Annotated in this window: 201 protein-coding genes, 5 tRNA genes, 3 rRNA genes and 5 pseudogenes (1 of these 214 running past the window's edge); 119 read left to right on the top strand and 95 right to left on the bottom strand. The window is 52.0% G+C overall.

Annotated features, from left to right (window positions below):
- Window positions 1-2,021: the 5' portion of an excinuclease ABC subunit UvrA gene (gene uvrA / locus IB196_RS20660; RefSeq protein WP_005132620.1), read on the bottom strand. Its footprint begins 802 nt before the window's first position; only the first 2,021 of its 2,823 coding nucleotides appear in the window; it begins with the start codon at window positions 2,019-2,021; its stop codon lies beyond the left edge, outside the window.
- A 251-nt stretch (window positions 2,022-2,272) separates the two neighbouring features.
- On the opposite strand from uvrA, the gene ssb1 reads away from it, so the two are divergent.
- A complete protein-coding gene (gene ssb1 / locus IB196_RS20655; protein WP_188232242.1) occupies window positions 2,273-2,797 on the top strand; it encodes a single-stranded DNA-binding protein SSB1 in 525 nt (174 codons plus the stop codon).
- A gap of 482 nt (window positions 2,798-3,279) precedes the next feature.
- On the top strand, window positions 3,280-5,589 hold the full coding sequence (locus tag IB196_RS20650) for an autotransporter outer membrane beta-barrel domain-containing protein (protein ID WP_149691939.1): 2,310 nt from the start codon (window positions 3,280-3,282) through the stop codon (window positions 5,587-5,589).
- Between the two features lie 83 nt (window positions 5,590-5,672).
- Here IB196_RS20650 and IB196_RS20645 read toward each other — a convergent pair whose 3' ends face one another.
- Window positions 5,673-5,954, bottom strand: coding sequence for a YjcB family protein (locus IB196_RS20645; protein WP_005132615.1), 282 nt, complete (start codon window positions 5,952-5,954; stop codon window positions 5,673-5,675).
- Between the two features lie 551 nt (window positions 5,955-6,505).
- On the opposite strand from IB196_RS20645, the gene IB196_RS20640 reads away from it, so the two are divergent.
- Window positions 6,506-8,092, top strand: coding sequence for an EAL domain-containing protein (locus IB196_RS20640; RefSeq protein WP_040229803.1), 1,587 nt, complete (start codon window positions 6,506-6,508; stop codon window positions 8,090-8,092).
- Between the two features lie 2 nt (window positions 8,093-8,094).
- On the opposite strand, the gene soxS is transcribed toward IB196_RS20640, so the two are convergent.
- A complete protein-coding gene (gene soxS, locus IB196_RS20635; RefSeq protein WP_005132611.1) occupies window positions 8,095-8,418 on the bottom strand; it encodes a superoxide response transcriptional regulator SoxS in 324 nt (107 codons plus the stop codon).
- Between the two features lie 86 nt (window positions 8,419-8,504).
- Here soxS and soxR point away from each other — a divergent pair, with 86 nt between their 5' ends.
- The 3 genes from soxR (at window position 8,505) to IB196_RS20620 (ending at window position 12,709) form a co-directional block, all read left to right on the top strand.
- Window positions 8,505-8,963 carry a redox-sensitive transcriptional activator SoxR gene (soxR, locus tag IB196_RS20630; protein ID WP_003826630.1) on the top strand — a complete coding sequence of 153 codons (459 nt, stop codon included), beginning with the start codon at window positions 8,505-8,507 and terminating at the stop codon, window positions 8,961-8,963.
- A gap of 592 nt (window positions 8,964-9,555) precedes the next feature.
- Complete coding sequence (ghxP, locus tag IB196_RS20625) at window positions 9,556-10,905, top strand: guanine/hypoxanthine transporter GhxP (protein ID WP_005132609.1); 1,350 nt, start codon at window positions 9,556-9,558, stop codon at window positions 10,903-10,905.
- 157 nt (window positions 10,906-11,062) lie between these two features.
- Window positions 11,063-12,709, top strand: a complete 1,647-nt coding sequence (locus IB196_RS20620) for a Na+/H+ antiporter (protein WP_040229801.1) — start codon at window positions 11,063-11,065, stop codon at window positions 12,707-12,709.
- Between the two features lie 13 nt (window positions 12,710-12,722).
- Here the strand turns inward: IB196_RS20620 and IB196_RS20615 are convergent.
- Window positions 12,723-12,791, bottom strand: a pseudogene (locus IB196_RS20615) (hypothetical protein); the annotation flags it as partial.
- Between the two features lie 2 nt (window positions 12,792-12,793).
- On the bottom strand, window positions 12,794-13,684 hold the full coding sequence (locus IB196_RS20610) for a LysR family transcriptional regulator (protein ID WP_040229800.1): 891 nt from the start codon (window positions 13,682-13,684) through the stop codon (window positions 12,794-12,796).
- 101 nt (window positions 13,685-13,785) lie between these two features.
- On the opposite strand from IB196_RS20610, the gene IB196_RS20605 reads away from it, so the two are divergent.
- Both IB196_RS20605 and IB196_RS20600 read left to right on the top strand, forming a co-directional pair.
- On the top strand, window positions 13,786-14,196 hold the full coding sequence (locus IB196_RS20605) for a CidA/LrgA family protein (protein WP_016155367.1): 411 nt from the start codon (window positions 13,786-13,788) through the stop codon (window positions 14,194-14,196).
- Window positions 14,189-14,878, top strand: coding sequence for an LrgB family protein (locus IB196_RS20600; protein ID WP_005132595.1), 690 nt, complete (start codon window positions 14,189-14,191; stop codon window positions 14,876-14,878). The genes IB196_RS20605 and IB196_RS20600 overlap by 8 nt, the downstream gene beginning before the upstream one ends.
- Window positions 14,879-14,923: 45 nt before the next feature.
- Here IB196_RS20600 and actP read toward each other — a convergent pair whose 3' ends face one another.
- The 3 genes from actP to acs all read right to left on the bottom strand — a co-directional run bounded on the left by actP (window position 14,924) and on the right by acs (window position 19,028).
- A complete protein-coding gene (gene actP / locus IB196_RS20595; RefSeq protein WP_188232243.1) occupies window positions 14,924-16,573 on the bottom strand; it encodes a cation/acetate symporter ActP in 1,650 nt (549 codons plus the stop codon).
- Window positions 16,570-16,884 carry a DUF485 domain-containing protein gene (locus tag IB196_RS20590; protein ID WP_003031750.1) on the bottom strand — a complete coding sequence of 105 codons (315 nt, stop codon included), beginning with the start codon at window positions 16,882-16,884 and terminating at the stop codon, window positions 16,570-16,572. Before IB196_RS20590 ends, actP begins: the two co-directional genes overlap by 4 nt.
- Before the next feature lie 185 nt (window positions 16,885-17,069).
- Window positions 17,070-19,028: an acetate--CoA ligase gene (gene acs / locus IB196_RS20585; protein WP_188232244.1), complete on the bottom strand. Its 1,959-nt coding sequence runs from the start codon at window positions 19,026-19,028 to the stop codon at window positions 17,070-17,072.
- A gap of 432 nt (window positions 19,029-19,460) precedes the next feature.
- Between acs and nrfA the strand changes: the two genes are divergently transcribed.
- From nrfA to gltP, 8 genes are all read left to right on the top strand, one after another.
- Entirely contained in the window at window positions 19,461-20,897 is a 1,437-nt protein-coding gene (gene nrfA, locus IB196_RS20580; RefSeq protein WP_005132589.1) for an ammonia-forming nitrite reductase cytochrome c552 subunit, read from the top strand.
- Window positions 20,898-20,941: 44 nt separating this feature from the next.
- On the top strand, window positions 20,942-21,508 hold the full coding sequence (gene nrfB / locus IB196_RS20575; protein WP_003031758.1) for a cytochrome c nitrite reductase pentaheme subunit: 567 nt from the start codon (window positions 20,942-20,944) through the stop codon (window positions 21,506-21,508).
- Window positions 21,505-22,176, top strand: coding sequence for a cytochrome c nitrite reductase Fe-S protein (nrfC, locus tag IB196_RS20570; protein ID WP_005132585.1), 672 nt, complete (start codon window positions 21,505-21,507; stop codon window positions 22,174-22,176). Before nrfB ends, nrfC begins: the two co-directional genes overlap by 4 nt.
- Window positions 22,173-23,129 (top strand): cytochrome c nitrite reductase subunit NrfD, encoded by a 957-nt coding sequence (nrfD, locus tag IB196_RS20565; RefSeq protein ID WP_040229791.1) that lies wholly within the window; start codon window positions 22,173-22,175, stop codon window positions 23,127-23,129. Before nrfC ends, nrfD begins: the two co-directional genes overlap by 4 nt.
- Window positions 23,130-23,137: 8 nt before the next feature.
- The gene (locus IB196_RS20560) at window positions 23,138-24,865 is read left to right on the top strand and encodes a heme lyase CcmF/NrfE family subunit (protein WP_188232246.1); all 1,728 of its coding nucleotides are present in this window, start codon (window positions 23,138-23,140) and stop codon (window positions 24,863-24,865) included.
- Window positions 24,866-24,938: 73 nt separating this feature from the next.
- Entirely contained in the window at window positions 24,939-25,367 is a 429-nt protein-coding gene (gene nrfF, locus IB196_RS20555) for a heme lyase NrfEFG subunit NrfF (RefSeq protein ID WP_348936033.1), read from the top strand.
- Window positions 25,364-25,984 carry a heme lyase NrfEFG subunit NrfG gene (gene nrfG, locus IB196_RS20550; protein WP_040229787.1) on the top strand — a complete coding sequence of 207 codons (621 nt, stop codon included), beginning with the start codon at window positions 25,364-25,366 and terminating at the stop codon, window positions 25,982-25,984. Before nrfF ends, nrfG begins: the two co-directional genes overlap by 4 nt.
- Window positions 25,985-26,329: 345 nt before the next feature.
- Window positions 26,330-27,643, top strand: coding sequence for a glutamate/aspartate:proton symporter GltP (gene gltP, locus IB196_RS20545; protein WP_005132574.1), 1,314 nt, complete (start codon window positions 26,330-26,332; stop codon window positions 27,641-27,643).
- A 104-nt stretch (window positions 27,644-27,747) separates the two neighbouring features.
- Here the strand turns inward: gltP and yjcO are convergent, their stop codons facing one another.
- The 3 genes from yjcO to IB196_RS20530 all read right to left on the bottom strand — a co-directional run bounded on the left by yjcO (window position 27,748) and on the right by IB196_RS20530 (window position 30,947).
- Window positions 27,748-28,437, bottom strand: a complete 690-nt coding sequence (gene yjcO / locus IB196_RS20540; protein WP_005132572.1) for a Sel1 family TPR-like repeat protein YjcO — start codon at window positions 28,435-28,437, stop codon at window positions 27,748-27,750.
- A gap of 103 nt (window positions 28,438-28,540) precedes the next feature.
- On the bottom strand, window positions 28,541-30,688 hold the full coding sequence (fdhF, locus tag IB196_RS20535) for a formate dehydrogenase subunit alpha (RefSeq protein ID WP_082031702.1): 2,148 nt from the start codon (window positions 30,686-30,688) through the stop codon (window positions 28,541-28,543).
- Between the two features lie 49 nt (window positions 30,689-30,737).
- On the bottom strand, window positions 30,738-30,947 hold the full coding sequence (locus IB196_RS20530) for a hypothetical protein (protein ID WP_149691943.1): 210 nt from the start codon (window positions 30,945-30,947) through the stop codon (window positions 30,738-30,740).
- Between the two features lie 28 nt (window positions 30,948-30,975).
- Between IB196_RS20530 and IB196_RS20525 the strand changes: the two genes are divergently transcribed.
- Window positions 30,976-31,707: a response regulator transcription factor gene (locus IB196_RS20525; protein ID WP_005132562.1), complete on the top strand. Its 732-nt coding sequence runs from the start codon at window positions 30,976-30,978 to the stop codon at window positions 31,705-31,707.
- An 87-nt stretch (window positions 31,708-31,794) separates the two neighbouring features.
- Here the strand turns inward: IB196_RS20525 and IB196_RS20520 are convergent, their stop codons facing one another.
- The 3 genes from IB196_RS20520 to IB196_RS20510 are packed head-to-tail and all read right to left on the bottom strand — an operon-like array spanning window position 31,795 to window position 34,354.
- A complete protein-coding gene (locus IB196_RS20520; RefSeq protein WP_149691944.1) occupies window positions 31,795-32,799 on the bottom strand; it encodes a carbohydrate kinase family protein in 1,005 nt (334 codons plus the stop codon).
- Window positions 32,796-33,656, bottom strand: coding sequence for a ketose 1,6-bisphosphate aldolase (locus tag IB196_RS20515; protein WP_005132559.1), 861 nt, complete (start codon window positions 33,654-33,656; stop codon window positions 32,796-32,798). The genes IB196_RS20520 and IB196_RS20515 overlap by 4 nt, the downstream gene beginning before the upstream one ends.
- 14 nt (window positions 33,657-33,670) lie before the next feature.
- Complete coding sequence (locus IB196_RS20510; RefSeq protein WP_005132558.1) at window positions 33,671-34,354, bottom strand: D-lyxose/D-mannose family sugar isomerase; 684 nt, start codon at window positions 34,352-34,354, stop codon at window positions 33,671-33,673.
- Window positions 34,355-34,906: 552 nt separating this feature from the next.
- Here IB196_RS20510 and vgrG point away from each other — a divergent pair.
- The 9 genes from vgrG to IB196_RS20465 all read left to right on the top strand — a co-directional run bounded on the left by vgrG (window position 34,907) and on the right by IB196_RS20465 (window position 46,588).
- Window positions 34,907-37,447: a type VI secretion system Vgr family protein gene (vgrG, locus tag IB196_RS20505; protein WP_149691945.1), complete on the top strand. Its 2,541-nt coding sequence runs from the start codon at window positions 34,907-34,909 to the stop codon at window positions 37,445-37,447.
- Window positions 37,440-39,536: an alpha/beta hydrolase gene (locus tag IB196_RS20500; protein WP_348936028.1), complete on the top strand. Its 2,097-nt coding sequence runs from the start codon at window positions 37,440-37,442 to the stop codon at window positions 39,534-39,536. The genes vgrG and IB196_RS20500 overlap by 8 nt, the downstream gene beginning before the upstream one ends.
- A gap of 9 nt (window positions 39,537-39,545) precedes the next feature.
- A complete protein-coding gene (locus IB196_RS20495) occupies window positions 39,546-40,331 on the top strand; it encodes a hypothetical protein (RefSeq protein ID WP_188232197.1) in 786 nt (261 codons plus the stop codon).
- A gap of 46 nt (window positions 40,332-40,377) precedes the next feature.
- Window positions 40,378-41,151: a hypothetical protein gene (locus tag IB196_RS20490; protein WP_040233277.1), complete on the top strand. Its 774-nt coding sequence runs from the start codon at window positions 40,378-40,380 to the stop codon at window positions 41,149-41,151.
- 46 nt (window positions 41,152-41,197) lie between these two features.
- Window positions 41,198-41,977 (top strand): hypothetical protein, encoded by a 780-nt coding sequence (locus IB196_RS20485; RefSeq protein WP_155021940.1) that lies wholly within the window; start codon window positions 41,198-41,200, stop codon window positions 41,975-41,977.
- 66 nt (window positions 41,978-42,043) lie between these two features.
- On the top strand, window positions 42,044-44,140 hold the full coding sequence (locus IB196_RS20480) for an alpha/beta hydrolase (protein ID WP_155021941.1): 2,097 nt from the start codon (window positions 42,044-42,046) through the stop codon (window positions 44,138-44,140).
- 9 nt (window positions 44,141-44,149) lie between these two features.
- The gene (locus IB196_RS20475) at window positions 44,150-44,923 is read left to right on the top strand and encodes a hypothetical protein (RefSeq protein WP_040234040.1); all 774 of its coding nucleotides are present in this window, start codon (window positions 44,150-44,152) and stop codon (window positions 44,921-44,923) included.
- Between the two features lies 1 nt (window position 44,924).
- On the top strand, window positions 44,925-45,185 hold the full coding sequence (locus IB196_RS20470; protein ID WP_040234038.1) for a PAAR domain-containing protein: 261 nt from the start codon (window positions 44,925-44,927) through the stop codon (window positions 45,183-45,185).
- The gene (locus IB196_RS20465) at window positions 45,182-46,588 is read left to right on the top strand and encodes a hypothetical protein (RefSeq protein ID WP_188232261.1); all 1,407 of its coding nucleotides are present in this window, start codon (window positions 45,182-45,184) and stop codon (window positions 46,586-46,588) included. Before IB196_RS20470 ends, IB196_RS20465 begins: the two co-directional genes overlap by 4 nt.
- A gap of 81 nt (window positions 46,589-46,669) precedes the next feature.
- Here the strand turns inward: IB196_RS20465 and IB196_RS20460 are convergent, their stop codons facing one another.
- The 3 genes from IB196_RS20460 to IB196_RS20450 form a co-directional block, all read right to left on the bottom strand.
- On the bottom strand, window positions 46,670-47,611 hold the full coding sequence (locus IB196_RS20460; protein ID WP_005132549.1) for an ABC transporter substrate-binding protein: 942 nt from the start codon (window positions 47,609-47,611) through the stop codon (window positions 46,670-46,672).
- A 115-nt stretch (window positions 47,612-47,726) separates the two neighbouring features.
- On the bottom strand, window positions 47,727-48,722 hold the full coding sequence (locus tag IB196_RS20455) for a ribose ABC transporter permease (RefSeq protein WP_005132548.1): 996 nt from the start codon (window positions 48,720-48,722) through the stop codon (window positions 47,727-47,729).
- Window positions 48,715-50,238, bottom strand: a complete 1,524-nt coding sequence (locus IB196_RS20450; RefSeq protein WP_005132547.1) for a sugar ABC transporter ATP-binding protein — start codon at window positions 50,236-50,238, stop codon at window positions 48,715-48,717. Before IB196_RS20450 ends, IB196_RS20455 begins: the two co-directional genes overlap by 8 nt.
- Before the next feature lie 114 nt (window positions 50,239-50,352).
- Between IB196_RS20450 and IB196_RS20445 the strand changes: the two genes are divergently transcribed.
- The gene (locus IB196_RS20445; protein WP_188232260.1) at window positions 50,353-52,617 is read left to right on the top strand and encodes a hybrid sensor histidine kinase/response regulator; all 2,265 of its coding nucleotides are present in this window, start codon (window positions 50,353-50,355) and stop codon (window positions 52,615-52,617) included.
- Between the two features lie 69 nt (window positions 52,618-52,686).
- Window positions 52,687-53,016 (top strand): DDRRRQL repeat protein YjdP, encoded by a 330-nt coding sequence (yjdP, locus tag IB196_RS20440; RefSeq protein ID WP_182289477.1) that lies wholly within the window; start codon window positions 52,687-52,689, stop codon window positions 53,014-53,016.
- Here the strand turns inward: yjdP and IB196_RS20435 are convergent.
- The 18 genes from IB196_RS20435 to IB196_RS20350 form a co-directional block, all read right to left on the bottom strand.
- Entirely contained in the window at window positions 53,013-53,300 is a 288-nt protein-coding gene (locus IB196_RS20435; protein WP_005132544.1) for a type II toxin-antitoxin system RelE/ParE family toxin, read from the bottom strand. The two genes, yjdP and IB196_RS20435, sit on opposite strands and share 4 nt — an antisense overlap.
- Window positions 53,297-53,548, bottom strand: a complete 252-nt coding sequence (locus tag IB196_RS20430) for an antitoxin (protein ID WP_087879465.1) — start codon at window positions 53,546-53,548, stop codon at window positions 53,297-53,299. Before IB196_RS20430 ends, IB196_RS20435 begins: the two co-directional genes overlap by 4 nt.
- A gap of 78 nt (window positions 53,549-53,626) precedes the next feature.
- Window positions 53,627-54,385 carry a phosphonate metabolism protein PhnP gene (gene phnP, locus IB196_RS20425; RefSeq protein ID WP_182289475.1) on the bottom strand — a complete coding sequence of 253 codons (759 nt, stop codon included), beginning with the start codon at window positions 54,383-54,385 and terminating at the stop codon, window positions 53,627-53,629.
- Window positions 54,386-54,394: 9 nt separating this feature from the next.
- Window positions 54,395-54,829: an aminoalkylphosphonate N-acetyltransferase gene (phnO, locus tag IB196_RS20420; protein WP_149692410.1), complete on the bottom strand. Its 435-nt coding sequence runs from the start codon at window positions 54,827-54,829 to the stop codon at window positions 54,395-54,397.
- Window positions 54,816-55,370 (bottom strand): ribose 1,5-bisphosphokinase, encoded by a 555-nt coding sequence (gene phnN / locus IB196_RS20415; RefSeq protein WP_005132540.1) that lies wholly within the window; start codon window positions 55,368-55,370, stop codon window positions 54,816-54,818. Before phnN ends, phnO begins: the two co-directional genes overlap by 14 nt.
- 2 nt (window positions 55,371-55,372) lie before the next feature.
- Window positions 55,373-56,509: an alpha-D-ribose 1-methylphosphonate 5-triphosphate diphosphatase gene (gene phnM, locus IB196_RS20410; RefSeq protein ID WP_188232259.1), complete on the bottom strand. Its 1,137-nt coding sequence runs from the start codon at window positions 56,507-56,509 to the stop codon at window positions 55,373-55,375.
- Window positions 56,506-57,186: a phosphonate C-P lyase system protein PhnL gene (gene phnL, locus IB196_RS20405; protein ID WP_149692409.1), complete on the bottom strand. Its 681-nt coding sequence runs from the start codon at window positions 57,184-57,186 to the stop codon at window positions 56,506-56,508. Before phnL ends, phnM begins: the two co-directional genes overlap by 4 nt.
- A 108-nt stretch (window positions 57,187-57,294) precedes the next feature.
- A complete protein-coding gene (gene phnK / locus IB196_RS20400; RefSeq protein WP_188232258.1) occupies window positions 57,295-58,053 on the bottom strand; it encodes a phosphonate C-P lyase system protein PhnK in 759 nt (252 codons plus the stop codon).
- Window positions 58,050-58,841 (bottom strand): alpha-D-ribose 1-methylphosphonate 5-phosphate C-P-lyase PhnJ, encoded by a 792-nt coding sequence (gene phnJ / locus IB196_RS20395; protein ID WP_230586357.1) that lies wholly within the window; start codon window positions 58,839-58,841, stop codon window positions 58,050-58,052. Before phnJ ends, phnK begins: the two co-directional genes overlap by 4 nt.
- A gap of 46 nt (window positions 58,842-58,887) precedes the next feature.
- Window positions 58,888-59,955, bottom strand: coding sequence for a carbon-phosphorus lyase complex subunit PhnI (locus IB196_RS20390; protein ID WP_188232257.1), 1,068 nt, complete (start codon window positions 59,953-59,955; stop codon window positions 58,888-58,890).
- A complete protein-coding gene (gene phnH, locus IB196_RS20385) occupies window positions 59,955-60,551 on the bottom strand; it encodes a phosphonate C-P lyase system protein PhnH (protein ID WP_188232256.1) in 597 nt (198 codons plus the stop codon). Before phnH ends, IB196_RS20390 begins: the two co-directional genes overlap by 1 nt.
- Entirely contained in the window at window positions 60,548-61,000 is a 453-nt protein-coding gene (gene phnG, locus IB196_RS20380; RefSeq protein ID WP_182289470.1) for a phosphonate C-P lyase system protein PhnG, read from the bottom strand. Before phnG ends, phnH begins: the two co-directional genes overlap by 4 nt.
- The gene (phnF, locus tag IB196_RS20375) at window positions 61,001-61,726 is read right to left on the bottom strand and encodes a phosphonate metabolism transcriptional regulator PhnF (protein ID WP_005132524.1); all 726 of its coding nucleotides are present in this window, start codon (window positions 61,724-61,726) and stop codon (window positions 61,001-61,003) included.
- A 20-nt stretch (window positions 61,727-61,746) separates the two neighbouring features.
- Window positions 61,747-62,526, bottom strand: a complete 780-nt coding sequence (gene phnE, locus IB196_RS20370) for a phosphonate ABC transporter, permease protein PhnE (RefSeq protein WP_003841119.1) — start codon at window positions 62,524-62,526, stop codon at window positions 61,747-61,749.
- A 104-nt stretch (window positions 62,527-62,630) separates the two neighbouring features.
- Window positions 62,631-63,647 carry a phosphonate ABC transporter substrate-binding protein gene (gene phnD, locus IB196_RS20365; protein ID WP_005132518.1) on the bottom strand — a complete coding sequence of 339 codons (1,017 nt, stop codon included), beginning with the start codon at window positions 63,645-63,647 and terminating at the stop codon, window positions 62,631-62,633.
- Window positions 63,648-63,801: 154 nt separating this feature from the next.
- The gene (gene phnC, locus IB196_RS20360; RefSeq protein ID WP_005132516.1) at window positions 63,802-64,590 is read right to left on the bottom strand and encodes a phosphonate ABC transporter ATP-binding protein; all 789 of its coding nucleotides are present in this window, start codon (window positions 64,588-64,590) and stop codon (window positions 63,802-63,804) included.
- A gap of 132 nt (window positions 64,591-64,722) precedes the next feature.
- Entirely contained in the window at window positions 64,723-65,172 is a 450-nt protein-coding gene (gene yjdN / locus IB196_RS20355; RefSeq protein WP_005132515.1) for a VOC family metalloprotein YjdN, read from the bottom strand.
- Between the two features lie 139 nt (window positions 65,173-65,311).
- Entirely contained in the window at window positions 65,312-65,647 is a 336-nt protein-coding gene (locus IB196_RS20350; protein WP_003031835.1) for a zinc ribbon domain-containing protein YjdM, read from the bottom strand.
- Between the two features lie 542 nt (window positions 65,648-66,189).
- Here IB196_RS20350 and crfC point away from each other — a divergent pair.
- Together crfC and IB196_RS20340 are read left to right on the top strand one after the other, a co-directional pair.
- Entirely contained in the window at window positions 66,190-68,547 is a 2,358-nt protein-coding gene (gene crfC / locus IB196_RS20345) for a clamp-binding protein CrfC (protein WP_005132503.1), read from the top strand.
- Window positions 68,544-69,437 carry a diguanylate cyclase regulator RdcB family protein gene (locus tag IB196_RS20340; protein WP_040234025.1) on the top strand — a complete coding sequence of 298 codons (894 nt, stop codon included), beginning with the start codon at window positions 68,544-68,546 and terminating at the stop codon, window positions 69,435-69,437. Before crfC ends, IB196_RS20340 begins: the two co-directional genes overlap by 4 nt.
- A gap of 30 nt (window positions 69,438-69,467) precedes the next feature.
- Here IB196_RS20340 and kdgT read toward each other — a convergent pair whose 3' ends face one another.
- The gene (kdgT, locus tag IB196_RS20335) at window positions 69,468-70,466 is read right to left on the bottom strand and encodes a 2-keto-3-deoxygluconate transporter (protein ID WP_005132500.1); all 999 of its coding nucleotides are present in this window, start codon (window positions 70,464-70,466) and stop codon (window positions 69,468-69,470) included.
- Between the two features lie 701 nt (window positions 70,467-71,167).
- Here kdgT and proP point away from each other — a divergent pair.
- Complete coding sequence (gene proP, locus IB196_RS20330) at window positions 71,168-72,670, top strand: glycine betaine/L-proline transporter ProP (RefSeq protein WP_040234023.1); 1,503 nt, start codon at window positions 71,168-71,170, stop codon at window positions 72,668-72,670.
- 156 nt (window positions 72,671-72,826) lie between these two features.
- Window positions 72,827-72,916, top strand: coding sequence for an LpxT activity modulator PmrR (gene pmrR / locus IB196_RS20325; protein ID WP_003826741.1), 90 nt, complete (start codon window positions 72,827-72,829; stop codon window positions 72,914-72,916).
- Here the strand turns inward: pmrR and pmrB are convergent.
- The 6 genes from pmrB to adiA form a co-directional block, all read right to left on the bottom strand.
- Window positions 72,910-73,992: a two-component system sensor histidine kinase PmrB gene (gene pmrB, locus IB196_RS20320; protein WP_040234021.1), complete on the bottom strand. Its 1,083-nt coding sequence runs from the start codon at window positions 73,990-73,992 to the stop codon at window positions 72,910-72,912. The two genes, pmrR and pmrB, sit on opposite strands and share 7 nt — an antisense overlap.
- Window positions 73,993-74,661 carry a two-component system response regulator PmrA gene (gene pmrA, locus IB196_RS20315; protein WP_005132497.1) on the bottom strand — a complete coding sequence of 223 codons (669 nt, stop codon included), beginning with the start codon at window positions 74,659-74,661 and terminating at the stop codon, window positions 73,993-73,995.
- A 4-nt stretch (window positions 74,662-74,665) separates the two neighbouring features.
- The gene (gene eptA / locus IB196_RS20310) at window positions 74,666-76,303 is read right to left on the bottom strand and encodes a phosphoethanolamine transferase EptA (protein WP_005132496.1); all 1,638 of its coding nucleotides are present in this window, start codon (window positions 76,301-76,303) and stop codon (window positions 74,666-74,668) included.
- 143 nt (window positions 76,304-76,446) lie between these two features.
- A complete protein-coding gene (gene adiC / locus IB196_RS20305; protein ID WP_005132495.1) occupies window positions 76,447-77,784 on the bottom strand; it encodes an arginine/agmatine antiporter in 1,338 nt (445 codons plus the stop codon).
- Between the two features lie 127 nt (window positions 77,785-77,911).
- A complete protein-coding gene (locus tag IB196_RS20300; RefSeq protein ID WP_005132494.1) occupies window positions 77,912-78,673 on the bottom strand; it encodes an AraC family transcriptional regulator in 762 nt (253 codons plus the stop codon).
- Between the two features lie 313 nt (window positions 78,674-78,986).
- Window positions 78,987-81,254 carry an arginine decarboxylase gene (adiA, locus tag IB196_RS20295; protein WP_149692417.1) on the bottom strand — a complete coding sequence of 756 codons (2,268 nt, stop codon included), beginning with the start codon at window positions 81,252-81,254 and terminating at the stop codon, window positions 78,987-78,989.
- A gap of 458 nt (window positions 81,255-81,712) precedes the next feature.
- Here adiA and IB196_RS20290 point away from each other — a divergent pair.
- A pseudogene (locus IB196_RS20290) lies at window positions 81,713-82,020 on the top strand (alpha-glucosidase/alpha-galactosidase); the annotation flags it as partial.
- Between the two features lie 93 nt (window positions 82,021-82,113).
- Here IB196_RS20290 and IB196_RS20285 read toward each other — a convergent pair.
- From IB196_RS20285 to IB196_RS20265, 5 genes are all read right to left on the bottom strand, one after another.
- Window positions 82,114-82,746: a DUF2238 domain-containing protein gene (locus IB196_RS20285; RefSeq protein WP_149692402.1), complete on the bottom strand. Its 633-nt coding sequence runs from the start codon at window positions 82,744-82,746 to the stop codon at window positions 82,114-82,116.
- Between the two features lie 146 nt (window positions 82,747-82,892).
- Window positions 82,893-84,539 carry a class I fumarate hydratase FumA gene (gene fumA / locus IB196_RS20280; RefSeq protein WP_005132487.1) on the bottom strand — a complete coding sequence of 549 codons (1,647 nt, stop codon included), beginning with the start codon at window positions 84,537-84,539 and terminating at the stop codon, window positions 82,893-82,895.
- Window positions 84,540-84,635: 96 nt separating this feature from the next.
- A complete protein-coding gene (gene dcuB, locus IB196_RS20275; protein ID WP_040234012.1) occupies window positions 84,636-85,976 on the bottom strand; it encodes an anaerobic C4-dicarboxylate transporter DcuB in 1,341 nt (446 codons plus the stop codon).
- Window positions 85,977-86,728: 752 nt separating this feature from the next.
- Window positions 86,729-87,448 carry a two-component system response regulator DcuR gene (gene dcuR / locus IB196_RS20270; protein ID WP_005132485.1) on the bottom strand — a complete coding sequence of 240 codons (720 nt, stop codon included), beginning with the start codon at window positions 87,446-87,448 and terminating at the stop codon, window positions 86,729-86,731.
- Window positions 87,445-89,076 carry a sensor histidine kinase gene (locus IB196_RS20265; RefSeq protein ID WP_040234011.1) on the bottom strand — a complete coding sequence of 544 codons (1,632 nt, stop codon included), beginning with the start codon at window positions 89,074-89,076 and terminating at the stop codon, window positions 87,445-87,447. Before IB196_RS20265 ends, dcuR begins: the two co-directional genes overlap by 4 nt.
- A 596-nt stretch (window positions 89,077-89,672) precedes the next feature.
- Between IB196_RS20265 and IB196_RS20260 the strand changes: the two genes are divergently transcribed.
- From IB196_RS20260 to rrf, 4 genes are all read left to right on the top strand, one after another.
- Window positions 89,673-91,214 (top strand): 16S ribosomal RNA (locus IB196_RS20260).
- Window positions 91,215-91,299: 85 nt separating this feature from the next.
- Window positions 91,300-91,375, top strand: a tRNA-Glu gene (locus tag IB196_RS20255).
- 211 nt (window positions 91,376-91,586) lie between these two features.
- A 23S ribosomal RNA gene (locus IB196_RS20250) occupies window positions 91,587-94,493 on the top strand.
- Between the two features lie 94 nt (window positions 94,494-94,587).
- Window positions 94,588-94,703, top strand: a 5S ribosomal RNA gene (gene rrf / locus IB196_RS20245).
- The 16S, 23S and 5S rRNA genes sit together here with 1 tRNA gene alongside, the layout of an rRNA operon.
- A 164-nt stretch (window positions 94,704-94,867) precedes the next feature.
- Here rrf and IB196_RS20240 read toward each other — a convergent pair.
- A pseudogene (locus tag IB196_RS20240) lies at window positions 94,868-94,993 on the bottom strand (molybdopterin-guanine dinucleotide biosynthesis protein B); the annotation flags it as partial.
- A gap of 521 nt (window positions 94,994-95,514) precedes the next feature.
- Here IB196_RS20240 and IB196_RS20235 point away from each other — a divergent pair.
- The 10 genes and pseudogenes from IB196_RS20235 to IB196_RS20190 all read left to right on the top strand — a co-directional run bounded on the left by IB196_RS20235 (window position 95,515) and on the right by IB196_RS20190 (window position 108,973).
- Window positions 95,515-96,060, top strand: a complete 546-nt coding sequence (locus tag IB196_RS20235) for a fimbrial protein (RefSeq protein WP_188232308.1) — start codon at window positions 95,515-95,517, stop codon at window positions 96,058-96,060.
- 57 nt (window positions 96,061-96,117) lie between these two features.
- Entirely contained in the window at window positions 96,118-96,828 is a 711-nt protein-coding gene (locus tag IB196_RS20230; RefSeq protein ID WP_005123835.1) for a molecular chaperone, read from the top strand.
- 94 nt (window positions 96,829-96,922) lie between these two features.
- Window positions 96,923-99,376, top strand: coding sequence for a fimbria/pilus outer membrane usher protein (locus tag IB196_RS20225; RefSeq protein WP_223236998.1), 2,454 nt, complete (start codon window positions 96,923-96,925; stop codon window positions 99,374-99,376).
- Window positions 99,377-99,387: 11 nt separating this feature from the next.
- Window positions 99,388-100,560 carry a hypothetical protein gene (locus tag IB196_RS20220; RefSeq protein WP_188232309.1) on the top strand — a complete coding sequence of 391 codons (1,173 nt, stop codon included), beginning with the start codon at window positions 99,388-99,390 and terminating at the stop codon, window positions 100,558-100,560.
- 93 nt (window positions 100,561-100,653) lie between these two features.
- Entirely contained in the window at window positions 100,654-101,283 is a 630-nt protein-coding gene (locus IB196_RS20215; RefSeq protein ID WP_188232310.1) for a type 1 fimbrial protein, read from the top strand.
- Window positions 101,284-101,459: 176 nt separating this feature from the next.
- A pseudogene (locus tag IB196_RS20210) lies at window positions 101,460-101,867 on the top strand (IS1 family transposase); the annotation flags it as partial.
- 704 nt (window positions 101,868-102,571) lie between these two features.
- On the top strand, window positions 102,572-106,237 hold the full coding sequence (locus tag IB196_RS20205; RefSeq protein ID WP_188232311.1) for an ATP-binding protein: 3,666 nt from the start codon (window positions 102,572-102,574) through the stop codon (window positions 106,235-106,237).
- Window positions 106,237-106,860, top strand: coding sequence for a hypothetical protein (locus tag IB196_RS20200; protein ID WP_005123849.1), 624 nt, complete (start codon window positions 106,237-106,239; stop codon window positions 106,858-106,860). The genes IB196_RS20205 and IB196_RS20200 overlap by 1 nt, the downstream gene beginning before the upstream one ends.
- Entirely contained in the window at window positions 106,860-108,098 is a 1,239-nt protein-coding gene (locus IB196_RS20195; protein WP_188232312.1) for a hypothetical protein, read from the top strand. Before IB196_RS20200 ends, IB196_RS20195 begins: the two co-directional genes overlap by 1 nt.
- A complete protein-coding gene (locus IB196_RS20190; RefSeq protein ID WP_188232313.1) occupies window positions 108,095-108,973 on the top strand; it encodes a Wadjet anti-phage system protein JetD domain-containing protein in 879 nt (292 codons plus the stop codon). The genes IB196_RS20195 and IB196_RS20190 overlap by 4 nt, the downstream gene beginning before the upstream one ends.
- Window positions 108,974-109,023: 50 nt before the next feature.
- Here the strand turns inward: IB196_RS20190 and IB196_RS20185 are convergent, their stop codons facing one another.
- Genes IB196_RS20185 through IB196_RS20175 form a run of 3 tightly spaced genes read right to left on the bottom strand, consistent with a single transcriptional unit; the run spans window position 109,024 to window position 114,836 of the window.
- Entirely contained in the window at window positions 109,024-111,219 is a 2,196-nt protein-coding gene (locus IB196_RS20185) for a DEAD/DEAH box helicase (RefSeq protein ID WP_188232314.1), read from the bottom strand.
- Window positions 111,216-112,532, bottom strand: a complete 1,317-nt coding sequence (locus IB196_RS20180) for an ATP-binding protein (protein WP_005123856.1) — start codon at window positions 112,530-112,532, stop codon at window positions 111,216-111,218. The genes IB196_RS20185 and IB196_RS20180 overlap by 4 nt, the downstream gene beginning before the upstream one ends.
- A gap of 3 nt (window positions 112,533-112,535) precedes the next feature.
- Entirely contained in the window at window positions 112,536-114,836 is a 2,301-nt protein-coding gene (locus IB196_RS20175) for a TerB N-terminal domain-containing protein (RefSeq protein ID WP_223236999.1), read from the bottom strand.
- On the opposite strand from IB196_RS20175, the gene IB196_RS20170 reads away from it, so the two are divergent.
- The gene (locus IB196_RS20170; protein WP_223237005.1) at window positions 114,747-114,953 is read left to right on the top strand and encodes a hypothetical protein; all 207 of its coding nucleotides are present in this window, start codon (window positions 114,747-114,749) and stop codon (window positions 114,951-114,953) included. The two genes, IB196_RS20175 and IB196_RS20170, sit on opposite strands and share 90 nt — an antisense overlap.
- 94 nt (window positions 114,954-115,047) lie before the next feature.
- Here IB196_RS20170 and IB196_RS20165 read toward each other — a convergent pair whose 3' ends face one another.
- Both IB196_RS20165 and IB196_RS20160 read right to left on the bottom strand, forming a co-directional pair.
- Window positions 115,048-116,109, bottom strand: coding sequence for a nucleotidyl transferase AbiEii/AbiGii toxin family protein (locus IB196_RS20165; protein WP_188232316.1), 1,062 nt, complete (start codon window positions 116,107-116,109; stop codon window positions 115,048-115,050).
- A complete protein-coding gene (locus IB196_RS20160) occupies window positions 116,109-116,726 on the bottom strand; it encodes a DUF6088 family protein (RefSeq protein ID WP_137376186.1) in 618 nt (205 codons plus the stop codon). The genes IB196_RS20165 and IB196_RS20160 overlap by 1 nt, the downstream gene beginning before the upstream one ends.
- 398 nt (window positions 116,727-117,124) lie before the next feature.
- On the opposite strand from IB196_RS20160, the gene IB196_RS20155 reads away from it, so the two are divergent.
- Window positions 117,125-118,006, top strand: a complete 882-nt coding sequence (locus IB196_RS20155) for an integrase domain-containing protein (RefSeq protein ID WP_188232317.1) — start codon at window positions 117,125-117,127, stop codon at window positions 118,004-118,006.
- A 194-nt stretch (window positions 118,007-118,200) separates the two neighbouring features.
- Here the strand turns inward: IB196_RS20155 and IB196_RS20150 are convergent, their stop codons facing one another.
- The 7 genes from IB196_RS20150 to aspA form a co-directional block, all read right to left on the bottom strand.
- Window positions 118,201-119,460, bottom strand: coding sequence for an integrase arm-type DNA-binding domain-containing protein (locus IB196_RS20150; RefSeq protein WP_188232318.1), 1,260 nt, complete (start codon window positions 119,458-119,460; stop codon window positions 118,201-118,203).
- A 163-nt stretch (window positions 119,461-119,623) separates the two neighbouring features.
- Window positions 119,624-119,699 (bottom strand) — tRNA-Phe (locus IB196_RS20145).
- Between the two features lie 229 nt (window positions 119,700-119,928).
- Entirely contained in the window at window positions 119,929-120,504 is a 576-nt protein-coding gene (locus IB196_RS20140) for a transcriptional regulator (protein WP_040232932.1), read from the bottom strand.
- Window positions 120,505-120,540: 36 nt separating this feature from the next.
- A complete protein-coding gene (locus IB196_RS20135) occupies window positions 120,541-122,250 on the bottom strand; it encodes a protein-disulfide reductase DsbD (RefSeq protein WP_040232934.1) in 1,710 nt (569 codons plus the stop codon).
- Window positions 122,226-122,573, bottom strand: coding sequence for a divalent cation tolerance protein CutA (gene cutA / locus IB196_RS20130; protein WP_003025447.1), 348 nt, complete (start codon window positions 122,571-122,573; stop codon window positions 122,226-122,228). Before cutA ends, IB196_RS20135 begins: the two co-directional genes overlap by 25 nt.
- Before the next feature lie 131 nt (window positions 122,574-122,704).
- Window positions 122,705-124,006 (bottom strand): anaerobic C4-dicarboxylate transporter DcuA, encoded by a 1,302-nt coding sequence (gene dcuA / locus IB196_RS20125; RefSeq protein WP_003025449.1) that lies wholly within the window; start codon window positions 124,004-124,006, stop codon window positions 122,705-122,707.
- Between the two features lie 115 nt (window positions 124,007-124,121).
- A complete protein-coding gene (aspA, locus tag IB196_RS20120; RefSeq protein ID WP_040232935.1) occupies window positions 124,122-125,558 on the bottom strand; it encodes an aspartate ammonia-lyase in 1,437 nt (478 codons plus the stop codon).
- A 337-nt stretch (window positions 125,559-125,895) separates the two neighbouring features.
- On the opposite strand from aspA, the gene IB196_RS20115 reads away from it, so the two are divergent.
- Entirely contained in the window at window positions 125,896-126,372 is a 477-nt protein-coding gene (locus IB196_RS20115) for an FxsA family protein (protein WP_188232319.1), read from the top strand.
- Between the two features lie 49 nt (window positions 126,373-126,421).
- On the opposite strand, the gene yjeH is transcribed toward IB196_RS20115, so the two are convergent.
- Window positions 126,422-127,687 (bottom strand): L-methionine/branched-chain amino acid transporter, encoded by a 1,266-nt coding sequence (yjeH, locus tag IB196_RS20110; protein ID WP_188232320.1) that lies wholly within the window; start codon window positions 127,685-127,687, stop codon window positions 126,422-126,424.
- A 275-nt stretch (window positions 127,688-127,962) separates the two neighbouring features.
- Here yjeH and IB196_RS20105 point away from each other — a divergent pair, with 275 nt between their 5' ends.
- The 3 genes from IB196_RS20105 to IB196_RS20095 all read left to right on the top strand — a co-directional run bounded on the left by IB196_RS20105 (window position 127,963) and on the right by IB196_RS20095 (window position 130,434).
- The gene (locus IB196_RS20105; RefSeq protein WP_005120976.1) at window positions 127,963-128,256 is read left to right on the top strand and encodes a co-chaperone GroES; all 294 of its coding nucleotides are present in this window, start codon (window positions 127,963-127,965) and stop codon (window positions 128,254-128,256) included.
- A 43-nt stretch (window positions 128,257-128,299) separates the two neighbouring features.
- Window positions 128,300-129,946, top strand: coding sequence for a chaperonin GroEL (gene groL, locus IB196_RS20100; protein WP_149692429.1), 1,647 nt, complete (start codon window positions 128,300-128,302; stop codon window positions 129,944-129,946).
- A gap of 134 nt (window positions 129,947-130,080) precedes the next feature.
- Window positions 130,081-130,434: a DUF4156 domain-containing protein gene (locus IB196_RS20095; protein ID WP_005120974.1), complete on the top strand. Its 354-nt coding sequence runs from the start codon at window positions 130,081-130,083 to the stop codon at window positions 130,432-130,434.
- A gap of 179 nt (window positions 130,435-130,613) precedes the next feature.
- Here IB196_RS20095 and yjeJ read toward each other — a convergent pair whose 3' ends face one another.
- Complete coding sequence (gene yjeJ / locus IB196_RS20090; RefSeq protein ID WP_188232321.1) at window positions 130,614-131,477, bottom strand: YjeJ family protein; 864 nt, start codon at window positions 131,475-131,477, stop codon at window positions 130,614-130,616.
- Window positions 131,478-131,660: 183 nt separating this feature from the next.
- The gene (gene epmB / locus IB196_RS20085; protein ID WP_040232942.1) at window positions 131,661-132,689 is read right to left on the bottom strand and encodes an EF-P beta-lysylation protein EpmB; all 1,029 of its coding nucleotides are present in this window, start codon (window positions 132,687-132,689) and stop codon (window positions 131,661-131,663) included.
- A gap of 40 nt (window positions 132,690-132,729) precedes the next feature.
- On the opposite strand from epmB, the gene efp reads away from it, so the two are divergent.
- The 3 genes from efp to ecnB all read left to right on the top strand — a co-directional run bounded on the left by efp (window position 132,730) and on the right by ecnB (window position 133,784).
- On the top strand, window positions 132,730-133,296 hold the full coding sequence (gene efp / locus IB196_RS20080; RefSeq protein WP_005120972.1) for an elongation factor P: 567 nt from the start codon (window positions 132,730-132,732) through the stop codon (window positions 133,294-133,296).
- Window positions 133,297-133,395: 99 nt separating this feature from the next.
- Window positions 133,396-133,530, top strand: coding sequence for a lipoprotein antitoxin entericidin A (ecnA, locus tag IB196_RS20075; RefSeq protein WP_040232999.1), 135 nt, complete (start codon window positions 133,396-133,398; stop codon window positions 133,528-133,530).
- A gap of 107 nt (window positions 133,531-133,637) precedes the next feature.
- Entirely contained in the window at window positions 133,638-133,784 is a 147-nt protein-coding gene (ecnB, locus tag IB196_RS20070) for a lipoprotein toxin entericidin B (protein ID WP_003025482.1), read from the top strand.
- 30 nt (window positions 133,785-133,814) lie between these two features.
- Here the strand turns inward: ecnB and IB196_RS20065 are convergent, their stop codons facing one another.
- Complete coding sequence (locus IB196_RS20065) at window positions 133,815-134,414, bottom strand: LuxR C-terminal-related transcriptional regulator (RefSeq protein WP_155021454.1); 600 nt, start codon at window positions 134,412-134,414, stop codon at window positions 133,815-133,817.
- A gap of 259 nt (window positions 134,415-134,673) precedes the next feature.
- Here IB196_RS20065 and sugE point away from each other — a divergent pair, with 259 nt between their 5' ends.
- Window positions 134,674-134,991, top strand: a complete 318-nt coding sequence (sugE, locus tag IB196_RS20060) for a quaternary ammonium compound efflux SMR transporter SugE (protein ID WP_155021455.1) — start codon at window positions 134,674-134,676, stop codon at window positions 134,989-134,991.
- Here sugE and IB196_RS20055 read toward each other — a convergent pair.
- Both IB196_RS20055 and blaCMY read right to left on the bottom strand, forming a co-directional pair.
- Window positions 134,988-135,521 carry a lipocalin family protein gene (locus IB196_RS20055; RefSeq protein WP_005122149.1) on the bottom strand — a complete coding sequence of 178 codons (534 nt, stop codon included), beginning with the start codon at window positions 135,519-135,521 and terminating at the stop codon, window positions 134,988-134,990. The genes sugE and IB196_RS20055 overlap by 4 nt on opposite strands.
- A 92-nt stretch (window positions 135,522-135,613) precedes the next feature.
- Window positions 135,614-136,759, bottom strand: a complete 1,146-nt coding sequence (blaCMY, locus tag IB196_RS20050) for a CMY-2 family class C beta-lactamase (RefSeq protein ID WP_188232322.1) — start codon at window positions 136,757-136,759, stop codon at window positions 135,614-135,616.
- 131 nt (window positions 136,760-136,890) lie between these two features.
- Between blaCMY and ampR the strand changes: the two genes are divergently transcribed.
- Window positions 136,891-137,766, top strand: coding sequence for a LysR family transcriptional regulator AmpR (ampR, locus tag IB196_RS20045; protein ID WP_188232336.1), 876 nt, complete (start codon window positions 136,891-136,893; stop codon window positions 137,764-137,766).
- Window positions 137,767-137,807: 41 nt separating this feature from the next.
- Here ampR and frdD read toward each other — a convergent pair whose 3' ends face one another.
- The 4 genes from frdD to frdA are packed head-to-tail and all read right to left on the bottom strand — an operon-like array spanning window position 137,808 to window position 141,098.
- Window positions 137,808-138,164 (bottom strand): fumarate reductase subunit FrdD, encoded by a 357-nt coding sequence (frdD, locus tag IB196_RS20040; RefSeq protein WP_003025535.1) that lies wholly within the window; start codon window positions 138,162-138,164, stop codon window positions 137,808-137,810.
- 10 nt (window positions 138,165-138,174) lie between these two features.
- Window positions 138,175-138,570, bottom strand: a complete 396-nt coding sequence (gene frdC, locus IB196_RS20035) for a fumarate reductase subunit FrdC (protein ID WP_003025537.1) — start codon at window positions 138,568-138,570, stop codon at window positions 138,175-138,177.
- Window positions 138,571-138,580: 10 nt separating this feature from the next.
- Window positions 138,581-139,315 carry a fumarate reductase iron-sulfur protein gene (frdB, locus tag IB196_RS20030; RefSeq protein WP_003025540.1) on the bottom strand — a complete coding sequence of 245 codons (735 nt, stop codon included), beginning with the start codon at window positions 139,313-139,315 and terminating at the stop codon, window positions 138,581-138,583.
- Window positions 139,308-141,098 carry a fumarate reductase (quinol) flavoprotein subunit gene (frdA, locus tag IB196_RS20025; protein ID WP_188232323.1) on the bottom strand — a complete coding sequence of 597 codons (1,791 nt, stop codon included), beginning with the start codon at window positions 141,096-141,098 and terminating at the stop codon, window positions 139,308-139,310. The genes frdB and frdA overlap by 8 nt, the downstream gene beginning before the upstream one ends.
- 324 nt (window positions 141,099-141,422) lie before the next feature.
- Here frdA and epmA point away from each other — a divergent pair, with 324 nt between their 5' ends.
- Window positions 141,423-142,400, top strand: coding sequence for an elongation factor P--(R)-beta-lysine ligase (gene epmA, locus IB196_RS20020; RefSeq protein WP_003830517.1), 978 nt, complete (start codon window positions 141,423-141,425; stop codon window positions 142,398-142,400).
- 214 nt (window positions 142,401-142,614) lie between these two features.
- A complete protein-coding gene (gene yjeM / locus IB196_RS20015) occupies window positions 142,615-144,117 on the top strand; it encodes a glutamate/gamma-aminobutyrate family transporter YjeM (RefSeq protein WP_188232324.1) in 1,503 nt (500 codons plus the stop codon).
- 136 nt (window positions 144,118-144,253) lie between these two features.
- On the opposite strand, the gene mscM is transcribed toward yjeM, so the two are convergent.
- The 3 genes from mscM to rsgA form a co-directional block, all read right to left on the bottom strand.
- On the bottom strand, window positions 144,254-147,568 hold the full coding sequence (gene mscM, locus IB196_RS20010; protein ID WP_188232325.1) for a miniconductance mechanosensitive channel MscM: 3,315 nt from the start codon (window positions 147,566-147,568) through the stop codon (window positions 144,254-144,256).
- 17 nt (window positions 147,569-147,585) lie between these two features.
- Window positions 147,586-148,554: an archaetidylserine decarboxylase gene (gene asd / locus IB196_RS20005; protein ID WP_188232326.1), complete on the bottom strand. Its 969-nt coding sequence runs from the start codon at window positions 148,552-148,554 to the stop codon at window positions 147,586-147,588.
- Between the two features lie 93 nt (window positions 148,555-148,647).
- Window positions 148,648-149,700 carry a small ribosomal subunit biogenesis GTPase RsgA gene (gene rsgA / locus IB196_RS20000; RefSeq protein WP_005122157.1) on the bottom strand — a complete coding sequence of 351 codons (1,053 nt, stop codon included), beginning with the start codon at window positions 149,698-149,700 and terminating at the stop codon, window positions 148,648-148,650.
- Window positions 149,701-149,805: 105 nt separating this feature from the next.
- Here rsgA and orn point away from each other — a divergent pair, with 105 nt between their 5' ends.
- The 4 genes from orn to IB196_RS19980 all read left to right on the top strand — a co-directional run bounded on the left by orn (window position 149,806) and on the right by IB196_RS19980 (window position 151,131).
- On the top strand, window positions 149,806-150,351 hold the full coding sequence (gene orn, locus IB196_RS19995; protein WP_040232952.1) for an oligoribonuclease: 546 nt from the start codon (window positions 149,806-149,808) through the stop codon (window positions 150,349-150,351).
- A 241-nt stretch (window positions 150,352-150,592) separates the two neighbouring features.
- A tRNA-Gly gene (locus IB196_RS19990) sits at window positions 150,593-150,668 on the top strand.
- A gap of 156 nt (window positions 150,669-150,824) precedes the next feature.
- Window positions 150,825-150,900 (top strand) — tRNA-Gly (locus tag IB196_RS19985).
- Window positions 150,901-151,055: 155 nt separating this feature from the next.
- Window positions 151,056-151,131: transfer RNA gene (locus tag IB196_RS19980), tRNA-Gly, on the top strand.
- A gap of 269 nt (window positions 151,132-151,400) precedes the next feature.
- On the opposite strand, the gene queG is transcribed toward IB196_RS19980, so the two are convergent.
- Window positions 151,401-152,540, bottom strand: coding sequence for a tRNA epoxyqueuosine(34) reductase QueG (queG, locus tag IB196_RS19975; protein WP_005122159.1), 1,140 nt, complete (start codon window positions 152,538-152,540; stop codon window positions 151,401-151,403).
- On the opposite strand from queG, the gene nnr reads away from it, so the two are divergent.
- The 15 genes from nnr to IB196_RS19900 all read left to right on the top strand — a co-directional run bounded on the left by nnr (window position 152,539) and on the right by IB196_RS19900 (window position 170,492).
- The gene (nnr, locus tag IB196_RS19970; protein ID WP_188232327.1) at window positions 152,539-154,086 is read left to right on the top strand and encodes a bifunctional ADP-dependent NAD(P)H-hydrate dehydratase/NAD(P)H-hydrate epimerase; all 1,548 of its coding nucleotides are present in this window, start codon (window positions 152,539-152,541) and stop codon (window positions 154,084-154,086) included. The two genes, queG and nnr, sit on opposite strands and share 2 nt — an antisense overlap.
- On the top strand, window positions 154,058-154,519 hold the full coding sequence (gene tsaE, locus IB196_RS19965; RefSeq protein ID WP_003025570.1) for a tRNA (adenosine(37)-N6)-threonylcarbamoyltransferase complex ATPase subunit type 1 TsaE: 462 nt from the start codon (window positions 154,058-154,060) through the stop codon (window positions 154,517-154,519). Before nnr ends, tsaE begins: the two co-directional genes overlap by 29 nt.
- Window positions 154,520-154,535: 16 nt before the next feature.
- The gene (gene amiB, locus IB196_RS19960) at window positions 154,536-155,867 is read left to right on the top strand and encodes an N-acetylmuramoyl-L-alanine amidase AmiB (RefSeq protein WP_005122164.1); all 1,332 of its coding nucleotides are present in this window, start codon (window positions 154,536-154,538) and stop codon (window positions 155,865-155,867) included.
- 9 nt (window positions 155,868-155,876) lie between these two features.
- Complete coding sequence (mutL, locus tag IB196_RS19955; protein ID WP_188232328.1) at window positions 155,877-157,739, top strand: DNA mismatch repair endonuclease MutL; 1,863 nt, start codon at window positions 155,877-155,879, stop codon at window positions 157,737-157,739.
- Window positions 157,732-158,682, top strand: a complete 951-nt coding sequence (gene miaA, locus IB196_RS19950) for a tRNA (adenosine(37)-N6)-dimethylallyltransferase MiaA (RefSeq protein ID WP_005122167.1) — start codon at window positions 157,732-157,734, stop codon at window positions 158,680-158,682. The genes mutL and miaA overlap by 8 nt, the downstream gene beginning before the upstream one ends.
- Window positions 158,683-158,892: 210 nt before the next feature.
- Window positions 158,893-159,201: an RNA chaperone Hfq gene (gene hfq, locus IB196_RS19945; RefSeq protein ID WP_003025584.1), complete on the top strand. Its 309-nt coding sequence runs from the start codon at window positions 158,893-158,895 to the stop codon at window positions 159,199-159,201.
- A 74-nt stretch (window positions 159,202-159,275) separates the two neighbouring features.
- Window positions 159,276-160,556, top strand: coding sequence for a ribosome rescue GTPase HflX (hflX, locus tag IB196_RS19940; protein ID WP_003830495.1), 1,281 nt, complete (start codon window positions 159,276-159,278; stop codon window positions 160,554-160,556).
- Window positions 160,557-160,745: 189 nt separating this feature from the next.
- Window positions 160,746-161,999: an FtsH protease activity modulator HflK gene (hflK, locus tag IB196_RS19935; RefSeq protein WP_005122168.1), complete on the top strand. Its 1,254-nt coding sequence runs from the start codon at window positions 160,746-160,748 to the stop codon at window positions 161,997-161,999.
- Window positions 162,000-162,001: 2 nt separating this feature from the next.
- Window positions 162,002-163,006 (top strand): protease modulator HflC, encoded by a 1,005-nt coding sequence (gene hflC, locus IB196_RS19930; RefSeq protein WP_005122169.1) that lies wholly within the window; start codon window positions 162,002-162,004, stop codon window positions 163,004-163,006.
- Window positions 163,007-163,088: 82 nt separating this feature from the next.
- Complete coding sequence (locus IB196_RS19925) at window positions 163,089-163,286, top strand: DUF2065 family protein (RefSeq protein ID WP_005122170.1); 198 nt, start codon at window positions 163,089-163,091, stop codon at window positions 163,284-163,286.
- Between the two features lie 102 nt (window positions 163,287-163,388).
- Window positions 163,389-164,687 carry an adenylosuccinate synthase gene (purA, locus tag IB196_RS19920; protein WP_005134423.1) on the top strand — a complete coding sequence of 433 codons (1,299 nt, stop codon included), beginning with the start codon at window positions 163,389-163,391 and terminating at the stop codon, window positions 164,685-164,687.
- A 216-nt stretch (window positions 164,688-164,903) separates the two neighbouring features.
- A complete protein-coding gene (nsrR, locus tag IB196_RS19915) occupies window positions 164,904-165,329 on the top strand; it encodes a nitric oxide-sensing transcriptional repressor NsrR (RefSeq protein ID WP_005134424.1) in 426 nt (141 codons plus the stop codon).
- 156 nt (window positions 165,330-165,485) lie between these two features.
- Window positions 165,486-167,948, top strand: a complete 2,463-nt coding sequence (rnr, locus tag IB196_RS19910) for a ribonuclease R (protein WP_040232960.1) — start codon at window positions 165,486-165,488, stop codon at window positions 167,946-167,948.
- A gap of 70 nt (window positions 167,949-168,018) precedes the next feature.
- Window positions 168,019-168,750, top strand: a complete 732-nt coding sequence (rlmB, locus tag IB196_RS19905) for a 23S rRNA (guanosine(2251)-2'-O)-methyltransferase RlmB (protein WP_003830482.1) — start codon at window positions 168,019-168,021, stop codon at window positions 168,748-168,750.
- 119 nt (window positions 168,751-168,869) lie between these two features.
- Window positions 168,870-170,492: an isovaleryl-CoA dehydrogenase gene (locus IB196_RS19900; protein WP_149691082.1), complete on the top strand. Its 1,623-nt coding sequence runs from the start codon at window positions 168,870-168,872 to the stop codon at window positions 170,490-170,492.
- An 85-nt stretch (window positions 170,493-170,577) separates the two neighbouring features.
- Here IB196_RS19900 and yjfN read toward each other — a convergent pair whose 3' ends face one another.
- The gene (gene yjfN / locus IB196_RS19895) at window positions 170,578-170,853 is read right to left on the bottom strand and encodes a DUF1471 family protease activator YjfN (protein ID WP_182291323.1); all 276 of its coding nucleotides are present in this window, start codon (window positions 170,851-170,853) and stop codon (window positions 170,578-170,580) included.
- Window positions 170,854-171,000: 147 nt separating this feature from the next.
- A complete protein-coding gene (bsmA, locus tag IB196_RS19890) occupies window positions 171,001-171,330 on the bottom strand; it encodes a biofilm peroxide resistance protein BsmA (RefSeq protein WP_040232967.1) in 330 nt (109 codons plus the stop codon).
- 181 nt (window positions 171,331-171,511) lie between these two features.
- Here bsmA and yjfP point away from each other — a divergent pair, with 181 nt between their 5' ends.
- On the top strand, window positions 171,512-172,261 hold the full coding sequence (yjfP, locus tag IB196_RS19885; protein ID WP_005134430.1) for an esterase: 750 nt from the start codon (window positions 171,512-171,514) through the stop codon (window positions 172,259-172,261).
- On the opposite strand, the gene ulaR is transcribed toward yjfP, so the two are convergent.
- Window positions 172,258-173,013, bottom strand: coding sequence for an HTH-type transcriptional regulator UlaR (ulaR, locus tag IB196_RS19880; protein WP_005134431.1), 756 nt, complete (start codon window positions 173,011-173,013; stop codon window positions 172,258-172,260). The genes yjfP and ulaR overlap by 4 nt on opposite strands.
- 106 nt (window positions 173,014-173,119) lie before the next feature.
- Window positions 173,120-174,184, bottom strand: a complete 1,065-nt coding sequence (gene ulaG, locus IB196_RS19875) for an L-ascorbate 6-phosphate lactonase (RefSeq protein ID WP_149691083.1) — start codon at window positions 174,182-174,184, stop codon at window positions 173,120-173,122.
- 363 nt (window positions 174,185-174,547) lie between these two features.
- Here ulaG and ulaA point away from each other — a divergent pair, with 363 nt between their 5' ends.
- From ulaA to IB196_RS19845, 6 genes are read left to right on the top strand one after another with little or no spacing between them, the layout of a single operon-like run.
- Window positions 174,548-175,945 carry a PTS ascorbate transporter subunit IIC gene (ulaA, locus tag IB196_RS19870; RefSeq protein WP_040232971.1) on the top strand — a complete coding sequence of 466 codons (1,398 nt, stop codon included), beginning with the start codon at window positions 174,548-174,550 and terminating at the stop codon, window positions 175,943-175,945.
- Between the two features lie 15 nt (window positions 175,946-175,960).
- Entirely contained in the window at window positions 175,961-176,266 is a 306-nt protein-coding gene (gene ulaB / locus IB196_RS19865; protein WP_003025655.1) for a PTS ascorbate transporter subunit IIB, read from the top strand.
- A gap of 9 nt (window positions 176,267-176,275) precedes the next feature.
- Complete coding sequence (gene ulaC / locus IB196_RS19860) at window positions 176,276-176,743, top strand: PTS ascorbate transporter subunit IIA (protein ID WP_005134435.1); 468 nt, start codon at window positions 176,276-176,278, stop codon at window positions 176,741-176,743.
- 12 nt (window positions 176,744-176,755) lie between these two features.
- Window positions 176,756-177,406 (top strand): 3-keto-L-gulonate-6-phosphate decarboxylase UlaD, encoded by a 651-nt coding sequence (gene ulaD, locus IB196_RS19855; RefSeq protein ID WP_005134436.1) that lies wholly within the window; start codon window positions 176,756-176,758, stop codon window positions 177,404-177,406.
- Between the two features lie 9 nt (window positions 177,407-177,415).
- Window positions 177,416-178,270 (top strand): L-ribulose-5-phosphate 3-epimerase, encoded by an 855-nt coding sequence (locus tag IB196_RS19850; RefSeq protein WP_005134437.1) that lies wholly within the window; start codon window positions 177,416-177,418, stop codon window positions 178,268-178,270.
- Window positions 178,270-178,956 carry an L-ribulose-5-phosphate 4-epimerase gene (locus IB196_RS19845; RefSeq protein ID WP_005134438.1) on the top strand — a complete coding sequence of 229 codons (687 nt, stop codon included), beginning with the start codon at window positions 178,270-178,272 and terminating at the stop codon, window positions 178,954-178,956. Before IB196_RS19850 ends, IB196_RS19845 begins: the two co-directional genes overlap by 1 nt.
- A gap of 129 nt (window positions 178,957-179,085) precedes the next feature.
- Here the strand turns inward: IB196_RS19845 and yjfY are convergent, their stop codons facing one another.
- Window positions 179,086-179,361, bottom strand: a complete 276-nt coding sequence (gene yjfY, locus IB196_RS19840) for a DUF1471 family protein YjfY (RefSeq protein ID WP_003025668.1) — start codon at window positions 179,359-179,361, stop codon at window positions 179,086-179,088.
- A gap of 298 nt (window positions 179,362-179,659) precedes the next feature.
- Here yjfY and IB196_RS19835 point away from each other — a divergent pair, with 298 nt between their 5' ends.
- From IB196_RS19835 to IB196_RS19810, 6 genes are all read left to right on the top strand, one after another.
- The gene (locus tag IB196_RS19835; protein WP_005134439.1) at window positions 179,660-180,424 is read left to right on the top strand and encodes a TSUP family transporter; all 765 of its coding nucleotides are present in this window, start codon (window positions 179,660-179,662) and stop codon (window positions 180,422-180,424) included.
- A 158-nt stretch (window positions 180,425-180,582) separates the two neighbouring features.
- Window positions 180,583-180,978: a 30S ribosomal protein S6 gene (gene rpsF / locus IB196_RS19830; RefSeq protein WP_003025672.1), complete on the top strand. Its 396-nt coding sequence runs from the start codon at window positions 180,583-180,585 to the stop codon at window positions 180,976-180,978.
- Between the two features lie 6 nt (window positions 180,979-180,984).
- Window positions 180,985-181,299 (top strand): primosomal replication protein N, encoded by a 315-nt coding sequence (priB, locus tag IB196_RS19825; protein ID WP_003025674.1) that lies wholly within the window; start codon window positions 180,985-180,987, stop codon window positions 181,297-181,299.
- 4 nt (window positions 181,300-181,303) lie between these two features.
- Window positions 181,304-181,531, top strand: coding sequence for a 30S ribosomal protein S18 (rpsR, locus tag IB196_RS19820; protein WP_000135199.1), 228 nt, complete (start codon window positions 181,304-181,306; stop codon window positions 181,529-181,531).
- 41 nt (window positions 181,532-181,572) lie between these two features.
- Entirely contained in the window at window positions 181,573-182,022 is a 450-nt protein-coding gene (rplI, locus tag IB196_RS19815; protein ID WP_005134442.1) for a 50S ribosomal protein L9, read from the top strand.
- A gap of 142 nt (window positions 182,023-182,164) precedes the next feature.
- Window positions 182,165-183,088: a DMT family transporter gene (locus tag IB196_RS19810; protein ID WP_005134443.1), complete on the top strand. Its 924-nt coding sequence runs from the start codon at window positions 182,165-182,167 to the stop codon at window positions 183,086-183,088.
- 29 nt (window positions 183,089-183,117) lie between these two features.
- Here the strand turns inward: IB196_RS19810 and IB196_RS19805 are convergent, their stop codons facing one another.
- A complete protein-coding gene (locus tag IB196_RS19805; RefSeq protein WP_040232975.1) occupies window positions 183,118-183,768 on the bottom strand; it encodes an OapA family protein in 651 nt (216 codons plus the stop codon).
- A gap of 218 nt (window positions 183,769-183,986) precedes the next feature.
- Here IB196_RS19805 and fklB point away from each other — a divergent pair, with 218 nt between their 5' ends.
- Window positions 183,987-184,607 (top strand): FKBP-type peptidyl-prolyl cis-trans isomerase, encoded by a 621-nt coding sequence (gene fklB / locus IB196_RS19800; RefSeq protein ID WP_040233001.1) that lies wholly within the window; start codon window positions 183,987-183,989, stop codon window positions 184,605-184,607.
- 308 nt (window positions 184,608-184,915) lie between these two features.
- The gene (cycA, locus tag IB196_RS19795; RefSeq protein ID WP_005134446.1) at window positions 184,916-186,325 is read left to right on the top strand and encodes a D-serine/D-alanine/glycine transporter; all 1,410 of its coding nucleotides are present in this window, start codon (window positions 184,916-184,918) and stop codon (window positions 186,323-186,325) included.
- An 86-nt stretch (window positions 186,326-186,411) separates the two neighbouring features.
- On the opposite strand, the gene ytfE is transcribed toward cycA, so the two are convergent.
- Window positions 186,412-187,074: an iron-sulfur cluster repair protein YtfE gene (ytfE, locus tag IB196_RS19790; protein ID WP_188232329.1), complete on the bottom strand. Its 663-nt coding sequence runs from the start codon at window positions 187,072-187,074 to the stop codon at window positions 186,412-186,414.
- Window positions 187,075-187,320: 246 nt separating this feature from the next.
- Between ytfE and IB196_RS19785 the strand changes: the two genes are divergently transcribed.
- Window positions 187,321-188,892 (top strand): methyl-accepting chemotaxis protein, encoded by a 1,572-nt coding sequence (locus IB196_RS19785; RefSeq protein ID WP_040232976.1) that lies wholly within the window; start codon window positions 187,321-187,323, stop codon window positions 188,890-188,892.
- A 61-nt stretch (window positions 188,893-188,953) separates the two neighbouring features.
- Here IB196_RS19785 and IB196_RS19780 read toward each other — a convergent pair whose 3' ends face one another.
- From IB196_RS19780 to IB196_RS19770, 3 genes are all read right to left on the bottom strand, one after another.
- Entirely contained in the window at window positions 188,954-189,922 is a 969-nt protein-coding gene (locus IB196_RS19780; RefSeq protein ID WP_182291339.1) for a DMT family transporter, read from the bottom strand.
- Between the two features lie 76 nt (window positions 189,923-189,998).
- A complete protein-coding gene (locus IB196_RS19775; RefSeq protein WP_005134458.1) occupies window positions 189,999-190,823 on the bottom strand; it encodes an AraC family transcriptional regulator in 825 nt (274 codons plus the stop codon).
- 81 nt (window positions 190,824-190,904) lie between these two features.
- Window positions 190,905-191,753, bottom strand: coding sequence for an SDR family oxidoreductase (locus IB196_RS19770; RefSeq protein WP_188232330.1), 849 nt, complete (start codon window positions 191,751-191,753; stop codon window positions 190,905-190,907).
- Between the two features lie 90 nt (window positions 191,754-191,843).
- Between IB196_RS19770 and IB196_RS19765 the strand changes: the two genes are divergently transcribed.
- Window positions 191,844-192,224, top strand: a complete 381-nt coding sequence (locus IB196_RS19765; RefSeq protein WP_188232337.1) for a helix-turn-helix domain-containing protein — start codon at window positions 191,844-191,846, stop codon at window positions 192,222-192,224.
- 97 nt (window positions 192,225-192,321) lie between these two features.
- Here IB196_RS19765 and cpdB read toward each other — a convergent pair whose 3' ends face one another.
- Entirely contained in the window at window positions 192,322-194,265 is a 1,944-nt protein-coding gene (cpdB, locus tag IB196_RS19760) for a 2',3'-cyclic-nucleotide 2'-phosphodiesterase (RefSeq protein WP_188232331.1), read from the bottom strand.
- A 187-nt stretch (window positions 194,266-194,452) separates the two neighbouring features.
- Here cpdB and cysQ point away from each other — a divergent pair, with 187 nt between their 5' ends.
- Complete coding sequence (gene cysQ, locus IB196_RS19755; RefSeq protein ID WP_040232979.1) at window positions 194,453-195,193, top strand: 3'(2'),5'-bisphosphate nucleotidase CysQ; 741 nt, start codon at window positions 194,453-194,455, stop codon at window positions 195,191-195,193.
- Here cysQ and IB196_RS19750 read toward each other — a convergent pair.
- Window positions 195,183-195,740 carry a YtfJ family protein gene (locus IB196_RS19750; protein ID WP_155021465.1) on the bottom strand — a complete coding sequence of 186 codons (558 nt, stop codon included), beginning with the start codon at window positions 195,738-195,740 and terminating at the stop codon, window positions 195,183-195,185. The genes cysQ and IB196_RS19750 overlap by 11 nt on opposite strands.
- Window positions 195,741-196,066: 326 nt before the next feature.
- Here IB196_RS19750 and IB196_RS19745 point away from each other — a divergent pair, with 326 nt between their 5' ends.
- The gene (locus tag IB196_RS19745; RefSeq protein WP_003025710.1) at window positions 196,067-196,273 is read left to right on the top strand and encodes a DUF1107 domain-containing protein; all 207 of its coding nucleotides are present in this window, start codon (window positions 196,067-196,069) and stop codon (window positions 196,271-196,273) included.
- Between the two features lie 65 nt (window positions 196,274-196,338).
- Here the strand turns inward: IB196_RS19745 and IB196_RS19740 are convergent, their stop codons facing one another.
- Entirely contained in the window at window positions 196,339-197,679 is a 1,341-nt protein-coding gene (locus tag IB196_RS19740) for a hemolysin family protein (protein ID WP_005134468.1), read from the bottom strand.
- Window positions 197,680-197,831: 152 nt separating this feature from the next.
- Window positions 197,832-198,470, bottom strand: coding sequence for a peptide-methionine (S)-S-oxide reductase MsrA (gene msrA / locus IB196_RS19735; protein ID WP_149691085.1), 639 nt, complete (start codon window positions 198,468-198,470; stop codon window positions 197,832-197,834).
- 212 nt (window positions 198,471-198,682) lie between these two features.
- Here msrA and tamA point away from each other — a divergent pair, with 212 nt between their 5' ends.
- Genes tamA through IB196_RS19720 form a run of 3 tightly spaced genes read left to right on the top strand, consistent with a single transcriptional unit; the run spans window position 198,683 to window position 204,536 of the window.
- Window positions 198,683-200,416, top strand: coding sequence for an autotransporter assembly complex protein TamA (tamA, locus tag IB196_RS19730; RefSeq protein WP_005134471.1), 1,734 nt, complete (start codon window positions 198,683-198,685; stop codon window positions 200,414-200,416).
- Window positions 200,413-204,189 (top strand): autotransporter assembly complex protein TamB, encoded by a 3,777-nt coding sequence (gene tamB, locus IB196_RS19725; protein ID WP_188232332.1) that lies wholly within the window; start codon window positions 200,413-200,415, stop codon window positions 204,187-204,189. Before tamA ends, tamB begins: the two co-directional genes overlap by 4 nt.
- A 2-nt stretch (window positions 204,190-204,191) precedes the next feature.
- Window positions 204,192-204,536, top strand: coding sequence for a gamma-glutamylcyclotransferase (locus IB196_RS19720; protein WP_003025723.1), 345 nt, complete (start codon window positions 204,192-204,194; stop codon window positions 204,534-204,536).
- 59 nt (window positions 204,537-204,595) lie between these two features.
- Here IB196_RS19720 and IB196_RS19715 read toward each other — a convergent pair whose 3' ends face one another.
- The 3 genes from IB196_RS19715 to ppa all read right to left on the bottom strand — a co-directional run bounded on the left by IB196_RS19715 (window position 204,596) and on the right by ppa (window position 208,498).
- The gene (locus IB196_RS19715) at window positions 204,596-206,605 is read right to left on the bottom strand and encodes a TonB-dependent receptor (protein WP_040232987.1); all 2,010 of its coding nucleotides are present in this window, start codon (window positions 206,603-206,605) and stop codon (window positions 204,596-204,598) included.
- Window positions 206,606-206,690: 85 nt separating this feature from the next.
- The gene (locus IB196_RS19710) at window positions 206,691-207,761 is read right to left on the bottom strand and encodes a YncE family protein (protein ID WP_188232333.1); all 1,071 of its coding nucleotides are present in this window, start codon (window positions 207,759-207,761) and stop codon (window positions 206,691-206,693) included.
- A gap of 209 nt (window positions 207,762-207,970) precedes the next feature.
- A complete protein-coding gene (gene ppa / locus IB196_RS19705) occupies window positions 207,971-208,498 on the bottom strand; it encodes an inorganic diphosphatase (RefSeq protein ID WP_005134479.1) in 528 nt (175 codons plus the stop codon).
- A 309-nt stretch (window positions 208,499-208,807) separates the two neighbouring features.
- On the opposite strand from ppa, the gene ytfQ reads away from it, so the two are divergent.
- The 5 genes from ytfQ (at window position 208,808) to IB196_RS19680 (ending at window position 214,628) form a co-directional block, all read left to right on the top strand.
- Window positions 208,808-209,764, top strand: coding sequence for a galactofuranose ABC transporter substrate-binding protein YtfQ (gene ytfQ, locus IB196_RS19700; protein WP_005134480.1), 957 nt, complete (start codon window positions 208,808-208,810; stop codon window positions 209,762-209,764).
- Between the two features lie 121 nt (window positions 209,765-209,885).
- A complete protein-coding gene (ytfR, locus tag IB196_RS19695) occupies window positions 209,886-211,388 on the top strand; it encodes a galactofuranose ABC transporter, ATP-binding protein YtfR (protein ID WP_005134481.1) in 1,503 nt (500 codons plus the stop codon).
- Window positions 211,389-211,401: 13 nt separating this feature from the next.
- Window positions 211,402-212,424: a galactofuranose ABC transporter, ATP-binding protein YtfT gene (gene ytfT / locus IB196_RS19690; RefSeq protein ID WP_005134482.1), complete on the top strand. Its 1,023-nt coding sequence runs from the start codon at window positions 211,402-211,404 to the stop codon at window positions 212,422-212,424.
- The gene (gene yjfF, locus IB196_RS19685) at window positions 212,411-213,412 is read left to right on the top strand and encodes a galactofuranose ABC transporter, permease protein YjfF (RefSeq protein WP_005134488.1); all 1,002 of its coding nucleotides are present in this window, start codon (window positions 212,411-212,413) and stop codon (window positions 213,410-213,412) included. Before ytfT ends, yjfF begins: the two co-directional genes overlap by 14 nt.
- A gap of 103 nt (window positions 213,413-213,515) precedes the next feature.
- Window positions 213,516-214,628 carry a methyl-accepting chemotaxis protein gene (locus IB196_RS19680; RefSeq protein ID WP_082031753.1) on the top strand — a complete coding sequence of 371 codons (1,113 nt, stop codon included), beginning with the start codon at window positions 213,516-213,518 and terminating at the stop codon, window positions 214,626-214,628.
- 115 nt (window positions 214,629-214,743) lie between these two features.
- Here IB196_RS19680 and fbp read toward each other — a convergent pair whose 3' ends face one another.
- Window positions 214,744-215,742, bottom strand: coding sequence for a class 1 fructose-bisphosphatase (fbp, locus tag IB196_RS19675; protein ID WP_003025742.1), 999 nt, complete (start codon window positions 215,740-215,742; stop codon window positions 214,744-214,746).
- A gap of 175 nt (window positions 215,743-215,917) precedes the next feature.
- Here fbp and mpl point away from each other — a divergent pair, with 175 nt between their 5' ends.
- The gene (mpl, locus tag IB196_RS19670) at window positions 215,918-217,288 is read left to right on the top strand and encodes a UDP-N-acetylmuramate:L-alanyl-gamma-D-glutamyl-meso-diaminopimelate ligase (RefSeq protein WP_149691087.1); all 1,371 of its coding nucleotides are present in this window, start codon (window positions 215,918-215,920) and stop codon (window positions 217,286-217,288) included.
- Window positions 217,289-217,691: 403 nt separating this feature from the next.
- Here the strand turns inward: mpl and IB196_RS19665 are convergent, their stop codons facing one another.
- The gene (locus IB196_RS19665) at window positions 217,692-218,888 is read right to left on the bottom strand and encodes a YadA-like family protein (protein ID WP_348936027.1); all 1,197 of its coding nucleotides are present in this window, start codon (window positions 218,886-218,888) and stop codon (window positions 217,692-217,694) included.
- Between the two features lie 900 nt (window positions 218,889-219,788).
- Here IB196_RS19665 and IB196_RS19660 point away from each other — a divergent pair.
- Window positions 219,789-219,902 (top strand): annotated as a pseudogene (locus IB196_RS19660) (IS3 family transposase); the annotation flags it as partial.
- A 14-nt stretch (window positions 219,903-219,916) separates the two neighbouring features.
- On the opposite strand, the gene yjgA reads toward IB196_RS19660, so the two are convergent.
- Window positions 219,917-220,468 (bottom strand): ribosome biogenesis factor YjgA, encoded by a 552-nt coding sequence (gene yjgA / locus IB196_RS19655; RefSeq protein WP_137378430.1) that lies wholly within the window; start codon window positions 220,466-220,468, stop codon window positions 219,917-219,919.
- A 95-nt stretch (window positions 220,469-220,563) separates the two neighbouring features.
- Here yjgA and pmbA point away from each other — a divergent pair, with 95 nt between their 5' ends.
- The 11 genes from pmbA (at window position 220,564) to IB196_RS19600 (ending at window position 230,101) form a co-directional block, all read left to right on the top strand.
- Entirely contained in the window at window positions 220,564-221,916 is a 1,353-nt protein-coding gene (gene pmbA, locus IB196_RS19650) for a metalloprotease PmbA (protein ID WP_040230369.1), read from the top strand.
- Window positions 221,917-221,962: 46 nt separating this feature from the next.
- Window positions 221,963-222,349 carry a cytochrome b562 gene (gene cybC / locus IB196_RS19645; RefSeq protein WP_005134218.1) on the top strand — a complete coding sequence of 129 codons (387 nt, stop codon included), beginning with the start codon at window positions 221,963-221,965 and terminating at the stop codon, window positions 222,347-222,349.
- A gap of 347 nt (window positions 222,350-222,696) precedes the next feature.
- Window positions 222,697-223,005 (top strand): PRD domain-containing protein, encoded by a 309-nt coding sequence (locus IB196_RS19640; RefSeq protein WP_016151467.1) that lies wholly within the window; start codon window positions 222,697-222,699, stop codon window positions 223,003-223,005.
- A gap of 10 nt (window positions 223,006-223,015) precedes the next feature.
- Complete coding sequence (locus tag IB196_RS19635; protein WP_003830384.1) at window positions 223,016-223,378, top strand: SFCGS family glycine-rich protein; 363 nt, start codon at window positions 223,016-223,018, stop codon at window positions 223,376-223,378.
- Window positions 223,379-223,380: 2 nt separating this feature from the next.
- Window positions 223,381-223,680 (top strand): DUF4312 family protein, encoded by a 300-nt coding sequence (locus IB196_RS19630; RefSeq protein ID WP_005134212.1) that lies wholly within the window; start codon window positions 223,381-223,383, stop codon window positions 223,678-223,680.
- A gap of 22 nt (window positions 223,681-223,702) precedes the next feature.
- Entirely contained in the window at window positions 223,703-224,479 is a 777-nt protein-coding gene (locus tag IB196_RS19625; protein ID WP_005134210.1) for a DUF4311 domain-containing protein, read from the top strand.
- A gap of 11 nt (window positions 224,480-224,490) precedes the next feature.
- Window positions 224,491-225,135: a DUF4310 family protein gene (locus IB196_RS19620; RefSeq protein WP_003830379.1), complete on the top strand. Its 645-nt coding sequence runs from the start codon at window positions 224,491-224,493 to the stop codon at window positions 225,133-225,135.
- 58 nt (window positions 225,136-225,193) lie between these two features.
- A complete protein-coding gene (locus tag IB196_RS19615; RefSeq protein WP_040230362.1) occupies window positions 225,194-226,327 on the top strand; it encodes an amidohydrolase/deacetylase family metallohydrolase in 1,134 nt (377 codons plus the stop codon).
- On the top strand, window positions 226,311-227,429 hold the full coding sequence (locus tag IB196_RS19610; RefSeq protein WP_005134202.1) for a DgaE family pyridoxal phosphate-dependent ammonia lyase: 1,119 nt from the start codon (window positions 226,311-226,313) through the stop codon (window positions 227,427-227,429). The genes IB196_RS19615 and IB196_RS19610 overlap by 17 nt, the downstream gene beginning before the upstream one ends.
- Window positions 227,426-228,166 carry a KDGP aldolase family protein gene (locus IB196_RS19605; protein ID WP_005134201.1) on the top strand — a complete coding sequence of 247 codons (741 nt, stop codon included), beginning with the start codon at window positions 227,426-227,428 and terminating at the stop codon, window positions 228,164-228,166. The genes IB196_RS19610 and IB196_RS19605 overlap by 4 nt, the downstream gene beginning before the upstream one ends.
- Before the next feature lie 21 nt (window positions 228,167-228,187).
- Window positions 228,188-230,101, top strand: coding sequence for a BglG family transcription antiterminator (locus tag IB196_RS19600; protein WP_005134200.1), 1,914 nt, complete (start codon window positions 228,188-228,190; stop codon window positions 230,099-230,101).
- Between the two features lie 33 nt (window positions 230,102-230,134).
- Here the strand turns inward: IB196_RS19600 and nrdG are convergent, their stop codons facing one another.
- Window positions 230,135-230,599 (bottom strand): anaerobic ribonucleoside-triphosphate reductase-activating protein, encoded by a 465-nt coding sequence (nrdG, locus tag IB196_RS19595; RefSeq protein WP_188232403.1) that lies wholly within the window; start codon window positions 230,597-230,599, stop codon window positions 230,135-230,137.
- Between the last annotated feature and the right edge of the window lie 87 nt (window positions 230,600-230,686).

Genomic DNA, 230,686 nt, shown 5'->3' with positions numbered 1-230,686 from the left:
CGGTATGGCGCGGGCTCTGCCAGCGTGGCGCCGTTAAGCTGGGTTTGGGCAATCGGGAACAAGGTGTCGTTAATCAGCGTCGACTTCCCGGAACCGGACACGCCGGTAATACAGGTAAACAGACCCACCGGCAGCGTCAGGGTAACATCTTTCAGGTTGTTGCCGCGTGCGCCAGTCAGCTTCAGCACTTTTTCCGGGTCAGCCGCTACGCGCTGTTTCGGTACTTCAATCTTGCGCTTACCGCTCATGTACTGGCCGGTTAACGATTCCGGTACGGCCATGATGTCTTCCAGCGTTCCTTCAGCAACCACCTGGCCGCCGTGAACGCCTGCACCTGGGCCAATGTCGATAACGTGGTCGGCGGCGCGAATGGCATCCTCATCGTGCTCAACCACAATCACGGTGTTACCCAGATTGCGCAGATGGATAAGCGTACCCAGCAGACGTTCGTTATCGCGCTGATGCAGACCGATAGACGGTTCATCCAGCACGTACATCACACCGACCAGACCGGCGCCAATCTGGCTTGCCAGACGAATACGTTGTGCTTCGCCACCGGAGAGCGTTTCCGCTGAACGGGACAGCGTCAGATAGTTGAGGCCTACGTTGACCAGGAACTTCAGACGATCGCCGATCTCTTTGAGGATTTTCTCAGCAATCTTCGCCCGTTGACCGGCAAGTTTCAGGTTGTTGAAGAAATCCATTGCATGACCGATGCTCATGTCGGAAATCGCTGGCAGTGGCGTATTCTCGACAAACACGTGACGAGCTTCCCGGCGTAGACGGGTTCCGTCACAGCTGGCGCAAGGTCGGTTGCTGATAAACTTGGCTAATTCTTCGCGTACCGCACTGGATTCCGTCTCTTTATAACGGCGCTCCATATTGTGCAGCACACCTTCAAACGGGTGACGACGCACGGACGTATCGCCGCGATCGTTCATGTATTTGAATTCGATATTCTCTTTGCCGGAACCGTATAGCACCACTTTGTGAACCGCAGGATTCAGGCTGGCCCACGGGGCTTCGACGTCGAACTTATAGTGTTCTGCCAGCGACTTAAGCATCTGGAAGTAATAAAAGTTACGGCGATCCCAGCCGCGGATGGCGCCACCGGCCAGCGACAGTTCCGGGTTTTGAATCACCCGGTCAGGATCGAAATACTGTTGTACGCCAAGACCATCGCAGGTTGGACACGCGCCGGCGGGGTTGTTGAACGAGAACAGTCGGGGTTCCAGCTCGCGCATGCTATAGCCACAAATCGGGCAGGCGAAGTTGGCGGAGAACAGCAGCTCTTCTGCTTTCGGGTCATCCATATCAGCGACCACTGCCGTACCACCGGAAAGCTCCAGTGCGGTTTCAAACGATTCGGCCAGTCGCTGGGTGAGATCGTCACGTACCTTGAAGCGGTCAATCACCACTTCGATAGTGTGTTTCTTTTGCAGCTCAAGTTTAGGCGGGTCGGAAAGGTCGCACACTTCGCCATCAATACGCGCGCGGATATAGCCCTGGCCTGCCAGGTTTTCCAGCGTTTTGGTGTGCTCACCTTTACGTTCTTTAATTACCGGTGCCAGCAGCATCAGGCGCTTGCCTTCCGGCTGGGACAGCACGTTATCTACCATCTGGCTGACAGTTTGCGCCGCCAGTGGCACGTCGTGATCCGGGCAGCGTGGCTCGCCAACGCGGGCATACAGCAGGCGCAGATAATCGTGAATTTCGGTAATTGTCCCAACCGTGGATCGCGGGTTATGCGACGTCGATTTCTGCTCGATTGAGATGGCAGGAGAGAGCCCCTCAATGTGGTCGACGTCCGGTTTTTCCATCAGCGACAGAAACTGACGTGCGTACGCGGAAAGGGATTCAACGTAACGACGCTGCCCTTCGGCATACAAGGTGTCGAAAGCGAGCGAAGATTTGCCTGAGCCCGAAAGCCCGGTGACGACAATCAGCTTGTCGCGCGGGATGACGAGGTTGATGTTTTTGAGATTATGGGTGCGGGCGCCCCGAACTTCGATCTTATCCATTCATCTTTCCCGGATTAAACGCTTTTTTGCCTGGCTGCATGGTGCTACCGGCGATCACAAACGGTTAATTATGACACAACCTAACCTGAATGGATATACAGTATTGGAATGCAAAACACAGGTGTCTGTGCAACAATGTCTGGCTGAGGTTGTTTACTGGAATCAACTTCGCAACGTAGTAAAAGCGCTATTGGAAATGCTACAATCCCGCGCTTACACTTATTCAGTAACGTTTTTCAGGAGACACGATCATGGCCAGCAGAGGCGTAAACAAGGTGATTCTCGTCGGTAATCTGGGCCAGGACCCGGAAGTACGCTATATGCCGAATGGTGGCGCAGTTGCCAACATTACGCTGGCTACTTCCGAATCCTGGCGTGATAAAGCGACCGGCGAAATGAAAGAGCAGACTGAGTGGCACCGTGTTGTGCTGTTCGGCAAATTGGCGGAAGTTGCCAGCGAATATCTGCGTAAAGGTTCTCAGGTCTATATTGAAGGCCAACTGCGTACCCGCAAATGGACCGATCAATCCGGCGTAGAAAAATACACCACTGAAGTCGTTGTTAACGTTGGCGGCACCATGCAAATGCTGGGGGGTCGTCAGGGCGGCGGCGCGCCAGCAAGTGGTGGTCAGCAGCAGGGTGGTTGGGGTCAGCCTCAGCAGCCGCAGGGCGGCAACCAGTTCAGCGGTGGCGCACAGTCTCGTCCGCAGCAGTCCGCTCCGGCAGCGCCGTCTAACGAACCGCCGATGGACTTCGACGACGATATTCCGTTCTAAGATAGCTGAACGCATTAACGTTCGTACTGATGAAAACCTCGTTGCGACGGGGTTTTTTTACATCTCTTATTCAGAATTAATTATTCGGTATTTTCTGGTTTATCATCGCAGCTTTATCATTCATTTTATACGAACTGATTCACGTTAATATTCGGTAATATTTATTGGTGGTTACGGGGAATAAAAATTAATGTAGGTATTACCGAACAATAACAGTAAATGTTACGATAATAACTAATGAATATATGTCGCATGTTTAATTTTTTCTGCTTGAGATAGTTCTCCTGAGAGTAATATTCAATTAATTTAATGGAAAAATTGTATTTTACTGCATGGTAAATATTGACAAATTAATACATGGCTTTAAATAATGCTTTTAGCTTATCGATTCTTCATTGATGAAAATTCATTTATTATTTGCTGCTTTTTATTGGTGGGGTATTAATAAGTGATTTGATAAACTATTTGTTATGGAGCTTACTATGTATCAAAGGAAGATAAACCCTAAAACAATAATACCCTTTGCACTATCATTTACCGCAGCACAGTTGGTTTGCGCTGGATTTGCGAGTGCAAAAAACTATGAACTGAATTATATAGATGTTAATGGTGGTCAGGAAGGGATCATCATTCGGGATACGATTGCTGATGATAAAAACTATGACATCACGGTAAATATTGATAACCCTGTGCGAGGTGAAGGTAATGGCCTTGAGGTGAAGATTGGCAGTATCACCAAAGACCAGGCGGGAGAGTATCAAATTGGTAATTACAACGTTAATATTAGCGGAACTACGCAACAGGAACACCGCGCCGGGCTGGCCTTTTTTGGCTTATCCGCCGAAGGTCAGGACACCAACGTCAAAGTTGATAACTTTAGTCTGAAAAATACTTTCTTAATTGGCTCTAAATATACCCATAACAATACTGCGTTGTATGCGGGAAGCGGTGCGGATATCACTGTAAACGGCAATGTGTATGTTCGTTCAGAGGTTGAACACACCAACGATGGGGAAGATGCCACGCTGGCAAATAATGGAATCTATGCACGTGGAGTAGGTTCAACTATTACGGCAAACGGTGGTAATATTTACATTAATACTTACGCCAGTAATTTCAGAGAACTGCTGGAAAACAACAGCGGTTATCCTGATGGTTCATCAAAAAGTGATGCGGTTAGTGCTAAAGATGGTGGTGTCGTTAATATTAATCAGTCAGGTGAGTACAAGGTCAATTTGTTGGGAAATATCGACTTTGGCGATAAAATATATGCTCATGCCAGCCAGATGAATATTACGCTCAATGGTGCAGAATCATTTTGGCATGGGCATGAAGCGAATGTTCTGGACATCGACAGTAATACATGGGCGGGAGATTTGAATCTGACGCTGATGAATAATGCCCACTGGATCCCGGATGGTAAAGACGCTCAGATCAGTGCTATCACCTTGCAAGATGGCGGGACGATAAACCTGCATGGTTTTAACCTGCATACCAATCAGAGCATCAACGAAACTGTGAAGATTCACGATCTGAAAGGCAACAACGGTATTTTCCTGATTGATGTAAATACAAATAAAACAGATGAGCAGCGGCGTAATGGTAGCGACTTTATCGAAGTCGTTAAGAGTAGCACGGGGGGAACTCATGCCATTGAGGCGTTAAATATTAATAAGCTCAGCAATCTGCAAGAAGATATCTGGGTTGCTGATGCCGCCAGCAATGTGACGTTCGAAGCGTACGATAAAATCGATATCACTAACGAGTATGTATATGACTATAAACCGCTACTGCGCTCTGATATTCGGGAAGGCGATCCGGCAAGCCAGTATGGCACAAACTGGTATATCACGGGGATTTCAACGAAAGCCAGTGCGGGTAGCAACACCGCGATTGCCAATGCCGGGTTAAACTACGCGGCGGCCACCGCCCGTCTCGAAATCGACAGCCTGAATAAGCGTTTAGGGGAATTACGCCAGAACCAACAGCAAAATGGTCTGTGGATACGCTATAAAGGCGGCGAAATGGAAAGCGATAATGGCAGCTACTTCAAAAACCTGTATAGCTTCTGGCAACTTGGTTATGACAATAAAGTAGAGGGTGAACAATCAGTCTGGACGCGAGGCATTGCGGCGCATTACATGAGAGGTAACGCTGACTTTGCTTATGGCACGGGCGATAACAAGAGCTACGGTGGTTCACTTTATGCTGCATGGAACCGTCCGGAGAAACAGGACTACCTGGATCTGGTGCTGAAATATAGCCGCCATGAGAGTGATTTTAACTACCGAAATGTGTATGGCAATATGGGGGGGGCGGATAGCAGCACGTGGTCAATTAGCGCCAGCGCAGAATACGGTCGTGAGTTTAGTCTGGGAGAATCCTCTTTCATCGAACCGCAAGCGCAGCTCGTGTATACCCGATTGGATGAAGCTCGTTATACCACCAGCAGCGGGTTACGGGTTCGTCAGAATGATATCGACAGCGTGATTGGTCGTGTCGGATTGCGGGGGGGTTATCGATTTGAAGAACGCCCGGACAGCGATATTTATGTGAAGCTGGATCTGCTGCATGAGTTTGCCGGCGATCGTGATGTCACTGTGTGGGGTAAAGACGCGTCCATGACGGTCCGCGAGGGAGGAAGTGACTCGTGGATAAACTACGGTATTGGAACCAATATCCATCTTACTCAGAACAATAATTCCCGACTGTACGTTGACCTGGAAAGATCGGCTGGAGGCGACATTGATATGAACTGGCAGGTGAACGCAGGGTTCCGGATGGAGTGGTAAGCGGTTACCGGAACGTCAGTAAAATCGTTATCGCTTAAAACCGTGTCCGACCGGGTATACTCTGGTCGGACACACTGTTGTGATCAGTTCAACACCATCGGCCAGTCTGGCGGAGTATGGCTCATCACGTCGAGCATCACAGATTCGATGTTATTCCAGATAGTGGATACATCTACCAGGGTGATACCGAGTAATCCGGTTGCAAACCAGCAGGCAAAAACAAGCCCTAAACCGCTGCTGATAACGGCCAGCCCAATATAGTCTGATTTACGAAAACGAATATTGAGCGTACTGGCTAAAAACATCAGTACTGCGCTGAGCAGTTGCCACCGCAGAAGAACCACGCCAGTTGTTATTGTTGCCATGAAAAGCGTCCTCAGAAAGTCTTGATGCCCAGGACAGCGCGGGGTTGTTCACAGAGGGTGTGCTACTCTGGCTATCGACGGGCAATAACATGAATGAAACAATGTTTCTGTTACATTATTTCTGTGAACTATATCACAACTGCTCGTTTGTTCACCAGTATCTGACGTTATTTTTGCCGGTCTTAATCCATGGCAAGTGTGTGGTTATTTTGATTCATAAACGAATAATAAATTATGCGTTATGTAAGATGCATTCATGTTACTTGTTTTCTTTATCCGAAATTAATCGTTAAAAAAGTTAATGTGTTTTATACGTGCAGCCAGTATAACGCGTGTAAAACATTACTCTTTCTTGATAATGATGTTGCAAAATAAGCGTAACTTTAAGTTTGCCTTACGGGAAAATAATATCATCATCCACTATTATCAGACTTTTACATAGAGACGTCTGTTGATAATGTTGATAGATTCATGCAACTTAACCAACTGGTGTTTATAGCATCCTGCCTTGATGGGTACTGGCATATACGAAACAGGGAAATAGGGCTGACATGAATCTCAGTGCGCAAAGCAAGATGCTGAAGCTCCTCGGCACGCTCACGGTGGTATTGCTCCCCGTGGTGCTGGCGCTATGGTTTGCTCATATCCGGGCGATGTCTGAAACCCGCACTCAACTCCACTCATTTGCTCAACTGGTGTTAAATAAAACGGAACTGGTGATCCAGCAAGCTGATTTAGCGCGTGATATGGCTCAGCTGTATCAGGGCAAGATGTGTACCCCTGCCCATCAGAAAAGCATGCTGAATATTATTCGTGGGCGTTTATATATCAGCGAGCTAATTTATGCGCAAGCTGATCATTTTTTGTGCTCTACGTCGATGACGCCGTCAGTTCCCTATATTATGCCAACCGCTGACTATAAACGTACGCCGGATGTTTCGATCTATTACTATCGCGATACGCCTTTTTTCTCTGGCTACAACATGACGTATATGCAAAGAGGAAACTACGTCGTTGTCATTAACCCATTATCTTACAGCGAAGTCATGTCAGATGACCCTGGCCTATTGTGGGGCGTCTATGACACGATAACGGATACTTTCTTCTCCGCCAGCAATCAGGCGCATGTTAAGCAATTTCTGCCGCTGGTGCGCGGTAAAGCCTCTACCTTCCAACTGGACGATCGGTTCTATACCATCGTTCGTTCTGAGAAGCGCCCGATCGCGATTATTGTTTCGACGACCCGCGATCGCGTCCATCAAAATTTCTATCACGAAGCCGCACTCACGATCCCCTTTGGGGTGATCTGCAGCATTCTGATGCTGTTGATGTGGTGGCGTACGCGCCAGCAGTACCATTCCCCTCGTCGTTTGTTAAGGCGTGCACTGGAAAAACGCCAGCTACGTCTGCATTACCAGCCGATCATCGATATCAAGAATGGTAAATGTGTGGGAGCCGAGGCGCTGATGCGTTGGCCTGGTTGCAAAGGTGAGGTCATGAGCCCGACGGAATTTATTCCGCTGGCTGAAAAAGAAGGCATGATTGAAAGGATCACGGATTACGTGGTCGAAGAAGTGTTCAATGATTTAGGGTATTTTCTTTCTGCGCATCCCCAGATTTATATCTCAATTAACCTCTCTGCTTCTGATTTCCATTCATCCCGACTGATTGCTTTGATCGCTGAGAAAACGCGTGATTACTCAGTCGCTGCCCAGCAAATTAAAGTCGAAGTGACGGAGCGTGGATTTATTGATGTGCATAAAATGACCCCGGTAATCCAGGCATTCCGTCAGGCCGGTTATGAAGTGGCATTTGATGATTTTGGGACGGGATATTCCAATCTGCACAATCTGGCGGCACTGAACGTGGATATCCTGAAGATTGATAAATCTTTTATTAGTACGCTGGCGACCAACAGTACCAGCCACCTGATTGCCGAACATATCATCGAGATGGCGCAAAGCTTACATCTGAAGACAATTGCTGAAGGGGTGGAAACGGCAGATCAAATGGAATGGCTGCTTGAACGTGGCGTTCAGTATTGTCAGGGGTGGTATTTTGCGAAAGCGTTACCGCCGCAGGAGTTTATGCACTGGCTACAGAGCCCGCCCGCCATACTGACGCAGAGCGGGCAATAATCCTACAGGCGATGACGGTAGTCGCTGGGAGTACGATCAAACTCGCGGCGGAACACGCGTGAGAATGTTTGTTGCGACACATAGCCGAGATCCATCGCAATATCGAAAATAGGTCGTTCGGTCGTCCGTAGTTCCACGGCGGCTAACAAAAGTCGGCGCTGACGGATATAGTCACCCAACGTCTGACGCATCACCGTGCGGAACATCCTCTGTAAATACCACTTCGAGTAACCTGATTTTTTCGCCACCGCCTCAATGTTCAGCGGTTGATCGATATGTTCATCAATCCATTCAATAAGGGTCTGAATTATCTGCTGATGGGACATAGGGCTGCCTCTTTCTCAGTATTCGATTCGTCGTTTTGTCTGTGGGCGAGTATAATTCCTCAAGTTAACTTGAGGTAAAGCGATTTATGGAAAAGAAATTACCCCGGATAAAAGCGCTACTCACGCCAGGTGAAGTCGCAAAACGTAGCGGTGTCGCGGTATCAACTCTGCACTTCTATGAAAGCAAAGGGTTAATCAGCAGCATGCGCAACAGCGGCAATCAGCGGCGATACAAACGTGATGTGTTGCGTTATGTTGCGATTATCAAGATTGCCCAGCGTATCGGTATACCATTGGCGACGATTGGCGACGCGCTAGGGGTATTACCCGAAGGACATTCGCTCAGCGCCAAAGAGTGGAAACAGCTCTCGTCGCAATGGCGTGAAGAACTGGACCGGCGTATTCATACCCTGGTGGCGTTGCGTGATGAACTGGATGGATGCATTGGTTGCGGTTGTTTGTCGCGTAGTGATTGCCCGTTGCGTAACCCAGGCGACCAGCTTGGCGAGCAGGGGACCGGGGCGCGCCTGCTGGAAGATGATTGATGGGTTTAAATACGGATATAAAACTAAAGCGCCACAGAGGGCGCTTTAGTTTGGTTCCGGTCTTTGTCTTTCACTCTATCCCGCTGGTTCACGGGAGGGTTTCCCCCGACATCAACACCCCTCAGTCGAGCACATTAGGGGAGGTTCCGGCTTGTGTTGATAAGGTAAGTGTATGCCACCCCCGTCTATTTGCCAGTCGATTGATGGTTTTTTAGCCGAAAAATTTTCCGCATCTTCATCCATTTTTTTGCGCGAGTTAACGTGAAAGATTACCGTCGGGGTTGTAATAACTGCGCGAAATTTGTTGCCAGATTGCGCATTGACGATAACGTTTGCGCATCGACTGGCTATTTATTGTGCGTTATAAGAAGAAATGAGTAAAAAGCGGCAAAGTTCAGTTGAAAACCAGTACATGATCGCTAGATAATCGTTTGCTTTTTTTTACCACCCGTTTTTATGCGCAGAGCTAAACGTTTGCTTTTTTGCGACACCCCTACTGACGCAAACCTGGCACAGGGAGAAAACGTTAAGCAGGCAGTGGATTGTCCAGCACGCATAATGACGAAAAATAAACTCTCAGGGGATGTTTTCTATGTCTACGCCTTCAGCGCGTACCGGCGGTTCACTCGACGCCTGGTTTAAAATTTCGCACCGTGGCAGTACCGTTCGACAGGAAGTCGTTGCCGGATTAACGACGTTTCTGGCGATGGTCTACTCTGTTATCGTGGTTCCAGGTATGCTGGGTAAAGCCGGTTTCCCGCCAGCCGCTGTATTTGTGGCAACCTGCCTGGTAGCCGGTGTCGGCTCTATTGTGATGGGGCTGTGGGCAAACCTGCCGCTGGCGATTGGTTGCGCCATTTCGTTGACGGCGTTTACCGCATTCAGCCTGGTGCTGGGGCAGCATATTAGCGTGCCTGTTGCGTTGGGCGCGGTGTTCCTGATGGGGGTTCTGTTTACCATCATTTCCGCGACAGGTATTCGTAGCTGGATCCTGCGCAATCTGCCACAGGGCGTTGCGCATGGTACAGGTATTGGTATCGGCCTGTTCCTGCTGCTGATTGCGGCAAACGGTGTTGGTCTGGTGATTAAGAACCCGCTGGATGGCCTGCCGGTTGCGCTGGGTGACTTCGACACCTTCCCGGTCATTATGTCGCTGATTGGTCTGGCGGTGATTATCGGCCTCGAAAAACTGAAAGTACCGGGTGGCATCCTGCTGACCATTATTGGTATTTCTGTCGTTGGTCTGATTTTCGATCCTGCCGTGCATTTCTCCGGTATTTTTGCCATGCCGTCTCTGAGCGACGAAAACGGCAACTCGCTGATCGGCAGCCTGGATATTATGGGCGCACTGAATCCTGTCGTTCTGCCGAGCGTGCTGGCGCTGGTCATGACCGCCGTCTTCGATGCGACCGGAACCATCCGTGCCGTAGCCGGACAGGCGAATCTGCTGGATAAAGACGGTCAGATTATCGATGGCGGCAAAGCGCTGACCACCGACTCCCTGAGCAGCGTGTTCTCTGGTCTGGTAGGGGCAGCTCCGGCGGCGGTTTACATTGAATCTGCAGCGGGTACCGCGGCAGGGGGGAAAACCGGTCTGACGGCGATCACCGTTGGTGTTCTGTTCCTGCTGATCCTGTTCCTTTCTCCGCTCTCTTACCTTGTTCCTGCTTACGCAACGGCACCGGCGCTGATGTATGTTGGTTTGCTGATGCTGAGCAACGTGGCGAAAATCGACTTTACCGACTTCGTCGACGCGATGGCAGGACTGATTACCGCCGTCTTTATCGTGCTGACCTGTAATATCGTGACCGGTATTATGATCGGTTTTGCCACTCTGGTTATTGGCCGTATTGTTTCCGGCGAATGGCGAAAGCTGAATATCGGCACGGTGGTGATTGCCGTGGCGCTGGTTGCCTTCTACGCGGGCGGCTGGGCTATCTGATTCTTATTCGATAAAGATCCTCAAAACGGGTGGCTTTTGCCGCCCGTTTTTATTTTCAGAACACACTCGTTGTCTTTTGCGTTACTCTCGAGTAGATAGAATTGAGGCACGACGCCTCTCACCACTAATCATAAGAAACATCGCAAACAGGGAACGCATGGAAATCTTTTTTACCATACTCATCATGACCCTTGTGGTCTCGCTATCGGGGGTATTTACTCGCGTATTGCCCTTCCAACTCCCTTTACCCCTTATGCAGATCGCCATCGGCGCGTTGCTGGCGTGGCCGACGTTTGGTTTGCATGTGGAATTTGACCCTGAACTGTTTTTGGTTCTGTTCATCCCGCCGTTGCTGTTTGCCGATGGCTGGAAGACGCCAACGCGGGAGTTTCTGGAGCACGGACGAGAGATCTTCGGTCTGGCTCTGGCGCTCGTACTGGTTACGGTGGTCGGCATTGGTTTTATGATTTATTGGCTGGTCCCGGGGATTCCGCTGATCCCCGCTTTTGCGCTGGCCGCCGTGTTATCGCCAACCGATGCCGTTGCCCTTTCTGGCATTGTAGGTGAGGGGCGCATACCGAAGAAAATCATGGGCATCCTGCAGGGCGAAGCGTTGATGAACGATGCGTCTGGCCTGGTATCGCTGAAATTTGCCGTGGCCGTGGCAATGGGAACGATGGTGTTTACCGTTGGTGGTGCGACGGTTGAGTTCTTTAAGGTAGCGATTGGCGGCATCCTGGCGGGTTTTGTCGTCAGCTGGTTGTATGGCCGCTCTCTGCGCTTTCTTAGCCGCTGGGGCGGCGATGAGCCGGCAACGCAAATTGTTCTGCTGTTCCTGCTGCCGTTTGCTTCTTACCTGATTGCCGAACACATTGGTGTTTCCGGGATCCTCGCGGCGGTCGCAGCCGGGATGACGATAACCCGTTCAGGCGTAATGCGTCGTGCGCCATTGGCGATGCGCTTACGTGCTAACAGCACCTGGGCGATGCTGGAGTTCGTCTTTAACGGCATGGTCTTCCTGCTGTTAGGGCTGCAATTACCGGGGATTCTGGAGTCTTCTCTGGTGGCGGCAGAAGCCGATCCGAACGTTGAAACCTGGATGCTGTTTACCGATATCGTGCTGATTTATGTGGCGCTGATGCTGGTGCGTTTTGGCTGGTTGTGGACGATGAAAAAATTCAGTCTGCGCTTCCTGAAGAAAAAGCCGATGGAGTTTGGCTCCTGGACAACGCGTGAAATCCTGATCGCCTCCTTTGCGGGGGTTCGCGGGGCGATTACGCTTGCCGGTGTGCTCTCCATCCCGCTGCTGTTGCCGGATGGTAGCGGTTTCCCGGCGCGCTACGAGTTAGTATTCCTTGCCGCGGGCGTGATCCTGTTCTCGCTGTTTGTCGGTGTAGTGATGCTACCGATTCTGCTGCAACACCTGGAAGTGGCAGATCACTCGCAGCAACTGAAAGAAGAGCGGATAGCCCGCGCTGCGACGGCAGAAGTCGCGATTGTTGCTATCCAGAAAATGGAAGAGCGCCTGGCGGCGGACAGCGAAGAGAATATTGATAATCAACTGTTGACCGAGGTGAGCTCTCGTGTAATCGGTAACCTGCGCCGTCGCGTCGATGGACGTAACGATGTGGAAAGCTCATTACAGGAAGAGAACCTCGAGCGACGTTTCCGCCTGGCGGCACTGCGTTCAGAACGTGCAGAGCTTTATCACCTGCGCGCCACGCGCGAAATCAGCAATGAAACGCTGCAAAAACTGTTACACGATCTGGACTTGCTGGAAGCGTTGCTGATCGAGAACCAATAAACGGTTGTGCCGGATGCGCTACGCTTATCAGGCCTACGGAATCGAATTGTAGGCCGGATAAGGCGTTTACGCCGCATCCGGCACTTACGATTCTTGCGTTAACCAAAACCCTTCGCAGCATGTCAGCCACGCCTGGGCGCTGTGCGACAGATACACGCCTTCGCGCCAAATCATACCCAGTTGCCAGCGTAAATCACTCTCCAGCGGGATCCAGCGCAGGGTTTGCTTATCCAGGCGCTGGCAAATCGGCTCCGGTAAAATGGCGATACCGACGCCGGCTTGCACCATGGCCGCCAGAAAATCCCACTGCCCGCTGCGTACCGCGATGCGCGGCTTGACGTTGTGTTGGCTAAACAGCTCAAGCAATTGGCGGCTCAACGCGAAATCTTCGTTGTAGATCAGTAGCGGATGTTCCGCCAGCGCCTCGGGGGAAATGGATTCGCAGGTTGTCCACTGGCCCGAGCGGGGGACCAGCACGCAGAGCGGATGGCTGAAAAGCGGCAAGGTTGCCAGTCCACTCTCTTCTTCGACCGGAAGGGCCGTCATTGCGACATCTAAATCACCGCTCATGACTGCCTGTTGGACGGTTAAGCCACCAAACTCCGATATTTTAAGCTCAACGCCGGGATAACGCTGGCGAAACAGGCTGATGGGACCTGCCATCAACATACCGACCATTGGCGGGATACCGAGGCGCAATAGCCCTTTGTTCAGATGATTAATGTCGCTAAGTTCGGCTTCAAGCTGGCGAAACTCGGCCAAAATCGCCAGACCGCGCTCAAAAACAACCTGTCCGGTATCGGTCAGCAACAGCCGCCGTCCGTCGCGGATTAACAGCGTGCAGTTCAGCTCGTCTTCAAGGTTCTTCAACATTTTGCTGATGGTGGGTTGGGTGACAAAAAGCTTCTCCGCTGCGCGGGTAAAGCTCTGCTGACGCACCACTTCAACAAAATATCGCAGCGTTCTGATATCCATGATTATTCCTTAAGACTATGCCTGCAATGAGTTTAATTCATTTCAGTCCTGGACGGGGGCTCTCTATACTGGCGCTCTCTATTTTTTAAGGACATACCCTCATGGCTGTGGCGATAAGCCGCGTGACGCCTGCTGTTATTCATCGACTCCAGATCCCCGTTCAGGTTCTGTTGTACGCAGGTCTCTTTGTATTTGCTCAATATCTTGTCTCCTGGCTGCATCTGCCGCTTCCTGCCAACCTGGTCGGGATGGTGCTGATGCTGGCGTTGATTGTTTGCCGGGTTATCCCGCTGAACTGGATTCGCGCAGGTGCCCGCTGGTTACTGGCTGAAATGCTGCTGTTTTTTGTTCCGGCGGTGGTGGCCGTCGTCAACTATACGCAGCTGTTGTTGGTCGATGGCTGGCGCATATTCGCGGTAATTGCGCTAAGTACGCTGATGGTGCTCGGCGCCACGGCGTGGGTGGTCGATAAAGTGTATCGCTATGAAATGAGCAGGTTAAACCGTGAGTAATTTCCAGCTAAGCGTGCTGTGTCTGGTGATTACGCTGGGCATCTACTTTGCCAACAAGCGTCTGTATCGCCGTTTTCGCAAATTGCCGCTGATGCCGCTGGTTCTCACGCCAGCGTTACTGGTGCTGATGCTGGTGTTCGGGCATATCTCCTGGCAAAACTATATTGGTGAATCGCACTGGCTGTTGTGGCTGCTAGGCCCGGCAACCATTGCGTTTGCCGTTCCGGTCTATGACAACCTTGCGGTGATTAAGCGTCACTGGATGTCGCTGACGGCGGGCGTGGTGACGGCAACGCTGGTAGCCGTCACCAGTTCCGTGTGGCTGGCGCGTCTGTTTATGTTACCTGATGAGATCCAACGCAGTCTGGCGGTACGCTCCGTCACCACGCCGTTTGCGCTGGCGGCGGCAGAGCCGTTGGGCGGGCAGCCGGATCTGGTGGCGTTGTTCGTGGTGGTGACCGGCGTATTCGGCATGGCGGTCGGCGATGTTCTGTTTTTGCGCCTTTCCATTCGTGAAGGGATGGCGAAAGGTGCAGGGTTTGGCGCTGCATCGCACGGGGCAGGCACGGCGCGTTCTTATGAGCTCGGTCAGCAGGAGGGTGTGGTTGCCAGTCTGGTGATGATGCTTTCTGGCGTGGTGATGGTATTGGTTGCGCCGCTGGTCGCGAGAGTGATGTTTTGAGAAAGGATGCAATCCTCCGGCCCGAAGGCCGGAGGAGCAGGACGATTAGTGCGCGCGACCTTGTTCTACGCCGTACCCGGTCTGGGAACGGATGAACTGAGCACGGAACTGCTCGCGTTCGCGGTTACCTTCTTCTGAGTTATCGGTAGCAGAGAAGAACCAGATCCCGAGGAACGCAACGCTTATCGAGAACAGCGCCGGATATTCATACGGGAAAATGGCTTTTTCGTTACCGAGGATCTGGACCCAAATGGTTGGACCAAGAACCATCAGCACCACCGCCGTCAGCAGACCTAACCAGCCGCCCAACATCGCGCCACGGGTGGTCAGTTTTGACCAGTACATAGAGAGCAGGATGATCGGGAAGTTGCAGCTGGCCGCGATGGCGAACGCCAGACCCACCATGAAGGCGATGTTCTGATTTTCGAACAGCACGCCGAGCACGATGGCAATCACACCCAATATCAGTACGGTAATTTTCGAGACGCGCAGTTCTTCACGTTCGGTTGCGCCTTTACGGAACACGTTAGCGTACAGATCGTGCGACACTGCCGATGCGCCCGCCAGCGTCAGACCGGCAACCACCGCCAGAATGGTGGCAAAGGCTACTGCTGAGATGAAGCCGAGGAACAGGTTACCGCCCACCGCGTTAGCCAGATGCACTGCCGCCATGTTGTTACCGCCGATCAGCGCGCCCGCGGCGTCTTTGTACACCGGATTAGCCCCTACCAGCATGATCGCGCCAAAGCCGATAATAAAGGTCAGGATGTAGAAATAACCCATAAAACCGGTGGCATAGAACACGCTCTTACGCGCTTCGCGAGCATCGCTGACCGTGAAGAAGCGCATCAGAATATGCGGCAAACCTGCCGTACCGAACATCAATCCAAGACCTAACGATAGAGCTGAGATCGGATCTTTTACCAGACCGCCCGGGCTCATAATCGCGGAGCCTTTCGGGTGTACCGCCATTGCTTCAGTGAACAGATTGTTGAAGCTGAAGCCGACGTGCTTCATGACCATGAAAGCCATAAAGCTGGCGCCGAACAGCAGCAGTACCGCTTTGATGATTTGCACCCAGGTGGTTGCCAGCATGCCGCCGAACAGCACGTACATCATCATCAGTACGCCAACCAGCACCACGGCGATGTGATAGTTCAGACCAAACAGCAGTTCAATCAGCTTACCTGCACCGACCATCTGGGCGATCAGATACAGCGCGACCACCACCAGCGATCCGCAGGCCGACAGAATACGGATGGGACCCTGCTTCAGGCGATAAGAGGCCACGTCGGCAAAGGTGTAGCGACCGAGATTACGCAGACGTTCAGCAATCAGGAACAGAATGATCGGCCAGCCGACGAGGAAGCCGAGCGAGTAAATCAGCCCGTCATACCCGGAAGTAAATACCAGCGCGGAAATCCCGAGGAACGATGCCGCCGACATATAGTCGCCCGCAATCGCCAGCCCGTTCTGGAAACCGGTGATGTTACCGCCGGCGGTGTAGTAGTCATTACGCGAACGTACGCGCTTAGACGCCCAGTAGGTAATACCGAGCGTAAAGATGACGAAAATCAGGAACATAACAATCGCCTGCCAGTTGGTTGGCTGGCGTTGAACTGCACCACTAATAGCATCCGCCGCGTTTGCGGCGAAGGGCAGCGTGGCGGCAAGCGCCGTCAGGACTCTCTTCATGATGCTTTAACCTCGTGCAGAACCGCATTGTTCAGGCGATCGAATTCGCCGTTGGCCCGCCAGATATAGATCCCGGTCAGGATGAAGGAAATGAGGATCACACCGACCCCAATCGGAATACCCCGGGTGACGCTGGTTCCCGCGTGTAGCGGTGTACCCAGCCAGCCAGGCGCAAAGGCAATCAGTAAAATAAAGCTGATATAAACTGCCAGCATGATGATGGACAGAATGGTGGCAAACCGTTGCCGTTTTTCAACTAATTCCCTGAAACGCGCACTGTCTTCTATCCGCTGATAAATTTGGTCATTCATCACAGAGTTCTCCAGAGGTCCCCCTTCGTCTTTCGCGCAGCAGGCACGACCTGTCTGCTGTCGCAGTCCGGCAACACGAAATCCTTTGGGGAGGTTTTTATATTTCCTTCCCGGTCAGGGGAGGGGTAGGGATAGGATTTGTAAGCCCGATAAGCAGCGCGCCATCGGGCATTTCACGGTTATGATTATGATGGCATCGCGATGGCCTGCTTTTCTTCGAGCAGTTTCTCTACCACGCCAGGATCGGCGAGGGTTGAGGTATCGCCCAGATTGCTGGTATCGCCGGCCGCGATTTTACGCAGAATGCGGCGCATAATTTTGCCGGAGCGGGTTTTCGGCAGTGAGTCGGTCCAGTGCAGCACGTCCGGGGTTGCCAGCGGGCCAATTTCTTTACGTACCCAGTTGCGAACTTCGGCGTACAGCTCAGGTGACGGCTCTTCGCCGTGATTCAGCGTAACGTAGGCGTAAATGGCCTGGCCTTTAATACTATGTGGAATGCCGACCACGGCGGCTTCGGCAATCTTCGGATGTGACACCAGCGCCGATTCGATTTCAGCCGTTCCCAGACGGTGGCCGGAGACGTTCAGCACATCGTCCACACGACCGGTTATCCAGTAATAACCATCTTCATCACGGCGTGCGCCGTCGCCGCTGAAGTACATGTTCTTGAAGGTAGAGAAGTAGGTTTGCTCAAAGCGTTCGTGATCGCCAAACAGCGTTCTCGCCTGACCCGGCCAGGAGTCGGTGATCACCAGGTTGCCTTCGGTCGCGCCTTCCAGCGGATTGCCTTCGTTATCGACAATCGCAGGCTGTACGCCAAAGAATGGACGGGTGGCGGAACCGGCTTTCAGCTCGGTAGCGCCCGGCAGTGGGGTGATCATAAATCCCCCGGTTTCGGTCTGCCACCAGGTATCAACGACCGGACATTTTTCGTTGCCAATCTTCTTCCAGTACCACTCCCATGCTTCCGGGTTAATCGGCTCGCCAACGGAACCGAGGATACGCAGCGAGGAGCGGTCAGTCCCTTCAATAGCCTTATCGCCTTCGGCCATCAGGGCGCGGATGGCAGTCGGCGCGGTATACAGAATATTGACCTGGTGCTTGTCCACAACCTGCGACATACGCGCCGGGGTTGGCCAGTTTGGCACGCCTTCGAACATCAGCGTGGTGGCGCCGCAGGCCAGCGGACCGTACAGCAGGTAGCTGTGCCCGGTTACCCAACCCACGTCAGCGGTACACCAATAAATATCGCCCTGATGGTAGTCAAACACGTACTTAAAGGTCGTTGCCGCGTAAACCAGATATCCACCCGTGGTGTGCAGCACGCCTTTTGGCTTACCGGTTGAACCAGAGGTATACAGGATAAACAGCGGATCTTCCGCGTTCATTTCTGCTGGTTGATGTTCCGGGCTGGCTTTCTCGATAAGATCGGACCACCACAGGTCACGACCTTCCTGCCATTCCGTTTTTCCACCGGTACGTTTGAGGACGACCACATGTTCCACGGTCTTCACGTTCGGGTTTTTCAGCGCATCATCAACGTTCTTTTTCAGCGGGATACTGCGTCCGGCACGTACGCCTTCATCGGCGGTGATCACCAGACGTGAATTGGAATCGATAATACGTCCGGCAACGGCTTCCGGTGAGAAACCACCGAAGATGACCGAATGCACCGCGCCAATACGGGCGCAAGCCAGCATGGCGACCGCAGCTTCCGGGACCATTGGCATATAAATAGCTACGACATCGCCTTTTTTAATCCCCAAATCAAGCAGGGTATTAGCAAAACGGCAGACATCGCGATGCAGTTCGCGATAGGTAATGTTTTTACTCTGGGTTGCATCATCGCCTTCCCAGATAATGGCGGTGCGATCGCCATTTTCCCGTAGGTGGCGATCAAGGCAGTTTGCGGCCAGATTCAGCGTGCCGTCTTCGTACCATTTAATAGATACGTTGCCAGGGGCAAAAGAGGTGTTCTTTACCTGGCTGTACGGCGTGATCCAATCAAGAATTTTTCCCTGCTCGCCCCAAAATGTGTCGGGATCGGTAATGGACTGTTGGTATTTCGCTTCGTACTGCTCCGGGTTTATCAGGCAACGGTCCGCAATATTTGCGGGAATAGCGTGTTTGTGTATTTGGCTCATGGCTTTTGTTCTCCTTGTAGGATGTTAATAATATGTCGCACAAACGTTAAATGTAGGGGCTTTGAGAGTTTTGTTTAGTATTTGGGCGACAGATCACGCAATAACCGAATTGTGCAAATTAGCGACAAACTGAATTTTGAAGAAAACTAGCAAAAATTGATTAAACCTCGCGATAACATGCGGTTATATAGAGAGTTTTGAAAAGGTGATCTGTGTCGGGTATAGACAAAAGAGTGAGGGGTTCGAGGGGGTGAATAACTCTAAAGTGGTATTTTACATACACTTACAATTGATTAAAAACAACATTTCTTGTGGGGTTTCTTGTTACAAATAGGGTGGAGCAATGTCATGACAGTATTGTGTGGTTGCTGTTATGGAAAACAATAAAAGAACCGCCATTGCAGATAATGGCGACATCTGGATGAGACCCCTATGGCAAGGACAAAATCACGCGTACGCCGTTTCTTCAGCCTGATATTACCGTTTTTATTTATTACTGCCGTTCATGCTGAGCAAACCTCTGTACCCGCAAAGACCGTCACCGTTGAAGCGAAGAATGAAATCTTCGCCCCTCAGCATCCCGATCAATATCTCTCCTGGAAAGCCACGTCTGAGCAATCAGCCCGTGAAGATGCACTGGCAGAAGATCCGCGTCTGGTGATCCTGTGGGCGGGATATCCCTTCTCGCGCGATTACAACAAACCGCGCGGGCACGCGTATGCAGTGACCGATGTTCGTGAAACCTTACGTACCGGCGCACCCAAAACGGCAGAAGATGGTCCGTTGCCGATGGCCTGCTGGAGCTGTAAAAGCCCGGATGTGGCGCGTCTGATCCAGAAAGACGGTGAAGATGGCTACTTCCACGGTAAATGGGCGCGTGGCGGCCCTGAAATTGTTAACAACCTTGGCTGCGGCGATTGCCATAACACCGCGTCACCAGACTTTGCCAAAGGCAAGCCAGAACTGACGCTGTCGCGCCCTTATGCAGAACGCGCGATGGAAACTATCGGCAAACCGTTTGAGAAAGCCGGTCGCTTTGATCAGCAATCCATGGTCTGCGGCCAGTGCCACGTGGAGTACTACTTCGACGGTAAAAACAAAGCCGTTAAGTTCCCGTGGGACGACGGTATGAAAGTCGAGAATATGGAGAAATATTACGATGCTATCGCGTTCTCCGACTGGACCAACTCTCTGTCTAAAACCCCAATGCTGAAAGCGCAGCACCCGGAGTATGAAACCTGGAGCGCAGGCATTCACGGTAAGAACAACGTGACCTGTATCGATTGTCACATGCCGAAAGTGCAGAACGCAGAAGGCAAAATCTACACTGACCATAAGATTGGTAACCCGTTCGACAACTTCCCACAGACTTGCGCCAACTGCCACACCCAGGACAAAGCGTCTCTGCAAAAAGTGGTCGCCGAGCGTAAACAAGCGATTCATGACCTGAAAATCAAGGTTGAAGATCAGCTGGTACATGCCCACTTCGAAGCGAAAGCCGCATGGGATGCGGGCGCAACGGAAGCCGAAATGAAGCCGATTCTGGAAGACATTCGCCACGCGCAATGGCGCTGGGATCTGTCGATTGCTTCTCACGGTATCCATATGCACGCCCCGGAAGAAGGTCTGCGGATGCTGGGTAGTGCGATGGATAAAGCCGCTGATGCGCGTACCAAACTGGTCCGTCTGCTGGCGACCAAAGGCATCACGCATGAAATCCCGTTACCGGATATTTCTACCAAAGAGAAAGCCCAGGCGGCGATTGGTCTGAACATGCAGCAAATCAACGCTGAGAAGCAGGACTTCATCAAAACGGTGGTTCCGCAGTGGGAAGATCAGGCGCGTAAAAACGGTCTGTTAAGCCAATAACCCCATTTCGCCCCGCAAGGGGCGGATAACTCAACGGAGTGAATATGAGCGTATTACGTTCGTTATTAACTGCTGGGGTGCTGGCGTCAGGCTTGTTATGGAGCCTGAGCGGAATTACTGCCACGCCAACGCCGCAGGAGTCGGATCAACGCTGGACGGTTACCCAACAGCGTAATCCGGATGCCGCCTGTCTGGACTGTCACAAGCCGGATACCGAAGGCATGCATGGTAAGCATGCGGAAGCCATCAACCCGAATAACAAACTGCCTGTCACCTGCACCAATTGTCACGGCCAGCCGTCACCGAACCACCGCGAAGGGGTGAAAGATGTGATGCGCTTTAATGAGCCGATGTACAACGTGGAGCAGCAGAACAGTGTCTGTATGTCCTGTCACCTGCCTGAGCAGTTGCAAAAAGCGTTCTGGCCGCACGATGTCCACGTAACCAAAGTGGCGTGCGCCAGCTGTCACTCACTGCATCCGAAGCAAGACACGATGCAGACGCTAAGCGATAAAGGACGGATCAAGATTTGCGTCGATTGCCACAGCGATCAACGTAACAATCCGAACTTTAACCCAGCGTCGGTTCCGTTGCTTAAGGAGCATCCATGAGTTGCTCTCGTCGCCAGTTTATCACCGGCGTCGGCGCGCTGGTGGCAGTGAGCGGGACGGCGGGGCGCGTTGTGGCGAAGACGCTGAACATCAACGGTGTGCGTTACGGTATGGTTCATGATGAGTCTTTATGCATTGGCTGTACGGCCTGTATGGATGCTTGTCGGGAAGTTAACAACGTGCCGGAAGGCGTATCGCGTCTGACGATTATTCGCAGCGAGCCGCAAGGGACATTTCCTGATGTGAAGTATCGCTTCTTCCGTCACTCGTGCCAGCATTGTGACCATGCTCCCTGCGTTGACGTCTGCCCGACGGGGGCATCGTATCGCGATGCCGCCAACGGCATTGTGGATGTAAACCCGGATCTGTGCGTTGGCTGCCAGTATTGCATCGCCGCGTGTCCTTATCGTGTACGCTTTATCCATCCGGTGAGCAAAACGGCGGATAAATGCGATTTCTGCCGGAAAACCAACCTGAAAGCGGGCAAACAGCCTGCCTGCGTTGAGTCATGTCCGACGAAGGCGCTGACGTTTGGTAATCTGGATGATCCCAACAGCGATATCTCCCGCTTGTTGCAGCAGAAAACCACCTACCGTTACAAGCTGGCGTTGGGCACAAAACCGAAGGTCTACCGCGTTCCCTTTAAATTTGGGGAGGTGAGCCAATGACATCCGCTTCTGCATTTCATTTCGAATCACTGGTATGGGACTGGCCCATTGCCATCTATCTGTTCCTGATTGGTATTTCTGCCGGACTGGTCACGCTGGCAATTCTGCTACGTCGTTTCCATCCGGAGGCGGGCGGTTCAGACAGCACGCTGCTGCGCACCACGCTGGTGTTAGGGCCGGGGGCGATTATCTTCGGTTTGCTGATTCTGGTGTTCCACCTGACGCGTCCATGGACCTTCTGGAAACTGATGTTCCACTACAGCTTCACGTCGGTGATGTCGATGGGGGTCATGCTGTTCCAGTTGTACATGGTAGTGTTGGTGCTGTGGCTGGCAAAAATCTTTGAAAAAGAGGTGATTGCCCTGCAACAGCGCTTCGTGCCGCGACTGACGATAGTGTCAAAACTCCTGACGCTAATCACGCCGTTCCATCGCGCATTGGAGACGCTGATGCTGGTGCTGGCAGTCCTGCTCGGGGCGTATACCGGGTTCCTGCTGTCGGCGCTGAAATCCTACCCGTTCCTGAATAACCCGATCCTGCCGGTGCTGTTCCTGTTCTCCGGGATCTCTTCCGGTGCGGCGGTGGCGCTGATCACCATGGCGTTACGTCATCGTAGCAATCCGCACAGTACGGAAGCGCACTTTGTGCATCGCATGGAAGTCCCGGTGGTATGGCTGGAGATCTTCCTGCTGGCGGCGTTTTTCGTCGGTCTGGCGCTGGGCGATGACGGCAAAATGCGCGCGCTGGCGGCGGCACTGGGCGGCGGATTCTGGACCTGGTGGTTCTGGCTGGGCGTTGCCGGGCTTGGGCTGATACTGCCGATGCTGCTAAAACCCTGGGCCAACCGCAGTTCGACGTTTCATGGCGTGCTGGCAGTGTGCGGCGCCAGCCTGACCGGCGTACTGCTGCTGCGCTTTTTTATTCTCTATGCGGGTCAGCTAACCGTTGCGTAAGGTGATATCTGGACGTTCTCCTTCCTGAAGCCGGTTTTCTGGCACTGTTATTAAGCCTCGGGGTCAACGTGTTGACCCCGCTTGCCGTGTTGGTGGGTGTCCGCCAGCGCTGGCAGGGCGTGATGCGCCTGGCAAGCGTGGGCGTGTGGATGCAATTTGCCCTGCTGCTGCTGGCCTTTGCCATTCTGGTATTCTGCTTTCTGACCAGCGACTTTTCGGTGGTCTACGTTGCTCAGCACAGCTACAGTCTGCTGCCGTGGGGATTAAAACTGGCGGCAGTATGGGGCGGTCATGAAGGATCGCTGCTGCTGTGGGTGCTGTTTCTTTCCGGCTGGAGCGCGCTGTTCGCTTTTCGCTATCGGCGTGATTCCGACGCGCTGTTTCCGCTGACGCTCAGCGTCCTTTCAATGATAACGGCCCTGCTGCTGCTGTTTGTGGTGGTATGGTCCGATCCGTTTGTGCGCATCTTCCCGCCAGCCATTGAAGGGCGTGACCTTAATCCGATGCTGCAACATCTCGGGTTAATCCTCCATCCGCCGCTGTTGTACCTGGGTTACGGGGGGTTAATGGTGGCGGCAGGCGTGGCGCTGGCCTCGCTGCTGCGCGGTGACTTTAACGCACAAAGCGCCTGGGTGTGCTGGCGCTGGGCTTTACCCGGCTGGTGTGCGTTGACGCTGGGCATTATCCTTGGTTCCTGGTGGGCGTACTGCGAGCTGGGTTGGGGCGGCTGGTGGTTCTGGGATCCGGTAGAAAACGCTTCCTTATTACCCTGGCTTTCCGCCAGCGCGCTGCTGCATAGCTTGTACATCACGCGCCAGCGCGGGATCTTCCGTCACTGGTCGCTGCTGCTGGCGATCGTCACGCTGATTTTATCGCTGCTGGGGACGTTGATTGTGCGTTCCGGCATTCTCGTTTCGGTACATGCCTTCGCGCTGGATAACGTCCGCGCCGCGCCGCTGTTTGCGCTGTTTACCGTGTTGAGCCTGGCGTCGCTCGGGCTGTATGCCTGGCGCGGGCAGAATATCCGTCAACGTGCGCGTTTTGGCGGCTGGTCGCGCGAGATGCTGATTCTGGTTGCGCTACTGCTTTTTTGCGCGGTGCTGCTGATTGTGCTGATTGGCACGCTCTACCCGATGATTTACGGGCTGTTCGGCTGGGGGCGGCTTTCCGTGGGCGCACCGTACTTTAACCGCGCTACGCTGCCCTTTGGCCTACTGATGCTGCTGGTTATTGTGCTGGCAATGGTCAGAAGCCGCAAAGTGTCTTTCCGCATCCAACTTCCGGCACTGCTGGCGCATGCCGGAGTGCTGGTGTTTGCGGCGGGGATCGTCTTTTCCAGCGGTAGCCGTCAGGAGATAAGCCTGAACCTGAGCCCTGGGCAGCAGGTGGAACTGGCAGGCTACGTTTTCCGTTTTGAGCGTCTGGACCTGGAAGCAAAAGGTAACTACACCAGTGAAAAAGCGCAGATCACACTGTGGCAGGATGAGAAACGCATTGGCAGCCTGCAGCCAGAAAGGCGCTTCTATGCCGCGCGCCGTCAACAGATGATGGAGCCGGGGATCCGCTGGAATCTGTTACATGACTGGTACGCGGTGATGGGCGAAAAAACCGGAGCGGACCGTTATGCCATGCGCTTGTACGTGCAGACCGGCGTGCGCTGGATTTGGGGGGGAGGACTGCTGATGGTATTTGGCGCGCTGCTCAGCGGCTGGCGGGGAAGGAAGCGTGATGCGTAAATCAATCACAGCGTTGCCGGATGGCGGTGTAAATGCCTTATCCGGCCTACAAGGTGCGCAAACCGTAGGCCGGATAAGCGCAGCGCCATCCGGCAGAAAGTTTTTACTCTTAACGATCGTCTTGTTTTTCATCACGTTCTCTACGCATGCCCAGGTTGTGGATACATGGACGTTTGCCAACCCGCAACAGCAGGAGAAAGCGCTGTCTATTGCCAGCCAGCTGCGGTGTCCACAGTGCCAAAACCAAAACTTACTGGAATCCAATGCGCCAGTGGCGGTCAGTATGCGTCATCAGGTTTACAGCATGGTTGAAGAGGGGAAAAACGAAGCAGAGATCACCGCCTGGATGACCGCGCGTTACGGTGATTTTGTGCGTTATAACCCCCCACTGAATGAGCAAACACTGCTGCTATGGGCGCTACCGTGCGTGTTATTGCTACTGGTGGGCGTGGCGATTTGGCGAGTGAGAGCGCGCCAGCGTACCGAGGAGGATGAGCGATGAGTCAGTCTGAACGCGGCGTGGTACCGTTTCGTCCGATGCCGGTGAAACGGCTGGTTGCCGCGGTTGCGATGATGGTGATTGCCTGCATCGGCGGTTATCTGTTAACACCAAAATGGCAGGCTGTCCGTCAGGAGCAAGCACGACTGGCCGACCCATTACACGCGTTCTCTGATGAAAATATTCAGGAAAAACAGCTGCTGTCTTTGCAGTCGCAGATTCGTACCACTCCACAGGACGGTGTGTTATGGGCGCAACTAGGGGAATATTATCTTTGGCAAAACGCGTATCACAATGCACTGCTGGCCTATGAGCAGGCGTTGCGTTTTCGGGGGGAAAACGCCGAAATCTATTCGGCGTTGGCGACGGTATTGTATTACCAGGCCGGGCAGCATATGACACCGCAAACGCGCGAAATGATCGATAAATCCCTGGCGCTGGACGGTAACGAAGTCACCGCGCTGATGCTGTTGGCTTCCGATGCGTTTATGCAGGCTGATTACGTACAGGCGATTTCAGTGTGGCAAAAAGTAATGGATTTAAACTCGCCGAGGGTGAATCGTGCGCAGTTGATCGACTCCATTAATATGGCGAAATTGTTGCAGAATCGGCAAAAATAAATTTGTTTTTTTTGTGATTTGCATCATTTTGCCTGTTTAAAAAACAGGCAGTTGAACAAGTGGGCAAAAAAAACTCATGGAAGAACTTCTTCATTTTTTATCAAATAAAAATTCTTTTATAACAAAAAGTTATTCATGATTACCGATATAAACTCGTGTTTTTATGCATAATTTCAGCTAAACCCCCTGTTCTGAAAGGCTTGCGCGAGATAGCGTGCAAATGATAATGATAATAAGCGTTAAAAAACTCTATAAACGAACGCAACACAAATCATACCCTTTCAGTATGTACTGTTCTCGCATTTTTATATGCGGAATAGCGCTCCATCGAGGAAGTCCGTTGTTATGAAAAATTTGAAAGTCAGCCTGGCATGGCAGATCCTCATCGCCATGGTGCTGGGCATTTTGCTGGGGAGTTACCTGCATTACCATAGTGACAGCCGCGAATGGCTGGTGTTAAACCTGTTACAACCGGCGGGTGATATCTTTATCCACCTGATTAAAATGATCGTCGTGCCCATTGTGATTTCCACGCTGGTTGTCGGTATCGCCGGGGTGGGGGATGCAAAACAGCTGGGCCGTATTGGCGCCAAAACCATTATCTATTTCGAAGTGATCACCACCGTGGCGATTATCCTCGGTATTACGCTGGCGAACGTATTCCAGCCAGGTACCGGCGTTGATATGTCGCAACTGGCAACCGTGGATATTTCGAAATATCAAAGCACAACGGCAGAGGTGCAGAGTCATGCACATGGCCTGATGGGCACAATTTTGTCACTGGTGCCGACCAACATCGTTGCGTCGATGGCGAAAGGTGACATGCTGCCGATTATCTTCTTCTCGGTGTTGTTCGGTTTAGGTCTGTCGTCCCTGCCTGCCACGCACCGTGAACCGCTGGTTACCGTGTTCCGCTCTATTTCAGAAACCATGTTTAAAGTGACCCACATGGTTATGCGCTACGCGCCGGTCGGTGTCTTTGCGCTGATCGCCGTCACGGTCGCGAACTTTGGTTTCGCCTCCTTGTGGCCGCTGGCGAAGCTGGTGCTGTTGGTGCATTTTGCCATCCTGTTCTTTGCACTGGTGGTGCTGGGTATCGTGGCGCGTGTCTGTGGTCTGAGTATCTGGATCTTAATCCGTATCCTGAAAGATGAGCTGATTCTGGCGTATTCAACCGCCAGTTCTGAGAGCGTACTGCCGCGTATTATTGAGAAAATGGAAGCCTACGGCGCACCGGCATCAATCACCAGCTTTGTGGTACCGACCGGTTACTCATTCAACCTGGATGGTTCAACGCTGTACCAGAGTATTGCGGCTATCTTTATTGCCCAGTTGTACGGTATTGACCTGTCATTGTGGCAGGAAATCGTGCTGGTACTGACGCTGATGGTAACCTCGAAAGGGATTGCGGGCGTGCCAGGCGTCTCCTTCGTCGTACTGCTGGCTACGCTTGGCAGCGTCGGGATCCCGCTGGAAGGTCTGGCGTTTATCGCCGGTGTTGACCGTATCCTCGACATGGCGCGTACTGCGCTGAACGTGGTGGGTAACGCGCTGGCGGTACTGGTAATCGCCAAGTGGGAACACAAGTTTGACCGCAAGAAAGCGCTGGCTTATGAGCGCGACGTGCTGGGCAAATTTGATAAGACCGCCAATCAGTAATTAATGAAAGATTGCCGGATGGCGCTACGCTTATCCGGCCTACGGGAAGCTGTGATCTGTAGGCCGGATAAGGCGCTAGCGCCGCCATCCGGCACTACAAACCATTACCCGTTTGTTAACTTATCAAACTCTTCACAGCCGGTATCGAACCCTTCTGTACAGCTCAGATTCAGCCAGTGCAGCGCCTTCTGTTTATTCTTTTCAATAAAACCCTGCTCACCGTTTAAGAACATCATCCCAGCCCAGTATTCGGAATACCCGGTGCGAGAAATGGCCGAGCTGCGCTTGAAATACCATGTGGCCTTTTCATCGTCGGCAGGAATACCCACGCCATTGGCGTAGATCAGTCCGAGCAGCATTTGCGCATCGACAGTGGAGTCGTTTTCCAGATTTTCCGAGGCGTTTTGCAGCAATCTAATCGCTTTGGGGTAATCTGTGCGTCCAGCCTGCGTGTTCACCAGAATTCTCGCCAGCGTAATTTCCCCCGCCTTACTGCCTGCCTCGGTCGCTTTTTCGGCCAGCGTTTTGGCTTGTGGATAATCCAGACTGACCGGGTTGGTTATCTTAATTTGCGCCAGTAAGGCCCAGGCATCCGCATCACCGTTGTCGGCTGCTTTTTGCGCCCAGTACTCGGCTTTGCTCAAATCGCCTGAACTAAACCAGGTATCGGCGAGAAAGTATTGTGCGCGTCGGTCTCCTGCCTCAGCGGCCTGTAAGTACTGGCTTCCTGGCTCAGTATCACTGGCATGGGCAAAGAATGTCATCAAGAACATCAATGCAATGAGTTGTTTCATTTTGAGTTTTATTTAGGGTACGGAATGAACAGTATAAAGAGATCGTATGGATAAAAAAACAGCCTCCGGGCGGAGGCTGTTGCAGAACAGGTACGAAAATGGACTAACCCATCGCGCTTTCGCGCAGGCTGGCTTTCAGCTTGGTGTACTCATCAATCACATACTGTTCGGCGGCGCGCTGATCGGCAATGCGTTCAACGTTAACGGCACAGTACTTGTACTCCGGCGTTTTGGTAATCGGGCTTAAGTTCTCGGTTACCAGTTCATTACATGCGCCAATCCACCACTGGTAGGTCATGTAAATTGCGCCTTTGTTTGGACGATCGCTGACTGCCGCACGGGTAATGACCCGACCTTTACGCGAGTTCACCCACACCAGCTCTTCATCCTGGATACCCAGGCGTTCTGCGTCGGCGGTGTTGATCTGGGCATAGCCCGGTTCATCCGCCAGCGCGGCCAACGCCGCACAGTTACCGGTCATCGAACGGCAAGAGTAGTGGCCGACTTCACGCACCGTAGACAGTACCATTGGGTACTCTGGGGTGAGTTTGTCGATTGGCGCTACCCAGTCGCAGGTGAAGAACTGCGCCAGGCCGTTCGGGGTGTCGAACTTCTCTTTGAAAAGGTAAGACGTACCCTGGTCGGCTTCTGAGGTGTCGCGGCAAGGCCATTGGATATAACCCAGTTCACCCATCTTCTCGTAAGTGGCACCGTAGAAATCCGGGCACAGATGACGCAACTCGTCCCAGATTTCCTGGGTGTTGTTGTAGTGCATCGGATAGCCCATACGGGTGGCGATTTCACTGATAATCTGCCAGTCCGTTTTCAGATCCCACTTCGGCTCAACGGCTTTAAAGAAGCGCTGGAAGCCACGGTCAGCCGCGGAGAAGACGCCTTCATGCTCGCCCCATGACGTAGACGGTAAAATAACGTCTGCGGCAGCGGCGGTTTTGGTCATGAAGATATCCTGCACGATGACCAGTTCCAGATCCTCAAAGCCTTTGCGCACTGCGGAGAGTTCAGCGTCGGTCTGTAATGGATCTTCACCCATAATGTAGGCCGCACGAACTTCGCCATGGGCCGCACGGTGCGGCAGCTCGCTGATGCGATAGCCGGTATGTGCAGGCAGGCTTTCCACGCCCCAGGCTTTGGCGAATTTCTCGCGGTTAGCCGGATCTTTCACGTACTGATAGCCCGGATAGGTATCCGGCAGCGCGCCCATATCACATGCGCCCTGAACGTTGTTCTGGCCACGAACCGGGTTAACACCGACGCTTGGCTTACCGAGGTTACCGGTCAGCATTGCGAGGCTGGTCAGTGAACGCACGGTTTCCACGCCCTGATAAAACTGGGTAACACCCATGCCCCACAGGATGGCCGCGCTTTTCGCCGAAGCATACATACGTGCAGCCTGACGGATATCCTGCGCGCTAACGCCAGTAATATCTTCGACGGACTCCGGCGTGTAGCCTTCGACAATTTTGCTGTACTCTTCGAAGCCTTCCGTACGCGAGGCGACGAACGCCTGGTCGTACAGTTTTTCTTCGATGATGACGTGACCCATAGCGTTAAGCAGCGCGATATTCGAGCCGTTTTTCAACGCGATGTGCATGTCGGCAATACGCGCGGTTTCAATTTTGCGCGGATCGCAGACGATGATTTTCGCCCCGTTACGTTTAGCGTTAATCACGTGATTCGCCACGATAGGGTGGGAATCCGCCGGGTTATACCCGAAGATGAACACTAAATCTGTGTTATCAATTTCATTGATAGCATTACTCATTGCGCCGTTACCGACCGATTGGTGCAGACCTGCAACCGATGGGCCGTGTCAGACGCGAGCGCAGCAGTCGACGTTATTGGTACCAATAACGGCGCGCGCGAATTTTTGCATTACATAGTTGGTTTCGTTACCCGTACCGCGAGATGAACCGGTCGTCTGAATGGCGTCCGGGCCATACTTCGCTTTGATGGCGCTCAGACGAGTGGCGACGTAATCAAGCGCTTCATCCCAGGAAACGGATTCCAGTTTGCCGCCACGCTGGCGACGGATCATGGGGGTTTTCAGGCGAGGGGTCAGGATCTGGGTATCATTGATAAAATCCCAGCCATAGTAGCCCTTCAGACACAGGGTACCCTGGTTGGTTTTCCCCTGCGCCGCTTCAGCCCGGACGATTTTGCCGTTATCGACCACCAGGTTGATTTTGCAACCTGATGCGCAATATGGGCAAACCGTGACGACTTTTTTCATCGGTCTCGCTCCAGTTAATCAAATCGCGCATACGCGCTTGTCGTTTTCGTTATGCATCTTTTATGCCATGTTTTATCAGGGGCATCAGCCGATAATACGGGTGAAATTTGCGCAAAACCCTGACGAAAAACAGGCTGTCGTCATATTTGACGTGACGAATCTCCAGTACGTGACGCCCCGGCAGTGTGACCGAGGTTATGTTTCCCACACGTGCTTGTGCCTTATCGCTGTCACTCTGTGCAGAATCAATCACACTCATTTAAGTTGGCCAGAAATGGGGAGGAACGATGAAGCCAGCCATACTGGTTGTGGATGATGACGAGGCAATCTGCACACTGCTCCAGGATGTGCTGAGTGAACACGTCTTTGCGGTGACCGCCTGTCACACCGGGCAGGATGCGCTGCGCTGCATTGATGCTCAGCCGGATATCGCGCTGGTATTGCTGGACATGATGTTGCCCGATATTAATGGCCTGATGGTGCTGCAGCAGGTGCAAAAAATAAGGCCGGGATTGCCAGTGGTGATGCTGACAGGGTTAGGTAGTGAATCGGATGTGGTTGTGGGGCTGGAAATGGGCGCTGACGATTACATCGGTAAACCGTTCAATGCCCGGGTGCTGGTGGCGCGGGTAAAAGCCGTGCTCAGACGTGTCGGTGTGTTAACACCCGAAAGCAGCGGCCCACAAACTACGGGGTTATCCTTTAATGGCTGGCATCTGGACACCGCAGGTTGTCAGTTACGTAATCCTCAGCAATTGAAGGTGGATCTGACGCAGGGTGAATACAGTCTCCTGTTGGCGCTGGCGCAAAATGCCCGTCGGGTACTCAGCCGTGAGCAATTGCTGGAGTTGACGCGCAGCGACAGCGTTGAGGTGTTTGACCGCACCATTGATGTGTTAATCATGCGCTTGCGGCGAAAAATAGAGATTAACCCGCACCAACCGATGTTGATCAAAACCCTGCGCGGGCTGGGCTATGTATTCGCCGCCGACGTGCAGCATCACGATAAGGCGGCGTGATCGTGTGCAGTTGCCGGATGCGGCGTAAACGCCTTATCCGGCCTACAAAAGCGATAACGACCTCGTAGGCCTGATAAGCGCAGCGCATCAGGCGTCAGCCATTGCGGCCTTTAACTCTGCCAGCGTTTTCGCGCCGTCTATCGCATTGGCGCACAACAAACTGGCTCGCGCACAGGCGTGTGCCAGCCTGATACTGTCCGCCAGCGACCAGCACTCGTGGCAGCCATACAAAAATCCGGCGCAAAACGCATCTCCTGCCCCGACGCTGCCGACGATCTCCTCCTGCGCCAGATATTGTGACGGGACCCAGGCGCCAGCCTGATCCGGACTTTCCCCCCATGCGCCTTCCGGACAGTGGATCACCACCCGCTGGCGCACACCCGCATCCAGCAGTTCACGGGCGGCGGTAGCGATGTGCGGGATATGCAACTCGCCGTTGGGCTGGCGGATCTCCAGCCCGCTGAATTCCCCGGCTTCCAGTTCATTGATCACCAGATAGTCGAGATGGCGCAGCGCGGGCATCACCAGCGGCTGGTAGCGTGGATCGCCTTTACGTGAAACCAGATCCAGCGACGTTTCAAAGCCATTTTCACGCATTTGTGCCAGTAGTCGTGCGCTTCGCGTGCCGTACTCTTCATCTGGCATGTCCAGGCTGTCGAGCAGCAGCAGATAGCCCAGATGGAAGATTTTCATCGAAGTATCCAGTTGCTCAAAAGCGGGCAGATCCAGCAGCCGATTAGCGCCGGGCGAATGAAAAAATGTGCGCTGACCGCTCGGGTCGGTCATCACCTGCGACATTGATGTAGGGGCTGATGTTGTGCGCTGAACATGCTGGCGATTAACGTGATACTGTTCCAGCATCGCCATGATGTAATCGCCATCGCTGTCCTTGCCAATTAAGCCCACCGCCTGCAGCGGCAGTCCGGTGTGCATTTTCGCCAGCGTTAGCAGCACGTTCAGCGGCGCACCGCCGGTGGCGCGTTCGCTACGGGTGATCTCCGCCAGCCAGCCACGCTCCGGCCACTGCACAATCTGATGTACATGATCGACCAGCATGTTGCCTGCGGCGATAATGCCTTTACGTTCCATCAGATTTGCCCCGCGCTGCCAAAAATACGCATCTGTTCTGAAACGGTATCGGTAATGGCCTCTTCAATGCCGAGCAGCAGTTCGGCGAATTCGTCGTACAGCGGCTGACGATTCGCCATCCGCGCCTCCACTGCCGACAGCGCCGCCTGCGACATGCCGGTATAGAAGTTGATTTTGTGAATGCCAAGCTCGATTGCCCGACGGAAATCGTCGTCGCTGATCCCGGAACCGCCGTGAAGTACCAGCGGGATCGCCGCCTGCTGGCGAATGGCGTCCAGACGCGGGAAGTCAAGTTTGGGTTCGCCTTTATATTTGCCGTGCGCATTGCCAATGGCGACAGCCAGCGCGTCAATCCCGGTTCTGTCGACGAAATCACGCGCCATCATCGGGTCGGTAAATAGCGACTCGTCGGCATGACCGTACAGCGCGCCGCCTTCATCGCCACCGACTGCGCCCAACTCAGCTTCCACCGACACGCCGACGGCGTGGCACATCTTCACCACTTCGCGGGTTTGACGGATATTTTCTTCATACTCCAGCGTGGATCCATCGAACATCACTGAACTGAAACCTAAGCGTAGCGCCCGCACCACCGACTCAAAGTGCAGGCCGTGATCAAGGTTCAGCACCACTGGAATGTCATGCCGCGCAGCTTCGAACTTGACTGCTTCGACCAGAGAATCCAGCGAGATATATTTAAAATGCACTTCGGCGATATTGATGATAAACGGCGAACGTTCCTGCTTTGCCGCGGCAAATAGCGCACGCAGAAAGTGTGAGTCCAGAACGTTAAATGCCCCTAAGGCATAGCGGTGCTCGCGGGCATGGGCAAGCCCATCGGCGAGAGAGATCAACGGCATAATGCGCTCCTTGGTTAGCGGAACAGGCGATATTCGTTGCACAGCACTAGCAGCGCCGGTTCGTCTTCTTCAATGTCGTTGTAGCGGGAAATCGGTTGCAGAAAATGGTTGTCGTGGTCGTCGTCATTAACAGAAGAGACCTCGCCAACCAGTACGTCGCCAAAACCTTTTTCCGCCCAGAAGCTGTGATACAGGCCCGGCGGCAGGCAGATGCTCTCACCCGGTGTCAGGCGTAGTTGGCTGCCCGCGGCATGGGTTTGTCGGCAGCCATCAATGACCACATTAACGTCGCTGTCCTCCGTTTGTTCCCTGATACCGGCGTTCCACAGTTCGACAATCAGATTGCCGCCACCGCGATTGATGATGTCTTCACGCTTGCGCCAGTGAAAATGCATCGGCGTAACCTGGGCATCGCGAACATGCATGATTTTCTCGGCGTAGCATTTCTCGTATGGCATACCTTTTGGCGAGCCGTTGCGCAGGGTGAATAGCGTTAAGCCCTGAGCGGCGAAATTGTTGCCGCCAAATGCGGTGACATCCCAACCCAATTTGAGGTCAAAGACTTCGCTCCAGGCGGAAGCATCAAGTTTTCGCCATTGTGTAGGTGGGAAACTGGCGAAAGGGGGAAGGTGCACGTCGTGCAGGGAAAAAAACTGGCGTGTGTGGCCAAGGATTTCGTTTATTGCGGAGCGTTTCATTGATTCTCCTGTGGCTGATAAGATGACCTTTATGCGGCCCTCTCTCAAAGGGAGAGGGAGAAAATCAAAAGCTTTCCCATGGATCAAATGGGATACCATCCGGTTACCTCTCCCTCACAGCAGAACAGGGAATAGTTATATTTTATTGTGTTTTTTTAAGAGAGGATGTGATTCATTCAATAAAATAATAAATAAACAGGATTTTTCTATAAATGTTATTGTAAATCATTGAGTTAATGTGTTCGCTTTTTTAGTCGCATCTCAGTTTTCTGGAACTATTTGGATATGAATGCTGGATTGTTGCCTCGCGGTGAAAAAACGAATGCGGCGTTTTATAAATCTTTTTGTTAAAAAATCAATTTCATTGAATCTAAAATCGCACCAGTTAACCGTTTATTTATATGTCAGGGTTATATTACATGTTTAATTAATGATAATTAACTCACTTTCCAGATTTGTTTTTAGTAAAAAATATCCCTTTTTTATTATTATTGATATGCTGACTGGACTTTATTTCTTATGTGTTACTTTCTTTTGGTAAGGGATGCGATAATGAAAAAAGGTTCAGGATTCTATAATCTGGAAGGTATAATTTCAGAGGGGAGTATAAATAAGTATTTATTCTCCGTAAGGGGCGAGGGTAAGTTAGGGTTGCTTGATGTTGAAACAATTGAAGGTCATGAAAATTTAAGTAAACCATACAGTTATAAAATTACATTCACATCAAAAATAAGAAGTATCCCTCCTGATTCACTTCTAAGTATTGAAGGCTCGCTGAAAATCAGAGCACCTAATCATAACTGGAATAAATATATTCAGGGTTCTGAAATGTGGCTATATGAACGACAAATTGAAGGCGTCATTACGTCATTTTCGCTTATTAGCACATCAGCGGATGAATCACTGTACGAAATCAGGCTGGAGCATAAGCTTGCATTACTCTCTCGATGCAAGCGATCGGCTATTTACCTGAACATAAATGTGCCGAATTTGGTCACGCAGCTCCTCAAAGAACATGCTTTTGCCGATTATGAAATCGACTTTGATAATCTTGTTTGTATGTATCCCAACCGGGAAATGATCGTCCAGTGGGAGGAATCAGATTTAGCGTTTATCAGCCGCATCCTGTCAGAAGTTGGGATCTGGTTCAGAATTGAAAATCATCATGCCGTTCCGCACATTATGGTGCTTATCTTCAGTGATTCACAAAGCCGGTATATCTTCGATCAAAAGATTATGCATGCATCTCATGCGGGTCTGACAGCAAATGATTATTCGATCGATAAGCTGGTATCCAAGCACAACGTTGTTTCCGCAGCCGTTAAAGTAAAGAACTTTGACTACCGGCTTGCCAATTCGCTAATACTCAATGCTGATGCCGAGGAAGCTGAACAGACGTCGACGACGTATGGAATGGATTATCGTTATGCGGATATTCATCACCAGCCGGGATCGAAATTTGCGGAGGAACAACCGGGCGAATCGAGCTGGTTCTACGCCAAACTGCATCACGAAATTATTCTTAATAATCAGTCCGTTTTAAGCGGCGTGACCACCAGTCCGTCGATCGTGCCTGGTATGGTGCTTAACATCGACGGTACCATTCCGCAGGCGTTCACTTCGGGCTTTGTGGTAACGGCAATGCGAGTGACGGGCAGGCGTGATGCAGCCCTGCAATCCCAACTGTTCGGTATTCCTTACAATGAGCGCGTTTGCTTTCGACCGCAGCCATTACCCCGGCCACGTATCGCGGGTACGGTTCCGGCTACTGTTTCATCCCGAATAGACAATGACCAATATGCCCACATCGATCTGCAGGGTCGCTATTGGGTGAAGTTTGATTTTGACCTCGACCAGCACAGGCAAGGCTATGAAAGTATGCCCGTCCGTCTGGCGCGAGTTTATGCCGGCGATACTTACGGTCATCACTTCCCGCTCATTCAGGGAGCGGAAGTCGCCATTGCGTTTGAAGGTGGCGATCCGGAAAGACCTTTCATTGCCCATGCCCTGCATCATGCGCCAAAGCCGGACCCCGTCACCAGCCGCAACAATACCCGCAACGTCATCCGCACTGCGGGTCTTAATAAGCTGCGGATGGAAGACCGGCGCGGACAGGAACACGTCAAGTTAAGTACCGAGTACGCTAAAACCCAGCTGAACATGGGCCATCTTGTTGATGCGGGTGGTAAGCCGCGCGGTGAAGGCGCAGAACTGCGCACCGATGACCGGGCTGTTTTGAGAGCCGCAAAGGGAATATTGCTGACGACAGAGGCGCAGCCAAAAGCCCAGGGCCAGCAGCTCGACATGAACGCAGTCGTTCAACAGCTACAGGCAGCCCTTGTGCTGGCAACTTCTCTTCAGCAAAGCGCCCTGACGGCGCAAGCGTTAAACGTTGAAATGGAGCAACAGCAGCAGCTTAACGCCGCGCTTGAACAGCTCACTCGCTCGGGGCTGGTGGCCTATGCCGATCACGGTATGGCTCTGCTCACACCGGAAACCATGGCGCTGTCGGCAAACAAAGATCTGTCGCTGAACGCGGCCAACAACGGCAGTTTTAACGTTTTTAAGAAACTCTCCATGGCAGTCGGGCAGGGGTTATCGCTTTTCAGCAGAGCGATCGGGATCAAAATTATCGCCGCAAAAGATGATATTTCCGTCCAGGCACAGCGCGGGGAAATGGGCCTGCTTTCCGATCAGCATTTTCATATTCAGAGTATGAACGGCAACGTAACCATCAGCGCCAAAAAGAATATTCAGTTGCTGTGTGGAGGCGGCGGTATTCGAATAAATGAAGATGGCTCAGTAAAAATATTCTCTCCCACGAAAGTGCAGCTCAAAGGCACCACGCTTGACTGGAGCGGGCCGGAATCCGTTAAAGATAAATCCCCTGTTTTTCAGGAAGACCAGTTTCACCGCCGTATTAAATTACATGGTTATGGAAATACGGACGATGTTCTGAAAAAGACAAAATTCAGACTGACTAAGGCCTCTGGTGAAATCATTGAAGGTGTTACCGACGATGAAGGCATGACGCCGTTACTGGATATGACGGAAATGGATGAAATGAAAATGGAGATTTTGCCAAATGAGTAACAGTCCCTTTAATCCGCGAGTCGTGGCGACAGGTGTACAAGGCGTGCCTAAATCCACCGGCGGAAAAATGGCCGTCTGCGAAGTGGCGGTTAAAAACCCTATGCCCTGTATTGTGATCCTTGTTCATGGCGTCAACGATGTGGGCGAGGCGTATCAAAATCAGGAGCAGGGGATTATTGCCGGCCTGAATGAACGTATGGGCCGCACGGATATGTATCCGCATGAATGGCATCAGTACAAAATGGATATGGGGGATGGCGAGCAGCAGCAGGTGAAAATGCCCGGGCGCAGTCCGGTGATCCCATTTTACTGGGGATATAAACCTGTTGACCATGCAACGTATATTGACGATCAGCGGCGTTACCGCGATGAGCGGGCTAAATCAGGAGACGCCGCAAAACTGCCTTATAACGCCTACCAGGAAGATGACAACGCAACGCTGGCAAAGTTAGGACACATTCCTCAAACCACGTTGAAATTTCAGAATGATAATTTCGGCAACGTGCTGGACGATGTGTACGCCAAAGGCGGGGGGACCTTTGCCAATGCGACAACCACTATTCCGGATATGCTAGGCCCTGGCTCCGGCGGCCCTGCGAACGCTGCGGCAGGATTTGCTTCATTTCATCTGAATGCCGGGGATTTTACGCATCCTATTTATGATAACCCGCACCGAATTTATCAGTTTTTTGCCGCGCAGCGGCTGGCCGATTTAATTCTGATGATTCGAAATAATAAACCTACTGAAAACGATCCCATTAATATTATTGCGCACTCCCAGGGAACGATTATTACCATGCTCGCCAATATGCTGGTCAAAGCAGCAGGTGCCGATCCTGCCGATTGTGTGATCCTCAACCATTCTCCCTACGCCCTGGAAAAAACGGCTGCTGAAGGTATGACGCCCGGACATCACCAGACGGATCGCGCCCGCCAGCAGACGTTTAAAAATTTCTGTCATTTGATGGCGACAAACGCCAGATATGGCAAGGGGGAATATCACACGCAGGCCGAGATTGATGAATTAGAAGGCGCAATTTGTCTGAGTAAAACCAATTCACAGTGGCGCAAGAATAAACTTTATACGCGTAATAACTTTGGCAAGGTATATAACTATTTTTGCCCTAATGACAGTGTGGTTTCATTGCTTAACGTGCAGGGTTTGGGCTGGCGGGGAGTTCCCCACGACATTGCCAGCGGCATAGACAATCTTCGCCAGCGGGTTTTCTGCGAAAATGGTCCGGAAATAGGCGGCAGCCCACTGAGCGTGCCTTTTGAAATGCCGGCGTTAGAAAAGGATTGTTTTGAACAGGATACGCTGGCGACCAGACAATATACGTTTTCGGATGTTGTTGTGAATGGTGAGCAGCTCCCCGTCACCTTCAGACATCAGTTACAGGGCGCAGGAAGTCAGTATAAATATTCGATAGTACCGGGTTCACCCGATCAGGACATCTCATTTTCGGCAAAAGCCACGGTTATTGCGCGCACTGAGACAGATTTCAAAAATCTCAGCGGCGCAGGTTTCGATTATTTACAGCCGGGGCAGGAATTAACGCCCGCAGAACTCGCGATGTTCGCCAAAAAATATGCTAAGCCTTATACCAAAGGCGTTGTCCTGGGCGGGGGATACAATAAGACCGTGCAGCTTATTTATGAAAAAACGCCGGATGAGCTGCAAAAAGAATGGCTGCAATCAGAGAAGGTTGGCTACAGCCAGCATTCCTCTATTGTTATGTCGAAAGATGCCCCCGCGAAAGCGATGGCCTTCGATCTGGCGGTGGGGATATGCGGGGCATTTGATCACGAAAATGGTGAGTTCTGGGTAAAACTGCTGCGCCGTGGGGACTGGCGTATGAAGCTTAATGGTCTGCCAAGGACTGTTGATTATTATAATACTGGAAAGTTAAGCAAAGACCGTACGAAAGATTTCATGAACAGGCCGGATGATATTTTACCAAAGGGTCAATTTGGTGTGGTTAACGAATATTGTCATTCAACAACGGTTCAACCTGCCAGACATAATGAAATATACAATACCGAGACTCCCAATCTGCAATGGGATATGCCCAAACCGCTTAACGTTTAAGGATGAATTATGAATAAGGGATGTGCGTTAAAAATAATAATCGGAGCAGTCTTGCTATGCGCTATGGCTGCCTGTACAAAAAAAATACCCACACAGGTCATTTATCGCTATGATGATAACCGATATCTGGAACTAAAGGGCTTCGATTGCGAGGGGGCACTTTGGTATCATGATACCAGGAGGAATATACATAAAGAATTAGTAAATGGCGTTTATTCAACGTATCAGATCTTTTCCGGTGTATATATTCACCCATCAGATGAGTATATTCTGATACCACGATGGGAGCCAGATGCTTACAAGATATCTAAAGATTACGGACAAACGTGGCAGGTAGCAGACTATATGGCCTCTTCCCGGGCGCTGGAAAGAAACTCCGATGGGGTTATGCGTGACTATCCGGAAGGAAAAGAAATAAAAAGAGTGGTGGTGGTCAATAACCAGGCGTTTATTACCACCTCGAAAAATCATTTGTATATGAGTTCATACCCTTTTGACGACCCGCGTTTAAAGCCGGGTGGTCCGGGTATCGATTATCAATACTTCGATGATACCGACTATCTCTCTATATATACAGACGGAAAGAAGAAATCTAAAGGAAAATATTATTATGGTCATACCCGTCCTGAATCTCCAGGTGCTGCCTGGGGAACAGTGGTGTTTATGAAAGCATCCCTGGCCCATTTAACGGAGGGATATAAGGCCAACTATCAAAACCTGCCGGACAAAGAACCAGAAGTGGTGGGCTATAAGGGCTGGACCCGGATGTACTGCGATATGGATGCAGGGAAATAATCTGCAATGGGATATGCCCAAACCGCTTAACGTTTAAGGATAAATCATGAAACAAGGAAATACGGTAAGAATAATTGTTGGAGTGATTTCACTATGTATTATCTCTGCCTGTATAAAAAAAATACCCTCGCAGGTAATTTATCGGTTTGATGATAATCGCTACCTGGAGTTGATCGGTTATGATTGTGAAGGATATGTTGTTTACCATGACATAAAAAGAAAGGTCCACAAATCAATTTATGGCAATCCAATCTATAGAGTGTTCTCGGGTGAGTTTATCCATCCCTCAGAACAGTACGTTCTTGTGCCTGAATGGGAACCTGGGGCATATAAAATATCTAAAGACTACGGACAAACATGGCAGGTAGCAAACTATATGGCTTCTTCCCGGTCGCAGGAGAGAAACTCCGATGGGGTTATGCGTGACTATCCTGAAGGAAAAGAAATAAAAAGAGTGGTGGTGGTCAATAACCAGGCGTTTATTACCACGGCGCAGAATCATTTGTATATGAGTTCATACCCATTTGACGACCCGCGTTTAAAGCCGGGTGGTCCGGGTATAGATTATAAATACTTTGATGATACGTATTATCTCTACAGGCCAGGCAAGCATAAATCCAGTGGCGAGTATGTGGACGGTCATACCAGTCCTGAGTTTCCAGGTGCTGCCTGGGGAACGGTGGTATTTATGAAAGCATCCTTAGCCCATTTAACGGAAGGCTATAAGGCCAACTATCAAAATCTGCCGGACAAAGAACCGGAGGTGGTGGGCTATAAGGGCTGGACCCGGATGTACTGCGATATGGATGTAGGGAAATAATCTGCAATGGGATATGCCTAAACCACTTAACGTTTAAGGATGAATTATGAAAAAGGGAAGTGCGTTAAAAATAATAATCGGAGCCATTTCGCTATGCGCTATCGCTGCCTGTACAAAAAAAACACCCTCACAGGTCATTTATCGCTATGATGATAACCGATATCTGGAACTAAAGGGCTTCGATTGCGAAGGGGCACTCTGGTATCATGATACCAGGAGGAATATACATAAAGAATTAGTAAATGGCGTTTATTCAACGTATCAGATCTTTTCCGGTGTATATATTCACCCATCAGATAAGTATATTCTGATACCGCGATGGGAACCTGGGGCATATAAAATATCTAAAGACTACGGGCAAACATGGCAGGTAGCATCTTATTTGTCTCCCTTCCAGGGGCAGGAGATAAATTCAGATGGGAATATGGTCGACAGACCGGAAGGAAAAGAAATAAAAAGAGTGGTGGTGGTCAATAACCAGGCGTTTATTACCACCTCGAAAAATCATTTGTATATGAGTTCATACCCTTTTGACGACCCGCGTTTAAAGCCGGGTGGTCCGGGTATAGATTATAAATACTTTGATGATACGTATTATCTCTACAGGCCAGGCAAGCATAAATCCAGTGGTGAGTATGTGAATGCCCACATCAGACCTGAATCTCCAGGATATGCGTGGGGTATGGTTATTTTTATGAAAAAAGGACTGGACAATCTTGTTGAGTCAGAAAAAGCAAATTACCAAAACCTGCCGGACAAAGAACCGGAGGTGGTGGGCTATAAGGGCTGGACCCGAATGCACTGTGACCTGAATGCGGGAAAATAATCTGCAATGGGATATGCCAGTGCCGCTTAACGTTTAAGGATGAAATGAAAATGGAGATTTTGCCAAATGAGTAACAGTCCCTTTAATCCGCGAGTGGTGGTGACGGGAGTGCAAGGCGTACCTAAATCCACCGGTGGAAAAATGGCCGTCTGCGAAGTGGCGGTTAAAAACCCCATGCCCTGTATTGTGATCCTTGTTCATGGCGTCAACGATGTTGGCGAGGCGTATCAAAATCAGGAGCAGGGGATCATTGCCGGCCTGAATGAACGTATGGGCCGCACGGATATGTATCCGCATGAATGGCATCAGTACAAAATGGATATGGGGGATGGCGAGCAGCAGCAGGTGAAAATGCCCGGGCGCAGCCCGGTGATCCCATTTTACTGGGGATATAAACCTGTTGACCATGCAACGTATATTGACGATCAGCGGCGTTACCGCGATGAGCGGGCTAAATCAGGAGACGCCGCAAAACTGCCTTATAACGCCTACCAGGAAGATGACAACGCAACGCTGGCAAAGTTAGGACACATTCCTCAAACCACGTTGAAATTTCAGAATGATAATTTCGGCAACGTGCTGGACGATGTGTACGCCAAAGGCGGGGGGACCTTTGCCAATGCGACAACCACTATTCCGGATATGCTAGGCCCTGGCTCCGGCGGCCCTGCGAACGCTGCGGCAGGATTTGCTTCATTTCATCTGAATGCCGGGGATTTTACGCATCCTATTTATGATAACCCGCACCGAATTTATCAGTTTTTTGCCGCGCAGCGGCTGGCCGATTTAATTCTGATGATTCGAAATAATAAACCTACTGAAAACGATCCCATTAATATCATTGCGCACTCCCAGGGAACGATTATTACCATGCTCGCCAATATGCTGGTCAAAGCAGCAGGTGCCGATCCCGCCGATTGTGTGATCCTCAACCATTCTCCCTACGCCCTGGAAAAAACGGCTGCTGAAGGGATGACGCCCGGACATCACCAGACGGATCGCGCCCGCCAGCAGACGTTTAAAAATTTCTGTCATTTGATGGCGACAAACGCCAGATATGGCAAGGGGGAATATCACACGCAAGCCGAGATTGATGAATTAGAAGGCGCAATTTGTCTGAGTAAAACCAATTCACAGTGGCGCAAGAATAAACTTTATACCCGTAATAACTTTGGCAAGGTATATAACTATTTTTGCCCTAATGACAGCGTGGTTTCATTACTTAACGTGCAGGGTTTGGGCTGGCGGGGAGTCCCTCATGACATTGCCAGCGGCATAGACAATCTGCGCCAGCGGGTTTTCTGCGAAAATGGTCCGGAAATAGGCGGCAGCCCACTGAGCGTGCCTTTTGAAATGCCGGCGTTAGAAAAGGATTGTTTTGATCAGGATACGCTGGCGACCAGACAATATACGTTTGCGGATGTGGTTGTGAATGGTGAGCAGCTCCCCGTCACCTTCAGACACCAGTTACAGGGCGCGGGAAGTCAGTATAAATATTCGATAGCGCCGGGTTCACCCGATCAGGACATCTCATTTTCGGCAAAAGCCACGGTTATTGCGCGCACTGAGACAGATTTCAAAAATCTCAGCGGCGCAGGTTTCGATTATTTACAGCCGGGCCAGGAATTAACGCCCGCAGAACTCACGATGTTCGCCAAAAAATATGCTAAGCCTTACACCAAAGGCGTTGTCCTGGGCGGGGGATACAATAAGAGCGTGAAGCTAATCTATGAAAAAACGCCGGATGAGCTGGAAAAAGAATGGATGAAATCAGAGCAGGTTGGTTACAGCCAGCATTCCTCTATTGTTATGTCGAAAGATGCCCCCGCGAAAGCGATGGCCTTCGATCTGGCGGTGGGGATATGCGGGGCATTTGATTACCGCTGCGGAGAATTCTGGACCGAGCTACTCCTGCGCGGAGACTGGCGTATGAAGCGTAATGGTTTCAAGGATACAGTTAATTATTATAACTCGGGGGTATTGAATAAAGCAGATACAAAAGAACATATGAATAGACCGGATGATATTTTACCGACAGGAGAGTTTGGCGTGGTTAACGAATATTGTCATTCAACAACGGTTCAACCTGCCAGACACAATGAAATATACAATACCGAGACTCCAAATCTGCAATGGGATATGCCTAAGCCGCTTAACGTTTAAGGATAAATTATGAAACTGGGAAATACGGTAGGAATAATAATCGGCGCAGTTTTACTATGCGCTATCACTGCCTGTACAAAAAAAACACCATCACAGGTAATTTACCGGTTTGATGATAATCGCTACCTGGAGTTGATCGGTTATGATTGTGAAGGATATGTTGTTTACCATGACATAAAAAGAAAGGTCCACAAATCAATTTATGGCAATCCAATCTATAGGGTTTTCTCGGGTGAGTTTATCCATCCCTCAGAACAGTACATACTTGTGCCTGAGTGGGAGCCAGGGGCATATAAAATATCTAAAGATTACGGACAAACGTGGCAGGTCGCAAAATATATGGCTCCTTTCCCGGCGCTGGAGAGAAACTCAGACGGTGTTATGCGTGACAGACCTGAAGGAAGGGAAATAAAAAGGGTGGTGGTAGTCAATAACCAGGCGTTTATTACCACGGCGCAGAATCATTTGTATATGAGTTCATACCCATTTGACGACCCGCGTTTAAAGCCGGGGGGTCCGGGTATAGATTATCAATACTTTGATGATACGTATTATCTCTACAGACCAGGCAAGCATAAGTCCAGTGGCGAGTATGTGAATGCCCACATCAGACCTGAATCTCCAGGATATGCGTGGGGTATGGTTATTTTTATGAAAAAAGGACTGGACAATCTTGTTGAGTCAGAAAAAGCAAATTACCAAAACCTGCCGGACAAAGAACCGGAGGTGGTGGGCTATAAGGGCTGGACCCGGATGCGCTGTGACATGGATGCAGGGAAATAATATGAAAGGTGTAATCAGACTAAATGACCCGCTGGAAAACGGTGGGTATGTGAACAAAGCTTCTGGTAGCAAGTTTATGGGAATTCCTGTCGCTTTAATGGGGGATACTGTTTTTTGTATTGCGCATAAAGGGACCTTTCCCATACTTGATTTTGAACCAACCTGGACAATGGACGGTAGAGGCGTTGTTGTGGATGGGTGTAGGGCTGCATGCGGTTGTGCAATAAAAACCACACTGCCAACGGCGGGGACAAGCAAATGAATAAATGGAAGAGACCAAACAAGAATCCGTATCCAGAACCAGAAAAATTCCCGCTTAATATTGTGCTGATCATTAGCTGTGCTATATTTCTGTTTTTTATAACGTACAATATATTCAGCTGGTTGCAGGTCAAGAAGGTCCCTGATGATCTGATATGGAATGCAATAGGTATCCCGTCGCTAATAGTGTTAGCAATCTGGTGTGTGGTGGTAATCACTTACGGTGTTATATCTTTTCCATGTTACTATGCGAGTTATCTTGAGCAGTATGGTATGAATAGGTGGAAAAACTGGGCAATACGGGCATTGCCTCTTTTAGACTATTCATCCATTCTCCCGGTGCCTGAACTGGCATTAAAAATTCAGAAACTAGAGGGTGAAGCGCCAGCAGGTTCTGCAACGCCGTTACGAATTGATATTGAAGTTGACTCAATGGATGACACCAGAATTGATAAAGTGCTAAGGCAGTTGATAGCGCCCCTCAAAGATTCTCTTGTCAGGGATTATCGGCCTTTTAATACCTGGATGTATGTTAAGGGAGCGGATGACACTATCGGCAATAGTTTCAAGGCGGTACTGGCAAGTCTGGGCATCCCCAACGATAAGGTCGGAAAAATTAATATTCTTTACGAATGTCCTGATTATTTTTTAATAAATGATTGGGTTGATTTAAATATGTCTGAGAATAGCCTTGTTATTGCAGTTGAATTGCATGGTGAAAATAATTATGATTTTTTTGAAAGTGCTAATGCTTTTATTTTTACCAATGAGAAATTGCTTGAAGATAAAGACACACCTTTATATTTATTACGCATGATGGACAGTACCCCTTACTATCTTGATGAAATCGTAAGTACATATCTTTCTGCACAGCAAGTGGATGTGAGTAAGATTAAAAAACTATGGTTCAACTCACTGGATAAGCAGTCAAAATTCGTATTGTTTAGTGGAATAGAAAACGCAAAAACGAGTATTCTGGCCGATAGTCGATATGAACTGGAGGCCGTCACCGGGCAAAGCACAAAGGTTCAGCGCTGGGTTGTATTAGCGTTGGCTGCGGATGCTGCAAAATATGGTCAAGGCCATCAGTTATTCGCCAGTACATCTGCAGATACTATTCAATCCGGCATAATAGCTGCTAAATATCCAGGATCTTGTCCGGCACTTGATAAGCTGGATTTCGATGATTATTGGAGAATAATAAAATTGTGCGCAATTATTTTATGGTGTATGGGATTTGTAAGTCTCGTACCACTGGAACTGTTCCAAAGTCACCCCTGGTATACGTTTACACCTTTAGTTATTGGTATTCCGGTTATTTACACGACGGTTATGATTTTTTCTTTTATACTGAGTCATAATATCGAGGAAGAAATGGATATTTATTACTCTCAGTATTTATGAGATAAGCGCCCTGACGGGCGCTCTTGGTTCTTTGACTCTCTGACTCTCTTTGTGGCAGGAGAGCATCAGTCAGTTCAGGATTTATTTAACCGTCCAACCCTTATAGCTGCCGACGTTGTTTTTATCGATCATCGTCACTGGGATCAGCACGGGCTCTTTCGGGGCGGGTTTCCCCTGCAATATGTCATAACCGATTTCGACCGCTTTGGCAGCCATCACCTGCGGATCTTGTGCTGGCGTCGCCACAAATAGTGAGTTTTCGCGCTTCAGGGCCTCTTCACCGTCCGGGCTGCCGTCTACGCCAACAATAAAGAATTCGCTACGCTGCGCCTGTTTTGCCGCCAGATCGGCACCGATCGCAGTCGGATCGTTAATCGCAAATACGCCGTCGATCTTCGGATTCGCCGCCAGTAGTGCGGTCATGATCTCCAGCCCGCCTTCGCGGCTGCCTTTGGCGTTTTGGTTATGCGACAGTACCTTGATGTCCGGGTGGCGTTTGAACTCGGTCTGACAGCCTTCCACGCGGTTCTGGACGGCGGAAACCGGCGGCCCGTTGATGATGACGACGTTGCCTTTGCCTTTCAGGCGGTCGGTGATGTATTTACAGGCCATTTCACCCGCCTGGGTGTTATCGGAGGTAATGGTCGCGTCAGCGCCTTCCGCCGCCACGTCAACAGCAACCACCACAATCCCTGCGTCTTTCGCGCGTTTTACCGCCGGACCGATGCCTTTGGAATCCGCTGCGTTAAGGATAATCATGTCGACTTTGGCGGCAATAAAGTTGTCGATTTGCGATACCTGCTGGCCCAGGTCGTAGCCGCTGGACACCAGCGTCACTTTAACACCATCGCCCGCCAGTTTGCGCGCTTCCAGCTCCGCACCTTTGGTTATTTGTACGAAGAACGGGTTGGCCAGATCGCCCACCGTGACGCCGATCGATTTCAGTTCTTTTGCCTGCACAAACGGAGCGCTAGCAAGCAGTGCGCCAGCACAGAGCGCGGTCACTAATGGCTTCAATCTCATGCTGTATTCCTCACTCGTAGGGTATTGTTGTTATAAGCCTGATGGCGCTACGCTTATCAGGCCTACGGATGGGTAGGCCGGATAAGGCGATTGCGCCGCCATCCGGCAATCCTGTCTATGCACTTTGATGGTGTCGGGTACGGTATTTGTCGATCAGCACCGCTATGATGATCACCGCCCCTTTGATCACCAGTTGCCAGAAATAGGAGACGCCCATTAGCGTCATGCCGTTATTCAGCGTGGCGATAATCAGCGCCCCCACCAGCGTGCCGGTGATGGTGCCTATCCCGCCGACAAAGCTGGTGCCGCCGAGGATCACCGCCGCGATGGCGTCCAGCTCATAACCCATGCCTAAGTTGCCGTTGGCGCTGTACAGCCGCGAGGCGCTCATCACTCCACCAAGACCCGAGAGCAAACCGCTCATGCCATAGACGAACAGCAGCACCAGCCATACTTTGATACCGGTTAAACGTGCTGCCTGCATATTGCCGCCAACCGCGTAGATATGGACGCCCAGCGTGGTGCGCCTAAGAATGAACCAGCACACCACCACCACCGCCAGTGCAATCACTACCAGCCACGGTACCGGGCCGAGATAGTTGTTGCCGATCCACTCAAAGCTGATGTTGGAGTTGATAACCGTAGTGCCATCCGCCAGTAGATAAGCCGCGCCACGTAACGCGGTATAAGTCCCAAGCGTGACGATAAACGGCGGTAGTCCGGCAAAAGCGACCAGCGCCCCGTTAAACAACCCCAGTACCATGCCGAGCATCAGCGCCGCCGGAATCGACAGCATGGCAAACTCAGGAATAAGAGAAACGACCATGGCCGCAACGGCAGTGGTGCCGAGAATGGAGCCAACCGAAAGGTCGATGCCGCCGGTTAAAATAATGAAAGTCATGCCAGCCGCCAGCACGATATTGATCGACGCCTGGCGGGTAATATTCAGCAGGTTGCTCTCAGTAAAAAAGTTTGGCGCGATAAAGCCAAACACCGCCACAATCAGGATCAGAATGGGTAAGATGCCGACCGTTTGCATCAGATCGCTCATCAGCATTTTTTTCGCGGAGGCGGATTTCGCCACCTGCTGGGGAGTGGTTGGATTATTCATGGGGCACCGCCTGATGGTGGGAGTCGTTCACGCCGGTTGCCAGCGTCATAATGTTTTCCTGGGTAATACTTTTCCCGTCCAGCTCGCCGGCAATACTGCCTTCGCGCATGACATACACGCGATCGCTCATCCCGACCACTTCCGGCAGTTCGCTGGAGATCATCAGGATCGCCACGCCTTTGCGCGCCATATCGTTCATGATCCGGTAGATCTCGCTTTTGGCGCCGACGTCCACGCCGCGCGTGGGTTCATCGAGGATCAAAATGCGGGGGCCGATCGCCACCCAACGCGAGATCAGCAATTTCTGTTGATTACCGCCGGACAGCCCACCCGCCCGTACCTGAGCATGCGGCACGCGGATGTTGAGTAATTGAATCGCATCATCGGAAATCGCCTGCGCCTTTTTGCGATCGAGCATGCCCCAGGTGGCGTCGCGCTCCAGCGTCGCCATGGTGATGTTCTCCGCTGCCGCCAGTTCTAAAAATAACCCCTGTTCTTTGCGGTTCTCGGTCAGAAAACCAATGCCGTGGTCAATCGCCTCGCGTGGGGAGTGGATCACCACCGGTTCACCGTCGATTTCAATCATGCCGCCGATGGCTTTACGTACGCCAAAAATCAGCTGCGCCAGTTCAGAACGTCCGGCGCCCACCAGACCCGCAAGGCCGACAATCTCCCCGGAGCGCACCAGCAAGCTGCACGGTTGCACTTTGTTGCCATCAGTCAGGTGATGAACATTGAGGCGCGCTTTACCCAAAGGAATATCGCGCTCTTTGTTGAACAGATCGCTCAACGGACGGCCCACCATCATGCGCACCAGTTCCGAAGCATTAAGCTTGTCGCGGGTCAGGCTACCGACATACTGCCCATCGCGCAGGACGCTGACGCGATCCGAGAGTTCATACACTTCCGCCATGCGGTGGCTGATGTAGATAATCGCCATCCCCTCATCGCGCAGGCGCATGATCAGTTCAAACAGGCGGTGGGTTTCACGTGAGGAGAGGGCGGCGGTGGGTTCATCCATAACCAGAATGCGGCTGTTACGGTGCAAGGCGCGGGCGATTTCCACCTGCTGCTGCTCGGCGATGGTCAACGTCATTACCCGGTCGCTGGCCTTAAACTGGGCGCCGAGTCGGTCGATAACCTTCTGCGACTGCATCACCATCTCTTTGCGCTGAACCAGACCACCACGCGACAGTTCGCTGCCAAGAAAGATATTTTCCGCCACCGTCAGGTTTGGCGCGAGCTGCATCTCCTGATAAATCAGCGTGATGCCCGCGCTGAGCGCATCTTTTGGCCCACGAATGTGGAACGGCTGACCGTCAATCAGGATCTCGCCGCTGGTGGCGGTATAGGCACCGGCGAGGATCTTCATCAGGGTGCTTTTTCCTGCGCCATTTTCGCCCATCAGGGCATGGATCTCACCCGGCCAGACCGTTAAATCGACCCCTTTCAGCGCGTAAAATTTGCCAAACGCTTTGGCAATGTTGCGCATCTCCAGAACCGGTGTCCTGCTCATGGCGGATCTCCTGTGGGGTGGCCGATATCAGCAGTCCATCACAGGAATGTAAATGCAAAATGTCAGAAGCCGTTCATATTTGTCATATTGCGATTTTTCTTCACGGAGCGTGATATGCCGCAACCGGGACGTCACTTTTTCGCCAGTGCGCGTGGACGATTACTGTTCTTTAATCTGCTGGTGGTGGCGGTCACGCTGATGGTGAGTGGTGTGGCGGTGCTGGGGTTTAAGCATGCCAGCCAGATCCAGGAGCAGGTGCAGCAGCAAACCGTTGACGACATGACCGGCAGCATGAACCTGGCGCGCGATACGGCAAACGTCGCGACGGCGGCGGTGCGGCTGTCGCAGGTGGTGGGGGCGCTGGAATACAAAGGTGAAGCGGAGCGGCTGCAGGAGACGCAGCGGTCGCTGAAGCAGTCGCTGGAACAACTGGCCGCTGCGCCGCTGGCGCAGCAGGAGCCGGTGCTGGTTGAGCGTATTATTCAACGCAGCAATGAGCTGCAAAGCAGTGTGGAAGGTATGTTGCAGCGCGGACAGCGGCGGCATCTGGAGCGCAACGCGCTACTCAGTTCGCTGTACCAGAATCAAAGCTACTTACGCCATCTGCAAAAGTTGACTGACGCACAGGATGACGCGCAGCTGGATCAGATGGATCGTTTAATTATCGCCGCTATTGAAACACCTACACCGCGATCGGTGGTCAAACAACTGGACGAGGTGATGCTCGCGCTGCCTCTGCAAGCCAGTAACCTGCTGATTAGCCGTATTCTCAATGATTTCAATCAGGAACTGCATAAGCTGGAGCCGCTTTCTGCCGCACTGGAACAAAGCGATCTGGCGATCAACTGGTATATGTTCCACATCAAAGCGTTGGTGGCGATCCTCAACAGCGATATCAACCAGTATGTCTCGCAGGTGGCGATAATCTCCGAACAGCGGGTGGCGCAAAGTCATCGGGAACTGCAATCCGGCGCGTTGTTTATTTTGGCGTTTGCGCTACTGGCGGTGGTGATCACCGGTTTTGCCGGGTGGTATATCTACCGCAATCTCGGTTCTAACCTGACGGCCATTTCGCGGGCGATGAGCCGGCTGGCGCACGGTGAATCAGACGTCAGCGTCCCGGCTCTGCAACGGCGCGATGAGCTGGGCGAGCTGGCGCGTGCTTTTAGCGTCTTTGCCCGTAATACGGCGTCGTTGGAGCACACCACCCGGCTGCTGAAAGAAAAAACCACGCAGATGGAAATCGACCGCACCGAGCGTCAGGGGCTGGAGGAAGCGCTGTTGCACAGCCAAAAGCTGAAGGCGGTAGGACAGCTGACGGGCGGATTAGCGCATGATTTCAATAACCTGCTGGCGGTGATTATCGGCAGCCTGGATTTGGTGGATCCTAATTCTCCCGACGCGCCACGGATCAATCGGGCGCTGAAAGCCGCCGAGCGCGGGGCGCTGCTGACCCAGCGGCTGCTGGCTTTCTCGCGCAAACAGTCTTTGCATCCACATGCCGTGGAGCTGAAAACATTGCTGGAAAACCTGGGCGAACTGATGCGCCATTCGCTCCCGTCCACGCTGACGCTGGAAATTGAAGCCCAGTCTCCGGCCTGGCCGGCGTGGATTGACGTCAGCCAACTGGAAAACGCCATTATCAATCTGGTGATGAATGCCCGTGATGCCATGGACGGGCAGGCGGGTACGATAAAAATCCGTACATGGAATCAACGGGTTACGCGCAGCGATGGGCGCAAGCAGGATATGGTGATGCTGGAGGTAGCCGACCAGGGAAGTGGGATGTCGCAGGAAGTGAAAGCTCAGGTCTTCGAACCGTTCTTCACCACCAAACAGACCGGCAGCGGCAGCGGTCTGGGATTGTCGATGGTGTACGGTTTTGTGCGCCAGTCCGGTGGTCGAGTGGAAATTGAGAGCGCGCCGGGGCAGGGAACCACGGTCCGGTTACAGCTTCCCCGTGCCGTTGTGTCGGTTCAGATTCAGGCACAACCGATAGCGGAACATGCGGCGAACAGCAGTGAAAAGCTGGTACTGGTGCTCGAAGATGAGGCCGACGTGCGCCAGACGCTGTGTGAGCAGTTGCATCTGCTGGGTTATCTGACGCTGGAGGCCGCCAACGGCGAGCAGGCGCTGCATATGCTGGCGGCTTCAGCAGAGATTGATATTCTTGTCAGTGACTTAATGTTGCCAGACGGATTGAGTGGCGCGGATGTGGTCAATCATGCCCTGAAGCATTATCCCCAGCTGAATATTCTGCTGATTAGCGGCCAGGATTTACGTCCGGCGCATAATCCGGCGCTGCCGGATGTGGCGCTGCTGCGTAAACCTTTTACCCGAGGAGAGCTGGCGCAGGCGCTGCGGCATTCGTGTAATTGAGATTCCTCCGCTACCCGCGCGAATACGCTTTGATTACCGTGGGGTGAGTTTCTTGATGAGGCGGGTTTGATGCAACGCTCCCTGACATTCTTTCTTTTCAGTCTGCTAATGGTGACCACTGTTTCGGCGCAGGCCGATATTATCGATGACGCCATCGGCAATATTCAGCAGGCGATTAACGACGCATACAAACCCGATAACGGGCGGGATTACGACAACGCCCGCGACAGTGGCTGGCAGCGCCAGATGAGTGACGATCGGCGCAGGCAGTATGATGACCGGCGACGTCAGTTTGAAGACCGGCGTCGACAACTGGATGAGCGTCAGCGCCAGCTCGATCGGGAACGGCGTCAGTTAGAAGATGAAGAGCGCAGAATGGAAGAAGATTACGACCGTTAGCGCAATCTTTCGCTGGCAAGGTTATAGACTTCACTGCGCTCGCGTTTACCGACGGCAACGACAGCGATGACCAGAGTGTCGTCAATAACTTGATAAACAAGACGAAACCCTGATGTTCGTAGTTTGATTTTGTAGCAATCCTTTATTCCCCTGAGCTTTGCTGAGGGGACATGCGGGTTTTCACAGCATTTCTTTAGTTTTTTGGCAAACTGCTGCTGAATGGCTGTATCAAGTTTTTGCCATTCTTTCAGCGCATCTTCCCTGAACTTTACCGTATAACTCATAAAAAGCTGTCCAGATCCACATCCACCAGGGGTTGTTGGCTACGTTCATGGACTAATTTAACCAGTTGCTGATCGTCCAGTGCATCAAGCATTTTTTCGTAAAGCTCCGCTGGCACGCAATAAAAGGCGGGCTGGTTACGGTTCAGGATTGCGACCGGAAACCCATCTCCTGCGCTCACAGTCGCCATCGGGTTCTTTTTCAGCTCACTCACGCTCGCGGTGGTATCGCTTAAAATAATATGCGGCATAATCGCTCCTGAAGACCATTTAACTGGTCTTAATATAGGATTTAAGAGACCTGTTAACAAGTCTTATTGTCCGGGAAATTACTCCAGCATAATCTCCATTCCGTCATATCCTGCCTCAAACCCTGCGGGTAGCGGGTTATCCATCATCCACAGGTCGAACTGGTGGCTGATATGGGTCAGGATCACCCGTGGGCAACGGATAACCTCGTTCAAGGCGATAACGGTATGCAGATCGCAGTGATTGCGCGGTGGCTCGCTGCGCGGGGCATGGCTGCAGTCGATGATAATCACTTGAGGTTGGTTATTGTGGAGAAACTTCAGCGTTTTGTCGGGCAGTCCGGCAGTATCAGAGAGCCATGCCACGCGGCTGTGCGCGGTCTCCAGTAGATAGCCGAACGTCAGCTTAGAATGGTTGAGTGGTAAAGGAGTCACCTGCAACCCCTGCAAATCGAACACCTCAAACGGCGCGACGGTCTGGCTAAAATCGAGAATACCGGGGTGCTTAAACAGATCGTCGCAGCCCAGTTCATCCGGTGGGCCGTACACCGGGATCGTTTTTCCCACCCCCCAGCGCAGCGGAAACAGTCCCTGTACATGATCCATATGATAGTGAGTGAGCAGGAACTGCTGGAAACTGCCTACCGGCCAGTCGTCCATCAGATGGGGGATCCCTGCGTCCAGCAGCGTCACCGCATTATTGAATTTGACCACGCCACTGCAGGGGCGTCGGCGGTATTGCGCCTGTAAACGTGCTCGTTGGCAGGCGGCACAGTTGCAGCCAAAAGCCGGTACCAACTGTGCGCCGCCGGTTCCTGTAAGCGTAATGGTCAGACTCATCGCATCCCCCTACAACGGCTTGGTAAAGCGAAAATGGCTCTGCGTATAACCTTCGCGGCGGTAAAAACGATGCGCATCAAGGCGCTGCGTGCTGGTGGAAAGTTCGGTCATTTCCGCGCCCGCTTCGCGCGCGGTGGCTTCGGCCCAGGCCAGCAACTGGTGGCCTACCTTTAACCCCCGCGCCTGTGGCATCACTACCAGTTCCTGAATCTCACCAATCCAGTTAGCGTGGTGCAGATGAAACTGCAAATGCAGACCGATCAATCCGATGACCTGTCCGTCGAGCAGCGCCAGCTGGTAGTGCATATTGGCATCTTGCAGATTAGCGGCGTAACCAGCGCTAAAAGCCTGCAGGTCAAATTGACCCTGCTTCAACTCGCAGATGAGCGCATAAACCGCATCGGTATCGTACAGCGTGGCGCGGCGTAATTCACAGACAGACATGTTTCTTCTCCTTGCGTCCCATCAGTGCGAGCAGTGTATCGACAGACTGTAGCAAACTACCATCGTTATTCAGGACGTGGCAGTCATACGGCGCATAGCGCGCTGCGCGTTCAAGGCGGGCGGCGATTTCCGTTTCGCTCTCCCGTCCGCGTGACTGCAGGCGTTGGCGTAAAATTGCCGGAGAAACCTGTAAGCAGATAGGCATTAAAGCCGTGCCATAGCGTGATTGCGCCTGCGGCAGATGGGCGCGTGAACCGTTGACCACCACATCAAAACCAGCATGCAGCCAGAGGTCAATCTCCACGCCGACGCCGTAGTACAGACCGTTGGCATGCCAGCTCAGCGCCAGCAGGTTCTGCCCGGCGCGGGTAAAAAACTCTGGTTCACTTAGCGCAATATGATTTTCATTCCCGGCATTGGCCGCCCGGGTGATGTAGCGATGCGCCACCAGCAGTTGCGCCGGTTCCTGCTGGCGCAATTCTGCCAGCAGACTGTCCTTACCGGAGCCGGACGGCCCCATCAGCCAGATCAGTTTACCCATAGTCAGAATACCCTTTTGCCCTGACGCCAGACGTGGTCGATATGGATGTTTCCGCCTTTGCGGTGTGCCAGCACCAGATCCGCGCGTTTTCCTTCGGCAACCACGCCACGGTCGTCAAGATTCAACGCCCGCGCCGGATTGCGGGTCACCAGACGAATGGCCTGTGGCAGCGTAAAGTGGTTGGCGTCGTCATCTGCCACACGAAATGCTGCATCGAGCAGGCTGGCGGGGTAGTAATCAGAAGAGAGGATATCCAGCAGCCCCAGTTCGGCCAGCTTATGGGCTGCTACGTTGCCGGAGTGCGAACCGCCTCGCACGATATTTGGCGCGCCCATTAGCACGTTCATGCCATGCCGGCGTGAGGCTTCGGCGGCTTCGAAAGTCGTGGGAAATTCGGCGATCACGCTGCCAAGTTGATGCGATTCAAGGACATGATCGTGGGTGGCGTCATCGTGGCTCGCCAGTGCAATCTGCCGTTCGCGACACATCTGGGCAATGGCCGTGCGGTTAGGCTGCGACCAACGCGCAGCCAGCGCTAACTGTTCTTCTTCGTAGCGGGACATTTGTTCGTCGGTGAGTGAATACTTGCCCTGATAATACTCGCGGTACTTCTCACGATTGGCGAACTGACGCTGACCCGGCGAGTGATCCATCAATGACACCAGCGTCACCGGTTCACGACCAACCAGCTTTTCAAACAGCGGCAGGGTGGTGTGATGCGGTAGCTCACAGCGCAAGTGCAGGCGGTGTTCGGCACGGTTGACCCCGCGCTTTTGCGTCTCTTCCACCGCATTGATCATTTTTTCCAGGTTTTCCAGACGGTCGCCACCGTCGCGCACATCGCCAATCGCCACTGCGTCCAGCACGGTGGTAATACCGCTGGCAACCATTAACGCATCGTGGCTGCTCATCGCCGAGTGGGCGGGCCAGTCTACTTTTGGGCGTGGGGTAAAGAACTTGTCGAGGTTATCGGTGTGCAGTTCAATAAGCCCAGGCAGCAGCCAGCCACCTTCACCGTCCAGCGCTTCAGGCAAGCTGCTCTGGCTTTCGGCAAAAGTGCGGATCGTTCCGCCTTCAATTTCCAGCGATCCTTGCACCACGTCATCTTCCAGCACCAGCTTTACATTGTTGATAATCATGCTGTTGTTCCCATCAGGTGCAGGCGATCCGCTACGCGGTCGCGCACGGTTTGATCGTGAAAAATGCCGACAATTGCCGCGCCGCGGGCTTTCGCTTCTTCAATCAATGCGACGACGGCGGCGCTGTTTTTGGCGTCCAGCGAGGCAGTGGGCTCATCGAGCAGCAGAATGGGGTAATCGACGATGAATCCGCGGGCGATGTTGACGCGTTGCTGTTCGCCGCCGGAAAAGGTTGATGGCGCGAGATGCCATAAGCGCTCAGGAACATTCAGGCGGGTGAGCAGGCTCGCGGCTTTGGCTGCACATTCCTCACGAGATACGCCCAGATCCAGCAGCGGTTGCATCACCACATCCAGCGCGGAAATCCGTGGGATCACGCGCAGAAACTGGCTTACCCAGCCGATGGTTGAACGGCGAACTTCCAGCACTTTGCGCGCCGGGGCCTGCACCAGATCCACCCATTCATCGCTGTGGCGAATGTGGATATGTCCTTCATCCGGCAGGTAGTTGGCGTACAGCGAGCGTAGCAGCGTCGATTTACCGCTGCCGGAATGACCGTGCAGCACCACGCATTCGCCATTTTTCACTTCCAGCGTGGCGTTTTGCAGCACCGGCAGACGCACGCCGTTTTGCTGATGCAGGACAAAAGTTTTACTGACGTTTTCAACGCGAATCATTTTTGCCTCGAGATTTTTTGCCGGATGGCTGCTGCGCCTTATCCGGCCTACAAAAGTGCGATCCAGGTAGGCCCGATAAGCGCAGAGCCATCGGGCACAACAAAAAAATCAGTTCTGCAGTACGGACGACACCAGCAACTGGGTGTACGGATGGTGCGGGTCGTCGAGCACGCGGTCGGTTAACCCACTTTCCACCACCTGACCCTGTTTCATCACCAGCAAACGGTCTGCCAGCAGACGCGCCACGCCCAGATCGTGGGTGACAATCACCACCGCCAGATCCAGTTCCACCACCAGGCCGCGCAGCAGGTCCAGCAGCTTGGCTTGTACGGAAACGTCCAGCCCACCGGTGGGTTCGTCCATAAATACCAGTTTGGGATGGGTAACGAGGTTGCGGGCAATCTGTAAACGTTGCTGCATACCGCCGGAAAAGGTGGTCGGCAGGTCATCGATACGCGAGGCGGTGATCTCCACCGCCTCCAGCCAGCGCTGTGCGGTGGCGCGGATATCGCCGTAATGACGCGCGCCGGTGGCCATCAGGCGTTCGCCGATGTTGCCGCCGGCGGAGACCTGACGGCGCAGACCGTCCATCGGGTGTTGATGCACCACGCCCCATTCGGTGCGCAGCAGGCGACGACGGTCGGCTTCGCTCATGCCGTACAGCGAACGGTTCTGATACAAAATGTCGCCAGACTGCGGCGTCAGCCGTGATGAGATCGATTTCAACAGCGTGGTTTTACCGGAGCCGGACTCGCCGACGATACCCAGCACTTCGCCTGGCCACAGGCCAAAAGAGACATCGCTGAAGCCTTTGCCCGGCGCGTAGAGATGGGTCAGGTTGTTGACTGAAAGCAGCGGTTGCGTCATTGGCTGAGGGCCTCGCTCTGTTGGCGGCAGTAGTCGGTGTCGGAGCAGACAAACATGCGTTTGCCGGTGTCATCGAGCACCACTTCATCGAGATAGCTGTGGGTTGAGCCACAAATGGCACAGGGCTCATCCCAGCTCTGCACAGTAAACGGGTGATCGTCGAAATCGAGGCTTTCCACGCGGGTGTAAGGTGGCACGGCATAGATGCGCTTTTCGCGGCCTGCGCCAAACAGTTGCAGGGCCGGCATCATGTCCATCTTCGGGTTGTCGAATTTCGGGATGGGCGACGGATCCATGACGTAGCGGTCATTGACCTTCACCGGATAGGCATAAGTGGTGGCGATATGGCCGAAGCGGGCGATATCTTCATACAGTTTCACCTGCATGATGCCGTACTCTTCCAGCGCGTGCATGGTGCGGGTTTCCGTTTCACGCGGTTCGATAAAGCGCAGCGGCTCGGGGATCGGTACCTGGAAGATAATGATTTGATCTTCCACCAGCGGCGTCTCCGGGATGCGATGGCGGGTCTGGATCAGCGTGGCGTCTTCCGTACGCTCGGTGGTATTGACCCCGGTTACGCGTTTGAAGAAGTTGCGAATCGACACGGCGTTAGTGGTGTCATCCGCGCCCTGGTCAATCACCTTCAGTACGTCCGGCTCGCCAATCACGCTGGCAGTGAGCTGAATGCCGCCCGTCCCCCAACCGTAGGGCATCGGCATTTCTCGTCCGCCAAATGGTACCTGGTAACCGGGGATCGCCACCGCTTTCAGAATTGCGCGGCGGATCATGCGTTTGGTCTGCTCATCAAGATAGGCAAAGTTGTAGCCGGAGAGGTTAGTGGTCACGGGTGGCCTCCTGTTGCAGGCGTTTGAGCAGTTCCAGTTCGGCCTGGAAATCGACGTAATGGGGAAGTTTGAGGTGCGAAACAAAACCCGCCGCCTCGACGTTATCCGCATGCGCCAGCACGAACTCTTCGTCCTGCGCCGGTCCGGTGACCGTTTCATCGTATTCGGCTGCCTGTAGGGCGCGGTCCACCAGCGCCATCGCCATTGCTTTGCGCTCGCTCATGCCAAACACCAGCCCGTAGCCGCGGGTAAAATGGGGGGATTCATTTTCTGGCGCGACAAAACCGTTGACCATTTCGCATTCAGTCATCAACAGTTCGCCGATGTTCACCGCAAATCCCAGCTCTTCCGGGACGGTTTCCAGTGCCGCATAGCCGCTGCGGATTTCGGCGGCAAACGGATGATTGCGCCCGTAGCCGCGCTGGGTGGAGTAGGCCAGCGCCAGCAGATATCCCTCGTCGCCGCGCATCAACTGCTGCAGGCGCGAAGCGCGTGAACAGGGGTAAACCGGCGGCGTGCGGGTGATGTCATCGGGTTGAGCGCCGTCGTCCTCTTCGTGCTTTGCCAGTCCCTGATTCGTCAGCAGGGAAAAGACGTGCGGGGAGGCATCTTGTTCGCTCTCAGCGCTGCGCAGCGGCGGCGTTTCACCGTTCGCCAGCAGGGTAAAATCCAGCAGACGATGGGTGTAGTCGTAGGTTGGACCCAACAACTGCCCACCGGGAATATCCTTATAGACAGCGGAAATACGCCGTTCGAGGCGCATTTCTGCGCTGTTAACCGGTTCGCTGACAGCGACCTTTGCCAGCGTAGTGCGGTAAGCGCGGAGCAAAAAGATGGCCTCGACGTTATCGCCGCTGGCCTGTTTGAGCGCCAGTGCCGCCAGTTCGCGATCGGCGATGCCGCCTTCGGTCATCACCCGGTCGACGGCCAGGTTCATCTGCTGTTCGATTTGTGCCACGCTCAGTTCAGCAATGGTCTCATCGCCCCGGCGTCGGTTTTCCTGCAGTGCATGGGCGTTGGCTATCGCCTTTTCGCCCCCTTTGACGGCGACGTACATCAGCACACCTCCACATGAGTGGTTCGCGGGATGGCCAGCAGGCGTTCGCCACAGGTAAGGATCAGATCGACTCCCAGCGGGAACGGGTGCGGACGTTCGGTGATCTCGTGGATCAGGCATTCCGGCAGCTGTGGCGCGATCATGCGTTCTTCGGCGATACCCGCCCCGGTCAGACGCAGCATGCGTCCACCGCTTAAGCCTGCAACCTGCACAATCAGCGTGGCGCTGGTTTCTGGTGCGACGGCGGAACCGGCAGAGAGGGCGTTTAGCTGTTCGCTGCTGATACGTTCGTCGGCGACGGCAAAGGCAGCCAACTGGGGCTGATCCACCAGCGGCGCGCTGGTGTGAAAACGCAGGTTCTGCCGGGAGATATCGTTATCCATCGACGGCGCCAGCCAGACCGGCGTGTCGCCGTCGGCCAGGGTCAGCAGCACGCTGGTGGTTGCCAGACCCAGTGGCTGCCAGCCGTGTTTCAGCTGATGCAGGGCGACGATGACGCCCGGTTCACTCATGGCCTTCAGCAGACGACGAAAGCTCTGCTGAGCATCCTGAACGGGTAAATTAAAAGCGGCTAGAAGTGCCGTAGATCGTGTCATGCGTTATCTCCGCGTACCAGCGTGAAGAAGTCGACCCGGCTGGCGTTGACTTCGGCACGGCGGGCGCTAATCAGCGCCTCGCGTTCCGCTTCCAGCGGGGCAATTAAGGTTTCCATTAGGTTCTGGAAATGCGTTTGTTCCTGCAGCAATGCGTCAATGACCGCACACTGCTCGGCGTGTTGTTTATTGCGACCCAGCAGGTAGCTGTAGCCCAGCGTCCCGCTTTTCAGGCGAATAACCGCGCGGGTAAGCGTGGTGTCGCCAGCAAAGAAGCGATTACCGGTGCCGCCCATACGGGCCTGGATCTGCATCAGTCCGCTTTCCGGCGCGCGGATGAGTTCATAGTCCGGCGTCAGTTTGAGCGCGTTGATGCGGGCGTTCAGATCTTCGGCATGGCTGTAAGCCAGCGCGCGCATCCAACGCTGGCGAGTGGCGGTATCGAAATGCATTCAGTGCTCCATGGTGAATTCGATCATGTCGGCGCGGGTCAGGCTGACGGAATATTCCGCCGCCTGTTCTTCGCCTTCACGGTGGTTCAGAGTGCGCACGCACAGCAACGGCGCCATGTTGGGGATTTCCAGCACCTTGCTCTCTTTGGCCTGAGCGCGGCGGGCGCTGATGCGCGTCTGCGTACGCAGGAGCGTCAGACCGGATTGTTCGCGCAGGTAGTCGTGCAGTGAGCCGCTGTTAAAGCCCTGCAGCAGCGGCCACAGCGTGAGGTCGGAAAAATAGTGGTCGATCTGACACAGTGCGATGCCGTTTACCCGGCGCAGGGTGCGCAGGTGAATCACGTTATCGCCCTCGTTAATGCTGAGCGCATCGGCAATGTGGCTGGAGGCCGGACGCAGCACCGCCAGCAGTTTTTCACTGGTGGGGTGGCTGCCCTGGTCCAGCAGGTTCTGACTAAAGCGTGCCTGGGCATTAAGCGGGTAATCGAACGGGCGCATCAGCACCAGCACGCCGACTCCCTGGCGACGCTGAACCCAGCCGCGCTCAACCAGTTGGTCAATGGCGCGGCGCAGGGTGTGGCGGTTAACATCAAAACGCGCGGCCAGTTGATGCTCGGCGGGCAGATAGTCACCGCAGCGATAATGTTGACGAAGCTCCTGCTCAAGTCTCGCGGCAATTTCCTGATAACGCGTTGGATAACTGGTCGGATGTGTAGACAAGTGCATAGCAATCAATGCCTCGCTAATCAGATAAAGTGCTTACGCAAACGCTGGGAAAGGAAATCCAGCAGGCTGACGGTGACGATGATTAACACCATCAGGGCGCAGGTTTGCTGGAACTGAAAGCCGCGAATCGCCTCCCATAAGGTCACGCCAATGCCGCCTGCGCCGACCATACCGACTACCGTGGCGGAACGAACGTTGGATTCAAAGCGATACAGCGAGTAGGAGATAAGCAGCGGCATGACCTGTGGCAGAACGCCGTACAGAATCTCTTCAATTTTGTTGGCTCCGGTGGCGCGAATACCTTCTACCGGACCGGGTTCAATGGCTTCTACCGCTTCGGAAAGCAGCTTGGAGAGCACCCCGGTGGTATGGATAAACAGCGCCATGACCCCGGCGAACGGACCCAAACCAACGGCGACCACGAACAGCATGGCGAAGACCATTTCGTTGATGGCGCGACAGGCATCCATCAGGCGACGCATCGGCTGGTAAATCCACCACGGCACGAGGTTGTCGGCGCACATCAGGCCGAAGGGAATCGACAGCACCACGGCGAGGGCAGTGCCCCAGACGGCGATTTGCAGGGTGACGGCCATTTCACCGAGATAGTCCTGCCACTGGCTGAAATCCGGCGGGAAGAAGTCGGCAGCGAAGGTTGCCATATTGCCGGAATCCTCGATCAGCGTGAGCGGGGCCATTTCGGCACCTTTCCACGAGACCACCAGCACGGCGAGAAGAATGGCCCAGCTCAGTAGTGAGAACCAGCTACGCTTGGGCGGGGCAACGGTGATGGTTTGCATATTTGGCTCCGTGCATCGGTTATTGCCGGATGGCGGCGCAGGTGCCTTATCCGGCCTACAAAACATCGTAGGCCCGGTAAGCGAAGCGCCACCGGGCATCAGGGTTATTGCACCGCTTTGCTGACGCTGGTCATGGCGCCCAGGGCGGCGGTCAGACGGTCCAGGTCGTCGAGCTGTGCTTTCAGCGCCGAGGTTTTGCTGGTTTTCTCTTCCTCGTTCAGCCCTTTGTTGTCCTTCACGCCCTGCATCTCTTTAAACAGCGCCAGTTGGCGAATCGGCACCAGTTGTAAGTCGCTGGAGGCACGGAACGGCGCCCATCCCAGGCGTTCCAGTACGGTTTTCTGTTCCGGCGTTTTGCCGTAATTCATGAAGAAGTCGTACACCTTGTCCTTGGTGGCTTCAGAGAGGTTCTTACGCCAGACGATCGGATCGCCCGGGATCAGCGGTGACTTCCAGATAACCTTCAACTCTTTCAGCTTGTCCGGTGCGGAGGTTTTCAGCTTGTCGAGGTTTTCGGTGTTGTTGGTAGCCACATCCACCTGTTTGTTGGCGACGGCCAGGGCGTTAGTTTCGTGCCCGGCGTTAACGGTGCGTTTGAAGTCGCTGGCGGAGATGTTGTTTTTGGCGAAGACGTAGTAACCGGGGACGAGGTAGCCAGAGGTGGAGTTGGGATCGCCGTTGCCGAAGGTCAGATCCTTACGTTTGGCGATCAGATCGTTCAGGTTGTTGATCGGACTGTCTTTGTTAACGATCAACACGCTCCAGTAACCCGGGGATCCGTCGGCGGCCACGGTCTGGGCAAACACTTGTCCGTTGGCGCGATCCACCGCTTCCATTGCTGAGAGGTTGCCGTACCAAGCGATATCGACTTTGTTAAAGCGCATGCCCTGGATGATCCCGGCGTAGTCCGGGGCGAAGAAGGCGTTTACTTTCACGCCCAGCGATTTTTCCATGTCCTTCAGGAACGGTTCCCACTGCGGCTTCAGGTTTTGCTGTGATTCGGTCGAAATAATGCCAAAGTTCAGCGCTTTTTCTTGCTCTTCGGCATGGGCCGGGGTGAGCAGTGTGCTGAGACTAAACATGCTGGTGAAAGCCAGCGCGGCAACTGTCTTATAGCTCATGTCGTTTCCTTAATTAGTCATTGTTCCAGGCTATTTCACTTGCCAGCCTGAATCCGGGCAGTGCTCAAAATCCTCACGTACTGCGTGTACGCTCCGGTTTTTCCGCGCTGTCCGTCTCCAGCCTGGCTGCGCCAATAACGCCTGGTTTTTAGAACTATGCAGCCTGCGCGTTCTGTTCGACGCGGTTCATGCTGCGGTAGAGATGGTCAAAACGGTCGTTGTCAAAATGCTGGCTGCTGCCATCAAAGAAGACGTTGCCCTGGCGCAGCGCGACAATGCGTTCGCAGTAGCGCAGGGCGTAATCCACCTGATGCAGCGTGACGACCACGGTGATGCCGTCGGTCTGGTTGATGTCGCGCAGGGTGTCCATCACGATGCGCGCGGATTCGGGATCCAGTGAGGCAATCGGCTCATCGGCAAGGATCACTTTGGCCTGCTGCATCAGCGCGCGGGCAATCGCGACGCGCTGCTGTTGTCCGCCCGAAAGCGTGGAAACGCGTTGGTATGCAAAGTGCGCCATGCCGACGCGGGTTAACGCCTGCAATGCACGCTGTTTCTGCTCAGCGGTAAACCAGCTAAAACAGGTACGCCAGAACGGCGTACTGCCGAGTGCGCCAATCAGGACGTTCTCCAGCACCGTCAGGCGGTTCACCAAATTGAACTGTTGGAAGATGTAGCCGGTGTGGGCGCGGCTTTTGCGGATATCGCGCGCCAGGCGGCCTTCATGTTGAACGGTGCGACCCAGCAGTTCGACATGGCTACCAGGTGATTTATCACCGACGATCAAACCGCTTAAATGACGTAAAAGGGTGGATTTGCCGGAGCCGGACGGCCCAAGCAGAGCCACCATCTCACCGGCACAGATATTCAGATCAACCGCATTAAGCGCCTGATGTTGATTGAAGGATTTGGAGAGTTTCTCGACGCGAATAACCGTTTGCATGCTGCGGCCTCCCTAAAAAAGTGGCCCCATCGTGGCGGATTAATGTGACGTTTTCGTTAAAGGAAGGTTACTTAGTGATGAAGAGTTGAGCGATATTTGATGACAGTACGGGAGGGCTTGCCTCCCGTTGGATTACTCGGATAGCGGCTGCTGCTGTTTGACGACGTTGATCATCCACGGCACGCCATACTGGTCGCTTACTTTACCGAAACCGTGGGCCCAGAAGGTTTCCTGCCAGTCCATTTCGATTTTTCCGTTTGCTGCCAGGTTATCAAACCAGCGTTTACCTTCGTCGACGTTTTGCGTGTCGAGCACCAGCGTAAAGCCAGAGTAGTGGGCATTTCCATCGGGGGCGCTATCACTCATCATGATGTCGCTGCCTGCAACGCGCAGGTTGGCGTGGGCGATGGCGGTATCGGGGAATTTCATTCCGGAAGGGCAACCTTCTTCGCTGTCCTGCGCCGATTTGGGCATTTCACCGAAGTTGATTTTGTAGAGCAGTTCGGCACCTAACGCCTGTTGATAATAGGCGATGGCGTCAGCGCAGTTGCCTGCAAAGGAGATGTAGGGACTTAACGGCATGATCTTTACCTCAGGTAAAAGAAACCAGTTAAGTGTAGATGCCGTGTGCAAAAATAAACCAGGCGGGAAGTATGGGCTTCCCGCCTGACAAATGAACTGGTGTAGGCCTGATAAGCGCAGCGCCATCAGGCAGGTTAAATCAGTTCTTTTTCACAAACTCAGATTTCAGCTTCATTGGGCCAAAGCCATCAATTTTGCAATCGATGTTGTGGTCGCCTTCAACCAGACGAATGTTTTTTACTTTGGTTCCGATCTTCAGCATGGAAGAGCTACCTTTTACCTTCAGATCTTTTACTACGGTAACGCTGTCGCCATCGGCGAGCAGGTTGCCGTTAGCATCTTTAACGATCAGTTCGTCGCTGTCCTGAGCGGGTTCAGCGTCGTTCCATTCGTGAGCGCATTCCGGGCAGATGAACATGCCGTTATCTTCGTAAGTGTATTCGGAGTTGCATTGTGGGCAGTGTGGTAATGACATGTGGATTTCCTCAAAAGTCAGCAGGGGCAAAAGCGCCCAAAATTGGCAGATTGCCGAAAAAGGCCGCAATTATACATAAAATCCCTGCTTTTGTCGGGGCTACAGGCCAATTATGCCCAACTATCTGTTGTAGCGTCAGGTTGCTTTCACGTCTATGAAAACCAGAAGGAATATTTTTTAAGGGAAATTGCTACGTTTAGTTATTTAAGATAAGGTGAGGCGAAACACCCGATATTCATAGGTAGCATGGCTTACAGACTAGCTAAGTCATTGTGAGTGAATACTTTGCGATCCCCTTAAATTTGGTAGGGGAATTAAGCTGGCATTTTTTAAAACTGAACTACTCTGTTTATCTTTCTTACTTAACATAGTAAGTGAGAGGCATCAGGCCAGCAGTCATACGATAAATTTTATTTTAATAATATCAGCTGGTTGTTTTAATTTTAATTATTTCCACACGTAATTATAAAAGCCGAAGATCTATAAATAAAACGATTTGGCTAAATAAAAGTAATGCTATTTGCGTTAAGGAAAGATTTTCCATGTACACACAGACAATTTATGAATTAAGTCAGGAAGCTGAACGCTTACTGATGCTCTCTCTTGAACATCTCAGGCAATTGCAGAAATTGCCAATGACCTCGGCGAATGATGTCATGCTGAAAAAAGGAGAGCATAGCGGACAGGTTGTTCAGCCCCTGCATTTCAGCGCGCGTGGCATGGATGTCCAGCAGGCAACGCTTAACAATGAACTGCGAAAGATTACCCGTCTGGAAATGGTTCTGGCGATCGTCGGTACGATGAAGGCGGGAAAGTCGACAACGATTAACGCGATTGTCGGAACTGAGGTTTTACCTAATCGTAATCGACCGATGACGGCGTTACCAACCCTTATCCGCCATACACCGGGACAGAAAGAGCCGGTGCTGCATTTTTTGCATGTCGCGCCAATTGACGCCTTAATGAAAATATTACAGCAGCGCGTGCGGGGATGCGATCGTCAGCGTCTGGCTCAGACGCTGGAAATAGATAAGGATATGAATGCCCTGCTCCAACATATTGAAAACGGCGTGGCATTTGAACGGTATTACCTTGGCGCACAGCCTATTTTCTATTTTCTCAAGAGCCTGAACGATCTGGTGCGTTTATCTAAAGCGCTGGAGGTGGAGTTTCCGTTTGCCGCCTATGCTGCCATTGAGCATATTCCGGTTATTGAGGTTGAGTTCGTGCATCTGGCCGGGCTGGCAAGTTATCCGGGACAATTGACGCTGCTGGATACTCCCGGGCCGAATGAGGCCGGGCAGCCACACTTACAGCAAATGCTCAATGAACAGCTGGCGCGGGCTTCCGCGGTACTGGCGGTGATGGATTATACCCAACTGAAGTCGATTTCGGATGAGGAAGTCCGTCAGGCCATTATGGCGGTTGGCAAGTCAGTACCGCTGTATGCACTGGTTAACAAATTCGATCAGAAAGACCGCAACAGCGATGATGAAGAGCAGGTGCGGGCGTTAATTTCCGGCACGTTGATGAAAGGCGGTATTACGCCTGAACGTATTTATCCGGTCTCCTCAATGTGGGGATATCTGGCCAACAGGGCACGTCATGAACTCGTGAATAATGGGCGCTTGCCGGATCATCAGGAGCAGCGCTGGGTCCAGGACTTTGCCGAAGCGGCACTCGGCAGGCGCTGGCGTACCACCGATCTTGATGATAAAGAACATATTCGTCATGCCGCCGATCTGCTTTGGGAAGACTCACTGTTTGAACAACCGATTCAGAAAGTGATCCATGCAGCCTACGCCAATGCCTCACTGTATGCGCTCCGCTCGGCATCGCACAAGCTATTGAACTATTCGCAAAGCGCACACGAGTATCTGGAGTTTCGCGCCCACGGCTTAACCGTAGCCTATGAGCAGTTACAGATGAACATCGCGCATATTGAAGATGACATGCAACAGTTGCAGAGAAGCCAGGCGCGGGTGGGCGACGAGGTCAGTCACGAAGTTGAGCTGGCGCTGGAGGCTGCTGCCGGCTATCTCAATCAGCAGCAGACCGAGATTCTGTACAGTATCAACTCGTTCTTTGTGAAAGAAAACGTGCTGATGATGTCACAACATGGCATGGGCGCTGCCATTACGACGGCGGAAATGGCCGGTGATATGCTGGTGTTGCATGACGAGGGGCAAGCGAAAATTGTGTTAGATAAAATTCGCTCCTCCTGTGAGGTTGTCCTGCTGGCGGCGCAGGAGAGTATCAGCCGGGACCTGGCGCTGCGTTTTGAGGCGCTTGAATCGACGTTATCCCGGGCGCTGAATGACGCTATGCGGCCTATTGAGCAGCGGGTGAAAGACGATCTGAACCATGCCGGATTTCGGGCGCGGATCCGTTTTCCAGCCTTTCATGCGGCGATGTTTAATTTCAATACCCGTCAGTTGTTTAACGAGGCTATTGAACAGGATATCCCTGCTGATAATGCCCCGTCCACCGGCGGTGTTGTGCGTGATACGTTCTCACGTTGGCTGAATCAACCCAACTGGGGATGGAATGATTACGTCGAAACAAAAACGCGTTACCTCATTGATATGGGCGCGTTGCACAAGAATCTTGTCCATTACGTCACTCAGTTTTGCCAACAAATTCGTAAAGCTTTAGTTGCTCAGGTCGATATTTCCGTTACGGCAGGCATGGCCACGTTTTTTGCTGATTTTTCACTGTGTCTGACGCAATTGCAGGCGAGCCTGCGCGAGAGTCTGACCCTGCGCCAGCAAAATGAATCGGCGGTGAATGCAATGAATGAACAATTGCAGCATCGTATTACGACGGCGGCATGGATTTATGAAGATTCCCGCTTGCTGCGTGACGATATCCACACCCTTTTTGCAACCGAGCATACATGACTAACGTGTTACTGGAAGGCCCAGGGCGGACGCTGGAGTGCGTCTACCCGAAGTTTATGGTCGATCTGGTTCAGGGAGATGAAACCAAACGTTCCGGCGGTTTTCTGCAGCAGCAGCAGCGGTTGCGTGCGCGCCTGACGCAGGAAGTGTTATCCCAGACGCAGCTGCGGGCGTGGGTGATGGCGGGGGTATCCAGCGAACACCTGGTGATGCGGCTTAAGCTGGTGGAAAAGCTGGCGGGCACTATCGATCCTGGCCATCTGGCGTTGGTACGTATTGCCGAGCGACTGGTGCTCTTACAACAAACTGAGCAGCCACGCGGACAATCAACTCCCGGCGTGATGCAGCAATTAATTTCACTGGCTGACGTGTTTGCCCAACGTAGCGCATATAAAGAGAAAGCGCTGACGCAACGTGGGCTGACCGTGCAGGCAGGCGAACACAGTGAACAGATTTTTACTCGCTGGCGGGCTGGCGCGTATGACGGCTGGTCATTACCCGGACGCTGCTTTGTGGCGCTGGAGGAACTGCGCTGGGGCGCCTTTGGTGATGCCTGTCGGCTGGCGAATGCCGATGTTGTGTCGATGCTAAAAGACAATTTACGCACGATGGCTGCCCAGACACTGGCACATAGCGTGAATGCGGCACCTACTACGCGCCATTATTATCATCAATGGCTGAGTTCACCTGCAGTTGGGGGGGCGAGCGAACATAACGATCTGCTGAGTTGGCTGGGTGACTGGTGCGATGCACAGCGCCATCCGGTGAGCTGGTCGGTGACGCAGCGTTGGCAGAATGTGGCGTTGGGGATGCCGAGACTGTGTTCGGCGAAGCGGCTGGTTGATGCGATGGTTGAGGAGATTTTCGCACCGCCCCAGCTCATCAGTTGAGCAGAGGCGGTGAGTGAGGCAAAGGCAGGCTTAGTGGTGCAGTGAGTCTGCCTGGGTCGCCGTCGTCTCGTTGGCGACCTGATTTTTATTAAAACGTTTGGCATACAACGCGGTGATAATCGGCACCAGAATGGCGGTGACAATCACGCTGGCAGCGACCAGAGCAGTTGCCGAAGCAGCAACCGGTTCAAATGCCGGGTTAATCTGGGCGATAATCACCGGGTTTGCCACCGCAGCGCCTGCGGCAGAAGAGGCGGCTACGCCCGCCGTACCGTTTCCGCCACCAATGACGCGGTCAGCAATAATCAGCGGGATACCGGTGATGATGATAACCGCGACACCCAGCAGAATGCCCAGCAGACCGGTATCAACGATAACACTCAGGTTAATCGTGTTGCCCAGCGCGAAACCGAAGAACGGAATCAGCACCGGTGTCGCTTTGCTAAAGAAGGCACGCAGGTCGTGATCCAGGTTACCCAACGCAAAACCAATCAGGAACGGTAATACCGCACCGACAAAATGGTGTGGCTCGAAAGAGGCCAGACCGGCAGAGCCCAGAATGACCATGGTCATTAACGGACCGGATTCCAGAGACATCAACACAAATGCGCCAGACTCTTCTTTCGTACCGTACTGGTTCATCAGGCTGGCATACAAACCCCCGTTGGTCATGTCCATTGCTGAGACAATTGCCAGTACGGAAAGACCGGCAAAGAACCCGGTTTGAATGCCTGTATCAGGAATAAATGAAGCGGCAATCATTGCCACTACCCATGCCACGGCTATTTTGGTTAATACCAGCGTGCCGGATTTGCGTAATACCGTACCGGTTGCTCGCAAATCAATTGATGCACCGATACAAAAAAACCATACCGCCAGAATCGGAACTGTTCCGCTGATCATACCTTTGGTAAATGAACCGAAATACGCGCCCGTATCGGGAGCTAACGTATTTAACACTGCGCCTAATAACAGAGGAATCAACATCATTCCGCCGGGGATGCGTTCAATCGTGGCTTTAATTTTCATAAACGTCCTCATGTCTTGTCGCAGGTTATAAACGCGCAAGAAAGTAAAAATTATTTAAATTCAAAAGGTTACTTTTGAGTTTTAACAGAGAAAACGGCTATCTCTTTGTTTTATAAAATCTAACGCGGCATACGTTGAGCGTGTTGCTGCTCCCAGGGATATTGCGTCTGGAATTAGTTTGCATTCACAGGAACGTTGATTCAATCAAAATAAAACGATGTTTTAGTTATCTTCATCACATATTCTGAGCAAAGATCATTACAGGTTCCGATTATTAAAAGACCTGTGATCTTTTTGTGAAAGGATTAGGTGATTTTTTTGCTAGCAGAATAATAGTGACTGCTGTGATTGTTGATGGTGCCAGGCGATTTATTCTTGTATTTAATTGTCAGTAAATCGCAAGCATTACATGTAAAAAAGCTGACTAAAAGCGACCTGATTTACGCAGGTTGACGAAATGAAAAACTATGTGTGAAGTTGATCACACATTTAAACACTGTTAGGGTAAAGAGGTCATTAACCGCCCAATCAGGCGTCAACAGGTTCGGTTGTACTGCTCATTTTCAGTCAGTGTAAGTAAACCTGCTACGCTTGTTACAGGGATTGCGTCTGTGCAATCCCCGCTCGGCGATAACCTTAGCGCATATGGCGTTGGGAGACTCGATCTGTAGCGCGACAGGGCTAAGTCTATGAGGACTGGTATGCTAAAAAGGAAAAAAATAAAGCCAATTACGCTTCGCGACGTCACCATTATTGATGACGGAAAACTGCGAAAAGCCATTACCGCCGCGTCACTTGGTAATGCAATGGAGTGGTTTGATTTTGGTGTTTATGGGTTTGTTGCTTACGCATTAGGTAAAGTGTTCTTCCCGGGGGCTGACCCCAGCGTGCAGATGGTTGCTGCGCTCGCTACCTTCTCCGTTCCCTTTCTGATTCGACCGCTTGGCGGGTTGTTCTTCGGTATGCTCGGCGATAAATACGGTCGCCAAAAGATCCTGGCTATCACGATTGTGATTATGTCGATCAGTACCTTCTGTATTGGGTTGATCCCTTCGTATGCGTCTATTGGTATCTGGGCACCGATCCTGCTGTTGCTGTGTAAGATGGCACAGGGCTTTTCGGTCGGCGGGGAGTATACCGGCGCGTCGATTTTTGTCGCAGAGTATTCCCCGGACCGTAAGCGCGGATTTATGGGCAGTTGGCTGGACTTCGGTTCGATTGCCGGGTTTGTGCTGGGTGCGGGCGTGGTGGTTCTGATCTCAACTGTCGTCGGCGAAGATAACTTCCTTGAGTGGGGCTGGCGTATTCCGTTCTTCCTGGCGCTACCGTTAGGGCTGATTGGCCTGTACCTGCGTCATGCGCTGGAAGAGACGCCGGCGTTCCAGCAGCACGTAGATAAACTGGAGCAGGGCGATCGTCAGGGGCTGCAGGAAGGACCGAAGATTTCGTTTAAAGAAATTGCGACTAAACACTGGCGTAGCCTGCTGGCGTGCATCGGTCTGGTGATTGCGACCAACGTCACCTACTACATGCTGCTCACCTATATGCCGAGCTACCTGTCGCATAACCTGCACTACTCTGAAGATCACGGTGTGCTGATTATTATCGCCATTATGATTGGTATGCTGTTTGTGCAGCCGATTATGGGGCTGCTGAGTGACCGCTTCGGACGCCGTCCGTTTGTGATTATGGGCAGCATTGCGCTGTTTGTGCTGGCCATTCCGGCATTTATCCTGATTAACAGTAACGTCATCGGCCTGATTTTCGCCGGGTTGCTGATGCTGGCGGTGATCCTTAACTGCTTCACCGGGGTGATGGCGTCAACGTTACCCGCGATGTTCCCGACACATATTCGCTACAGTGCGCTGGCCGCCGCGTTTAATATCTCGGTACTGGTTGCAGGCCTGACGCCGACGCTGGCCGCATGGCTGGTGGAAAGCTCGCAGAACCTGATGATGCCTGCTTACTATCTGATGGTGATTGCGGTAGTGGGTTTAATTACCGGCGTGACCATGAAAGAAACCGCCAATCAGCCGCTGAAAGGGGCGACACCTGCGGCTTCGGATATTCAGGAAGCGAAAGAGATCCTTGGTGAGCACTACGACAATATTGAGCAGAAAATCGAAGACATCGATCAGGAAATTGCCGAGCTACAGGTTAAGCGTACGCGCCTGGTGCAGCAGCATCCGCGTATTGATGAGTAATCGTGTCATTGCCTGATGGCGCGAGCTTTTAGGCCTACGGGTAGCATTGTGCTTTGTAGGCCGGATAAGGCGTCAGCAGCCATCCGGCGCGTGGCCTTAAGGTTGGCTTAATATCCTTCAGGCAAACTCTCCTCCATAGTATCGGAGGAGAGTGTCATGAAAACCCGTATTTATGAAAGTTTGACCACCGTTTGCAGCGTACTGATTGTGAGCAGCTTTTTGTATGTGTGGGTGAGCTCTTACTGATCTTTCTCCAGCACCACCCAGGCGCGAGTGCCACTGGCTCCTGGGCGGTTTTGCAAAAAGAACTGCCCGTGATGTAACTGGGTAATTCGACTGACAATGCTCAGCCCCAGCCCAATCCCGCCAAAACGGCTATCCATACGCACAAATGCTTTGCTCAGTTCCCCACATTTACTTTCATCAATGCCTGGCCCTTCATCCTCAACTGCCAGAATTGCATTTTGTTCCACGTTAAGGTTAATCGTAATGTTGGTACCTTCCGGGCTGTAACGGTGGGCGTTTTCTACCAGATTTCGCAACAGCATCCGCAATAGAGTGGCGTCGCCGCGTACGATGACATCCTCTGTGCTTGCCGGCAGGAGCAACGTTTGTTGCCGCTGATCCAGCATGGCGCTGAGCTCATCGTATGAGGGCAGTATGACGTCCTCCAGCAGTTTGACATGCTGGTAATTTCCGGCCGAAAACGACTGACCCACACGGGCGAGTTGCAACAGCTGCGACACGCTGTCCATCATTTGGTCGAGACGGGTGATGAGCGGCGTAACGTCAACATTGTGGGTTTTTGACAGCAATTCCAGATGCAGACGAACGCCGGATAGTGGCGTTCGTAGCTCATGGGCAACGTCGGCAGTAAACAGCCGCTCGTTGTCGATAGTGGTTGTTAGCCGCGTAACCAACTGATTGAGCGCCGTCACTACCGCCTGTATCTCAATGGTGGAGCTACGGATATTAATGGGAGCCAGATTATCCGCTGTGCGAGTTTCTAACTCCTGTTGGAGATCGGCAAGAGGACGGGTAATTCGTCGCACTGCCTGGTAGCAAATCAGCAGCGCCAGGCTGACCATAAAAATGCCGGGGACGATCAGGCTGGCGATAGCCTCACGGATCTCGTGCATGATATGGCGATCGTTGTTACGGTTTTCGCGTAACGCCTGTTCGAACAGCTGTATTTGCTCGGTGCTTTCATGCCACAACCAGAAGGTGCTAATCAGCTGGAAGACCAGCAGAATCAGGCCGATCGTCAGCATTAAACGCTGGCGAAGCGGGAGCGGTTGCTTTAGAAAACGCATCAAATTCACTTAGCTTTCCTCAGTAGCGGTCAGCATGTAGCCAAAACCTCGAACCGTGCGAATGCGTGATTTTCCCACTTTATCGCGCAGGTTATGGATGTGGACTTCCAGCGTATTGGTCGACGGCTCGTTATCCCAGCTGTAGATGTCGTTATACAGAATCTCCCGGTGTACCGGGCTCCCCGCTTTGAGCATCAGCCGCGACAATAGCGCGTACTCTTTTGGCGTTAAGACAATTTCTTGTCCATCCATCCACACCTGGCGGCGGCCGATATTCAATGTCAGGTTGCCAATGATAATCTCACTTTCACCCTGATTGTTATGCCGACGTAACAGCGCCCGAATGCGAGCATGCAGTTCTTCCAGCGCGAACGGTTTGACCAGATAGTCATCAGCGCCGACATCCAGCCCGGTGATGCGGTCTTTCACGGTGTCGCGGGCGGTCAGGATGAGTACCGGTACGGTGTATTTTTTCTGCCTGATGCGGGTCAGAAAATGCAGGCCATCCTCATCCGGTAAACCTAAATCCAGAACGACAAGACTGTAATGCCCCGTTTCCAGGCAATGCTCGGCGGCACGGGCCGTTGACACGCCATCGCAGGCGTAGCCCTCCGTTTGTGCGGCAAGTATCAGCCCCTGTAGTAACAGTGTATCGTCTTCAACAATCAGAATTTTCATTCGGTTAGCCTCCCTTGCATGGGTGCAGAATATCATCTGCTGACTGGTAATACTTGGTTTGTACGCCCGTTAATCCCAGCAGGGTTGAGAACAGATTATCCTGTGAGAAATCTTCTGAGCTGGCCCGTTTCTGCAAACATGTTTGAGAAATCTGGTAGCGTTGCTGATAATCTTCGGAGAGCCACAACAGCATCGGTACATGTTTTTGTGTGTCTGGCGCAATCGAATACGGTAGACCGTGCAAGTAGACGCCGTTTTCTCCTAAGGATTCACCGTGATCGGAAAGATAAACCAGGCTGGTGGTGAAATTGTCCTGATGCTCTTTCAGTATATTGATCGCTTTATCAACAATATAGTCAATGTACAGGATGGTATTGTCGTAGGTATTCACCAGTTGCTGCTGCGAACAGGTTTGAATTTCGTTGGTATCGCAGGTTGGGGTAAATTTCTTAAACTGTGGCGGATAACGGTTGTAATAGGTTGGGCCATGGCTGCCGATGGTGTGCAGCACGATCACGCCGTCGCCCTTCAGGTTATTAATGTACTCTTCCAGCCCGTGGAACAGGACTTCATCGTAGCATTCACCGTTAATACACTGTCCTGGTAAGTTCAGCGCAGTCATATCCTGATGCGGTACGCGGTCACAGGCACCTTTACAGCCGCCGTCGTTATCATTCCACAGAACGTTAATTCCCGCCCGCTGGATGATATCGAGTACGCCTTCCTGGTGGTGAGCCAGCTCTTCGTCGTAGTGCGCTCGTGGCATGTCGGAGAACATGCAGGGAACGGAAACGGCTGTCGCCGTACCGCAGGACGTTGTACGCGGGAAATAAACGACATCATCTTTTTCCAGCAACGGATTGGTCTGACGTGAATAACCTGACAGAGAGAAGTTGTCGCCGCGTGACGTTTCACCGAGCACCACAATAGTGAGGTTCTTACGTTTTCCTTTCACCATTTCTGGATTACGGTGCGCATCTTCGCCAATACACACCAGCGGCAGGTTGGCCAGCCTCTGGTGTGAATACCAGGATGACGTTGCCACGATGCTGTTGGACGGGCTGAGGGACTTAACCAGCTCTTTGTTATTACGAAACAGCGATGCGTAATCTTTATAGAAGAAGGCGGCGACCAGCACGATAAGCAGTGCCGATATCAGGATATTCGCAGCGCGGTACAACACGCTGCGCAGCGCAGGCGTAATAGGTTTGATTCTTACCCAGCAGGCAACGATGGCGGCCAGAATGCCGCTCAGTCCCAGCGTCAGGAGCATTTGCGGCGTCATGAGGGCGAAGGTTTCAGCCGGTGTGGTATCCATCATGTTGGCGATCATCGAGCGGTCAATGATGATGCCGTAGGTCATAATGAAATACTGGGCGGACGCCCCGACCAAAATGAAAATGCACGCGACCAGGCGGTTAAGCCACAGGAAAGAGGCCAGCGTGAGCACGATATTCATGACGCTGAATGCGACAACCGGCATCGATAAGAACACCAGGATGTTGCGCAGGGAATCCAGCGGAAGGTCTTGCAGTACCTGTTTGTAGAACGCGATGTTCAGGAAGGTCGCAAGATAAAATGAGATCAGCAATAGCCAGCTGATTTGCCCGAGAGTCGGTCTTTTAAACAGGAGCTTTAACATTAAGGGGGTTCCATCGACTAAGTGGAGCGGATCCTCTCAAAGTAAAATTAAGCCAACATTAAGTTCTTAATGTTAGCAGGTACTGGTGGGGGGATGCGTAGGCCCGATGCGCTTATGTCATCGGGCAACGACGCTTACAGGCATTAATTATTGTTGGTCGGGGCATCCAGAGGATACGGGTTTTTATGGATCCGGTTGTAGTTGAGCGCATATAGTGCGGTGATTACCATCAACATCACGAACGACCACATCACTTCTTTGGCGCCAGAACCCACCACTGCCCAGATGCAGTAGACAAATGCCACGAAGGTCACCAGTAAGTACATCGGACGCGCTTTACCAAAGTGACCGTGACCCAGCAGCAGCAATGCCGCGCAGGTGTACAGATATGGCACCAGGGTGAAGATAACGGAGACCGAAGAGACCAGACCAAATTCTTTTGCGGCGTTTGGCGACATACTGCTGAACTGGAAGAGGGTCATCAGGATCCCGACGATGATTAGCCCGGCAACCGGTGTTCCCGCTTTGTTGACGCGGGCGAAAATCGGTGGGAACAGGCCGTCATCGGCTGCCGCTTTGGCAGTTTGTCCGGCAAGTAGCGTCCAACCGCCCAGAGAACCGAGGCACCCGGCAGCGGCACAGAAGGAGACAATTGCCCCGGCGGTGTCGCCCAGTGCCATTCGTGCAGCATCACCAAACGGTGAGGCTGACACCCGCAGTGCAGCGTTAGGGATCATACCCATAATCGCCGTGGTAGAGAGAACGTAGCAGACGGCGGCAATCAATACCCCGCCAATGGTGGCGATAGGGACGTTACGTTTCGGATTTTTAACCACACCGGCGGCGACGGAGGCGCTTTCAACCCCAATGAACGACCATAAGGTTACGTTTAAGGTGCTTTGGATGGCGCCGAAGGTATTCATGCCGCTGACGTTCCAGGCCGCCATATAGGTTTCACCGCGGAACCAGAACCAGCCGAAGACGGCAATACCAACAATGGGCACCAGCGCCAGTACTGTCGCAATGGCCTGCACGCGAGTGATCATTTTTGGACCGACAATATTCAGCAAGACGAAGACCCACAGTACCACGACACAGGTGAGCGTCAGAACCAACGGATCTTTTAAGATAGGGAAGAAGTAGCTCAGGTAACCCACGCCAATAACGACCATGGCGATGTTACCAATCCAGCAGGCCAACCAGTACAGCACGTTGGTCTGGTAGCCTAAAAAGGGACCGAAGCAGCGGCGCGCATAAGCGTAAGAACCACCGGGACTGGAGTCTAAGGACGACATTTTGGCGTACACCATCGACAGTGCCAGAGCACCGATAATAGTGACCAACCATCCGTAGATTGCAATCCCGCCAGTTGACGCCAGGTTTGTGGGTAGCAGGAATACACCGGAACCCATAATATTCCCCGACACCATAAGGGTGACGGGGATTAAGCCCACTTTGTGAGCATCAGCATCCGTCGACATATTTTTTAACTCCTGATAAGGATAAATGACGTCACATCATACCTCTTCAGAAGACTATTTTATGATGGTGGAACCGGGGTATCGCCAATGCTGATATTATTATGGCTCATCGCTAAATGATCAAAAATCAGGCAGCGGAGAGTTCCCGATGTTGACTGATATAATGCAGCGGCGTCATTCCATAGAACTCTTTGAATACGGAGATAAAGTATGAAGTACTGTTATATCCGCACAGCTGAGATACCTGTGAAATGTTTTTCCCGTCCATCATTAATTGATTAACGGCATAACGCATACGACACGTGGTTATTATTTGACTGTAACTTGTATTTTCATTTTTGAGCTTTTTCTTTAACAAACTGGGACTCAGACATAAGCAACTGGCGACCATGCTTAAATTCCAGTCTTTATGGATATCGCTCTCAATGATGTGGTAAACGCTGTCGCTGATGCGATTGCGTAACATATGCATAAGTAGGGAGATAAACTTTTTGCTGTCGAGAAAACGCGATAATACGGTGAACAGTAGCGAACGGGTACGCTCATTTTCGCCTTCGTTTTGCGTTTCCATCACGCTGTGTTGAGCGGCAACCCGAAAGACATCCGGCGTCAGGCAGACGGCGGTCATCACCGGATTGGCGCTACGTTGCCAGAGAGGGAACTGTGAAAGATCTTTATTTAAAAATCGTAGATAGTCTTTAATGACATCGCGACTGATATGTACGACCAGTGCGTTATTAAGTGAAGAGAAGTCGATAATATTATTATCACACGCCACCAGAGCCATGTGGTTAGCTTTTAAACTGATGGCTTCTTTACCGTTAATCCTTAACCAAACATCTTTCTCCGTTAATACAACAACACAAGCTTCTTTGCTGCAAAGCCTCATACCCAAACTCCCGGAATATGAACATCAAATACCGTAACTCAGCACCTGCTGAGTAATCGCGGTTAAAAAATTGTATGATGAATCAAAACAAGCGATAAAATAGCGTGATTTTTAGTAATTACAATATCTGTAGGGATTCTTGGCATGTACATAATTTTTTACGCAAGTGGCAACGTACTATTTGCGTATAAAAAAAGCGCGGGGTGGTCCCGCGCAAAAGGTATGACAATGTTATTGTTTTGCAGCAATACTCAGGAATTACTCAACCATCACACGTCAACCTTATAAAAAATAGACTATCTAAAAAGCGACATTAGGCTTTCACGCACATGACGTGATACACACCGTCAATAATTTCCGTTCCTTCGGTTTCATGTTCAAAGCCAGGGAAATGATGATCCCAGGATTGCAACGAACGTAGATAACTAATCTGCGGGCTGTTGGCATCGCCAAAGTTTTCCCCGGACAGCAGCATTGGAATTCCCGGTGGGTAAGGAATGACGGAGTTGGCTGCGATACGGCCCGGCAGATTTTCAATAGCCACCATCTCAACGTTATCGCTGACTATTGCGTTATAAGCTTCACGCGGGGTCATTTCAGCAACAGGCAGGCCGGAGTAGGCTGCATTGAGTCGGCTACCTGGGTTATTTTCTTTCAGCCAGGCGAACATGGTGTCGCCCAGATCGTGAATACCCATGTTTGCGTAAGAGTCAGGATATTCCTCTACCAGTTCAGGCATCACCTGTGAGAGCGGGGTATTGGCATCGTAGTGGTGTTTGAAAGAGCACAGTGTGTTTATCAGCGTGCCCCATTTACCACGGGTGATCCCCATTGAGAACAAGAACATAATCTGGAAATCGGTGGTACGGGTCGGTACGATGCCGTGGCGGCCAAGCCAGGCGGTAACCAGCGCAGCCGGAACACCGGTCTGTTCCAGTTCACCATCATCACCCATACCAGGCGCCAGAATACTGACTTTAATAGGGTCCAGCATGCTCCAGTTATCTGGCAGGTCTTTAAAGCCATGCCAGGATTCACCGGGACGCATTACCCAGCAGTTCTGGTCGGTCGTCAGGAGTTGGGTTGGCGCATCGGCAAAGTCATAGGTTTTTCCGGTCTGCGGATCGGTAACCACCTCTTTGTTCCACGGTTTGAAGAACCAGTCGCCCTCAGCCGTGAATTCTTTGTACAGCCGTGCCATCGCCTGACGGAAATCGACGGCTTCATCGATCACCTCCTGGGTGAGCGACAGGCCACTGTTACCGTCCATCATGGAAACTGCCACGTCGTTTGATGCACAGATGGCATACAGCGGAGACGTGGTGGCGTGCATCATGTACGCCTGGTTAAAGCGGGAGAAATTCACCGCGCCACGGCCTTCTCGGACGTGAATGTAAGATGCCTGAGAGAGCGCATTCAGCAACTTATGGGTCGAGTGGGTGGCAAAAACGGTTGGGCCGCTATGGTCGCCAGGTGCACCACGCATAGCGTAGTGATCGGCATAAATCGGGTTGAAACGCGCATAGCCGTACCAGGCTTCATCGAAATGAATGCGATCGCTGGTCTGGGCTAGCAGGTCTTGCGCCTCTTTTGCGTTGTAGCAGACGCCGTCATAGGTACAGTTGGTTACAACGCTATATGACGGTTTCTGTCCGGTTTTGTCTTTTGTCAGCGGGCTTTCGCTGATTTTTCTCTGCAATGTTTCGGGCTGCATTTCCTGCGGGTAGATAGGCCCGATAATACCGTAGCGGTTGCGGCTTGGTACCATGTACACCGGTTTTGCCCCGGTAAGAATGAGCCCTTGTTCAATGGATTTATGGCAGTTACGATCCAGCACCACCACATCGTTGTCAGTCATGCATGCCTGCATGATGGTGCGGTTAGAGCCAGAAGTACCGACCACCACGGACCATGAACGGTCAGCGCCGAAGACACGTGCGGCATATTTTTCGCTTTCACCAAACGCGCCAGTATGGTCAAGCAGTGAACCCAGTGACGCGCGTTCAATACCCATGTCGCTACGGAATAGGTTTTCACCGTAGTAGTCATGGTAGAAACGACCGGCCGGTGTTTTAGTAAATCCCACGCCGCCCTGGTGACCAGGGGCGGCCCAGGAATATTCGTGAATGTCACTGTATTTCATCAGCGCGCTGAACAGCGGTGGTAACAGCTGTTGGCGGTAACGGGTCATCGCAGCAACGGCGCGCCCGGCGATAAAGTCAGCGGTATCTTCAAGAATCCAGGCGAATTCATCGACAAGCTCCAGCAGATCGCGATCCAGCGATGCGGTGGCTTTTTCCCGATCGCCCAGCAGGAAAACGGGGACGTTTTGCTGGCGTTCGTGGAGCTTGCCGATCAATTGCCTGACATTCAGGTGTTCATCTTGTTGTTCCATTTGATAGCTGAACATCAGGCAATCAATGGCTTCATTTGCCGCGAGGATGGCATAACCATCGTCGAATGAAGTGGACTTAATGACGGTAACATTTTGGCGACTTAAGGCATCAGCCAGACGCTCGACAGCGCTACCAACCCAGGTGTCCTGATGCAGAAACTCACTTTCAACAATTAATACTTTCATCATCTTTTACCCGGTAGTGGAGAGGTTGCAATTTATGGATTGCAGACACACCGTATGAATGTGACGCAGGCAAGTATTATCCTGACGAATTGGGCTGTAAAGTGGCTGAGAAATGAGCGTGTTTTGTTTTTATTCCTTTATAAACAAATAATTAATATTCATCGACGGCAGTTTTTCAGCACTGTTTATCGACAGGGGAATTATTTTTTTGGCTGATACTGATATTGCCGAATGGGAAGTGCTGTCAGTGGGCATATGTTTGCGCCATCCGGCGCTTATCCGGTCATCGATTGTCGATGTTGCTGGCTCAGTTTTCGCCCGAACGAAAAGGCGAACTGAGTTTTTGGGAGTGCTCGGTGCAGAAGCCGGACGTTTTTCTTGCGTCCTCATGACACCATTGCGTCATCACCCCACGTTCTGGAGAGTCATGATGTCTGCACCCAAAATTACTTTTATCGGCGCGGGATCTGGATATTGATCCTGCTTCGTTGCGTTATTGTTGCGCCGGGATCAACCATATGGCGTTTTATCTGCAACTGGAGCGTAAAACGGCTGATGGGATCTATGTCGATCTCTATCCGGAACTGCTGGCAGCTTATGCAACGGGCCAGGTCCCGAAACCGAATATCCACGGCAATACTCGCTGCCAGAACATTGTGCGTTATGAAATGTTCAAAAAATTGGGTATTTCGTCACCGAGTCGTCGGAACACTTTGCTGAATACACGCCGTGGTTTATCAAACCGGGTCGTGAAGATCTCATTGACGCGCACGGTGAGTGGCTGCCGGCCTGGTTGCATCAGTAAGGTTCCTCTTGCGTCTGCCGGATGAACGTTATCGACATCCGGCAGTATGTATATTTAGTTGGCGCTTACCATCCCGTAGCGACGCAGCTGTGCACAGTGAACTCGCGCCAGTACAAGCACTGTCGTTAGCGCGCCGAGCAGGGCGCAGAACATATCCGATTGAGTATCCCATGGATCGCCCTGCGTACCCAGGAAGTCATCCGCGCCTTGCCCCATCGCCAGTGCCGCCCACCATTCAATGAGCTCATAGGTGGCGCTGATTGCCAGTGCTACGCAGCAGACTAAAAACGCTAACATCTTGCGGCCGCGGACAATATTGCCGCGGACTAAAATCTCTCTTGCCGTCAGCGCTGGCACCAGTCCCTGGAAAAAATGACCCAGTTTGTCATAGGGGTTGCGACTGAGATCCAACCACGTCTGCACTTCAAAACCAATGGGGACTTTGGCATAGGTATACATGCCGCCAACCATCAAAATGATGGCATGAAAGAAGATAAGCGTGTAGAGCATGGGTGTCAGCGGGTAACGCTTCATGGTGGCGAGCAGCAATGGCACAACAATAATGACCGGCGTCACTTCCATCAGCCAGGTCAATTTCTCGGTGGCACAAAAGCCGGTGTAGATAAGGATCAGCGCCAGCACTATAGCGCCAGTGTTCAGGATTACAGGATTCAGTGTGCGGAGCATGGCGAATTCACAAGTAATGGAAAATATTACTATTCACTGTGAACGGCAAAAATTCAACGCCAGTTAATGGGGGGATAAAGTTGGCCCGGGGGGATCACCGGGCTGGCCCCAAAATTTGGTGTCAGTCCAGTGCCGGGCCGAATAGGTTACTTCGCGCAGTTAGCGCATTGTTTACTGACGATTTGCTGGAAGAAATCGTTGCCTTTGTCATCGACCAGGATGAAAGCTGGGAAATCTTCTACTTCGATTTTCCAGATAGCTTCCATTCCCAGCTCCGGGTATTCCACGCATTCCAGATGCTTAATGCTCTGCTGCGCCAGTACCGCTGCCGGACCACCGATGCTACCTAAGTAGAAGCCGCCGTGTTTATGGCAGGCGTCGGTCACTTGCTGGCTGCGGTTACCTTTCGCCAACATGATCATGCTGCCGCCATGGGACTGCAGCAGGTCAACATAGGAGTCCATACGACCCGCAGTGGTTGGACCCAAAGAACCGGACGGGTAACCTGCCGGCGTTTTCGCCGGGCCTGCGTAGTAGATCGGATGATCTTTCACGTACTGCGGCAGACCTTCGCCGGACTCGATACGTTCTTTCAGCTTCGCGTGGGCGATGTCGCGACCCACAATGATTGTACCGCTCAGCGACAGACGGGTGGATACCGGGTACTGAGAAAGCTGGGCAAGGATCTCTTTCATCGGACGGTTAAGGTCGACTTTAACCACTTCGCCTTCGCCGGCCTGGCGCAGAGATTCCGGGATGTACTGGCCTGGGTTATGTTCCAGTTTTTCAATCCAGATACCTTCGCGGTTAATCTTGGCCTTAATATTACGGTCTGCGGAGCAGGAAACGCCCATGCCTACCGGGCAGGATGCGCCGTGGCGAGGCAGTCGAATCACGCGGATGTCGTGAGCGAAATATTTCCCGCCAAACTGGGCGCCAAGGCCGAGTTTCTGGGCTTCTTCCAACAGTTCCTGTTCCAGTTGCAGATCGCGGAATGCCTGACCGTGAGCGTTACCTTCAGTCGGCAGCGCATCATAGTAGTGTGTGCTGGCCAGTTTCACCGTTTTGAGGGTGCTTTCTGCTGACGTACCACCAATCACAAATGCGATATGGTACGGCGGGCAAGCTGCAGTCCCCAGCGTACGCATTTTCTCAACCAGGAAGTTTTTCAGTTTGCCGGGAGTCAGTAGTGCTTTGGTTTCCTGATACAGGTAGGTTTTGTTGGCAGAACCGCCGCCTTTTGCCACGCACAGGAATTTATATTCGTCGCCGTCCACGCTGTACAGGTCGATTTGCGCAGGCAGGTTAGTGCCGGTATTCACTTCTTTGTACATATCCAGCGCCGCGTTTTGCGAGTAGCGCAGGTTATCTTCAATATAGGTATTAAATACGCCTCTGGAGAGCGCCGCTTCGTCACCGCCGCCGGTCCAGACACGTTGACCTTTTTTACCCATGATAATGGCCGTGCCGGTATCCTGACAGGTTGGCAATACGCCTTTGGCGGCAATCTCGGAGTTTCTCAGGAATTGCAGCGCAACGTACTTATCGTTTTCGCTGGCTTCAGGATCATGGAGTATGGAGGCGACTTGCTGTTGGTGTTCAGGGCGGAGCATGAAGGAGGCATCGTGGAAGGCTTGCTGGGCCAGTAGCGTAAGTGCTTCAGGCGCTACTTTCAGGATTGACTCGCCTTCAAACTCGCCGACGCTGACGTGATCGGATGTCAGCAGGTAGTACTCAGTTTTGTCTTCCCCCAGTGGGAAAGCCGCCTGGTAAGTGAATTCAACATTTGACATTTGCTTCCAGCCTTTTCATTTTTCTCAGGAATTTTAAAATTCTCTGTGTCTTAACGGTGGCGTGCCGCACCATAGCGGACGGCACGCGAAGTGTGCTTACAGGAAACCGTACATTGCGGCGAAGACCCAACCAAAGACACAGGATACGCTTACGCCGATCAAACCAGGCAGAATGAAGCTGTGGTTGATAACGAAACGGCCAATGTGGGTGGTACCTGAACGGTCAAACTGAATAGCAGCCAGATCGCTCGGGTAGGTCGGCAGAATGTAGTAACCGTAACATGCCGGAGCAGAAGCAACGATGTACGCTGGATCAACCCCGATAGCCAGTGCGACCGGGACGATAGCGGCCAGCGCTGCAGCCTGAGAGTTTACAAACTTGGAGACCAACAGCAGGATAACCGCATAGGCCCACGGATATTCTTTCACCATCTCGCCCAGTACGCCCTGAATTTCAGACATATGCGCACCGAACATGGTTTCCGCCATCCAGGCAATACCGTACACCGCAACAATCGCGATCATACCTGAACGGAAGACTTCATTTTTTGAGATAGATGCGGGATTCGTTTTGGTTAAGATGATAATCAATGCGCCAGTCAGCAGCATGAACATCTGGATAACCAGTACCATTGACAGCGGTTTGCCGCCAAAAGAAGGGCGCAGTTCAGATACCGCACCGAGCACGGCAACAACGGCGATGGCAGCGAGGAAGATCCACATTGCCAGCCAGTTACTTTTCGGCAGTTTTTTGTCTAACAGTGTTGCCGTGTCGCCATACACATAGTGATGGTTTTCAGGTACGGAAATAAACTTCTGAAACTCTTCGTCTTTATCCAGATCTTTACCACGGAACCAGCTGAAAATACCGATAGCCAGGATACCCAGCAGGGTAGATGGAATGGTGATGCCGAGCAGGTCGAGGAATTCGAGGTGCTTGCCTTCAAATGTCACGTTACCCAGCATCGCAACCAGAGAGACAACGGCGACGGAAACCGGACTGGCGATAATCCCCATCTGTGCACCGATAGAACTCGCCGCCATTGGGCGTTCCGGGCGAATATTGTTCTTAATGGCGACGTCATAAATGATCGGCAGAATGGTGTACACCACGTGGCCGGTACCGCACAGGATAGTCAGGGTACAGGTAACAAATGGTGCTACGATAGAAACGTATTTTGGGTTACGACGCAGCAGCTTTTCAGCAATTTGCAGCATAACGTCAAGACCGCCGGAGGCTTGCAAGGTTGCAGAAGCGGCCACCACGGCAATAATAACCAGCATTACATCAACAGGGGGTTTACCCGGCTGGAGATGGAACACGAAAACCAGAATAACCAGGCCGATACCGCCTAACAAACCCAGCGCGATACCGCCCTTTCTGGCACCATAAAACAAACATATTAATATTATGAGAAGTTGTATACTAAATAACATTTTATTTACCCTCGCGAAAAACCCAGTCAATTTTTGAAAAATGGATCTGTAGCACATTCTTTTTTGCCGGAATAAGCATCAAAAAATGGTCAGTATTCGATATGTCCGTATTTGCGATTAATGTTTAAATATCTGGCTAGAATGTATTTATAACTTTTTGGAAATATTTAACTTTTTTCTATGGCATTGATCAGAGGAGAGAATCCTCAGGCGATGGGAGGTTGGGCTGGTTATGAAGCGCTGCGGCTGACGCTGTAGTTTGGCTGGCTTACACCGGTTTTCCGGAGGCTGACCGTCGGTTCTACATTGTCCGCTATTACGTGAAACACCGATATACCAGGTGAGTGTGTTCTTTATGTGATCGCGGTCACGCCATGTCATGTGGTAATGAATCTGGCGTACGGATACGTTTATTTGCTCACAAAAATGTACGGTGTCCATAGTACGTAGCATGGTCTCCATTGCTACCAGTCTAGATTTTTATGTCTGATGAAATTCAGACTAATCCTTTAGGAGTAAAAATACACACTCTGTGGGTTAGTTAATACTTAATTAACTTTTGTTAGCGATTTTGAAATTAAAAACAGTGTGATGTTTATCAATAACAAAATAATAAATTTAACATGTTTGATACAAATATATTTGATCTAACGCAAATTCACTATTTATCTGTTTTAGTGGGATAAAAAGGGATTTTTCATTATTTTAATAATTGTTACTTTTATATAACGAATAATCCCCGGGGGAGCGTTTTATTGGCAGTATTGTTTAAGTAATGAGTAATGCTCAGCCTGAACGCGGTAGCGGTAAACCGGCCGGCCAGTAACACCATAATGGATACTGGTAAATAAGATATGACAATTGACGAGCCAGATAAGGTATTTACGGCATGAGACCCGGGAGATATTGACCTCGTTCGCCAGTTCATCCGTGGAGAACTCCTGGTCCTGGTGCTCATCAATCCACTGGCACAGCGTACGTAACGTTTGTGGTGTCAGCCCCTTGGGTAAGCGCCGCGTTTCCTGCTCGCTGGAAGAGCTACCATGAATCAGTTGGTCAAGCTCTGACTGTTCATAGTACTGGTGCTTCTCCATATCCGTTTTCTTCTGCAGCCAGTTGGTTAAGGCCTCTTCGAAGCGTGAGGCCTGAAACGGTTTGATCAGATAATCAACGACACCGTAGTGGAGTGAGTCTTTAATTGTTGTCGCATCGGCGGCGGAGGAGATGACGATGACATCACATTTACAGCCTTCGCTGTGCAGAATGGGTAACAGGTCCAGACCGTTTTCTTTCTGCATATAAATATCCAGTAGAATCAGGTCAATATGATGTTCGCCATGAAAGATGATCTCTTTGGCTTTTTCGAGAGTAGAGGCCGTTCCGCAGCAATGAAAACCAGACAGCTGCGCGACATAACGGCGGTTTAACTCCGCAACCATTGCATCGTCATCGACAATTAAGACATTGATCATCTGCTGGCCCTCTCACCATTCCACGGTAACTGTACAAAAAATTGGGTGAAGACCCCAGGTTCGGATTCGACGGAAATATTGCCGCCAACGTTTTCAACCTGCTGTTTCACAAGTGCTAAACCGACGCCTCGTTCGGTTCCTTTTGACGAGACGCCCTTCTCAAAGATGTGGTCAATGCGTTCGGGGGCGATCCCCGGACCATCGTCATTCACTTCGCAATGCAACCAGCCGTGTCGATAATGCAAGGATACGCTGATCTCGCCCCCAGATTCTTGACCTAGCGCCTCCAGGGCGTTTTCAATTAAATTGCCCAGCACGGTGATCAACACCGCCACCTGATCTTCATTACTGTTTTCCGGCAACTGGCTTTCATTACTAATGATCAGACTATGACCTAAATCAGATGTGCGATTAATCTTACTGAGTAAAAAGCCCGCGATCACCGGTGATTTTATTTTGCCTAACAGTGAGCCAATCTCTTCCTGATAATTGTTGGCCGTCTTAATGATATAATTTTCCAACTGCTTATAACTTTTCAGGTGCAATAATCCCAGAATCACGTGTAACTTGTTCATGAATTCGTGGGATCGTTCACGAAGTGCATCGGCATAGTTGACCATACCGTCCAGACGCTGCATCAGTTTTCGGACTTCAGTCTTGTCTCTGAAGGTTGAAATAGCCCCGATGATTTTGCCATTGCTGAGTACTGGAACGGTGTTGATTAAAAGCAGCCGGTCCTTCACCATGATCTCCTCATCACGGCGTGGCGTTCCATCACGTAGCACCTGCGAAAGATCAACTACCTGAGACCATGCATGGCTGAGTGTGGATAGCTGGGCATCATCCTGTGACTTACGGTAATCCAATAGCTCCTGGGCGGCCTGGTTTATTAGCGTGACCTCACCACTATCATCAACGGCAATGACCCCCTCCTTTATAGAGTGCAGCATTGCCTGGCGCTGTTCGAACAGATTGGAAATTTCATAAGGCTCCAGACCAAACAGAATGCGTTTGAGAACCTTCACCAATACCCAGGTACCTAATAACCCAACCAGAACGCCAAATAAGATGGACCAAAAGATACTGCCGCGGCTGTTATTGATCTGCTCGGTGACCCTGCTTAACTCGAGACCAATCGACACAACCCCAATCTGCTGGTGATGTTCGTTATAAATGGGGGTGAAAACGCGTAGCGCTTTAGCCAGAAAGCCGCGATTAATGGCAACGTTCTCTTTGCCCTGTAACGCCAACAGGATGTCGTCGCCTTTAAACGGTTGGCCGATACGTTGTGCTTCAGGGTGCGAATAACGAATGCTTTTCATATCCGTGACAACGATGAATAAAAAATCGTTGCGCTTATTTACCGCTTGAGCAATTGCCTGGATACCACTGTCCTCAGGCTTTTTTTTGAGCCCCTCGCGGATTTCAGGAGAGTTTGCCAACGTTCGCGCGACCGCAAGCGCTTTGTCTGCTAATGCATCACGTGTCGTGTTGCTGATTTGCGAGAAGTAAATCAAATGAACGACGAGCAGCACAGAGAAGAGAACCGCGCTGACCATGAGGATCACGGTTGTGCCGAGTTTCATCGGGCGTTTGCGTATCGTAGTTCGTTGCAGAGGGTGTCTCATCGCAGTCCTGGAATCACTGTTTGTGCGGGTATTATTGCCCGATGAGGTACGTAATTCAAAGGTAGTAGGGATTATGGAGCTTAAGTTGTCAGCCCTTCTTCTTTATATAGCGTAGAGTGAATTTCTTTCTATATAGAGGTTTTCATACCGGTTCTCTCCTTTTTCAGGGACGCTGACAGATAATTTGCTTACGATTGTGGATAACTCTGTGCGTAAATGGGTATAAGGCGGTGTTTTGCTGTGGAATGCAGCAGTCAGTCATTTTTCTGTCATTTAAGGGTTGCGGGCTGAGGGAAACTCCCTATAATGCGCCTCCATCGACACGGCGGATGTGAATCACTTCACACAAACAGCCGGTCCGGTTGAAGAGAAAAATCCTGAAATTCAGGGTTGACTCTGAAAGAGGAAAGCGTAATATACGCCACCTCGCGACAGAGCGCTAAAGCGCGTCGCAACTGCTCTTTAACAATTTATCAGACAATCTGTGTGGGCACTCGAAGATACGGATTCTTAACGTCGCAAGACGAAAAATGAATACCAAGTCTCTGAGTGAACACGTAATTCATTACGAAGTTTAATTCACGAGCATCAAACTTAAATTGAAGAGTTTGATCATGGCTCAGATTGAACGCTGGCGGCAGGCCTAACACATGCAAGTCGAACGGTAGCACAGAGGAGCTTGCTCCTTGGGTGACGAGTGGCGGACGGGTGAGTAATGTCTGGGAAACTGCCCGATGGAGGGGGATAACTACTGGAAACGGTAGCTAATACCGCATAACGTCGCAAGACCAAAGAGGGGGACCTTCGGGCCTCTTGCCATCGGATGTGCCCAGATGGGATTAGCTAGTAGGTGGGGTAACGGCTCACCTAGGCGACGATCCCTAGCTGGTCTGAGAGGATGACCAGCCACACTGGAACTGAGACACGGTCCAGACTCCTACGGGAGGCAGCAGTGGGGAATATTGCACAATGGGCGCAAGCCTGATGCAGCCATGCCGCGTGTATGAAGAAGGCCTTCGGGTTGTAAAGTACTTTCAGCGAGGAGGAAGGCGTTGTGGTTAATAACCGCAACGATTGACGTTACTCGCAGAAGAAGCACCGGCTAACTCCGTGCCAGCAGCCGCGGTAATACGGAGGGTGCAAGCGTTAATCGGAATTACTGGGCGTAAAGCGCACGCAGGCGGTCTGTCAAGTCGGATGTGAAATCCCCGGGCTCAACCTGGGAACTGCATCCGAAACTGGCAGGCTAGAGTCTTGTAGAGGGGGGTAGAATTCCAGGTGTAGCGGTGAAATGCGTAGAGATCTGGAGGAATACCGGTGGCGAAGGCGGCCCCCTGGACAAAGACTGACGCTCAGGTGCGAAAGCGTGGGGAGCAAACAGGATTAGATACCCTGGTAGTCCACGCCGTAAACGATGTCGACTTGGAGGTTGTGCCCTTGAGGCGTGGCTTCCGGAGCTAACGCGTTAAGTCGACCGCCTGGGGAGTACGGCCGCAAGGTTAAAACTCAAATGAATTGACGGGGGCCCGCACAAGCGGTGGAGCATGTGGTTTAATTCGATGCAACGCGAAGAACCTTACCTACTCTTGACATCCACGGAATTTAGCAGAGATGCTTTAGTGCCTTCGGGAACCGTGAGACAGGTGCTGCATGGCTGTCGTCAGCTCGTGTTGTGAAATGTTGGGTTAAGTCCCGCAACGAGCGCAACCCTTATCCTTTGTTGCCAGCGGTTCGGCCGGGAACTCAAAGGAGACTGCCAGTGATAAACTGGAGGAAGGTGGGGATGACGTCAAGTCATCATGGCCCTTACGAGTAGGGCTACACACGTGCTACAATGGCATATACAAAGAGAAGCGACCTCGCGAGAGCAAGCGGACCTCATAAAGTATGTCGTAGTCCGGATTGGAGTCTGCAACTCGACTCCATGAAGTCGGAATCGCTAGTAATCGTGGATCAGAATGCCACGGTGAATACGTTCCCGGGCCTTGTACACACCGCCCGTCACACCATGGGAGTGGGTTGCAAAAGAAGTAGGTAGCTTAACCTTCGGGAGGGCGCTTACCACTTTGTGATTCATGACTGGGGTGAAGTCGTAACAAGGTAACCGTAGGGGAACCTGCGGTTGGATCACCTCCTTACCTTAAAGAAACGTTCTTTGTAGTGCTCACACAGATTGTCTGATGAAAAGTAAATAGCAAGGCGTCTTGCGATTGAGACTGACACGTCCCCTTCGTCTAGAGGCCCAGGACACCGCCCTTTCACGGCGGTAACAGGGGTTCGAATCCCCTAGGGGACGCCACTTGCTGGTATGTGTGAGTGAAAGTCGCCGACCCCAATATCTCAAAACTTACCTTCGGGTGACGTTTGAGATATTTGCTCTTTAAAAATCTGGATCAAGCTGAAAATTGAAACGACACACTGTTTCATTTCTCCGTAATAAGAAATGAAAAGCGGTGTGTTCGAGTCTCTCAAATTTTCGCAATCAGAAGTGAAACATCTTCGGGTTGTGAGGTTAAGCGACTAAGCGTACACGGTGGATGCCCTGGCAGTCAGAGGCGATGAAGGACGTGCTAATCTGCGATAAGCGTCGGTAAGGTGATATGAACCGTTATAACCGGCGATTTCCGAATGGGGAAACCCAGTGTGATTCGTCACACTATCATTACGTGAATACATAGCGTAATGAAGCGAACCGGGGGAACTGAAACATCTAAGTACCCCGAGGAAAAGAAATCAACCGAGATTCCCCCAGTAGCGGCGAGCGAACGGGGAGCAGCCCAGAGTCTGAATCAGCTTGTGTGTTAGTGGAACGGTCTGGAAAGTCCGACGGTACAGGGTGATAGTCCCGTACACCAAAATGCACAGGTTGTGAACTCGAAGAGTAGGGCGGGACACGTGGTATCCTGTCTGAATATGGGGGGACCATCCTCCAAGGCTAAATACTCCTGACTGACCGATAGTGAACCAGTACCGTGAGGGAAAGGCGAAAAGAACCCCGGCGAGGGGAGTGAAAAAGAACCTGAAACCGTGTACGTACAAGCAGTGGGAGCCTCTTAATGGGGTGACTGCGTACCTTTTGTATAATGGGTCAGCGACTTATATTCTGTAGCAAGGTTAACCGCATAGGGGAGCCGAAGGGAAACCGAGTCTTAACTGGGCGTTAAGTTGCAGGGTATAGACCCGAAACCCGGTGATCTAGCCATGGGCAGGTTGAAGGTTGGGTAACACTAACTGGAGGACCGAACCGACTAATGTTGAAAAATTAGCGGATGACTTGTGGCTGGGGGTGAAAGGCCAATCAAACCGGGAGATAGCTGGTTCTCCCCGAAAGCTATTTAGGTAGCGCCTCGTGAATTCATCTTCGGGGGTAGAGCACTGTTTCGGCTAGGGGGTCATCCCGACTTACCAACCCGATGCAAACTGCGAATACCGAAGAATGTTATCACGGGAGACACACGGCGGGTGCTAACGTCCGTCGTGAAGAGGGAAACAACCCAGACCGCCAGCTAAGGTCCCAAAGTCACAGTTAAGTGGGAAACGATGTGGGAAGGCACAGACAGCCAGGATGTTGGCTTAGAAGCAGCCATCATTTAAAGAAAGCGTAATAGCTCACTGGTCGAGTCGGCCTGCGCGGAAGATGTAACGGGGCTAAACTGTGCACCGAAGCTGCGGCAGCGACACTATGTGTTGTTGGGTAGGGGAGCGTTCTGTAAGCCGTTGAAGGTGTGTCGTGAGGCATGCTGGAGGTATCAGAAGTGCGAATGCTGACATAAGTAACGATAATGCGGGTGAAAAACCCGCACGCCGGAAGACCAAGGGTTCCTGTCCAACGTTAATCGGGGCAGGGTGAGTCGACCCCTAAGGCGAGGCCGAAAGGCGTAGTCGATGGGAAACAGGTTAATATTCCTGTACTTGGTGTTACTGCGAAGGGGGGACGGAGAAGGCTATGTTAGCCGGGCGACGGTTGTCCCGGTTTAAGCATGTAGGCGGAGGTTCCAGGTAAATCCGGTACCTTTTTAACGCTGAGGTGTGATGACGAGGCACTACGGTGCTGAAGTAACAAATGCCCTGCTTCCAGGAAAAGCCTCTAAGCATCAGGTAACACGAAATCGTACCCCAAACCGACACAGGTGGTCAGGTAGAGAATACCAAGGCGCTTGAGAGAACTCGGGTGAAGGAACTAGGCAAAATGGTGCCGTAACTTCGGGAGAAGGCACGCTGATATGTAGGTGAAGTGATTTACTCATGGAGCTGAAATCAGTCGAAGATACCAGCTGGCTGCAACTGTTTATTAAAAACACAGCACTGTGCAAACACGAAAGTGGACGTATACGGTGTGACGCCTGCCCGGTGCCGGAAGGTTAATTGATGGGGTTATCCGTAAGGAGAAGCTCTTGATCGAAGCCCCGGTAAACGGCGGCCGTAACTATAACGGTCCTAAGGTAGCGAAATTCCTTGTCGGGTAAGTTCCGACCTGCACGAATGGCGTAATGATGGCCAGGCTGTCTCCACCCGAGACTCAGTGAAATTGAACTCGCTGTGAAGATGCAGTGTACCCGCGGCAAGACGGAAAGACCCCGTGAACCTTTACTATAGCTTGACACTGAACACTGGTCCTTGATGTGTAGGATAGGTGGGAGGCTTTGAAGTGTGGACGCCAGTCTGCATGGAGCCAACCTTGAAATACCACCCTTTAATGGCTGGTGTTCTAACGTGGGCCCGTAATCCGGGTTGCGGACAGTGTCTGGTGGGTAGTTTGACTGGGGCGGTCTCCTCCTAAAGAGTAACGGAGGAGCACGAAGGTTAGCTAATCCTGGTCGGACATCAGGAGGTTAGTGCAAAGGCATAAGCTAGCTTGACTGCGAGAGTGACGGCTCGAGCAGGTGCGAAAGCAGGTCTTAGTGATCCGGTGGTTCTGAATGGAAGGGCCATCGCTCAACGGATAAAAGGTACTCCGGGGATAACAGGCTGATACCGCCCAAGAGTTCATATCGACGGCGGTGTTTGGCACCTCGATGTCGGCTCATCACATCCTGGGGCTGAAGTAGGTCCCAAGGGTATGGCTGTTCGCCATTTAAAGTGGTACGCGAGCTGGGTTTAGAACGTCGTGAGACAGTTCGGTCCCTATCTGCCGTGGGCGCTGGAGAATTGAGGGGGGCTGCTCCTAGTACGAGAGGACCGGAGTGGACGCATCACTGGTGTTCGGGTTGTCATGCCAATGGCATTGCCCGGTAGCTAAATGCGGAAGAGATAAGTGCTGAAAGCATCTAAGCACGAAACTTGCCCCGAGATGAGTTCTCCCTGAGACTGTAAGTCTCCTGAAGGAACGTTGAAGACGACGACGTTGATAGGTCGGGTGTGTAAGTGTAGCGATACATTGAGCTAACCGATACTAATGAACCGTGAGGCTTAACCTTACAACGCCGAAGATGTTTTGGCGGAATTGAGACGATTTTCAGCCTGATTACAGATGACATCGACATGCCAGGGCGTGTTGATAAACAGAATTTGCCTGGCGGCTGTAGCGCGGTGGTCCCACCTGACCCCATGCCGAACTCAGAAGTGAAACGCCGTAGCGCCGATGGTAGTGTGGGGTCTCCCCATGCGAGAGTAGGGAACTGCCAGGCATTAATTAAAGTGAAGAAGCCCATCCTGCCGGATGGGCTTTTTTGCGTCTGTGCGGGGTAAAAACCGCCGGATGCAGCGTCCCGCCTTATCCGGCCTGCGCCGGGCTGAACGTATTTTGTAGGCCTGATAAGCGCAGCGCATCAGGCTCATCACAACACCACAGTTACCATCTTATCCATTGCGTAACAAAATCAGCAAGTTGCTGTATATCGTTGATATCTAACAATGGCACATCCACCGCCAGCGGAACATCACTGGCAACTGCGATAACATATTCGTCTATCAGAAGCTATAAAAGCAAAAAACCAGCTATAGGCTGGGTTCTGTAAATTTTTGTGCCGGACTCGGAATCATATCCACAATTAACACGCTGTTTGTTATTAGTTTTGTCGGTATTTCTCGTAAACAGCGCCCCCACGAAGGGGAAAGTGACTCAGGTAACACGAGAGTAGTTGTGATTTTCAATAATCATCAGCCACATCAATCAGAGCTGGGAACGCTCTCACCAACAGCCGTCAAAAAAACAATGAAAAATACCAATAAGAAATATATATGCAAATAAATAATTCAAAATGCACATGCAATAAATATTGTTTATATTAATTTAGTTTTAAAATATATAATTTGTTGATTTTTTATAATTAAAATATATTTATATTTTCTTAAAAATTACCATCGCACTTTTTATTGATAGCAAACAAAACCAACTTGATGCAAAGTCTTATGGATTAATATTATCGTATTAATCAATATATTAATATCAAATAGGGATTGTTTATGTTATCCAAAAAACGAGTATTAGCTATATGTATGGCTACGAGCCTTACCGCGCTGATCTGCAGTAATGCACAGGCTGTCGATAGTGGCACCATCACCTTTAATGGACTTATCCTTGCTGACAGTTGTGCCATTGATGTCAACGATTCAGGTAGCAGTACCGCAACCGTTAAAATGCCAGGAACTTACATCACAGATTATACCGGGCCGGACACCGTCGGTGCGGAACAGTCTTTTACGATCAAAGTGTCTGGTTGCGATATTCTGGCAAACCAGATTGCGTTGAATTTCGCTGGCACCACTGATGTCCGAGGCGCGGCAAACGAAGTACTGCAAACAACCGGTACCGCAGCCAACGTTGGTATCCGTCTTGCTGACACTACCGGTGGTCGTTCTACTGCCGATGGTAAAATTGTGTTCAATACTGCCAACGCTTTCTGGCAGGACAACAACAATAAGCTGGCAACACCAACCGAAAACGTATTTAACTACACCGCACAAACGGTACAGGTCGGGGACGATGCACCAACAACCGGGACCTACGCCGCAACCGCAACATTTAAAGTCGCTTATCAGTAACCCGTAAATAAATGGCGGTGCTATACCGCCATTTATTTTGCTTAAGAGAAAAATAATATGAAATATCTTTCTGCTGCTGTCTGCGCCATGGCATTTTTTTCTGTTGCTTCTTTCTGCCACGCAGGTGTTATTTTCGGCGGAACAAGGATTATATACCCGGCAGATAAAAATGAAGTTCAGTTGCCTATCAAGAATAAGGATGATGATACCCGCCATCTGGTTCAGTCCTGGGTATCGCAACCGGACGGTACGAAAGCGCCTTTTATCGTTACGCCGCCGCTTTTAAAGCTCAACGAAAAACAAGAAACGATTCTTCATATTGTTTATACCGGCCCTAAAGAGTTGACTAACGATCGGGAAAAGCTGTTTACGCTGAATATCAAAACCGTCGCTAACGTACCGGAACAATTGCAAGATAAAAGCCGTCTGCAAATTGCCATTCATTCACAGGTCAAATTATTTTTCCGTCCACAAACCTTTACCCAGCGCGACGCGGATACGGCATGGGAGAAAGTCACCTTTAGCCGTGAGGGCAATATGCTCCGGGTCAAAAATCCGACACCGTTTTTTATCTCGTTTACTTCGCTAACCGTCGGCGGCAAAAAGACGATGCCGATTGATAAAACACTGACTCCGGCACAGGCGTTGATGGTTTCCCCGCTTTCGAACATGACGATGGTCATCCCGACGGGAGCCACTGGTTCCGTGAAATGGAGCGCTATCAACGATTATGGCGGCACTACAACAGAAAAAATGCAGCCGCTTTAAATGAATGGAACGTCAGGAGGTGTATATGTGCGTAACCAGAGATAGCAATTCATGTTATTTATCATTGATGCTGTCTACGCTAACGTTATCATTGATGGCTGTCATACCCGCCGCAGATGCCCGTGATGAATTCGATATCAACGCATTAGGATTTGGTACGCCGCTGGAAAACAGCGCCACATTGCAAAACTTTATCGATAATAACGCCTTGCTGCCCGGCAGTTGGCTAACGTCCGTTTACTTCGGTGAAGATCTTATCGATAAACGCGTCATTACCTATACCATTAGCGCCGACAAGAAACGTCTTGAACCACAGTTGAGCGTGGCGGATTTGCGTCGCTATGGCGTCAGAACCGATGCGGTCACTGGATTAAAATCGCTCCCGGATGATGCGATAGTCGGCAATATTGCCGACTATATTGATAAAGCCAGTTATTTTATTGACACCGGTTATCAAACGCTGAGCCTGCGCGTTCCCCAACTTTACCTCGACCAATCTGTCCGAAATGGCATCTCCCCGGAACTGTGGGATGATGGCGTTCCGGCAACCTGGCTGAGCTACGATTACCATGGCGGCACGCAGCACACCAGCTATTACGGCGATGATACCTCACACTTTATGAATCTGACCTCCGGGGCCAATTTCGGTCCCTGGCGGCTGTACAATAACAGCACCTGGAGCAATAGCAGCGGTTGGGACTCTATTAACACCTGGCTGCAGCGTGCGATCAAATCATGGCAAAGCCAGCTTTACATGGGACAGACCTGGAGCGACGGCGAACTGTTCGATAGCGTCTCTTTTACCGGCGTGAAGCTGGAGACCGATACCGATATGCTGCCCTACAACCTGCAGGGTTTCGCCCCAACGATCTCTGGTATCGCCAACAGCGACGCCCGCGTCACAGTCAAGCAAAACGGCTATGTCATTTATCAAACCTGGGTTTCCGCCGGGCCTTTTGAATTAAAAGATATCAGCCAGGTAACGTCCGGTGGCGATCTGGAGATCACGGTCCGCGAAGCAGACGGCAGCGAGCGCAGCTGGATACAGTCCAGCAGTTCGGTACCGATGATGCTGCGTCAGGGGGCATACAGGTTCAGTTTTTCCGGCGGTCAATATCGCGATAATAATGGCGGCGATGCCGAAGAACCCGGTTTTGTGCAGGGTACCGTTATCTACGGCTTACCCTATGGTTTTACAATTTACGGTGGACAGCTAGCCTCAAATATCTATCTCGCCAGCTTGCTGGGGATGGGTATCGATCTGCATCAGTTCGGCTCCGTCTCCTTTGACGTAACTGGCGCACGTTCCGAAACTCACAAAAACGACAACAGTACGGAACAGGGATTGTCATGGCGCGCACAGTACGCCAAAAGCTTTGAACCCACCAATACCACCGTCTCGTTGGCCAGCTACCGTTACTCGACTTCCAGCTTCTATACCTTCCAGGAAACGCTGGATCAGCGAGCAAACTACACCGAGGATGAGGATGATATATACAGCTACCGGCGGATGTATAACCGCCGCAGCCGTTGGCAGATTAATATCAACCAGTCATTAGTGCAGTGGGGGTCTCTCTATATCAACGCCTCACAGCAGGATTACTGGGATCTCGATGGTCATGAGCGCACCTTTTCGCTGGGCTACAGCAATTCGCTGGGGCAAGCCACCTATTCGCTCAACTACAGCCAGACATCAACACCCGGTAGCGAGACCGACAAGCAGGTGGCATTTACGCTATCCGTACCGCTGGATGCCTGGATGCCAAACGCTTACGCCAGCTATAGCATCAATCAGAGCCGACACGGGCCAACTAACCACCAGGCGGGGATTAACGGCACGCTGCTGGAAGGCAATAACTTAAGCTATTCCGTGACGCAGAGCTACCAGGATGAGCCGTCTCTGTACAGCGGCAGCAGCTCGCTTAGCTATCGCGGAGCCTGGGGAGAACTCGGTGGCGGTTACAACTACAGCGACAACAACAGTCGCCAGTATAACTGGAGCGCCCGCGGCAGCGTCGTGGCGCACCCTCACGGAGTCACCCTCGGGCAACCGCTGTACGGGGCGTTGGCCATTGTGCATACCGAGGGTGCCAGCGGCATCCAGGTACTGAATGGGAGCGGCATCACTACCGACATGTTCGGCAACGCTATCGTACCGTCGCTGCGAAACTACCGCAATAATCGTATTTCACTAAACAGCGGAACGGCGGAAAACGTCGATATTACCCGCGCGGTGGTACAGGTCGTTCCCACCGATGGCGCCGTCCTCATGGCGACATTTGATACTAAAGTTGGTACACGCGTGCTGGCGACGCTACGGCATCGTGGCAAGCCAGTGCCGTTTGGTGCCATCGTGACCCAGACGAACGATACCGCATCGGAAGGCAGTATCGTCGGCGATGCGGGTGAGGTGTATCTCTCAGGCATTAACGACAAGGCAACGCTGAAAGCACAGTGGGGAGCCGGGGACGATGCGTCCTGCATCGCACAGCTTTCCATACCCGAAGAGAGCAACACCATCGTGCAAACCGCCCTGGCCTGTGAATAAGCAAGGAGAAAATGATGATACGTAACACTCTACACCGTGCAGCGTCCCCTCTCGCTCTGCTTACGCTGCTGCTGCCCCTGAGCATGGTCCAACAAGCCTGGGCTGCGCCCTGTACAGTCAAGACCCATTCGCCAGATCAGACCTTAAACGTTAGCAAAACGAGCCTCATTGGTGAAGATTCCACGGGTTCCGACCGGGCGCCTTTTACTGCCGATAACTTTTACGCGAGCGGCAGCTACGAGTGTCCCGAGGCTCAGAATTCCTATCGGACAACAATGGCCAGCACAACCGCACGGGAACGCACTGAGGAGCCAGGGACGTACTGGTTAGACGACCAGAATACGTTCTATATTAGAGTGCTATGGGTTCTGCCTAACGGTGAGAGGTATCCTGCCGACAAGGGTGACAGCGACAGCGGTATAAAGCATTTCCGTGAGTACCCTGCAGGCAGCAGCGCCGGCCCTAACCTTGAAACGCAAATATACACTGCCAAACCCGTCGTCCCTGGTAGCACATATAGTATTAATAAGATGATTAAGGTGGTTTACCAGATCATGGACCCTCAAGGTGATGGAAAAACCTGGATAAACATGGGCTACAACACCATTAATATTGGTGAGATCAAAGTTCAGGGATGGTCATGTGATCCGGATTTGGATCAGCCGACGCAAGATCTCGGTTCAGCCATCATTGATTTTAGTATGGAGACCATGAATCAGGGCGGGGAGGAGTACTACAATTATACAGATCAAAGTGCGACGTCTGGTAATGTGGGAAATTTGCCGCTGTTGCTCGTAGGCGTAAAGAATTGCAGCTTCGGCTCCCCCGACACAAGCCGCGGCCCGAGTGGTCAAAACTATGAGCCCATAGCCTACTGGGATATATATGCGGATGCAGCTCATGTTTCGCCAGCAGATCCCTCTCTGCTCCTTCCTAACAGCAACAGCACCACCAAAGGATTAGGATTCCGGTTTAGTAAGGGGGGTTATTCCACGATGATCAATTTATTGCAACAGGAACCTACTGACCGTGTTTCTGATTATGTGCTCAGATTTAGAGGGGCACAGAGTGGCTCTGGGGTATATTTCGGTTTACAGCCCTACATCGCCCCCCTCGGCAACGGCGAGACGCCACAGCCAGGAATACTGAACGGAACGCTCTTTTTCAAGGTTGTATATTACTGATTTTCATGACCCAGGATGACGTGCCCGCGCCAGGCGATTTACCGGTATTTTTATCACTGTGGTGTCAATATCGCCGATTAATGTCAAGGAGCTATGATGTTAAAAAATAAAACCTTATTTAGGCTAATAGCCGGTGTGCTGATCACCCTTTTTAGCCTGGCGGCGCAAGCCTCCGATACCTTCAAGCAAGATTTTACAGTCCGCATCTACGAGGAGAGTTGCAGTCTTAACGTCAATGGCAGCGGCAGTAACCAGGGTACCGTCGCAATGGCACTCTCCTCCACCTCAGATTACACCGGCCTGTGGTCAGGGGGCGCAGATACAGACTTTTATATCCAGATTAAGGGCTGTGACCCAAGCTTAAACGCATACAAACTTAACTTCTTCAATGGCTGGTACCATGGCAGTGCGTACCCAGACCCAGGTTTAAGTATGCCCGTATGCAGGACCGCACTACCACAATGTTATTTAGTGTTGCAATCCACCAATCCAGGTATCGGAATTGCGTTCTTTTACGTCTCGTCTGATAGCGAGGTGGCGAAGTGCAACGATGCTCAGAAAGTAGGATGGATGGAGGCCGATAACGAGGGCACAAGTTGCCCGCAGACGATTGACGACGCAGCCATGCTCCACTACCGTGTTAAAGCCGTTCAGGTTACCGATGACAAGCCGCAGCCCGGCCCGTACCAGGCTACGGTTATGTTTACTGTACATTACATGTAAGCATTACTGGCAACCATACTGCGATCGCAAAGGCCGGTATTGCTGATTGGAATACTATGGCCCGGTCAGGGCACCAAATTTAGAGAAACCTGCTTTCGGGCAGGTTTTTGCTTTTCCCGGTAAGGCTTCCAATGGGTTGAATAGTCATGAATAATCTGGGGTTTTAGGGTGCTTCTGTGGCCACTATCACCGTTCATTGTCCTCGCTGTCAGTCAGCTCTGGATTATCGTCATGGTCAGAACCCTAAAGGTATTGACCGCTTTCGATGTCGCGAATGCCATCGGGGATTTCTGCTCACTTATTCTTCTGAGGCAAGAAAAGAAAGCCCGGCGTTAAAGAGCACATTACCGATGGCTTTCAACGGTATAGGCGTTCGGGATACCGCAGGAGTGCTGCAAATCGGCATCAATACCGTTATCCACACTTTAAAAAACTCTCGCCGAAACGAATAACGTCTTCGCCCGTCACATCATGCTGATGTGGCTCTCATCTGCGAACCTGATGAGCAATAGGGTTTTGTGGGCAGCAAAGCCCGACAACACTGGCTCTGGTACGCATATAACACCAAAACAGAACGCGTGTTAACTATACGCCAGAACAGAAAGCGATTACCCAGGACAGATATAAGCAAGGTGGTTCCCCGCATGATATCGCCCGAAGTGTCTGAGTCTATACAAATAAAATCAGGTAAATGCAGAAGGGGACCTGACCAGATTCACCTGCTTCGTATATATGAAAGGAGGTGATGGAGTGTGTTTCTTAAGACCGGATGCAAACTGTCATGATGAATTTACCAAAATGTATACATGACGGGGTTAATGCTCATTGTTACTTTGTAGGTCACTGTGTAAAGCCACAGTGACCGGAGGCGACTGAAGAGAAATACTCATGCTGGATGGCAGAAGCACGGTAATGACATCAACTGTCAAAGCGACCAGAAATCTACCGGAACCCCAGAAAGCAAAAAACCAGCCGTTAAGCTGGTTTCTTTAAATAGTGGTGCCCGGACTCGGGAACATTCAGTAACTTACCAATTTGATTTTAATGATAAATTCTTCTGCTACTTATTGTCAAGACCCTGCGTGTGACCCGTATTTTTGCTTTTAAATCATAATAATGGATTAGTAATCAAGAAAGGCGTTCAGTTTGAACCTTTGGTACGATTCCCTTTTTAAGATCGTAAAGGCTTTTACATTCCTGTCTCCTGACCTAATTGTGAAATAACCCAATGTTTAAAAAGGATTTTGGGTGTACTATTCAAAGGTTATTTTATGTTCAGGGAGGTATCATGCCACAACTGCTTCGTATCATTCTTATACACACTCACCTGCCTGGCATTGTTGAAATTCAACTGGATCAACATACCAATATTTGTGGAACAAATGCTTCCGGAAAAACGACGCTTCAGCGCCTTGTTCCTGTTTTCTACGGCGAACAGCCCAATAAAGTCGTACCAAGAACGCGGAAGAAGTTCGACGAGTTTTATCTCCCCTGTAGCAATAGCTATATCATTTATGAATACCAGCGAGAAACGGGTGACAATTGCCTGGTTGTTTTGACGGGTAAAGGTGAGGGAGGTGTTGAATATCGTTTTGTTAGCGCGTCTTATCATCCAGACTTTTTCCTTCGCTATACGGAAGATGGCGCGAAAGGGCTGAGTTATAACGAATGGTCTGCCCAGATGCGCAGCCGGGAAGACGTCTCAGTTTCAGCCAAAATAGGTTCAACGACGGAGTACCGCAGCATCATTCAGAATGATGTCGCGTCGTTACGTGGTAATTCGACGGAGACGATGAGGCTTCGCCGTTTGGCGGCATCGTTTAGTCTGGTGAGTGGTAACTATAGGCTCAGACATATTGAGAAATTAGTGAGCGCTGTTCATGCCGGTGAAGGCAAAATGGAAACACTCAAAACCATGCTGGCGGCGATTTTTGCCGATGATGGCGTTACTCTCCCTCAAACCAAAGTAAAAAGCGGCTTTGCGCGGGAATGGATCCAAAAAATGCGCCAGTCGCTGCGTTACGATAAATTGCAGCAGGAGTTTGAACTCTTACAGCGCCTGGGGCTGAAACTGGATGATACGGAGGCGCAGTTAGCTGCGCTCCACCCTCTGTTAAGAAATGATGAACAAATCCAGAAGCAGAAACGCGCGGATGCAGAGCAGTTGCTTCACCAGCGTCGAGGGGAGCTCGTTCAATTAGAGGATAGCTTTAATCAACAGAGTCGCGAACTGAACGATCAATTAAGTAAAACGCAAAGTGAATTAAAAACGGTTCAGGCATGGCTGGATCATGTTCAGGAAGAGAACGATCGTTATGAACGTAAAGATATCCGCCTTTTGCAGACGCACGTGGATGAATTGCCCCAGTGGCGAGAGGCGCTTTTAGCGCAAAGTGAGCAATACCGGCTTATGCAGGATAAAATTGGTGAACTTTCCCAAGAATTTGAACAGCACAAAACAAAACTAAAAGACAGTTTTTACCGTCAGGACCGGCTGACTCAGCAAAAAATTCAGGATTGCCAGCGGGAAAAAGAGGCGGTCAGGGATAAATTTGACAGCCAGAAAGAGATACTTCGGCAGCGCTTCGAAGAGCGAAAACAACAGCAGGAAAACCACTACGGTGAACAACTGGAGAAGATTTCATGCGATCGAACGGCTGTTAGCACTGAGCTTAAACATTCCCAGTTAACCGCTGAAGAGCAAGAAGAGCGCCAGATTGCAGAGTTGCGTATTGAGCAGGCCCAGGAGTGTTTGTTGCAACTGGGCGATCAACGACAAAATGCGCAGACAAAGCTATCCGAGGCCCGTAAACAGCAGGATAGCGCAGAAAATCAATTGCACGACGCCCGTGCTGGCCTGCATCAGGCTGAGGAACAATTGCTGCAACTGCATCGCCAGTTGGATCCTGAACAGGGGACATTACGCCACTTCTTGCGTTCATGTTACGAGGGCTGGGAGCAGAATTTGGGCAAGGTTCTGAATGAAAACCTGCTGGAACGTAAAGACTTGCAGCCTGAACTAAGGGAGCTGTCGGAATCACTGTACGGCCTGCAACTGGAATTAAGCGTGCTGGATATGCCCGATTTTGCGCAGGATGAAGCTTCAATTCGATACAGTCTTGATAAGGCAGAGCAAATCAGGACACATGCTGAAGAAGCCAAGAAAACGGCAGAAGCCAGCTTTCAGGAGCACCACCAGAACGTCAGGCAACTGCAATCGCAAGCGGACGTGTGTGAAAGACAATATCAACGTCAAAATCAGGAGGTCGGCTATGCCAGGGATGCCCGTACTCGTTTAATCGCAGAGCATGGGGCGCTGGAGCAAGAACGTCGGCAGGAAAAACGCGCCCGCTTAAGCGCATTAGAAAAAGCGCATATCGAATTAACGCAGCAGAAAGAACAAGATCTCCGTGCGTTAACGGACGAGCACAATGCGCAAACGTTGCAATGGAGTGTCGATCTTCAAAGTGAACAGCAGCAAATTGATGAGAAGGTGGAAGAACTGTCCCGGCAGATAAACAAAAAATATGCCGATATGGAAGAACAGATAAGAATATTCCAGCAGGCTCTGGACGATGATTTAGCGAAGAAGGGAATTGATCCCCACAAAGTTAAAATATTGCGGGAGCGCATTGAAACGCTAAAAAAAGATATTCAGGCTGTTGAAGAACGTCGGGATGAGCTGGCCGAATGGCAGCGTTTTATCAAACTTGACTGGGAACAGTTGCGCCCTGAGAAACAGACGCAGGAAGGTGAACTCTCTCAGCAGAAGCGTGAGCTGTTGCAGTCAGAACTTCAGTTAAAAGCAGAGTATCATAATAAAAAAGGCAGGCTTAATGATGAGAGAAAACACTATGATACGCTGATGCGTCAGGCCGGTGAGCTTGTTGGCCAGTTAAAGGTATTACTGGACCGATTATTGCCTCTGCCGCTGTCCGAAATTGTACCGTCTTATATTGATTCCGCCGCTGATATTAATGAACGGATGTCGCGTACCGGCGATATGCTGGAGCAACACGCCAGTGTGACTCGTATGCTGGAGAGCAAACTGAATGAGTTTAAGTCACGCTTTAATCAGGATGCAGACCCTACTTTCCTTGAATTATTGGACTCTGAGATTGGTAAATTACCCGATCCTTCAAGGTCCCGGCAGCAATTGCCAATACTTGAGAAACTACTCCAGCTTCTTAAAGATAAACAGCAGCAATTGCTGGAGATGGGGGAAAATATCGGTGGCGATCTGAAAAAATTCTTTGATGTTTTCAGTGATATCAATCGCCGGATTTCGCAACAAAGTCGACGCTTAAGCGATGCGGTTACCGACGATTTGCAACTGGAAGGCATCAATAAATCAGAGGTTCGCATTTTATCAACTATCGACCAATTACGATTCTGGAAACCATTAAAGCGCTTTGCTCAAAGCTATAATGACTGGCGCTCGTCTGGTCAGCAACTCCCTTCCGAAAGCTATTTGAATGCCCTTATGGATGTGGTTGAACTGCTTCATGCCGATGAGCGTTTCACTATGGAATCGTTATTAAATCTCGAACTTCACCTTAATGAAGGTGGGGAAGATATTGTTATCAAAAACGATCGCCAACTGCTGGAAGCGTCAAGCCACGGTATGGCCTATCTGATCTTGTGCAAATATCTTTTGGCGTTCACTCGTTTGTTAAGAGGCAAATCAGACGCCGTTATTCACTGGCCGATTGATGAAATCGGCACGCTGGCCTACCACAATGTTGAGAAATTATTTATTGCCTGTAGCCATAATAATATTGTGATTGTAGGCGCTTTTCCGAATGCGGAATCGGATGTGTTAATGCTGTTTAAACACCGTTATTTGCTTGATGCCGATCAGCTTGAGCCGACTCAGCGCAGGTTGAAAAGGATCCAGCCGAAAGTGAGCCGCTTGGCAGCCCGACTGGCGCAGATGGAACAGGGGGCAGTGTAATGCTGGAACACGGACCTTTAATCAAAAGGCTGCTGACAGGGGAATTTATTTGCCGTATCAACGACCCGGATGCTTATCGTCATTTACAGGATGAGATTACCCGGCAAGCGATGGACAACTATTTACGCCCTCTTAACTACAGAATAGTCAGTAATGAAACGCAAACCGTCTATTATGCGGGCTTTTGTGAGATGAATCGCGATACCCGCAGCCAGCTTATGAATCAGTTTAAGGACATCATCTCTTCTCTGTTGCCTCTGCTTGAGTGGTTACAACTCATACAGGAGACGCAAGGGCGGGAGAGTACGCTGACAGCAGGCGACTATATCAGGTTGTCGGAAATCATGACGCGTGTAGAGGATAATCAGAGCCTGCAACAGCGTCTGAATCAGCTTTCCAGCGATCGTTTTTTCAATTGTCGAAGTGATTCCATTGATCTTCAGCTCAAACAAATTTTCCGGCGTTTGAAAGAGCACGGCTATGTCAGACAACCCAACGCCGAGCAGCAGATATTTATTGCCACGGGGAAAGTTGATTATTTGATTGACGTGATCCGCTTTATCCGTGATGAAGAGCATTTACCGGTTGAAGACACGCCGCCTGTTCAGCAGGAGCTTCTGTAATGGCGCAGGAGATTTCTCCGATATCCAGTGTGTTTAAAAACGGCGCTGACCGGTTGGCATTGTTGGGAAAACACCATCATGCCTTAATGAAGGGCTATGTCGATGGGTTTATTGATGAAACGGCTTTTAGCGACCAGACATTAAAAAAGCTGATTGCAGCGCGTATTGTATGGCGTCCTGATGAGCAACAGCCACTGATGCTACGCCCGCTGGTGAGCGAACTCATCGCCAGTATGGTTGCTGATGAGAGCCGACGGCAGATTAATGCGGATGTGGCAGAAAAACTGGAACAAATTCGCAATAAAGTGCAGGCCTGGCGCGATGCTTATTATAAAGGTGATTACAGTATTGCTGAACGGCAAATGCAGAGGTTGACTGAACTCGTTCACGATCTCAGCGGGCAGTTTGAAGAGGCCATCGACAGCCTCTGGCACCGTCTGAATAATGATTTCGGTTTCGTCAGCAGTCTGAATGAAAAAATTAATGAGAATGCGCGGGCGCAGAACCAGGTTCGTCGGTTGCTTGATGGACTGGCCCTGATCGTTTTCCATGAATTGATAGAGTTTGCTGAAAATAATAGCTCACTACGTAAATTATTAGTGAGCCAGTTACAGTTGCGTGTCAGCCTTCACCATAGTTCATTACTGGCTGTTCAGCAGCGTCTGGTGGATCTGATGGCTAAATTTCGCCAACAGCAGTCGCGCACATTATTAGTGGCGAATATGGCTGCTTTTTTGCGTCAGCATCCACAGTATCAACCCGCCAGCTACCCGGAACGCCGGGAAGTGCCGGATATATTCAATATTGCGACGTCACTTTCACTGCAAGCCTCCATTTCGCTCGACAGACCCGTGGATAGACAGATGATGGCGGAGATGTTGCTCGCTTTGCCTCGGGCATCGGGTATGCCTCCGCCTGCACCAAAAAGAGCGGGCTCAGTAATACCTCCCATTGATGAGGAGGTCGCTGCTCGTCAGGTTGCGCTTAAAATGGACGTTGAGGATTTCTATGTTTTCGCTGCCGGGCAATCCGGGCCGGTGAGCGCGCTGCATTATCTGACGGAAAATCATCTGAACTGGGACAGTGAGATATGGCTTTACCAAGTTATTACGGAATATCAATCATTGCCGTTAGCGGATAAGCCGCGTTTCTGGCGGCGTTGTGATGAGCGTCAGGCCAGCCCGGTAAACGATCTACGTATTATATCGGATGTGAGTATTGGCGTGAGGGTAAAATGACTGAATCAGAATCGTTATCGTATAATGCGCTCGTCTGGCTGAAAAAACTTGATCATCGCCTGAAAGCGAAAAATTGCGAGAAGAAAAATACCGACGGTAAAATCGTGATTCAGATTTTGCGTTGGTGTACTGCGCTGGATTTGATCCCGGCTAACAGTTTGTTGCTGCCTGAGTTCCTTTTTACCGCGGCGTTATTGAATAAGATTTCAGATACCCAGCAACGTCTTAAACAAGCAAACTTTCGTGACGATCTGAGTACTAAAAGTCGTATTGAGAGTGCGCAGTTAAGCGATCAGGAGATTAAAACGGCGGGAATTCGACCACAGCAGCATCGGGTACTGCTCCGTCTTAATAAGCCTTTAGTCAATGCGTTAGGGATGACTGTTGAGGTTGTTGATACGGATTGGCGTAATATTACGCTGACGCAGTTTGATGTCCTTATCGTGGTGGAGAATCAGGATTGTTTCTACCATTTGGCGATTTTTGATTATTCACAATGTGATTTCCACTCTCCCCTGATTATTTACCGTGGCGATCGGACATATAGCAAGGGGACTGTTGCATTGAAGCGTTGCTGGTTGGAAACCGGGAAAACAGCGATCTATTTTGGCGATTTTGACCCGAAGGGGGTCAGTATTGCGATGAATGAAGGTTATCATTCTATGTTATTACCTTCGCCAGCCGTAGTGATAAAAAAATCCTCTTCAGCGATGTTTCCTGATGCGCAGTTAAAGTTCTTACCTGGGTTATTGAGAGATGAGGTTCATTGCTATTTTCGTGACTATCTGTTGGTTTTGGAAAAACACCAGGCGCTGAGGCAGCAAAAAATGCAGGGGGAAATTTTGAAAATGGTTATGTTGAAAGCATCAGATTAAAATATTTTGTTGCTGGTCGTGTATTTTTATCTGATGAGCCGGTCATTATCCTACAAATGCTCCCGCAACCACTCCGCCACGCGCTCAACATCAAAAGCGCGTAACCCATACTCCTGCGTCAGTAACGCCTCCGGTAAATATTCATCATATTTTTCGAGGCACTTTTCAGCGATGCTTTCGGCAAGACGGGATTCGGAAGGTAGCCCTTCCTGAAGTGCGCTGGATAACGCCTGTTTAACTTCCGAGATCGTAGTTTTTTCCACTTCAACCACACCGGCAAATGAGCCCGCCTTGAAACCGCGCTGGATAAGTAATGCCGACAGCGTATTTACGGTTTGATCGCCAAGCCAGGGAAGAATGTAGACATGCTGCCCCTGCTGAATAAAACATTCCGAAGCCAGATTATTGTTGCGAAAACAGTGCAGCCCTTCATCAAACAGGTTTCTTGCCGTGGTATCGGCAAAATCGGCCTTGCGATCGCCAACGGTGATACGGTAGTCGCCTTCCCGATAAATGGTGAGCATTTCCTGGCGGACGACATCATGAATGGACATCCCTTGTCCGCCAAATAACGGCGGCTGCCCCCCCTTTGTCGCCTCGACATAGATGACTTTTTTATCACTATCGATATCGGTTACCTTCCAGCGTCGACCGCCGAAAATAATGTGTTGGTCAGGCATTAGTGGGGAATTGACGGGGATAGAGCCCAATGTTTTGCTCCCCGCCACAATACGAAACTCTTCCGGCGTGCTGAATACGGCGTAGAAGGTGTATTGATTCACCTGACGTTCGCCCTCGACGCCCAGAACCAGTTCACCGCTTGATAGCTGGGTCAGAAACTGGTGCTCCCCCATATGCTTCAACAACGTTTTGAAGTCATCAATGCTGACTTTCTGGAACGGTCCTTGTTGACATAGCTGTGACCAGACTTGATCGGCACGTACGCCTCCCCACTGCGCCACGATCGCCAGGATCTGATGGAACAGGGTGGAATAGTGCATCTGTCGGGTATCGGCGGGCTCAAACCATTTGCTGCCGATAAGTAAGCGGATCATGGCCAGCGACTGAACGAGCTGGAGCCTGAGTTGGTCAACAATGCCTGATGTTGGGGTCAGTTCATGTTCGGCAATCAGCATTCTCAATACGGCAGGCGAGTCGCGTCGGCCAGAACGACCCATACGCTGACGCAGGCTGGCTACGGAATGAGGCGCAGTAACCTGCACCACGGAGCTGACTTTGCCGATGTCGATGCCAAGTTCCAGCGTCATCGTACAGATGGCGGTGGTAGGTAAGTTGCCTTGCTGAAGGCGTTTTTCCAGCGTTTCACGCAGATCTCTGGACAGCGATCCGTGATGTGGGAAGAATTCGTTGGGAACGATGCTCGCTTCACTCAGATCGCCTAGCGTAGCAGCAATGCTTTCGGTCCGTTTGCGGCTGTTCGCGAAAACCAGATGGGAATCACCGCGACAGAGGCGAAAGATATCATGGCAGATTTGCGTCTCTGCCGATGGAGGCGGTTGCTGGCCCGAGGTGGTCAGAGGTTCCAGATAGCCTTTCACCTGCACTTTTAGCGTGGCGTGAGTCTGACTGTCAGTAATAATGTCGCAGGGCAGACGTTGATTGGGCCGCAGAGATAACGGTACTCGCTCCAGTTCCCCCAGCGTTGCGCTGAGTGCGACTCGGGGGACGGGATTGTCGATTCTTCCCAGCAGGTGATCGACTCGATTTAACAGCGAAAGAAGCTGCATACCCCGCTCAGACCCGATGAAGGCATGGAATTCATCAATGGCGATATATGCCAGCGGCGCGAAAGCCTGCTTTAACCATCCCGCATTGCGGATCAGCATCGCTTCCAGTGATTCCGGGGTGATAAGCAAAATACCGGCAGGGTTTTTCTTCGCCTTTAGCTTTTTGCTCTGCGCAACATCGCCATGCCAGGGCGTGACCGGCATTTCCAGCGCATCGCCGAGGCTTTCCAGCCGTCGATACTGATCGTTAATCAGGGCCTTAAGTGGGCTAATGTATAAAATGCCAAAACCGCCCTGAATATCCGCAATGGCAGAACAGGCGGGCAGGAAAAATGCTTCCGTTTTACCCGCGGCAGTCGCGGCGCTGATCAGGACATCCCGATCGCCCGCTAATATCGGTGGAACGGCTTTTTTTTGCAGTTCCCGAAGGTCGGACCATCCCTGCCGGTATATCCACTTCTGTATGCGTGGATCCAGCCGCTGGTATTCGTTCGTCATAATCTGAAATCAGCCAGACCGTCCTCATCGGCGTCTTCTGCCGACGTGATTTCATCCATATCACTGGGTTTTTCTTCCGCGATCGCGACACCGGCGATCAACTGTGACCACTGAATGGACGGGTTTTGTTCCAGCACGGCCAGCATATCCAGAAAGGCTTTAATGGTGTTTCGCGGCGTACGGAAATAGGCATCGCCAATAGTATTGCTACAGTGGCGTAAAAATGCCGTCAGCGCATCATCAGGAACCAGATAGTTATCCGCATCGCCGCCGGAATAAACGTGACGCAGGTTTTTTAACAGAATATAGAGCTCTTCCGGCGTCAGGCTGGCTAAATGCAGGGAAGGGGACGAGTAATCAATTACCCCGGCCCGCTGAGCGAAGCTGTTTTCCGCCAGTCGGGACTGGAGCGCTTCGTAGCTGTATAACCCTTTGCGCGGATCGAACAGGAACTCTGGCGTACCGCCGAGTAAAAAACCAATATATTCGGCTGTCCCTTGTAGGCAGTCATTCAGAATACGCAGTATTTGTTCATAGTTAGCCACCCGCGCCTGCGTATTGCTCAGTTTGTACAAGTTGACCATTTCATCCAGATTGACCAGCAGCCCGGCGTATCCGGCCTGACGAACAAACAGGCTCATCAGCTTTAACGAGTCGTAGAAAGAGGCATCAGAAATAATGGTGCGTACACCCAGATCGATACGCGCGTCGGTTTTCGTGGTGTATTCACCTCTCAACCAGCGGATTGCATTTGATTTCAATGTCTCATTATCCTGCTCGTGGCCCTGCCAGTAACATTCAATGACTTTGGCAAAATCGTAGCCGCCGACCATATCGGATAAGGCGGTGAGCTTCTGGTGAATAATTGCCGGAACAGACACATTTGTACTTTCCGCTTCTTTTCTGGCTTCCGTAATAAAGCGCTCAACCACGCTTAATAACGCGTTTCCATCCGGTTTATTGCGGGTGGACAGATTTTTCATTAACTCGGAATAGAGGTTACGCGCTTGTCCACCCGTCGCGTGGATGCGCCTGTCCGGGGATAGATCGGCACTGATGGTCACCAGTTTTTTCTCTAACGCAATTGAGCGCACAACGCTTAAAAAGAATGTCTTACCGGAACCGTATTCCCCGATAATCAGCCGGAATCCTGCGCCGCCATCAGCGATACGCTCAATATCCTGATACAGCGCTTTTATTTCGTTGACCCGGCCAACCTGAATATGCTGAATGCCAATTTTAGGCGTAACGCCTGACTTCAGTGACTGAATGATGGCGTCTCTTTCTCTGAGACGAATACGAATGACAGACATAAATTATCCTTTGAGTTCTTGTGCAATTTCCAGGTCAACGTAAATATCATCGTCATCATCAAGCACCGGGGCGTCAACCTGTTCGAAAGACCAGTCATTAATTGCTTCAATCGCGCCGCTTAGCATCAAATTAAATTGCTGGCATAGCTCAGCGACGTCGTTTCGCGCCCAGCGCTCTTTTTCCAGCAAACGTTGGTAAAGTTGATGATGTGCTTCATCAAGACCTGCGCCAGCGTGTGGCGGGATCTCCGCTGGGGATTCGTCTGCGGGTTCATCTTCGGTGAAGATGGTGTTCAGTAACTGGCGTACGTCCGTGGTATCAGACTCATGACGTGCAAGGATCCGTTCATCAAGAGAAAACGCACCGCTCGTCGCTGATGGGGGTTGTAACGTAGCTGTCGGCGTTGTTTCTGTGGTTGACAGACGGTGGATATCGCTGGTGACGGTACTGCTGTCCAGGCCGAGGCTGGTGTAGATTTTTTCCAGTTGCTTAATTTCAGCCGGATCGATTTTTCCATCTGCGCAGGCGACGCTGATAATCACGTTGCCAATAGTGGATTTATCTTTACCGCTGAGTTGCTCTATTTTACCCTTCAGACCGGCCTGATTGGCAGGCGTATTGAGCCGCCAGATGAGGTAAGCGTGCAGCGAGCGTTTTTCGGTTGGCGACAAGGCATCGTTATGATTAATTATTCTCTCCAGTGCGGCCTGTTCCGCAACATCCACGCGCTTGTCCATTTGTGCAATCATGGCGCCCAGTCGAAGCGCCACGGAGACTGACGTAAATTCTGCTGACGGTACGTAGAATTCCGCATGCCTTTCAGAGAATAAAACAACGTGTCCTTCTGGTTCTGGTCGAACAAGGTGATAGCGCATATCCGGCGCAATGCCATAGCCTGCTCGCCGGGCAAAATTTTGCATCAGCTCGGCTTCTTTCTTATTTATCTTATCTGGAACAGGCATACCCAGTCTGGTCCAGAAATCAGCCACTGTCGCCAGCCCTGAATGTTCGCGGATTTTCTCATCGGCCCAGCACTTAAATTCAGCAAACAGACGTTCTGCATCTTCAGTCAGAATTTCATCGGGAAGAAGCATAATGGCGGCGACATCGCTTTTTGACGCCTCTTTTTTACCGAGATAGCGACTGTAGGCATCGAGCGCGTTGGTACAGGATTCCGCAATCTGTATCAGTTTTTGTACAGGTGCTCTTAATATGCTGGGATCGGGGAGCTCAGGATGCTTGATGTTAATCCCCCTGAGCGAGCTACTTGCCGGGGAATAACTCAGTTTCAGCATGGTCTTGTTAGGTTTGACTACCATGCCTTCACCAAACTTATTGACGTAGCGTCGTTTAAACAGGGTGGAAAACTCTTCTGCACAACGTCTCGCCGGAGTTCGTAGCGTATATTCGGTATAATATTTTATCCATGCCAGTGCCAGATCGGCGGAAACGGGCTCTCCCTGCGCAACCGTCGTGGCCAGGCGAAACTGAAATAGCAATGAACTGCCTGATGCAAAGCATTCGCTTTCATCCTCTATTTGGATGGCATCAGGCCGGAGAAGCGACATAGTTTCTATTAACTGCGTCGAATAGCGACAGAAGGATCTGTTCGCCTGAAATACTGTTCTCAGGCGTGATACCTCTTCAAATAATGATTTGAACTCATCGTCAGAAATTGATTCCCGTGTACCATCGACTAATATGCGGCGCTCAAGACCGTAAAAATAGATAAAAACATAACCGATGGGGCAGGTTGCATCGCTGCGATCGCTTGCCAGCCAGTCAATATAAGCGCCACGGCAACGAGGAGAGAGAGTGGCAAAGGTGGGCCAATATCCCAGAGACTCATCATAATAATGGCGTGAAATGGGCTCGATGGGGAAAGCGTCGTTAACCAGAGAAGCATCGGAACCATCGTTATAAAGATGGCCATATTCTCCGGATGAATGGGTTTTCAACCGCCCGCCGAAATAAAAATGACCGTGATTAATGACGACGTTTTGAATGGCGATGCTTTCTCCCGGTTTGACCCATCGCGCTGGCGTGGTGTTGCGCCGGGTGGCGCTCTCTTGTGACGGCTGGCGGCTGGTGCTGTATTCAACCGCCAGTCCATTAACAAAGCTAAAAGTTGCCAGTTCGTCATCTTCGGAAGCCTGAGAATGCATATTTGTCACGCTGCTGTCTGACTTATTAAGAGATGCCTGTCGGGATGAATGATTTATTTTGGTGATGATTTTGTTATTTATATTGGGGGGCAGCGACTTTTTCTTTTTGGAAAACAGAAGCCAGATAACCGCCAACATAATAACAAATATCCAGAAGCTCATTCTGTGCCCTTAATCGCTGATAACGCTTCCCGGCATTGTTCTACGATCGGCAAAGGCGGTAAGCATAAAACTGGAAGAGAGATCGCAAAATAATACCGCGACTGGGCTGAAGTACAAGCATAAATCCCTGGTATTTAAAAGGCTTATGCCATATGGCGGAGGGGTAATTAAACGAAATAGTTTATATCTATGAGATGCACATAAAACGATTGATTTCATCTTGCGCATGACGAAGGCGCTCAGCAATGTCAGCAAATCCGTCAGGTTCACGGAAGAACATTCCCCCTTCCACCGCCGTTTTATGATCCCCTGCGATCGCGGCGAACCGTTCAGCGTCATCAGGCAACAGTTGCAAGTTTCCGACAATCACCTGAGTAAAATCCACACCCGGCACAGACCAGCGACGTTGCTTCATCTCGACCACATTACGCATGGCTTCCAGCGTTTCATAGGGGTTGGCGAAATGATGACGCAGCAGACAATCCACATCATACCAGTGGCGTGCCAGTCGGGCCGGATTTGGCGCTTTGGTTTGCGTACAAAACTGGTGTAGCGCCGTCAGCTTTTCCCAAAGAATATAACCGGTGTTATAAGCATTTACGATCGCAACAGGTAGCTGAAGTGCATCTAATCCAGCAATCCCGGACAGATAGCTCACAACAGGTATTTGATCGGTTGGCTTACCACGATTTCGTCCACCAAATTCCAGCAGAATATGATCGCGCTGATAGGCCATACTGTCTTCTTTCACCCGAGGGAAATAAATATCGATTTTTTCGCCACCGCTGTCAGGTTCCATTTTTGCTTCAAGGCCCGGAATTTTATAAGCCTGAAAGCGTTGGTTTAACCGTTCTGCCAGCGTACTTGTCCATGCGATTAAACGCTCTTGTTGCTGTTCTCTGAACCGGCGATTCTGGCTATTATTCTGCGTGCTTTGCTCCCACGCCTGCTGTTCTTCCTCTTCTGAATGGCCTGCCAGATCGGCCCAGTGAACAGAAAGATCGATATCTTCAGAAAAACGTTCAATCACGTTCCAGCATTTGCTTAACGCCGTTCCACCTTTAAACGCGACAGAGAGGTCGCCCAGCAGATCCTCATTAAAAAGCAGCCGAAGGATCTCCGTTACCCAGAGATCCTTTTCCAGAAAGCTGGCTCCCAGCCCGGAGGGATGCTGTTGTGCTGCATAAGAAAGGATTTCCTGAAGCTCGCTGCGGTACGGTGCGCTCCGGTAATAATCGAAAATGTTCATCAGAGCGCCTTTTGCAACGTCATCAGATGCGAGCGCCACGCATGAAGCGCAGGTTCATTCATTAACTTTCCGGCAATTTGCCGCGCTTTGGCGGACGGGACGCTCAGCCGGTGAAAGGCATTCTTCAGGATTTCCGGCGGGGTATGCTCCTGATCCAGACTCAGTAAACCACGCATCAGTTCCCCTTCAGGTCGGTTCAGCCAACGCAACCGGCTTGCTGATTTATGCTGGATCCGTACCTGCTCATTACCGACGCGGAACTCTCGCGTCGGGCCATTTGACCAGTAGATGCGTTTAACCGGTGCCTGCGTTTGCAGCCCCAGCCGGTAAGCGGCTTCCAGCCCCTGAAGGGTGATTTTGTAACCGCGCTCCTTTGCCCATGCTGCGGCAACATCATTGGCGCTGGCAACCACGTTAACAGAGGGAAGATTCTTCAACGGTTTTGGCCGGGAGTAGAAACCGCGTTCAACCCGAACCAGCAGACCTTCTTTGACCAGACGACTCATTGCCTGTTGTACAGACGCGCGGCTTCCCAGCGAATAAAATCCGCTGATGGAAAAGGGGACGCCACGCTTCATGCGGTGAACCCGCTGACGGGCCAGAGCGGCAACAGACATTGATTCTCCTGTACTGACATTCTGTTTTAGTGTGAATTTATTTTAGACCATATTTATAAGGGTATACAAACATATTAATGTCAGTAGAAATATATATACATTGATAGAATTAATAACAGGGTCTCTATGAAAAGTGACCCTGTTAATTTCTGTATCAGACTTCAGCGCTTAGTGGTTCTGCATTGCGTCTGAATCTGGGATCGTCTTGTTTTCGATACCGAGGGGGGCATGATGCCCCGGAGAATCCCCTGCTCACGCAGGCAGCCTGTACCGCGTACAGTCTGAAACTCCCTACACCTCAACAACCTGCCACCCCGGCGTGAAGGTATCGTTCTGGCGCAGCCACAAAGCATACGCTGGGGCCAGATTGTGTTTTTTAACAGCGGCAAGGGGTAGCTATGGGTAAATTAGGCGGTGAAATGAAGGCGCTGGCGAAAAAGGTCGGTGGCAGTTTTAAAACGGTGGATGACCGCATTCATATTGTGCAGCGGTTCAGCCGCCATTTACGCTCGCTGAATATCCAGATCCAGCGGGTGGAGCAGATCAAGGTTCGCCATATTGAATGCTACATTCAGGCGCGGCTGGCGCAGAAGATCGGTAAACGAACGCTGCAAAATGAAATGGCCGCGCTGCGTGGCGTGCTGCAACAGGCGGGACGTAAGCAGGTGGCAGAACATGAGCGGCTGACCAATAAAGCATTAGGGCTGGCTGGTGCATCCCGCAACGGCACCAACCGGGCTATCACGCCGGAACATTACCAGCAGGTGCTGGCTTCCGCTCGCGACAAAGACGCAGGGCTGGCGGCAACGCTGGAGCTGGCAAGGCTGATGGGGCTGCGTTCGCAGGAGGCGGTACAGTGCTGCCAGTCACTAAAAGCGTGGAAACAGGCACTGGAGCGCGGCGAAACCCGACTAACGGTGGTGTTTGGCACCAAGGGCCATCGTCCGCGTGGAACCGTTATTCAGGATGCTGGCGCAATGAAAAAAGTGCTGGATAGCGCCCTGGCTGTTGCAGAAGAACGTAACGGCAGACTGATCGACAGGCCCAACCTCCAGAAAGCCATGAGTTACTGGCGAGGGGAGCTTGCCGAAGCCGGATTGACGGGAACGTATACCCCGCACTCATTGCGCTATGCCTGGACGCAGGATGCGATTAGTCACTATCTGGCGCAGGGATTCAGCGATAAGGAAGCACTGGCGCTGACGGCGATGGATTTGGGCCACGGCGATGGGCGCGGACGGTATGTGGCGCAGGTCTACGGGCGGCGGGAAGAGGAATAACTTCCTGTTCTGGTGCAATCATGAAAAGCAAAAGGCCGAAGGGTAAAGGAACTTTAAGGGTAACAGCGCCAGATCGGAAAAGGCCAAAGGGCTTAAAGGGTTTGAACTGGCGCAGCTAACCGGGTTTCAGCACTGGTGCAAATAAAAAAGCAGATCCGCGAAGATCTGCTTTCCGGCGTGGTTCATTAACGGGGTCAGGCTACCTGAACCTGCCTGTCATAGCGATACGGCGCAACAAACTTCTGCCGACAGGCGTCGAGCCAGTCCGACCACCACTGCATCATCTGCGTGCGCTCGTCGAGGTGCTCCGCTTTGTGAATATACGCGGCGCGAACGTTGTTGCGCTCCTGATGGCTCATTTGCCGCTCCACGGCGTCTTTCGACCAGCGACCGGACTCGATCAGCGCGCTACAGGCCATGGTGCGGAAACCGTGGCCGCAGACGTCCACTTTCGTGTCATAGCCCATCACCCGCAGCGCCTTGTTGATGGTGTTTTCACTCATTGGCTTACGCGGATCGTGATCGCCGGGAAACAGCAGTTCACTGCTGCCGGACAGCAATTTTAGCTGTTTTAGCACCGCAACCGCCTGTTTTGACAGCGGCACCAGATGCTGCATTTTCATCTTTGCGCCACGCTCTGAATAACGCACATCCGGGATAGGCTCACGCTCGGCGGGAATGATCCACATTGCGCCATCCAGATCGATCTCCGCCCAGCGGGCAAAACGTAACTCACTGGAGCGGATAAAGATCAGCAGGTTAAGCTGTACCGCCAGCCGGGTTAACAGTCTGCCGGAATAGCTTTCCAGCTTCTCCAGTAACTCCGGGATCTTCTCCAGCGGCAGGGCGGGGTAGTGGTTTTTCGGCGGCGGCGCGATGGCACCCGTCAGATCATTGGCCGGGTTGCTGGCGATCAGGCTCTCCTGAACCGCGTAGCGCATGATCGCCGTGGTACGTTGTTGAATGCGTGCGGCGGTTTCAAGATTACCCTTTCTCTCAGCCACCCGCAGCGGGATCAGCAGATCGGCAGTTTTCAAATCGGCGACAGGGAATTTGCCAATGAGCGGGAAAACATGCAACTCCAGCGAGCGCAGGACTTTGGCCGCGTGGGCTTCATTCCAGCGGATATTTCCCGTTAACCATTTGCGGGCAACATCTTCAAAGGTATTGCCGCTTTTCTTCGCCTGCTTCTCCTGCTGCTTCTTCACTCCCGGATCGTCGCCTGCGCTGAGTAAAGCGCGTGCTTCTTCACGCAGCTTACGCGCATTCGCCAGCGTCACGGTCGGGTAAGCGCCAAACGCCAGCTTCTTCTCCTTGCCGCCGAAGCGGTACTTGAGTTGCCAGAGCTTAGAGCCGTTAGGTTTAATCAGCAGGTACAGGCCCTGCGCGTCGCTGAGTTTGTAAGGTTTGTCGATGGGCTTGGCGTTACGGATGGCGGTATCGGTGAGTGGCATTGCGGGGGCTCCAGAGTTTATCGAACCAACAGGCCCCCAATTAAGCCCCCAAAAACTCTGGATGTCAAAAAATCTGGCAGTATCTATTGATACTCCAGACTCTTTGTAACTTACTGATTTTTTAACGTTTCAGGACGTATAGAGACGCCATGAAACTAAATAGTGGTGCCCGGACTCGGAATCGAACCAAGGACACGGGGATTTTCAATCCCCTGCTCTACCGACTGAGCTATCCGGGCAACGGGGCGCATTAAACCGTATTCACGCATGCCAGTCAATCAAATTTCTGGAAAAGCTGCTCAACCGCTTAATATTACGGCAATCTGTGTGTTTTTGCCTGACGTTTGCACAAACTTTCCTGATAATCCAGGTGGAAGGGGGGATGGTAAGACAAGGTGAATAACAGGGTATTTCGCACCACCGTGAAGATGGTGCGGTTTTAGCCGTGCGCAGGAAAGGAATGCTCGTTTAGGTCAGCGCCCCGCCCATACGACACTGAGCAAAACGCAGGATATCCTCGGCCAGACGATGTGCTGTTTCTACATCAGCATGGCTGCGATTAACCAGCATACGACTCAGGCAGCCCTCCAGCACCAGTTCCATCTGTTTGGCGACCATTGCCGGGTCATCAACTTCCAGCGTCGTCAGCAACTCATGGGTGAAGTCATGCGCCGCCTTTTTTTGCTGATCGGCCAACTGATGGACAGGATGGCCTGGATCGGGGTAAAACGTGCAGGCAGCGATAAACAGGCAACCGGGATAGCGATTATTGCTCACGCATTCGGACAGCGCGTTGTAGCGCGCCAGTAATTTCTGTTCAGCACTCAGGGTATCATCCAGCAAAAGCTGACGCCGCCAGATATCTACCCGCTGGCTGAGGTAACGTAACGCATCGTACAGAATGGCCTCTTTATCGGGCCAAAAGCGTTGTAGTTCATCAAGAGGATAATTGATACGTTCGGCCACCATTTCCAGCGTGGTATTGGCTATCCCTTGAACCTCAAGTAATTTCAGGGCTTCTCCCAGGACATCTTCACGTTGCACGGTATTCTCCTCCGTATTTCCTGTTGCAAGTGTCGCTCACGGTTGGCGATCGCGCAAATGTGCGCTGAAGGCTGCGGCATCCATAAAGCCCGTTACCCGAGCCTCCGGGTGCTCTTTCCCCTCAGCGTCAAAGAACAAAATAGTCGGCAAACCTAAAACCTGTAAATGCTTCAGCAGAGCAACATCCTGGGCATTGTTTGCCGTCACATCCGCCTGCAAAAGCACTGTGTCGCCGAGCACTTGCTGAACCTGCGGGTTGCTGAACGTATACTTCTCAAACTCTTTGCAGGCCACGCACCAGTCGGCATACAGATCCAACATAACGGGCTTGCCTTTAGCTTGTGCCAGCGCCTGATTTAGCGCATCTACCGATGCTACCGGCGTAAAGTTAAGATGCGTCTGGTTTTGAGCATGCGGCGCACCGAACGCCCAGTCCTGCAATGGTCGTACGCTGACCAGCGCGGCGGCTAACAGAATGATCTGCACGATACGCATCCAGCCTTGTTTTGCCTGCAGACTGGTGATGAACGCCCAGGCAAAGAATGCTACGCCAAGCAGTGACCACAGGCGAATGCCCCACTCATCACCGATAATCCGCTCGAGTAAAAAGACGGGAAGCGCAAGGATGACGAAACCAAAAGCGGTCTTGACGTGTTCCATCCATGGGCCACTTTTCGGCAGCAGACGGTTACCAAATACGGTAATCAGCATCAGGGGTAATCCCATCCCCAATGCGTACAGATACAGCGTACCGCCTCCCAGCCACATATTCCCGCTCTGAGCGATATACAGCAAAATCGCGCTCAGTGGTGCCGTGGTGCAAGGGGAACAGATCAGTCCAGCAATCGCCCCCATTGTAAATACGCTGCCCGGAGAACCGCCCTGCTGGCGGTTACTCATCAATGTCAGACGCGTTTGCAGTGAGGAAGGGAGTTGTAATGTGAACAAGCCGAACATCGACAGAGCCAGCAGCGTAAAGACAATGGCAAGCCCAATCAATACATAGGGATGCTGTAGCGCGGCCTGAAACTGTAGCCCGGCAGCCGCAACGACCAGGCCCAGAGCAGTGTAGGTGAGCGCCATTCCCTGGACGTAGATAAAGGTCAGCAGCAGAGCCCGCCCGGTTGATAAGCGCTGCTTGCCGCCGAGTACGATGCCGGAAATCAGTGGATACATCGGCAGTACACAGGGGGTAAAGGCAATGCCAATCCCGATCAGCAATGCCCACAGTGCGGAAAAGGGGAGTTGGGCGGCTGGCTGTGATTGTTCTTCCGGGGCGACTGTATCAGGTGTTGGTGTAGGCATCGCATCTGTATGAGCCATGACTTCACTGAGTGGAACGGTTTTGGTTTCCGGCGGATAGCAAAATCCGGCGTTGGCACAGCCCTGGTACGTGACCGTTAATGTGGCGCCAGATTTTGCCTGATTGACCGTGACCGGGATGGTCAACTGTTTACGGTAAATCTCACTTTTGCCGTAAAACTCATCTTCATGCCAGACACCCGGCGGAAGTTTTACCTCAGCGATATCGGCCTGAGATGGCGTAATGCTTATCTGTTTGCGATACAGATAGTAGCCGTCTTTTACCTGCCATGAGAGGTTCAGGTCATGTTGGTTTTGCTGAAAATCAAAAATAAATGCCCGGTCGGCAGGGACAAACTGCGAGCGGCCAGGCGAATCAAATAATCCGGCAAAAGTGGATGTGCTGCATAGCAGCAGGATCAGCGTAAGGATGCGTTGAGCCATGAGCGGTAATCAAAGTCTCCGTGAGTGACGGGTAAAACCAGAAGTTCAGGGGTTTGATACGGATGATGAGACTTCAGGCAATCGAGAAGCGCTTGCTGGTGTGTGACGGTAGTTTTTAAAATCATCTGGACTTCATATTCCTGCTCCAGCTTACCCTCCCAATAATAGAGAGATGTTGCACCGGGCAGCAGCGTCACGCAGGCGGCCAGTTTTTCTGCCAGTACTTTTGCAGCCAGATCCTGGGCTGTTGCTTCATCCGGGGCGGTACAGAGCACCACAACGGTATCGGGGATGGAGATATCCTGACTCTTAACATCAAGCATAAACACCTCGAAAGAACAGAGTAACCAGCTAAAGAGTGGTCACTATACAACGGACGAGGGAAGGATGTTAGCTAAAGCAGGGTGATGAAGAGGAGGAACTGCAGGGCGCGAAGGCACCCTGCAGTAAAGTCTTACAGCATGAAGCTACCCAGCAAGAAGCCGAAGCAGACAGCCAGAACCACACCCAGAGTACCCGGGATGAAGAACGGATGGTTAAAGACGAATTTACCGATACGGGTAGTACCGGTGTCATCCATCTGAACCGCAGCAACCAGAGTTGGGTAGGTAGGCAGAATGAACAGACCAGAAACCGCAGCGAAAGACGCTACAGCGGTCAGTGGAGAAACGTTCAGTGCCAGAGCCATCGGCATCAGTGCTTTAGCCGTTGCAGCCTGAGAATACAGCAGAGCAGAAGCAAAGAAGAAGATGACGGCCAGCAGCCACGGATGACCCTGAATTACGCTACCTGCAGTATCTTTGATCCAGTCAATGTTGTGAGATACGAAGGTATCACCCAGCCATGCAACACCCAGGATACAAATACAGGCGCTCATACCGGCTTTGAAGGTGCTGGAGTTCAGGATGGAGTCAGTTTCAACGCGGCAGACGATCGTTGTCAGCGTCGCGACGCTTAGCATGATGATCAGGATTGCGTTGGTGGTGTTCATCAGCGGTTTAGCGACCAGGCCAAGGCTTGGGCTGTTGATGATGGCGTATACAACTACGCAAACCACGCCCAGCAGGAACAGCCAAACGGAGGTTTTCGCACCGGCTTTGATTTCAACTTGTCTTTCACCGCGCAGTTCAACCAGGCCTTCTTCCAGACGCTTACGATAAATCGGGTCGTCAGACAGTTTGGAGTTGAACAGTGCAGTGATCAGGAAAGACATCACCAGAACGGCCAGCAGGGTGGACGGAATGACCACGGACAGCAGGTGAATGTAGCTGATGCCATGACCTTCCATGACGGAAGACATGTAAACTACGGCCGCAGAGATAGGTGATGCGGTAATCGCAATCTGTGCAGAAACCACGGCAGTAGAGAGCGGACGGCAAGGTTTGATCCCTTGCTCCTTCGCGACTTCAGCGATAACTGGCAGCGTTGCCAGAGAGATGTTGCCGGTACCCGCGAAGATAGTCAGGAAATAGGTCACGATCGGTGCAAGGATCGTGATGTATTTCGGGTTCTTACGCAGCAGTTTTTCAGTTTGATGGACCAGATAGTCCAGACCACCTGCAATCTGCATGGCAGAGATAGCAGCGATAACCGCCATGATAATGGAAATAACATCGAACGGAATATTACCCGGTTTTACGCCAATAGCGGCGAGAACCAGAACACCCAGCCCACCTGCAAATCCAATACCGATACCCCCAAGTCTGGCACCTAAAAAGATTGCCAGCAAAACGATGATAAGTTCTAAAACTATCATATTAGCCTTCCTTGTTGTTTAACAAGTTGATATTAAATTGTTGTTTTTAAGTAACTTGGTGCAAGAAAAAAGGCACGTCATCATGACGTGCCCTCTCTGGTACTACCCTACACGATTACTGTTCGCTTTCATCAGTATAACGTTTTGCTTTATAAGCCGGGTGCATCAGGTTCTGTGCAGAGAAGATATCGTCCAGTTCTGCCTCGGTCAACAGACCGCGCTCCAGGACAACTTCACGCACGCTCTTACCGGTTTCGGCACAAATTTTACCGACGATATCGCCGTTGTGGTGACCGATGAACGGGTTGAGGTAGGTGACGATACCGATGGAGTTATAAACGAATGCTTCACACACTTCTTTGTTAGCAGTGATACCGCTAACGCATTTTTCCAGCAGGTTGTAGCAAGCGTTGCTCAGGATGTGGATAGATTCGAACATTGCCTGGCCGATAACAGGTTCCATTACGTTCAGCTGCAGCTGACCTGCTTCAGATGCCATGGTAACAGTGACGTCGTTACCGATGACTTTAAAGCACACCTGGTTTACAACTTCTGGAACAACCGGGTTCACTTTTGCTGGCATGATGGAAGAGCCCGCCTGCAGTTCCGGCAGGTTGATCTCATTCAGGCCGGCACGTGGGCCAGAGGAGAGCAAACGCAGGTCGTTACAGATTTTGGACATTTTCACAGCCAGACGTTTCAGTGCACTGTGCACCATAACGTATGCGCCGCAGTCGGAGGTGGCTTCAATCAGGTCTTCTGCCGGAACGCAGGCGAAACCGGTCACTTCAGCCAGTTTTTGCACTGCCAGCGGAGAGTACTCTTTCGGTGTGTTCAGACCCGTACCGATTGCAGTTGCGCCGAGGTTAACTTCCAGCAGCAGCTCAGCGGTACGACCAATGTTTTTCACTTCTTCTTTCAACAGTACGCTGAAAGCACGGAATTCCTGGCCGAGGGTCATCGGTACAGCATCCTGCAGCTGGGTACGACCCATTTTCAGGATGTCCTGGAATTCAACTGCTTTTTGCTCGAAGCCTTCACGCAGCTGGTTCAGAGCATCAATCAGTTTGATGATGGATGCGTAAACAGCGATACGGAAACCGGTCGGGTAAGCGTCGTTGGTAGACTGACATTTGTTGACGTGGTCGTTCGGGTTCAGGTACTGATATTCACCTTTCTGGTGACCCATCAGTTCCAGACCGATATTGGCCAGCACTTCGTTGGTGTTCATGTTGACGGAGGTACCCGCACCACCCTGGTAAACATCTACCGGGAATTGATCCATGCATTTTCCGTTATTCAGGACTTCATCACACGCCGCGATGATGGCATTTGCCACACTCTTAGGAATAGTTTGCAGCTCTTTGTTGGCCAGTGCCGCTGCCTTTTTAACCATTACCATGCCGCGAACAAATTCAGGAATGTCACTGATTTTGTTGTTGCTAATGTAGAAGTTTTCAATCGCTCTCAGAGTGTGAACACCATAGTAAGCGTCCGCTGGAACTTCCCTGGTACCCAACAAGTCTTCTTCGATACGAATGTTGTTTAACATGTGAACCTTCTTTTTCAAGCTGCCAATGATTTGACTAAACACACAGGATATATGTGATTTCGATTGTTTCTCGACCGACGATTATCCCCTGCATCGGTCTGATACCCGAGATCATATGCTGGTTCAGGATTTCTACCGTAATCTGGATCACTTAAAGCGTGGAATTTACCCCTTATTTATTATTCTGTGAAATAGATCACCCCTTTAGGATTAACACCAAATATTAGTGTACAAGTAGCTTGAAATTTTGCTAATCACCACAATATTAGAGTGATGCAAGTCACACAATTTTCGAACAGTTGTTGGTGAAAACGACTGTTTTCAACAGGAGAGCCCTTTGCGCTGGATACCATTACTTGCCATTTTTCTCTATGTTTACATAGAGATATCTATTTTTATCCAGGTCGCCCATGTGCTGGGTGTCCTGATGACCCTGATTTTGGTTATTTTTACCTCGGTTATCGGTATGTCTCTGGTTCGTAACCAAGGGTTTAAGAACTTTTTACTGATGCAACAGAAAATGGTAGCAGGTGAAAGTCCGGCTGCAGAAATGATCAAGAGCGTGTCGCTGATTATCGCCGGCTTGCTGTTGGTGTTACCTGGTTTCTTCACCGATTTCCTCGGTCTTCTTCTTTTATTACCCCCGGTGCAGAAACATTTGACCATGAAGTTACTGCCGCATTTGCGTTTTTCTCGTATGCCAGGTGGTGGATTTAGTGCCGGAACCGGTGGCGGTGAGACTTTTGATGGTGAATTTCAGCGCAAGGATGACAAGCGCGACAGCATCGAACATAAAGACGATCGTCGGGATTAAGCCTCAGTATGTAGGCCGGATAAGCGTTAGCGCCATCCGGCAAAAGTGTTTATAGGCCGGATGATGGCGTCAACGTTGCCTTATCCGGCCTGCGGGGTAAAAACAGCCACAGCCCCATCAGCATAATCAACGCATACAGACTCTTCCAGCCGACCATCGCCAGCAGCAGTAGGCACAGCAGCCCCCCCACTGTAGCCAGTACGCGATAGTGCCCTTTTAGCAATCGACACCCTGCCAGCATGCATAGCAGATAAATCATAATAAAGATGCCGTTAGCGTAGACAATTAACGCATCGAGATTGATTTGTAGCATATAGATGCACAAGGTACTGACGACGCAGCAACCCAATACCGCGTTTAGCGCATTGGCCGGAAGATGGCGAGGGGACAGGCGAGCCAGATAGCTCTCAGGTTTATATTGTGCTTGCGACCACACCAGACGGGCGAAACTTTGGATATAAATGTTCAGGCTGGCAAAGCAGGCCAGATAACCAATGATGCAGGCAACCCACAGGGCGTGAACGCCAAACAGTTGGACGACGATTTCAGGCAGCGATGCCGCCGCTGCCATCTGTTCACCATAGGCATCAAAATGTAGCACAACGACGGTACATGCCCAGTACACGGAACCGGCCAGTAGCAGGCCAATCATCAGGGCGCGCGGGAAATCCCGTTCTGGATTTTTGAATTCAGAGGCCAGGTGTGCGAATGCTTCAAGGCCAACAAAGCACCAGAACATCACCGACAGCGCGGCAAAAAGCCCGGGAAACTCAATCTTGTCGATGGCAGGAAAGGGGATCTCACTCGGTTTCAACTCGCCAGCCCACCAGATGGCGACAATCAGCGCGACGATCAGTCCGGCAATTACCGTTTGCAGGTTTGCGCTGGAGCTGGCACCCCGCGAACCGATGTACCAGACCAATACCAGCGTGCCGAGCTCTGCCAACAGAAGCTGCCAACCATGCCAGCCAAACATCGCCTGGCCAAATCCGGCGGCAATATGTAATGCCGCTGGTAACCCCACTGGGATCACCGACAAAAATAACCATCCGGTGACGCGCTCAAGCCGTGATCCAAAGGCCATGCCGACAAAATGCGCCACGCCGCCTGCGCTGGGAAAATGGCGACCGAGTACGGCAAAGACAATCGCCACCGGAAAGACTAAAACGATCAGCACTGGCCATGCCCACAGGCTGTTGTTGCCAGCAACCAGCGCGGCCAGTGCAGGGACGGCAAAAACGCCTGTACCTAACAATGATGTCGACAACAGGCCAACGCCTTGAGCCAGTCCCAGCTCTTGTTTTAGTCCGCTCATAAGTTGTTATCCGGTTATGCCCATGTACCGGGCTACAGCGCAGATTTTCGATGGTATCACAATCGGATTTGCTTATGACGACGTGGCTGAAATCGTTATGAAATGTGAGGCGTGTCGGTGTTTTGACGGGATTTTCTGCTGATAAAAATTTTTTTTCGCTTGCCCCCTTGAAGGCACAAAAGCCCATCCCCATCTCTCTGGTCACTAGCCGGGATACCGTTTACGGGCCGGCGTCACCCATAACTGATAAAGACTTTCTCAAAGGAGAGCTATCAATGAGTATTCGTCCGTTACATGATCGTGTGATCGTCAAACGTAAAGAAGTTGAATCCAAATCTGCTGGTGGCATCGTACTGACCGGTTCCGCTGCAGGTAAATCAACTCGTGGCGAAATCATCGCTGTCGGTAAGGGTCGCATCCTGGACAACGGTTCTGTACAGCCGCTGGACGTGAAAGTCGGCGATATTGTCATTTTCAACGATGGCTACGGTGTTAAATCTGAGAAGATCGACAATGAAGAAGTGTTGATCATGTCCGAAAGCGACATCCTGGCAATCGTTGAAGCCTAATCCGCGAACGACACTGAACATACGAATTTAAGGGAAAGAGAAAATGGCAGCTAAAGACGTAAAATTCGGTAACGACGCTCGTGTGAAAATGCTGCGCGGCGTGAATGTACTGGCAGATGCAGTGAAAGTTACCCTCGGTCCAAAAGGCCGTAACGTAGTTCTGGATAAATCTTTCGGTGCACCGACCATCACTAAAGATGGTGTTTCCGTCGCACGTGAAATCGAACTGGAAGACAAGTTCGAAAACATGGGTGCGCAGATGGTGAAAGAAGTTGCCTCTAAAGCGAACGACGCTGCAGGCGACGGTACCACCACCGCAACCGTACTGGCCCAGTCCATCATCACTGAAGGCCTGAAAGCTGTTGCTGCGGGCATGAACCCGATGGATCTGAAACGTGGTATCGACAAAGCTGTCGCTGCTGCAGTTGAAGAACTGAAAGCACTGTCCGTACCGTGCTCCGACTCTAAAGCTATTGCTCAGGTTGGTACCATCTCCGCTAACTCCGACGAAACTGTAGGTAAACTGATCGCTGAAGCGATGGACAAAGTCGGTAAAGAAGGCGTGATCACCGTTGAAGACGGTACAGGTCTGCAGGACGAACTGGACGTGGTTGAAGGTATGCAGTTTGACCGCGGTTACCTGTCTCCTTACTTCATCAACAAGCCGGAAACTGGCGCAGTAGAACTGGAAACGCCGTTCATCCTGCTGGCTGATAAGAAAATCTCCAACATCCGCGAAATGCTGCCGGTTCTGGAAGCCGTTGCTAAAGCAGGCAAACCGCTGCTGATCATCGCTGAAGATGTTGAAGGCGAAGCGCTGGCTACTCTGGTTGTTAACACCATGCGTGGCATCGTTAAAGTGGCTGCAGTTAAAGCACCTGGCTTCGGCGACCGTCGCAAAGCAATGCTGCAGGATATCGCAACCCTGACTGGCGGTACCGTCATCTCTGAAGAGATCGGTATGGAGCTGGAAAAAGCAACTCTGGAAGATCTGGGCCAGGCGAAACGCGTTGTTATCAACAAAGACACCACCACCATCATCGATGGCGTGGGTGAAGAAGCGGCAATCCAGGGTCGTGTGACTCAGATTCGTCAGCAGATCGAAGAAGCAACTTCTGATTACGACCGTGAAAAACTGCAGGAGCGCGTAGCGAAACTGGCTGGCGGTGTTGCGGTGATCAAAGTCGGTGCTGCAACCGAAGTTGAAATGAAAGAGAAGAAAGCCCGCGTTGAAGATGCCCTGCACGCGACCCGTGCTGCGGTAGAAGAAGGCGTGGTTGCTGGTGGTGGTGTTGCGCTGATTCGCGTAGCGTCTAAAATTGCCGGCCTGAAAGGTCAGAACGAAGACCAGAACGTAGGTATCAAAGTTGCGCTGCGCGCAATGGAATCCCCACTGCGTCAAATCGTACTGAACTGCGGCGAAGAGCCGTCTGTTGTTGCTAACACCGTGAAAGCCGGTGACGGTAACTACGGTTACAACGCTGCAACTGAAGAATACGGCAACATGATCGACATGGGTATCCTGGATCCGACCAAAGTAACCCGCTCTGCTCTGCAGTACGCGGCTTCTGTTGCGGGCCTGATGATCACCACCGAGTGCATGGTTACCGACCTGCCGAAAGGCGATGCACCTGACTTAGGTGCTGCTGGTGGTATGGGCGGCATGGGCGGTATGGGCGGCATGATGTAATCATGTTGTTCTGAACCTCTCAGAATTGAGAAACCCTCGGGCAGAAATGTCCGGGGGTTTTTCTTTTGGTCATCTTTTTAGTATATGATTCAGCTATGGACATAAGGTCCAGCTCATTGATTATGGGGAATAACATGCACGTGAAATATTTAGCAGGGATCGTTGGTGCCGCGCTACTGATGGCGGGTTGTAGCTCCAGCAACGAACTGAGTTCAGCCGGACAAAGCGTTCGCTTTGTTGAAGATAAGCCAGGTGCTGAGTGTCAGTTGATCGGCACTGCGACCGGTAAACAGAGCAACTGGCTTTCTGGCCAGCATGGCGAAGAGGGCGGCTCTATGCGTGGCGCGGCGAATGATCTGCGTAACCAGGCCGCTGCAATGGGCGGTAACGTGATTTATGGCGTCAGCAGCCCATCCCAGGGAATGCTGTCCAGCTTTGTACCGACTGCCAGCGAGATGAATGGCCAGGTTTATAAGTGCCCTAACTGATTACACTTCATCCTTCAACCAGCCCCTTTGTTGGCTGCGCTGTGAAACCCCAGTCACATAGTTATCTATGCTCCTGGGGATTTTCTTCGCTTGCCGCCGCGATGCAGATTGAATGATTTTGTGTAATAAAGTGGCCTGGACAGGCTCATGCAATCGTAGGCCTGATAAGCGCAGCGCCATCAGGCATTCTGAGTCTTATGCGCAGACTGAACGCGTAAATGATGCAGCGCGCGCAGGCACTGATCCTGATTGAGCTTTTGCGTCTTATCACCCGTCAACGTTCTGACAAACACCTGGCACGGTACACCGGCAAGTTTTTTCAGCCGTGGGCTGAAATCGAGCAGACGGCGAGTAATGGCTTCGGCCTCTTTGCTGCCGGAAAGAGCGCGAGTTTTTACTACCGAACCACAGTACTGGGCTTTTCCTTTATCATCCGTATAGCGGTAAATAATCGCCAGATAATGATTAAACAGGTTATGTTTCCATTCGGGTTGTGTATAAGAATCGTATTCCAGATTGTCGTTTTGCTGGCAATCCACATCGTACAGCGGCAGAAAATCCAGCAGCGATGTAATTCGTAGCGCTAAATCCCGCATGCCAGCATTATTTATTGTATGAATAATTGCATGCGCCAACACCTGAATCTGTAATTCATTAATCAGTAATTCATCTGTTTTCCCGTCATGCAGCGTCAGAGAAAATGCTAAGTTCTCCCCTTTATCATCCACTAACGTCAGTGAATTTATGCGACGGTTAATATCCGCATTCTTTAACTCATCTTCCTGAATTAAGGGAATATTTTCGTGCATCTTTTTGCTGGCTTTCTCGCATTCTTTCTCATATTGCACACGCTCGTCTTCGCTTAGTTGATGTTTGGCGTATAGCTTGCTTTCCAGAGCAATAAACAAGTCTCTTAGCCCAAGCGGAGAAAGAAAAAACAGCGACTCTTTATTTCTTGGTTCTTTTATCTTTAATGCCAAAGCAACAAATTCATTCTTCTGACGAATAACGCCGGTATTAATACCTTTAATACTGATAGCCATCAAAGGTTCTCCCTAACCATATATTTATTGATGTTCTGCATTTGAAACTTTTGATAAAATTTACGAATGAATGATTTTACAGCGCTAATTAAAATAGCACAGATTAAAAGTGTGGCTCCACTTGTTGGAATTTAAATGATAAGTAATCGTGTCGAGTGTCCGAAATCGGACACTCAATAATGACTATTGTTGGCGTAACTGCAAATCCAACGGCGTTTTACTGGGCTCACCGCCAATTTCGCGCGCCAGTTTTGGGACCATATAGCCTGAAATCAGCGTCAGCAGCTCTCGCATGATTTTCCGCGCCTCATCGTCACTCACCATAAAGTGAGCGGCTCCTTGCACTTTATCCAAAACATGCAGGTAATAGGGCATTACGCCCGCATCAAACAGTGCATTGCTCAGGTTTGCCAGCGTTTGTGCGTTGTCGTTCACGCCACGCAGCAGGACGCTTTGATTAAGCAATGTGACACCCACTTTACGCAAGCTGGCCATTGCCTGACGAAATGTCTCATCAATTTCGTTCGCGTGGTTAATGTGATTCACCAACAGAATTTGCAGGGAAGATCGCGCAAAACGATCGACTAACCCTTCGGTAATACGAGCTGGGATCACAATTGGCAAGCGGCTGTGAATTCGCAGACGCTTAATATGTGAAATGGCCTCCAGTTGCGTGAGTAACCAGTCAAGCTCGTGGTCCTTAGCCATGAGGGGATCGCCACCGGAGAAAATAATCTCATCCAGCTCAGGGTGCGCGGCGATGTAATCTAACGCCACCTGCCAGTTACGTTTATTCCCCTGGTTCTCGGCATACGGGAAGTGGCGACGGAAGCAATAGCGGCAGTTTACCGCACATCCGCCTTTTACCAGCAGCAACGCCCGGTTGCGATATTTGTGCAGCAATCCAGGAACGACGCTGTGCTGCTCTTCCAGTGGATCGGTAGAGAATCCGGGGGCGGCAACGAATTCATCCTGCGAGGTAAGCACCTGACGCAGTAGCGGATCGTTGGGGTTGCCTTTCTCCATGCGTGCGATAAACGATCGTGGCACGCGAAGGGCAAAAAGACGTTTTGCCTCACGACCAGCGAGCAAATTTTCATCAGCGTCTATATTCAAAAGACGTAATAGTTCATCCGGATCGGTGAGAACATCGGCAAGTTGTACTAACCAATCTTCTCTGGATGGGGTGTTTAGGGTTACAATATGCGCCATTTTGTGGCTTAGCTACCAGTTAACAATTTCAGAGGGCCTTATGGCGACTTACTATAGCAACGATTTTCGTGCCGGTCTTAAAATCATGATGGATGGCGAACCTTATGCGGTTGAAGCCAGTGAATTCGTTAAACCGGGTAAAGGCCAGGCATTTGCACGCGTTAAGCTGCGCCGCCTGCTGACCGGTACTCGTGTAGAGAAAACCTTCAAATCCACCGACTCCGCAGAAGGCGCAGACGTTGTCGATATGAACCTGACTTACCTGTACAACGACGGTGAGTTCTACCATTTCATGAACAACTCCACTTTCGAACAGCTGGCTGCTGACGCGAAAGCGGTAGGTGATAGCGCTAAATGGCTGCTGGATCAGGCTGAGTGCATCGTGACCCTGTGGAACGGTCAGCCAATCTCCGTGACCCCGCCTAACTTCGTTGAGCTGGAAATCATTGAAACTGACCCAGGTCTGAAAGGTGACACTGCAGGTACTGGTGGTAAACCAGCGACGCTGTCCACCGGTGCAGTGGTTAAAGTTCCGCTGTTCGTACAGATCGGCGAAGTCATCAAAGTGGATACCCGCTCTGGCGAATACGTATCCCGCGTGAAGTAATATTCTTCATCTTTCAGGCTGCATCAGGCGGCCTGAAAGATTTTGCGTATTTCTAAGATGTTGGTGCAGATTGCTGCGCCATACTTTTCCAGGGCAGGAATGATGAAACGTCTTCTCGGTCTTGTAATGCTTATCCTTTTCACCAGCACCCTCCTGGCGGGCTGTAATACGGCGCGCGGCTTCGGTGAAGATATCAAACATCTCGGTAATTCAATTTCTCACGCTGCCAGCTAGTCCCCTCATATTGTCTTAAAAATGGTCGTTTATCCGTCACCCCCCCGGATCTTGTCTATTATTAAGTAGCTATACACAAACAATATTGGCTAGAAAAGGAAGGCGTTATGGTTAAGAAGACAATTGCTGCGATCTTTTCTGTGTTGGTACTTTCTTCCGTATTAACGGCGTGTAATACGACGCGAGGCGTAGGTCAGGATATTTCTGAGGGCGGTAGTGCCATTTCTGGTGCAGCGACAAAGGCTCAGCAATAACTATGAACGGTACGACGCACCGTCGTACCGTTAATTCATCTTCTCAGGTAGAGAGAGAAACGGTGAAAAGCGATTCCCCAGGTGCAGCTTCATACGGATATTTCGCTTATAGGTGTATACCGTCTTACCATGAATGCAGAGCGCGGCGGCTATTGCATTGTTATCAACGCCATCCATCCACAACGACAGTACCTTCTCTTCCTGTGGTGTAAGCAGCGGTGTGGCATTTTTAGGTGTATCCAATACGGGGCGGATCTGTAGTGCATTCTGGATCGTGCGCGAAAGATCATGCAACGCGATGTGTTTGGACAATGTCGAGTGAACGGCAGAGTGAAGGGGATCGATGGGGTTATGCGATCGGTCGCCTGATTGTAGTAAAATCAGCGGGATGGCGCCGCAGCTCATAAAAAATGGTGCGATGGGGGGGCTGGAGTGAATATCGCTGAGAAAACTACATAAATCTGCGATTACCAGATGAGGCTTCCACTGCAAAATATGCTCTTTAGCCAACATCAGATTATTAATCCCTGACACCAGAAATGAAGAGTTGAACATACCAGAATGATTAAGCAAGGCCTCTATCCCTGTGCGGGTAAAGTGGCACCGGTCAATCACTAAAATTTTAAGCATAAACCTTTCGCATTCAGAAGAGGATCAAATGGCTTTCTGAGTTCAGAAAGCTCTTCATCATAGAGAAGTCCAATGTGAGCCAAATGCGGGAACTACGCCTCTAATTGGGCTTAATTCTTGCTTTAAGTAAGCAATGAATAAAAAGGTTGAAATTCATTTTCTCCCGGGCAAAAATGCCATTTCATACATCCGCTTTGCAGGACGACCTGCAAACGCATCTTTCACCCGGGGACGGCCCCATCGTGTACTGGAGCCTGTTATGTCCTGGATCGTTTTACTTATCGCGGGCCTGCTTGAAGTTGTCTGGGCGATTGGTCTGAAATATACCCACGGTTTTACCCGTTTAACGCCAAGTATTATCACCATTGCGGCGATGATCGTCAGTATCGCTATGCTTTCCTGGGCGATGAGAACGCTACCGGTTGGTACGGCTTATGCCGTCTGGACCGGGATTGGCGCGGTAGGGGCAGCCATTACCGGCATTCTGCTATTGGGCGAATCAGCCAGTCCGGCGCGTCTGCTCAGCCTGGGGTTGATTGTTGCCGGCATTATTGGCCTGAAGCTCAGCAGCCACTAAGCGCCGGGTTGTTTTACCCAAATCAACTTGTTCACTTCAAACCCCTCCCGGGTCGCGACTGCCAGCATCTGCTGTTTCATCTCATCTGAAATCGTTGGGGTACGAGAGAGGATCCACAGATAGTCGCGATCCGGGCCGCAGACCAGCGCGTGACGATATTCCCTATCGAGCGCAATCACGTTATACCCGCCATAGAAAGGGCCGAAGAACGAGACCTTGAGCGCAGCGCGGTTTGGATCGCCGGTGAAATAGGCTTTACCCTCGGTTTTCTGCCACATTTCCCTGTCTGGGTTATAGCCCTTGTTGATCACATTGATGCCGCCGTCGTCGCGCAAGCTGTAGGTTGCGGTCACTTTTTCCAGTCCACGCTCGAATCGATGGTCGAAACGTGCAATTTCATACCAGGTGCCCAGATAGCGTTTGGCATCAAAGTTATTCACCACGGTAACGCCTTTCGGCGGTGTAGGGGAACTGCAAGCAACAACCAGAAATGCAGCCGTAACTGCAGCAACGACGGGCAGAATGCGCATAGTGTTTTCCTTGCTGTTTTTTGTTAAGTGTAGATGACAGCAGGAAAAAAAGATCAAGAATGGAGGCCCGATTTACCGGACCTCTTTGTCAGTTATTGCAACTTTTCCAGGATGCGCCAGGCGGCCTCTACGCGAGCCGGGTTAGGGTAGCTTTTGTTTGCCAGCATCACGATGCCAAGATTTTTTTCTGGCACGAAGGCAACGTAACTGCCAAATCCGCCAGTAGACCCTGTTTTATGCACCCATGAGGCTTTCACGACTGGGGCTGGCGGATTTACCTCAACGGCGGGCAGCGCTGCCAGCGCCACTTTGCTGTCGCTACCGCTGATTATCGAGTCGGCTTTCACTGGCCAGTTCAGCATCTCCCAGCCCAGTCCCTGATACATATCGCCAATACGCCAGTAACGTGACTGCGCAAGCTCAATGCCCTGCTGGAGTGTTTTCTCCTTAACCTGGTTGGCGTCCATGTTGGCCTGAACCCAACGGGTCATATCGATGATGCTGGATTTCACGCCATAGGCTTCGGCATCAAGTTGGCCGGGGAAAACATGCACTGGCTTTCCTTCATGATAGCCCCAGGCATAATCTTTTTGTTCTCTCTGTGGAACCGTAATCCAGGTGTGTGTGAGTTTTAATGGTTGCAGGACGCGTCTGGTCAGTGCCTCTTCATAGCTCATCCCTGAAGGTTTCGCCGCCAGTGCGCCAAACAGACCAATGCTGGAGTTAGCATAGAGACGTTTAGCGCCCGGAGCCCACTGAGGTTGCCAGTTTTGATAAAAGTGCAGCAATGCGGTTTTATCCGTCACCTCGTCGGGGATCTGAAGCGGCAGGCCACCTGCCGTGTATGTGGCTAAGTGCAGCAGACTAATGTTCTGCCACTGTTTGCCTGTGAGTTCCGGCCAGTACAGAGTGACCGGATCGCTGAGTTTGATTTCGCCGCGGGCGATCGCATCGCCGCCCAGCACGCCATTGAAGGTCTTACTGACTGAACCGAGTTCGAACAGTGTGTTCTGTGTGATCGGACGATTATTGGTGATATCAGCTTTACCCCAGGTAAAGTAATACGGTTTTCCCTGGTAGATAACGGCCACGGCCATACCCGGAATAGCCTGTTCCTTCATCAGCGGTGTGATGGTGCGGTTAACGATATCGGCAATGTGTTGTTCTGTCTTAGGGGCGGCAAACGTGGAGAAAGGGGCGGCCAGCAGTAGCGCGCAGCATAACGATTTTTTCATCATGAAATCATTTCCGTAATAAAAAGCGAAAGGGTGTCCGGGCCCATCAGACGCGACCAGTTTGTTTGATTTGTACCGTGTTGACAAACGGTTAAATTTAGCAGCAGATATAAGTTTTTCTAACGGGTTAGATGATGACGCGTAGCTATATCCCACTTAATTCTCTACGGGCTTTTGAAGCGGCCGCCAGGCATCTCAGCTTTACCCGCGCAGCAATTGAGCTGAATGTAACGCATTCTGCCATCAGCCAGCATGTGAAAGCGTTGGAGCAGCAGTTGAATTGTCAGCTCTTTATTCGCGTTTCACGAGGCCTGATGCTCACGACAGAAGGTGAGAGTCTGTTACCTGTACTTAATGATTCTTTCGATCGTATGGCGGCGATGTTAGACCGCTTTGCCGGTAACCAGGCTCAGGAAAAACTGAAAATTGGTGTGGTGGGCACTTTTGCGGTGGGGTGCCTTTTCCCACTTCTGCACGATTTTAAACGGAGTTATCCGCATATCGATTTACAGCTTTCCACGCATAATAACCGTGTTGATCCTGCTGCAGAGGGGCTGGATTATACCATTCGCTATGGTGGTGGAGCCTGGCACGATACCGATGCGCAATATTTATGTAGCGCGCTGATGTCTCCACTGTGTTCGCCAATATTGGCTTCGCAGATTCAAACGCCTGCGGACATCCTGAAATTTCCATTATTGCGATCGTATCGGCGGGATGAATGGGCGCTTTGGATGCAGGCGGCCGGAGAGGCGCCTCCGTCACCGACGCACAACGTGATGGTGTTTGATTCGTCCGTCACCATGCTGGAAGCCGCTCAGGCGGGGATCGGTGTGGCAATTGCGCCAGTCAGAATGTTCACGCATTTACTCAGTAGTGAACGTATCGTACAACCGTTTTTAACGCAGATTGATTTGGGAAGTTACTGGATTACGCGATTGCAATCCCGTCCGGAGACGCCTGCGATGCGTGAGTTTTCCCGCTGGTTGATCGGCGTTGTGCACAAATAAAAAGGCCCGCCAGTGGCGGGCCCAATAGGTAACAGCTGCGATTAGATAGTCAGAATGCCAATCGCTGTTACAACGGTCAGGATAGCAGCCAGGCCGTAGAATACCCATTTGCCAGCAGGCACGTGGATTTTCAGGTCATGCATCGCGTGGTGCATACGGTGTAAACCACACCACAGCGGCAGAACGATCATCAGGAACAGAAACGCACGTCCGATGAAGCTCTGAGCGAATGCCAGTACGCGTTCATAGCTGAAAGCATCAGGAACAAAGCCCAGCGGCAGCATAATGCCTACCAGCAGGATCATTACCGGCGCAATGATTGCGCTCCACATACCGCCTGCACCAAACAGGCCCCAGAATACGGGTTCGTCAGAGCGTTTTGGATTTGGATTAATCATTCCGGACTCCTTACCAGAACAGGGCAACAAACAGTATGACTACTGTAGCAACCACAGTGACTGCCCAGAGACCTTTGATGATCGGCTCTGGCCCCATTTTTTCGTCTTTTACGATGATGTTGGCGGCTTTCGGCGCCAGCTCAAACCAGGTTTTGGTATGCAGCAGCGCTGCTGCCAGGGCGATAATGTTAAGGATTACCACCACCGGGTTTTGCAAAAAGGCGACAAAGCCCATCCAGGACTCTGCACCATGCTTGAGTGCAAACAGGCCGATAATCAGTTCAATGCTGAACCAGACTGCCGGGACTGCCGTGCCTTCACGCAGCATGTAAAAACGATAAAATGGCAGCTTTTTCCACCAGGTGGACGTCATTGGCCGCACATAGGCTTTACGTTTAGTCGTCATCGTGCACTCCTTAGCGTGGTTTCAGGGTAGCGATAAGAAAGTCTTTTGAACTTTCAACTTTACCCTGCTGAATGGCCGCAGCCGGATCGACGTGTTTCGGGCAGACTTCGGAGCAGTAGCCCACGAAAGTACAGGTCCAGACGCCGTTCGGGCTGTTCAACTGAGCCATACGCTCCTTCTTACCGTGGTCGCGGCTATCTTCGTTGTAACGATGCGCCAGCGTAATCGCAGCCGGTCCAATGAACTCAGGGTTCAGGCCGAACTGTGGGCACGCGGCGTAGCACAGACCACAGTTGATGCAACCGGAGAACTGATGATACTTCGCCATTTGCGCCGGAGTCTGGGTGTTTGGACCCTGATCCGGTGTACGCGGGTTACCGATGATGTACGGTTTGATCGCTTCCAGGCTTTCGATAAAGTGCGTCATGTCGACGACCAGATCGCGCTCAATCGGGAAGTTGCCCAGCGCTTCAACTTTCATACCGTTGGTGTAATCACGCAGGAAGGTTTTGCACGCCAGTTTTGGCACGTTGTTGACCATCATGCCGCAGGAGCCGCAGATCGCCATACGGCAGGACCAGCGGTAGCTCAGATCCGGTGCCAGGTTATCCTTGATGTAGCCCAGCGCATCCAGCAGTGACGTGGTTTCATCATAAGGAACTTCGTAGAAAGCACTGTGCGGCGCGGTATCGGTTTCCGGGTTATAGCGCACCACCTCAACTTTCAGGTTTTTCATCTCAGCCATTCGCCTTCTCCTTCTTATCGGCTGCTTCCGCTTCGCCACCGTAAACACGTTTAGCCGGTGGCAGAGTGGTGATTTTCACGTCGCTGTATTCCAGGCGAGTCGTGCCGTCAGCATCGCGGAAGGCGAGGGTGTGTTTGAGGAAGTTCACGTCGTCACGCTCGGTGCAGCCTTCATCCAGACGCTGGTGCGCGCCGCGGGATTCTTTACGTGCCAGAGCGGAGTGCGCCATACATTCAGCAACGTTCAGACCGTGACCCAGTTCGATGGTGTACAGCAGGTCGGTGTTGAAGACGCTGGAAGTATCAGTGATACGTACGCGCTTGAAGCGCTCCTGCAGTTCCGCCAGCTTATCAACGGTTTTCTGCATCAGTTCCGGCGTACGGTAGATACCGCAACCTTCTTCCATGGAAATGCCCATTTCGTCACGGATCTTAGACCAGTTTTCGTTACCTTGCTGGTTAACCAGGTCTTTCAGACGTTTTTCAACGCCAGCAACCTGTGCATCCAGAGCGGCACTGTTTGCAGCGCCAGCCGTTGCAGCGCGTTCCGCAGCTTGTTCACCGGCCATACGACCGAAGACCACCAGTTCCGCCAGGGAGTTAGAACCCAGACGGTTAGCGCCATGCAGACCAACAGAGGAACATTCGCCGACAGCGAAAAGACCTTTAATGCGGGTTTCACAGTGCTGATCGGTTTCGATACCGCCCATGGTGTAGTGCGCGGTCGGACGTACCGGGATCGGTTCTTTAACCGGATCGACACCCACGTAGGCTTTCGCCAGTTCGCAGATGAACGGTAAACGTTCGAGCAGTTTTTTCTCGCCGAGGTGACGCAGGTCGAGGTGAACCACATCGCCACGCGGAGTGGAAATGGTGTTGCCTTTGCGCCATTCGTGCCAGAAAGCCTGAGAAACTTTGTCGCGCGGACCGAGTTCCATATATTTGTTTTTCGGCTCGCCCAGCGGAGTTTCTGGGCCCATGCCGTAGTCTTGCAGATAACGATAGCCGTTTTTGTTGACCAGAATACCGCCTTCACCGCGGCAGCCTTCAGTCATCAGGATACCGGAACCAGGCAGACCAGTTGGGTGATACTGAACGAATTCCATATCACGCAGCGGAACGCCGTGGCTCAGCGCCATGCCCATACCGTCGCCGGTTACGATGCCGCCGTTGGTGTTGTAACGGTAAACACGACCCGCGCCGCCCGTTGCCATCACGACTGCGTTTGCACGGATTTGGACCAGGGTGCCTTCCATCATGTTCATGGCGACCAGGCCGCGAGCATGACCGTCGTCCACCAGGATATCCAGAACGAAGTGTTCATCAAAGCGCTGAATTTGCGAGAACTGCAATGAAGTTTGGAACAGCGTATGCAGCATGTGGAAGCCGGTTTTATCCGCGGCAAACCAGGTACGCTCGATTTTCATGCCGCCGAAGCGACGTACGTTGACGCTACCGTCTTCACGGCGGCTCCATGGGCAGCCCCATTGTTCCAGTTGCGTCATTTCAGTTGGGCAGTGGTGGACAAAGTAATCCACGACATCCTGCTCACACAGCCAGTCTCCGCCTGCTACCGTATCGTGAAAATGGTAGTCAAAGCTGTCATGATCCTGCGCGACAGCAGCAGAGCCGCCTTCGGCAGCAACGGTATGGCTGCGCATTGGGTACACTTTTGAGATCAGTGCGATTTTAGCGTTGGGATTTGCTTGTGCGGCAGCAATTGCAGCACGTAATCCCGCGCCACCGGCGCCTATAATGGCAAGATCGGCTTGAAAGGTTTGCACGACATTCCTCCAGATTGTTGTTATTTCATCCCCGTCCGAATTCAGATGCTTAATCGGCTTCAAACAGGTTATGAACGCGTTTCCACTGCTCCTTTATAGGTACAATAGTATAGTCTTAGGGATGTGAGGGAAATTTGACGTGTTCGATTTTTTTAGCGTATCAGAGGGCTGAATTATCATTGAATTTGATTAATTTAATTACTAAACCACCCATTGTTACTTTTTTTACCCGCCAGCCAGTGTTTATTATTCCCGCGTGAAATTTGTCTCGCTAGCGCGATACGAGTAGACTTCGTGCCCTTGTCTGAAATCGGAGAAACAACCATGAGCGAAACGGCAACCTGGCAGCCGAGCGCGTCCATCCCCAATCTGTTAAAACGTGCAGCAATTATAGCGGAGATTCGTCGCTTTTTTGCCGATCGTGGAGTGCTTGAGGTTGAGACACCTTGCATGAGTCAGGCGACGGTAACGGACATCCACCTGTTCCCGTTCGAAACGCGTTTCGTTGGCCCTGGTCATTCCCAGGGGATGAACCTCTATTTAATGACCAGCCCGGAATACCATATGAAGCGCCTGCTGGTCGCAGGATGTGGCCCGGTGTATCAGCTATGTCGCAGCTTCCGTAATGAAGAGATGGGGCGTCATCATAATCCTGAGTTCACCATGCTTGAGTGGTATCGCCCACACTACGACATGTATCGCCTGATGAATGAAGTGGATGATTTGCTGCAGCAAGTGCTGGACTGTTCACCTGCCGAAAGCCTTTCTTACCAGCAAGCTTTCCAGCGTCATCTGGAGATTGACCCGCTGTCTGCGGATAAAACCCAACTGCGGGAAGTGGCGGCGAAGCTGGATCTCAGCAATATCGCCGATACCGAAGAAGACCGGGATACCTTGCTGCAACTGCTGTTTACAATGGGCGTTGAGCCGCATATTGGCAAAGACAAACCAACGTTTGTGTACCATTTCCCGGCCAGTCAGGCGTCACTGGCACAAATCAGTACCGAAGATCATCGGGTCGCTGAGCGATTTGAGGTTTATTACAAAGGTATTGAGCTGGCGAATGGTTTCCATGAGTTGACCGACGCGCGCGAGCAGCAGCAACGGTTCGAGCAGGATAACCGCAAACGTGCTGCACGTGGTTTGCCGCAGCAGCCTATCGACACCAACCTGCTTGAAGCGTTAAAGGTAGGGATGCCGGATTGTTCTGGCGTGGCGCTGGGCGTTGACCGTCTGGTGATGCTGGCGCTGGGCGCAGAGAGCCTGGCTGAGGTTATCGCATTTACTGTCGATCGCGCGTAACCCACTCTTCTTCAATGCAAAGTGGCGGTAAAATCGCCACTTTGTAGCATATTTTTTCATTTTCCCTCTAATGGCCACAATTTAATCCTGGATATTTGATATCGTTCAGGTATCAATTCTGTGTTGATTTTTCTATCGCTGAACTCTGTAAAGAGAGCAGTGCCAATCGGTGAGCGGCGTTGGTTAAACGCTTGCCAGAGTAAGGGATGGTTTAATGACCCAAACAATAAAAAAGATGAGCCTGATTGGTCTCATCCTCATGATATTTACGTCAGTTTTTGGATTTGCCAATAGTCCTTCGGCTTTCTATTTAATGGGATACAGTGCTATTCCATGGTATGTATTTTCTGCATTGTTATTCTTTATTCCATTCGCGTTAATGATGGCAGAAATGGGGTCCGCCTATCGGAAAGAAGAGGGCGGAATCTATTCGTGGATGAATAATAGCGTTGAACCTCGCTATGCCTTTATCGGCACCTTTATGTGGTTCTCTTCCTATGTTATCTGGATGGTCAGTACTGCCGCGAAAGTCTGGGTACCTTTTTCAACCTTCCTGTTTGGCGCTGACATGACGCAGCACTGGCGTATCGTGGGGCTTGAGCCTACGCAGGTCGTCGGACTGCTCGCCGTTGGCTGGATGATTCTGGTGACCTGCGTGGCCTCCCGAGGTATTAATAAGATTGCCCGTATTACGGCAGTAGGCGGAATTGCCGTAATGTGTCTTAATTTAGTTCTGTTGTTAGTGAGTGTCGCTATTTTGTTATTAACTGGTGGCCACTTTGCTCAGGATATTAATTTTATCTCCTCGCCTAATCCGGGGTATCAGTCTGGTCTGGCCATGCTGTCATTTGTGGTATTTGCCATTTTTGCTTATGGTGGAATTGAAGCCGTTGGTGGACTGGTCGATAAAACGGAAAAACCCGAAAAGAACTTTGCAAAAGGCATTGTCTTTGCCGCTATCGTCATTTCAGTTGGTTATTCGCTGGCTATATTTTTGTGGGGTGTTAGCACCAACTGGCAGCAGGTATTAAGTAATGGCTCGGTTAACCTTGGTAATATTACTTATATCCTGATGAAAAGCCTTGGGATGACATTGGGTAATGCGCTGCACCTTTCCCCTGAAACGGCGATGACAATTGGGGTATGGTTCGCGCGAATTACCGGACTTTCTATGTTCCTCGCCTATACCGGCGCTTTCTTCACGCTCAGCTACTCGCCGTTGAAAGCGATTATTCAGGGTACGCCGAAGGCATTGTGGCCCGCGCCGATGACCAAACTGAATGCGGTGGGGATGCCGACGACCGCAATGTGGTTGCAGTGTCTGCTGGTAAGCCTGTTTATCCTGCTGGTTTCGTTTGGCGGCGATACGGCGTCAGCGTTCTATAACAAACTGACCCTGATGGCGAACGTTTCGATGACGCTGCCGTATCTGTTCCTTGCGTTGGCGTTTCCGTTCTTTAAAGCCCGCACGGGTCTGGAAAGATCATTTGTGGTCTTTAAAACCCGAGCGGCGACGCTACTGGCAACAGGTGTGGTGGTGCTGGTGGTGACGTTTGCCAACGTATTCACCATCATCCAGCCGGTGATTGAAGCCGGGGACTGGAACAGCGCATTGTGGATGACCGGTGGCCCGATCTTCTTCTCGCTGCTGGCGATGACGATTTATCAGAACTACAGCCGCCGCGTTAACCGTCAGCCGGTTCTGGTGACAGAGTAAATTGGGCCGTTGTAGGCCGGATAAGGCAATGCCGCCATCCGGCAATCAGCATCGAATTGCCTGATGGCGTTACGCTTATCAGGCCTACAAGACCCACACCGTAGCTTGGCGTCACTGCGTTCGAGCTACTCAGGTATTACAAACTTCCCGCCGGGCGACGGCCTTTTCCTGCAGAACTTAATGTTCTCCCTGTTTGCTTACCGCCGAGGCTCTCCAGACGCATCTGGAACGGTGGGAATGGCATATCAATACCATGCTCGCGGAAGCCTGCCAGAATCAGCTGGTGGATTTCATGGCGCAGCGGCATACGGTGCCCCATCTCCGCAGCATAGATACGCAGTTCGAAGATTTGAATCCCCTGCTGCAGGTCAACCAGGAAGACTTCCGGGGCAGGTGTGTCGATCACCAGTGAACAGCGGTGTGCGGCAGTAAGCAGGATCTGCGTCACCTCCTCGCTGTTCGCCTCCGACGGCGCCGGGATGGTTAACACCACGCGGGTGACCGAATCGGACAACGACCAGTTGATAAACTGCTCGGTGATAAAGGCTTTGTTGGGCACAATGATCTCTTTGCGGTCCCAGTCGCTGATGGTCGTGGCGCGGGTATTAATTTTCGTCACGCTACCGGTGAGATCGCGAATGGTCACCGTGTCGCCAATACGGATTGGTTTTTCAAACAGGATGATCAGACCGGAAATAAAGTTGGCGAAGATCTCCTGCAAGCCAAAACCCAGCCCCACACCGAGAGCGGCTACCAGCCACTGCAATTTCGACCATTCGATACCGATCATCGAGAAGCCAACCAGACCGCCAATCAGCATTAGCAGGTACTTGGTGATGGTGGTGATGGCGTAACCGGTGCCGGGGGTTAAATCCAGGTGCTGCAGCAACGCCAGTTCCAGCAATGCGGGCAGGTTTCGCACCAACTGCGTGGTGATGATAAACACCAGAATCGCAATTAACACTGCACCCAGTGTAATGGGCTCTAAACTTTCCACGCCCTGCACCGTGGAGGTGACATCCCACAGTGAGATATTTTCCAGAAAGCCGAAAGCGGAATGAATTTCTGACCACAGCACGATAACCGAAAGCAGGGCGATGAGCATCAGGATAGAACGCACCAGGCGCAGCGATTGTGCGCTGATCGCATCCAAATCTACTTCGCTTTCATCAACATCAATTGTGCCTTCAAGGCTGGTGGAATGCGGAGGTTCTTCTTCACCTCGCGCGCGTTGCGCCAGCATTTCGGCGCGTCGATGCTTGGCACGATCGAAGGCCAGACGGCGCCGTTGGATTAGCATCCAACGGCGGATGACGTGATAGACCACCAGTAACAAGAACCAAATTGCTACCGACGTCTCCAGGCGCGCCAACAGGGCTTGCGATGTTGCCAGGTAGCCCACAGCTGCCGCGAGAATAGCAATCAGCGGTGCACCCATCAGCATATTCCACAGCATGCTGTTGACCATGTTGTCGCCATTGCCTTCTTTGTCGAGATACAGCGGTATGCCGGCGCGTTTCAGGCTCAGGGTCACGATCGCCAGCGCTCCGCAAATCAGGATAAAGCACAGGCGCCCCAATGAGGCGGAGAATTCCCGGTCATTGAGGTTATCAAACATAATCACCGCCATGATCAGCGGGACAATCAGCCCGATACTCATCAGGTAATAGTGCATGGCCTTCGCGACACGGTTACGCGGCCAGCCAAAGTGGGCAATGAACAGACCGTTGGGACGCGCAAAGGTGGCGCAAATCATTACCGCCCATAGCATAGGCACCGTGGCGGTAACGCCATCGCCGATAGCAACAGCCAGCGGGTAAGGCCAGGCTTCCTGCAACCCGTAACCGAGCGTTGCCCACAGCACCGGCAGCGGTGAGGCGACGAGTATCGACCAGAATACCGTGCGTATCGTCAGCCAGAAGTGGTCCTGGGTTACTTTACCAACACGCGCTGACGAGCGTTCCAGAAAGCGGGTAAAGTGTTTACGTGAAGAAAGGCTAAACCCAACCAGCACCAGTGCACCGAACAGTGGTAGCAGCGTTTCCTTGCTGGTCAGCATCATGATAGTGGCTTTGCCAAGCTGATTAAATGTATCGAGTGAGATCAGACGGCGCAGGTCCTGAACAATGTCGACGGGCCAGGAGAGCGAGATGGGGCTGACGTCTGATGTCCAGAACAGATAACGGTGCGTCGCCTCGTTGACCTCCTTCAGGGCGTCTTCCAGTTGGCTATTGGAGACTTTTAGCTTAGTGAGCTCGAGGATCAGCGTATCGCCACCCTGTAGCAGAGAGTTCAGTAGTTCACGCTGAGTGCGTAACTGGGCGTTGAGAATGCTGCTCTGCTCAGCGGTTAGCGGTTGTCCGTCGGCCTGGTGAATTTGACGTAATTGCGGCTGCTTGTTGAGGAGGTCTTCATAGCGCATACGGTGTACGCGCAGCTGCGCCATTTCGGTATCTAACTGCTGGGGTTTGGGCATTTCTGGCAGGCGAGAAACTTGTGCACGCAGTGCTTCCCCCAGCATATTCGAGACGCCAAGCCATTGTGACTGTTCCCGCAGCGTATTCAGCGCCTGACGTACCTGCAACGTTTGGCTGGTGGCCTGACGCTGCTGGGAGGCGACCAGATCCATACGTTGCGCCTGCTGATTGAGCGCCTGAGACAGCTCACGGTTAACTTTAAACTGGTCAATGATGCCTTCCGGCAATCCTGCGCTGTTTTCTGCCAACAGTTCCGTGCTCTCCAGCGCACGTTCGGCTTCACGCTGGCGCTGGCTGTTGAGTTGGTTGCGTAATGCTTGCAGATAAGCGTCGAGTTGTTGGCTCTGCTTTTCTGCCAGTTCGGAGCGCATTCGCGCCAGTTCCTGGCGGTTATTGGCGGAAAGCTGCGCCAGTTCCAGTTCATCGACCTGGGCTTTAAGCCTGGCGGATTCCGCCTGCATCGCCTGATTGAGCGCTGAGTTACTGTTAGCTGTACCCAGGCGTCGCTCAATATCATTTAACTGGCGGCGGGCATCGGTTTGTTGCTGAGGAAGCTGGCTTAACGAGTCGGCGATTTCCCGGGCGCGATCCTGCTCCTGTTGAGCCTGGCGGCTTTTATCCAGTAACTGACTGCTGACCTGAAGGATCTCCTGGTTTAATGCATCCGTCGTGAGACCTGTTGGTACGCTACGCGGTTCGTCGCGCAGGTTGTTTAGCTGTGCGCGTAACGTGGCGGACAGCTTGGGGAAGTTATCGATAACCTGCTGATATTGTTCAGCACGCTCAAGGGAGCCTTTCCGCTCCTCAAGGGCATTCAGCGCGGACTGGAGCGCCTCAACGGTTTCTGGCTGAGCGGGTTTCGCCGCTTTTGCCTGCTCCAGTTCCTGGGTGAGTTGTTTGGCATCGGGGGCCGTCGCAGCGTACGCCCCCAGGCTGAGGCACCAGGCCATCAGAAAAGTGATAATCAGGCGCACTGCAGCGATCCCTATGGTTAACTTTCGTCTTTTTTGTCGTCAACCAGCGGGCTGACGTCGTGTTCTGCTTCGATTTCTTCTTTCGGCAATGGCGCGGGTTCTGCCTCTGGCGTCACAAAGGTCTCGGTAGAGATGGCCATTGGCTGGCCAATTTTGGTTACCGACAGATCCTGCAACTGTGCAACCAGGTTAACTTTGCCTGGCGCGAACAGGTTGATGACGGTGGAACCGAGTTTAAAGCGGCCCATTTCCTGACCTTTCAGCAGCGCCACAGAGTCTTCGCTTTCGCCTTCCGGCCATGTCCAGCGTTTGATCACGCCTTCACGCGGTGGGGTAATGGTGCCAGCCCATACGGTTTCAATGCTGCCGACGATGGTCGCGCCGACCAGAATCTGCACCATCGGGCCAAATTCGGTATCAAACAGGCAAATAACACGTTCGTTGCGGGCAAACAGGTTCGGCACATTCTGCGCGGTCAGGATGTTCACAGAGAAGAGATCGCCTGGCACGTACATCATTTCACGCAGGATACCGTTACACGGCATATGTACACGGTGGTAATCGCGTGGAGACAAGTAAGTGGTTACAAACGTCCCGTTACGGAATTTATCCGCCATCTGGTAGTTGCCTGCCAGCAGCGCTTCAAGGGTGTAGCTATGCCCTTTAGCCTGCAGCAGTTTGTCTTCTTCGATACTGCCTAACTGGTTAATTACGCCGTCAGCGGGCATGACCAGTATGTTTGGATCGGTATTGATCGGGCGTGCATCTTCGCGCAGTGGGCGAACAAAGAAGTCGTTAAAGGTACGATAGCTGGCGGTGTCCGGCTTTTGCGCCTCTTTCATATCGACCTTGTAATATTTCACGAACAGATCGATAACCAGTTTAGTCAGCCATCCTGCTCGTTTGCTTGCACCCCAACCCGCCAGGCGAGTGAGCCATAGTTTCGGCAGAATGTATTGTAGCGAAAGCTTAAATGAGTTTAACAAGGTAGCCTCCAGGCCATAATTTGTTCCCGATCCGACATATGAGCCGGATCCTGAAAAAAAGGGGGACGATTCTAGCGATGCTTAGCTTAGTTGTCAGTTGTCTGTATCAGAAAAGTTTTTACGCGTTTTTACCTGCGCCATGCTTTCCAGGATGCGGTGATAATTTTCAAACCGAATCTCAGCAATTTTCCCTTCCTCGACAGCTTCACGAATTGCACAGCCCGGATCTGCATCATGTTTACAGTCGCGGTACTTGCAATGACCTAAATAGTCATGAAATTCGACAAAGCCATCAGTGATTTGTTCCGGCTCCAGATGCCACAGCCCAAACTCACGTACACCAGGGGAGTCGATGACATCGCCGCCGTGAGGGAAGTGGTACAGGCGAGACGCTGTGGTGGTGTGCTGCCCAAGACCAGAGTTGTCGGAGACATCATTGGTCAGGATCTCTTCCTGCAGGCCGAGAAGGTTATTGAGCAGGCTGGATTTTCCTACGCCTGACTGACCGGCAAAAATGCTGATGCGATCGGTCAACGCTGCTTCAAGCGGTTTCAGACCGTCTTTGGTGCGGCTGGAGACCATCAACACGCGATAACCAATGTTGCGATAGATGTCCATCTGTTCGTTAACAAAGGCCATACCTTCGTCATCCAGCAGATCGATCTTATTCAGTACGATAATCGGTTCAACGTGCAAGGTTTCGCAAGCTACCAGATAGCGGTCGATAATATTCAGTGACAGCTCAGGTAAGATGGCTGAGACAATTACGATTTGATCAATGTTGGCCGCAATGGGTTTCACCCCGTCGTAAAAGTCCGGGCGAGTGAGTACTGAGGTACGCTCATGTACCGCCTCAACGATCCCTTTGACATTCACGCCTTCAGCCGCCGCTTTACCCGGACGCCAGACTACACGATCGCCGGTAACCAGCGAACGAATGGTACGGCGGATGTTGCAACGGTGAATTTCCCCGTCAGCAGATTCTACGTCGGCATGCATGCCAAAACGGCTGATAACGATGCCTTCAGCAGTCTCGCCGAACAGGTTGTCGTCGTAGTCGGGCTTCTCCGCGGACGTTTTAAGACGACGCTGGTGATTGGCGTTCACGCGGCGCTGTTGGCCTTTGGAGAGTTTATTCTTACTCAATCGGACTGGCTCCTGGTCGCCCATAATGGGCAAAACATTTATGATACACGCAATTTTAGATGAATATAGTCACACTGAATGTGACGCTGAAGGGTGGAAAATAGCATGAGTGCCAATGAAAACAACCTGATTTGGATCGATCTGGAGATGACAGGTCTGGATCCCGAGCGCGATCGCATTATTGAGATCGCTACGCTAGTGACTGATGCCAACCTGAATATCCTGGCTGAAGGACCGACAATTGCGGTGCATCAGTCTGATGAGCAACTGGCGTTAATGGATGACTGGAACGTACGTACGCATACCGGAAGTGGGCTGGTGGAACGCGTAAAAGCGAGCACCATGGGCGATCGTGAAGCCGAACTGGCGACGCTGGCCTTTTTAAAAGAGTGGGTTCCGGAAGGAAAATCACCTATCTGCGGCAACAGCATCGGTCAGGATCGTCGTTTCCTGTTTAAATATATGCCGGAGCTGGAGGCGTATTTCCATTATCGCTATCTGGACGTCAGCACGCTTAAAGAGTTGGCCCGTCGCTGGAAACCAGAGATCCTTGATGGCTTCAAGAAACAAGGAACGCACCAGGCGATGGACGATATTCGTGAATCGGTTGCCGAGCTTGCTTACTATCGCGAACATTTCATTAAGCTTTGATTTTGTGGATTGCCGGGTGGCGGCTACGCCTTACCCGGCCTACGAATATCGCTCCTGTGAGCTTGCACTGAGGCAGAATTGTCGCTAAATTAGACGACTTGCCGATAAATTCAGCACTTAAACAGAAAAATGAGAAAATCGCTTTTCGGGGGGTTGCAGCTAAACGGATTTCTCGTATAATGCGCCTCCCGTAACGACAGAGAATTACGCGTTACGGCAGCAACAAAAGCAGTACAGATTTGCGGGAATAGCTCAGTTGGTAGAGCACGACCTTGCCAAGGTCGGGGTCGCGAGTTCGAGTCTCGTTTCCCGCTCCAAAATTTGAAAATGCTTGTAAAGCACAGACCACCAATCGCAGGATTTCGAATTGCGACAAGGCGGCAACTGAATGAGTCCTTAGGAGCTTACTGAAGTAAGTGACTCAGGCGAATGAAGGCGGCCAACGCAGTAGCGGTTCGAAAGACGAAGATTATGCGGGAATAGCTCAGTTGGTAGAGCACGACCTTGCCAAGGTCGGGGTCGCGAGTTCGAGTCTCGTTTCCCGCTCCAAAATTTGAAAGTGCTTATAAGCACAGACCACCAATCGCAGGATTTCGAATTGCGACAAGGCGGCAACTGAATGATTCCTTAGGAGCTTACTGAAGTAAGTGACTCAGGCGAATGAAGGCGGCCAAAGCAGTAGCGGTTCGAAAGACGAAGATTATGCGGGAATAGCTCAGTTGGTAGAGCACGACCTTGCCAAGGTCGGGGTCGCGAGTTCGAGTCTCGTTTCCCGCTCCAAATTCTTACCTCAATAAAAATATCCACAACGAATAATCGCGTTGGGGACGTTTTTTTTCGTCATTGACATACTCTTGTAAACAGACTTATCCACAGGTTCGGGTATTATCCCTGGAATACAAAAAACTTCGCTGGGTGAATAGTATCATTTTAACTATTTGAAATTATTGAATTAATTATCATTTCAAATTGTTAATGCGATCACTTGACGATCTTTTCCCTCTTGAATATCAATGTGTTTTTATTTTTATACACAAGCTGTGGATGACTTACGCGTCGCGCGGCAGCCCCTTTTCAATGACCCTGACCAAACGTTGTTTCTTCGGTAACTGCACCTCAACTACGCAGGCATTTCGCTTCTCAATTTGCTGAGCAACCGCCCAGTCTATGTGTTCGTCGAGAAGTGGGTGCTCACCTCTGCGACTTTCCAGCGCGTGAATAACCGCTTCATCCCATGGGGCATTACCCAACGCAACGGCGATATTTCGCAGCCAGCGCAGGTGGCCAATACGGCGAATGGCAGAACCTTCCGTGACTTTTAAAAACCACGCCTCGCTCCAGCTAAACAGTGCTATTAACTCTGGAGCATGAAGCTGCTTACGGGGGGAGAAGTCATCCTCTGTCGTCAACTGCGAATAGCGGTTCCACGGACAAATGAGCTGACAATCATCGCAGCCGTAAATTCGATTCCCCAGCAGAGGACGAAATTCTTCTGGGATCGCGCCTTCCAGTTCGATAGTGAGATACGAAATACAGCGGCGTGCATCTACCGTGTAGGGTTCCACGATGGCTCCGGTGGGGCAGATGGTCATACAGGCAACACACTTCCCGCAGCCTTCTTCGACTGGCTTATCGACCGGCAGGGGCAAGTCGATCAGTAATTCCCCGAGGAAGAAAAATGATCCCGCTTCGCGATTGAGGATAAGTGAGTGCTTACCTGTCCAGCCAAGCCCGGCTTTTTCCGCCAAAGGACGCTCAAGAATGGGCGCGGAATCGACAAAAGGTCTAAAATTCAGCGAAACGCAGTGCTGTTGAATCCTCTCTCCCAGCTTTTTTAAGCGGTTACGCAGCAGCTTATGGTAGTCGCGCCCAAGCGCGTAACGGCTGACGTAACCGAGTGAGGGGTTTTTCAACGTACTGGCAAAGGCTGCATTAGCAGGAAGATAGTTCATACGTACGCTGATGACGCGTAGCGTACCGGGTAATAATTCGTGAGGTCGGGCGCGCATCATGCCGTGACGGGCCATCCAGTCCATCTCGCCGTGGTATTGTTTATCCAGCCAGGCCTGCAGTTTGGGCTCCGCTTCGCTGAGGTCAGTATCGGCAATACCGACCTGCTGAAAGCCAAGCTCCAGCCCCCACTGCTTAATATTTTGCGCTAACTGATTGAGATCGAGGGGCTCTGACATGACGGACCATACAATGAAGAAAAACCTCGCAAGTATACCACACTCCATCTGGCACGCCGATGACATCAGGCGGATGGAGCAAGAGGCGGCAGACAGTTTAGGGCTGACGTTGTACGAGCTGATGCAACGGGCGGGAGAGGCGGTGTTTCAGGTCACCCGCGAACGCTATCCGAATGCCCAACACTGGCTGGTGCTATGCGGTCATGGCAACAACGGCGGTGATGGTTACGTGGTGGCAAGGCTTGCCAAAGCGCAGGGGCTTGACGTTACGTTGCTGGCGCACGAGAGTGATAAACCGCTGCCCGAGGACGCACTGCAGGCGCGTGATGCCTGGCTTAATGCGGGGGGCGTCATTCACTCTACAGACATCGTCTGGCCTGGTCGTGTGGATGTCATTATCGACGCGTTATTGGGGACCGGTTTAAAACAGGCACCGCGCGAACCTCTCCAGACGCTGATTGAGCATGCCAATGCCCATCCTGCCCCCATCGTCGCCGTAGATATTCCTTCTGGTTTGCTGGCACAAACAGGAGCGACGCCGGGGGCAGTCATCAACGCTGCGCACACCGTTACCTTTATTGCGCTCAAGCCAGGCCTGCTCACCGGTAAAGCTCGCGATGTCACCGGACGTCTGCATGTTAACGCACTCGGGCTGGACGACTGGCTGGCGGGGCAGAACGCGCCGCTGCAACGTTTTGATGCTCAACAGCTTGCGCACTGGCTAACGCCGCGTCGACCTACCTCGCACAAAGGCTCCCATGGTCGGTTGGTGATTATTGGCGGTGACCACGGCACGGCGGGTGCCATTCGTATGGCCGGTGAAGCGGCGCTGCGTGCGGGGGCTGGGTTGGTCAAAGTACTGACGCGCAGTGAAAATATCGCCCCCATTTTGACTGCCCGACCGGAACTCATGGTCGATACGCTAACGCCGAAGACGCTGGAAGAGAGCCTGGCATGGGCGGATGTTGTAGTGATAGGACCAGGGCTTGGTCAGCAGGAGTGGGGCAAAAAAGCACTGCAAAAGGTCGAGAATTTTCGCAAACCGATGCTCTGGGATGCCGATGCGCTGAACCTGCTGGCAATCAATCCCGATAAACGTCACAATCGCGTGATCACGCCGCATCCTGGTGAAGCCGCGCGGCTGCTGGGCTGTTCCATTGCAGAAATTGAAGACGATCGCTTACTTTGTGCGCAACGTCTGGTAAAACGGTACGGAGGCGTGGTAGTGCTGAAAGGCGCGGGTACGGTTGTTGCTGCTGAACAAACTGAGATGGGTATTATTGATACCGGCAATGCCGGGATGGCCAGCGGCGGAATGGGTGATGTGCTTTCCGGTATTATTGGCGCATTGCTCGGACAGAAGCTTACCCCGTATGATGCAGCCTGTGCGGGATGTGTTGCGCATGGTGCGGCAGCGGATGTGCTGGCGGCGCGTTTTGGTACGCGCGGCATGCTGGCGACAGATCTCTTTACCACGCTACAGCGTATTGTTAACCCTGATGTGATTGACGTTTATCATGATGAATCGAGTAATTCCACTACCTGATGAACAGGCGACTTTAGACCTGGGACTGCGGGTAGCTAAAGCCTGTGACGGCGCGACGGTAATTTATTTGTACGGCGACCTGGGGGCGGGTAAAACCACTTTCAGCCGGGGATTCCTGCAGGCGTTAGGCCACAAAGGTAATGTAAAAAGCCCCACCTACACGCTGGTTGAACCTTATTCGCTCGATAATTTGATGGTATATCACTTCGATCTGTACCGACTTGCGGACCCGGAGGAGCTGGAATTTATGGGGATCCGCGATTATTTTGCCAATGATGCCATCTGCCTGGTGGAGTGGCCGCAACAAGGTAAAGGTGTACTGCCAGACCCGGACGTCGAAATACACATTGAATATCAGGCGCAAGGTCGGGAGGCGCGCGTAAGCGCAGTCTCCTCATCGGGTGAATTATTGCTGGCGCGTTTAGCCGAATAACCTTAAGGGTGGCGGGATGATTTATCGCATCAGAAACTGGCTGATGGCAACCCTGGTCCTGCTGTGCGCGCAGGCAGGAGCCGCCAGCCTCTCCGATCTTCAGGTTTCCAATGGCGATCAACAGGCGCGGATCACGCTGAGCTTTATTGGCGATCCTGAATACGCCGTGACCCAGGACGGGAAACGCACCGTCGCGCTGGATATTAAACAAACCGGAGTGATTCAGGGATTACCGCTGCTGTTTAGCGGCAATAATCTGGTGAAATCTATCCGCTCCGGCACGCCAAAAGATGCGCAGTCTCTGCGCCTGGTGGTGGATTTAACCGAGAACGGCAAGGCCGAAGCCGTTAAACGCCAGAACGGCGGTAATTATACCGTTGTGTTTACCATCAAAGCGGATGCGCCACCGCCGCCGCCTCCACCTCCAGTGGTTGCTAAGCGCGTTGAAACGCCGGTTGTCGCCCCGCGTCCTGCCGTGCCTGCGCGTAACCCGTTTAAAGCAGAGAACGATCGCACTACGATCGTTACCAACAGTAATACCTCCACACGACCTGCGGCGCGCGCCAGCTCCGGCAGCGGTGAAAAAGTGGTTATTGCCATTGATGCAGGACACGGCGGGCAGGATCCGGGGGCGATTGGCCCTGGCGGCACGCGTGAGAAAAACGTCACGATTGCCGTGGCGCGCAAACTGCGCAGTTTGCTCAATGATGACCCGATGTTTAAAGGCGTACTCACCCGTGATGGCGATTACTTTATCTCGGTGATGGGGCGTTCAGACGTCGCGCGTAAACAAAACGCCAATTTCCTGGTCTCTATCCATGCGGATGCCGCGCCAAACCGGGATGCCACCGGCGCTTCCGTCTGGGTACTGTCCAACCGTCGGGCGAACAGTGAGATGGCCGGCTGGCTGGAACAGCACGAGAAGCAATCAGAGCTGTTGGGCGGCGCAGGCGATGTGCTGGCAAACAGCCAGTCCGATCCTTATCTCAGCCAGGCCGTGCTGGATCTGCAGTTCGGCCATTCGCAACGTGTCGGGTATGATGTGGCGACCAGCATGATCGGCCAGTTAGAACGTATTGGCTCGATGCATAAACGCCGCCCGGAACACGCCAGCCTTGGCGTATTACGCTCGCCGGATATCCCGTCAGTGCTGGTCGAAACCGGTTTTATCAGCAACAACAGCGAAGAGCGTCTGTTGGCGAGTGATGATTATCAGCAGCAACTGGCCGAGGCGATTTACAAAGGATTGCGTAACTATTTCCAGGCGCACCCAATGCAAACCGGGCCGCAGGGCGCACCGGCGCAAACCGCCAGTGCGGTATCGCCTGGTAACACGTTAACAAATTAAGGATTAGCCATGCCGATTCAGGTTCTACCGCCACAGCTGGCGAACCAGATTGCCGCAGGCGAGGTGGTAGAACGGCCTGCGTCAGTGGTGAAAGAGCTGGTGGAAAACAGCATTGATGCCGGTGCGACGCGCATTGATATTGATATCGAGCGCGGCGGCGCCAAGCTTATCCGTATTCGTGACAACGGCTGCGGGATTAAAAAAGACGAGCTGGCGTTAGCGCTGGCCCGCCATGCCACCAGTAAAATTGCCTCGCTTGACGATCTCGAGGCCATCGTGAGCCTCGGATTTCGCGGCGAAGCGCTGGCCAGCATCAGCTCCGTTTCTCGTTTAACCCTGACGTCGCGTACACAAGAGCAGCCCGAAGCCTGGCAAGCCTATGCTGAAGGGCGCGACATGGATGTGACGGTCAAACCTGCTGCACATCCGGTGGGAACCACGCTGGAGGTGTTAGATCTGTTCTACAACACCCCGGCGCGGCGCAAGTTTATGCGCACCGAAAAAACCGAATTTACTCATATTGATGAGGTTATTCGCCGCATTGCGCTGGCACGTTTTGATGTGACGATTAATTTGTCACACAACGGCAAAATGGTGCGCCAGTACCGTGCCGTAGCGGCGGATGGACAAAAAGAGCGCCGACTGGGCGCGATATGCGGCACGCCGTTTCTGGAACATGCGCTGGCGATTGAATGGCAGCATGGCGATTTAACGCTGCGCGGCTGGGTGGCCGATCCGAACCACACAACGGCAGCGCTGGCGGAAATTCAGTACTGCTATGTGAATGGCCGGATGATGCGCGATCGGTTGATCAACCATGCTATTCGTCAGGCCTGTGAAGATAAGCTGGGCGCCGATCAGCAGCCCGCTTTTGTTCTGTATCTGGAAATCGACCCGCATCAGGTGGATGTAAACGTGCATCCAGCCAAACATGAGGTACGTTTTCACCAGTCTCGTCTGGTGCATGATTTTATTTATCAGGGCGTGTTAAGCGTCCTACAACAGCAGTTGGAAACCTCGCTGCCGTTGGTTGATGACGAAGAGCTCGCCCCAAGACATATCCCGGAAAATCGCGTAGCGGCAGGGCGTAACCATTTTGCCGAACCTGCGCCAGCGCGTGAACCTGCTACTCCCCGTTATTCTGCCTCTTCCGGCAGCGGAAGTGGTCGCCAGGGGCAGGCAAGCGTCAGTTGGCCGCATGCCCAGCCTGGATATCAAAAGCAGCAGGGCGAAATTTATCAGCGCCTGCTGCAGACACCGGCTCCGATGCACAAACCGCCGGTCGCTGAAACACCGACAGCACCTCTTACCGGCAACAGTCAGGGGTTTGGAAGGGTGCTGACTATCGTAGGGACCGACTGTGCATTACTGGAAAGCGAGGGCCAGATTCGGTTGCTGGCATTACCAGTGGCGGAACGGTGGTTGCGGCAGGCGCAGCTTACGCCCGGGCAGACCCCTGTTTGCGCTCAGCCATTGCTGATCCCGTTACGTTTAAAAGTCAACGCCGATGAAAAAGCGGCGCTGCAAAAAGGACAGAGCCAACTGGCTGAGCTGGGCATTGAATTTCAACTGGATGCGCAGCATGTGACCATCCGGGCGGTGCCTTTACCCTTACGCCAACAAAATTTACAAATCTTGATTCCTGAACTGATAGGCTACCTGGCGCAGCAAACCGTATTCGAAGCGGGCAACATTGCGCAGTGGATTGCTCGTAACCTGATGAGCGAGCATCCGCAGTGGAGCATGGCCCAGGCGATTACGCTGTTGGCGGATGTTGAGCGGCTCTGCCCACAACTCGTGAAGGCACCGCCGGGTGGTCTGTTACAACTTGTTGATTTACATTCGGTAATGAACGCCCTGAAACATGAGTGATACCTGTAAGGCGAGCCTGCCAAAGGCAATTTTTTTGATGGGGCCGACGGCCTCCGGTAAAACGGCATTAGCAATTGAATTGCGTAAAGTTTTGCCCGTAGAGTTGATAAGCGTTGATTCCGCCCTTATTTACAAGGGGATGGATATCGGCACCGCGAAGCCTGATGCTGATGAATTGAAGGCCGCACCACACCGATTGCTGGATATTCGTGATCCGGCGCAAGTGTATTCTGCTGCGGATTTTCGTCGCGATGCGCTAGCCGAGATGGCCGATATCACCGCAGCGGGGCGTATCCCGCTGTTAGTGGGTGGCACGATGTTATATTTCAAAGCGTTGCTTGAAGGGTTGTCACCGTTACCGTCGGCAGATCCGGAGGTCAGAGCCAGAATCGAGCAGCAGGCGGCAGAGCTTGGATGGGACGCGTTACACCGACAGCTTCAGGAGATTGACCCGGTAGCTGCAGCGCGGATTCATCCAAATGATCCGCAAAGACTTTCCCGGGCACTGGAAGTTTTTTTCATTTCGGGTAAAACTTTAACGGAGCTGACGCAAACGTCAGGAGATGCTTTGCCGTATCAGGTGCACCAGTTTGCGATCGCTCCGGCGAACCGTGAATTGCTCCATCAGCGAATTGAGCAGCGTTTTCATCAGATGTTAGCTTCAGGTTTTGAAGCAGAAGTCCGGGCGCTTTTTGCCCGAGGAGATTTGCATACGGATTTGCCTTCCATTCGTTGTGTCGGGTATCGCCAGATGTGGTCATACATTGAAGGCGAAATTTCACACGATGAAATGGTTTATAGAGGTGTTTGCGCCACGAGGCAGTTAGCGAAGCGGCAGATAACCTGGTTGCGTGGTTGGGAAGGGGTGCACTGGCTTGACAGTGAAAAGCCTGACCAGGCGCGAAACGAAGTATTACAGGTTGTTGGTGCTATCGCGAACTGAATGTGTACAATTGAAACGTATCGTGCGCAATTTTTCAGAACCATAAGGTTCAATACGCAAAGTCATTCAAGTTGCATCAAGGCAGCAAGAGAGTGAATCCCCAGGAGCTTACTCAAGTAAGTGACAGGGGGGAACGAACGTCGCTAACGTAGAGGCAACCTGAAGGATGAAGCGTATTAAGTACAAATAAGCATATAAGGAAAAGAGAGAATGGCTAAGGGGCAATCTTTACAAGATCCGTTCCTGAACGCACTGCGTCGGGAACGTGTTCCAGTTTCTATTTATTTGGTGAATGGTATTAAGCTGCAAGGTCAAATCGAGTCTTTTGATCAGTTCGTGATCCTGTTGAAAAACACGGTCAGCCAGATGGTTTATAAGCACGCGATTTCTACGGTTGTCCCGTCTCGCCCGGTTTCTCATCACAGTAACAATGCCACCGGCGGCACTGGCAGCAACTACCATCACGGTAGCAACGCGCAAGGTTCATCTGCGCAACAGGACAGCGAAGAAACCGAATAAGGTTGTCAGCTGTTTTACACACGGGGAGCCAGCGATCCTGCGTTCCCCGTTGATACATATTAAGGGGTTGACGCTTGTTTGACCGTTATGATGCCGGTGAGCAGGCGGTACTGGTACACATCTATTTTTCGCAAGACAAAGATATGGAAGACCTCCAGGAGTTTGAATCTCTGGTTTCTTCCGCCGGTGTCGAAGCAATGCAGGTGATTACCGGGAGCCGTAAAGCACCGCACCCGAAGTATTTTGTTGGTGAAGGTAAGGCAATCGAAATTGCCGAAGCCGTAAAAGCGACTGGCGCTGCGGTGGTGATTTTTGATCATGCTCTAAGCCCCGCCCAGGAACGTAACCTGGAACAGTTGTGCCAGTGTCTTGTTATCGACAGGACTGGTCTTATTTTAGATATTTTCGCCCAGCGTGCGCGCACCCATGAGGGTAAGTTGCAGGTTGAGCTGGCGCAGTTGCGCCATATGGCTACACGCCTGGTCCGTGGCTGGACTCACCTTGAAAGGCAAAAAGGCGGGATTGGTTTGCGTGGTCCGGGTGAAACCCAGCTCGAAACCGACCGTCGTTTGCTGCGTAATCGCATTTTGCAAATACAGTCGCGCCTGGAAAAAGTTGAAAAGCAACGTGAGCAGGGGCGGCAGTCGCGCAAGAAAGCGGATGTCCCAACCGTATCACTGGTGGGGTATACCAACGCCGGAAAATCCACCCTGTTCAACCAGATAACCGAAGCCCAGGTCTACGCAGCGGATCAACTGTTCGCGACCCTGGATCCGACGCTTCGTCGAATAGACGTTGCGGATGTCGGTGAAACCGTGCTGGCGGATACCGTAGGGTTTATCCGTCATTTGCCGCACGACCTGGTGGCGGCGTTTAAGGCCACTTTGCAGGAGACTCGTCAGGCGACCTTGCTGTTGCACGTTATTGATGCGGCAGATTTTCGTGTGCAGGAAAACATTGAGGCCGTCGACACGGTACTCGAAGAGATCGATGCGCATGAGATCCCGACTCTGCTGGTGATGAATAAGATCGATATGCTGGATGATTTTGAGCCGCGTATCGACAGAGATGAAGAGAATAAACCGATTCGCGTTTGGGTTTCAGCGCAAACGGGAATAGGTATACCACAGCTTTTTCAGGCTTTGACTGAGCGACTTTCCGGTGAGGTGGCGCAACATACGTTGCGTTTGCCGCCGCAGGAAGGGCGACTGAGAAGCCGGTTTTACCAACTTCAGGCAATAGAGAAAGAGTGGATGGAGGAAGACGGTAGCGTAGGTCTGCAAGTACGTATGCCGATCGTAGACTGGCGTCGCCTCTGTAAACAAGAACCGGCACTGGAAGACTATGTTGTCTGACCTGACGGATATGGCCTGAAGATTTTTTCGCCTCTATTCCTCGTGGATTTTATGCGGCAGAAAGGCGGCAAGTCCTGGAATCTCCAGGCGCATAGTCAACTATGTGACTGGGGTTGAAAGACGTAGCCAACGCATCTGCAGCGCAAAAAACGCAGGTATAGCATCGCATAACAAATATGGAGCACAAAAATGGCGTGGAATCAGCCCGGTAATAACGGACAAGACCGCGACCCCTGGGGAAGCAGCAAACCTGGCGGCAACCCTGAGGGAAATGGAAACAAAGGTGGTCGCGAACAGGGACCTCCCGATCTGGATGATATCTTCCGCAAACTGAGTAAAAAGCTCGGTGGTCTGGGTGGCGGTAAAGGCACGGGTTCTGGCGGCGGTAGTTCATCGCAAGGCCCGCGTCCGCAACTGGGCGGCCGAGTCTTTACTATCGCAGCGGCAGCTATCGTCATTATCTGGGCGGCCAGCGGTTTCTACACCATTAAAGAAGCGGAACGTGGCGTGGTGACACGCTTCGGTAAATTCAGCCATCTGGTTGAGCCGGGTCTGAACTGGAAACCGACCTTTATCGACGAGGTGACTCCGGTCAACGTTGAAGCCGTGCGTGAACTTGCCGCATCCGGCGTGATGTTGACATCAGATGAAAACGTCGTGCGCGTTGAAATGAACGTGCAGTACCGCGTGACCGATCCGCAGCGTTACCTGTTTAGCGTAACCAGCGCGGATGACAGTCTGCGTCAGGCAACCGACAGCGCCCTGCGTGGGGTTATCGGTAAATACACTATGGACCGTATCCTGACCGAAGGGCGTACCGTTATTCGTAGCGATACCCAGCGTGAACTGGAAGAAACCATTCGTCCGTACAACATGGGTATCACCCTGCTGGACGTCAACTTCCAGGCAGCACGTCCGCCGGAAGAGGTAAAAGCGGCGTTTGATGATGCTATCGCAGCGCGTGAAAACGAGCAGCAGTACATCCGTGAAGCAGAAGCGTACACCAACGAAGTGCAGCCACGTGCAAACGGTCAGGCGCAGCGTATTCTGGAAGAAGCGCGTGCGTATAAGACCCAGACCATCCTGGAAGCTCAGGGTGAAGTGGCTCGTTTCGCAAAAATTCTGCCGGAATATAAAGCCGCACCGCAAATTACTCGCGAGCGTCTGTATATCGAAACCATGGAAAAAGTGCTGAGCCATACCCGTAAAGTCCTGGTTAACGATAAGGGCAGTAATCTGATGGTTCTGCCGTTGGATCAGATGCTGAAAGGCGGTAATGCGCCAGCAGCTAAGACTGACAGCAGTTCAAATCTGCTGCGTCTGCCACCGGCAACGTCTTCCGGCACTGGAGCAAGCAACACCTCGTCCACCAGTCAGGGCGATATTATGGACCAACGCCGCGCGAATGCGCAGCGTAACGACTACCAGCGTCAGGGGGAATAACGATGCGTAAGTCAGTTATTGCGATTATCATCATCGTTCTGGTAGTTCTGTTCATGTCTGTCTTTGTGGTCAAAGAAGGCGAACGCGGTATTACTCTGCGCTTTGGTAAAGTTCTGCGTGACGATGACAACAAGCCGCTGGTCGTTGCACCAGGCCTGCACTTCAAGATTCCGTTTATTGAATCCGTGAAGATGCTGGATGCGCGTATTCAGACCATGGATAACCAGGCCGATCGCTTTGTTACCAAAGAGAAGAAAGACCTGATCGTTGACTCCTACATCAAGTGGCGCATCAGTGACTTTAGCCGCTACTACCTGGCAACGGGCGGTGGCGATGTTTCTCAGGCAGAAGTCCTGCTGAAACGTAAGTTCTCTGACCGTCTGCGTTCTGAAATTGGTCGTCTGGACGTGAAAGACATCGTTACCGATTCCCGCGGTCGTCTGACCCTGGAAGTTCGTGACGCGCTGAACTCCGGTTCTGCCGGCACGGAAGATGAAGTCGCGACGCCGGCGGCGGACAGCGCGATTGCCGAAGCGGCTGAACGTGTGCAGGCTGAAACGAACGGTAAAGTCCCGGTCATCAACCCGAACAGTATGGCGGCACTGGGTATCGAAGTGGTCGATGTGCGTATCAAGCAAATCAACCTGCCAGCTGAAGTATCCGAAGCTATTTACAACCGTATGCGCGCTGAGCGTGAAGCGGTAGCGCGTCGCCATCGTTCACAGGGTCAGGAAGAAGCGGAAAAACTGCGTGCAACGGCGGACTATGAAGTCACCAAAACGCTGGCAGAATCTGAGCGCCAGGGCCGCATTATGCGCGGCGAAGGTGATGCAGAAGCCGCTAAATTGTTTGCCGACGCGTTCAGTCAGGATCCTGACTTCTACGCCTTCATCCGTAGCCTGCGCGCTTACGAGAAGAGCTTCGAAGGAAACCAGGATGTCATGGTCATGAGCCCGGACAGCGATTTCTTCCGTTACATGAAGACGCCGAATAGCGCAACACGCTAAAATAGCTCCAGCGGTTTTAGACCAGCAAAACCACCGGCATCCCCAGGGATGCGGTGGTTTTCTTTTTAGATAAGGACGGCAGATGAACTCAACAATTTTGCTGGCGCTCGCGCTGGTTTTGGTGCTGGAAGGCTTGGGTCCTATGCTGTATCCCCGCGCCTGGAAGAAAATGATCTCGGCGATGGCACAACTTCCTGAAAATATTTTGCGTCGTTTTGGTGGGGGTCTTGTGGTCGCGGGCGTGGTCGTCTACTACATGTTGAGGAAAACGATTGGCTGATCAATAAGTAGACTAATTTGCGGATTTTTGGATGCAAAAAGTGCTGTATATCTGAAAAAGCGGTGGTAGAATCCATTTTTAAGCAAACGGTGATTTTGAAAAATGGGTAACAACGTCGTCGTACTGGGCACCCAATGGGGTGACGAAGGTAAAGGGAAGATCGTCGATCTTCTGACTGAACGGGCTAAATATGTTGTGCGCTACCAGGGCGGTCACAACGCAGGCCATACTCTCGTAATCAACGGTGAAAAAACCGTCCTCCATCTTATTCCATCAGGTATTCTTCGCGAGAATGTAACCAGCATCATCGGTAACGGTGTTGTGCTGTCTCCGTCCGCGCTGATGAAAGAGATGAAAGGGCTGGAAGATCGTGGTATCCCGGTTCGTGAGCGCCTGCTGCTGTCTGAAGCGTGTCCGCTGATCCTTGATTATCATGTGGCGTTGGATAACGCTCGTGAGAAAGCGCGTGGCGAGAAAGCGATCGGTACTACCGGTCGTGGTATCGGTCCGGCTTATGAAGACAAAGTGGCACGTCGCGGTCTGCGCGTTGGCGATCTGTTTGATAAAGCAACCTTCGCTGAAAAACTGAAAGAAGTGATGGAATATCACAACTTCCAGCTGGTGAATTTCTATAAAGTTGAAGCAGTTGACTACCAGAAAGTGCTGGATGACGTGATGGCGATTGCCGACATCCTGACGTCTATGGTTGTTGATGTTTCCGATCTGCTGGACCAGGCGCGTAAGCGTGGCGATTTCGTCATGTTTGAAGGTGCGCAGGGTACGCTGCTGGATATCGACCACGGTACCTATCCGTACGTAACGTCTTCCAACACCACTGCAGGTGGCGTGGCGACCGGCTCCGGCCTGGGCCCGCGTTATGTGGACTATGTTCTGGGTATCATCAAAGCTTACTCCACCCGTGTCGGCGCGGGTCCGTTCCCGACTGAGCTGTTTGATGACGTTGGCGAGTTCCTGTGCAAACAAGGTAACGAGTATGGCGCGACCACCGGTCGTCGTCGTCGCACCGGTTGGCTGGATTCCGTTGCTGTGCGTCGCGCAGTACAGATTAACTCCCTGTCTGGCTTCTGCCTGACCAAACTGGACGTACTGGACGGTTTGAAAGAGGTTAAAATCTGTGTTGCTTACCGTATGCCGGATGGCCGTGAAGTCACGACGACTCCGCTGGCAGCAGACGACTGGAAAGGTATTGAGCCGATTTACGAAACCATGCCGGGCTGGTCTGAATCCACCTTCGGCGTGAAGGAACGTAGCGGTCTGCCGCAGGCAGCACTGAACTACATCAAGCGTATTGAAGAACTGACCGGTGTGCCAATTGATATTATCTCAACTGGTCCAGACCGTACTGAAACCATGATCCTGCGCGACCCGTTCGACGCATAATTCTGGTTATAGCGTGGCGTCGAATGGCGCTGCGCTTGCACTATCTTAGGCCGGATGGAGCGCTTTGCAGCAGAATCCGGCTTAAAATCACATAAGTTCCTCGCTTTTTTCCTTCCTGAATTGAAATAAATTAGCGACCTGGCTGGTGGCTGGTTTATCATCAATATAATTAATACCACCAGGTTTATCCGTTTTATCCCTTTTCCTGAGGTTGATGTGCAGTTAACAAGTTTCACCGATTACGGATTACGTGCGCTAATCTACATGGCGTCACTTCCCGAAGGACGTATGACCAGTATTTCTGAGGTGACAGAAGTCTACGGCGTGTCCCGTAATCATATGGTCAAAATAATCAATCAACTTAGCCGGGCGGGCTTTGTTACTGCTATTCGTGGAAAAAATGGCGGTATCCGCCTGGGCAAACCGGCTAAGGCTATTGGTATTGGTGATGTGGTTCGCGAGCTGGAACCTCTATCGTTGGTCAATTGTAGCAGCGAGTTTTGCCACATTACCCCAGCCTGTCGACTCAAACAGGCGCTTTCTAAAGCAGTGCAAAGTTTTCTCACGGAACTGGACAACTACACACTTGCTGATTTGGTTGAAGAAAATCAACCGCTTTATAAATTATTGCTGGTGGAGTAATGAAGTCCAAAGTAATTCGCGTCGCATCGCGGCGGCAACTGAGCGACTCCTCAGGAGCTTACAAAAGTAAGTGACTAAGGGGAGCAAAGGCAGCCAACAAAAAGGCGTCGTGAAAGACGAAGGAATTCCATCAGAGCTGACAATGGAGGAACCTCGATGTCACAAGATCCTTTCCAGGAACGCGAAGCAGAAAAATACGCGAATCCTATCCCGAGCCGGGAATTTATCCTCGAACATTTAACTAAACGTGAAAAACCGGCCAACCGCGATGAGCTGGCCGCTGAACTCAACATTGAAGGTGAAGAGCAGCAAGAAGCGCTGCGTCGCCGCCTGCGCGCCATGGAGCGTGACGGACAACTGGTCTTCACCCGCCGTCAGTGCTATGCGCTGCCGGAACGTCTTGACCTGCTGAAAGGTACCGTTATTGGCCACCGTGATGGCTACGGCTTTCTGCGCGTTGAAGGTCGCAAAGATGACCTGTATCTGTCCAGCGAGCAAATGAAAACCTGCATTCATGGCGATCAGGTGCTGGCACAACCGCTGGGCGCGGACCGTAAAGGTCGTCGCGAGGCGCGTATTGTGCGCGTACTGGTGCCAAAAACCAGCCAGATTGTCGGTCGCTACTTCACCGACGCTGGCGTTGGGTTTGTTGTCCCTGACGATAGCCGTCTGAGCTTCGATATCCTGATCCCGCCGGAAGAGGTGATGGGGGCTCGTATGGGCTTTGTGGTGGTGGTTGAACTGACCCAGCGCCCGACCCGCCGTACCAAAGCTGTGGGTAAAATTGTTGAAGTGTTGGGCGATAATATGGGTACCAGCATGGCCGTTGATATGGCTCTGCGTACTCATGAAATTCCCTATATCTGGCCGCAGGCAGTAGAGAAACAGGTCGCCGGCCTGAAAGAAGAAGTACCGGAAGAAGCGAAAGTCGGGCGTGTTGATTTGCGCGATTTGCCGCTGGTTACTATCGATGGTGAAGATGCGCGTGATTTCGATGATGCCGTCTATTGCGAGAAGAAACGTGGCGGCGGCTGGCGTTTATGGGTGGCGATTGCTGACGTAAGCTATTACGTTCGCCCACCGACCCCGCTGGACCAGGAAGCCCGCAGCCGTGGCACATCCGTCTACTTCCCGTCGCAGGTTGTTCCGATGCTGCCGGAAGTGCTGTCTAACGGATTGTGTTCGCTCAACCCGCAGGTGGACAGGTTGTGTATGGTCTGCGAAATGACCATTTCGTCGAAAGGCCGTTTAACCGGCTTTAAATTCTACGAAGCGGTCATGAGTTCCCATGCTCGTCTGACTTACACCAAGGTCTGGCACATGCTGCAGGGCGACCAGGAACTGCGTGAGCAGTACGCGCCGTTGGTGAAACATATTGAAGAGCTGCATAACCTCTACAAAGTGCTGGATAAAGCGCGTGAAGAGCGTGGCGGTATCTCGTTTGAAAGTGAAGAGGCGAAGTTTATCTTCAATGCTGAACGCCGTATTGAGCGTATTGAGCAGACGCAGCGTAACGACGCGCACAAACTGATTGAAGAATGCATGATCATGGCGAACATCTCAGCGGCGCGATTCGTTGAGAAAGCCAAGGAACCTGCGCTGTTCCGTATTCACGATAAGCCAACGACCGAAGCGATTAACTCTTTCCGCTCGGTACTGGCTGAGCTGGGGCTGGAGCTGCCGGGTGGCAACAAACCGGAGCCACGTGATTACGCGGAACTGCTGGAGTCGATTGCTGACCGACCTGACGCAGAAATGCTGCAAACCATGCTGCTGCGTTCGATGAAGCAGGCGATTTACGATCCGGAAAACCGTGGTCACTTTGGTCTGGCGCTGCAATCTTATGCGCACTTTACCTCGCCGATTCGTCGTTACCCGGACCTCTCGTTGCACCGTGCAATCAAATATCTGCTGGCGCAGGAGCAGGGTCATAAAGGTAACACCACGGAAACGGGTGGCTACCATTATTCGATGGAAGAGATGCTGCAACTGGGCCAGCACTGTTCAATGGCCGAGCGCCGTGCAGACGAAGCCACGCGGGATGTTTCTGACTGGCTGAAGTGTGACTTTATGCTGGATCAGGTCGGTAATGTCTTTAAGGGCGTGATTGCCAGCGTGACGGGTTTTGGCTTCTTTGTTCGTCTTGATGAGCTGTTTATCGACGGTCTGGTGCATGTCTCCTCGCTGGATAACGACTACTATCGTTTTGACCAGGTAGGTCAGCGCCTGACGGGTGAATCCAGCGGTCAAATGTATCGCCTGGGCGATCGGGTGGAAGTTCGCGTGGAAGCGGTCAATATGGACGAGCGCAAAATCGACTTTAGTCTGATTTCCAGCGAACGTGCGCCGCGCAATGAAGGTAAAACCGCGCGCGAAAAAGCGAAAAAGGGCGATGCGGGTAAAAACACCGGTAAACGCCGTCAGATGGGCAAAAAGGTGAATTTCGAGCCGGACAGCGCTTTCCGCGGCGAGAAGAAAGGCAGAGCCAAACCTCAGACAGATAAGAAAGCGGCTGAGAAGAAAGGCGATAAAAAAGCGAAAAAGCCATCGGCAAAAACGCTTAAAATCGCTGCCGCCACCAAAGCTAAACGCGCGGCGAAAAAGAAAGTCACGGAATAAGCCATAAACCGTAAGCCGGGTGGTCAGCGTGCCGCCCGGCGTTACACCTAAACTATTAACGAGTACATTCATGAGTGAAATGATTTACGGCATCCATGCGGTGCAGGCTCTGTTGGAGCGTGCGCCTGAGCGCTTTCAGGACGTCTTTATTCTCAAAGGTCGTGAAGATAAACGTCTGCTGCCGCTGATCCATGCACTGGAAGCACAGGGTGTTGTCATCCAGTTAGCTAACCGCCAGTTCCTGGATGAGAAAAGTGAGGGTGCGGTTCATCAGGGGATTATTGCGCGAGTGAAGCCGGGTCGTCAGTATCAGGAAAACGATCTTCCGGATCTGATTGCTACGCTCGATCAGCCGTTCTTTTTGATCCTCGATGGCGTTACCGATCCGCATAACCTGGGCGCATGCCTGCGTAGTGCAGACGCTGCCGGTGTGCATGCGGTTATCGTGCCGAAAGATCGTTCTGCACAATTGAATGCGACGGCGAAAAAAGTCGCCTGTGGCGCGGCAGAAAGCGTACCGCTGATCCGCGTGACCAACCTGGCGCGCACCATGCGTATGTTGCAGGAAGAGAACATCTGGATCGTTGGTACCGCAGGCGAAGCTGACCATACGTTGTATCAGAGCAAAATGACCGGACGTCTGGCGCTGGTAATGGGCGCAGAGGGCGAAGGTATGCGCCGCCTGACCCGTGAACACTGTGACGAACTCATCAGCATCCCGATGGCCGGGAGCGTTTCGTCGCTGAACGTCTCTGTCGCGACGGGAATTTGCCTGTTTGAAGCTGTTCGTCAGCGCGGGTAATTGATTCCCCCTTCTCTTAAGCCATCCTTCGGGATGGCTTTTTTGTGACCTTTATCCCAGGCACCCTCTTCTCTGACTGGCCATACTTAAGGCGACGGCCATTGACGGAGGGAGACACAATGCACTGGCAAACGCATACCGTTTTTAACCAACCTGTACCGCTCAATAACAGCAACTTATACCTGTCCGATGGCGCACTGTGTGAAGCCGTTACTCGCGAAGGCGCGGGCTGGGACAGCGATCTTCTCGCCAGTATTGGCCAGCAATTAGGGGCCGCGGAATCGCTTGAGCTGGGTCGCCTGGCTAATGCCTTTCCCCCCGAATTATTGCGTTACGATCCGCAGGGGCAGCGACTGGATGATGTGCGGTTTCATCCCGCCTGGCATTTGCTGATGCAGGGATTGTGCGCCAACCGCGTGCATAACCTGGCCTGGGAAGAAGAGGCCAGGCAGGGCACGTTTGTTGCCCGGGCGGCACGTTTTATGCTGCATGCGCAGGTGGAGGCGGGCACGTTGTGCCCGATAACCATGACCTTTGCCGCCACGCCGCTGTTACTGCAGATGCTACCTTCACAATTTCATGACTGGTTTACCCCTCTGCGCAGCGATCGCTATGACTCACATTTACTGCCTGGTGGACAAAAGCGTGGTGTGCTGATTGGTATGGGGATGACGGAGAAGCAAGGTGGCTCAGATGTGTTGAGCAATACCACTCAGGCTGAGCGTCTTGCAGATGGCTCATATCGCCTGGTGGGACATAAATGGTTTTTCTCCGTGCCGCAAAGCGATGCCCATTTGGTGCTGGCGCAGACAAAGGGGGGATTATCCTGCTTTTTTGTACCGCGATTTTTACCTGATGGTCGGCGCAACGCCATCCGCCTTGAACGTCTGAAAGATAAGCTCGGTAATCGTTCTAATGCCAGTTGTGAGGTCGAGTTTCAGGATGCCATTGGCTGGTTGCTGGGCGAGGAAGGGGAAGGTATTCGCCACATCCTGAAAATGGGGGGTATGACGCGTTTCGACTGTGCAATTGGTAGCCACAGCATGATGCGACGTGCCTTTTCCGTGGCGATTTACCATGCGCACCAGCGACAGGTTTTTGGCAAGGCATTGATTGAACAGCCGATGATGCGTCAGGTATTAAGTCGAATGGCGCTCCAGCTGGAAGGTCAGACGGCGTTATTGTTCCGACTGGCGCGGGCCTGGGACCGTCGTGCTGATGCCAAAGAAGCGCTGTGGGCCAGGTTGTTCACGCCAGCAGCGAAATTCTCCGTTTGTAAGGCCGGTATGCCGTTTGTTGCAGAGGCGATGGAAGTGCTGGGTGGGGTGGGATATTGCGAAGAAAGTGAGTTGCCTCGTTTGTACCGTGAAATGCCGGTGAACAGTATCTGGGAGGGTTCCGGTAACATTATGTGCCTTGATGTATTGCGGGTACTGACAAAACAACCCGGCATCTACGATATGCTCAGCGAAGCCTTTGCGGAGGTAAAGGGGCAAGATCGGCATTACGATCGGATGGTACGTCAGCTACAGCAGCGTTTACGTAAACCCAGCGAGGAGTTGGGGCGGGAGATTACGCAGCAACTGTTCCTGCTCGGCTGCGGGGCGCAGATGTTACGCTATGCCTCTCCGCCAGTGGCGCAGGCCTGGTGTCAAATGATGCTCGATACGCGGGGTGGACTACGATTGTCTGAACCGGTGCAGAGTGATTTGTTGCTGCGGGCGACGGGAGGAATACGGTAATACCATGCCAGATGGCGATGCCGTCGCGTCGTATCCTGCCTACGTTCAATACAGGCAGGATACGTTTACGCCATCCGGCAATCTGTTATGCATAAAGTATGGCCTGTACGCGCCAGTTATCGGGCTGCTGTTCTTCATACATCTGAATAATCCGGTACCATGAGGCACCTTGTTCATCCGCTTTTAACGCCACAACGCGTTCTACGTCCTGCGGGTTTCCTGTAATGTTACTGACCGATATCAGGCCAATTTCGTTCAGGCCTGTTACGCAGTCAGCACTGGCGAATTCGGCAGACTGCGCCGTTGTACCTACCAGTCCGGCAGAAAGCAGCAGTGAGGATAAGGCAAGTGATTGTTTCATCGTCAGCTCCATTATTCGTACCCCTACACATGGCAGGGCATTCCATCGCGATAATAAACCTCAAGCTCCCTGCTGTTGGTTTATTGTGCACAGGTAAACGCATAGGGGCGCAAAGCAATGTAAAGCTGACTAAATGTCAAGCCAATGTTATTTACGATACAAAATAGCTTGTGAATACCATTGGCCTGTCACGATGGTCTCATCAACTAATAAGACAACGTAATAATCAGCTTTAGCCGCGACGGCTTTGGCACGGATCTCTGCCAGCGCATCATCTGGAGAGCCTCTTACCAGCGCATTGACTGTCCCTATTCGCTGCAACCCGTTGCTCTGGTCACGGCGGATCTCTTGCGGGTGGTCGGCTACGGGCGGTGCAGGTTGTGGTGTACCCTGTAGCACGCTACAGGCGCTTAAAAACGTCACCAGCAACAAAGAGGCAAACCGACGCATAACTCTATCTCGTTTCCTGATAGCCATAGTGTAGTGCCTTATTAAATTCCCTTTAGGGGAATGTTCCCGAATTGTTATCTCTCACGCGATTTTCGAATGAAAATGTTGCGAAAGCGTAACCCAGTTCTCAACATTATGAATCATTGCCGAACACATTCGCTTGCGTTAAGTATTGCGGGATGGCATACCAGAAAGAAAGAGGCGACAAATGATCGAAATTGAAACACGACAGTTGGCGGGTATCCCTGTCCTGCACGCCGTTCCGGCTGGCAAACGCGAATGTTCACTCCCTTGTATTATCTTCTATCACGGGTTTACTTCTTCAAGCGTGGTCTACAGCTATTTTGCCGTTGCTCTGGCTCAGGCCGGATTTCGCGTCGTCATGCCAGATGCGCCCGACCATGGTGCCCGCTTTGACGGTAATGCTCAGGAGCGAATGTTCCGCTTCTGGCAGATTTTGCAGCAAAACATGCAGGAGTTTACGACGTTACGTGCGGCGCTGGTGGCAGAAAATTGGCTATCAGATGAACGTCTTGCCGTCGGCGGTGCCTCAATGGGGGCAATGACGACTCTGGGCATTATGGCACGCCATCCTGACGTAAAATGTGCAGCGAGCCTGATGGGGTCGGGTTATTTTACCCGGCTGGCGCAGACGCTTTTTCCCCCTGTAGTGGTTCATACGCCAGAACAGCAGGCGGAGTTCGATGCCGTTATTGCACCACTCGCCGAATGGGACGTTACGCATCAACTGCAATGCCTGGCCGACAGGCCGTTGCTGCTGTGGCATGGTCAGGATGACGATGTGGTTCCGGCTGTGGAAACTTTTCGTTTGCAGCAGGCATTAATTCAGGCAGGTCTGGATAACCATCTGACCTGCCTGTGGGAAGCGGGCGTACGCCATCGCATCACGCCAGAAGCGCTGGCTGCGACGGTAACGTTTTTCCGCCAGCACCTTTAAACGCGCATAATGCTTACGCCCTGAGCCTCAAGCTGTTGCAGAATCTCAGGGTTCGCGTTTTTACCGGTAATCAGCATATCGATTTGATCGGCGCGGCTGAACAGCATCCCCGCGCGTTCACCGACCTTACTGCTATCGACCAGCACCACCAGTTTGCCTACTACATTAAGCATCTTCTGCTCGGCCATCGCGGTCAGCATATCGGTTTTATACAGCCCGTCCGCAGTCAATCCTTTACCGCTGGTAAACATCCAGTGTCCGGCATACAGGCTATTTTCACTGCCTTGCGGGCTAAGCGTGATGGATTGGCTTTTGTTGTATTGCCCACCCATGATGATCACGCTGTCATGCTCCTGGTCGATCAGAAAATTCGCCAGCGGCAGGTAGTTGGTGATGATCTGCACCGGCTTGCCGCACATTTCTCGACCCAGCAGGAACGCTGTTGATCCGCAGTTGATCACCACGCTTTCACCTGCATTCACTAACTGGGATGCCGCTTTGGCAATACGGACTTTTTCATCGTGGTTCTGCGCCTGGTGCAGATTCATTGGCGTCCAGCGCGGACGCTGCTGGGTAATGGCTTCTGCGCCGTTGCGGACTTTCTTGAGTTTGCCGCTTTCGTCGAGTTTGTTGATGTCCCTACGTGCCGTTGCGGGTGAAATTCCCAGACGCTCAATCACGTTCTCAACGGTAACAAAGCCCAACTGCGCCAGCATATCCAGCAATATTTGATGTCTTTGTGCTTCAGTCATGAGCTATTCCGATACAAATTGATTTGAAAAGATGATATTTGAAATAGCCTGGAAATACTAAAGTAAAAGGGAAAAAATGCCGGTATTACCCGGCATTTTGAGTTGATCACAGAAAGGATTTAAACGGTAAATCCGGTTCAATGGTGAAGCAGTCATCAAAGCCGCGCGGATAGTGATATTCAAAGTTATCTTTGTCCAGCGGCCAGGTGAACTTGCCGCCTACCTGCCAGATGAATGGCTTAAAACCATACTTCAGCCGATCTTTTTTCATCTCCCACAGGACGCGGATCTCCTGAGGGTCGGCCTGAAAATTTGACCAGATATCATGATGGAAAGGGATCACTACTTTTGTATTCAGCGCTTCCGCCATACGCAGCATGTCGGCGCTGGTCATTTTGTCCGTAATCCCACGCGGATTCTCACCGTAGGAGCCGAGCGCGACGTCGATCTGATGCTCGTTGCCATGTTTTGCGTAGTAGTTGGAGTAGTGGGAGTCACCGCTGTGGTACAGCGTGCCGCCCGGAGTCTTGAACAGATAGTTGACTGCGCGTACATCCATGCCATCTGGCAGCACGCCAGCGGCTTTCTGATCGGCGGGCAGGGTGATTAACGCAGTACGATCGAACGCGTCAAGCGCATGAATTTCAATATCTTTTATTTTAACAACATCACCCGGTTTTACCACGATACAGCGTTCTTTTGGCACACCCCAACCGATCCACAGATCCACGCAGGTTTGTGGTCCGATAAACGGCACGTCGTCGGCGCAGTTCTGCATGACGGCTGCCGCAACATTCACATCGATGTGATCGTTATGATCGTGCGTCGCCAGTACCGCATCGATCTGTCGAATGGCAAACGGATCAAGAACAAACGGCGTGGTGCGCAGGTTCGGCTGCAGTTTTTTCACCCCAGCCATACGTTGCATTTGGTGGCCGGTTTTCATCAGCGGGTTACCGTGACTCTGTTTACCCGTGCCGCACCAGAAATCGACGCAGACGTTAGTCCCGCCCTCCGACTTCAGCCAAATTCCGGTACAACCCAGCCACCACATAGCGAAAGTGCCAGGTGCGACCTGTTCCTGTTCGATCTCTTCATTCAGCCAGCTTCCCCACTCCGGGAATGTACTCAGGATCCATGATTCACGCGTGATGCTTTTCACTTTACTCATCGCATTTACCTTCATGTTTGTTCAAATTGAATCAATGTGTGATTTGTTTTGATTAATTCTGACATTATTTTTTCATATTAGCAATGGGGGATTTTTGAGCTTTGTGCGGATGACAGAAAAGGCAATGTAATGATTTTAGGTGGTGTTACGCTATATTTCTTTTTGTAATTTATTGATTTAATTGATATTAAATGTTGTTCATAGCATTGGATAATTACCCACTCTTCAAATGTGGTAATTATTTGCGTACTTCATCACATTTAATCAAATTTAATCTTGTTGTGATTACTTTTGAAAATTACAGTGAGTGCACAACATCCTGGCGTGTGGAAAGCCCGGCAACTTCGTCTACTGGAGATCGTTATGGAGATCCTCTACAACATCTTTACCGTCTTTTTTAATCAGGTTATGACCAACGCCCCGCTGTTGCTGGGTATTGTGACCTGTCTTGGCTATATCCTGTTGCGTAAAAGTGTCAGCGTTATCATTAAAGGCACGATCAAAACGATTATCGGTTTTATGCTGCTGCAGGCGGGGTCTGGCATTCTCACCAGCACGTTTAAACCGGTAGTGGCGAAGATGTCCGAGGTTTACGGTATCAACGGTGCGATTTCCGATACCTATGCCTCCATGATGGCAACCATCGAACGTATGGGGGATGCCTATAGCTGGGTAGGGTACGCGGTACTGTTGGCGCTGGCGCTGAACATTTGCTACGTACTGCTACGGCGGATTACCGGTATTCGCACCATCATGCTGACCGGGCACATCATGTTCCAGCAGGCGGGCCTGATCGCCGTCTCTTTCTACATCTTTGGCTATTCCATGTGGACGACCATCATCTGCACTGCGGTGCTGGTGTCGCTCTACTGGGGCATTACCTCCAACATGATGTACAAGCCGACCCAGGAAGTGACCGACGGTTGTGGTTTTTCCATCGGTCACCAGCAGCAGTTCGCCTCGTGGATTGCCTACAAAGTCGCGCCTTACTTGGGTAAGAAAGAGGAGAGCGTGGAAGATCTCAAGCTGCCAGGCTGGCTGAATATCTTCCATGACAACATCGTTTCAACCGCGATTGTGATGACCATTTTCTTCGGCGCTATTCTGCTCTCTTTTGGTATTGATGTCGTTCAGGCGATGGCAGGTAAAACCCACTGGACGGTCTATATCCTGCAGACTGGTTTTTCGTTCGCCGTCGCTATTTTCATCATCACCCAGGGCGTACGTATGTTCGTTGCTGAACTTTCAGAAGCGTTCAACGGTATCTCTCAACGTCTGATTCCGGGCGCGGTACTGGCTATCGACTGCGCGGCGATTTATAGCTTTGCTCCTAACGCAGTGGTCTGGGGCTTTATGTGGGGCACCATCGGCCAACTGATTGCGGTGGGCATCCTTGTGGGCTGCGGCTCCTCCATCCTGATTATCCCAGGCTTTATCCCGATGTTCTTCTCGAACGCCACTATCGGCGTATTTGCTAACCACTTTGGCGGCTGGCGCGCGGCGCTCAAGATTTGCCTGGTGATGGGGATGATCGAAATCTTTGGCTGCGTCTGGGCGGTGAAGCTTACCGGTATGAGCGCCTGGATGGGCATGGCGGACTGGTCAATTCTGGCGCCGCCGATGATGCAGGGTTTCGCCTCCATCGGCATCGTGTTTATGGCCGTCATTATTCTGATTGCACTGGCTTATATGTTTTTCGCAGGACGCACGTTGCGCGCTGAGGAAGACGCAGAAAAACAACTGGCAGAACACTCTGCTTAATAAGGAGTTCCGATTATGACCGTACGTATTCTGGCTGTATGTGGCAATGGGCAGGGCAGTTCCATGATCATGAAAATGAAGGTGGATCAGTTTTTAACCCAGTCAAATATCGACCATACGGTAAACAGCTGTGCCGTGGGTGAATACAAAAGTGAACTGAGCGGCGCAGATATCATCATCGCCTCTACCCATATTGCCGGCGAGATTACCGTATCTGGCAATAAATATGTTGTCGGCGTACGCAACATGCTGTCTCCCGCCGATTTTGGACCAAAACTGCTGGAAGTGATCAAAGCGCATTTCCCACAGGATGTGAAGTAAGGACGCGCCATGAAATTACGTGATTCGCTGGCAAACAATAATTCCATCCTTTTACAGGCTGACGCCAGCACCTGGCAGGAAGCGGTAAAGCTTGGCGTGGATCTGCTGGTTAAGGCTGATGTGGTCGAGCCACGCTACTACCAGGCCATCCTCGACGGAGTAGAACAGTTTGGCCCGTACTTTGTGATTGCGCCTGGCCTTGCTATGCCGCATGGACGTCCGGAGGAAGGGGTCAAGAAAACCGGTTTTGCGCTGGTAACGCTGAAAACACCGCTGGTGTTTAACCACGAAGATAACGACCCGGTCGATATCCTGATAACGATGGCGGCAGTTGATGCCAACACGCATCAGGAAGTCGGCATCATGCAGATCGTGAATCTGTTTGACGACGAAGCCAATTTTGACCGTTTACGTGCCTGCCGCACCGCGCAGGAAGTGCTGGATTTAATTGATAACGCCACTGCGGCGGCTGTTTAAAGGAACAATAAAATGTCATTACCTATGTTGCAGGTTGCGCTGGATAACCAATCAATGGCTTCTGCGTATGAAACGACGCGGCTGATTGCCGAAGAGGTGGATATTATTGAGGTCGGCACCATCCTTTGTGTTGCTGAAGGTGTGCGTGCTGTTCGCGATCTGAAGGCGCTCTATCCACATAAAATAGTGCTGGCGGACGCCAAAATTGCCGACGCGGGTAAAATCCTCTCCCGCATGTGTTTCGAAGCTAACGCTGACTGGATTACTGTCATCTGCTGTGCTGATATCAACACCACTAAGGGTGCGCTGGAGGTGGCGAAAGAATTTAACGGTGACGTACAGATTGAACTGACCGGCTACTGGACCTGGGAGCAGGCGCAGGAGTGGCGTGACGCAGGTATTGGGCAAGTTGTCTATCACCGCAGTCGTGATGCGCAGGCGGCAGGTGTGGCGTGGGGAGAGGCAGATATCAGCGCGATCAAGCGTCTGGCTGATATGGGCTTTAAAGTTACCGTTACCGGCGGTCTGGCGCTGGAGGATTTGCCGCTGTTCAAAGGGATCCCGATTCACGTCTTTATCGCTGGTCGCAGCATTCGCGACGCCGCTTCTCCGGTTGAGGCCGCACGTCAGTTCAAACGTTCCATCGCCCAGTTGTGGGGATAAGGAGCGGCTATGCTGTCGAAACAGGTTCCGCTCGGTATTTATGAAAAAGCACTCCCCGGCGGGGAGTGCTGGCTGGAACGCTTGCAACTGGCGAAGGAACTGGGCTTTGACTTTGTCGAAATGTCGGTTGATGAAACCGACACGCGCTTGTCGCGGCTTGACTGGAGTCGCGAGCAGCGACTGGCACTGGTGGCGGCTATCGCCGAAACCGGTGTGCGTGTCCCCTCTATGTGCCTGAGCGCCCACCGTCGTTTCCCGTTGGGTAGCGAAGATGATGCTGTTCGTGCCCTGGGGCTCGAGATTATGCGTAAAGCCATCCAGTTTGCGCAGGATATCGGTATTCGCGTTATTCAACTGGCGGGTTACGACGTCTATTACCAGCAGGCTAATAACGAAACGCGTCGTCGGTTTCGCGATGGGCTAAAAGAGAGCGTGGAGATGGCGAGCCGTGCGCAGGTGACGCTGGCGATGGAAATCATGGATTATCCGCTGATGAATTCGATCAGCAAGGCGCTGGGTTACGCCCACTATCTCAACAATCCGTGGTTCCAGCTGTATCCCGATATTGGCAATTTGTCGGCATGGGATAACGACGTGCAGATGGAGCTGCAGGCTGGGGTGGGTCATATCGTCGCGGTACACGTGAAGGATACCAAACCTGGCGTATTCAAAAATGTGCCGTTTGGTGAAGGGGTCGTTGATTTCGAACGTTGTTTTGCGACGCTCAAGCAGAGTGGGTATTGCGGACCATATCTGATTGAAATGTGGAGTGAAACGGCGGACGACCCGGCGTGTGAAGTCGCGAAAGCGCGCGATTGGGTGAAAGCGCGTATGGCCAGCGCAGGACTGGTGGAGGCGGTGTAATGCAAAAACTTAAACAGCAGGTTTTTGAGGCCAACATGGATCTGCCGCGCTACGGGCTGGTGACATTTACCTGGGGCAACGTCAGCGCCATCGATCGTGAACGTGCGCTGGTAGTGATCAAGCCCAGTGGTATCGCCTACGAGCACATGACCGTTGATGATATGGTCGTGGTCGATATGTCAGGAAAAGTGATAGAAGGCGGCTTTCGTCCTTCTTCCGATACCGCCACCCACCTGGCGCTCTACCAGCGTTATCCGTCGCTGGGCGGAGTCGTGCATACGCACTCTACTCATGCCACGGCCTGGGCGCAGGCAGGGCTGGCGATCCCAGCGCTCGGCACGACGCATGCGGACTACTTCTTTGGCGATATTCCCTGTACCCGGGCTTTAACTGAAGCTGAAGTTCAGGATGAGTATGAGCTGAATACCGGCAGGGTGATTGTTGAAACGCTGGGGGAGGTCGAACCTTTACATACGCCTGGCGTAGTCGTGTACCAGCATGGCCCCTTTGCCTGGGGTAAAGATGCTCACGATGCGGTACACAACGCGGTGGTGATGGAAGAGGTGGCAAAAATGGCATGGATCGCGCGTGGCATTAATCCGGCTCTCAGCGCTATTGACGGTTATCTGATGAATAAGCACTTCATGCGTAAGCACGGCCCAAATGCCTATTACGGCCAGAAGTAACGGCTAAGCCCTGGAGCCAAATCATTCAGGGGATGTTATCGATCTGGCTTCGGGGCTTTTTTGCAAAAAAAGCCCCCGATAAGGGGGCAAATCAAACTGTGGCAATGTTCTCGTTGGTTGTTTCTGGTGCTAGCGATAAATATCTGCACTGGCGTGCATATTTCCGTTACTACCGGGTTCCCTGGTGAGGATCACGTGATAGTAGGTTGCGCCTTGCGCATCGGTCTCTTCATTCAGGGCCTGAGTGGCTTCACTTTCAGTGGCGAAGTTATGATTTATGTAAATAACGCCTAAGCTCTGCACATCATCCATATTCCTGGCCTGATGATTGTCAATTTTGATGGCTGCCGTTGCATTTGCACTGAGCAAAAGTACAGCCAGAAGGGTCAAAACACGGGCTCGCATAGGTACCTCCTCGACTGCGGTCTCTGGTTAGCTCTCTCCTGTGAGTGATTAGCTTCTGATGTAATTTTAACCGCTCCCGGCGCAGTCGATAGCGACCATTTCTGATGCAGTTGTTCAAAAAATTACCGCAAAGCCATCTTTTCTTTAATTAACAATCAGCTGATACCTTCCGCTGCGGTTAAAAATACCTGCCTTACGCGCATAAGCTCTTACCAAATCGTCAATTTAATCGGGTGAGTACGCCGTTTATAGTGAGCCGAATAATTAATATAACTTTATGATAATAAGGCAAAAACTTATGGATACTTCATTCATGGATTTCAGCTACTTTGTGATTATGTTTATGGTCGCGCTGGTGGCAGGCTTTATTAATGTGGTGTCGGGCGGCGGTGGTTTTCTCTCTATTGGCGCTCTCTTAATTTCTGGTTTACCCCCTGCCAATGCGCTGGCAACCAATAAAATTCAGGCGTTGGGCAGCTCGCTGACCTCCGGAATTTACTTTTTACGCCGGGGACATATTAATGTGCAGGAACACAAATATGTCTTTTTATCTGCCTTTATCGGTTCTGCGCTGGGCACGACGCTTATCCAGTTTATTGAACCGGACGTGTTGAAGAAACTGCTGCCGATCCTGATAATCGCGGTAGCCATCTACTTTATTTCTGCGCCTAATCTTAGCGAACCGAAAAGAAAGCAGCAGATATCCCTGTTTCTCTTCTCGTTGATCTGCGGGGGAGGTATTGGGTTTTATGATGGTTTTCTCGGTGCCGGGGCCGGCTCCTTTTATACGCTCTGCTACATCCTGCTGTGGGGATACAGCATCGATAAGGCGCAAATTCACTCGAATTTTATCAACCTGGCGTCGAACATTGCCTCGATTCTGTTCTTCATTTTCGGCGGTAAAATGATCTGGTCGCTGGGGCTGGTGATGTTTGCCGGTCAGTCCCTTGGCGCACGTCTTGGCGCGACGGTGGTACTGACGCGCGGCAAGAAAGTTATCCGGCCGATGATTGTCGTTGTCTCCATTTGCATCAGCGTCAAAATGCTGCTGGATATGCATTAATGGCGGCACGATAAATAATCGTACAAGCACCTTGAGTTTAGCGGCTGACCCCAGTATTATGACGCGTCATTTTTCAGCCGACCTTTAACACGTTCCTTGCCTCCATGGGCCTCGGCTGACCCAGACAGGAGGCTGAATAATCCGTAAGGAGCAATTCGATGCGTCATTACGAAATCGTTTTTATGGTCCATCCTGACCAGAGCGAACAGGTTCCGGGTATGATCGAACGCTACACTGCTGCCATCACTGGTGCAGAAGGCACGATCCACCGTCTGGAAGACTGGGGCCGCCGTCAGCTGGCTTACCCGATCAACAAACTGCACAAAGCTCACTACGTTCTGATGAACGTTGAAGCGCCGCAGGAAGTGATCGATGAGCTGGAAACTACCTTCCGCTTCAACGATGCCGTTATCCGCAGCATGGTTATGCGTACTAAACACGCTGTTACCGAAGCATCTCCGATGGTTAAAGCGAAAGACGAGCGTCGTGAACGTCGCGATGATTTCGCTAACGAAACCGCAGATGATGCTGAAGCTGGGGATTCTGAAGAGTAATTTCTGATGACCAACCGTCTGGCGCTGTCCGGCACCGTGTGCAGGGCTCCCCTTCGAAAGGTCAGTCCATCAGGAATTCCTCATTGCCAGTTCGTGCTTGAGCATCGTTCTGTGCAGGAGGAAGCCGGGTTTCACCGGCAGGCATGGTGCCAAATGCCCGTTATTATTAGCGGACACGAAAACCAGGCCATTACTCACAGTATAACGGTCGGTAGCGCAGTGACCGTTCAGGGGTTCATCTCTTGCCACAAGGCAAAGAACGGCCTGAGCAAAATGGTTCTGCATGCCGAGCAGATTGAATTGATAGATTCTGGAGACTAGCCATATGGCACGTTATTTCCGTCGTCGCAAGTTCTGCCGTTTCACCGCGGAAGGCGTTCAAGAGATCGACTATAAAGATATCGCTACGCTGAAAAACTACATCACCGAAAGCGGTAAGATTGTCCCAAGCCGTATCACCGGTACCCGTGCAAAATACCAGCGTCAGCTGGCTCGCGCTATCAAACGCGCTCGCTACCTGTCCCTGCTGCCGTACACTGATCGTCATCAGTAATCGGTCACGGTCCATTAATACGACTTTGAGAGGATAAGGTAATGCAAGTTATTCTGCTTGATAAAGTAGCAAACCTGGGTAGCCTGGGTGATCAGGTTAACGTTAAAGCGGGCTATGCTCGTAACTTCCTGGTACCACAGGGTAAAGCTGTTCCTGCTACCAAGAAAAACGTTGAATTTTTCGAAGCGCGTCGCGCTGAACTGGAAGCCAAACTGGCTGACGTTCTGGCCGCTGCTGAAGCTCGTGCTGAGAAAATCAATGCACTGGAAACCGTTACCATCGCGTCTAAAGCAGGCGACGAAGGTAAACTGTTCGGTTCCATCGGTACTCGCGACATCGCTGACGCTGTAACTGCAGCTGGCGTTGAAGTTGCTAAGAGCGAAGTTCGTCTGCCGAACGGCGTTCTGCGTACCACTGGCGAGCACGAAGTGAGCTTCCAGGTTCACAGCGAAGTGTTTGCTAAGCTGACTGTAAACGTAGTTGCAGAATAAGTTTTTATTCTGATGACCGCGTAAAAGCGCCGGCCCTGTGCCGGCGTTTTGCTTTTCTACCCTTCTGTTTTTCGCTCTGGCTATTCTTTGTCCTTTTCGGGATAATCATAAAAATAAAACATTATTTCAAAGTGGTGATGGAATGGAACCAACGCACCAACCTCTTTTCGCGCGTAAAAATGTTGTCTACCTGGGCGCAGCCTTCTGTTGCCTGTTGTGGGGGAGTGCTTATCCAGCGATAAAAAGCGGATATGAGATCTTCCAGATTGCCACGGATGACATTCCGTCAAAAATTGTCTTTGCCGGCTATCGCTTCCTGTTTGCGGGATTATTGCTGTTGCTGCTGGCGATGGTGCAACGTAAACCGATTGGCAGGTTAAGCCCGCGCCAGTTTGGCCAGCTTACGCTGCTTGGGCTGACGCAAACCTCGCTACAATACATTTTCTTTTATATCGGTCTGGCATTCACGACGGGTGTAAAGGGGTCAATCATGAACGCTACCGGTACATTCTTTAGCGTGCTGTTGGCCCATTTTATCTATCAAAACGACAAACTAAGCTACAACAAAGCGCTGGGCTGTATCCTGGGATTTACCGGGGTAATGGTGGTGAACTTTAGCAGCGGGATGGATTTTAGCTTCAGCTTGTTAGGGGACGGTTCAGTGGTGATGGCCGCCTTTATCCTTTCTGCCGCCACGTTATACGGTAAACGCATTTCTCAGACGGTAGACCCGACGGTAATGACGGGGTATCAACTGGGCGGTGGGGGTCTGGCGCTGGTTATCGGCGGCTACGCTTTTGGTGGTACGCTGACCGTACACGGCGCGTCTTCGGTGGCGATTCTGGGTTACCTGACGTTGCTTTCATCGGTGGCCTTCGCTTTGTGGAGCATTTTGCTCAAGTACAACCGCGTGGGCATGATCGCGCCGTTTAACTTCCTGATCCCGGTTTCAGGGGCGGTGCTGTCGTCAATTTTCCTCGGTGAGAACATTCTCGAATGGAAATATGCGCTGGCGCTGGTACTGGTCTGTTCGGGGATTTGGTGGGTGAATAAGGTGAAGCACTAACGCTTCACCTTGATGCCTGATGGCGCCGCTTAACGTGCGCGAATAAAGCTGCCGTTGGGCTGGCGGGTAAACAGGACCTGCTGGCCATTACTGGTATCGATGGTTAACCCAGTCACCACGCCATTGGCATTCTGCCTGATCTGCACCATCTGACCGTCTTTCAGGTTGCTCAGCGGTTTTCCTGCGCCTTCAACCTGCGCCATTGCATACACATCGGTTGGCGGGAGGTTATGGTCACGGAAGACCTGGGCCAGCGTTTTGCCCGAGTCTACGCGATAAGAGCGCCACTGTTGTTCAATTCCGCTATTTTGTTGGAAAGGTTGCGTCTGTGGCTGAGATTGCTGAGCCTGCGGCTGCGCGTCTGGTTCTCCTTCCTGGATCGGTTCCGGTGCAACGGGAGCCACCTGGCCGGGATCGTTTTGCGGTGCGACCAACTGTGCCTGAAGCTGCGCTTCAGTTGGCGGCTGGGACTGCGACTGCAAATCCAGCGGTGCATTACGCGTGACCACCGGGGCATCAGTGGTGTCACTGGAAGGAAGCAGGAAACCTAGCACCAGCACGATAGCAGCAATAATAATGCCGCGTCGGTGCATAGGCGGTAGCGGGTCCATAATGCGAAAATTGTCCGGTGCATGCCAGATTTTCGCCAGGGTTGGTTTTAATTCAAAGCGCCCGGGCATGGCTTTCCTCCTGCTCCGCGTCTCGTTCCTCTGTCATAGAGTATAGATCGCTAACTCTATGATACTTGTTCAGGTACCCGCTTTCGTGACATTGATGCGGACAATAGCATTGTTTCTTTTTCCTCGCGATTTGTCATCTGTTCCCGAGACAAAGTTTTACCGGATGCGGCATGGCTGATATGCTGCCCGCTACTTTACATCCGATGAAAGGAAATATGATGGCTACCCCGACTTTTGACACTATCGAAGCGCAAGCAAGCTACGGCATTGGTTTGCAGGTAGGACAGCAGCTGAGCGAATCCGGTCTGGAAGGGCTGTTGCCTGAAGCGCTGGTAGCGGGTATCGCTGATGCGCTGGAAGGTAAACACCCGGCAGTGCCTGTTGATGTTGTGCACCGTGCGCTGCGTGAAATTCACGAACGTGCTGATGCAGTACGTCGCGAGCGTTTCCAGGCTATGGCGGCTGATGGCGTCAAATATCTGGAAGAAAACCGTGAGAAAGAAGGTGTGAACAGCACTGAATCCGGTCTGCAGTTCCGTGTGTTGACTCAGGGTGAAGGTTCTATCCCGGCACGTACCGACCACGTACGCGTGCATTATACCGGTAAACTGATCGACGGTACCGTGTTTGACAGCTCCATTGCACGTGGCGAACCGGCTGAATTCCCGGTTAACGGTGTGATCCCTGGCTGGATTGAAGCACTGACCCTGATGCCGGTAGGTTCCAAATGGGAACTGACTATTCCTCAGGAACTGGCTTACGGTGAGCGTGGCGCTGGCGCGTCCATTCCTCCGTTCAGCACGCTGGTATTTGAAGTTGAGCTGCTTGAAATCCTGTAAGCAGTAACTTCTGTTCCCCCCGAGACTGGGGGGAGCAAAAAAATAGCGTGAAAAGCTATAGTTACGTCGATGTCGATATTTTATCTTGCAAATGATGTTATTGCGTGTATTTTTGTGAACTGATTCTCGCTATCAGAGTGATATGACACTCACTTTAAACATAAAATTAACATTATATCTAAATCTTAGTATTCATCCCGCCGATTCTTACCTAATATCGATGAGTCCTGCCAACAGGATCGTCGTATCATAGACACACTAAAGGCCGTAGAGCCTGAACAACACAGACAGGTACAGGAAGAAAAAACATGGTAGATCAGGTAAAAGTCGACGCCGTTGAAGAGTCGTCGTCTGAACAGTCGCTACGGCGCAATCTCACAAACCGTCATATTCAACTTATTGCCATTGGTGGCGCTATTGGTACCGGCCTGTTTATGGGCTCAGGGAAAACCATCAGCCTCGCCGGGCCGTCGATCATTTTTGTCTATATGATCATCGGTTTTATGCTGTTTTTCGTGATGCGGGCAATGGGAGAATTGCTGCTCTCGAATCTCGAATACAAATCCTTTAGTGATTTCGCCTCCGACCTGCTCGGGCCATGGGCCGGGTATTTTACCGGCTGGACCTATTGGTTCTGCTGGGTGGTTACCGGGATGGCAGACGTCGTTGCGATTACGGCGTATGCGCAATTCTGGTTCCCCGGACTGTCAGACTGGGTGGCCTCGCTGGCGGTGATCATTCTGTTGCTGGCTCTTAACCTCGCCACGGTGAAAATGTTTGGTGAGATGGAGTTCTGGTTTGCGATGATTAAAATCGTCGCCATTGTCGGCCTGATTGTCGTCGGTCTGGTGATGGTGCTGACGCACTTCCAGTCGCCAACCGGCGTTCAGGCCTCGTTCACGCATCTGTGGAATGACGGTGGCTGGTTCCCGAAAGGTCTGAGTGGCTTCTTTGCGGGCTTCCAGATAGCGGTTTTCGCGTTTGTCGGTATTGAGCTGGTGGGGACGACGGCTGCAGAAACTAAAGATCCGGAAAAGTCTCTGCCGCGTGCTATTAACTCGATTCCAATCCGTATCATCATGTTCTACGTTTTCGCGCTGATCGTGATTATGTCCGTGACGCCGTGGAGTTCGGTGGTTCCAACCAAGAGCCCATTCGTTGAACTGTTTGTGCTGGTCGGTCTGCCAGCGGCGGCGAGCCTGATTAACTTTGTGGTGCTGACATCAGCGGCCTCTTCCGCAAACAGCGGCGTGTTCTCTACCAGCCGTATGCTGTTTGGCCTGGCACAGGAAGGCGTTGCGCCTAAAGCGTTTGCCAAGCTGTCTAAACGTGCGGTGCCGGCAAAGGGCTTGACCTTCTCCTGTATCTGCCTGCTGGGCGGTGTGGTGATGCTCTACGTGAATCCGAGCGTAATTGGCGCGTTCACCATGATCACCACCGTGTCGGCGATTCTGTTCATGTTCGTCTGGACCATCATTCTTTGCTCGTACCTGGTGTACCGCAAACAGCGTCCGCACCTGCATGAAAAATCAATCTACAAGATGCCGTTAGGCAAGCTAATGTGCTGGGTATGTATGGCGTTCTTCGTCTTCGTATTGGTGCTGCTGACGCTGGAAGAGGATACCCGTCAGGCGTTGATGGTGACGCCGCTGTGGTTCATCGCGCTGGGTCTGGGTTGGTTGTTTATCGGTAAGAAACGTATGGCGGGTATGCGTTAAGCATGTTGCCGGGTGGCCCTGACGCTTACCCGGCCTACGTTCGAGGACGTTGTAGGCCCGGTAAGCGCTAGCGCCACCGGGCTTTTTTATTCACCTGCGAGGGCACGCGGGAACAACACATTATTTTCCAGACTGATGTGTTCCATCAGATCGTCGATCATCTCGTTAATGCCGTTATACATGGCTTTCCAGGTGGTGCAGGCTTCTGGCGGCGGCGTCACGTTGTGGGTGATGTGTTTGATCACTTCCACCAGTTCACCCGCATCGTCGTGTTCGCTTTCCATCACGCTGATTGGTCCCATCGCCTGACGCCCCATGCCCTGTTTGATCATCGGGAACAGGATCTGCTCTTCTTTCATCATGTGGCTGGACAGCTCTTCATGCAGCATGGTCAGGTTTTTCGCCAGACCGCGCGGTACGTTCGGTTTGTCTGCGTGAACGCGTTCAACTTTAGTGGCCTGCAGGATCAGCTCCGGCAGCTGTTCACGGTGTCGGTCGTGATAACGTACGATGATATGGTCAATGATTTCTGCCAGCGCCACGGTACGCCAGTCTTTTTCCAGCGGCTGCTCAGCGAGTTTTGACAGTTCGGCTTCGATGGCCTCGACATCCAGCTCTTTACGTGCGGCAGCGCGTGCCAGCGTTTGCTTACCGCCGCAGCAGTAATCCATATCGTATTTACGAAACAGTGCCGACGCACGAGGAATAGAGAGCGCCAGTTCACCTAAAGGTTGATCGCGATAAGACATAGCCGTTACCTCATTCTCAATAATATAAGGTGCATTTTAAATGCAACTTATAAGGAAGGATATAACCCTTTCGGGGCAGAGGATTTTGTGATGATTGTCACGAAAATTTCTTATCTCGTTAAGGTGCTGAATCTTATTGGAAAGGAGAGGAGCGGCGAAAAAAGCCGCGAGACAGGATTAAATAAGCGCACGCTGCTGCCGATAGTTAGACCTCAGACAATACCTGCATATAATAAAAGGCTACAGATGTTCAAACGAATCAAAGTGATAACCTTACTTATCACCGTGTTACTCGCCCTGGGCGCAATGCAGCTCATCTCCGCGGGCGTGTTTATTGGCGCGCTTAACAACGATAAGCAGAACTTTAACGTTTCTCAACTTTCCAGCCAGAACGTGGCCGAGTTTACCGATGCGTGGATTAGCCTGAACCAGGCGCGCGTTACGCTCAATCGGGGCATGCTGCGTCTGCAGGGCACGATGGCCAGCGATATTAACGGCGGTCAGTTGAAGGAACTGGTGAACACGGCGAATCGCCTGCTGGCAGACGCAAAAGAGCATTACGATAAATACTACGCGTTGCCGGAAACGCCGGGTCTGGATGAAAGTCTGGCAGACCGACTGGAAGAACAGTACGGTATCTATTCTACTGCGCTTGCAAAAATGAACGCGCTGCTGGCTGAAGGCAAGCTGGAAGAGATGTTCAAACAGAATGCCGAACAAAAGCAGACGGCCATGCAAGAGGTTTATCAGGAATGGCGTACCGCGCAAACCGCGCTGGCAAATGAGGGCGTTCGGGATAACGAAAATGACTACCAGAAAATTATCTGGTTGTTATCCGCCATACTGTTGATTGTGTTGACCGTCATTATCGTTAGTTGGATTGCCATGCAGCGTGTCCTGCTGAAACCACTCCATGAGGTGATGGGGCATATTCGGCATATCGCTTCAGGTGATCTGACCCACACTATTACCGCTGATGGCCGTAACGAAATGGCGCTATTGGCCCAGAACGTCCGTGATATGCAGCAGGCGCTGGCGAACACGGTCAGCGTAGTGCGTGACGGTGCAGATACTATCTATACCGGTGCGGGTGAAATTGCCGCTGGCAGTAACGATCTCTCTTCACGCACTGAGCAGCAGGCTGCTTCTCTGGAAGAGACTGCTGCCAGTATGGAACAACTCACGGCCACCGTAAAACAGAATGCGGATAATGCGCGACAGGCGACCAGCCTGGCAAAAAATGCCTCGCAGACGGCGCAGAAAGGTGGAGCCGTGGTCGACGGCGTGGTGCGTACCATGGATGAAATCGCTACCAGTTCCAGCAAAATTGCGCAAATTACCACTGTTATCGACGGCATTGCTTTCCAGACCAACATCCTGGCGCTGAACGCGGCGGTAGAAGCGGCGCGCGCGGGCGAACAGGGGCGCGGCTTTGCTGTCGTTGCAGGTGAAGTGCGCACGCTGGCGCAGCGTAGCGCTCAGGCGGCGAAAGAGATTAAGGCGCTGATTGATGACTCAGGGAATCGGGTCAATGCCGGTACGGCGCTGGTGCATGAAGCGGGTGAGACGATGGCGGAAATTGTCAGTGCCGTCACCCAGGTTACCGATATTATGGGCGAAATTGCGTCAGCCTCTGATGAACAGAGCCGGGGTATCGATCAGGTCGGTCAGGCGGTGGCTGAGATGGACCGCGTCACGCAGCAAAACGCCTCGCTGGTGGAGGAATCTGCTTCCGCCGCTGCAGCGCTCGAAGAGCAGGCTGCACGGTTGAACCAGACGGTGGCAGTGTTTAAAGTGTCGCGCCGGATGGCGGCGTAAACGCCTTATCCGGCCTACATGAGATCGTATAGTCCTTGTAGGCCTGATAAGCGCAGCGCCATCAGGCATCCCCCGAAACCGGCACTACCGCCGGTTTTTGCGGTTTTGACCGCACCGCAATCACCACGCCTATTATCAGCAGCGCAATACCGCTTACCGTCAGCAGCGGCGGAAATTCCTTGCGCAGAATAAAGGTGTACAGCAGTCCCGCCAGCGTTTCAAAGACGATCAGCGGGCCGAGGATCACCGTCGGCAGCTTCTGACTGGCGACGTTCCAGCACAGTGCGCCAACCCACGAACATAAGACCGCAATGGCTATCATCAGGCCGATAAACACGCCCGGACGTGGGCCGAAGGGCAGCGCGAAGTCCGGCGTTTGCCCGTTCAGCCACAGGCAGGCGGCAATATAACCGAGCAGGGATACAGGCAGCGTCACCAGTGCCTGGGCCGTCGCCCACATCATTGGGTGCTTATCCGGATTCTCGCGTAGCCAGCGGGCATTACGCAGCGCATACCACGCCCAACACACCACCGAAATCAGCGCCAGCGCGATGCCAGAGCCATACCTCCAGCCGCTAAAATCAGGCAACCCCTGACTCAGCTCAGAGATATTCACGCATAGCAGACCCATGCCGATCAGTACCAGCGCAGGAGCCAGGTGCCACCACGATAATTTGCCGTCACGTTGGCTATAAAGCAGGTTGGCGAAGACTGGGATCACGACCGGTAATGTGCCGATGATCATGGTTGAAACGGGTGCGCCGGTACGCTGAATGGCGCTGGCCAGACAAACGTAATAAATCAGGTTGCCCATCAGGGTTAACGCCAGAGCGGTTACCCAGTCTTTGTACGTCAACTGACGCAGTCGTCCGCGACCCAGCCAGGCCAACGGGAGTGCGATCAGCCCCAACGCCAGATAACGCCCCATCGACTGTAATACCGCTGGGTATTCCGGCACGATCAAGGGGCCGACAAAAATTAATCCCCACATCAGCCCGGCCAGCAGGGCATACAACACACCGCTAATCATTTTTGACATCCACATCATTAAACATAGCGCTGAGTGTAGGCAGGGAAAACATCACTGTATTGTATGAGATTGCGCATTAGCGCGAATAAACCTGCTTCTGATAGCGTACCGGCGTAATGCCGTAGCGATGGGTAAAGGCGCGGGTGAGGTGCGATTGGTCGGTCAGTCCGGTGGCGGCGGCCACATCTGCGGCAGGCATACCGTAGGTAAGAAAACCTTTGGCTCGCCACAGACGGATCGCCATCAGCATCTGGTGCGGCGTGACGTGAAAATGCAATTTGAACTGGCGCTGGAAATGCCAGGGACTGAGTGACGCCACGCGAGCCAGTTCATCGAGGGTCACAGGGTGCATGTAGTTATCGTGCAGGTATTCACGCACGCGTTCGAAGCGATGTGCCCCCTCCGGTAATACCGGTGCATGGCGAGCCAGCGGCTGGAATGTGTCGATCAGATCGAGTAATAATCCTTTTTGTGCCAGCGGATCCTCCGTGTTCCACAGGCCATGGATCAGCGAGCAGATCTGACGCGAACGCAGCGGATCGTGACGGGTAACGTCATGGAACCACCAGTGACGAACCCCGGTGACCTCCTCCAGAAGATCGGGTTCAAGGTAGATCATCCGGTAGCGCCAGCCGTCGGCGGTTTCGGCTTCGCCGGTGTGCAGCTCATCGGGATTCATGGTGACGACGGAATGGGCAGGCGCTACGTATTGCGTGCCGCGATAGCGAAAACGTTCGGCTCCGGCTTCTATCGCGCCGATACCAAACGCTTCATGGGTGTGTGGCTCAAAGGCGTAACGCGAGATATGCGCATGATACAGCTCAACGCCGGGCACCTGCGCCAGATGGCGAAAGCGGGCGCTGTCTTTCTCATCAATAAACTGCTCAGGTACACCTTGCACGTTTTTTCTCCCCACGCATCATCCTGTCATTATCAGAGAGGATGCGTGGGGATGCCACCACAATTAACTAATTTTTAACACTTACACGATGCCTTTGACGCTGTCAGCCAACGATGTGGTCGGGCGACCAATCAGTTTGCTCAACGTATGGCTGTCATCGAACAGACCGCCTTTGGACGCGCCAACGTCTGAGTCAGCCAGCATATCCGCCAGCCCGGCAGGCAGACCAAAACCCTTCAGCGCGGCGGCAAAATCGGCTTCACTCAGGTTCTGATACACCACTTTTTTACCGCTCTGTTTTGCCAGTTCGGTAGCCAGTTGGCTCAGCGTCCAGCCGTCATCGCCCGCCAGCTCATAGATTTTACCGGCATGACCGTCTTCGCTGATAACGCGCGCGGCGGCAGCGGCATAGTCGGCGCGGGTCGCCGAGGCGATTTTGCCTTCTCCTGCAGCCCCAATAAACACGCCGTGTTCCAGTGCGGCTGGCGCACTCGCCAGATAGTTTTCGGTGTACCAGCCGTTACGCAGCAGCGCGTACGCGATACCGGATTCAGCCAGCATCTTCTCGGTTGCCACATGCTCATCAGCCAACCCCAGCGGGGAGGTGTCGGCATGTAGCAGGCTGGTGTAGGCGATAAATTTCACGTGAGCGGCTTTCGCTGCGTTAATCACGTTGCGATGCTGCGGGGCACGTTGTCCCACTTCGCTCGACGAGATCAGCAGTAGCTTGTCGATATTCTGTAGGGCAGTTGTAAAGGCGGCTTCATCGCTGTAATCCGCCTGACGAACGGTAATCCCCTGCTGGCTAAGCGCCGTCGCTTTCGCAGGGTTACGCACAATGGCCACAATCTGGCTGGCAGGAACGGTTTTCAGCAGAGTTTCAATAACGTGTTGGCCCAGTTGGCCGGTGGCGCCGGTAATCGCGATCATGGGGTGACTCCTTGGTATTGGTCTTGTGTTTAATCACGCTAACACCTAAACTAACTTTTAGTAAGTACGCACAAAAAGGTAAGTATGAAAATGGCCACACCAACGCTTTCTCAGCAGTTACGCGATGGTAATTTGTTCGCCGAGCAGTGCCCCTCCCGCGAGGTGTTAAAACACGTCACCAGTCGCTGGGGGGTGTTGATTCTGGTGGCGCTGCGCGACGGTACGCACCGTTTTAGCGATCTGCGCCGTAAGATGGGCGGCGTCAGTGAAAAGATGCTGGCGCAATCCCTGCAGGCGCTGGAGCAGGATGGGTTTATCAACCGGGTATCGTATCCGGTCGTACCGCCGCATGTGGAGTATAGCCTGACGTCGTTGGGTGAGCAGGTGAGCGATAAAGTCGCCGCACTGGCGGACTGGATTGAACTAAATTTGCAGCAGGTTTTGGCGCAGCGGGAAGAGCGGGCGGCGTAAAGTATTGCCGGATGGCGGCTAACGCCTTATCCGGCCTACAGATTACTTCGACGCGTAGGCCGGATAAGACGCTATTGCGTCGCATCCGGCACGAAAATTACTTACTTAAATCCAACTGGTAAATGGCAAAACCAATGTCATCGGTCGCGACTTTTTTCAGTGGATATTGCCCTTTCTCTTTGATAAATGCGGCGGCCTTCTCGGTTGGCGATGTTTCAAAGCGAATATCCAGTTTTGTATCGCTGTGAATCGGCGCCAGACGCCAGTTGTTATCTGCTGCCGGATGTATTTCACCGGCGCGCTTCGTTTCGGCACCTATCCATGCCGCCAGCACCGAGCGGTTTTCATCCGGTGATGCAAACGCGATGTGACTGTCGCCAGTTCCGGCAAACTTACCGCCGTAGGCACGATAGTTATTCGTCGCGACGAGGAAGGTGGCATTTGGATCGACAGGCTTGCCGTTGAAGGTCAGATTTTTAATACGCTCTGCTTGCGGGTTGATAGTCTGGCATTCACCGTCATAGCGGGCGGGTTGCGACACATCAATCTGGTAATTCACGCCGTCAATCACGTCGAAGTTATAGGTACGGAAGCCGTCCCAGTTAATCAACGACTGTGGTTTGCTGCTGTGGATATCAATCTGATTGAACTGCCCGGCGGAACATTCCAGCCACTCTTTCACCTCTTTACCGCTGGCTTTTACGACCACCAGGGTGTTGGGATAGAGATATAAATCGGCGGCGTTACGGAAGGTGAGCTGACCTTTTTCGACTTCGACAAAGCTGGCTGGATCGTTCTTGCGTCCACCGACCTTAAACGGCGCAGCTGCGGAAAGTACCGGCAGTTTCGCCAGGTCCGGATCGCCCTGAATAAAGTGTTCCACATAGGCTTTCTGCGCGTTGTTCACCACCTGTACGGTCGGGTCATCCTGTACCAGCGCCAGATAGCTGTACATATTGTCGGCGGATTTACCGATCGGTTTGCTGACAAACTCACGCGTGGCGTCGTGATCGGCTTTCAGGATCTCAACGATTTTTTTGTCTTCTGCTGCCAGTGATTTTTTCGCTGCCGCGTCATAGATCGGGCGCGCCTCGGCTTTCGCCTGGGTGACCTGCCATTTACCGCTGTCGTTATTCAGCACCAAATCGACTACGCCGAGGTGATCGCCCCACATGCCTGGCATTACCGCCGGAACGCCATTGAGCGTGCCTTTCGCGATATCAGCCCCTTTGATGTTGGCAAAGTCTTTACCGGGGAAAACGGCGTGAGCGTGACCAAACATAATCGCATCCACGCCCGGGACTTCGCTGAGGTAGTAAACGGAGTTCTCCGCCATTGTCTGGTATGGGTCGGCTGAAAGCCCGGAGTGAGCAACTACCACCACCACATCCGCGCCTTTGGCTCGCATTTCCGGCACGTATTTACGTGCGGTTTCGGTGATGTCGTTCACCGTCACTTTACCGCTGAGGTTGGCTTTATCCCAGGTCATGATCTGCGGTGGCACAAAACCGATATAGCCTATCTTCAGCGTCTGCTTGTTCCCTTGCTGGTCGACAACTTCAGTGTCTTTGATCAGGTAAGGCGTAAACAGCGGATTTTTGGTCTTAACGTCGATGATATTGGCGTTAACGTAAGGGAACTTCGCTCCGGCTAGTGCGTTGTGCAGATACTCAAGACCGTAGTTGAATTCATGGTTGCCGAGGTTACCCACCGCGTAATCCAGTGTGTTTAGCGCCTTATAGACCGGGTGAGTTTCGCCCGCTTTCAGCCCCTTGGCCGCCATGTAATCTCCGAGCGGACTGCCCTGAATCAAATCGCCGTTATCAACCAGCACGCTGTTTTTGACTTCACCACGCGCAGCGTTGATAAGACTCGCCGTACGCACCAGGCCAAATTTTTCAGTCGGTGTATCTTTGTAATAATCGAAATCCATCATATTGCTATGCAAATCAGTGGTTTCCATTATCCGTAGATCGACGGTCGCGGCATTCACGCTGGCTGCAATCAGCGTGGCCAGAAGCGTTGCACTAAACTTAATCATCAGGGGCATCCTTTTAAGATCTAAGCCACAAAAGAGAATGTATATAAATCTTCTTGCTTACAGAACTGTGAATCATGACATGAATATAGCGTTTAAAACCGCAGACGCTATCACAGTTGGCGGATCCCCTGACGATCGGGTATAAGTAAAACAACGAGTTAACACCACGAAAGAAACGAGGTGGAGAATGTTAGAACATGTATGCCAGCTTGCACGGAATGCGGGCGATGCCATTATGCAGGTCTACGATGGACTCAAACCGATGGAGATTACCAGCAAGCAGGACGATTCTCCGGTCACGGCGGCGGATATCGCCGCGCACAAGGTGATCCTCGAAGGATTACTGGCGCTGACGCCGGATATTCCCGTTCTGTCTGAAGAAGCGCCTCCTGGCTGGGATGTTCGCCAGCACTGGCAGCGGTACTGGCTGGTAGACCCGCTGGATGGGACCAAAGAGTTCATTAAGCGTAACGGTGAATTTACCGTTAATATTGCGCTGATCGAAAAGGGAAAGCCGGTGCTGGGCGTGGTGTATGCCCCAGTGATGAAAGTGATGTACAGCGCGGAACATGGCAAAGCGTGGAAAGAAGAGTGCGGCGTGCGCAAACAAATCCAGGTTCGTGACGCGCGTCCACCGCTGGTGGTGATTAGCCGCTCGCATGCCGACAATGAGTTAAAAGAGTATCTGCAACAGTTGGGCGAGCACCAGACCACCTCGATTGGTTCCTCGCTGAAGTTTTGCCTGGTGGCGGAAGGGCACGCACAGCTGTATCCGCGTTTTGGGCCCACAAACGTGTGGGACACCGCAGCTGGCCACGCGGTCGCAGCCGCAGCCGGGGCACACGTTCACGACTGGCAGGGAAAACCTCTGGATTACACCCCGCGTGAATCGTTCCTTAACCCCGGCTTCCGCGTCTCTATTTACTGAGCAGTTTGTGCAGCAGGGCAATCACCTGCTGCACCTCATCCTGCGTTAACGCGCCATCTTTTGCCCACTGTACGCGTCCGTCTTTGTCGAGAACGACGATAGCGGAGCTCTCTTCATCCAGTTGCCAGGCCTTACGCGCAATGCCATCGCTGTCGACAATAAATTGTGACCACGGGTAGAGCTTCTTATTGCTCTCCAGACTGCTGCGCACAAACATACCGGAGCCTGGGATGGCGTCATCGGTGTTGACGATTGTGGTGGTCTGGTATTTGTCGTGCGGCAGATTGGCCGCTTTGATGGCCTCGATCAACGTAGCATTTTTCTCTTTGGCGGAGGTGCGTCCGGCGATGTGTTGCACAATGCGGACTTTCCCTGGCAGTTGTGCGCTATTCCAGTTTTTGTAGCTAAACTTATCGTTATCGAGGATCAGTTCGCCGCGATCGGCAATACCCACCGGCGGTACGCGCTGGTTGGTTTCAAATTTATGCGCGGAGGCAATCATCGGCAGCAGCAGGCACGACAGCGCCAGCAGTTTTTGTAAGGTCATGGGTTTTCCTTCTTTCTTTATTTTGCAGGTGATCCGACCACTTGGGCCTGGAATTTAATCATATGTGCGAATTATGCTTTTTCCCGCAAGCGCGATGCCAGTTTGCGGACGGGCGCACAAATCCTGTGAAAAATGAAGGCTTATACTGAAGATAGCGAAGCGTTGAAAAGATAATTCTGAATAATTGTAACCTGAAGGTAAATAAACTTATACACGCTGGAAACATCGTTCAGATAGTCTATAGTCATAAGGCATTAAAATTTGCGCCTGAGGATTGTCGGACCGATTGTGGTACCGCAAAGGCGTAACGCTCAGCAGGAGATACAATGAAAATTTTCCAACGATACAACCCGCTGCAGGTGGCGAAGTACGTGAAGATCCTGTTTCGTGGACGGTTATATATCAAGGATGTAGGCGCTTTTGAGTTTGATAAGGGTAAGATTCTTATCCCAAAAGTGAAGGACAAACTGCATTTTTCTGTTATGTCCGAAGTTAACCGTCAGGTTTTGCGTCTGCAGACTGAGATGGCTTAACCAAAGTGCTATGCAGTAGTTAAAAAAACGGCTCCTGATGGGAGCCGTTGATGTTTCTGTAGGCGTTAAGACGCCTTGGTCTCTTCTTTTGCATCCGGCAGCTTTGGTACCAGAACGGTAGGTTTACTGTCCAGGCGCGTCACCAGCAGCTGATCGATCTTGTAGTTATCGATATCCACCACTTCAAATTTGTAGCCAGAATACTTCACCGAGTCGGTGCGTTTCGGGATTTTACGCAGCATGAACATCATGAAACCGCCGATGGTTTCATAGTTGCCGGACTGCGGAAACTCGTCGATATCCAGCACACGCATCACGTCATCAATCGGCGTACCGCCGTCAACTAACCATGAGTTCTCATCACGCGCGACGATCTGTTCTTCCAGCCCCTGGCCGACTAAGTCACCCATCAGCGTCGTCATTACGTCATTAAGCGTAATAATCCCCACCACCAGTGCATACTCGTTCATGATGACGGCAAAATCTTCGCCTGCGGTTTTGAAGCTTTCCAGCGCTTCTGAGAGCGTCAGCGTATCCGGAACAATCAGCGTATTGCGGATCTGCACGCCGCTGTTCAGCGCCATGCTTTGATTTGCCAGTACGCGGTTGAGGAGATCCTTTGAATCAACATAGCCAATGATGTGGTCGATATCTTCATTACAGACCAGAAACTTGGAATGCGGATGTTCCGCCACTTTGTTCTTCAGGCTCTGTTCGTCTTCGTGCAGATCAAACCAGATAACGTTTTCGCGCGAGGTCATTGAAGACGGCACGGTTCGGGATTCCAGTTCAAATACGTTTTCGATTAGCTCATGTTCCTGCTTGCGCAGAACCCCTGCCAATGCGCCGGCTTCGACTACGGCGTAAATATCGTCCGAAGTGATGTCATCTTTACGCACCATCGGGATCTTAAACAGACGGAAAATGTTATTTGCCAGACCATTAAAGAACCATACCAGCGGGCGGAACACGAGCAGACAGAAGCGCATCGGGTTGATGATACGCAAAGCCACAGCTTCTGGCGCAATCATACCGATGCGTTTCGGGGTTAAATCCGCGAACAGGATGAACAGGCCAGTCACCAGGGAGAACGACAGAATAAAGCTTAACTGTTCGGACAGCTCTGGGGCGAAGTATTTCGAGAACAGACCGTTAAATGCCGGTGAAAACGCTGCGTCACCGACGATACCGCCAAGAATAGCAACCGCATTAAGACCAATTTGCACAACGGTAAAGAACATGCCGGGGTTTTCCTGCATCTTCAAAACACGTTGTGCGTTTACGTTGCCTTCATCGGCAAGCAGTTTAAGTTTGATTTTGCGTGATGCAGCAAGCGAGATCTCGGATATCGAGAAAAACGCACTCACGGCGATCAGGCAGAGAATGACTAAAATACTGTTTAACATATCTTATCCGACCGTTAAGGCCAGATCCTCGGAAGGGATAAATTGATAAATTCGTGTGAAATACACATTGAAAACCGGTCCGAAGGGAGTGGACCGGCAATTTCAGGAGCTAGTATAGCGTAAGGTACTGTAAAGCCGCCAGAGGGGGGCGCTTATCCTTGTGGCGGCAGACAAACGCCAATCCCGCCAATGCCACAGTACCCATAAGGGTTTTTGTGCAGATATTGTTGGTGATCGTCCTCGGCATAGTAGAACGGGGTAGCAGTATTAATTTCTGTGGTGATGTGGCGGTCATCGCCCGCGGCGGTCATTGCCGCCTGAAAACGCTCCAGGCTGGCGTGCGCGGCGCTCTTCTGCTCCGGCGTGAGCGGATAAATTGCCGAACGATACTGCGTGCCCTGGTCGTTCCCCTGACGCATACCCTGCGCCGGGTCATGATTTTCCCAGAACACCTGCAGCAGTTGTTCGTAGCTGATAACATGCGGGTCATAGACGATGCGTACCGCTTCGGCATGGCCAGTATCACCAGAACACACTTCCCGATAGGTTGGGTTAGGGGTATAGCCACCGGTGTATCCAGCTGCTGTGCTGTATACCCCTGGTAGTGACCAGAATAAGCGCTCCACGCCCCAGAAACATCCCATGGCGAAGAGGGCTATCTCCATGCCGTCGGGCACGTTGGTCATCGAATGCTGATTAACCGCATGCAACGTTGCTACCGGCATCGGGGTGTTGCGTCCAGGTAGCGCATCTGCTTGAGTAACAAGATGCTTTCTATCAAATAAACTCATGGCCGTTCTCCCGAAATCAGTCATTTGGGTTAAGGTTGTAACGAGACGCGTCTTTGCCCACAATAAATAGCGTGAATGCGTCTAGAGTTAAACATAAGAAATATTTGGGTTGTCGTCTGTTTTTCAACTCTTATTGTTGATTTTTTGTTAAGCCGAGGAACGGCATAGTATTTTTTTCCAGGGGTGGGAAAAAAGGATATTCAGGAGAAAATGTGCCACATATCCGTCAGTTATGTTGGGTGGGATTACTGTGCTTAAGTGGCTCCGCCGCCGCTGCGAATGTTCGCTTACAGGTCGAAGGATTATCTGGACCGCTGGAGAAAAACGTTCGTGCGCAGCTGTCCACGATTCAGAGTGACGAAGTCACTCCAGACCGACGCTTTCGTGCGCGCGTTGATGATGCCATCCGCGAAGGGCTAAAAGCGCTGGGCTACTTTGAGCCAACCATTGATTTTGAACTGCGTCCGCCACCGGCGAAAGGACGCCAGGTGCTGATTGCCAAAGTGACCCCCGGTGAGCCGGTGCTGATTGGCGGTACCGAAGTGATTCTGCGCGGTGGCGCACGTACGGATAAAGATTACCTGGATCTGCTGAAAACACGCCCTGCAATCGGCACAGTGCTGAATCAGGGCGACTATGACAATTTCAAAAAGTCACTCACCAGCGTGGCGCTGCGTAAAGGCTATTTCGACAGTGAATTTAATAAAAGCCAGCTCGGGATAGCGCTTGAGCGCCGCCAGGCATTCTGGGATATCGATTACAACAGCGGAGAGCGCTACCGCTTTGGCCATGTCACTTTTGAAGGTTCGCAAATTCGCGATGAATACCTGCAAAACCTGGTGCCGTTCAAAGAAGGCAAAGAGTACGAATCGAAAGATCTGGCGGAGCTAAACCGTCGCCTTTCGGCAACCGGATGGTTTAATTCCGTGGTGGTGGCGCCTGAATTTGATAAAGCCCGAGAAACCAAAGTACTGCCGCTAAAAGGCGTGGTCTCGCCGCGCACCGAAAATACCATCGAAACCGGGGCCGGCTACTCTACTGACGTGGGACCGCGGTTGAAAACCTCGTGGAAAAAGCCGTGGATGAACTCCTGGGGCCATAGCCTGACCACCAGTGCCAGTATTTCTGCGCCAGAGCAGGTCCTTGATTTCAGCTATAAAATGCCGCTGTTAAAGAACCCGCTGGAGCAGTATTACCTGGTGCAAGGCGGCTTTAAACGTACCGATTTAAACGACACCGAACAGGACTCCACCACGCTCGCGGTCTCCCGCTACTGGGACCTCTCCAGCGGCTGGCAGCGTGCGATTAACCTGCGCTGGAGCCTCGACCACTTTACCCAGGGTAACGTCACTAATACCACCATGCTGCTCTATCCGGGTGTGATGATCAGCCGGACGCGCTCGCGCGGCGGCCTGATGCCTGTCTGGGGTGATTCCCAACGCTATTCCATTGACTATTCGAATACTGCGTGGGGTTCAGACGTTGATTTCTCCGTCTTCCAGGCGCAGAACGTCTGGATCCGTACATTGTACGATAAGCACCGTTTTGTGATGCGCGGTAACCTCGGCTGGATTGAAACCGGTGACTTCGACAAAGTCCCGCCGGATCTGCGTTTCTTCGCCGGGGGCGACCGCAGTATCCGCGGTTACAAATACAAATCTATTTCGCCTGAAGGCAGTGACGGTAAGCTGAAAGGGGCCTCGAAGCTGGCGACGGGCTCGCTGGAATACCAGTACAACGTGACCGGTAAATGGTGGGGCGCGATGTTTGTCGATAGCGGTGAAGCGGTCAGCGATATCCGCAAAAGCGATTTCAAAACCGGTGCAGGGGTCGGTGTACGCTGGCAGTCGCCAGTGGGGCCTATCAAGCTCGACTTTGCCGTCCCTGTCGGCGACAAAGATGAACATGGTTTACAGTTTTACATCGGTCTGGGGCCTGAATTATGAGTTTATGGAAGAAGATAAGCCTCGGGGTACTGGTTTTTATCCTGCTGTTGTTAGGTACCGTCGCGTTCCTGGTGGGGACAACCTCTGGTCTGCATCTGGTCTTCAAGGCAGCTAATCGCTGGGTGCCTGGGCTGGAGATTGGTCAGGTTACCGGCGGCTGGCGGGATTTATCGCTCAAAAATATTCGTTATGACCAGCCCGGCGTGGCAGTAAATGCTGGCGAAGTACATCTGGCCGTGGGGCTTAATTGTCTGTGGAACAGCAGTCTGTGCGTCAACGATCTGTCGCTGAAAAATATCAACGTAGCGATCGACAGCAAAAAAATGCCGCCATCAGCGCCGGTGGAGGAAGAAGACAGCGGTCCGCTTAACCTTTCCACGCCATACCCAATCACGCTTTCACGCGTGGCGCTTAACAACATCAATATCAAAATCGATGACACCACGGTTTCCGTGCTGGATTTCACTTCCGGCCTCAACTGGCAGGAAAAAACACTGACCCTGAAGCCAACGTCATTGCAGGGGCTACTGATTGCTCTGCCTAAAGTGGCGGACGTGGCGCAGGAAGAGGTCGTCGAACCAAAAATTCAAAATCCGCAGCCGGACGAAAAGCCGCTCGGTGAAACGCTAAAAGATCTGTTCTCAAAGCCGGTGCTGCCGGAAATGACCGATGTGCATCTGCCGCTCAATCTCAATATTGAAGAATTTCGCGGCGAGCAGCTGCGCGTGACCGGGGATACGGATCTCACGGTACATAACCTGCTGCTGAAAGTGAGCAGCATTGACGGCAACATGAAGCTGGACGCGCTGGATATCGACTCGAATCAGGGGGCGGTAAAAGCCAGCGGCACGGTGCAACTCACCGACACATGGCCGGTCGATATTACGTTAAACAGCACACTCAACATCGACCCGTTAAAAGGCGAAAAGCTGAAGCTGAAGGTCGGCGGCGCGCTGCGTGACCAACTGGAAGTCGGCGTAAATCTGTCCGGTCCGGTGGATTTGGACCTGCGGGCGCAAACGCGTCTGGCGGAAGCCGGGTTGCCGCTCAATCTGGAAGTGATGAGTAAGCAGATTTACTGGCCGTTCACCGGCGACAAGCAGTTCCAGGCCGATGATATCAAGCTCAAGCTGACCGGCAAAATGACCGACTACACGTTGTCGATGCGTACCGCCGTGAAGGGGCAGGATATTCCTCCGGCCACCATTACGCTGGATGCCAAAGGTAACGAACAGCAGATCAATCTCGGCAAACTGAGCGTTGCGGCGCTGGAAGGGAAAACCGAGCTGAAAGCGCTGGTGGACTGGCAGCAGGCGGTCAGTTGGCGTGGGGAGCTCACGCTGGATGGCATCAACACCGCGAAAGCAATCCCTGACTGGCCGTCAAAACTGAATGGCCTGGTGAAAACGCGCGGTAGTCTGTACGGTGGAAGCTGGCAGATGGAGGTTCCGGAGCTGAAGCTGACCGGCAACGTGAAGCAGAATAAGGTCAATGTGAACGGTTCGCTGAAAGGTAACAGTTACCTGCAGTGGACGATCCCGGGCCTGCATCTGGAACTGGGGCGCAACAGCGCGGATGTGAAAGGGGAACTGGGGGTCAAAGACCTCAATCTCGACGCGACGATTGATGCCCCGAATCTGGATAACGCGCTGCCTGGACTGGGCGGTACGGCGAAAGGGCTGGTAAAAGTTCGCGGTACGGTCGACGCGCCGCAACTGCTGGCGGATATCACCGCCCGTGGTCTGCGTTGGCAGGAACTTTCCGTGGCTCAGGTGCGCGTCGAGGGCGACGTGAAATCAGCTGAGCAAATCGCCGGTAGCCTCAACGTGCGTGTAGAGCGGATTGTGCAACCTGACGTGAATATCGGCCTCGTGACGCTCAACGCCAAAGGCAGCGAACAGCAGCATGAGCTGCAACTGCGCATTCAGGGGGAGCCGGTTTCCGGGCAACTGGATCTGGCAGGCAGCTTCGATCGCAAAGAACAGCGCTGGAAAGGGACGCTGAGCAATACGCGCTTCCAGACGCCGGTTGGTCCATGGTCGTTGAACCGTGCGATTGCGCTGGATTACCGTAATCAGGAACAGAAAATCAGCATTGGGCCACACTGCTGGAATAACCCGAATGCGGAACTGTGCGTGCCGCAAACCATTGATGCCGGTGCAGAAGGGCGCGCGGTGGTGAACCTGAATCGCTTCGATCTGGCAATGCTGAAACCGTTTATGCCGGATACAACCCAGGCCAGCGGCGTATTCAGTGGCAAAGCGGATGTGAGCTGGGACACCACCAAAGAGGGGCTGCCGCAGGGACAGGTCACGCTAAGTGGGCGTAACGTGAAGGTCACCCAGAGCGTAAACGATGCCGCGTTACCGGTGGCGTTTGAGACGCTGAACCTGACCGCTGACCTGCACAACAACCGTGCTGAACTGGGATGGCTGATTCGCCTGACCAACAACGGACAGTTTGACGGACAGGTGCAGGTAACAGACCCGCAAGGACGCCGTAATCTGGGCGGTAACGTCAATATTCGCAACTTCAATCTGGCGATGGTGAACCCTATCTTCTCCAGAGGTGAAAAAGCCGCAGGAATGATCAACGCCAATCTGCGTCTGGGCGGTGATGTGCAAAGTCCACAATTGCTTGGACAACTGCAGCTTAGCGGTCTGGATATCGACGGCAACTTTATGCCGTTTGACATGCAGCCCAGCCAGTTAGCCGTTAACTTCACCGGAACACGTTCCACGCTGGCGGGCGTAGTGCGCACGCAGCAGGGAGAAATTAACCTGAGCGGCGATGCCGACTGGAGTCAGATCGACAACTGGCGGGCGCGTGTTGCAGCCAAAGGCAGTCGCGTGCGTATCACCGTGCCGCCGATGGTTCGTCTGGATGTCTCGCCGGATGTGGTCTTCGAAGCCACGCCGAACCTGTTTACTCTTGATGGCAACGTGGATGTGCCGTGGGCACGTATTGTAGTGCACGACCTGCCGGAAAGTGCGGTGGGGGTGTCCAGCGACATGGTGATGCTCAACGACAATCTGCAGCCAGAGAAGCCGCAAAGCGCCGGTATTCCGATCAACAGCAACCTGAACATTCATGTAGGCAACAACGTACGTATCGATGCCTTTGGTCTGAAAGCGCGTCTGACGGGCGATCTGAAAGTTGCACAGGATAAGCAGGGGCTGGGGTTGAACGGCCAGATCAACATCCCGAGCGGGCGTTTCCATGCCTATGGTCAGGATTTGATTGTGCGTAAGGGCGAGCTGTTGTTCTCCGGCCCGCCGGATCAGCCGTTGCTCAACATCGAAGCGATTCGTAACCCGGATGCCACCGAAGACGACGTGATCGCCGGTGTTCGCGTCACCGGCAGCGCCGATGAACCGAAAGCGGAGATCTTCTCTGACCCGGCAATGTCACAGCAAATGGCCCTCTCTTATCTGTTACGTGGGCAAGGGCTGGACAGCGAGCAGAGCGACAGCGCGGCGATGACATCAATGCTTATTGGCCTGGGGGTTGCACAAAGTGGTCAGGTTGTGGGTAAAATCGGGGAGACATTTGGCGTAAGCAATCTGGCACTGGACACGCAAGGGGTGGGTGACTCCTCTCAGGTGGTTGTCAGCGGATACGTACTGCCAGGTCTGCAGGTGAAATATGGTGTGGGTATATTTGACTCTTTAGCGACACTCACGCTACGTTATCGTCTGATGCCTAAGCTATATCTGGAAGCCGTGTCTGGCGTAGATCAGGCACTTGATTTGCTCTATCAGTTCGAGTTTTAGCAATGCGAATATTTGTCTACGGCAGTTTACGAACCAAACAAGGCAACAGCCACTGGATGACCAATGCCCTGTTGCTGGGAAATTTCAGTATCGATAATTACCAGTTGTATAGCCTGGGCCACTATCCAGGCGCGGTTCCGGGGAACGGAACGGTACACGGGGAAGTTTATCGTATTGACAACGCCACGCTGGCAGAGCTTGACGCTCTGCGTACGCGAGGTGGCGAATATGCACGCCAGTTAATTCAGACGCCGTACGGAAGTGCATGGATGTACGTGTACCAACGTCCGGTTGATGGCTTAACGCTGATTGAAAGCGGTAACTGGTTAGACAGAGACCAGTACTGATATATCACTTACGAGAATAAAACAACGCCACCCGAGGGTGGCGTTGTTTTATTCCGGATTTAAAACTCCACGCGCGCGCCGAGGTTATAGCGGCGACCTTCCACCTGCGCGGATTCATTCCATGCAGTTGTCAGTTTCGGATCCTCATCCAGCACGTTGTAGACCCCTGCCATCAACTGCGTGTGCTTATTGAGCTGATAACGTACGCCCACATCAACCATTGTGTAGTCATCGTACTTGTAGTTATTACCGCTGTTGCGGTTACTGCTGCGATAGTTCACCGTACTCCACACGTCGAGACTCTGTGTCGCCGCCCAGGTCAGCGACAGATTCGCCATATGACGCGGGTAGTCGTTCAGCGCGTAGCCTTTGTTGACGCCGCTTTTCTGCTCGCTGTGGTTCCAGGTGTAGTTAGCGTTGGCTTTGATGTCGGCGCTAATTTGCCAGTCGGCATTCAGCTCAATGCCGTATACGTCTGCCTCACTGACGTTAAAGTATTTACTGACGGAATCTGCTTTGTAGCCATTCACCGAGCACTGGTTTGTCGCCGTGGTTTCACAAATAGTTTGTTCAGCGATTTTGTCTTTGAACTGGGTATAGAAGACCGTGCTATCCAGAGCCAGCACATCGCCCGTCCAGTAGAGACCCAGCTCAGAGTTAACGCTTTTCTCTGGTTTCAGGTCGTCATTACCTACCGTCAGGAATGGATAAGGCACGGTTGAGCCGTAAGGGGTGACGAAGTTGCTGGAGGTCGCGCGTAGCTCCGGTTTTTTATATCCTGCCGAAATACCGCCCTTTAGCGCCCAGGCATCGCTGAAGGCCCAGTTGCCGTACATTTTTGGCGTAATATGCGTACCAAAGTTATCGTCCTGATCCATACGCGCCGAAGTAGTCAGGATGAAATCGTCAATACTCCAGCCATCTTCAGCAAACAGCGCCCAGCCGTTGCGGCTGATTTTGGTTACCGGCTCTGAGCCGGGCAGCGTTTTGTTAGCCACATCAAAGCGGTCATTTAACTCTTCGCGGGTAAAATTCGCCCCGATGGTCAGTTTATGGTTGTCGAGCGTGAAGGTGGTTTGCGAATTAGCGACGTAGTTCTCCATCTGCACATACTGCGGGGACTGGCCGTCATAAACGTATTTTGAGCGGCCCTTTTCGTAGTTGATGTAGTTGGTCGTCGCGATGGTGTCATCAGCATACCAGCCGGTATGCGTCAGAGTGGCGGCGTTACGATCGAACAGCCATGACCATGGCGCACCGCGTTTCTGGGTACGGTTTTTCTCCTGCTCGCCGGTGACCACGTTGAGATCGAACAGGTTATTGTCGCTGGCGGCCAGACCCAGCGTCATATCAACGGATTTACGGTTGTGTTTGCCGAAATAGTTATTGCGATCGTCATCGCGACGGTCGAGCCAGTCGGCCGCGACGCTAAGGCCCAGCACATCAGGCACAATCGGCCCCATGGTAAACAGATTCATCTGGCTGGTATTACCCAAATACTGGTGTTCCTGAAGCCAGGTATTCGCCGCAATCGCTGTCGTCCAGTCTTTCGCACCGTACGGTTTTTTGGTTATAACGTTGACCACACCGCCGATGGCATCTGAGCCGTACAGCGAGGACATTGGCCCGCGGATAACTTCAATACGCTCAATGGCCTCCATTGGCGGTAAGAAGTTGGCTTCAGTACCGATATCATGGCCGTAGGGGCGCGATTCACCGGTATTTTGTTTGACGCTGTTGACCATAAAAGCGGTATAGGACGGGTCCATACCGCGGATCATAATGCTACCCGCGTTCATGCCGCTGCTGTTGGTGACCGAGACGCCAGGCAGGTTTTTAATCGCTTCACCGATATTACGATCCGGCTGAATATCCAGCGTTTTACGATCGATAACCGAAATAGTGGCCGGTGCTTCGCGTTTTTGTTGCGAGAACCCGGATGCGGTGATCACCATTTCATCTTCACTATTGCGTGAGGTTTCGGTGAGTTCTTCTGCCTGAGTGGGGAAAATAACACCGCCTGAGAATGCGACGATCCCCGTCAGCGTAATAAGTTGACGCGTTTTCATAATATAAGACACCTGAAAAGTAAAAAATAAAAGCATCACCTTGCAACCCGGAAAAGCTGCAAGGTGTAAGAAGCGTTTTTAATTATTAATATTTAGAGAGATCGACTTTCAGCACGTAGTCGGGCTTCACACCGGTCATTTTTTCCGACTGCTTTACACTGATATACAAGGTGTTAGCATCTGCCGAAAGCGCCAGACTGTTAGGTAACGCCTGGGTTTCGATGCTTTGTTTTACCTGATAGGTTTTGCTGTCCACGATGCTGATACGTTTTGCATTACGGTGGGTGATATACACTTCCTGGCGTTTTTCGTTATATAGCACTGCCAAAGAGTTAATGACCTTAATTGGCGCAATAACCTTGCCAGTATTAATATCGACAACCAGAACATCAGCTAGATCGGGATCTGTCAGAAACGCACGATTATTTTTTGCATCAAGCGCAATATTCAGGAAAAAATGTTTCTTAGCGGGTTCAATGGTAAAACGGTTAATAATTTTATGGCTGGTGGTATCCAGCGTAATCAGTTCATTCCGGCCATTCACGACATACAGGCGATCTTTATCAGCATCAATGGCCATACCGGTCGGGTACTGACCCATGTTTTCAAGGGTGGCAATTTTTTCACGTTTTTGCGTATCCACGACCCAGACAATGCCTTTTTCAGCCACGCCAGAGACATACAGGCGGTGATGCTGTTTATCGAACACCATTTCACGGGTATGGACAATGTCTTTCGGGTTGCTGGCTTCGCTCAGTTGCAGTATCGCCAACTCGTTACCGCTGCGGGTATCGATGAGCGTGACTGAACCTTCCAGCGTGTTACCGACATACAGCACCTGATTTTCTTCATCCAGGGCAGTGGCAAAGGCACGACGGCTGGTCTTGATGACTTCGGTGGTGGTGAGTTTTTCCAGATCGAGTTTGTAGATAAGCCCGCTGGTTTTGTCTTTATCAAATGACGGAGACGAGGCGGCATAGAGCGTGTTCTGCTGACTATCAACCGCCAGTTCATACACGCCGTTACCGACATCGTGGGTCAGAAAATCTTTTTCAGGTAGCGTCTGCGCCACGCCGGACAGGCTGGTAAATAACAGCGTCGTGACGAGTGCTACGCCGGAATAGTGTTTCAGGGACTTCACAGTGTGGAGGTTCATTGACTTTTATTCACATTTATTTACGTGTTGCGAATGATAATGAGATCTAATCTCATTCGCAAATAAGATGAATAAAATGTGACTACCCAATCTGGTAGGTCAAAAAGAAAGCAGCGGGCTACCGGGAAAATAAAGGGAGGGAAAGTACAGGCATAAAAAAACCCTTACTAACCAGAGGCTGGTGTTCAGGGTTTTCAGCGCCGGCGAAATTATTTCTTCGCGCGCTCGAAGGAAGCAACGATTTCAGCTTTAGCGGCTTCAGCGTTGTCCCAACCGTCAACTTTCACCCATTTGCCCGCTTCGAGGTCTTTATAGTGCTCGAAGAAGTGAGTGATCTGCGCTTTCAGCAGGTCCGGCAGGTCGTTCACATCTTTGATGTGATCGTATTCTTTGCTCAGTTTGGTGTGCGGTACGGCAACCAGTTTCGCATCTTCACCGGATTCGTCGGTCATTTTCAGCACGCCAACCGGGCGGCAGCGGATCACTGAACCTGGCTCCAGCGGATACGGAGTCGGTACCAGAACGTCTACCGGATCGCCATCCAGAGACAGGGTGTGGTTGATGTAACCGTAGTTGCACGGATAGAACATCGCGGTGGACATGAAGCGGTCAACGAACAGGGCGCCGCTCTCTTTGTCAACTTCGTATTTGATCGGATCTGCGTTGGCAGGGATCTCGATAACAACGTAGATATCTTCCGGCAGATCTTTACCGGCAGGGACGTTGAGTAAGCTCATGTCTGTTTCCTTTAAATAAGCTATGGCAAACAAGTGGCGGGTATTATAGCCAACTCGCGCTGAATGTCTCCGCTTGTTTTCGATTTCCCTCCTCAGAATTTGGCCTTTTCCTCCTGCGTTAATGACAGAAAAATCCATATCTTCAGCCGCATTTTTCATAGTGAGATGAAAGCGATTACAAAGTTGTGATTAACGTTTTATTTACTTTTTTGAAGTGTGATGTAACGCAATCCGTTACATGCTCAATTGTCTATAGTTTTTTCGCGACGGTTTATTAACCAACAATAATCACCCTACGAGGACGCACTTATGTGGAAGCGCTTACTTTTAGTCACAGCAGTTTCGGCAGCCATGTCGTCTATGGCAATGGCAGCCCCTTTAACCGTAGGATTTTCGCAGGTTGGCTCTGAATCCGGCTGGCGCGCCGCAGAAACCAACGTTGCGAAAAGCGAGGCCGAAAAGCGGGGTATTACGCTGAAAATCGCTGATGGCCAGCAAAAGCAGGAAAACCAGATTAAAGCAGTCCGCTCATTCGTGGCGCAGGGCGTTGATGCCATCTTTATTGCGCCAGTCGTGGCAACAGGTTGGGAGCCGGTATTAAAAGAAGCAAAAGATGCCGACATTCCCGTCTTTTTGCTCGATCGTTCCATCGATGTAAAAGACAAATCTCTCTATATGACTACCGTCACTGCTGACAACGTGCTGGAAGGTAAATTGATTGGCGACTGGCTGATCAAAGAAGTGAACGGCAAGCCGTGTAACGTCGTTGAGCTGCAAGGGACCGTCGGGGCCAGCGTGGCGATCGATCGTAAAAAAGGTTTTGCTGAAGCCATCGCTAATGCACCTAACATCAAAATTATCCGCTCACAGTCCGGTGACTTCACCCGCAGTAAAGGGAAAGAAGTGATGGAGAGCTTTATCAAAGCGGAAAACAACGGCAAGAACATCTGCATGGTTTACGCCCACAACGATGACATGGTGATCGGTGCGATTCAGGCGATCAAAGAAGCGGGTCTGAAACCCGGCAAAGATATTCTCACCGGTTCCATCGACGGCGTACCGGATATCTACAAAGCGATGATTGACGGTGAAGCCAACGCCAGCGTCGAGCTGACGCCGAATATGGCAGGTCCGGCCTTCGACGCACTGGAGAAATTCAAAAAAGACGGCACGATGCCTGAGAAGTTGACCATTACCAAATCGATCCTCTATTTGCCAGATACGGCGAAAGAAGAGTTAGAGAAGAAGAAAAACATGGGCTACTAGCTTTGTTGTCGGTCTTCCGTAGGCCGGATAAGGCGTTACGCCGCCATCCGGCATTTATTGCCAGATGGCGCTGCGCTTATCAGGCCTACGAGACACCGTGATTTCGTACCGGAGGAATGCCATGACCACCGACCAACATCAGGAAATCCTCCGCACCGAAGGATTAAGTAAATTCTTTCCCGGCGTAAAAGCACTGGATAACGTGGATTTCAGTTTGCGTCGTGGCGAGATTATGGCGCTACTGGGGGAAAACGGAGCCGGTAAATCGACGCTAATCAAAGCGCTGACCGGCGTTTATCATGCCGATCGCGGCACTATCTGGCTCGAAGGCCAGCCGATCTCCCCGAAAAATACCGCACATGCCCAGCAACTGGGAATTGGCACCGTGTATCAGGAAGTGAACCTGCTGCCCAATATGTCGGTCGCGGATAACCTGTTTATTGGCCGTGAACCACGGCGTTTTGGCCTGCTACAGCGTAAGCAGATGGAAAAACGTGCCACGGAGCTGATGGCGTCATACGGTTTTTCCCTTGATGTACGCGAGCCGCTGAACCGCTTTTCCGTGGCGATGCAACAAATTGTCGCGATTTGCCGGGCAATAGATCTCTCCGCGAAAGTGCTGATCCTCGACGAACCCACCGCCAGCCTCGATACCCAGGAAGTTGAAATGCTGTTCGGTCTGATGCGCCATCTGCGCGATCGTGGCGTCAGTCTGATCTTCGTCACCCATTTCCTCGATCAGGTTTATCAGGTCAGCGATCGTATCACTGTCCTGCGTAACGGCGGCTTCGTTGGCTGTCGCGAAACCCGCGAGCTGCCACAGATCGAACTGGTAAAAATGATGCTGGGCCGTGAACTGGATACCCATGCGCTACAGCGTGCGGGGCGCACATTGCTGAGCGATAAGCCGGTGGCGGCCTTTAGCGGCTTTGGCAAGAAAGGCACCATCGCGCCGTTTGATTTGCAGGTTCGTCCCGGCGAGATCGTCGGGCTGGCGGGGCTGCTGGGATCCGGGCGAACAGAAACGGCAGAAGTGATCTTCGGTATTAAACCCGCCGACAGCGGCAGTGCGCTGATCAAAGGTAAACCGCAGACCTTGCGATCCCCACATCAGGCTTCGTGCATGGGGATCGGCTTTTGTCCGGAGGATCGTAAAACGGATGGCATCATCGCCGCGGCTTCGGTGCGGGAAAATATCATTCTGGCGTTGCAGGCACAGCGCGGCTGGCTGCGGCCCATTGCGCGGAAGGAACAAAACGAGATTGCCGAGCGTTTTATCCGCCAGCTCGGAATTCGTACCCCCAACGCTGAGCAGCCGATTGAGTTTCTCTCCGGCGGCAATCAGCAAAAAGTATTGCTCTCGCGCTGGTTGCTGACCAAACCACAGTTCCTGATCCTCGATGAACCCACGCGCGGGATCGACGTCGGTGCACATGCCGAGATCATCCGCCTGATCGAAACGCTGTGCGCGGATGGCCTGGCGCTGCTGGTGATTTCATCCGAACTGGAAGAGTTAGTGGGCTATGCCGATCGGGTCATTATTATGCGCGATCGTAAACAGGTAGCCGAGATCCCACTGGCTGAACTGTCCGTACCGGCGATCATGAACGCCATTGCGGCCTAAGGAGACTATGGTGATGCCTCAATCTCTCCCTCAATCCAACACCGCGAAACGACGGTTCCGTTGGCCAAAAGGTATGCCGCAACTGGTGGCGCTACTTCTGGTGCTGCTGGTCGACAGCCTGGTGGCTCCGCACTTCTACCAGGTGATTTTGCAGGATGGTCGCCTGTTCGGCAGCCCGATTGATATTCTCAACCGCGCCGCCCCCGTGGCGCTGTTGGCGATTGGTATGACGCTGGTGATCGCCACTGGCGGCATTGATCTTTCCGTTGGCGCGGTGATGGCGATTGCCGGTGCGACTACTGCGGCGATGACGGTGGCCGGGCACAGTCTGCCGGTGGTGCTGCTTGCTGCCTTAGGCTCCGGAATACTGGCCGGGCTGTGGAACGGGATTCTGGTGGCAATCCTCAAGATCCAGCCGTTTGTTGCGACCCTTATCCTGATGGTGGCCGGGCGCGGAGTGGCGCAGCTTATCACTTCCGGGCAGATCGTCACCTTCAACTCGCCCGAGCTGTCGTGGTTTGGCAGCGGCTCGCTCTTACTGTTCCCCACGCCGGTGATCATCGCGCTGCTGACGCTGGTCGCCTTTTGGCTGCTAACGCGTAAAACGGCGCTGGGCATGTTTATTGAAGCGGTGGGCATTAACATTCGTGCGGCGAAAAACGCCGGGGTGAATACCCGCATCATTGTGATGCTTACTTATGTGCTGAGCGGCCTGTGTGCGGCTATCGCCGGTATTATCGTCACGGCGGATATCCGTGGGGCAGATGCCAATAACGCCGGATTGTGGCTGGAACTGGATGCCATCCTGGCGGTAGTCATCGGTGGCGGCTCGCTGATGGGCGGGCGCTTTAACCTGCTGCTGTCGGTGATCGGCGCATTGATTATTCAGGGGATGAACACCGGGATTTTACTGTCGGGATTCCAGCCGGAACTGAACCAGGTGGTCAAAGCTGTGGTGGTGTTGTGTGTGCTGGTCGTGCAGTCACAACGCTTTATCAGCCTGATAAAAGGAGTGCGTGGTCATGATAAAACGTAATTTACCGCTAATGATTACCCTCGGCGTGTTTGTGCTGGGGTATCTCTACTGCCTGACCCAGTTTCCGGCTTTTGCTTCAACCCGGGTAATCTGCAATATCCTGACTGATAACGCTTTTTTAGGGATTATTGCCGTGGGCATGACTTTCGTCATTCTCTCCGGGGGGATCGACCTTTCCGTCGGCTCGGTGATCGCTTTTACCGGCGTATTTCTGGCGAAAGCGATAGGCTACTGGGGGATTTCCCCGCTGCTGGCGTTTCCCCTGATTTTGCTGATGGGCTGCGCGTTTGGCGCGTTTATGGGGTTACTGATTGATGCACTGAAGATCCCGGCATTCATTATTACGCTGGCGGGAATGTTTTTCCTGCGCGGCGTCAGCTATCTGGTCTCTGAAGAGTCGATCCCAATTAACCATCCGATTTATGACACGCTCTCAAGTCTGGCATGGAAAATTCCTGGCGGCGGTCGCCTGAGCGCGATGGGGTTGTTAATGCTGGGCGTGGTGGTGATTGGCATCTTCCTTGCGCACCGTACGCGCTTTGGTAATCAGGTTTACGCCATTGGCGGCAACGCCACGTCGGCCAACCTGATGGGCATTTCAACCCGTAGCACGACCATTCGTATCTATATGCTGTCTACCGGGCTTGCTACGCTGGCCGGCATTGTGTTTTCCATTTACACCCAGGCGGGTTACGCGCTGGCGGGCGTTGGCGTCGAGCTGGATGCGATTGCTTCGGTTGTTATCGGCGGAACGCTACTGAGCGGCGGGGTCGGTACGGTGTTAGGCACCTTGTTTGGCGTCGCCATTCAGGGATTAATTCAAACCTACATTAATTTTGACGGCACATTAAGTTCCTGGTGGACGAAGATTGCGATTGGTATTTTATTGTTTATTTTTATAGCGTTACAACGCGGTTTGACGGTGCTATGGGAAAATCGTCAAAGCTCGCCAGTAACCCGAGTGGGTACGACAGCAACATCAAAGTAACATCATGATTTTCAATAAAATGTTTAAATACCTAAACTTTTTCCGGTTGTAGTCGATAGGTTCTGTACAGGTCTGTTTTAACCCTACAACCGGAAATATAACAATGCCAAAATCCCTTTCAATTCGATCAAGTTTGTTGGTGTTATTGTCGCTGCTGACGTTCCTTCTGTTACTGACCGGAGGGATGGGGCTATATGCCTCTACTCGTATTATTACTTCATTGATTTACAACACTATTATGAGTGGGGCGATGTTGGCTGCTATCGCGCTGCTGGCCGTGATTTGGTTTATGCTGCGAAATAAGTTTCTCAAGCCGCTGGATAGCATAGTGGAGCAACTGGAACGCCTGGCGACGGGGGATTTGTCGCCGGTTTCGGCGCCGTCGGCCAGCGCCGAATTCAACCGCCTGAACGCTGCAATGGATGAAATGCGCCATGCGCTGGGCGACTCGGTACAACGCGTACGCGATGCCAGTTCGCAAATTGATATTGGTAGCCGTGAGCTGACGGCCGGAAATCAGCATCTGGCGCAACGCACTGAATCGACAGCCACGTCGCTGGAGCAGACCGCCGCCAGCATGGAAGAACTCACGGCGACCGTGAAACAAAATGCGCAGAACGCGGAACAAGCGCATCAGTTGGCAAAATCGGTGTCGGATACTGCCGATCGAGGTAGCGAGATGGTGTGCTATGTGATCGAGAAAATGCGCGATATTTCCGGCAGTTCCAGCCGAATTGCCGACATCCTTAGCGTAATCGATGGTATTGCTTTCCAGACCAACATCCTGGCGCTTAATGCCTCCGTTGAAGCGGCGCGTGCCGGTGAACAAGGGCGGGGCTTTGCGGTTGTCGCAGGTGAAGTTCGAAATCTGGCCAGCCGCAGCGCTGAAGCGGCCAAAGAGATCCGCACGTTAATCAGCGATTCGCACACGCACGTGGGTGAAGGCAGCGAGCTGGCGCAGCAGGCGGGTGAAACCATGGATGAGATTGCGACTGAGGTCATGCGTATGACCAAACTGATGCGTGAAATTGCCAGTGCGTCCCAGGAACAAAGTCGCGGCATTGAGCAGGTGAATATTGCGGTGATTCAGATGGATGAAACGGCGCAGCAAAATGCGGCGCTGGTACAGCAGTCGTCAGCGGCTACCCGCTTGCTGGAAGAGCAGTCACATGCGCTGCTTGAAGCAATGGCGGCGTTTAAGCTACAGACAGCGTAACCGCGCGTAGGCCGGATAAAGGCGTTTACGCCACCATCCGGCAATATCACCGCATTGTGCCGGATGGCTCTTCGCTTATCCGGCCTACACTGTGCTTGTAAGCCGGATGTTGCGCTTACGCGTCCGGGAACTCGCGGATAAAGCGTTCTACATCTTCAACCATATGGTCGTTACCCACGAAGAAGGAGCGGCGCTGGTGCAGGCTTTCCGGGATGATATCCAGAATACGATTTTTACCGTCGCTCGCCTTGCCGCCCGCTTGCTCGGCCAGCAGGGCCATTGGGTTGCATTCATACAGCAGACGCAGTTTCCCTTCCGGGTGGCTGGCGGTGCTTGGGTACAGGTAGATCCCGCCTTTCAGCAGATTGCGATGGAAGTCCGCAACCAGAGAGCCAATGTAGCGCGAGGTGTACGGTCGCTGGGTTGATTTATCTTCTTCCTGGCAGAATTTAATGTACTTCTTCACGCCGTTCGGGAATTTGATGTAGTTACCTTCGTTAATGGAGTACGTGCTGCCTTTCGCCGGGAAGCGCATACGTTCCTGGCTGAGGCAGAATACGCCCAGAGAAGGATCGTAGGTGAAGGCGTGCACGCCACAGCCGGTGGTGTACACCAGCATGGTGGAAGAACCATAAACCACGTAACCCGCAGCAACCTGCTTGTTGCCCGGTTGCAGGAAATCCTCTTCCGTGACCGGAGTACCGACGGGGGTTACGCGGCGGTAAATAGAGAAAATCGTACCGACAGAGACGTTAACATCGATGTTGGATGAGCCATCCAGCGGATCCATTAGCACAACGTATTTAGCGTGTTCACAGCCTTCAAAGACGACGATTTCATCTTCTTCTTCCGAGGCAATGCCCGCCACAATGTCGCGCGCCTTCAGTGCAGCTTTCAGTTTTTCGTTCGCGAACAGATCGAGTTTTTGCTGAACCTCTCCCTGCACGTTCTCAGCACCGCTGGCACCCAGGATATCGACCAGACCGGCCTTGTTGATATCGCGGTGGATGATCTTGGCGCCCAGCTTTATTGCCGACAACAAAGCAGTGAGTTCACCGGTAGCATGAGAAAACTCGTGCTGCTTTTCGACAATAAATTCACCTAACGTTTTCATAACCCTTTCCCTGCAATTTATGTGGAGTAAAGCGACCGCAACAATATTAACAAATATTTCCATTGTTGCGCTCAGGTGAATCGCGCCAGCAAACTACGGAATATCCTGAAATGCGTTTCTCAGTTGCCAGACATGTGCGTAAAATGGCTCCCAGATTAAAAAAGGATAGTGACGTATGCGCATTCATATTTTGGGAATTTGTGGCACTTTCATGGGCGGTCTGGCGATGCTGGCGCGCTCGCTCGGTCATGAAGTAACGGGTTCGGACGCCAATGTGTATCCGCCGATGAGTACTTTGCTTGAGAGGCAAGGCATTGATTTAATTCAGGGGTACGATGCCAGCCAGCTCGACCCGCAGCCGGACTTAGTGATCATCGGCAATGCCATGAGCCGTGGTAATCCGTGCGTGGAAGCGGTGCTGGAGAAGAACATTCCGTACATGTCCGGCCCACAGTGGCTGCATGACTTTGTGCTGCGCGATCGCTGGGTGCTGGCGGTAGCGGGGACGCACGGCAAAACCACCACGGCGGGAATGGCGACCTGGATCCTCGAAGCCTGCGGCTATAAGCCTGGCTTTGTGATCGGCGGCGTACCGGGTAACTTCGAGGTTTCTGCGCGTCTGGGCGAAAGCGACTTCTTCGTGATTGAAGCGGATGAGTACGACTGTGCGTTCTTCGACAAGCGTTCCAAATTCGTGCATTACTGTCCGCGTACCCTGATCCTCAACAACCTTGAGTTCGATCACGCGGACATCTTTGACGATCTGAAAGCGATCCAGAAACAGTTCCACCACCTGGTGCGTATCGTGCCGGGCCAGGGACGCATCATCTACCCGGAAAACGACATTAATCTGAAACAGACGATGGCGATGGGCTGCTGGAGCGAACAAGAGCTGGTGGGCGAACAAGGCCACTGGCAGGCGAAAAAGTTGACCACCGATGCCTCAGAGTGGGAAGTGTGGCTGGACGGTGAAAAAGTCGGTGAGGTGAAGTGGGGCCTGGTCGGCGAGCACAACATGCATAACGGTCTGATGGCGATTGCGGCCGCGCGCCATGTGGGCGTCGTGCCTGCGGATGCAGCCAATGCGCTCGGTTCATTCATTAACGCCCGTCGTCGTCTTGAGCTGCGTGGTGAAGCCAATGGCGTGACGGTGTATGACGATTTTGCCCATCATCCGACGGCCATTCTGGCGACGCTTGCGGCGTTGCGCGGAAAAGTGGGCGGTACGGCACGCATCATCGCGGTGCTGGAACCCCGCTCGAACACCATGAAAATGGGACTGTGTAAAGACGATCTCGCGCCATCATTAGGCCGCGCGGACGAAGTGTTCCTGCTGCAACCCCCGCATATTCCGTGGCAGGTAGCAGAAGTTGCTGAAGCCTGCGTTCAGCCGGCTCACTGGAGTGGTGATGTGGATGCGCTGGCTGATATGGTAGTGAAAACCGCGCAGCCAGGCGATCACATTCTGGTGATGAGCAACGGCGGATTTGGTGGTATTCATCAAAAACTGCTGGATGGTTTGGCGAAGAAAGCTCAGCAGGAGTAATTCACCTGGTTTTGCGCTGAGCGGGTTGCCCCTGGCCCTGTGGGGATAGGGGGACTTGTTTGAAATGGCCTACTTAATTTGGATACAGTCAGAAGTTTCTGTCTTTCCATCTCGGTGGTGTTAACCCACCGTTGTTTTTATGTGGCCTAAGACGGTTGTAATATCCGCTCAGATACTGCATCACATCTTTCTCTGCTCCGCTTCTGTTTCAGTAGCTGTAGTGGCCGAGTAATATTGGCCACAGTTTTACAGACAAAAAGGATGGTTAGAGACCAGGTGGCAAATCTACAACCCATAGCGATTTTTGAATGTAAAATGCCCGATGAGTTTCATCGGGCATTATCAGGCTGAAAAGTGTCAATTTCTACCAGGATTAGTAACCTAAATAGTTAAACACAATTGATTAGAAACCAAAACTCAAGCCAACCGCAACACCAGTATTGTGTTGGGTATCAAGAGAGGCCTTCGCAGAAAGAGTGGCATTCTTACCAACATTATAATACGCACCAGCAGCCATGGATTGTTCACCACCAAATGTAGCTGCGCCCATACCGAAGTTGAAATCATAGCCAAATTTTTGTGGAATTGCAGTCATCGCCATTGCGCCAGCAATACCTGCTTTTGCTTGTTTATCGTTATCATCAATTTTGTTATCCAGGTTATTTACTCGGCCATCAAGTTGGGAGAACTTGTTATCGGTATAATTGTTTGCCTGGGTGAGCGAATTATCGACATACGCTTTACCATCTGCGCGATTTTTGGCTGAAGTTGTATCGGTGTAAGCATAAGAAGTGCTGATTGCATCTGCTTTTGCGACATCAGTATAACTATTTGCCGTCGCAATCGCTTCGTTTTTAGCCGTTGCAGTGGTGGTGTCAGTATAGCTGTTGGCAGTGCTGATAGCGTCCTGCTTAGCGACATCAGTATAACTATTTGCCGTCGCAATTGCTTCGTTTTTAGCCGTTGCGGTGGTGGTATCAGTATAGCTGTTGGCGGTGTTGATAGCGTCCTGCTTAGCGGTATCAGTATAGCTGTTGGCGGTGTCGATAGCGTCCTGCTTAGCGGTATCAGTATAGCTGTTGGCGGTGTCGATAGCGTTCTGTGTAGCGGTATCAGTATATGATTTACTGTCAGCAGTGCTGTTTGCGATATCTTGAGATAAACCAGTTGCAACATCGTCTACGTGATTGCTCAAATCACTAATAGAACTGGTGTTAGCGGCGATATCTGCAGTGTTGGCCGTGGTACGGGTATCAAGGTCTGCGATGTCCGAGGCGTTATCGGCAATAGCGCTGGTGTTGGCTGCTATGTCTGTAGTGTTGGTTGCAATTGCCGCGGTGTTGTCTGTCGTACGGGTATCAAGGTCTGCGATGTCCGAGGCGTTATCAGCAATAGCGCTGGTATTGGCTGCTATGTCTGTAGTGTTGGCTGCAGTTGCCGCAGTGTTGGCTGCTACTTCCCCTTCCAGGGTTTGAGTGGCAGCTGTCACTGCATCATCAACATATTTCTCGGTTGCATTATCGTCAGGCCCAGCAAAAACAACACTCGGTAATAATGCGCATGAAATAACAATAGTAAGCGCGCTACGTTTAAAATTCATAAGTGATAATCTCCGTATATATTATTGTAAAATAACAAGGGCAATATTGATTTATTCCTAATGAGATGAGGTTGCTCTAATACTATAAATCCTTGTTATGTGTAATAAGGTTTCTGCATCTAACGTCACGCGGATTATAAAATTATCATTTGTTAGTTCAATTTTATTATTTATTATGGATGTGATTTTTTTGTTTTTTTTTGTATTTAAAAACAATGGGTAATATCTTTTTTTTAAGGATTTTCTTGTTGTTTTTTTGGGATTTATGCCCGAAAACTGGATGTGGATATATAAAATAAAGATAATTATTGTTTTGATGAATTTATTTCTTGTGTGAATTTTTTATGTGTCACATATTAGTGGTGTATTTATTGTTGGCTGTATAATAAGTTGGTTTGAATATGAATGTTATATGTATATATTTGTCTTGATATATACAATTAGAGGGGGAAGTATGTGAGGTGACTTGATCTATATTAAAGGCTCTGGTATAAAGTTGGACTGCACCCCAATAGTTGGACGCTCCAGTTCTTTATGGCAAATCCAAAATATTCCCTCGGAACCAGATAGTCTGTAGTCAGACGCTACCTCTCCGGTATTGATGGTGTTACCTAAAAAACAACAATTATTCTCCTGAATTTCGGAAAGCTGTTGACTGAGCTTCACTCTGTGAAGAACTTACGATGCGCGAATCAGCGGCACGATTTCACATCTCAAATGAAAGTGTTGTCCCGTACTGGGTTAATGTGTACAAATTCTAAGACCAGAAAGGACTTCTGAGTATAAAACGCGGCTGGGGCAAACCAATGTCAAAACAATCAATAAAATCCCCACTTACCGATGCGGGACTGGAAAAGCTCTATCCCGAAGAATTACGGGCTGAACTCCGTTATTTGCAATATCCATTACTACACCTACGAGCGGATGAGTTTTAAAATACAAGGCCTGAGCCCGGTAGAATACCGAACTCAGGCCCTGAAAGCCGCTGTCCCATTTTATGAGTGCAGAGTATAACCCTGAGCCTTTTGTTAGGCTTCGTTTTCCGCCAGTTCACGCAGATACTGGAAGATCTGACGTGCTGATTTCGGCGGCTTGTTGCCTTCTTTCTCTTTCTTCGCGTTACGAACCAGAGAGCGAAGCTGCTGGCGATCGGCGGTTGGCCACAGGTTCAGCACCTCTTCTACAGCATCATCACCTTCGACGATCAGGCGATCGCGCAGTTGCTCAAGTTTGTGAAACAGTACAACCTGTTGGTTGTGACGGTTTTTCAGCTTGTCCAGCGCCTGACGGATAGGATCAACATCGCGCTGGCGCAACATTTTGCCAATCAGCTGCAGCTGACGGCGGCGACCTTCCATCTTAATCCGCTGGGCCAGCTCAATCGCGGCACGTAAATCCGCATCGAGCGGGATTTTATCCAGCGCGTTTTTCCCCAGTTCGACCAGTTCCACACCCAGGCGTTTTAACTCCTCGGCGTCACGTTTAATTTCACTTTTACTGACCCAGATAATTTCATCGTCTTCGTCTTCGATGTCATCACCGGGAACGTCGTCGAGCCAGTCTTCGGGCTGCTTAGTCATGTCAGGCTCCTTAAAAAAAGAGGCTAATGTTACCAGTTAAGATGCGCACTGAAAAACGGTTCTCTGTTAGACTTCAGAGAAACTCTCTCTACATTATGGCATTTGCGATGAAAGTAATCTCACAAGTTGAAGCGCAGCGTAAGATTCTGGAAGAAGCAGTCTCGACGGCACTGGAATTAGCGTCAGGTAAGTCGGATGGCGCGGAAGTCGCTGTGAGCAAGACCACGGGTATTAGCGTCAGCACCCGTTATGGTGAAGTGGAGAACGTCGAATTCAATAGCGATGGCGCGTTGGGGATTACGGTTTACCACCAGAACCGTAAGGGCAGCGCATCGTCCACCGATTTAAGTCCGCAGGCGATTGCCCGTACCGTGCAGGCCGCGCTGGATATCGCCCGTTACACTTCACCGGATCCGTGCGCAGGCGTGGCGGATAAAGACCTGCTGGCCTTTGATGCGCCCGATCTGGATCTGTTCCACCCAGCTGAAGTCTCCCCTGACGAAGCTATCGAACTGGCGGCGCGCGCTGAACAGGCAGCGTTGCAGGCGGACAAACGCATCACCAATACCGAAGGCGGCAGCTTTAACAGCCACTATGGCATCAAAGTGTTTGGTAACAGCCACGGCATGCTGCAGGGCTACTGCTCCACACGACATTCCCTTTCCAGCTGCGTGATCGCGGAAGAAAATGGCGATATGGAACGCGATTACGCTTACACCATTGGCCGTGCGATGGGTGATCTGCAAACGCCGGAATGGGTGGGGGCCGACTGTGCGCGCCGCACGTTATCGCGCCTGTCGCCGCGTAAGCTCTCCACCATGAAAGCACCGGTGATTTTTGCCAACGAAGTGGCGACCGGACTCTTCGGACACCTGGTCGGCGCGATTGCCGGTGGTTCGGTGTACCGCAAATCGACCTTCCTGCTGGATTCGCTGGGCAAACAAATTCTGCCGGAATGGCTGACCATTGAAGAGCATCCGCACCTGCTGAAGGGACTGGCGTCGTCGCCATTCGACAGTGAAGGGGTACGGACTGAGCGCCGCGACATCATTAAAGACGGCGTGCTGACTCAATGGCTGTTAACCAACTATTCCGCACGTAAGCTGGGGCTGAAGAGCACCGGGCATGCGGGCGGGATCCACAACTGGCGAATTCCGGGACAGGGTCTAAGCTTCGAGCAGTTGCTCAAAGAGATGGGCACAGGCCTGGTGGTGACTGAGCTGATGGGGCAGGGCGTGAGCGGTATTACCGGAGATTACTCGCGCGGCGCGGCGGGCTTCTGGGTTGAAAATGGCGAAATTCAGTACCCGGTGAGCGAAATTACCATCGCCGGTAACTTAAAAGATATGTGGCGAAATATCGTCACCGTCGGTAATGATATTGAAACCCGCAGCAATATACAGTGTGGTTCGGTACTGTTGCCGGAGATGAAGATCGCCGGGCAGTAATACTCGTTAAGGCGTTAATTTTTAATAATAAAAAAGGAAGTGAGCAATGCGTAAACACCTGTTAGCGATCGTCGCGGCTTCAACGCTGGTTCTTGGTTCTTCTGCGTTTGCAGCCGATCTTGAAGACGACATGGGGATCCTCAACGACAACCTGAAGATCGTTGAAAAAACGGATAACGCGACCGAGCTAAAAGATGCGTTAACCAAAATGCGTACAGCTGCGCTGGATGCACAAAAGGGAACGCCACCGAAGCTGGAAAGCAAATCCCCTGATAGCCCGGAGATGAAAGATTTTCGTCACGGTTTTGACACGCTGATCGGTCAGATTGATGGCGCGCTTAAGCTGGCGAATGAAGGTAAAGTCTCAGAGGCGAAAGCCGCAGCGGAAGAGCTGAAAACAACCCGCAACGCTTACCACAAGAAGTACCGCTAATGTGTTGTATCCGGCCTGTGTAGTCCGCAGGTCGGATAAACCGTCATCGCGTCGCTATCCGGCAACACCATTCCCCATAAGTAAACGCTATATCCATCACATTTTTTCATTTTTATCACCCACGCATTGTTCGTTCTGCCCTCCACTTTCCTTGTTCCTCATGCGATCTCAATCACATTATTCCAGCGATAAATCGTGAACCCGACCCGTTTTGCGGCACAGATCACTGTCGCTGCGTCCCTTTCCACTTCGAAGTGGAAAACAACTCGCTACAAACTTTTAACCTCCACCGCTACTTTACCCTCAGAGCCATTAGTGGGGTAAGACGAGTGAATAACGGAGCTGTAATGAATGACATGGGGGAATCGGTGGAACTGGCCGACCGCATGCTGGCGCAGGTGTATGCCTTGCTGCGTGAACGCCACATTATTCCCAACGCAGTACAAGAACAGATGCTGACGTCGCATGTTCGCGCCATGGCGCACCGCTCGGTAACGGGTGAACCCTTACCTGAAGTCGATGCCAGCTTGTTTGATGAAATTTCTGCCGAATCAATGGCGCTTGCCCGCGACGTCGTCGCCGAGTTTGGCAATCTTCCTGAGGAAGAGGCCTGGCTGCTGTCGGTGCACTTCGAAGTCGCGAAAGACAACCTTTAAGGAGCAAAAGATGGAACAGATTACCGTAGTGATTGGCGATCGTCTGGGTAAAGGCCAGAAAGTGGCGGCAGGCGTTGAGAAAGCGGGTGGCCGTGCGGTTGTGGTACCGGGCGTTGCCGCTGATATGAAGCTGGGTGATGTGATGAAAGCGGAAAACGCCACCTTTGGTATCTCGTTTTGCGGCAGCGGCGGGGCGGGGGCGATTACCGCGCAGACCAAATACGGCTACAAGGCGAAATACGGCATGCGCTCGGTTGATGAAGGCGTAACGGCCATCAACGAAGGTTGCAACGTGCTGGGGTTCGGCTTTATGGACAAAGAAGAGCTCGGCGAGCGCCTGGTACAGGCGTGGCAAAAGAAACACGGCGCTTAAGTATGAAAGAGCAATTCACCACCACGGTGAGAGTCACTGGCAAGGGCGAGGCTAAAGCGCGCGCCTTTGCCGATGCCCTGAACCACGTTCAGGCTGCGGTGATGAAAGCATCGTCGCATATCTTACTGCGTATTGAGCCACAGGATGTGCAGGTTGTTCAAGCACGTGAAACGGTGCGCAAAGAGGCGTTTTTATTCCTCTTTTTGCGCCGGGAAAGACGCACCTTCAGCGTGGAGCTGGATGTGACCGTCAACGTGACTGCCATCAATCTCGACAAGGTGGATTTCGTTACGCAACGCTGATTCTTTATTAAAAGGCATAAATATGTTCCTGATAATATTAATAAAATCGCTCATCATTGGTGGCCTGGTTGGCGTCGGTGTCGGCGCTGGGGCTGCACGCATGTTTCATGCGCCTACCACTCAAGGGATGGGCGCGTTTCGTACTCTGGGAGAACTGAATTCCTGCGAAGGGGATCCGGCTTCTCACTTCTCGTTCGGCCTGGGCTTCTTCTTTAACGCCTGGGCTTCTTCCGTTGCGGCGGGGGCGTTCACGCAGGATGTCGACCATCGCATCATCCCCAACTGGGGCGCCGCCGCGCTGATGGTTAAAAACCGCAACGTCGGTGAAACGTTGCACGATCCCAAGCGCATGGCGATTGCCTGTGGTGTTATCGGGATGATTGTCGTGACCTTCCTTAACCTCACCGCATCATCCGTACCGGAAGCGCTGCAAGTTACCGCCGTTAAGGTGCTGGTTCCTGCAGCCAACCTGCTGGTCAACACGGTAATGCCGGTGATCTTCTGGCTGGCGGCGATCGATGCCGGTAAGAAATCAGGCTTCTGGGCCACCGTCTTTGGCGGCGCGGCGCAACTGATTATGGGTAACGCTGTCCCGGGTCTGGTCCTTGGTATTCTGATCGGTAAAGGCGTGGAAGAGAGCGGCTGGAACCACGTTACCAAAGTCATGATGGTGGCTATCGTCGCGCTGTTTGTCCTGAGCGGCTTCTTCCGCGGCTTCGACATGAAGATGATCGAATCCTTCCATCTGACCGTGCCGAACTGGTTGGAACTGATCCACAACTCACTCAGCGGCAAATAACGGAGGCCATCATGGAACAAAATAAAGGTTTTTGGTTTGCCGACTGGTCGTTCCCGATCTTCGTTGGCCTGCTCTCTTCCGGCGTTTTTGCCGGAACGCACATGTACTACCTGTACGGTATCGGCGCATTTAACGAAGTGGCTTTTGTGGCGATGCTAAAGGCGGGAATGGACACCGGCTCTTACGGGGCGGTGGCGGCATTTGGCGCAAGCTTCCTGTTTGCCCGCATTATTGAAGGTTCGCTGGTGGGGATTCTGGATATCGGCGGCGCGATTCAGACCGGAGTCGGATTAGGTGTTCCGGCGCTGCTGCTGGGTGCGGGCATTATCTTCCCGGTTGCCAACTTCGCCGCCTCTTTGGTCACCGGCCTGGTGATTGGCCTGGCGATTGGCTACATCATCATTCTGGCGCGTAAGTTCACCATCAATCAGAGCGATTCAACCTACGGGGCGGACGTCATGATGGGGGCCGGTAACGCCTCTGGCCGCTTCCTCGGGCCATTGATTATCCTCAGCGCGATGACGGCTTCTATCCCTATCGGCATCGGTTCACTGGCGGGCGCGCTGCTGTTTTACCTGTGGCAAAAACCGATCACCGGCGGGGCGATCCTCGGCGCGATGATCCTCGGTTCCATCTTCCCGATTGCCATTAGCTAACTGTTGATTTGTAGGCCGGATAAGGCTGTTACGCCGCCATCCGGCAAAGGAGAGAGCGATGTTTGATTTACTCCTGCGCGGTGCGCGCCTCGTTGACGATACGGTGAGCGATATTGCGCTGAAAGACGGCAAAATTGCGGCATTAGGCAACGTTGATGGTTCAGCGCTGAAAACTATTGAGCTCGGCGGCGAGTGCTACGTCAGTGCAGGCTGGATTGATTCCCACGTTCACTGTTATCCCAAATCCCCGATTTATCACGACCAACCGGACAGCGTCGGTATTGCGACCGGCGTTACCACCGTCGTGGATGCGGGCAGTACCGGGGCGGATGATATCGACGATTTTTACACCCTGACCCGGGAAGCGGCGACGGAAGTGTATGCGCTGCTGAATATCTCCCGCGTTGGGCTTATCGCCCAAAATGAGCTGGCTAACATGGCCAACATTGACGCTGATGCGGTGCGGCAGGCGGTGAAACGCCACCCTGATTTTATCGTCGGCCTGAAGGCGCGCATGAGCAGTAGCGTGGTAGGTGTTAACGGCATCACCCCGCTGGATCGTGCCAAAGAGATGCAAAAAGAGAACGGCGACCTGCCGCTGATGGTGCACATTGGCAACAACCCGCCGAATCTCGATGAGATCGCCGAACGCCTGAGTGCGGGCGACATTATTACCCACTGCTACAACGGTAAGCCGAACCGTATTCTGACGCCGCAAGGCGAGCTGCGCACATCTGTCACGCGGGCGCTGCAACGCGGCGTGCGTTTGGACGTTGGTCACGGTACTGCCAGCCTGAGCTTTGCGGTAGCAAAACGCGCTATCGGTCTTGGCATTTTGCCGCACACCATCAGCTCCGATATTTATTGCCGCAACCGTATCAGCGGTCCGGTGTTCTCCCTGGCGAATGTGATGTCGAAATTTCTCGCCATGGGGATGTCGCTCCCACAGGTCATTGAGTGCGTGACCGCTAATGCCGCTGACGGCCTGCGTCTGAAACAGAAAGGGCGATTGCAGCCTGGTCTGGATGCCGATTTGACCCTCTTTACGCTTAAGCGCCAGCCAACCGTGCTGGTAGATGCTGAAAACGACAGCCTGCAGGCTGAACAACTGCTGGTGCCGCTTGCCGCAATACGTGCGGGCAAGGGCTATATGACCGAACAAGGGAGCGCGGAACATGCCTTCGATTTTTGAGAAATACAATTTAAAACAGGTAATTAACACATCAGGCCGCATGACGGCGCTAGGCGTTTCCACGCCGCGACCAGAAGTGGTTGAGGTCGCGATGGCGGGGATGAATCAGTACTTTGAAATGAAAGATCTGGTCAATAAAACCGGCGACTACATCGCGAAATTGCTGGACGTGGAAGGGGCTACCGTCGTCTCCTGCGCGTCGGCGGGAATCGCCCAGTCGGTGGCGGCAGTGCTGGTGAAAGACAGCGACTGGCTGCTGGAGAACCTCCACGTTACGCCCATTGAGAATAACGAAATCGTGCTGCCCAGAGGCCACAACGTCAACTTTGGCGCACCGGTTGGCACCATGGTGGCGCTCGGTGGCGGCAAGCTGGTGGAAGCGGGCTATGCCAACGAATGTTCCGCGGCACAGTTGGCGGCGGCCATTACACCGCGTACGGCGGCGATTCTGTATATCAAATCTCACCACTGCGTACAGAAAAGCATGCTCAGCGTGGAGCAGGCCGCGGTGGTGGCGCGCACGCATAACTTGCCGCTGATTGTGGACGCTGCGGCGGAAGAAGATTTGCAGTGCTACTACCGCCTTGGTGCGGACCTGGTTATTTACAGCGGCGCAAAGGCGATTGAAGGGCCAACCAGTGGACTGGTGATTGGCAAAACCCAGTACGTTGAGTGGGTGAAACGCCAGACGGCGGGGATCGGCCGGGCGATGAAGGTGGGCAAAGAGGGGATTCTTGGCCTGACCTGCGCTATCGAACTGTATCTGAACGCCCAGAAAGAGAGCGGCGCGGAGATGGTCGAGAAAATGACGCCGTTCATTAATGCGTTGAACCAGCTGCACGGCGTGAGCGCCCGCGTGGTGTGGGACAGCGCAGGGCGCGACATCGCCCGTACGGAAATTAAGTTTGACGAAGCGGTAACCGGGATCGCCACGGGCGAACTGGTTGAAGCCCTGAAACACGGCGAGTACGCGATTTACTTCCGTGGGTACAAAGCCAACGAAGGCATTATCGAAGCCGATGTGCGCAGCGTGGATCGCGCGCAGCTGGAAATTGTGGCCCGTCGAATTGGTGAAGTGATTTCGCAGGAGAAAAACGCATGAAACTGACCCCTAACTTTTATCGCGACCGCGTCTGCCTGAACGTGCTGGCTGGCTCCAAAGAAAATGCGCGGGATATTTACGCGGCGGCGGAAGGACACGTGCTGGTCGGCGTGTTGTCAAAAAATTACCCGGATGTCGCAAGCGCGGTCGCGGATATGCGTGAATACGCGGCGCTTATCGACAATGCGCTCTCCGTGGGGTTGGGGGCGGGCGATCCAAACCAGTCGGCGATGGTCAGTGAAATTTCCCGTCAGGTACAACCGCAGCATGTTAATCAGGTCTTTACCGGTGTGGCGACCAGTCGCGCGCTGTTGGGCCAGCAGGAGACGGTGGTCAACGGTCTGGTCTCGCCAACCGGCACGCCGGGCAGGGTGAAAATCTCCACCGGGCCTTTGAGCAGCCAGACGCCGGACGGCATTGTGCCGGTAGAAACCGCGATTGCGCTGCTCAAAGATATGGGCGGTAGCTCGATTAAATACTTCCCGATGGGCGGCCTGAAATGCCGTGACGAGTACATCGCCGTCGCGCAGGCCTGTGCCCGGCATGACTTCTGGTTGGAGCCTACCGGGGGTATCGATCTGGATAATTTCACTGAAATCCTGCAGATCGCCCTGGATGCCGGAGTGCGCAAAATCATTCCTCACATCTATAGTTCGATTATTGATAAGGTGAGTGGTAACACCCGCCCGGACGACGTGCGCCAGCTGATGGCGATGACCCGGGCCTGCGTAGGCTAACTGACAGATGAGGAGACTGACGTGCGATTCCCCAACCAACGTTTAGCGCAGCTGTTTGGCATGCTGCAAAACGAAGCGCTTCCACAGGACGAGCTGGCGCAGCGGTTGTCGGTTTCCACACGCACCGTACGGGCGGATATCACTGCGCTAAACGCGCTGCTTACTCAGTACGGCGCGCAGTTTGTTCTCAGCCGGGGCAGCGGTTACCAGCTTAAAATTGACGACCCGGTAAGTTATCACTCTCTGCAAACGCAGCAGCCTGAAACGTTGCTGCGCATCCCGCGAACCAGCCAGGAGCGGGTACACTGGCTGGTGGTCCGTTTTCTGACGTCGGCCTTTTCACTGAAGCTTGAAGATTTAGCTGATGAATGGTTTATCAGTCGTGCGACGCTGCAAAACGATATGGCCGAAGTTCGTGAACACCTGCAACGTTATCGTCTGACGCTGGAAACGCGCCCCCGTCACGGCATGAAGCTGTTTGGCAGCGAGATGGCGATCCGCGCCTGTTTGACCGATCTGCTGTGGGCGCTGGCGCAGCAGGATCCGCAGCACCCGTTAGTGATGCAGGAGGCGCTGAATGCCGGGATCTCTGAGCAACTACAGCCTGTTCTGCAGGATATTTTTGCCCGTTTCCATATTCGTCTGACCGATGAAGGCGAGCTGTTTTTACGCTTGTACTGCGCGGTGGCGGTACGGCGGATTAGCGAAGGGTATCCATTGCCGGAGTTTGCCGCAGAAGAAACTGAACAGGCGGTGTGCCAGGCGGCAAGAGAGATTGCGGGGATTTTGCACCAACTGGCAGACAAGCCGCTTTCCGTGTATGAAGAAAACTGGCTTCAGGTACACATTGCCGCCCGTCAGGTACAGGAGATTGCGCCCAGCGCCATCAATGCCGATGATGACGAAGCGCTGGTCAATTACATCCTGCGCTTTATCAACACTCAGTACAACTACAACCTGTTGAATGACAAACAGTTGCATGCCGATCTGCTGACACATATTAAGACGATGATCACCCGCGTGCGCTACCAGATAATGATCCCCAATCCGTTGCTGGAAAATATTAAACAGCACTACCCGATGGCATGGGATATGACGCTGGCCGCCGTCTCGGGTTGGGGGAAATATACGCCGTATATCATCAGTGAAAATGAGATCGGCTTTCTGGTCCTGCATATTGGCGTTGGGTTAGAGCGTAGTTACAACATCGGTTACCAGAGGCAGCCGAAAGTTCTGCTGGTATGCGATGCCGGAAATGCGATGGCGCGGATGATTGAAGCGGTGCTGGCGCGTAAGTATCCGCAGATAGAAATCGTCGATACCGTCACGCTGCGTGACTACGAACAGCGGGAAAGCATTAGCGAAGATTTTGTTATCTCTACCGCGCGGATCGGTGAAAAAGATAAGCCTGTAGTGATGATTGCGCCGTTCCCGACCGATTATCAACTGGAGCAAATTGGCAAACTGGTGCTGGTGGACAGAACCCGCCCGTGGATGCTGAACAAGTTTTTCGATGCCGCCCACTTTCGCGTGATCGACGGCACCATGGATCAGCAGACGCTGTTCAAAACGTTATGTTATCAGTTACAGGATGAAGGTTTTGTCGACGCGGAGTTTCTTGATTCAGTGGTTGAACGTGAGGCCATTGTCAGCACCATGCTGGGCGACGGCATCGCGCTGCCGCACGCCCTCGGTCTGCTGGCGAAGAAAACGGTGGTCTACACCATCCTCGCCCCGCAGGGTATTGCATGGGGCGATGAAACGGCACACGTGATTTTCTTGCTCGCCATTAGCAAAAGCGAATACGAAGAAGCGATGGCGATCTACGATATTTTCGTCACCTTCCTGCGCGAGCGCGCGATGACGCGGCTCTGCGCATGCCAGAATTTCAGTGAGTTCAAAACCGTCGCCATGGAGTGTGTGAGCCGTTTTTGAGAGGCGGAAAACAGAATATTAACCGCCTGGAGATCAACGCAAATGATGCACAACCTGGTTGCTGCTGCCGCGCCAGATTAGCGCCGGGTCTTTGAGATCCTGCACGTATTTGCCATCGACCAGCACGTTGATGAGATCGACCACCTGCATTTGTGCAGCGTTGAGTTCATCGAGCTTGTAGCCGGTCCACACCCAGATATCTTTGCCGGGGCACTCAGCGCGAACGCGCTGCACCAGTTTCAGGATATCCGGCACGTTTTGCTGATGCAGCGGATCGCCGCCGGAGAGCGAGATCCCCTGGCGCTTGATTCGCGTATCGTTTAGATCGGCAATGATCTTATCTTCCATCTCTTTGCTAAACGGCTGGCCGGAATTGAGCCGCCAGGTGCTTTTGTTATAGCAGCCGGGGCATTCATGCACGCACCCGGACACAAACAGCGTGCAGCGGGTGCCGGGGCCGTTAACGATGTCGACGGGATAGTATTGGTGAAAGTTCATAGCTTGTAACCATGCCGGGTGGCGCTGCGCTTACCCGGCCTACAATAAGAGTGCGGTCCGTAGGCCCGGTAAGCGCAGCGCCACCGG

Source organism: Citrobacter sp. C6_1 (genome assembly GCF_014596835.2).
Taxonomy (GTDB): Bacteria; Pseudomonadota; Gammaproteobacteria; order Enterobacterales; family Enterobacteriaceae; genus Citrobacter; species Citrobacter pasteurii.
The sequence above is the reverse complement of the archived record's forward strand: the minus strand, read 5'-3'. Positions and strand labels throughout refer to the sequence as shown.

Excerpts from the sequence above, each read along its gene's own strand:
- efp (WP_005120972.1), top strand. The coding sequence starts at position 132,730 with ATGGCGACTTACTATAGCAACGATTTTCGTGCCGGTCTTAAAATCATG.
- cpdB (WP_188232331.1), bottom strand. The coding sequence starts at position 194,265 with ATGATTAAGTTTAGTGCAACGCTTCTGGCCACGCTGATTGCAGCCAGC.
- ghxP (WP_005132609.1), top strand. The coding sequence starts at position 9,556 with ATGTCTACGCCTTCAGCGCGTACCGGCGGTTCACTCGACGCCTGGTTT.
- IB196_RS19925 (WP_005122170.1), top strand. The coding sequence starts at position 163,089 with ATGAACTCAACAATTTTGCTGGCGCTCGCGCTGGTTTTGGTGCTGGAA.
- IB196_RS20460 (WP_005132549.1), bottom strand. The coding sequence starts at position 47,611 with ATGAGATTGAAGCCATTAGTGACCGCGCTCTGTGCTGGCGCACTGCTT.
- ytfQ (WP_005134480.1), top strand. The coding sequence starts at position 208,808 with ATGTGGAAGCGCTTACTTTTAGTCACAGCAGTTTCGGCAGCCATGTCG.
- pmbA (WP_040230369.1), top strand. The coding sequence starts at position 220,564 with ATGGCATTTGCGATGAAAGTAATCTCACAAGTTGAAGCGCAGCGTAAG.
- ulaR (WP_005134431.1), bottom strand. The coding sequence starts at position 173,013 with ATGACTGAAGCACAAAGACATCAAATATTGCTGGATATGCTGGCGCAG.
- IB196_RS20225 (WP_223236998.1), top strand. The coding sequence starts at position 96,923 with ATGGCTGTCATACCCGCCGCAGATGCCCGTGATGAATTCGATATCAAC.
- yjdN (WP_005132515.1), bottom strand. The coding sequence starts at position 65,172 with ATGCCGTTAAGTCCCTACATCTCCTTTGCAGGCAACTGCGCTGACGCC.
- IB196_RS20650 (WP_149691939.1), top strand. The coding sequence starts at position 3,280 with ATGTATCAAAGGAAGATAAACCCTAAAACAATAATACCCTTTGCACTA.
- nrdG (WP_188232403.1), bottom strand. The coding sequence starts at position 230,599 with ATGAACTTTCACCAATACTATCCCGTCGACATCGTTAACGGCCCCGGC.
- IB196_RS20605 (WP_016155367.1), top strand. The coding sequence starts at position 13,786 with ATGGCTGTGGCGATAAGCCGCGTGACGCCTGCTGTTATTCATCGACTC.
- vgrG (WP_149691945.1), top strand. The coding sequence starts at position 34,907 with ATGAAAAAAGGTTCAGGATTCTATAATCTGGAAGGTATAATTTCAGAG.
- IB196_RS20235 (WP_188232308.1), top strand. The coding sequence starts at position 95,515 with ATGGCTACGAGCCTTACCGCGCTGATCTGCAGTAATGCACAGGCTGTC.
- IB196_RS20525 (WP_005132562.1), top strand. The coding sequence starts at position 30,976 with ATGAAGCCAGCCATACTGGTTGTGGATGATGACGAGGCAATCTGCACA.
- IB196_RS20200 (WP_005123849.1), top strand. The coding sequence starts at position 106,237 with ATGCTGGAACACGGACCTTTAATCAAAAGGCTGCTGACAGGGGAATTT.
- IB196_RS19810 (WP_005134443.1), top strand. The coding sequence starts at position 182,165 with ATGGAACCAACGCACCAACCTCTTTTCGCGCGTAAAAATGTTGTCTAC.
- IB196_RS20350 (WP_003031835.1), bottom strand. The coding sequence starts at position 65,647 with ATGTCATTACCACACTGCCCACAATGCAACTCCGAATACACTTACGAA.
- rpsR (WP_000135199.1), top strand. The coding sequence starts at position 181,304 with ATGGCACGTTATTTCCGTCGTCGCAAGTTCTGCCGTTTCACCGCGGAA.
- yjfN (WP_182291323.1), bottom strand. The coding sequence starts at position 170,853 with ATGAAACAATCACTTGCCTTATCCTCACTGCTGCTTTCTGCCGGACTG.
- ulaD (WP_005134436.1), top strand. The coding sequence starts at position 176,756 with ATGTCATTACCTATGTTGCAGGTTGCGCTGGATAACCAATCAATGGCT.
- phnC (WP_005132516.1), bottom strand. The coding sequence starts at position 64,590 with ATGCAAACGGTTATTCGCGTCGAGAAACTCTCCAAATCCTTCAATCAA.
- frdB (WP_003025540.1), bottom strand. The coding sequence starts at position 139,315 with ATGGCTGAGATGAAAAACCTGAAAGTTGAGGTGGTGCGCTATAACCCG.
- pmrA (WP_005132497.1), bottom strand. The coding sequence starts at position 74,661 with ATGAAAATTCTGATTGTTGAAGACGATACACTGTTACTACAGGGGCTG.
- IB196_RS19665 (WP_348936027.1), bottom strand. The coding sequence starts at position 218,888 with ATGAATTTTAAACGTAGCGCGCTTACTATTGTTATTTCATGCGCATTA.
- phnN (WP_005132540.1), bottom strand. The coding sequence starts at position 55,370 with ATGGGTAAACTGATCTGGCTGATGGGGCCGTCCGGCTCCGGTAAGGAC.
- IB196_RS19845 (WP_005134438.1), top strand. The coding sequence starts at position 178,270 with ATGCAAAAACTTAAACAGCAGGTTTTTGAGGCCAACATGGATCTGCCG.
- ytfE (WP_188232329.1), bottom strand. The coding sequence starts at position 187,074 with ATGTCTTATCGCGATCAACCTTTAGGTGAACTGGCGCTCTCTATTCCT.
- fumA (WP_005132487.1), bottom strand. The coding sequence starts at position 84,539 with ATGTCAAATGTTGAATTCACTTACCAGGCGGCTTTCCCACTGGGGGAA.
- msrA (WP_149691085.1), bottom strand. The coding sequence starts at position 198,470 with ATGAGTTTATTTGATAGAAAGCATCTTGTTACTCAAGCAGATGCGCTA.
- phnH (WP_188232256.1), bottom strand. The coding sequence starts at position 60,551 with ATGACACGATCTACGGCACTTCTAGCCGCTTTTAATTTACCCGTTCAG.
- IB196_RS19680 (WP_082031753.1), top strand. The coding sequence starts at position 213,516 with ATGCCAAAATCCCTTTCAATTCGATCAAGTTTGTTGGTGTTATTGTCG.
- soxS (WP_005132611.1), bottom strand. The coding sequence starts at position 8,418 with ATGTCCCATCAGCAGATAATTCAGACCCTTATTGAATGGATTGATGAA.
- IB196_RS19640 (WP_016151467.1), top strand. The coding sequence starts at position 222,697 with ATGAATGACATGGGGGAATCGGTGGAACTGGCCGACCGCATGCTGGCG.
- ssb1 (WP_188232242.1), top strand. The coding sequence starts at position 2,273 with ATGGCCAGCAGAGGCGTAAACAAGGTGATTCTCGTCGGTAATCTGGGC.
- IB196_RS20510 (WP_005132558.1), bottom strand. The coding sequence starts at position 34,354 with ATGAAACGCTCCGCAATAAACGAAATCCTTGGCCACACACGCCAGTTT.
- yjcO (WP_005132572.1), bottom strand. The coding sequence starts at position 28,437 with ATGAAACAACTCATTGCATTGATGTTCTTGATGACATTCTTTGCCCAT.
- epmB (WP_040232942.1), bottom strand. The coding sequence starts at position 132,689 with ATGGCGCATATTGTAACCCTAAACACCCCATCCAGAGAAGATTGGTTA.
- pmrR (WP_003826741.1), top strand. The coding sequence starts at position 72,827 with ATGAAAACCCGTATTTATGAAAGTTTGACCACCGTTTGCAGCGTACTG.
- IB196_RS19805 (WP_040232975.1), bottom strand. The coding sequence starts at position 183,768 with ATGCCCGGGCGCTTTGAATTAAAACCAACCCTGGCGAAAATCTGGCAT.
- IB196_RS20265 (WP_040234011.1), bottom strand. The coding sequence starts at position 89,076 with ATGAGACACCCTCTGCAACGAACTACGATACGCAAACGCCCGATGAAA.
- yjeJ (WP_188232321.1), bottom strand. The coding sequence starts at position 131,477 with ATGGCTATCAGTATTAAAGGTATTAATACCGGCGTTATTCGTCAGAAG.
- yjgA (WP_137378430.1), bottom strand. The coding sequence starts at position 220,468 with ATGACTAAGCAGCCCGAAGACTGGCTCGACGACGTTCCCGGTGATGAC.
- IB196_RS19615 (WP_040230362.1), top strand. The coding sequence starts at position 225,194 with ATGTTTGATTTACTCCTGCGCGGTGCGCGCCTCGTTGACGATACGGTG.
- yjeM (WP_188232324.1), top strand. The coding sequence starts at position 142,615 with ATGACCCAAACAATAAAAAAGATGAGCCTGATTGGTCTCATCCTCATG.
- IB196_RS19715 (WP_040232987.1), bottom strand. The coding sequence starts at position 206,605 with ATGAAAACGCGTCAACTTATTACGCTGACGGGGATCGTCGCATTCTCA.
- adiA (WP_149692417.1), bottom strand. The coding sequence starts at position 81,254 with ATGAAAGTATTAATTGTTGAAAGTGAGTTTCTGCATCAGGACACCTGG.
- IB196_RS20340 (WP_040234025.1), top strand. The coding sequence starts at position 68,544 with ATGACTAACGTGTTACTGGAAGGCCCAGGGCGGACGCTGGAGTGCGTC.
- nrfA (WP_005132589.1), top strand. The coding sequence starts at position 19,461 with ATGGCAAGGACAAAATCACGCGTACGCCGTTTCTTCAGCCTGATATTA.
- cutA (WP_003025447.1), bottom strand. The coding sequence starts at position 122,573 with ATGCTTGATGTTAAGAGTCAGGATATCTCCATCCCCGATACCGTTGTG.
- nrfD (WP_040229791.1), top strand. The coding sequence starts at position 22,173 with ATGACATCCGCTTCTGCATTTCATTTCGAATCACTGGTATGGGACTGG.
- IB196_RS19750 (WP_155021465.1), bottom strand. The coding sequence starts at position 195,740 with ATGACCTTACAAAAACTGCTGGCGCTGTCGTGCCTGCTGCTGCCGATG.
- IB196_RS20095 (WP_005120974.1), top strand. The coding sequence starts at position 130,081 with ATGCACGTGAAATATTTAGCAGGGATCGTTGGTGCCGCGCTACTGATG.
- ulaB (WP_003025655.1), top strand. The coding sequence starts at position 175,961 with ATGACCGTACGTATTCTGGCTGTATGTGGCAATGGGCAGGGCAGTTCC.
- mutL (WP_188232328.1), top strand. The coding sequence starts at position 155,877 with ATGCCGATTCAGGTTCTACCGCCACAGCTGGCGAACCAGATTGCCGCA.
- IB196_RS20205 (WP_188232311.1), top strand. The coding sequence starts at position 102,572 with ATGCCACAACTGCTTCGTATCATTCTTATACACACTCACCTGCCTGGC.
- orn (WP_040232952.1), top strand. The coding sequence starts at position 149,806 with ATGAGTGCCAATGAAAACAACCTGATTTGGATCGATCTGGAGATGACA.
- IB196_RS20190 (WP_188232313.1), top strand. The coding sequence starts at position 108,095 with ATGACTGAATCAGAATCGTTATCGTATAATGCGCTCGTCTGGCTGAAA.
- IB196_RS19625 (WP_005134210.1), top strand. The coding sequence starts at position 223,703 with ATGTTCCTGATAATATTAATAAAATCGCTCATCATTGGTGGCCTGGTT.
- IB196_RS20215 (WP_188232310.1), top strand. The coding sequence starts at position 100,654 with ATGATGTTAAAAAATAAAACCTTATTTAGGCTAATAGCCGGTGTGCTG.
- IB196_RS20480 (WP_155021941.1), top strand. The coding sequence starts at position 42,044 with ATGAGTAACAGTCCCTTTAATCCGCGAGTGGTGGTGACGGGAGTGCAA.
- IB196_RS20500 (WP_348936028.1), top strand. The coding sequence starts at position 37,440 with ATGAGTAACAGTCCCTTTAATCCGCGAGTCGTGGCGACAGGTGTACAA.
- dcuR (WP_005132485.1), bottom strand. The coding sequence starts at position 87,448 with ATGATCAATGTCTTAATTGTCGATGACGATGCAATGGTTGCGGAGTTA.
- IB196_RS20300 (WP_005132494.1), bottom strand. The coding sequence starts at position 78,673 with ATGAGGCTTTGCAGCAAAGAAGCTTGTGTTGTTGTATTAACGGAGAAA.
- IB196_RS20055 (WP_005122149.1), bottom strand. The coding sequence starts at position 135,521 with ATGCGCATTCTGCCCGTCGTTGCTGCAGTTACGGCTGCATTTCTGGTT.
- nrfG (WP_040229787.1), top strand. The coding sequence starts at position 25,364 with ATGAGTCAGTCTGAACGCGGCGTGGTACCGTTTCGTCCGATGCCGGTG.
- acs (WP_188232244.1), bottom strand. The coding sequence starts at position 19,028 with ATGAGCCAAATACACAAACACGCTATTCCCGCAAATATTGCGGACCGT.
- soxR (WP_003826630.1), top strand. The coding sequence starts at position 8,505 with ATGGAAAAGAAATTACCCCGGATAAAAGCGCTACTCACGCCAGGTGAA.
- IB196_RS19765 (WP_188232337.1), top strand. The coding sequence starts at position 191,844 with ATGGCCACACCAACGCTTTCTCAGCAGTTACGCGATGGTAATTTGTTC.
- IB196_RS20620 (WP_040229801.1), top strand. The coding sequence starts at position 11,063 with ATGGAAATCTTTTTTACCATACTCATCATGACCCTTGTGGTCTCGCTA.
- cycA (WP_005134446.1), top strand. The coding sequence starts at position 184,916 with ATGGTAGATCAGGTAAAAGTCGACGCCGTTGAAGAGTCGTCGTCTGAA.
- IB196_RS19785 (WP_040232976.1), top strand. The coding sequence starts at position 187,321 with ATGTTCAAACGAATCAAAGTGATAACCTTACTTATCACCGTGTTACTC.
- phnD (WP_005132518.1), bottom strand. The coding sequence starts at position 63,647 with ATGAGCTATAAGACAGTTGCCGCGCTGGCTTTCACCAGCATGTTTAGT.
- IB196_RS20640 (WP_040229803.1), top strand. The coding sequence starts at position 6,506 with ATGAATCTCAGTGCGCAAAGCAAGATGCTGAAGCTCCTCGGCACGCTC.
- IB196_RS19635 (WP_003830384.1), top strand. The coding sequence starts at position 223,016 with ATGGAACAGATTACCGTAGTGATTGGCGATCGTCTGGGTAAAGGCCAG.
- IB196_RS19900 (WP_149691082.1), top strand. The coding sequence starts at position 168,870 with ATGCACTGGCAAACGCATACCGTTTTTAACCAACCTGTACCGCTCAAT.
- dcuB (WP_040234012.1), bottom strand. The coding sequence starts at position 85,976 with ATGTTATTTAGTATACAACTTCTCATAATATTAATATGTTTGTTTTAT.
- cybC (WP_005134218.1), top strand. The coding sequence starts at position 221,963 with ATGCGTAAACACCTGTTAGCGATCGTCGCGGCTTCAACGCTGGTTCTT.
- IB196_RS19850 (WP_005134437.1), top strand. The coding sequence starts at position 177,416 with ATGCTGTCGAAACAGGTTCCGCTCGGTATTTATGAAAAAGCACTCCCC.
- queG (WP_005122159.1), bottom strand. The coding sequence starts at position 152,540 with ATGTCAGAGCCCCTCGATCTCAATCAGTTAGCGCAAAATATTAAGCAG.
- adiC (WP_005132495.1), bottom strand. The coding sequence starts at position 77,784 with ATGTCGACGGATGCTGATGCTCACAAAGTGGGCTTAATCCCCGTCACC.
- ytfT (WP_005134482.1), top strand. The coding sequence starts at position 211,402 with ATGCCTCAATCTCTCCCTCAATCCAACACCGCGAAACGACGGTTCCGT.
- dcuA (WP_003025449.1), bottom strand. The coding sequence starts at position 124,006 with ATGATAGTTTTAGAACTTATCATCGTTTTGCTGGCAATCTTTTTAGGT.
- frdC (WP_003025537.1), bottom strand. The coding sequence starts at position 138,570 with ATGACGACTAAACGTAAAGCCTATGTGCGGCCAATGACGTCCACCTGG.
- IB196_RS20610 (WP_040229800.1), bottom strand. The coding sequence starts at position 13,684 with ATGGATATCAGAACGCTGCGATATTTTGTTGAAGTGGTGCGTCAGCAG.
- IB196_RS20475 (WP_040234040.1), top strand. The coding sequence starts at position 44,150 with ATGAAACTGGGAAATACGGTAGGAATAATAATCGGCGCAGTTTTACTA.
- IB196_RS19630 (WP_005134212.1), top strand. The coding sequence starts at position 223,381 with ATGAAAGAGCAATTCACCACCACGGTGAGAGTCACTGGCAAGGGCGAG.
- IB196_RS20175 (WP_223236999.1), bottom strand. The coding sequence starts at position 114,836 with ATGTTGGCGGTTATCTGGCTTCTGTTTTCCAAAAAGAAAAAGTCGCTG.
- phnO (WP_149692410.1), bottom strand. The coding sequence starts at position 54,829 with ATGTCTGTCTGTGAATTACGCCGCGCCACGCTGTACGATACCGATGCG.
- IB196_RS19835 (WP_005134439.1), top strand. The coding sequence starts at position 179,660 with ATGGATACTTCATTCATGGATTTCAGCTACTTTGTGATTATGTTTATG.
- IB196_RS20155 (WP_188232317.1), top strand. The coding sequence starts at position 117,125 with ATGGGTAAATTAGGCGGTGAAATGAAGGCGCTGGCGAAAAAGGTCGGT.
- rpsF (WP_003025672.1), top strand. The coding sequence starts at position 180,583 with ATGCGTCATTACGAAATCGTTTTTATGGTCCATCCTGACCAGAGCGAA.
- phnG (WP_182289470.1), bottom strand. The coding sequence starts at position 61,000 with ATGCATTTCGATACCGCCACTCGCCAGCGTTGGATGCGCGCGCTGGCT.
- rnr (WP_040232960.1), top strand. The coding sequence starts at position 165,486 with ATGTCACAAGATCCTTTCCAGGAACGCGAAGCAGAAAAATACGCGAAT.
- IB196_RS19605 (WP_005134201.1), top strand. The coding sequence starts at position 227,426 with ATGAAACTGACCCCTAACTTTTATCGCGACCGCGTCTGCCTGAACGTG.
- IB196_RS20285 (WP_149692402.1), bottom strand. The coding sequence starts at position 82,746 with ATGCTCCGCACACTGAATCCTGTAATCCTGAACACTGGCGCTATAGTG.
- IB196_RS20485 (WP_155021940.1), top strand. The coding sequence starts at position 41,198 with ATGAAAAAGGGAAGTGCGTTAAAAATAATAATCGGAGCCATTTCGCTA.
- yjdP (WP_182289477.1), top strand. The coding sequence starts at position 52,687 with ATGCAACGCTCCCTGACATTCTTTCTTTTCAGTCTGCTAATGGTGACC.
- yjfP (WP_005134430.1), top strand. The coding sequence starts at position 171,512 with ATGATCGAAATTGAAACACGACAGTTGGCGGGTATCCCTGTCCTGCAC.
- hflK (WP_005122168.1), top strand. The coding sequence starts at position 160,746 with ATGGCGTGGAATCAGCCCGGTAATAACGGACAAGACCGCGACCCCTGG.
- IB196_RS20105 (WP_005120976.1), top strand. The coding sequence starts at position 127,963 with ATGAGTATTCGTCCGTTACATGATCGTGTGATCGTCAAACGTAAAGAA.
- IB196_RS20490 (WP_040233277.1), top strand. The coding sequence starts at position 40,378 with ATGAAACAAGGAAATACGGTAAGAATAATTGTTGGAGTGATTTCACTA.
- frdD (WP_003025535.1), bottom strand. The coding sequence starts at position 138,164 with ATGATTAATCCAAATCCAAAACGCTCTGACGAACCCGTATTCTGGGGC.
- IB196_RS20180 (WP_005123856.1), bottom strand. The coding sequence starts at position 112,532 with ATGTCTGTCATTCGTATTCGTCTCAGAGAAAGAGACGCCATCATTCAG.
- blaCMY (WP_188232322.1), bottom strand. The coding sequence starts at position 136,759 with ATGATGAAAAAATCGTTATGCTGCGCGCTACTGCTGGCCGCCCCTTTC.
- IB196_RS20590 (WP_003031750.1), bottom strand. The coding sequence starts at position 16,884 with ATGAATGACCAAATTTATCAGCGGATAGAAGACAGTGCGCGTTTCAGG.
- purA (WP_005134423.1), top strand. The coding sequence starts at position 163,389 with ATGGGTAACAACGTCGTCGTACTGGGCACCCAATGGGGTGACGAAGGT.
- IB196_RS19610 (WP_005134202.1), top strand. The coding sequence starts at position 226,311 with ATGCCTTCGATTTTTGAGAAATACAATTTAAAACAGGTAATTAACACA.
- eptA (WP_005132496.1), bottom strand. The coding sequence starts at position 76,303 with ATGTTAAAGCTCCTGTTTAAAAGACCGACTCTCGGGCAAATCAGCTGG.
- IB196_RS20065 (WP_155021454.1), bottom strand. The coding sequence starts at position 134,414 with ATGCTTAAAATTTTAGTGATTGACCGGTGCCACTTTACCCGCACAGGG.
- ecnB (WP_003025482.1), top strand. The coding sequence starts at position 133,638 with ATGGTTAAGAAGACAATTGCTGCGATCTTTTCTGTGTTGGTACTTTCT.
- nrfC (WP_005132585.1), top strand. The coding sequence starts at position 21,505 with ATGAGTTGCTCTCGTCGCCAGTTTATCACCGGCGTCGGCGCGCTGGTG.
- IB196_RS19780 (WP_182291339.1), bottom strand. The coding sequence starts at position 189,922 with ATGATTAGCGGTGTGTTGTATGCCCTGCTGGCCGGGCTGATGTGGGGA.
- yjfF (WP_005134488.1), top strand. The coding sequence starts at position 212,411 with ATGATAAAACGTAATTTACCGCTAATGATTACCCTCGGCGTGTTTGTG.
- IB196_RS20495 (WP_188232197.1), top strand. The coding sequence starts at position 39,546 with ATGAATAAGGGATGTGCGTTAAAAATAATAATCGGAGCAGTCTTGCTA.
- yjeH (WP_188232320.1), bottom strand. The coding sequence starts at position 127,687 with ATGAGCGGACTAAAACAAGAGCTGGGACTGGCTCAAGGCGTTGGCCTG.
- IB196_RS20465 (WP_188232261.1), top strand. The coding sequence starts at position 45,182 with ATGAATAAATGGAAGAGACCAAACAAGAATCCGTATCCAGAACCAGAA.
- epmA (WP_003830517.1), top strand. The coding sequence starts at position 141,423 with ATGAGCGAAACGGCAACCTGGCAGCCGAGCGCGTCCATCCCCAATCTG.
- IB196_RS19620 (WP_003830379.1), top strand. The coding sequence starts at position 224,491 with ATGGAACAAAATAAAGGTTTTTGGTTTGCCGACTGGTCGTTCCCGATC.
- IB196_RS20430 (WP_087879465.1), bottom strand. The coding sequence starts at position 53,548 with ATGCCGCATATTATTTTAAGCGATACCACCGCGAGCGTGAGTGAGCTG.
- kdgT (WP_005132500.1), bottom strand. The coding sequence starts at position 70,466 with ATGAAAATTAAAGCCACGATTGAACGCATCCCCGGCGGAATGATGTTG.
- IB196_RS20150 (WP_188232318.1), bottom strand. The coding sequence starts at position 119,460 with ATGCCACTCACCGATACCGCCATCCGTAACGCCAAGCCCATCGACAAA.
- amiB (WP_005122164.1), top strand. The coding sequence starts at position 154,536 with ATGATTTATCGCATCAGAAACTGGCTGATGGCAACCCTGGTCCTGCTG.
- ppa (WP_005134479.1), bottom strand. The coding sequence starts at position 208,498 with ATGAGCTTACTCAACGTCCCTGCCGGTAAAGATCTGCCGGAAGATATC.
- fbp (WP_003025742.1), bottom strand. The coding sequence starts at position 215,742 with ATGAAAACGTTAGGTGAATTTATTGTCGAAAAGCAGCACGAGTTTTCT.
- nrfB (WP_003031758.1), top strand. The coding sequence starts at position 20,942 with ATGAGCGTATTACGTTCGTTATTAACTGCTGGGGTGCTGGCGTCAGGC.
- IB196_RS20230 (WP_005123835.1), top strand. The coding sequence starts at position 96,118 with ATGAAATATCTTTCTGCTGCTGTCTGCGCCATGGCATTTTTTTCTGTT.
- ampR (WP_188232336.1), top strand. The coding sequence starts at position 136,891 with ATGACGCGTAGCTATATCCCACTTAATTCTCTACGGGCTTTTGAAGCG.
- miaA (WP_005122167.1), top strand. The coding sequence starts at position 157,732 with ATGAGTGATACCTGTAAGGCGAGCCTGCCAAAGGCAATTTTTTTGATG.
- phnJ (WP_230586357.1), bottom strand. The coding sequence starts at position 58,841 with ATGATCCGCCGCGCAATTCTGAAAGCGGTGGCGATCCCCGGTTACCAG.
- IB196_RS20135 (WP_040232934.1), bottom strand. The coding sequence starts at position 122,250 with ATGGCTCAACGCATCCTTACGCTGATCCTGCTGCTATGCAGCACATCC.
- mpl (WP_149691087.1), top strand. The coding sequence starts at position 215,918 with ATGCGCATTCATATTTTGGGAATTTGTGGCACTTTCATGGGCGGTCTG.
- aspA (WP_040232935.1), bottom strand. The coding sequence starts at position 125,558 with ATGTTAAACAACATTCGTATCGAAGAAGACTTGTTGGGTACCAGGGAA.
- tamB (WP_188232332.1), top strand. The coding sequence starts at position 200,413 with ATGAGTTTATGGAAGAAGATAAGCCTCGGGGTACTGGTTTTTATCCTG.
- IB196_RS20530 (WP_149691943.1), bottom strand. The coding sequence starts at position 30,947 with ATGAGTGTGATTGATTCTGCACAGAGTGACAGCGATAAGGCACAAGCA.
- IB196_RS19740 (WP_005134468.1), bottom strand. The coding sequence starts at position 197,679 with ATGTTAAACAGTATTTTAGTCATTCTCTGCCTGATCGCCGTGAGTGCG.
- IB196_RS20435 (WP_005132544.1), bottom strand. The coding sequence starts at position 53,300 with ATGAGTTATACGGTAAAGTTCAGGGAAGATGCGCTGAAAGAATGGCAA.
- actP (WP_188232243.1), bottom strand. The coding sequence starts at position 16,573 with ATGAAGAGAGTCCTGACGGCGCTTGCCGCCACGCTGCCCTTCGCCGCA.
- ulaG (WP_149691083.1), bottom strand. The coding sequence starts at position 174,184 with ATGAGTAAAGTGAAAAGCATCACGCGTGAATCATGGATCCTGAGTACA.
- IB196_RS20170 (WP_223237005.1), top strand. The coding sequence starts at position 114,747 with ATGATTTATTTTGGTGATGATTTTGTTATTTATATTGGGGGGCAGCGA.
- IB196_RS20450 (WP_005132547.1), bottom strand. The coding sequence starts at position 50,238 with ATGAGCAGGACACCGGTTCTGGAGATGCGCAACATTGCCAAAGCGTTT.
- IB196_RS19710 (WP_188232333.1), bottom strand. The coding sequence starts at position 207,761 with ATGAACCTCCACACTGTGAAGTCCCTGAAACACTATTCCGGCGTAGCA.
- IB196_RS19770 (WP_188232330.1), bottom strand. The coding sequence starts at position 191,753 with ATGATCGCGATTACCGGCGCCACCGGCCAACTGGGCCAACACGTTATT.
- phnE (WP_003841119.1), bottom strand. The coding sequence starts at position 62,526 with ATGCAAACCATCACCGTTGCCCCGCCCAAGCGTAGCTGGTTCTCACTA.
- IB196_RS20515 (WP_005132559.1), bottom strand. The coding sequence starts at position 33,656 with ATGCCGTTGATCTCTCTCGCCGATGGGCTTGCCCATGCCCGCGAGCAC.
- IB196_RS19745 (WP_003025710.1), top strand. The coding sequence starts at position 196,067 with ATGAAAATTTTCCAACGATACAACCCGCTGCAGGTGGCGAAGTACGTG.
- rlmB (WP_003830482.1), top strand. The coding sequence starts at position 168,019 with ATGAGTGAAATGATTTACGGCATCCATGCGGTGCAGGCTCTGTTGGAG.
- IB196_RS20220 (WP_188232309.1), top strand. The coding sequence starts at position 99,388 with ATGATGATACGTAACACTCTACACCGTGCAGCGTCCCCTCTCGCTCTG.
- IB196_RS20160 (WP_137376186.1), bottom strand. The coding sequence starts at position 116,726 with ATGTCTGTTGCCGCTCTGGCCCGTCAGCGGGTTCACCGCATGAAGCGT.
- rplI (WP_005134442.1), top strand. The coding sequence starts at position 181,573 with ATGCAAGTTATTCTGCTTGATAAAGTAGCAAACCTGGGTAGCCTGGGT.
- groL (WP_149692429.1), top strand. The coding sequence starts at position 128,300 with ATGGCAGCTAAAGACGTAAAATTCGGTAACGACGCTCGTGTGAAAATG.
- IB196_RS20455 (WP_005132548.1), bottom strand. The coding sequence starts at position 48,722 with ATGAATAATCCAACCACTCCCCAGCAGGTGGCGAAATCCGCCTCCGCG.
- yjfY (WP_003025668.1), bottom strand. The coding sequence starts at position 179,361 with ATGCGAGCCCGTGTTTTGACCCTTCTGGCTGTACTTTTGCTCAGTGCA.
- IB196_RS19720 (WP_003025723.1), top strand. The coding sequence starts at position 204,192 with ATGCGAATATTTGTCTACGGCAGTTTACGAACCAAACAAGGCAACAGC.
- phnK (WP_188232258.1), bottom strand. The coding sequence starts at position 58,053 with ATGACGCAACCGCTGCTTTCAGTCAACAACCTGACCCATCTCTACGCG.
- phnL (WP_149692409.1), bottom strand. The coding sequence starts at position 57,186 with ATGATTCGCGTTGAAAACGTCAGTAAAACTTTTGTCCTGCATCAGCAA.
- nnr (WP_188232327.1), top strand. The coding sequence starts at position 152,539 with ATGACGGACCATACAATGAAGAAAAACCTCGCAAGTATACCACACTCC.
- proP (WP_040234023.1), top strand. The coding sequence starts at position 71,168 with ATGCTAAAAAGGAAAAAAATAAAGCCAATTACGCTTCGCGACGTCACC.
- tsaE (WP_003025570.1), top strand. The coding sequence starts at position 154,058 with ATGATGAATCGAGTAATTCCACTACCTGATGAACAGGCGACTTTAGAC.
- ecnA (WP_040232999.1), top strand. The coding sequence starts at position 133,396 with ATGATGAAACGTCTTCTCGGTCTTGTAATGCTTATCCTTTTCACCAGC.
- IB196_RS20165 (WP_188232316.1), bottom strand. The coding sequence starts at position 116,109 with ATGAACATTTTCGATTATTACCGGAGCGCACCGTACCGCAGCGAGCTT.
- hfq (WP_003025584.1), top strand. The coding sequence starts at position 158,893 with ATGGCTAAGGGGCAATCTTTACAAGATCCGTTCCTGAACGCACTGCGT.
- phnM (WP_188232259.1), bottom strand. The coding sequence starts at position 56,509 with ATGATTATCAACAATGTAAAGCTGGTGCTGGAAGATGACGTGGTGCAA.
- IB196_RS20390 (WP_188232257.1), bottom strand. The coding sequence starts at position 59,955 with ATGTACGTCGCCGTCAAAGGGGGCGAAAAGGCGATAGCCAACGCCCAT.
- bsmA (WP_040232967.1), bottom strand. The coding sequence starts at position 171,330 with ATGGCTATCAGGAAACGAGATAGAGTTATGCGTCGGTTTGCCTCTTTG.
- fklB (WP_040233001.1), top strand. The coding sequence starts at position 183,987 with ATGGCTACCCCGACTTTTGACACTATCGAAGCGCAAGCAAGCTACGGC.
- IB196_RS20645 (WP_005132615.1), bottom strand. The coding sequence starts at position 5,954 with ATGGCAACAATAACAACTGGCGTGGTTCTTCTGCGGTGGCAACTGCTC.
- sugE (WP_155021455.1), top strand. The coding sequence starts at position 134,674 with ATGTCCTGGATCGTTTTACTTATCGCGGGCCTGCTTGAAGTTGTCTGG.
- IB196_RS20445 (WP_188232260.1), top strand. The coding sequence starts at position 50,353 with ATGCCGCAACCGGGACGTCACTTTTTCGCCAGTGCGCGTGGACGATTA.
- ulaC (WP_005134435.1), top strand. The coding sequence starts at position 176,276 with ATGAAATTACGTGATTCGCTGGCAAACAATAATTCCATCCTTTTACAG.
- IB196_RS20185 (WP_188232314.1), bottom strand. The coding sequence starts at position 111,219 with ATGACGAACGAATACCAGCGGCTGGATCCACGCATACAGAAGTGGATA.
- priB (WP_003025674.1), top strand. The coding sequence starts at position 180,985 with ATGACCAACCGTCTGGCGCTGTCCGGCACCGTGTGCAGGGCTCCCCTT.
- phnP (WP_182289475.1), bottom strand. The coding sequence starts at position 54,385 with ATGAGTCTGACCATTACGCTTACAGGAACCGGCGGCGCACAGTTGGTA.
- gltP (WP_005132574.1), top strand. The coding sequence starts at position 26,330 with ATGAAAAATTTGAAAGTCAGCCTGGCATGGCAGATCCTCATCGCCATG.
- phnF (WP_005132524.1), bottom strand. The coding sequence starts at position 61,726 with ATGCACTTGTCTACACATCCGACCAGTTATCCAACGCGTTATCAGGAA.
- ytfR (WP_005134481.1), top strand. The coding sequence starts at position 209,886 with ATGACCACCGACCAACATCAGGAAATCCTCCGCACCGAAGGATTAAGT.
- IB196_RS20470 (WP_040234038.1), top strand. The coding sequence starts at position 44,925 with ATGAAAGGTGTAATCAGACTAAATGACCCGCTGGAAAACGGTGGGTAT.
- cysQ (WP_040232979.1), top strand. The coding sequence starts at position 194,453 with ATGTTAGAACATGTATGCCAGCTTGCACGGAATGCGGGCGATGCCATT.
- ulaA (WP_040232971.1), top strand. The coding sequence starts at position 174,548 with ATGGAGATCCTCTACAACATCTTTACCGTCTTTTTTAATCAGGTTATG.
- crfC (WP_005132503.1), top strand. The coding sequence starts at position 66,190 with ATGTACACACAGACAATTTATGAATTAAGTCAGGAAGCTGAACGCTTA.
- IB196_RS20195 (WP_188232312.1), top strand. The coding sequence starts at position 106,860 with ATGGCGCAGGAGATTTCTCCGATATCCAGTGTGTTTAAAAACGGCGCT.
- hflC (WP_005122169.1), top strand. The coding sequence starts at position 162,002 with ATGCGTAAGTCAGTTATTGCGATTATCATCATCGTTCTGGTAGTTCTG.